This is a genomic window from Colwellia sp. 12G3 (assembly GCF_002836775.1).
GTDB lineage: Bacteria > Pseudomonadota > Gammaproteobacteria > Enterobacterales > Alteromonadaceae > Colwellia.
On sequence record NZ_PJAQ01000017.1, the window covers coordinates 173,015 to 403,700 of the forward strand.

Annotated in this window: 197 protein-coding genes, 7 tRNA genes and 2 pseudogenes (2 of these 206 cut by a window edge); 86 read left to right on the forward strand and 120 right to left on the reverse strand. The window is 37.7% G+C overall.

Features of this window, described 5'->3' with window-relative positions; translation table 11 throughout:
- Both CXF71_RS06210 and CXF71_RS06215 read right to left on the reverse strand, forming a co-directional pair.
- Positions 1-546 carry the beginning of a protein kinase domain-containing protein gene (locus tag CXF71_RS06210; protein WP_101232091.1) on the reverse strand. 1,299 nt of this gene lie to the left of the window's left edge, so the window shows 546 of its 1,845 coding nt (coding positions 1-546); it begins with the start codon at positions 544-546; its stop codon lies off the left edge, out of view.
- Between the two features lie 109 nt (positions 547-655).
- Complete coding sequence (locus CXF71_RS06215) at positions 656-2,254, reverse strand: sigma 54-interacting transcriptional regulator (protein ID WP_101232092.1); 1,599 nt, start codon at positions 2,252-2,254, stop codon at positions 656-658.
- A 335-nt stretch (positions 2,255-2,589) separates the two neighbouring features.
- Between CXF71_RS06215 and megL the strand changes: the two genes are divergently transcribed.
- Positions 2,590-3,831, forward strand: coding sequence for a methionine gamma-lyase (gene megL / locus CXF71_RS06220; protein ID WP_101232093.1), 1,242 nt, complete (start codon positions 2,590-2,592; stop codon positions 3,829-3,831).
- Positions 3,832-3,989: 158 nt separating this feature from the next.
- Here megL and CXF71_RS06225 read toward each other — a convergent pair whose 3' ends face one another.
- From CXF71_RS06225 to CXF71_RS06235, 3 genes are all read right to left on the reverse strand, one after another.
- On the reverse strand, positions 3,990-4,424 hold the full coding sequence (locus CXF71_RS06225; RefSeq protein ID WP_101232094.1) for an HIT domain-containing protein: 435 nt from the start codon (positions 4,422-4,424) through the stop codon (positions 3,990-3,992).
- Between the two features lie 85 nt (positions 4,425-4,509).
- Positions 4,510-5,442 carry a ribosome biogenesis GTPase YlqF gene (gene ylqF, locus CXF71_RS06230; protein WP_101232095.1) on the reverse strand — a complete coding sequence of 311 codons (933 nt, stop codon included), beginning with the start codon at positions 5,440-5,442 and terminating at the stop codon, positions 4,510-4,512.
- Positions 5,443-5,518: 76 nt separating this feature from the next.
- On the reverse strand, positions 5,519-6,436 hold the full coding sequence (locus CXF71_RS06235) for a helix-turn-helix domain-containing protein (protein WP_101232096.1): 918 nt from the start codon (positions 6,434-6,436) through the stop codon (positions 5,519-5,521).
- A 172-nt stretch (positions 6,437-6,608) separates the two neighbouring features.
- On the opposite strand from CXF71_RS06235, the gene exaC reads away from it, so the two are divergent.
- From exaC to CXF71_RS06265, 6 genes are all read left to right on the forward strand, one after another.
- Complete coding sequence (gene exaC, locus CXF71_RS06240) at positions 6,609-8,129, forward strand: acetaldehyde dehydrogenase ExaC (protein WP_101232097.1); 1,521 nt, start codon at positions 6,609-6,611, stop codon at positions 8,127-8,129.
- 618 nt (positions 8,130-8,747) lie between these two features.
- The gene (locus CXF71_RS06245; protein WP_232771399.1) at positions 8,748-10,109 is read left to right on the forward strand and encodes a DUF3422 family protein; all 1,362 of its coding nucleotides are present in this window, start codon (positions 8,748-8,750) and stop codon (positions 10,107-10,109) included.
- 201 nt (positions 10,110-10,310) lie between these two features.
- The gene (locus CXF71_RS06250; protein WP_101232098.1) at positions 10,311-11,129 is read left to right on the forward strand and encodes a ribonuclease H family protein; all 819 of its coding nucleotides are present in this window, start codon (positions 10,311-10,313) and stop codon (positions 11,127-11,129) included.
- A gap of 72 nt (positions 11,130-11,201) precedes the next feature.
- The gene (locus CXF71_RS06255) at positions 11,202-12,473 is read left to right on the forward strand and encodes an MFS transporter (RefSeq protein WP_101232099.1); all 1,272 of its coding nucleotides are present in this window, start codon (positions 11,202-11,204) and stop codon (positions 12,471-12,473) included.
- 58 nt (positions 12,474-12,531) lie between these two features.
- Complete coding sequence (locus tag CXF71_RS06260; protein WP_101232100.1) at positions 12,532-12,768, forward strand: hypothetical protein; 237 nt, start codon at positions 12,532-12,534, stop codon at positions 12,766-12,768.
- Positions 12,769-12,806: 38 nt separating this feature from the next.
- Positions 12,807-13,016 (forward strand): hypothetical protein, encoded by a 210-nt coding sequence (locus CXF71_RS06265; RefSeq protein WP_101232101.1) that lies wholly within the window; start codon positions 12,807-12,809, stop codon positions 13,014-13,016.
- Positions 13,017-13,020: 4 nt separating this feature from the next.
- Here CXF71_RS06265 and CXF71_RS06270 read toward each other — a convergent pair whose 3' ends face one another.
- Both CXF71_RS06270 and CXF71_RS06275 read right to left on the reverse strand, forming a co-directional pair.
- Positions 13,021-13,365 (reverse strand): YajD family HNH nuclease, encoded by a 345-nt coding sequence (locus CXF71_RS06270; RefSeq protein ID WP_101232102.1) that lies wholly within the window; start codon positions 13,363-13,365, stop codon positions 13,021-13,023.
- A gap of 99 nt (positions 13,366-13,464) precedes the next feature.
- Positions 13,465-13,875 (reverse strand): acyl-CoA thioesterase, encoded by a 411-nt coding sequence (locus tag CXF71_RS06275; protein WP_101232103.1) that lies wholly within the window; start codon positions 13,873-13,875, stop codon positions 13,465-13,467.
- A gap of 407 nt (positions 13,876-14,282) precedes the next feature.
- Between CXF71_RS06275 and CXF71_RS06280 the strand changes: the two genes are divergently transcribed.
- Positions 14,283-14,801 (forward strand): DUF1697 domain-containing protein, encoded by a 519-nt coding sequence (locus CXF71_RS06280; protein ID WP_101232104.1) that lies wholly within the window; start codon positions 14,283-14,285, stop codon positions 14,799-14,801.
- Positions 14,802-14,879: 78 nt separating this feature from the next.
- Here the strand turns inward: CXF71_RS06280 and CXF71_RS06285 are convergent, their stop codons facing one another.
- From CXF71_RS06285 to CXF71_RS06295, 3 genes are all read right to left on the reverse strand, one after another.
- On the reverse strand, positions 14,880-15,539 hold the full coding sequence (locus CXF71_RS06285) for a DUF1707 SHOCT-like domain-containing protein (protein WP_101232105.1): 660 nt from the start codon (positions 15,537-15,539) through the stop codon (positions 14,880-14,882).
- Positions 15,540-16,063: 524 nt separating this feature from the next.
- Positions 16,064-16,636 (reverse strand): tRNA-(ms[2]io[6]A)-hydroxylase, encoded by a 573-nt coding sequence (locus CXF71_RS06290; protein ID WP_101232106.1) that lies wholly within the window; start codon positions 16,634-16,636, stop codon positions 16,064-16,066.
- A gap of 132 nt (positions 16,637-16,768) precedes the next feature.
- Positions 16,769-17,404 carry a sulfotransferase gene (locus CXF71_RS06295; protein ID WP_101232107.1) on the reverse strand — a complete coding sequence of 212 codons (636 nt, stop codon included), beginning with the start codon at positions 17,402-17,404 and terminating at the stop codon, positions 16,769-16,771.
- Positions 17,405-17,639: 235 nt separating this feature from the next.
- On the opposite strand from CXF71_RS06295, the gene CXF71_RS06300 reads away from it, so the two are divergent.
- Together CXF71_RS06300 and CXF71_RS06305 are read left to right on the forward strand one after the other, a co-directional pair.
- Positions 17,640-19,484, forward strand: a complete 1,845-nt coding sequence (locus tag CXF71_RS06300; RefSeq protein WP_101232108.1) for a GNAT family N-acetyltransferase — start codon at positions 17,640-17,642, stop codon at positions 19,482-19,484.
- 207 nt (positions 19,485-19,691) lie between these two features.
- The gene (locus CXF71_RS06305) at positions 19,692-20,657 is read left to right on the forward strand and encodes a histone deacetylase family protein (protein WP_101232109.1); all 966 of its coding nucleotides are present in this window, start codon (positions 19,692-19,694) and stop codon (positions 20,655-20,657) included.
- An 89-nt stretch (positions 20,658-20,746) separates the two neighbouring features.
- Here CXF71_RS06305 and CXF71_RS06310 read toward each other — a convergent pair whose 3' ends face one another.
- The 4 genes from CXF71_RS06310 to CXF71_RS06325 all read right to left on the reverse strand — a co-directional run bounded on the left by CXF71_RS06310 (position 20,747) and on the right by CXF71_RS06325 (position 26,112).
- A complete protein-coding gene (locus tag CXF71_RS06310; protein ID WP_101232110.1) occupies positions 20,747-21,982 on the reverse strand; it encodes a hypothetical protein in 1,236 nt (411 codons plus the stop codon).
- 4 nt (positions 21,983-21,986) lie between these two features.
- Positions 21,987-22,787 (reverse strand): outer membrane lipoprotein-sorting protein, encoded by an 801-nt coding sequence (locus CXF71_RS06315; protein WP_101232111.1) that lies wholly within the window; start codon positions 22,785-22,787, stop codon positions 21,987-21,989.
- Between the two features lie 76 nt (positions 22,788-22,863).
- Complete coding sequence (locus CXF71_RS06320) at positions 22,864-25,212, reverse strand: efflux RND transporter permease subunit (RefSeq protein WP_101232112.1); 2,349 nt, start codon at positions 25,210-25,212, stop codon at positions 22,864-22,866.
- A 132-nt stretch (positions 25,213-25,344) separates the two neighbouring features.
- Positions 25,345-26,112: a TetR/AcrR family transcriptional regulator gene (locus tag CXF71_RS06325; RefSeq protein ID WP_101232113.1), complete on the reverse strand. Its 768-nt coding sequence runs from the start codon at positions 26,110-26,112 to the stop codon at positions 25,345-25,347.
- 781 nt (positions 26,113-26,893) lie between these two features.
- Here CXF71_RS06325 and CXF71_RS06330 point away from each other — a divergent pair.
- Positions 26,894-27,679: a transporter substrate-binding domain-containing protein gene (locus tag CXF71_RS06330; RefSeq protein WP_157826703.1), complete on the forward strand. Its 786-nt coding sequence runs from the start codon at positions 26,894-26,896 to the stop codon at positions 27,677-27,679.
- 798 nt (positions 27,680-28,477) lie between these two features.
- On the opposite strand, the gene CXF71_RS06335 is transcribed toward CXF71_RS06330, so the two are convergent.
- The 7 genes from CXF71_RS06335 to rlmE form a co-directional block, all read right to left on the reverse strand.
- A tRNA-Leu gene (locus CXF71_RS06335) sits at positions 28,478-28,562 on the reverse strand.
- A gap of 186 nt (positions 28,563-28,748) precedes the next feature.
- The gene (secG, locus tag CXF71_RS06340; protein WP_101232115.1) at positions 28,749-29,153 is read right to left on the reverse strand and encodes a preprotein translocase subunit SecG; all 405 of its coding nucleotides are present in this window, start codon (positions 29,151-29,153) and stop codon (positions 28,749-28,751) included.
- 2 nt (positions 29,154-29,155) lie between these two features.
- A complete protein-coding gene (tpiA, locus tag CXF71_RS06345; RefSeq protein ID WP_101232116.1) occupies positions 29,156-29,926 on the reverse strand; it encodes a triose-phosphate isomerase in 771 nt (256 codons plus the stop codon).
- A 264-nt stretch (positions 29,927-30,190) separates the two neighbouring features.
- Entirely contained in the window at positions 30,191-31,528 is a 1,338-nt protein-coding gene (gene glmM, locus CXF71_RS06350; RefSeq protein WP_101232117.1) for a phosphoglucosamine mutase, read from the reverse strand.
- 95 nt (positions 31,529-31,623) lie between these two features.
- Positions 31,624-32,469 (reverse strand): dihydropteroate synthase, encoded by an 846-nt coding sequence (gene folP, locus CXF71_RS06355; RefSeq protein ID WP_101232118.1) that lies wholly within the window; start codon positions 32,467-32,469, stop codon positions 31,624-31,626.
- Positions 32,470-32,569: 100 nt separating this feature from the next.
- Positions 32,570-34,561 carry an ATP-dependent zinc metalloprotease FtsH gene (gene ftsH, locus CXF71_RS06360; RefSeq protein WP_101232119.1) on the reverse strand — a complete coding sequence of 664 codons (1,992 nt, stop codon included), beginning with the start codon at positions 34,559-34,561 and terminating at the stop codon, positions 32,570-32,572.
- Between the two features lie 147 nt (positions 34,562-34,708).
- The gene (gene rlmE, locus CXF71_RS06365) at positions 34,709-35,338 is read right to left on the reverse strand and encodes a 23S rRNA (uridine(2552)-2'-O)-methyltransferase RlmE (RefSeq protein WP_101232120.1); all 630 of its coding nucleotides are present in this window, start codon (positions 35,336-35,338) and stop codon (positions 34,709-34,711) included.
- Between the two features lie 112 nt (positions 35,339-35,450).
- Between rlmE and yhbY the strand changes: the two genes are divergently transcribed.
- Positions 35,451-35,747: a ribosome assembly RNA-binding protein YhbY gene (gene yhbY, locus CXF71_RS06370; protein WP_101232121.1), complete on the forward strand. Its 297-nt coding sequence runs from the start codon at positions 35,451-35,453 to the stop codon at positions 35,745-35,747.
- A 113-nt stretch (positions 35,748-35,860) separates the two neighbouring features.
- On the opposite strand, the gene CXF71_RS06375 is transcribed toward yhbY, so the two are convergent.
- From CXF71_RS06375 to putP, 9 genes are all read right to left on the reverse strand, one after another.
- Positions 35,861-36,061, reverse strand: a complete 201-nt coding sequence (locus CXF71_RS06375; protein ID WP_101232122.1) for a hypothetical protein — start codon at positions 36,059-36,061, stop codon at positions 35,861-35,863.
- A gap of 37 nt (positions 36,062-36,098) precedes the next feature.
- A complete protein-coding gene (locus tag CXF71_RS06380; RefSeq protein ID WP_101232123.1) occupies positions 36,099-36,944 on the reverse strand; it encodes an SPFH domain-containing protein in 846 nt (281 codons plus the stop codon).
- Positions 36,945-37,496: 552 nt separating this feature from the next.
- On the reverse strand, positions 37,497-37,973 hold the full coding sequence (greA, locus tag CXF71_RS06385) for a transcription elongation factor GreA (protein ID WP_101232124.1): 477 nt from the start codon (positions 37,971-37,973) through the stop codon (positions 37,497-37,499).
- Between the two features lie 166 nt (positions 37,974-38,139).
- Positions 38,140-41,355, reverse strand: a complete 3,216-nt coding sequence (gene carB / locus CXF71_RS06390) for a carbamoyl-phosphate synthase large subunit (RefSeq protein WP_101232125.1) — start codon at positions 41,353-41,355, stop codon at positions 38,140-38,142.
- A 28-nt stretch (positions 41,356-41,383) separates the two neighbouring features.
- Entirely contained in the window at positions 41,384-42,559 is a 1,176-nt protein-coding gene (carA, locus tag CXF71_RS06395; protein WP_101232126.1) for a glutamine-hydrolyzing carbamoyl-phosphate synthase small subunit, read from the reverse strand.
- Positions 42,560-42,838: 279 nt separating this feature from the next.
- Complete coding sequence (gene dapB, locus CXF71_RS06400) at positions 42,839-43,645, reverse strand: 4-hydroxy-tetrahydrodipicolinate reductase (RefSeq protein ID WP_101232127.1); 807 nt, start codon at positions 43,643-43,645, stop codon at positions 42,839-42,841.
- 115 nt (positions 43,646-43,760) lie between these two features.
- Positions 43,761-44,177, reverse strand: a complete 417-nt coding sequence (locus CXF71_RS06405; RefSeq protein WP_101232128.1) for a hypothetical protein — start codon at positions 44,175-44,177, stop codon at positions 43,761-43,763.
- A 68-nt stretch (positions 44,178-44,245) separates the two neighbouring features.
- A complete protein-coding gene (locus CXF71_RS06410; RefSeq protein ID WP_269800801.1) occupies positions 44,246-44,863 on the reverse strand; it encodes an FKBP-type peptidyl-prolyl cis-trans isomerase in 618 nt (205 codons plus the stop codon).
- A 253-nt stretch (positions 44,864-45,116) separates the two neighbouring features.
- Positions 45,117-46,604 (reverse strand): sodium/proline symporter PutP, encoded by a 1,488-nt coding sequence (gene putP, locus CXF71_RS06415; RefSeq protein WP_101232130.1) that lies wholly within the window; start codon positions 46,602-46,604, stop codon positions 45,117-45,119.
- Positions 46,605-46,856: 252 nt separating this feature from the next.
- Here putP and CXF71_RS06420 point away from each other — a divergent pair, with 252 nt between their 5' ends.
- Together CXF71_RS06420 and CXF71_RS06425 are read left to right on the forward strand one after the other, a co-directional pair.
- Complete coding sequence (locus CXF71_RS06420) at positions 46,857-48,077, forward strand: EAL and HDOD domain-containing protein (RefSeq protein ID WP_101232131.1); 1,221 nt, start codon at positions 46,857-46,859, stop codon at positions 48,075-48,077.
- A 221-nt stretch (positions 48,078-48,298) separates the two neighbouring features.
- Positions 48,299-49,630, forward strand: a complete 1,332-nt coding sequence (locus CXF71_RS06425; RefSeq protein WP_101232132.1) for a Na+/H+ antiporter NhaC family protein — start codon at positions 48,299-48,301, stop codon at positions 49,628-49,630.
- Positions 49,631-49,740: 110 nt separating this feature from the next.
- On the opposite strand, the gene ligA is transcribed toward CXF71_RS06425, so the two are convergent.
- Entirely contained in the window at positions 49,741-51,810 is a 2,070-nt protein-coding gene (ligA, locus tag CXF71_RS06430) for an NAD-dependent DNA ligase LigA (RefSeq protein WP_101232133.1), read from the reverse strand.
- Between the two features lie 177 nt (positions 51,811-51,987).
- A complete protein-coding gene (gene zipA / locus CXF71_RS06435; RefSeq protein WP_101232134.1) occupies positions 51,988-53,139 on the reverse strand; it encodes a cell division protein ZipA in 1,152 nt (383 codons plus the stop codon).
- A gap of 175 nt (positions 53,140-53,314) precedes the next feature.
- On the opposite strand from zipA, the gene cysZ reads away from it, so the two are divergent.
- The gene (gene cysZ / locus CXF71_RS06440; RefSeq protein WP_101232135.1) at positions 53,315-54,085 is read left to right on the forward strand and encodes a sulfate transporter CysZ; all 771 of its coding nucleotides are present in this window, start codon (positions 53,315-53,317) and stop codon (positions 54,083-54,085) included.
- Between the two features lie 584 nt (positions 54,086-54,669).
- On the forward strand, positions 54,670-55,122 hold the full coding sequence (locus CXF71_RS06450; RefSeq protein ID WP_232771400.1) for a hypothetical protein: 453 nt from the start codon (positions 54,670-54,672) through the stop codon (positions 55,120-55,122).
- Positions 55,123-55,224: 102 nt separating this feature from the next.
- Here the strand turns inward: CXF71_RS06450 and CXF71_RS06455 are convergent, their stop codons facing one another.
- Both CXF71_RS06455 and CXF71_RS06460 read right to left on the reverse strand, forming a co-directional pair.
- Positions 55,225-57,129 carry a M1 family metallopeptidase gene (locus CXF71_RS06455; RefSeq protein WP_101232136.1) on the reverse strand — a complete coding sequence of 635 codons (1,905 nt, stop codon included), beginning with the start codon at positions 57,127-57,129 and terminating at the stop codon, positions 55,225-55,227.
- Between the two features lie 174 nt (positions 57,130-57,303).
- Complete coding sequence (locus tag CXF71_RS06460; protein ID WP_442871920.1) at positions 57,304-58,200, reverse strand: flagellar protein MotY; 897 nt, start codon at positions 58,198-58,200, stop codon at positions 57,304-57,306.
- Between the two features lie 231 nt (positions 58,201-58,431).
- On the opposite strand from CXF71_RS06460, the gene rnt reads away from it, so the two are divergent.
- The gene (gene rnt, locus CXF71_RS06465) at positions 58,432-59,127 is read left to right on the forward strand and encodes a ribonuclease T (protein ID WP_101232138.1); all 696 of its coding nucleotides are present in this window, start codon (positions 58,432-58,434) and stop codon (positions 59,125-59,127) included.
- A 108-nt stretch (positions 59,128-59,235) separates the two neighbouring features.
- Here the strand turns inward: rnt and CXF71_RS06470 are convergent, their stop codons facing one another.
- On the reverse strand, positions 59,236-59,841 hold the full coding sequence (locus CXF71_RS06470; RefSeq protein WP_101232139.1) for a peroxiredoxin: 606 nt from the start codon (positions 59,839-59,841) through the stop codon (positions 59,236-59,238).
- A gap of 77 nt (positions 59,842-59,918) precedes the next feature.
- A complete protein-coding gene (grxD, locus tag CXF71_RS06475) occupies positions 59,919-60,269 on the reverse strand; it encodes a Grx4 family monothiol glutaredoxin (RefSeq protein ID WP_101232140.1) in 351 nt (116 codons plus the stop codon).
- A gap of 267 nt (positions 60,270-60,536) precedes the next feature.
- On the opposite strand from grxD, the gene CXF71_RS06480 reads away from it, so the two are divergent.
- On the forward strand, positions 60,537-61,118 hold the full coding sequence (locus CXF71_RS06480; RefSeq protein WP_101232141.1) for a Fe-Mn family superoxide dismutase: 582 nt from the start codon (positions 60,537-60,539) through the stop codon (positions 61,116-61,118).
- Positions 61,119-61,953: 835 nt separating this feature from the next.
- Here the strand turns inward: CXF71_RS06480 and lolE are convergent.
- Genes lolE through CXF71_RS06495 form a run of 3 tightly spaced genes read right to left on the reverse strand, consistent with a single transcriptional unit; the run spans position 61,954 to position 65,269 of the window.
- A complete protein-coding gene (gene lolE, locus CXF71_RS06485) occupies positions 61,954-63,222 on the reverse strand; it encodes a lipoprotein-releasing ABC transporter permease subunit LolE (RefSeq protein ID WP_101232142.1) in 1,269 nt (422 codons plus the stop codon).
- On the reverse strand, positions 63,215-63,976 hold the full coding sequence (lolD, locus tag CXF71_RS06490) for a lipoprotein-releasing ABC transporter ATP-binding protein LolD (protein WP_101232143.1): 762 nt from the start codon (positions 63,974-63,976) through the stop codon (positions 63,215-63,217). Before lolD ends, lolE begins: the two co-directional genes overlap by 8 nt.
- A 12-nt stretch (positions 63,977-63,988) precedes the next feature.
- Positions 63,989-65,269, reverse strand: coding sequence for a lipoprotein-releasing ABC transporter permease subunit (locus CXF71_RS06495; protein ID WP_101232144.1), 1,281 nt, complete (start codon positions 65,267-65,269; stop codon positions 63,989-63,991).
- A gap of 180 nt (positions 65,270-65,449) precedes the next feature.
- On the opposite strand from CXF71_RS06495, the gene CXF71_RS06500 reads away from it, so the two are divergent.
- Positions 65,450-66,049: a PilZ domain-containing protein gene (locus CXF71_RS06500; RefSeq protein WP_101232145.1), complete on the forward strand. Its 600-nt coding sequence runs from the start codon at positions 65,450-65,452 to the stop codon at positions 66,047-66,049.
- 35 nt (positions 66,050-66,084) lie between these two features.
- On the opposite strand, the gene CXF71_RS06505 is transcribed toward CXF71_RS06500, so the two are convergent.
- A complete protein-coding gene (locus CXF71_RS06505) occupies positions 66,085-67,251 on the reverse strand; it encodes a methyl-accepting chemotaxis protein (RefSeq protein WP_101232146.1) in 1,167 nt (388 codons plus the stop codon).
- Positions 67,252-67,390: 139 nt separating this feature from the next.
- On the opposite strand from CXF71_RS06505, the gene CXF71_RS06510 reads away from it, so the two are divergent.
- Complete coding sequence (locus tag CXF71_RS06510) at positions 67,391-67,561, forward strand: DUF2897 family protein (RefSeq protein WP_101232147.1); 171 nt, start codon at positions 67,391-67,393, stop codon at positions 67,559-67,561.
- 39 nt (positions 67,562-67,600) lie between these two features.
- Here the strand turns inward: CXF71_RS06510 and ppiC are convergent, their stop codons facing one another.
- A complete protein-coding gene (gene ppiC / locus CXF71_RS06515) occupies positions 67,601-67,879 on the reverse strand; it encodes a peptidylprolyl isomerase PpiC (protein WP_101232148.1) in 279 nt (92 codons plus the stop codon).
- 346 nt (positions 67,880-68,225) lie between these two features.
- Here ppiC and can point away from each other — a divergent pair, with 346 nt between their 5' ends.
- Positions 68,226-68,825, forward strand: a complete 600-nt coding sequence (gene can, locus CXF71_RS06520; RefSeq protein WP_101232149.1) for a carbonate dehydratase — start codon at positions 68,226-68,228, stop codon at positions 68,823-68,825.
- A 98-nt stretch (positions 68,826-68,923) separates the two neighbouring features.
- Here can and hppD read toward each other — a convergent pair whose 3' ends face one another.
- Complete coding sequence (gene hppD / locus CXF71_RS06525) at positions 68,924-69,979, reverse strand: 4-hydroxyphenylpyruvate dioxygenase (RefSeq protein ID WP_101232150.1); 1,056 nt, start codon at positions 69,977-69,979, stop codon at positions 68,924-68,926.
- A 509-nt stretch (positions 69,980-70,488) separates the two neighbouring features.
- Between hppD and CXF71_RS06530 the strand changes: the two genes are divergently transcribed.
- The 3 genes from CXF71_RS06530 to CXF71_RS06540 all read left to right on the forward strand — a co-directional run bounded on the left by CXF71_RS06530 (position 70,489) and on the right by CXF71_RS06540 (position 75,418).
- The gene (locus tag CXF71_RS06530) at positions 70,489-72,423 is read left to right on the forward strand and encodes a PrkA family serine protein kinase (RefSeq protein ID WP_101232151.1); all 1,935 of its coding nucleotides are present in this window, start codon (positions 70,489-70,491) and stop codon (positions 72,421-72,423) included.
- A 139-nt stretch (positions 72,424-72,562) separates the two neighbouring features.
- On the forward strand, positions 72,563-73,840 hold the full coding sequence (locus CXF71_RS06535; protein WP_101232152.1) for a YeaH/YhbH family protein: 1,278 nt from the start codon (positions 72,563-72,565) through the stop codon (positions 73,838-73,840).
- A gap of 33 nt (positions 73,841-73,873) precedes the next feature.
- Positions 73,874-75,418 carry a SpoVR family protein gene (locus tag CXF71_RS06540; protein ID WP_232771401.1) on the forward strand — a complete coding sequence of 515 codons (1,545 nt, stop codon included), beginning with the start codon at positions 73,874-73,876 and terminating at the stop codon, positions 75,416-75,418.
- A gap of 52 nt (positions 75,419-75,470) precedes the next feature.
- Here the strand turns inward: CXF71_RS06540 and fadR are convergent, their stop codons facing one another.
- Positions 75,471-76,184 (reverse strand): fatty acid metabolism transcriptional regulator FadR, encoded by a 714-nt coding sequence (gene fadR, locus CXF71_RS06545; RefSeq protein WP_101232153.1) that lies wholly within the window; start codon positions 76,182-76,184, stop codon positions 75,471-75,473.
- Between the two features lie 458 nt (positions 76,185-76,642).
- Between fadR and nhaD the strand changes: the two genes are divergently transcribed.
- The 3 genes from nhaD to CXF71_RS06560 all read left to right on the forward strand — a co-directional run bounded on the left by nhaD (position 76,643) and on the right by CXF71_RS06560 (position 79,951).
- Complete coding sequence (nhaD, locus tag CXF71_RS06550) at positions 76,643-78,043, forward strand: sodium:proton antiporter NhaD (RefSeq protein WP_101232154.1); 1,401 nt, start codon at positions 76,643-76,645, stop codon at positions 78,041-78,043.
- A gap of 137 nt (positions 78,044-78,180) precedes the next feature.
- The gene (dsbB, locus tag CXF71_RS06555) at positions 78,181-78,699 is read left to right on the forward strand and encodes a disulfide bond formation protein DsbB (protein ID WP_101232155.1); all 519 of its coding nucleotides are present in this window, start codon (positions 78,181-78,183) and stop codon (positions 78,697-78,699) included.
- A gap of 91 nt (positions 78,700-78,790) precedes the next feature.
- On the forward strand, positions 78,791-79,951 hold the full coding sequence (locus CXF71_RS06560; protein ID WP_101232156.1) for an ABC transporter substrate-binding protein: 1,161 nt from the start codon (positions 78,791-78,793) through the stop codon (positions 79,949-79,951).
- Here the strand turns inward: CXF71_RS06560 and CXF71_RS06565 are convergent.
- The 8 genes from CXF71_RS06565 to rnm all read right to left on the reverse strand — a co-directional run bounded on the left by CXF71_RS06565 (position 79,928) and on the right by rnm (position 86,966).
- The gene (locus CXF71_RS06565; protein ID WP_101232411.1) at positions 79,928-80,791 is read right to left on the reverse strand and encodes a DMT family transporter; all 864 of its coding nucleotides are present in this window, start codon (positions 80,789-80,791) and stop codon (positions 79,928-79,930) included. The genes CXF71_RS06560 and CXF71_RS06565 overlap by 24 nt on opposite strands.
- Before the next feature lie 58 nt (positions 80,792-80,849).
- Entirely contained in the window at positions 80,850-81,371 is a 522-nt protein-coding gene (locus tag CXF71_RS06570; protein ID WP_101232157.1) for a YcgN family cysteine cluster protein, read from the reverse strand.
- A gap of 84 nt (positions 81,372-81,455) precedes the next feature.
- On the reverse strand, positions 81,456-82,499 hold the full coding sequence (locus CXF71_RS06575; protein WP_101232158.1) for a lytic murein transglycosylase: 1,044 nt from the start codon (positions 82,497-82,499) through the stop codon (positions 81,456-81,458).
- Positions 82,496-82,792 carry a YcgL domain-containing protein gene (locus CXF71_RS06580; protein ID WP_101232159.1) on the reverse strand — a complete coding sequence of 99 codons (297 nt, stop codon included), beginning with the start codon at positions 82,790-82,792 and terminating at the stop codon, positions 82,496-82,498. The genes CXF71_RS06575 and CXF71_RS06580 overlap by 4 nt, the downstream gene beginning before the upstream one ends.
- Positions 82,793-82,979: 187 nt before the next feature.
- Positions 82,980-84,119 carry a ribonuclease D gene (rnd, locus tag CXF71_RS06585; RefSeq protein WP_101232160.1) on the reverse strand — a complete coding sequence of 380 codons (1,140 nt, stop codon included), beginning with the start codon at positions 84,117-84,119 and terminating at the stop codon, positions 82,980-82,982.
- Between the two features lie 20 nt (positions 84,120-84,139).
- The gene (gene rluB / locus CXF71_RS06590; protein WP_101232161.1) at positions 84,140-85,207 is read right to left on the reverse strand and encodes a 23S rRNA pseudouridine(2605) synthase RluB; all 1,068 of its coding nucleotides are present in this window, start codon (positions 85,205-85,207) and stop codon (positions 84,140-84,142) included.
- A 112-nt stretch (positions 85,208-85,319) separates the two neighbouring features.
- Entirely contained in the window at positions 85,320-85,940 is a 621-nt protein-coding gene (locus CXF71_RS06595) for an L-threonylcarbamoyladenylate synthase (protein ID WP_101232162.1), read from the reverse strand.
- A 120-nt stretch (positions 85,941-86,060) separates the two neighbouring features.
- Positions 86,061-86,966: an RNase RNM gene (gene rnm / locus CXF71_RS06600; RefSeq protein ID WP_101232163.1), complete on the reverse strand. Its 906-nt coding sequence runs from the start codon at positions 86,964-86,966 to the stop codon at positions 86,061-86,063.
- A 441-nt stretch (positions 86,967-87,407) separates the two neighbouring features.
- Here rnm and CXF71_RS06605 point away from each other — a divergent pair, with 441 nt between their 5' ends.
- The 6 genes from CXF71_RS06605 to trpA are packed head-to-tail and all read left to right on the forward strand — an operon-like array spanning position 87,408 to position 94,382.
- Complete coding sequence (locus tag CXF71_RS06605; protein WP_101232164.1) at positions 87,408-89,069, forward strand: anthranilate synthase component 1; 1,662 nt, start codon at positions 87,408-87,410, stop codon at positions 89,067-89,069.
- Complete coding sequence (locus tag CXF71_RS06610; RefSeq protein WP_101232165.1) at positions 89,062-89,688, forward strand: aminodeoxychorismate/anthranilate synthase component II; 627 nt, start codon at positions 89,062-89,064, stop codon at positions 89,686-89,688. Before CXF71_RS06605 ends, CXF71_RS06610 begins: the two co-directional genes overlap by 8 nt.
- 1 nt (position 89,689) lies before the next feature.
- The gene (gene trpD / locus CXF71_RS06615) at positions 89,690-90,826 is read left to right on the forward strand and encodes an anthranilate phosphoribosyltransferase (protein WP_101232166.1); all 1,137 of its coding nucleotides are present in this window, start codon (positions 89,690-89,692) and stop codon (positions 90,824-90,826) included.
- Between the two features lies 1 nt (position 90,827).
- On the forward strand, positions 90,828-92,270 hold the full coding sequence (trpCF, locus tag CXF71_RS06620) for a bifunctional indole-3-glycerol-phosphate synthase TrpC/phosphoribosylanthranilate isomerase TrpF (protein WP_101232167.1): 1,443 nt from the start codon (positions 90,828-90,830) through the stop codon (positions 92,268-92,270).
- A 1-nt stretch (position 92,271) separates the two neighbouring features.
- On the forward strand, positions 92,272-93,534 hold the full coding sequence (trpB, locus tag CXF71_RS06625; protein WP_101232168.1) for a tryptophan synthase subunit beta: 1,263 nt from the start codon (positions 92,272-92,274) through the stop codon (positions 93,532-93,534).
- Positions 93,534-94,382, forward strand: a complete 849-nt coding sequence (gene trpA / locus CXF71_RS06630; RefSeq protein WP_101232169.1) for a tryptophan synthase subunit alpha — start codon at positions 93,534-93,536, stop codon at positions 94,380-94,382. The genes trpB and trpA overlap by 1 nt, the downstream gene beginning before the upstream one ends.
- Positions 94,383-94,471: 89 nt before the next feature.
- On the opposite strand, the gene CXF71_RS06635 is transcribed toward trpA, so the two are convergent.
- The 3 genes from CXF71_RS06635 to CXF71_RS06645 all read right to left on the reverse strand — a co-directional run bounded on the left by CXF71_RS06635 (position 94,472) and on the right by CXF71_RS06645 (position 97,963).
- Positions 94,472-94,828: a hypothetical protein gene (locus CXF71_RS06635; protein WP_101232170.1), complete on the reverse strand. Its 357-nt coding sequence runs from the start codon at positions 94,826-94,828 to the stop codon at positions 94,472-94,474.
- Positions 94,829-96,726: 1,898 nt separating this feature from the next.
- On the reverse strand, positions 96,727-97,398 hold the full coding sequence (locus CXF71_RS06640; RefSeq protein WP_101232171.1) for a GNAT family N-acetyltransferase: 672 nt from the start codon (positions 97,396-97,398) through the stop codon (positions 96,727-96,729).
- 172 nt (positions 97,399-97,570) lie between these two features.
- Positions 97,571-97,963 carry a DUF3192 domain-containing protein gene (locus CXF71_RS06645; RefSeq protein WP_101232172.1) on the reverse strand — a complete coding sequence of 131 codons (393 nt, stop codon included), beginning with the start codon at positions 97,961-97,963 and terminating at the stop codon, positions 97,571-97,573.
- A 194-nt stretch (positions 97,964-98,157) separates the two neighbouring features.
- Here CXF71_RS06645 and CXF71_RS06650 point away from each other — a divergent pair, with 194 nt between their 5' ends.
- Entirely contained in the window at positions 98,158-98,529 is a 372-nt protein-coding gene (locus CXF71_RS06650; protein WP_101232173.1) for a hypothetical protein, read from the forward strand.
- Between the two features lie 4 nt (positions 98,530-98,533).
- Here the strand turns inward: CXF71_RS06650 and syd are convergent, their stop codons facing one another.
- The gene (syd, locus tag CXF71_RS06655; RefSeq protein ID WP_101232174.1) at positions 98,534-99,136 is read right to left on the reverse strand and encodes a SecY-interacting protein; all 603 of its coding nucleotides are present in this window, start codon (positions 99,134-99,136) and stop codon (positions 98,534-98,536) included.
- A 55-nt stretch (positions 99,137-99,191) separates the two neighbouring features.
- Between syd and queF the strand changes: the two genes are divergently transcribed.
- The gene (gene queF, locus CXF71_RS06660) at positions 99,192-100,052 is read left to right on the forward strand and encodes an NADPH-dependent 7-cyano-7-deazaguanine reductase QueF (protein ID WP_101232175.1); all 861 of its coding nucleotides are present in this window, start codon (positions 99,192-99,194) and stop codon (positions 100,050-100,052) included.
- 83 nt (positions 100,053-100,135) lie between these two features.
- Here the strand turns inward: queF and CXF71_RS06665 are convergent, their stop codons facing one another.
- Positions 100,136-101,893, reverse strand: coding sequence for a M61 family metallopeptidase (locus tag CXF71_RS06665; RefSeq protein ID WP_101232176.1), 1,758 nt, complete (start codon positions 101,891-101,893; stop codon positions 100,136-100,138).
- A gap of 349 nt (positions 101,894-102,242) precedes the next feature.
- Between CXF71_RS06665 and CXF71_RS06670 the strand changes: the two genes are divergently transcribed.
- The 5 genes from CXF71_RS06670 (at position 102,243) to CXF71_RS06690 (ending at position 107,913) form a co-directional block, all read left to right on the forward strand.
- Positions 102,243-103,850, forward strand: a complete 1,608-nt coding sequence (locus CXF71_RS06670; RefSeq protein ID WP_101232177.1) for a GGDEF domain-containing protein — start codon at positions 102,243-102,245, stop codon at positions 103,848-103,850.
- Positions 103,851-103,947: 97 nt separating this feature from the next.
- Positions 103,948-105,294, forward strand: a complete 1,347-nt coding sequence (gene ppnN, locus CXF71_RS06675) for a nucleotide 5'-monophosphate nucleosidase PpnN (protein WP_101232178.1) — start codon at positions 103,948-103,950, stop codon at positions 105,292-105,294.
- Positions 105,295-105,296: 2 nt separating this feature from the next.
- On the forward strand, positions 105,297-106,169 hold the full coding sequence (gene xni / locus CXF71_RS06680; RefSeq protein ID WP_101232179.1) for a flap endonuclease Xni: 873 nt from the start codon (positions 105,297-105,299) through the stop codon (positions 106,167-106,169).
- A gap of 21 nt (positions 106,170-106,190) precedes the next feature.
- The gene (locus tag CXF71_RS06685; protein ID WP_101232180.1) at positions 106,191-106,616 is read left to right on the forward strand and encodes a DUF3192 domain-containing protein; all 426 of its coding nucleotides are present in this window, start codon (positions 106,191-106,193) and stop codon (positions 106,614-106,616) included.
- A gap of 289 nt (positions 106,617-106,905) precedes the next feature.
- On the forward strand, positions 106,906-107,913 hold the full coding sequence (locus CXF71_RS06690; protein ID WP_101232181.1) for an isocitrate dehydrogenase: 1,008 nt from the start codon (positions 106,906-106,908) through the stop codon (positions 107,911-107,913).
- Between the two features lie 145 nt (positions 107,914-108,058).
- Here the strand turns inward: CXF71_RS06690 and rlmM are convergent, their stop codons facing one another.
- The 4 genes from rlmM to CXF71_RS06710 all read right to left on the reverse strand — a co-directional run bounded on the left by rlmM (position 108,059) and on the right by CXF71_RS06710 (position 111,332).
- The gene (gene rlmM, locus CXF71_RS06695; protein ID WP_101232182.1) at positions 108,059-109,165 is read right to left on the reverse strand and encodes a 23S rRNA (cytidine(2498)-2'-O)-methyltransferase RlmM; all 1,107 of its coding nucleotides are present in this window, start codon (positions 109,163-109,165) and stop codon (positions 108,059-108,061) included.
- An 82-nt stretch (positions 109,166-109,247) separates the two neighbouring features.
- On the reverse strand, positions 109,248-109,676 hold the full coding sequence (locus CXF71_RS06700; RefSeq protein WP_101232183.1) for a DUF423 domain-containing protein: 429 nt from the start codon (positions 109,674-109,676) through the stop codon (positions 109,248-109,250).
- The gene (locus tag CXF71_RS06705) at positions 109,666-110,400 is read right to left on the reverse strand and encodes an alpha/beta family hydrolase (protein WP_198559844.1); all 735 of its coding nucleotides are present in this window, start codon (positions 110,398-110,400) and stop codon (positions 109,666-109,668) included. The genes CXF71_RS06700 and CXF71_RS06705 overlap by 11 nt, the downstream gene beginning before the upstream one ends.
- Positions 110,400-111,332 (reverse strand): transcriptional regulator GcvA, encoded by a 933-nt coding sequence (locus tag CXF71_RS06710; protein WP_101232184.1) that lies wholly within the window; start codon positions 111,330-111,332, stop codon positions 110,400-110,402. Before CXF71_RS06710 ends, CXF71_RS06705 begins: the two co-directional genes overlap by 1 nt.
- Before the next feature lie 319 nt (positions 111,333-111,651).
- On the opposite strand from CXF71_RS06710, the gene CXF71_RS06715 reads away from it, so the two are divergent.
- Positions 111,652-111,939, forward strand: a complete 288-nt coding sequence (locus tag CXF71_RS06715) for a hypothetical protein (RefSeq protein ID WP_101232185.1) — start codon at positions 111,652-111,654, stop codon at positions 111,937-111,939.
- 244 nt (positions 111,940-112,183) lie between these two features.
- Here CXF71_RS06715 and kdsA read toward each other — a convergent pair whose 3' ends face one another.
- The 7 genes from kdsA to hemA all read right to left on the reverse strand — a co-directional run bounded on the left by kdsA (position 112,184) and on the right by hemA (position 119,525).
- Positions 112,184-113,026, reverse strand: a complete 843-nt coding sequence (gene kdsA, locus CXF71_RS06720; protein WP_101232186.1) for a 3-deoxy-8-phosphooctulonate synthase — start codon at positions 113,024-113,026, stop codon at positions 112,184-112,186.
- Positions 113,027-113,226: 200 nt separating this feature from the next.
- A complete protein-coding gene (locus tag CXF71_RS06725; RefSeq protein WP_232771402.1) occupies positions 113,227-114,492 on the reverse strand; it encodes a DUF819 family protein in 1,266 nt (421 codons plus the stop codon).
- Between the two features lie 48 nt (positions 114,493-114,540).
- Complete coding sequence (locus tag CXF71_RS06730; protein ID WP_101232187.1) at positions 114,541-115,362, reverse strand: SirB1 family protein; 822 nt, start codon at positions 115,360-115,362, stop codon at positions 114,541-114,543.
- Positions 115,363-115,425: 63 nt separating this feature from the next.
- Positions 115,426-115,791: a SirB2 family protein gene (locus CXF71_RS06735; protein WP_101232188.1), complete on the reverse strand. Its 366-nt coding sequence runs from the start codon at positions 115,789-115,791 to the stop codon at positions 115,426-115,428.
- 137 nt (positions 115,792-115,928) lie between these two features.
- Positions 115,929-116,792, reverse strand: coding sequence for a peptide chain release factor N(5)-glutamine methyltransferase (gene prmC, locus CXF71_RS06740; protein ID WP_101232189.1), 864 nt, complete (start codon positions 116,790-116,792; stop codon positions 115,929-115,931).
- 23 nt (positions 116,793-116,815) lie between these two features.
- Entirely contained in the window at positions 116,816-117,904 is a 1,089-nt protein-coding gene (prfA, locus tag CXF71_RS06745; RefSeq protein WP_101232190.1) for a peptide chain release factor 1, read from the reverse strand.
- A gap of 358 nt (positions 117,905-118,262) precedes the next feature.
- Entirely contained in the window at positions 118,263-119,525 is a 1,263-nt protein-coding gene (gene hemA, locus CXF71_RS06750; protein WP_101232191.1) for a glutamyl-tRNA reductase, read from the reverse strand.
- 194 nt (positions 119,526-119,719) lie between these two features.
- Here hemA and lolB point away from each other — a divergent pair, with 194 nt between their 5' ends.
- From lolB to CXF71_RS06820, 14 genes are all read left to right on the forward strand, one after another.
- Entirely contained in the window at positions 119,720-120,361 is a 642-nt protein-coding gene (gene lolB / locus CXF71_RS06755; protein ID WP_101232192.1) for a lipoprotein insertase outer membrane protein LolB, read from the forward strand.
- 44 nt (positions 120,362-120,405) lie between these two features.
- Positions 120,406-121,308 (forward strand): 4-(cytidine 5'-diphospho)-2-C-methyl-D-erythritol kinase, encoded by a 903-nt coding sequence (ispE, locus tag CXF71_RS06760; protein ID WP_101232193.1) that lies wholly within the window; start codon positions 120,406-120,408, stop codon positions 121,306-121,308.
- 160 nt (positions 121,309-121,468) lie between these two features.
- A complete protein-coding gene (locus tag CXF71_RS06765) occupies positions 121,469-122,413 on the forward strand; it encodes a ribose-phosphate pyrophosphokinase (protein WP_101232414.1) in 945 nt (314 codons plus the stop codon).
- Positions 122,414-122,699: 286 nt separating this feature from the next.
- A complete protein-coding gene (locus tag CXF71_RS06770; protein WP_101232194.1) occupies positions 122,700-123,329 on the forward strand; it encodes a 50S ribosomal protein L25/general stress protein Ctc in 630 nt (209 codons plus the stop codon).
- Between the two features lie 30 nt (positions 123,330-123,359).
- The gene (gene pth / locus CXF71_RS06775) at positions 123,360-123,944 is read left to right on the forward strand and encodes an aminoacyl-tRNA hydrolase (protein WP_101232195.1); all 585 of its coding nucleotides are present in this window, start codon (positions 123,360-123,362) and stop codon (positions 123,942-123,944) included.
- 58 nt (positions 123,945-124,002) lie between these two features.
- The gene (gene ychF, locus CXF71_RS06780) at positions 124,003-125,094 is read left to right on the forward strand and encodes a redox-regulated ATPase YchF (protein WP_101232196.1); all 1,092 of its coding nucleotides are present in this window, start codon (positions 124,003-124,005) and stop codon (positions 125,092-125,094) included.
- A gap of 355 nt (positions 125,095-125,449) precedes the next feature.
- Positions 125,450-125,791: a DUF3718 domain-containing protein gene (locus CXF71_RS06785; RefSeq protein ID WP_101232197.1), complete on the forward strand. Its 342-nt coding sequence runs from the start codon at positions 125,450-125,452 to the stop codon at positions 125,789-125,791.
- A gap of 206 nt (positions 125,792-125,997) precedes the next feature.
- A tRNA-Met gene (locus tag CXF71_RS06790) sits at positions 125,998-126,074 on the forward strand.
- Between the two features lie 65 nt (positions 126,075-126,139).
- Positions 126,140-126,224 (forward strand) — tRNA-Leu (locus CXF71_RS06795).
- A gap of 45 nt (positions 126,225-126,269) precedes the next feature.
- Positions 126,270-126,344, forward strand: a tRNA-Gln gene (locus CXF71_RS06800).
- Positions 126,345-126,399: 55 nt separating this feature from the next.
- A tRNA-Gln gene (locus CXF71_RS06805) sits at positions 126,400-126,474 on the forward strand.
- 156 nt (positions 126,475-126,630) lie between these two features.
- Positions 126,631-126,715 (forward strand) — tRNA-Leu (locus CXF71_RS06810).
- 94 nt (positions 126,716-126,809) lie between these two features.
- Positions 126,810-126,886 (forward strand) — tRNA-Met (locus tag CXF71_RS06815).
- Between the two features lie 416 nt (positions 126,887-127,302).
- Complete coding sequence (locus CXF71_RS06820; protein WP_101232198.1) at positions 127,303-127,506, forward strand: cytoplasmic protein; 204 nt, start codon at positions 127,303-127,305, stop codon at positions 127,504-127,506.
- A 346-nt stretch (positions 127,507-127,852) separates the two neighbouring features.
- Here the strand turns inward: CXF71_RS06820 and CXF71_RS06825 are convergent, their stop codons facing one another.
- On the reverse strand, positions 127,853-129,046 hold the full coding sequence (locus CXF71_RS06825; RefSeq protein ID WP_101232199.1) for an FAD-dependent oxidoreductase: 1,194 nt from the start codon (positions 129,044-129,046) through the stop codon (positions 127,853-127,855).
- Between the two features lie 95 nt (positions 129,047-129,141).
- A complete protein-coding gene (locus CXF71_RS06830) occupies positions 129,142-132,357 on the reverse strand; it encodes an EAL domain-containing protein (protein ID WP_101232200.1) in 3,216 nt (1,071 codons plus the stop codon).
- 256 nt (positions 132,358-132,613) lie between these two features.
- Here CXF71_RS06830 and CXF71_RS21630 point away from each other — a divergent pair, with 256 nt between their 5' ends.
- The 7 genes from CXF71_RS21630 to lnt all read left to right on the forward strand — a co-directional run bounded on the left by CXF71_RS21630 (position 132,614) and on the right by lnt (position 141,659).
- Positions 132,614-133,096 (forward strand): hypothetical protein, encoded by a 483-nt coding sequence (locus CXF71_RS21630; protein ID WP_101232201.1) that lies wholly within the window; start codon positions 132,614-132,616, stop codon positions 133,094-133,096.
- Positions 133,097-133,103: 7 nt separating this feature from the next.
- Positions 133,104-135,860: a ligand-binding sensor domain-containing protein gene (locus CXF71_RS06840; protein ID WP_232771403.1), complete on the forward strand. Its 2,757-nt coding sequence runs from the start codon at positions 133,104-133,106 to the stop codon at positions 135,858-135,860.
- 162 nt (positions 135,861-136,022) lie between these two features.
- Positions 136,023-137,465 carry a tRNA (N6-isopentenyl adenosine(37)-C2)-methylthiotransferase MiaB gene (gene miaB / locus CXF71_RS06845; protein ID WP_101232202.1) on the forward strand — a complete coding sequence of 481 codons (1,443 nt, stop codon included), beginning with the start codon at positions 136,023-136,025 and terminating at the stop codon, positions 137,463-137,465.
- A 65-nt stretch (positions 137,466-137,530) separates the two neighbouring features.
- Positions 137,531-138,637: a PhoH family protein gene (locus CXF71_RS06850; protein WP_101232203.1), complete on the forward strand. Its 1,107-nt coding sequence runs from the start codon at positions 137,531-137,533 to the stop codon at positions 138,635-138,637.
- Positions 138,637-139,101, forward strand: coding sequence for an rRNA maturation RNase YbeY (ybeY, locus tag CXF71_RS06855; RefSeq protein WP_101232204.1), 465 nt, complete (start codon positions 138,637-138,639; stop codon positions 139,099-139,101). The genes CXF71_RS06850 and ybeY overlap by 1 nt, the downstream gene beginning before the upstream one ends.
- Before the next feature lie 88 nt (positions 139,102-139,189).
- Positions 139,190-140,068 carry an HlyC/CorC family transporter gene (locus tag CXF71_RS06860; protein ID WP_101232205.1) on the forward strand — a complete coding sequence of 293 codons (879 nt, stop codon included), beginning with the start codon at positions 139,190-139,192 and terminating at the stop codon, positions 140,066-140,068.
- Positions 140,061-141,659, forward strand: coding sequence for an apolipoprotein N-acyltransferase (lnt, locus tag CXF71_RS06865; protein ID WP_101232206.1), 1,599 nt, complete (start codon positions 140,061-140,063; stop codon positions 141,657-141,659). The genes CXF71_RS06860 and lnt overlap by 8 nt, the downstream gene beginning before the upstream one ends.
- Positions 141,660-141,742: 83 nt before the next feature.
- On the opposite strand, the gene CXF71_RS06870 is transcribed toward lnt, so the two are convergent.
- Both CXF71_RS06870 and CXF71_RS06875 read right to left on the reverse strand, forming a co-directional pair.
- Complete coding sequence (locus CXF71_RS06870; RefSeq protein ID WP_101232207.1) at positions 141,743-142,711, reverse strand: GGDEF domain-containing protein; 969 nt, start codon at positions 142,709-142,711, stop codon at positions 141,743-141,745.
- Between the two features lie 83 nt (positions 142,712-142,794).
- Complete coding sequence (locus CXF71_RS06875; RefSeq protein WP_101232208.1) at positions 142,795-143,928, reverse strand: response regulator; 1,134 nt, start codon at positions 143,926-143,928, stop codon at positions 142,795-142,797.
- Positions 143,929-144,377: 449 nt separating this feature from the next.
- On the opposite strand from CXF71_RS06875, the gene tpx reads away from it, so the two are divergent.
- Positions 144,378-145,052, forward strand: coding sequence for a thiol peroxidase (gene tpx / locus CXF71_RS06885; protein WP_101232210.1), 675 nt, complete (start codon positions 144,378-144,380; stop codon positions 145,050-145,052).
- Positions 145,053-145,335: 283 nt separating this feature from the next.
- Complete coding sequence (locus tag CXF71_RS06890; protein ID WP_101232211.1) at positions 145,336-145,806, forward strand: Hsp20 family protein; 471 nt, start codon at positions 145,336-145,338, stop codon at positions 145,804-145,806.
- Positions 145,807-145,947: 141 nt separating this feature from the next.
- Here CXF71_RS06890 and CXF71_RS06895 read toward each other — a convergent pair whose 3' ends face one another.
- The gene (locus CXF71_RS06895; protein WP_101232212.1) at positions 145,948-146,301 is read right to left on the reverse strand and encodes an MGMT family protein; all 354 of its coding nucleotides are present in this window, start codon (positions 146,299-146,301) and stop codon (positions 145,948-145,950) included.
- Positions 146,302-146,447: 146 nt separating this feature from the next.
- Between CXF71_RS06895 and CXF71_RS06900 the strand changes: the two genes are divergently transcribed.
- Positions 146,448-146,903, forward strand: coding sequence for a YaiI/YqxD family protein (locus CXF71_RS06900; RefSeq protein WP_101232213.1), 456 nt, complete (start codon positions 146,448-146,450; stop codon positions 146,901-146,903).
- 70 nt (positions 146,904-146,973) lie between these two features.
- Here CXF71_RS06900 and CXF71_RS06905 read toward each other — a convergent pair whose 3' ends face one another.
- Together CXF71_RS06905 and CXF71_RS06910 are read right to left on the reverse strand one after the other, a co-directional pair.
- Positions 146,974-147,798: an ion transporter gene (locus CXF71_RS06905; RefSeq protein WP_101232214.1), complete on the reverse strand. Its 825-nt coding sequence runs from the start codon at positions 147,796-147,798 to the stop codon at positions 146,974-146,976.
- A complete protein-coding gene (locus CXF71_RS06910) occupies positions 147,798-148,457 on the reverse strand; it encodes an MBL fold metallo-hydrolase (RefSeq protein ID WP_101232215.1) in 660 nt (219 codons plus the stop codon). Before CXF71_RS06910 ends, CXF71_RS06905 begins: the two co-directional genes overlap by 1 nt.
- 220 nt (positions 148,458-148,677) lie before the next feature.
- On the opposite strand from CXF71_RS06910, the gene CXF71_RS06915 reads away from it, so the two are divergent.
- Positions 148,678-150,015 carry a sodium-dependent transporter gene (locus tag CXF71_RS06915; RefSeq protein ID WP_101232416.1) on the forward strand — a complete coding sequence of 446 codons (1,338 nt, stop codon included), beginning with the start codon at positions 148,678-148,680 and terminating at the stop codon, positions 150,013-150,015.
- A 76-nt stretch (positions 150,016-150,091) separates the two neighbouring features.
- Here the strand turns inward: CXF71_RS06915 and CXF71_RS06920 are convergent, their stop codons facing one another.
- From CXF71_RS06920 to CXF71_RS06930, 3 genes are all read right to left on the reverse strand, one after another.
- On the reverse strand, positions 150,092-150,832 hold the full coding sequence (locus tag CXF71_RS06920; RefSeq protein ID WP_101232216.1) for a substrate-binding periplasmic protein: 741 nt from the start codon (positions 150,830-150,832) through the stop codon (positions 150,092-150,094).
- Between the two features lie 130 nt (positions 150,833-150,962).
- A complete protein-coding gene (locus tag CXF71_RS06925; protein ID WP_101232217.1) occupies positions 150,963-152,330 on the reverse strand; it encodes a DNA recombination protein RmuC in 1,368 nt (455 codons plus the stop codon).
- A gap of 98 nt (positions 152,331-152,428) precedes the next feature.
- Positions 152,429-153,232, reverse strand: a complete 804-nt coding sequence (locus tag CXF71_RS06930) for an IclR family transcriptional regulator domain-containing protein (RefSeq protein ID WP_101232218.1) — start codon at positions 153,230-153,232, stop codon at positions 152,429-152,431.
- Between the two features lie 103 nt (positions 153,233-153,335).
- Here CXF71_RS06930 and CXF71_RS06935 point away from each other — a divergent pair, with 103 nt between their 5' ends.
- The 4 genes from CXF71_RS06935 (at position 153,336) to pcaF (ending at position 157,523) form a co-directional block, all read left to right on the forward strand.
- The gene (locus CXF71_RS06935; RefSeq protein WP_101232219.1) at positions 153,336-154,073 is read left to right on the forward strand and encodes a 3-oxoacid CoA-transferase subunit A; all 738 of its coding nucleotides are present in this window, start codon (positions 153,336-153,338) and stop codon (positions 154,071-154,073) included.
- Positions 154,070-154,822 (forward strand): 3-oxoacid CoA-transferase subunit B, encoded by a 753-nt coding sequence (locus tag CXF71_RS06940; protein WP_101232220.1) that lies wholly within the window; start codon positions 154,070-154,072, stop codon positions 154,820-154,822. The genes CXF71_RS06935 and CXF71_RS06940 overlap by 4 nt, the downstream gene beginning before the upstream one ends.
- Entirely contained in the window at positions 154,822-156,135 is a 1,314-nt protein-coding gene (locus CXF71_RS06945) for an aspartate aminotransferase family protein (RefSeq protein WP_101232221.1), read from the forward strand. Before CXF71_RS06940 ends, CXF71_RS06945 begins: the two co-directional genes overlap by 1 nt.
- A gap of 173 nt (positions 156,136-156,308) precedes the next feature.
- Complete coding sequence (pcaF, locus tag CXF71_RS06950) at positions 156,309-157,523, forward strand: 3-oxoadipyl-CoA thiolase (RefSeq protein WP_101232222.1); 1,215 nt, start codon at positions 156,309-156,311, stop codon at positions 157,521-157,523.
- 75 nt (positions 157,524-157,598) lie between these two features.
- Here the strand turns inward: pcaF and nudC are convergent, their stop codons facing one another.
- The 6 genes from nudC to CXF71_RS06980 all read right to left on the reverse strand — a co-directional run bounded on the left by nudC (position 157,599) and on the right by CXF71_RS06980 (position 164,037).
- Positions 157,599-158,627, reverse strand: a complete 1,029-nt coding sequence (gene nudC / locus CXF71_RS06955; protein WP_101232223.1) for an NAD(+) diphosphatase — start codon at positions 158,625-158,627, stop codon at positions 157,599-157,601.
- The gene (locus CXF71_RS06960; RefSeq protein ID WP_101232224.1) at positions 158,624-158,965 is read right to left on the reverse strand and encodes a winged helix-turn-helix transcriptional regulator; all 342 of its coding nucleotides are present in this window, start codon (positions 158,963-158,965) and stop codon (positions 158,624-158,626) included. Before CXF71_RS06960 ends, nudC begins: the two co-directional genes overlap by 4 nt.
- A gap of 105 nt (positions 158,966-159,070) precedes the next feature.
- Positions 159,071-161,038 carry a sensor histidine kinase gene (locus tag CXF71_RS06965; RefSeq protein ID WP_101232225.1) on the reverse strand — a complete coding sequence of 656 codons (1,968 nt, stop codon included), beginning with the start codon at positions 161,036-161,038 and terminating at the stop codon, positions 159,071-159,073.
- A 481-nt stretch (positions 161,039-161,519) separates the two neighbouring features.
- Positions 161,520-162,374, reverse strand: a complete 855-nt coding sequence (locus CXF71_RS06970) for a response regulator (RefSeq protein ID WP_101232226.1) — start codon at positions 162,372-162,374, stop codon at positions 161,520-161,522.
- 380 nt (positions 162,375-162,754) lie between these two features.
- A complete protein-coding gene (locus CXF71_RS06975; RefSeq protein WP_101232227.1) occupies positions 162,755-163,354 on the reverse strand; it encodes a YceI family protein in 600 nt (199 codons plus the stop codon).
- Between the two features lie 104 nt (positions 163,355-163,458).
- Positions 163,459-164,037, reverse strand: a complete 579-nt coding sequence (locus CXF71_RS06980; protein WP_101232228.1) for a cytochrome b — start codon at positions 164,035-164,037, stop codon at positions 163,459-163,461.
- 177 nt (positions 164,038-164,214) lie between these two features.
- Between CXF71_RS06980 and CXF71_RS06985 the strand changes: the two genes are divergently transcribed.
- Positions 164,215-165,099, forward strand: a complete 885-nt coding sequence (locus tag CXF71_RS06985) for a LysR family transcriptional regulator (protein WP_101232417.1) — start codon at positions 164,215-164,217, stop codon at positions 165,097-165,099.
- A gap of 289 nt (positions 165,100-165,388) precedes the next feature.
- A complete protein-coding gene (locus CXF71_RS06990) occupies positions 165,389-167,503 on the forward strand; it encodes a sensor histidine kinase (RefSeq protein ID WP_101232229.1) in 2,115 nt (704 codons plus the stop codon).
- Between the two features lie 76 nt (positions 167,504-167,579).
- Here the strand turns inward: CXF71_RS06990 and CXF71_RS06995 are convergent, their stop codons facing one another.
- Positions 167,580-168,791 carry an MFS transporter gene (locus CXF71_RS06995; RefSeq protein ID WP_101232230.1) on the reverse strand — a complete coding sequence of 404 codons (1,212 nt, stop codon included), beginning with the start codon at positions 168,789-168,791 and terminating at the stop codon, positions 167,580-167,582.
- A 198-nt stretch (positions 168,792-168,989) separates the two neighbouring features.
- Here CXF71_RS06995 and CXF71_RS07000 point away from each other — a divergent pair, with 198 nt between their 5' ends.
- Complete coding sequence (locus tag CXF71_RS07000) at positions 168,990-169,796, forward strand: AraC family transcriptional regulator (RefSeq protein ID WP_101232231.1); 807 nt, start codon at positions 168,990-168,992, stop codon at positions 169,794-169,796.
- Positions 169,797-169,909: 113 nt separating this feature from the next.
- Here CXF71_RS07000 and CXF71_RS07005 read toward each other — a convergent pair whose 3' ends face one another.
- The 3 genes from CXF71_RS07005 to CXF71_RS07015 all read right to left on the reverse strand — a co-directional run bounded on the left by CXF71_RS07005 (position 169,910) and on the right by CXF71_RS07015 (position 173,039).
- On the reverse strand, positions 169,910-170,614 hold the full coding sequence (locus tag CXF71_RS07005; RefSeq protein WP_157826705.1) for a substrate-binding periplasmic protein: 705 nt from the start codon (positions 170,612-170,614) through the stop codon (positions 169,910-169,912).
- 44 nt (positions 170,615-170,658) lie between these two features.
- Entirely contained in the window at positions 170,659-171,096 is a 438-nt protein-coding gene (locus tag CXF71_RS07010; protein ID WP_101232233.1) for a nucleoside deaminase, read from the reverse strand.
- Between the two features lie 269 nt (positions 171,097-171,365).
- Entirely contained in the window at positions 171,366-173,039 is a 1,674-nt protein-coding gene (locus CXF71_RS07015; RefSeq protein WP_101232234.1) for a hypothetical protein, read from the reverse strand.
- 293 nt (positions 173,040-173,332) lie between these two features.
- Here CXF71_RS07015 and CXF71_RS07020 point away from each other — a divergent pair, with 293 nt between their 5' ends.
- A complete protein-coding gene (locus CXF71_RS07020; RefSeq protein WP_101232235.1) occupies positions 173,333-174,319 on the forward strand; it encodes a LysR family transcriptional regulator in 987 nt (328 codons plus the stop codon).
- A gap of 300 nt (positions 174,320-174,619) precedes the next feature.
- Here the strand turns inward: CXF71_RS07020 and CXF71_RS07025 are convergent, their stop codons facing one another.
- Positions 174,620-177,397 (reverse strand): methyl-accepting chemotaxis protein, encoded by a 2,778-nt coding sequence (locus tag CXF71_RS07025; protein ID WP_101232236.1) that lies wholly within the window; start codon positions 177,395-177,397, stop codon positions 174,620-174,622.
- Positions 177,398-177,752: 355 nt separating this feature from the next.
- Between CXF71_RS07025 and CXF71_RS07030 the strand changes: the two are divergent.
- Positions 177,753-177,926: pseudogene (locus tag CXF71_RS07030) on the forward strand (hypothetical protein); the annotation flags it as partial.
- A gap of 3 nt (positions 177,927-177,929) precedes the next feature.
- Here the strand turns inward: CXF71_RS07030 and CXF71_RS07035 are convergent.
- The 3 genes from CXF71_RS07035 to CXF71_RS07045 all read right to left on the reverse strand — a co-directional run bounded on the left by CXF71_RS07035 (position 177,930) and on the right by CXF71_RS07045 (position 181,225).
- The gene (locus CXF71_RS07035) at positions 177,930-178,895 is read right to left on the reverse strand and encodes a sensor histidine kinase (RefSeq protein ID WP_101232238.1); all 966 of its coding nucleotides are present in this window, start codon (positions 178,893-178,895) and stop codon (positions 177,930-177,932) included.
- On the reverse strand, positions 178,888-179,442 hold the full coding sequence (locus CXF71_RS07040) for a heme NO-binding domain-containing protein (RefSeq protein ID WP_101232418.1): 555 nt from the start codon (positions 179,440-179,442) through the stop codon (positions 178,888-178,890). The genes CXF71_RS07035 and CXF71_RS07040 overlap by 8 nt, the downstream gene beginning before the upstream one ends.
- 259 nt (positions 179,443-179,701) lie before the next feature.
- Positions 179,702-181,225, reverse strand: coding sequence for a fumarate hydratase (locus CXF71_RS07045; RefSeq protein ID WP_101232239.1), 1,524 nt, complete (start codon positions 181,223-181,225; stop codon positions 179,702-179,704).
- A 297-nt stretch (positions 181,226-181,522) separates the two neighbouring features.
- On the opposite strand from CXF71_RS07045, the gene pabB reads away from it, so the two are divergent.
- From pabB to CXF71_RS07060, 3 genes are all read left to right on the forward strand, one after another.
- Entirely contained in the window at positions 181,523-182,908 is a 1,386-nt protein-coding gene (gene pabB / locus CXF71_RS07050; protein ID WP_442871923.1) for an aminodeoxychorismate synthase component I, read from the forward strand.
- A 99-nt stretch (positions 182,909-183,007) separates the two neighbouring features.
- Positions 183,008-183,586, forward strand: a complete 579-nt coding sequence (locus CXF71_RS07055; protein WP_101232240.1) for a CoA pyrophosphatase — start codon at positions 183,008-183,010, stop codon at positions 183,584-183,586.
- A 286-nt stretch (positions 183,587-183,872) separates the two neighbouring features.
- Positions 183,873-185,249: an L-serine ammonia-lyase gene (locus CXF71_RS07060; protein ID WP_101232241.1), complete on the forward strand. Its 1,377-nt coding sequence runs from the start codon at positions 183,873-183,875 to the stop codon at positions 185,247-185,249.
- Between the two features lie 103 nt (positions 185,250-185,352).
- On the opposite strand, the gene CXF71_RS07065 is transcribed toward CXF71_RS07060, so the two are convergent.
- The 3 genes from CXF71_RS07065 to CXF71_RS07075 all read right to left on the reverse strand — a co-directional run bounded on the left by CXF71_RS07065 (position 185,353) and on the right by CXF71_RS07075 (position 189,209).
- Positions 185,353-187,521 (reverse strand): TonB-dependent receptor family protein, encoded by a 2,169-nt coding sequence (locus tag CXF71_RS07065; RefSeq protein WP_232771404.1) that lies wholly within the window; start codon positions 187,519-187,521, stop codon positions 185,353-185,355.
- A 387-nt stretch (positions 187,522-187,908) separates the two neighbouring features.
- Positions 187,909-188,733 carry a sterol desaturase family protein gene (locus CXF71_RS07070; RefSeq protein ID WP_101232243.1) on the reverse strand — a complete coding sequence of 275 codons (825 nt, stop codon included), beginning with the start codon at positions 188,731-188,733 and terminating at the stop codon, positions 187,909-187,911.
- A complete protein-coding gene (locus tag CXF71_RS07075) occupies positions 188,730-189,209 on the reverse strand; it encodes an SRPBCC family protein (RefSeq protein ID WP_232771405.1) in 480 nt (159 codons plus the stop codon). Before CXF71_RS07075 ends, CXF71_RS07070 begins: the two co-directional genes overlap by 4 nt.
- Positions 189,210-189,522: 313 nt before the next feature.
- On the opposite strand from CXF71_RS07075, the gene CXF71_RS07080 reads away from it, so the two are divergent.
- Positions 189,523-190,980, forward strand: coding sequence for a coniferyl aldehyde dehydrogenase (locus CXF71_RS07080; protein WP_198559845.1), 1,458 nt, complete (start codon positions 189,523-189,525; stop codon positions 190,978-190,980).
- Between the two features lie 375 nt (positions 190,981-191,355).
- Here the strand turns inward: CXF71_RS07080 and CXF71_RS07085 are convergent, their stop codons facing one another.
- From CXF71_RS07085 to rppH, 5 genes are all read right to left on the reverse strand, one after another.
- The gene (locus CXF71_RS07085) at positions 191,356-192,207 is read right to left on the reverse strand and encodes a thymidylate synthase (RefSeq protein ID WP_101232245.1); all 852 of its coding nucleotides are present in this window, start codon (positions 192,205-192,207) and stop codon (positions 191,356-191,358) included.
- Positions 192,207-193,097 (reverse strand): prolipoprotein diacylglyceryl transferase, encoded by an 891-nt coding sequence (lgt, locus tag CXF71_RS07090; protein ID WP_101232246.1) that lies wholly within the window; start codon positions 193,095-193,097, stop codon positions 192,207-192,209. Before lgt ends, CXF71_RS07085 begins: the two co-directional genes overlap by 1 nt.
- 154 nt (positions 193,098-193,251) lie before the next feature.
- On the reverse strand, positions 193,252-194,046 hold the full coding sequence (locus CXF71_RS07095; protein ID WP_101232247.1) for a sulfite exporter TauE/SafE family protein: 795 nt from the start codon (positions 194,044-194,046) through the stop codon (positions 193,252-193,254).
- Positions 194,047-194,106: 60 nt separating this feature from the next.
- Positions 194,107-196,461, reverse strand: a complete 2,355-nt coding sequence (gene ptsP / locus CXF71_RS07100) for a phosphoenolpyruvate--protein phosphotransferase (RefSeq protein ID WP_101232248.1) — start codon at positions 196,459-196,461, stop codon at positions 194,107-194,109.
- 122 nt (positions 196,462-196,583) lie between these two features.
- The gene (gene rppH, locus CXF71_RS07105; RefSeq protein WP_101232249.1) at positions 196,584-197,099 is read right to left on the reverse strand and encodes an RNA pyrophosphohydrolase; all 516 of its coding nucleotides are present in this window, start codon (positions 197,097-197,099) and stop codon (positions 196,584-196,586) included.
- Between the two features lie 151 nt (positions 197,100-197,250).
- Here rppH and mutH point away from each other — a divergent pair, with 151 nt between their 5' ends.
- On the forward strand, positions 197,251-197,919 hold the full coding sequence (gene mutH, locus CXF71_RS07110) for a DNA mismatch repair endonuclease MutH (RefSeq protein ID WP_101232250.1): 669 nt from the start codon (positions 197,251-197,253) through the stop codon (positions 197,917-197,919).
- A gap of 31 nt (positions 197,920-197,950) precedes the next feature.
- Here the strand turns inward: mutH and CXF71_RS07115 are convergent, their stop codons facing one another.
- From CXF71_RS07115 to CXF71_RS07155, 9 genes are all read right to left on the reverse strand, one after another.
- Entirely contained in the window at positions 197,951-198,850 is a 900-nt protein-coding gene (locus CXF71_RS07115) for a D-hexose-6-phosphate mutarotase (protein WP_101232251.1), read from the reverse strand.
- A gap of 110 nt (positions 198,851-198,960) precedes the next feature.
- Complete coding sequence (locus CXF71_RS07120) at positions 198,961-201,168, reverse strand: patatin-like phospholipase family protein (protein WP_101232252.1); 2,208 nt, start codon at positions 201,166-201,168, stop codon at positions 198,961-198,963.
- Between the two features lie 269 nt (positions 201,169-201,437).
- On the reverse strand, positions 201,438-202,730 hold the full coding sequence (locus CXF71_RS07125; RefSeq protein WP_101232253.1) for an amidohydrolase family protein: 1,293 nt from the start codon (positions 202,728-202,730) through the stop codon (positions 201,438-201,440).
- 11 nt (positions 202,731-202,741) lie between these two features.
- Positions 202,742-204,220 (reverse strand): amidohydrolase, encoded by a 1,479-nt coding sequence (locus tag CXF71_RS07130; RefSeq protein WP_101232254.1) that lies wholly within the window; start codon positions 204,218-204,220, stop codon positions 202,742-202,744.
- A gap of 124 nt (positions 204,221-204,344) precedes the next feature.
- Entirely contained in the window at positions 204,345-206,534 is a 2,190-nt protein-coding gene (locus CXF71_RS07135; RefSeq protein ID WP_101232255.1) for a bacteriohemerythrin, read from the reverse strand.
- A 136-nt stretch (positions 206,535-206,670) separates the two neighbouring features.
- Positions 206,671-207,300, reverse strand: coding sequence for a protein-methionine-sulfoxide reductase heme-binding subunit MsrQ (gene msrQ, locus CXF71_RS07140; protein WP_101232256.1), 630 nt, complete (start codon positions 207,298-207,300; stop codon positions 206,671-206,673).
- A 12-nt stretch (positions 207,301-207,312) separates the two neighbouring features.
- Complete coding sequence (msrP, locus tag CXF71_RS07145) at positions 207,313-208,329, reverse strand: protein-methionine-sulfoxide reductase catalytic subunit MsrP (protein WP_101232257.1); 1,017 nt, start codon at positions 208,327-208,329, stop codon at positions 207,313-207,315.
- Positions 208,330-208,464: 135 nt separating this feature from the next.
- Positions 208,465-208,833 (reverse strand): glutaredoxin family protein, encoded by a 369-nt coding sequence (locus CXF71_RS07150; RefSeq protein WP_101232421.1) that lies wholly within the window; start codon positions 208,831-208,833, stop codon positions 208,465-208,467.
- Positions 208,834-209,057: 224 nt separating this feature from the next.
- Positions 209,058-209,609, reverse strand: coding sequence for a DUF2058 domain-containing protein (locus CXF71_RS07155; protein ID WP_101232258.1), 552 nt, complete (start codon positions 209,607-209,609; stop codon positions 209,058-209,060).
- A gap of 493 nt (positions 209,610-210,102) precedes the next feature.
- Here CXF71_RS07155 and CXF71_RS07160 point away from each other — a divergent pair, with 493 nt between their 5' ends.
- A complete protein-coding gene (locus CXF71_RS07160) occupies positions 210,103-210,381 on the forward strand; it encodes a peptidylprolyl isomerase (RefSeq protein ID WP_101232259.1) in 279 nt (92 codons plus the stop codon).
- Between the two features lie 134 nt (positions 210,382-210,515).
- Here CXF71_RS07160 and CXF71_RS07165 read toward each other — a convergent pair whose 3' ends face one another.
- The 9 genes from CXF71_RS07165 to CXF71_RS07205 form a co-directional block, all read right to left on the reverse strand.
- Complete coding sequence (locus CXF71_RS07165; protein ID WP_101232260.1) at positions 210,516-211,811, reverse strand: inorganic phosphate transporter; 1,296 nt, start codon at positions 211,809-211,811, stop codon at positions 210,516-210,518.
- A gap of 10 nt (positions 211,812-211,821) precedes the next feature.
- On the reverse strand, positions 211,822-212,502 hold the full coding sequence (locus CXF71_RS07170) for a TIGR00153 family protein (protein WP_101232261.1): 681 nt from the start codon (positions 212,500-212,502) through the stop codon (positions 211,822-211,824).
- A 229-nt stretch (positions 212,503-212,731) separates the two neighbouring features.
- Positions 212,732-213,433 carry a phosphate signaling complex protein PhoU gene (gene phoU / locus CXF71_RS07175; RefSeq protein WP_101232262.1) on the reverse strand — a complete coding sequence of 234 codons (702 nt, stop codon included), beginning with the start codon at positions 213,431-213,433 and terminating at the stop codon, positions 212,732-212,734.
- A gap of 59 nt (positions 213,434-213,492) precedes the next feature.
- Positions 213,493-214,332 (reverse strand): phosphate ABC transporter ATP-binding protein PstB, encoded by an 840-nt coding sequence (pstB, locus tag CXF71_RS07180; protein WP_101232263.1) that lies wholly within the window; start codon positions 214,330-214,332, stop codon positions 213,493-213,495.
- A gap of 137 nt (positions 214,333-214,469) precedes the next feature.
- Positions 214,470-216,107 carry a phosphate ABC transporter permease PstA gene (gene pstA / locus CXF71_RS07185; protein ID WP_101232264.1) on the reverse strand — a complete coding sequence of 546 codons (1,638 nt, stop codon included), beginning with the start codon at positions 216,105-216,107 and terminating at the stop codon, positions 214,470-214,472.
- Positions 216,108-216,302: 195 nt separating this feature from the next.
- On the reverse strand, positions 216,303-218,633 hold the full coding sequence (locus CXF71_RS07190) for a phosphate ABC transporter permease (protein ID WP_101232265.1): 2,331 nt from the start codon (positions 218,631-218,633) through the stop codon (positions 216,303-216,305).
- Positions 218,634-218,840: 207 nt separating this feature from the next.
- Entirely contained in the window at positions 218,841-219,875 is a 1,035-nt protein-coding gene (locus tag CXF71_RS07195; RefSeq protein WP_101232266.1) for an NAD-dependent epimerase/dehydratase family protein, read from the reverse strand.
- Between the two features lie 102 nt (positions 219,876-219,977).
- On the reverse strand, positions 219,978-221,258 hold the full coding sequence (gene tviB / locus CXF71_RS07200) for a Vi polysaccharide biosynthesis UDP-N-acetylglucosamine C-6 dehydrogenase TviB (protein ID WP_101232267.1): 1,281 nt from the start codon (positions 221,256-221,258) through the stop codon (positions 219,978-219,980).
- Positions 221,259-221,380: 122 nt separating this feature from the next.
- Positions 221,381-223,906, reverse strand: coding sequence for a polysaccharide biosynthesis/export family protein (locus CXF71_RS07205; RefSeq protein WP_101232268.1), 2,526 nt, complete (start codon positions 223,904-223,906; stop codon positions 221,381-221,383).
- 384 nt (positions 223,907-224,290) lie between these two features.
- On the opposite strand from CXF71_RS07205, the gene CXF71_RS07210 reads away from it, so the two are divergent.
- Complete coding sequence (locus CXF71_RS07210) at positions 224,291-225,730, forward strand: peptide MFS transporter (protein ID WP_101232269.1); 1,440 nt, start codon at positions 224,291-224,293, stop codon at positions 225,728-225,730.
- Between the two features lie 117 nt (positions 225,731-225,847).
- Positions 225,848-226,426: a 5-formyltetrahydrofolate cyclo-ligase gene (locus CXF71_RS07215; RefSeq protein WP_101232270.1), complete on the forward strand. Its 579-nt coding sequence runs from the start codon at positions 225,848-225,850 to the stop codon at positions 226,424-226,426.
- 43 nt (positions 226,427-226,469) lie between these two features.
- Here the strand turns inward: CXF71_RS07215 and CXF71_RS07220 are convergent, their stop codons facing one another.
- Together CXF71_RS07220 and CXF71_RS21945 are read right to left on the reverse strand one after the other, a co-directional pair.
- A complete protein-coding gene (locus tag CXF71_RS07220) occupies positions 226,470-227,375 on the reverse strand; it encodes a tRNA pseudouridine(65) synthase TruC (RefSeq protein ID WP_442871924.1) in 906 nt (301 codons plus the stop codon).
- A 48-nt stretch (positions 227,376-227,423) separates the two neighbouring features.
- Positions 227,424-227,723 (reverse strand): annotated as a pseudogene (locus tag CXF71_RS21945) (YqcC family protein); the annotation flags it as partial.
- A 135-nt stretch (positions 227,724-227,858) separates the two neighbouring features.
- Between CXF71_RS21945 and CXF71_RS07225 the strand changes: the two are divergent.
- The 3 genes from CXF71_RS07225 (at position 227,859) to CXF71_RS07235 (ending at position 230,491) form a co-directional block, all read left to right on the forward strand.
- Positions 227,859-228,911 carry a DUF3549 family protein gene (locus CXF71_RS07225; protein WP_101232272.1) on the forward strand — a complete coding sequence of 351 codons (1,053 nt, stop codon included), beginning with the start codon at positions 227,859-227,861 and terminating at the stop codon, positions 228,909-228,911.
- 28 nt (positions 228,912-228,939) lie between these two features.
- Positions 228,940-229,242, forward strand: coding sequence for a DUF3301 domain-containing protein (locus CXF71_RS07230; protein WP_101232273.1), 303 nt, complete (start codon positions 228,940-228,942; stop codon positions 229,240-229,242).
- Between the two features lie 103 nt (positions 229,243-229,345).
- Entirely contained in the window at positions 229,346-230,491 is a 1,146-nt protein-coding gene (locus CXF71_RS07235) for a hypothetical protein (RefSeq protein ID WP_101232274.1), read from the forward strand.
- Between the two features lie 179 nt (positions 230,492-230,670).
- Here the strand turns inward: CXF71_RS07235 and CXF71_RS07240 are convergent, their stop codons facing one another.
- On the reverse strand, positions 230,671-230,686 hold the end of the coding sequence (locus CXF71_RS07240) for a putative zinc-binding protein (protein WP_101232275.1). Its footprint extends 398 nt past the window's final position; 16 of the gene's 414 nt are visible here — the last part of the coding sequence; the start codon falls outside the window, past its right edge; it ends in the stop codon at positions 230,671-230,673.

The following is a 230,686-nucleotide window of genomic DNA, read 5'->3' on the forward strand; positions in this document are numbered from 1 at the left end:
CAAATTTGATGGTTTTATATCACCATGCACAACTGGCTTTAACTGCCGATGATTATTAGCTTCTCGCAAATACAATAATATATCAGCTAGCTGTAATGCGATACTCATCACTAATTCAGGCGCTAATGGTCCAACTTGCAATGACAACTGCTCTAAATCGATACCTGGAGCTCGGGTCATTTGCAAAATGGATTGACGTTTTATTTTTTGATATTCAATGACTTTAGGGATTTGAGGGTGATTAAGTTGACCTTGTATATCGGCTTCTTCCGCTAAACGGTCTTGTACGTGTTGCGGTAAATTAATGCGTGAAAATTTAAAAACGACCGGCAACTCTTTGTCTTCACTGCCTTTACGTTTAATACCAGAAAAGACAAAGCCATAGGCTCCTTTGCCCAGAAGAGCAACCTCTTCAAAGCCGACTTGCTTTAATTGTTGCTGACAAAGTTCAACCCATTTTTTTAATTTAGTCGCGTCTTTATGACTAAGTAAGTAAATGGATTGCTCTTGAGCTATGTAGAAATGCTGTAATTTTTTATTAGTCACTAAAGTTTCTATTTTATGATGTTTATAAAGCGAACATAAGGCAAAGTTATGATTGTAGTATGCTGATTAGATACGCTACCGATATTTCATTCCTAGCACAAGTTAAACGCTACTTAATTCCATGTTCTCTTAATTTCATTGCAATTTTATTATGTGAAACGTTTAACCGCTCAGCTAATTTTCGTGTTGTTGGAAATAGCGGGTGTAACTGCGCTAGTAATTTAGCTTCAAAGTCCGCCTGAGCACTAGACCAATCTTTAACTGTTTCAATACCAACATCGCTATCTTGTGGTTGATTTGTAACATGCTTATTGAGTACGTGCAGTAAATCATCAGCGCCAATATCATCGCCATTATTTAAGGCGACAACACTGAATAATACATTTTGTAATTGCCTGATATTACCAGGCCAAGCAAAGCCTTGTAATAAGGAAAGTGCCTGCACTGTAAACTTAGGTTTAACGATATTGCTTTGCTGGCTATTACTGACCTGCTTAGCGGCATTTTCAATAAAGAAGTCTGCTAATAAACTAATATCATCTACTCGATCTCTTAAAGGGGGTAACTCGATACTGAGTACATTCAGGCGATAATAGAGATCTTCCCTAAAGCTTTTTTGGTTAATGAGTTCATTTAAGTTTTGGTGACTAGCACTAACAATACGAATGTTCGCGACCAGTTCCTTAGTGCCACCAACTCGGCGATAAGTCAGGTCTTGCAAAAAACGTAATAACTTAGCTTGTAAATAGGGTGACATTTCAGCAATTTCATCTAAAAACAAACAGCCGCCTTCCGCCAATTCAATTAAGCCTGGTTTCCCACCTTTTTGGGCGCCCGTAAAAGCTCCGCCTTCATAGCCAAAAAGCTCACTTTCTAGTAGGTGTTCAGGCAACGCCGAACAGTTAATCGCTAAAAAGGGTGCTTTAGCTCTTGAACTTGCTTGATGCAGTGCTCTAGCAATTAACTCCTTACCCGTACCTGTTTCACCACTGATTAATACCGGTAAATCCAATTCAGCAAACCTAAGGCTTTGTGCCTTAATTAAACGAATACTTTTTGATTGACCGATAATATTATCAAAGCCGTGTTCTTGATGGCTTTGCATTAAAGATATTTGTCGCCCAAGGGTATTCATCGAACGAAGCGTTAATACCGAACCACTAACCTGCTCTATATTGTTTTTATCTTGTTTAGCGAGGGAATTAGATAACACTGGTGTTATATCAAGTATATAACCCTTATTTTGAATGGTGATGGCTTGACTGGTCGCTGTATTTGTCAACATTGCCTGACTTACTTGGCTAATGAAATTTTCAATAGGCTTTCCTAAATAATCAGCAATGCTAACGGCATGCTTATGAGTGCCTATTTTTGATAAGAGTTTATGACTTGCCTTATTCATGGCTAAAATTAGGCCATTGCTGTCCACATCAATAATAGGCTCAGGCATTTTATCGAGTAAAGCCTGTAAATGATTTTCTCGCTGCTCACTGGGTAATAAGTTAATTGACTGAACATTTATTACCCCTGCAACACTCGCTAAACAACGCTCAATTTCAGCTAAGGTCAATTCATTATATTCAACATGCACATAGGTAAAACAGCTGGTAATTTCAACCGCTTTTAAATTCCAATCTTGCTTGGCGAATACCGCTAATATTTCTTGTGAAATACCAATTCTATCGCTTGATTCAATGACAATGCGCATAAAAAGAGTCGTTATAAGTTACTTGTACTACAAATATGACACAGTAATAATATTAGTACAACATAGTATCATCCCATAATGAAAGGCTTTTAGTTCATTTTACTCGTTTAAAACGAGTAACAAATCTCCTAACGTAATAATTATAGTACAAAATCAAGAGTGCAAAAACCAAGAATTACGTATCATATTGAAATATAAGCTTTTTACCGATTGGCAACATAGTTGCAATACTATTATTACTGCTGATGACGATAACTGCGAAAAAGCCATTCCCGTTAACGCATAGCACTCTCAATAAAAATAAAAATAATAAATCACCTACTATGGAAGCTATGATGACTCACTTTAAAAGCAAAAATATTGAAACTAACGCAATTCACGCGGGTAGAATTGATGACAAACAGTTCGGCTCACTTGCAACACCGTTATATCAAACCTCAACGTTTATTTTTGATAATGCTAAACAAGGTGGTGACCGATTTTCCGGTGAAAGTGAGGGCTACATTTACACTCGCTTAGGTAATCCAACCACTCGCCAATTAGAGCTACGCGTGGCTGCGATGGAATGTATGGAAGATGCCGCAGCAACAGCTACCGGTATGGCTGCTGTTTCAGCAGCGTTACTGACTAACTTGCAAGCTGGCGATCATATGATTTCGTCTAAAGCGGTTTACGGTTGTTCATTTGCTTTGATGAATCACATGTTTAAGAAATTTAATATCGAGGTGACTTTTGTCGATATGACCGAGCCTGAAAACATCAAAGCTGCCATTAAAGAAAATACCAAATTGGTCTTTTTAGAAACACCAATCAATCCGAATTTAGTAGTATTAGACTTAGAAAAAATTTGTGCTATTGCTAAAGAGTACAAGTTATTGTCAATCGTAGATAACACCTTCCTCACGCCTGTTTTGCAACAACCGGCAAAATTTGGTGCCGATGTTGTTGTTCATAGTGCAACTAAATACCTCAATGGCCATGGCGATGTTGTTGCCGGTATTGTTTGTGGTAGTTTTGAGATGATCAATGAAATCAAAATGACCACCCTCAAAGATATTGGCGCAACAATCAGCCCCCATGATGCTTGGTTGATTATACGAGGTCTTAAAACATTACCCATTCGAATGGATAGACATTGTAGCAATGCGCAAACAGTAGCTGAATTTTTAGAGCAACATCCTATGGTAGATGAAGTTTACTACCCTGGCCTTAAAAGTCACTCGGGATACAAGTTTATTGGCAAACAAATGAAAGCAGCGGGCGGTGTTATCGCTTTTGAATTAAATACCGATCTTGCTGGCGGCACAACATTTATTGATGCAATGGAGCTGTTCTCTATCGCGGTGAGTTTAGGTGATGCTGAATCGTTAATTCAGCACCCTGCTTCTATGACACATTCACCTTACACGCCAGAAGAAAGAGCCGATGCAGGTATCAGTGATAGTTTAATACGTATTTCAGTTGGCTTAGAAAGTGTTGATGATATTATTGCTGATTTAACGCAAGCCTTAGCAAAGATAACGCTAAAAACTTGTGAGAAAGTAACTAGCATCACTAAAGCTTCTAACGCTGCTTAATTCATATTAACCATTGATATTAATCATTACTTTTTATAGTGATGTTTACGGTAATTACAGCAAATAAAAAAGCCTCAATATGTTATTCACATATTGAGGCTTTTTATTAATACGTTGTTACTTAAGAAGCGTATTAATAAATAACTTAATCAGAAAGATTATTTATCCGCAAAGATAATGGCTAGCTGCGGTAATAACTTTTCTTTTAAAGCCGCGAGTTCGTCATCAGAATAAGGCGTTAAAGCTTGCTGGCCCCAAATAGGTTTTGGCCATTGAGCATCAGCTTTAAAGCGAACAACATGATGAACATGAAGCTGCTCAACCACATTACCGAGTGCGGCAACATTCATTTTATCACCCGCAAACACTTGCATCAGTAATTCACTCAATAAACTCGATTCATTAAGTAGTTGCTGCTGCTGTTCCCACTCTAATTGAAACACTTCACTAATATCGGCAACCTTTGGCACTAAAATAAACCAAGGGTACGCACTATCGTTACATAGCAGTAATTTACACAAAGGAAAATCAGCCAACTCAATACCATCGAGTGCTAATTGAGGATGTAAACTAAATGTTGTTATTTCACTCATGATTAAAACCTTGTTATGAACAAATTATTATTAATGCTAATGCTTATATAAAGATTAACGATGAAAGCGATCCTTTCAAAAGCAATTAACGTTTGTTTTTACGACCGCGACCACGTGCTGCTTTTTTAGCTTCTCTTGCAGCAATGCGTTTTTCTTCAAGCTCTTTGAAGTGAGCGTTTTCTGCATCAATTATATCCGGTAATTCAAAGGTAATAGCACCTAGCGTTTTATCACGAATTTCATTAATTAAAATAACTGACGCTTTATGTAAATCAACATGACCACCACTTTTAATACAGCTGCGCTTACGGCCAATCGCTTCAATTAAGTCTTCTTCATGGGCAGGTAGCTCACTGAGCTTATAACGCTCAATTAAACGATTAGGGTAATGCTTGAGTAAGTAATCTGCCGCAAAATAGGCAATATCGTCATGATCAAAGGCGGTGTCTTTTACCGCTCCTGAGACGGCTAAACGATAACCGGAATTTTCATTGGCGATTTTTGGCCATAACATACCAGGGGTATCAAAAAGGTATAAACCTTCTTCAAGACGAATACGCTGTTGACCTTTAGTTACCGCGGGTTCATTTCCCACTTTTGCTTTTGCTTTGCCGACTAAGGTATTGAGTAATGTAGATTTACCGACATTGGGTATGCCCATAATCATCGCGTTAATTTGTTTACCTGCTTCATCTTTATTCGGCACCATCTTACGAATTAACGTGATAAGGTTTTTTGCTACACTCGGTTGCTCAGTGGTTAACGCAATCGCTTTTACATTATGCTGTGACTCTAAATAATCTAACCAAATCTTGGTTGATTCAGGATCAGCTAAATCACTTTTATTAAGGATCTTTATCAGTGGTTTATCACCTCTGATCTCAGTGATCATAGGGTTTTCACTGCTAAAGGGTAAACGCGCATCACACACTTCAATAACCACATCGATTTGCGGTAATATCTCTTTTATTTCTTTTTGCGCTTTGTGCATGTGGCCTGGAAACCAGTTAATCGCCATGAAAATCCTAATGTAACTATTATAATGAGGCGATTTTAACAAGCTTTTAGCTAACGTGGCTAGCCATACTCGAAATTTATATCAAACTAGCTAAATAACGTTCTTTGTATTGGCGAGGGCTGATGCCATGAAACTTTTTAAAACAACGGCTAAAGTGACTGCTATTGGTAAAACCTAAGGCAAAACATGTTTGGGTAACCTGCTGACCCTTTTTCAATAAACGTGCGGCTTGCTTCAACCGACTTTGTAGTTGATAAGCCATAGGGCTACAACCTAAATGCAACTTAAACTCATGAAAAAACTTGGTTCGACTCATGCAAGATATCCGCGCTAACTCATCAATATTTACATTTTCATTTATATGTAATTCAATATAATTCAAAGCTGCATTTAAACCATTGTTATCAGGCTCTTTTTGTGAAAATGCCAAAATAAAATCACGTGTTTGCTGGTGTAATAATCGGATAGTTAACTCTGATACTGCCAACGCAACCATGGCACTTCTATCTGGATGATTTTCTGAATAAATGTGCACAATACGATTTAAGACGTTTTGTGTTTCACTATTATGATGTGTATGCACAAGTTTATGGTCATATTGCCAGTGCCCAAATGCCTGATTTAATGGCTGCTGCTGGTTTAGCATCGCCGAAACTTGCTGCACCCTATCACTGGATATTTCAATCGCTAAACACGTAGTCGGCTCGGCAAGTTTGGCAATAGGGAAATCAATCTCCACTATGCTTCCTGGCGCCATAATGAACGATTCATGGGGTAAAAACTCACCATGAAAGTCATCTTGTGCGCTGTGCATTACTTTTTTACCTGTCACCATAGCGCAAAATAGCAATTGGTCAGACTGTAACTTCACCTTCTTCGCTGCTTGATAAGTATCATAAATACTCAACTCAGATTCAGGACCTGCAAAGGTAAGTTTATTTTCCACCAACACTGTTGGTGGCTGTCTAACGCTATCAATGGCTTGTGTGATCATAAAAGTTAATCCGTTAATGTGAACTTACAGGCAAGTTTTCTGAATTTACAGCACAGTTAAGTAATCGCTAATTGACTAAGGTAATTAACCTTAGTCAAAAATACAACAATAAAAATCGCTGTAAAAAGCAAATTCATTGCTCAACAAGCGAACAAACAGCAGAGGAAAAGTTATGATTTACGCAAATCCGGGATCAGAAAACGCAGTCATTACCTTCAAAAAACGATACCAAAACTTTATTGGTGGTCAGTGGGTTGAACCGCAAAATGGCAAATATTTCGACAATGTTAGCCCTGTTAACGGTCAGGTGTTCTGTCAAATCCCACAATCTGATCACCTTGATATAGAACTAGCACTTGATGCAGCACATAAAGCCAAAGAAGCTTGGGGCACAACCTCAGTAACCGATCGCTCAAATGCTTTATTGAAAATTGCTGACCGTCTTGAACAAAACCTAGAATTACTTGCTGTCGCTGAAACGTGGGACAACGGTAAAGCCGTCCGTGAAACGTTAGCGGCAGATATCCCACTTGCTGTTGATCACTTTCGCTATTTTGCTGGCTGTTTACGCGCGCAAGAAGGTTCATTAGCTGAGTTAGATGAGAAAACTGTTTCTTATCATTTTCATGAGCCTTTAGGTGTTGTCGGACAAATTATCCCGTGGAATTTCCCAATATTAATGGCAGCTTGGAAATTGGCGCCAGCATTAGCGGCGGGGAATTGTGTTGTACTAAAACCTGCCGAGCAAACACCCGCTTCCATTTTAGTCATGATGGAATTAATTGAAGACATATTACCTGCTGGTGTACTCAACGTGGTTAATGGTTTTGGCGCAGAGGCTGGTGAAGCATTAGCGACGAGTACACGCATCGCTAAAATTGCTTTTACTGGTTCAACACCTGTCGGTGAAAAAATAATGCAAGCTGCCGCGAAAAACATTATTCCATCAACAGTAGAGCTTGGCGGTAAATCACCTAATATTTTCTTTGAAGATGTGCTCGACCATGAAGATGAATATTTAAGTAAATGTATTGAAGGCGCGATATTGGCCTACTTTAACCAGGGGGAAGTCTGTACTTGTCCATCACGCCTGTTCGTTCAAGAAGATATTTATGACAAATTTATCGAAAAAGTTATTGAACGTACTAAAGCCATTACCCGCGGTAACCCATTAGATACTACAACCATGGTTGGTGCTCAGGCATCAAAGCAACAGTTTGATAAAATATTAAGTTACATTGAGATAGGTAAAAAAGAAGGCGCTGAAGTACTTATGGGCGGTAACGTTGAACAACTAACCGATGAGCTAAACAGTGGTTTTTACATTCAACCTACCTTATTAAAAGGCACTAATGACATGCGCATATTCCAAGAAGAAATTTTTGGTCCTGTGATTTCATTAAGTACTTTTAAAGACGAAGCAGAAGCGCTTGCGTTAGCAAATGGCTCTGAGTTTGGTTTAGGTGCAGGCGTTTGGTCTCGTGATATGAACCGTGCTTATCGTATGGGCAGAAAAATTGAAGCGGGTCGTGTTTGGACCAATTGTTATCACATGTACCCTGCTCACGCGGCATTTGGTGGTTATAAAAAATCAGGTGTAGGTCGTGAAACTCATAAAATGGCCTTAGAGCAATATCAACAAACCAAAAATTTACTGGTTAGTTATGATGTTAATCCCCTCGGTTTCTTCTAACCGATTACTTTAAAAAGCTCCCACAATAATCAGCCAATCGAGTGATATCATTCGATTGGCTTTTTTATACTTTACGTAGCTCACACACAATGCTCTTTATAACTGATTACTGTCAGTTGTTATAACAAACCATCTTAAACGGAAATATTGTTTATTCAGCGCCTAAATAACCTGCTTATTGAAAGATGATTTACTATATCGATTAGCCGTTATTTTAATATCCGTCATAAGATGGGATATATTTACGCGAGTATCAAGGCTTATACCCAAACAACCTCAAGATGCTCGTTTCAGGACGGCTGGGTGATTCATAATCAAGGCGCGTATGTAATTAAGGGTAATTCCCTTAATTACATACGCAACGATGAATATGATTTGCTCAGCCGTCCCCACAGGGCTGGTTTATAAACGCTTTATGCTACATTATTGATTTCGATAAGGACGCTGCATGGATGCAGCTTATTAGAGAATGCAGGAGCTTATTCTCCTGAATAACCATTCTTTTCAATCAATGCCTTGCTTAAAGGCGTTTATAATTCCAGCTGAATCCTGCATCTTGAGGTTGATTGGGTATACATATATCTGATAAACAATATAAACAGAGAAAGAGGTAGTACATTGCTAAATGAACTAATATCGAATGAGCTAATATCGAATGAATTATCTGAAAGCACTTTACTGCCTTTATCCTCATTGAGTAAAATAGCAATTCACCCCTTACGGGAAAAGCTCTATAACGAATTGCACAACAGGCCTTTTCAATCAATCGCTTCTCCTGCTCAACTTACCCATATTGCTATTCAGCATCAAGGAAAGTTAAAGCAACAAGAGCATGAGTTTATCTCACTTTTATGTAACCGATTTCAAGTAAGCTCACCCGCAGAGTCAATGCCCTGTTTTTATCAAGATTTTGGTTTATTCAGCCTTCGTTGGGAACGTCATTTAGAATATTCCACTTATACTTTTATTCATCAAGCGCCATTAACTGATCAACCCTTTATTAAAAATGCTATCGATTATGTCCCCAGTAATTGGTTTGACAAAATGCCCGGTCAAGTCATCGCCGCAGTTCACTTAGTTATTGAGTCTGAAGATATTGATAAGGCGATCACACACAAGGTTGAACAATTTTTTGACAATATGTCATTGATCGCCAGCGCGCCGGTAAATTCACAGGCGAAAGTATGGAGTTCATTTAAATTACATGAAGATGGTTTTGGCCGTTTTCTGATATACCAACAAGACTTATCAACTGCGCAGCTCGGCCGCCTAGTTCAACAATTATTACAGCTTGATACTTACCGCTTGATGGCAACACTCGGCTTGCCACTAGCACAAGAAATTAACAGTGAACTCAATCAACTCGATATCCAACTGCAACAAGTGACCACTTACATAGCCTTAGGTACTGATAAAACCGATAGAGAACTACTAACACAAGTATCTAAAATAGCAGCGAAGGTGGAAGATTACCGGAGTCAAAGCACTTACCGTTTTTCTGCTACTAATGCTTATTACGACGTAGCCTTACAACGAATGGACGAACTAAAAGAAGAAGAAATCCCAGGTTACATGACCTTGCAAGAGTTCTTAATGCGCAGAATCACTCCTGCCGTTAAAACCTGTCAAACAGCGGCTAATCACTTAGAAGATATTTCTAGGCGAGTCACTCGTGCTAGTGATTTATTACGCACACGCGTTGACATGGTGTTACAAGAACAAAATCAAATATTACTAAAATCAATGAACCACCGTGTTCATGTACAAATGCGTTTGCAACAAACCGTTGAAGGCTTATCCGTGGCCGCGATCAGTTATTACGGCATGCAATTATTTGAGACCATGCTAACGTCATTACCCACCTTAGGTATTAAATATAACCATGAACTAGTGAGTGGTTTTGCTGTACCTATTGTTATTGTCTGTGTTTTTGTTGGTACTCGCCTAGTACATAAGCGTTTAATGAAAGGATTACAATAATTCAACCATACATACGATGCTGTTTAATCAAAACCTCAGGTAAAACTATAGGTAGGCATTTTGCTCACGTATTAACTCGCATGAACATAATTTTGTTTCTTCCTATTTTTTAGTAGCTAAGCACTAACTTATTACTGATAATGTTAATCATTAAGTATCTTTATCATTAAATATCTTTAAATAAGAGTTAGCTATTACGTTATGAGTAAAAAATTCTACGTTATCTGGAAAGGCGCCCAAACGGGTATATTTACTACTTGGCCAGAAGTTCAGCAACATACCGCCGGTCGCTCCGATGCTCAATATATGGGCTTTGAATCAAAAGGTGCGGCTGAGCAAGCATTTTCTTCAACCTATACTAAAGCATTAATGCAACGCTCATTAAGTAAAAGTGGCACAGCAAGCACCGCACCTACTTCAAGTCGTAAAACGACCAGTAAAACAAGTGGCAAAAGTGCTAGCGCTAAAACAGCAAGCGTTAGCCCAAATGGCCCCAGTGATATTGAAATTTACTGTGATGGAGCTTGTTCACCTAATCCAGGTAAATCAGGTACTGGTATTGCCGTATATGAATTCGGTAAGGTGACTTCTTTGTATTTTGGCTTGTATGAAAAAAATGGTACCAACAATACCGCTGAGTTAAACGGCTTACTTTCTTCATTTCAACTGGCACAACACTTTATCGATAAAGATAATGAACAAAGTATTTGTATTTTATCAGACTCTAAATATTCTATAGATTGTGTCACTAAGTGGGCAAAGGGCTGGCAAGCAAAAGGATGGACACGAGGCAAAGGCGAAGAAATCAAAAATTTAGCCTTGGTACAACAATGTTTCTCACTTTACAAAACCATGCACACTAAAATCACTATTCGCCACGTTAAAGGTCACGCCAATATCGAAGGTAATGAACTGGCAGATAGAATGGCTGTACTTGCAAGAAAGCAACAACAAGAAAGCATGATCCGCTATAGCGAAGCAATCAACATAAAAGCGATTCTAGCTATGGATTCTGGCTAAACTGAGTTCAGGGACAACTGTCCCACTTAAGCTAATCTCAAATTGAACGGTTCTAAATCAAACTGAAGAAATATGCCCCTTAATATAATTATTACTATCGCGCTGTTACTTTTAACGGCCTTTGTACTTTCTCGAGTATTTACCTTACCGAGAAATATTTGGTTGTTGTTTATTTCTCAGCCTTTGGTTATGTCTGCTTCACCAATTATCGTTTTTATTGGCGGTATTTTATCCAGTAAAATGGCCAGCGATCCTTCGTTAGCCACGCTGCCAATTACCTTGATGATTTTAGGCGTAGCTGCAGGCTCAATTCCAGCAGCGATGTTAGCTAAAAATAAAGGCCGAAAGTTTGCCGTTTATACCGGATTAAGTTGTTCGTTAATTGCGGCTATTATTGCGATAGTAGCGACAAAGATAGCCTTGTTTGAGCTATTTTGTTTTGCTAGCTTGTTAATTGGCGTTGCCGGAGCCTTTATCCAACAGCTACGCTTTGCCGCGATTGAAAGTAGCTTGAATGAAGAAGATGTACCCAAAATATTATCTATATTGATGCTTAGTGGTGTGTTCGCTGCCTTTTTAGGGCCAGAAATAGCATTAGTAGGTAAAGATTGGTTAACTTCACCCTATGGTTATGCCGGCTCGTTCTTATTACTCATTGCTTTCATTCTCTGTTCAATGTTAATTATGTTAGCTTTTGAAAATCCACCAGTGAATGAAGATAAAGTTGTTGGTGAGGCAAGAGACTTAACAGTGATTGCTAAGCAACCTGTATTTTTGATTGCAGTTTGTACCGCTACCATTGGCTTTACCTTAATGAGTTATTTAATGACCGCAACGCCTATTAGCATGCACCATATGCAAGGACATAGTCTGCAAGAAACAAAGTGGGTTATTCAAAGCCATATTGCTGCCATGTACCTACCGTCATTATTTACCCCTTGGTTAGTCAAATACTTAAAATTAAAAGGGCTTATGTTAATAGGTACAGCAATTTATGCCATCGTTGCCTTTATTGCCTTATCAGGTAATGAAGTAATGCACTACTGGTGGGCACTTATTTTATTAGGAATTGGCTGGAACTTTTTATTCTTAACTGGTACATCCTTATTACCCCAAAGTTATCACGCCAGCGAGCGCCATAAAGTGCAAGCAACCAATGACTTTGTCTTGTTTGGCTTTCAGGCAGTAGCATCATTATTAGCTGGTTGGGTATTGTTTAATGCTGGTTGGCATTGGGTTGTGTTAACAAGTCTCCCTCTCATTTTATCACTATTTATTGTGGTCGGTTTTTACCATAGACATCAGAAAAAATTAGCATTGAAAGTGGAAAAACAGTTAAGGTAATAGCTAAGCTGTATTGTCACTAGCCTTAAAATTAATAACAAAAAAGAAGGAGTTCATTATGAATGGTACAACGATGGTGGTTGTAATTGTCTGTGTAGTCTCGGTTATTTTATATAAAATGTTTAATAAGCATTTAGAGTTCAAAGCGAAAACCATTCTGCATAATAACAATGCTGATAACAAAAATGATGAACTACAAAAAGAAGTGCAAGCACTCAATGAGCGAGTACAAGTATTAGAAAAAATAGTCACCGATGAAGGCTATCAAGTGCAAAAAGACATTAATAAACTATAAACTATAAACTGCCCTCTTATTGACAGAGAACTTAGTCGATGAAACTAATAATGAAAACTGAGTTTGATAACCTCAGAGTCAACGAACATCACGATTATGAAACCGATAATAACGGCGAGAAACAAGTGGTTAAAATTTATTGTGGTGAGTTACTGATTGCCAAAAAAATAAAACTAAAAAAATCAGTTCGTTTTTTTGGCATCTCGACTTACCAGCAATATCTTACGCAAGAAGATGGTGTGAAGTAGTTAGTTACTTCTTCAGCATTGACTTTAAATCCGCGAATGGATTATAGGTGGCGGTATCTTGGTTGGTATCGCCAGCTTTAACTTCAGTTTTATAATTAGAATGGTCAGTATATTTTGCATGCTCATTATCATGACAGTAAATGCACAATAACTCCCAGTTACTGCCATCATTTGGGTTATTAGTATGATCATGATCCATATGGTGTACAGTTAATTCTCTTAAGTTAGAAAACTCAAAAGCACGTGCACATCGACCACATACCCAAGGGAATAATTTTAATGCTCGGTCACGATAACCTTTTTCTTGCTGCTTGTAGTTGGCACTAGTGCCAAAACGATCTGAGGACATAATAATTTAAAACAATAGATAAATAATATTGCTAGTGTATTGCTAAGCACCTCACTTAGCAAGACTGTGTGCTTAGCAATAGCCGCGAATAAGCAAGCACTACATATTAAGAGTATTTATTTCTATTTTAGTTTGCGCTTCTAATGCTTCTAGCGTTTTCCCATGTGGCATAGGTAAACGCGACTCAGGATCAACTTGCACAAAAACAATATCATCTGCCAAACAAATGGTTTTTTTAGTCGCTTTATTACGCACTAAACAAGTGACGGTAATAGATGTTCGCCCTACCTTTTTAGTCACTAAGCCAAATTCGACGACATCACCTTGCATAGCTGGCGACTCAAAACTAATTTCACCAATATGCTTAGTCACTAGGCAGTTTGTCTCTAATTGACAAATTGCATAAATTGCCGCCTCTTCATCAATCCATTCAAGCGCGCGACCGCCAAATAAAGAGTTGGCGTAATTTAAATCATTAGGCATAACAAGACGACGAGAGAGAAAACGCATAATAAACCTTAAGGTAATAATATATATTGAAGTGGTATGACCTATTATAGCACTTTATTTAGCATATACTGAGCATTAACTCTAATTCATATAATCCTATATGGATCAATAAGGATAGAGAATTCAATGAGCGTAAATTTTCAAGAGCAAGGTGTTTGATTGAGCAATATGGCTAATAGGATTGAAAGCAACGAAGTTATTTGCTCTTTAAGTTATTTAAAAGTGACCACTTACTTAGTGCAATTGCTAATAAGGTTGTCTTTTTACCATTTCATTATTTAGCCATGACCTAGACGAATTATTAAGACTGCTTTGTATGTCAAAACAATAATATTAAAATTAACGATTTGAAAATAAAAGACTTTAGGATAAATTAAGTTACATTCATTGCTATTTAAGGAAAGGGTTTGAAAAAATATATCATCTTGTTTAGAGGCATTAATGTCGGGGGTAAAAACTTATTACCGATGAAAGAGTTAGTGCCATTGCTAGAGAACAGTCTTTTTAAAGATGTTTCATCTTATATTCAAAGTGGTAATCTAGTTTTAAAAAGCGCTAGTGAGCCTGCTGAAGCTATTGCAAGAATAGTGTTAGATAGCTTTGGTTTCTCTCCTGATATATTTACCTTGAATGCCGCTGAATTCGCTACAGCTTTAACGCATAACCCTTATCAGGCATTTGAGGGGAAATTCGTACATTTTTACTTTTGCCATCACTCTATTGAACTAAACCAAGAAAAAATGGCAAAATATCTTGCTGAATCAGAAGAGTATCTTTTAAAAGGTAAGGTGTTTTATTTACATGCCCCTGATGGTATTGGCCGCTCTAAACTTGTCGCTAATATAGAAGCTTGCTTGGGCCAGCCAGCAACAGGGCGTAATTTAAACACAGCAAATAAAATCAGTACTATGCTAGTAAAAACATAAAAGGCACGACTAAAAGTAGTGCCTTTTAACAAGCAACAAGCAGACATCGTCTTTAACTTAAGATTATCAATACACTCATCACGAGAACATTTTTTTAAAGCTATCAGCCATTTTAATGAATTTCTCTTTCACCGTGCGCTTCAAATCAATATCAACACTACTAAAGATTGAAAACCCTTCAATAATAATGGTCGGTACTGGTGTACTTGCCCTTACATGACTCACGCCATTATTAGGCGCTGAGTTATCAATATTGGCAAAAATACAAAAAGCTTTAGAAGCAACATTTACATTTTCAGGTACATAAATAGTATCACTACTAAATAAACTAAAGATCTTTATACGGACTTCTTGCTGACTAAATACCGCATCAGTAAAGTCGATATCGCTGCTACTAAATAGACTAAAATAACGTATTTCTTTGGCAACCTTAAAAGCCCCACCGCGGTTACTACTACTAAAGATATTCACCATAGTATCGACATCCTCAGCTTCACCTGGGACATAATTTGGCGCTAAGTCATGCTTTTTATTTTCAACAAAAGCTTTATCAACCGCAAGTGGTAAATCACTGGTTAAATCAACCAAATCTTGGTGGTTTGCCAACTCCATGGCTTGGTCTAAACGACGTTCAAAAGCCTCGTAAGATAACTCGCCGTGGCTATAGTTCATGATCAATTGATCTATGACTTCACTACGAACGGTTTCAATCGGTCTATCTGTTAGGGTCACGGTCATTTTACTTTCCTTGTTCTTATAAGTTCTTTATTACTTATTTACATATGAGTAACACTGTAGCAAATACATAAGCAATGACAATGCCAAAAATATTAATTATAAAATACAATGCGTTGCATAAAAGAAAGAAGAAGGGAAATGATTAAAATACAATTAACTGGTTATTTTGACTAAAATCAGAGGAATATAGCAGAGGAATATAGCAGAGTAAAATTGTCGAGATATAACAAATTATTTAGAAAAATGATGTTATAAAAAGTACTTCAACCTTGGATTACGTTTGGATTATTAACTTAGAAACTAAGCGTTAAAAACTTCATAGTTAACTGTGATCTCATAGAGATAATATAGTGGCTGAACTTAACCGTGTATTGTTTAATTAAAAGGAAAAGGCACGGAGTTGACGTTAGCCAATGAGTATCTAATACCCGTAATCAATCAAGATGCAAGTTTCAGAGTGCACTTTGAATGGTTACGGGTATAGACGCATTAATTGTGCGATACACGAATAAGATAAGTAACTATTAGTGAAGGGCCGCGCGTATTGGTAGACCCGCACAAATTTCAGCTTCAGCTATTAATATCTCTTCTAAGCGCTGGTCAACTTCTGCTTTGTCACAATACTCATACGCCAGCTCAATAAATAAGTTTTTATGCTTCTCTTCTGAGTTTGCAATAGCGACATACAGATCTTTATCTTTACCTTCTGGTAAAGCTTGAGAAACTAACCAGAACTTCTCATAACCGCGCGCTTCAATAACCGCTGCAACTAGGAGTCTATCCATCATAAAATAACTGGGGCCATTACGGAACAAGGCGCGAATTTGGTTGATGTAAGGATCCTTTTTATCTTGACCTAAGGTGACACCGCGAGCAACAAGTAACTTTAACACTTGTTTGAAATGAATAAGTTCTTCAATAGCTAAATCTGTCATGGCACGAACCAATTTAGCCTTGTCTGGATAATGAGACAGCATTGCCATTGCCATACCTGAAGCTTTTTTCTCAGCTGCAGCGTGGTCTTGTAAAAAATGGCTAAAGTCTGCCATAACTGCATCCACCCAATCTTGGCCAGTGTGGTGTTTTAATTCAAACATATTTACTACTCTCTAAACGATATTTATTTAATGGAAGTCACGTTCGCTGTTTAAATAGCACAATTGGCGTGATTTTACCTGTGAATTTTTCACTCTACAATAGTTAACCCCAGCGCTACTTCATAAAGACGGCTAATAAAGTACCTTATCAATTTTACCTTTATTGGTGGACTCTACTTTTAATTTGTTATGAAGGCCTTGCCAAGCTTTTACTTTACCACCCAAGTTAATCTGTTTAAAACCGCCCTCTCTCGCCTTAGTGCTGTCTAAATTAAGGAAAGCTAACATTTCCAGGTAACTTTTTTCATCACTGACATCAATGGTAAGCAAGTCTTGTGCTCTGTTTTGAAAGTACTCTTCAATGCCTTGTTGATGACGGTTATAACAGTTAAGTAAAAACTCATCACTGTTAAGGTTATCGTCGTTAAGTGGAAAAAACACTTCATTATAACAACGCTTTAAATGTGGGTTAAAACCACCATCCGAGCGTTGTAAATTTACCATCATACGCTGCAATAACTGCTTAATTGACGGTAACCATCGTTCAGGGGAACGAGTGAGGTAAATAAACTTACTGCTGGGAAAGTGCTTATCTAATTTTTGGTAATCACAAAAAATCGGCGTATCAGCGAGTACCTGTGCCTGTGAAAAGGCATCTTGGGTATAGGCATTATGCGCAGTTTTAAAGCCTTGCTCTAACATTGCTAAGCAAACACTGGTGGTTGCCGTTCGGGGTAAACCAATAATAAAAATTTTTTCTATCGACACTAAAAAACCCTTTAAAGATGAAAAACACTGAAAAAAATAAAACGCACATTTCAGTCAAATTGGAATGAAATAGCAGTAAAATAGTACGAATACCTTGTTAAAAACAAGCAATTATAACTTATTTGTTAATTTAACAAACACACATTTGACAGTGATCAATAAATGCCTTATTTATGAGAGCATACTGAGTACATACCAAGTATATTTATAACAAAGCAGTAGCCAAGGAAAATTCATGACAGCACAAGATGAGCAGCGTGATAGTGTCAAGTGGAGTGATTACTTAAAGTCAGGTAATCGTATATTTATCGGCTCTAATGCCGCTGTACCTAATGCCTTAATCGATGATTTGATAGCCAATAGTCAAGGGCTACATGATATTGAAACCGTTCATATTTTAACATTATCTGAGAATGTCTGGGCTAAACCTGAACATAAAGACTTATTTAAAGTAAATAGTTTGTTCATCGGTGGTAAAAACATTCGTGAAGCTATTGCCGAAGGCCGTGGTGATTATACCCCTTGTTTTATTTCCGATGTACCTCGCTTATTTAATGAAAACAGTTTACCGCTTGATGCCGCACTTATTATGGTCAGTCCACCGGATGAATACGGCTATTGTTCATTAGGCGTAAGTGTTGATATTGTTTCGGCCGCAGTAAAAGCAGCCAAATATGTTATTGCACAAATCAACCCTAAAATGCCACGTACCAATGGTCATAGCTTTGTTCATGTAAATCAAATTCATGCATGGATAAATGTCGAGCAAGATCTGCCTCAAGTGATACCACCTGAAGTTGATCGCCGTACTGAGCAAATAGGTCAGTATGTTGCCATGCTCATTGAAAATGGTGCGACTTTACAAATAGGTATAGGAAAAATCCCTGAAGCGGTATTACGTTATTTAGGTAACCACAAAGATTTAGGTATTCACAGTGAGATGATCTCCGACGGGGTCATTGATCTGATGCTAAAAGGTGTTATTAATAACCGTAGAAAAACCTATCACAAAGGCAAAGCCGTAGTCACCTTCTGTATTGGTACCCAAAAAGTCTATGACTTTGTTGATGGCAACCCGCACATTGAGTTTTATCCATCGGAGCACGTCAACTCACCAGTTAAAATTGCTAAAAATGACAACATGGTTTCTATAAATAGTGCTATTGAAGTCGACCTTACAGGTCAGGTTGTTTCAGACTCTATTGGCTACCAATTTTACAGTGGCATTGGCGGACAAGTTGATTTTGTCCGTGGCGCTTCTTTAAGCAAAGGTGGTAAACCAATTATCGCCCTGCCTTCAACAACGAGAGATGGTAAAACATCGCGCATTGTCGCACATATTACTGAAGGTGGCGGCGTAGTAACCTCACGTGGTCATGTGTCTTATGTAGTTACAGAATTTGGTATTGCTTCTCTGCAAGGTAAAAGTATTCGAGAACGAGCCTTAGAGCTTATTAAAATTGCTCACCCTAAATTTAGAGATAAATTATTGAGTGATGTGCGCAAGCATTATTGGGTGCCTGAATATCAAGAAAGTTCACCAAGTTCAGTACCTGAATTAGGCACCATAGAAATGAAACGTTTTAATTTTGCCGATGTAAATTACATTTTGCGACCTTTAGCGCCAGCCGATGAGCGTAAATTACAAGAGTTTTTCTATTCTCATAATAAAGAAACTCTAATGATGCGTTACAACCATCACATTACCCAAATGACGCGAGAAAAATCTTGTAACTTAGTCAGCGTTAATCAACATGTAGATCTTGCTTTATGTTTTACTAAAAAAGATTCGTTAGGTGAAGCGATCCAAGCCGTGGCGAGATATTACTTTATTGAAAGTATCAACAGTGGTGAAGTAGCTTTTGTAATTAAAGAAAGCCTACGTGGCCGTGGTATGGCAAGTACCTTATTAGGCGAAATGATTACCATCGCTAGAATTCGTCAACTTGATAGTTTGGTTGCTTGTGTACGCAGCGATAATGCATCAATGTTAAAAGTATTTGAAAAAGCAGGCTTTGTGCGTCAGCCTAGCGAAGATTTTGATGAAGTGAGTTTAAAACTGACACTTAATAATAATTAATACGCCTTAATGTTTACAAATAAAGCTTACTACTCATTAAAAAATTAAATATCCAGTGACTGTTCAGCTTTAAGCGTTAGAGTTCAAGTAAAAGGAAAAAGCACGGAGTTGACTTCTTTTAAAGAAAAGTTCAATGAGTACTTTTGACGTATTAATTGAGTCATATAGCGACAAGATGAAAGGTCACTAACAAAATAGAGAAGAACTATGCCAGTTGGAATAATAGGCCACTATCGCTGTGGTGAACATGATATGGGTGACCATCACCCTGAAAATGGTAAACGCTTAACCGCTATTTCAGACCAATTAATTCGTAGTGGCTTAGATTACGTAGTCCGTCAGTTTGACTCGAAACCTATTGATAAGAGTTTGCTAGCCTTAGCGCACACACAAAAATATATTGATTTTGTTTTTGATAATGCCCCTACCGAAGTTAACGGTGAAGCTGAGGAAAACTTTACCGTCGGTGAAGACTCAGTGATGAATACAAAAACACTCACCTCTATTTTATATTCCGCTGGAGCGGCTGTAGATGCGGTAGATTTAGTGATGGCAGGTACCTTAGGCTCAGCATTTTGTGCGACAAGACCACCAGGACATCACGCAGAACACGATAAAGGCATGGGTTTTTGTTTTTTCAATAACGTCGCCGTTGCTGCCGCTTATGCAAAGCAAAAATATGGGGTAAAACGTGTTGCTATTGTCGACTTTGATGTGCATCACGGTAACGGCACGGAAGATATTATAAAAAATCACTTTAAGGCTACGTCCGAAGACGATAAAGGCTACTTATTTTGCTCAAGCTATCAATATCCACTGTATCCCTTTGAAATTGAAGAAAGTGATACACCGCCCATTATCAATGTACCTTTAACGGCAACAACGAAAGGTGAGCAGTTTCGCGAAAAGTTAACCGCGCATTGGTTACCGGCCTTACATAAATTCAAGCCAGAATTAATCATTATTTCGGCTGGTTTTGATGCTCATATTGAGGATGACATGTCGCAGGTGAGTCTGACGGAAGCTGATTACCGCTGGATCACTGATGAGCTAAAAACTATCGCTAATGAATATAGTGAAGGTCGCATTGTCTCCGTACTTGAGGGTGGTTATGCGCCAAGTGCGTTAGGCAGAAGTGTCGTTGCTCATATCAATGGTTTAATTGGTAATTAAATAGCGAACAGACTATGTAGATCATCACCAATAAAAAAGCCGACAAGTCTTATAACTCGTCGGCTTTTATATTTTTAATGCTATATCCGCTAAAAATACCAAGCCAAAGATAGCTGTGCATGGTCATCATTACTTAAGGTATAAAGTAAGTCATTTTCATCATTGCTTTGTAATAACCGCACGTCAAGACTGGCAATAAAGTTATCACCAAAGCGGCGATTTGCTTCAATAATAAAACTAAAGGCATTGTGGTCTAAGTCACTACCAAAACCCATTAATAACTCACTGCTTTGCATGTCGTTAAAGGCCAACCTAGCCCCGACAAACAAGTCATTTTGCATGAGTGAGCCTTGCGCGCCTAATCCAACTTCACCGCGGGAATCCCAGCTATGTTCCATCAATAAGCCTAAGTCAATATTCGATTCAAACACACCAACAAAACTGTATTCAAAACCCGCTTGGCTTGCCATAAAATCTTCAAGACTGGTACTACGGTATATGCTTTCAAATTTCCATAACCAGTCACCTAAAGTGGCTTGTACATCAACACCCAGTTGGTCCATTTGGCTGTAATATTGTTGTAAAGTGTTCTGCGCAGTAGGCGTTAGATAAGCTTCACGATTAGTTCCATGAAACCAAGATGCACCTAAGTCAAAGTCACCAATACTATGCGACCAACGCAAAGCTACATCAAGGTGCTGTTGCCCTGCTGAGGATTCATAGCTAACATCGTCTTCATCAACGACTAAGGGTCCACGTAAACGCCCTTCACTACCGGCATAGGTTCTTTCTCGAAAACCGGGCAGTAAAAACACATCAACAATGCCCCAATCATTCACTAATGATAAGTTAACCATTTGCTGACCTAGCTTGTCTTCGCCATCAAAGTCTTCAACACCATCGGTTTGGTTAATCACATCAACCAGGTGTTGAAATTCAGTACCCCCCCAGAATTCTTTGCGAATACCAAGGCGTAATTCCCAATCATCACTGGCATGTATATAAGCTAACTCTCGAATATCACCGTGAGTACGCTGTGAGTCATGACTATCTACGCGATAAAAAGGAGTAAGTAAAAGGCTATCACTACCATCATTCCACTGCCAATAAAGCTCAGGCTCAACCGAGAAAGATGTTTGGCTATGACTCAATTGCTGTGAGGACAGCGCGTCATCAAAAAAATAACGCTGCTCGAGTGCAATATTACCCGAGGCTTCAAACTCAACTTCACCCGCCTGCAACGAATGACTAAGCAGTATGCCAGTGCATACTGCGATAGCGGTTACTGATCGCTTTAGCTTCCCTGTATGTAACGAAAATCTCATCAGCTTAGCGTGCTCGTTTTAATGAGTTACGGTTAAAGTCACTGTCAGTTAAACCTGTTTTAAAATCATAGTTACTCCATTTTAATTCAGTGCTTTTACCGTTTTGATGGTTAATCATTTCTTGGCTATCAGCACGCCAATGTTTAGCTAAATACTGCTTATAACTACTAAAGGTTAATGTCTTAAGTAATGAGTCTTTACGGTCATAGAAATCAATTTTATTAATTCTATATTCTAACGTATCAAGCCATACGATACGGCGAGTGTAGCCTGAGTTCTCATCTACTGGGTATTGCTCAACTTTAAAGTTTGTTAAGCCATTAACTTCTTCTACACCAAGATATTTATAAGAGTATTTTTCTACTTCAAAAGAACTTAAATCTTCAAAAGCAAACTCTGAGCCCATAAATGGTCCTGACTTATTACGTGATGAAATACGTTTTACACGCTTTAGTGCCGGTAATAATAACCATTGCTCATCCGATTCAATTGGATGAGAAAAGCTTAAAAATGCGGTGCCTTTTACATCAAGTGGTTTATTAAAAATAGTTAAGCTTTTATCACCATCATCATGAACCTCTAATGACTTCATTTTAATTTCACGAAGACTTTCTTGCCCTTGCTTGTTACGTAACAACATTAACATATCAGCGGTGCTGTCTTGCCAGCCAAGGTCGCGTTTTTTAGCTTCCATTGAAATGTCTAAGCCTTTTTGTTCTTCTACACTTAGCGCAAAAGAGACATTTGAAACAAAAATTAAACTTAGTGCAGAGATAGCGCTAATGAGTATTTTCTTAGTAAACATATAAAATCCTTATAAATTTTTTGGAAGCTCAGTCAATAAATACATCAAATGAGCTGATGTGTTCGGTGGCGAAGAATTAAACCGCTTCAATCGCTTTTTTAATAGGTGCATCAACCGCAACAGCTGAACTTTCGCTCGCTTTATTTTTGCTTTTATCAAGTAAAATAAGTAACGGTGGTAAGAATAAGAAGTCAACCACAAGTGCGATAAAGATGGTAAGTGCCGTTAAGAAGCCCATATCTGCATTCATTTTAAATGATGATTGTGCCAATACCGTAAAGCCTGCTACCAATACAAAGGTGGTTATCCAAAGTGCTCGTCCGACATTATCAAAAGCATAATGTACCGCTTCTTTCGCGCTGGCATTTTTATCACGTCTCGCATGAAGATACTTACTTAAAAAGTGCACCGTATCGTCAACAACAATGCCTAAAGTCATACCAATAACAACAGACAGCCCTAAACCAACTTGCGCGCTTAATAATCCCCAAAGACCAAAGGCAATAGCTGCGGGTGCTAAATTTGGTAATAAACTGATCAGTCCAAAACGCCAACTTTTTAACGCGACACCTAACAAGATAGAAATCAAGATAAGCGCCAGTGTTGTGCCAATAAGCATGCTAATAATATTACGTTGACCTATATGGGCAAACATTAAGCTTGGGCTAGCAAAATCAACTTCGTACTGTGGTGCGTGTTCGGCAAACCATTCAATCATGTCTTCTTCAACATTAATCAGCTCATTACTGGTCATGTTTTTAAAGGTCGCGACAATTCTTGATGAAGATTTATCAACGTCTAATTGGTTATTTAAATCCAAACCATAAGGTAATGACATTTCATATAGTAATAAGTATTGCGCTGACATTTCCTGGCTGTCTGGCAATTTATACCAACTAGGATCATCACCGTGCATATTCTTATTCAAGCGCTTTAACGTATCAGTAATCGTATTGACATGATCCGTTTCAGGGCGAGCACGTAACCAATCACTAAAGTCACTGACACTATTTAGGTACTTAGGGTTGTTAATACCACTGGATTGACCCGTTTTTACTGAGATCTCAACAACCATCATGCCCGATAAGTTTTCTTGCATATAATCCGTTGCTGCGCGATATGGCACAGTTTCATCAAAATATTTAACAAAATCATCATTGAGTTCATTGTTAGGAATAAACATTACTGAAGCAATAATTAACACGCTAGTTAAAGGCAGTAAGGCTTTACGTTTGGCAATAACAAAGTCTGCCAACTTAGCCATAATATCTTTCTTATGTTCAGATTGCTTTTTCACTCGCACCGGTAAAACCGTTAACAATGCTGGGAAAATAGTAATAGAAAATACAAACGCTAGCATCACACCAATAGCCACTAAATTACCTAAATCTCTAAACGGTGGAGAGTCAGAAAAATTCATGCTCAAAAAGCCAATTGCGGTGGTAATACTGGTCAAAAATATAGGTTGTAAATTGATTTTGATACTACGAACAATAGCGGTACGTTTATCCGCGCCTTGACGCATTTCATAAAACATTGAAGTTAATATATGAATACAATCCGCTACCGCTAAGGTCATTATCATCGTTGGCGCTGATGATGAAGGTCCTGTTAGATAAAAGCCTAACCAACCAGCTAGTCCCATGGTAGTAACAATACTCATAATGATTATAAGTACCGTAGAGATAGTACCGGTAATGGTTCTTAGTAATAAACCAATAGTCACAATAACCACAAGAAACATCAGTGGAATAAGTGTTGAACCATCACTAATTGAAGCCTCACCAAATGATGTATTCATCATGATCATGCCCGATAGATATACTTCAACGTCTGGGTGCTCAGCTAAAAATTGTGCCTGAATAGCACGGACACTCGTGGCAACTTGTGGCGTTTCTGCCATCGGGTCAATACCCGGTAATTGCACCGTAACGTTAACAACAGAAACATGCCCTGTTTTAGAGATGATTTTATTAACGAGTAAAGGCTCGCTAATCGCAATCTGTTTAATTTTATCAAGCTTATCGCTGGTTAAATTCTTAGTAGACATGACGAGATCTTCAACGATCATGTCATCTTCTTCAGCATAGGTGTATTGAAAGTTAGTCACTGAATCAACACGTGTTGAATAAGGCACCTGCCAACTTTCTTTGGTTAATACTTTTAACGCGGCTAAATGCTCTGCGGTAAAAACATTGCCACCTTTTGGTACGACGACAAACGAAACATTATCACTTTTGGCATAGACTTTTTGCATCGACTCAAAAGCGGTTAATTGCGGATTTTCTTCACTAAAGAACACTCGGTAGTCATTTTTAAATTCTAACTTTTGTGCTCCCATACCAGCTACCATGGCGAATGTAATACAAACTAGTATCACCCAAAATGGATTATTGCCGACAAAATTATAGAGTTTGTCTCTCATTGTTAAGCTCCTTATAGTATAAATTTTTCTTCATTAATGAAGAGTCTTTTAGGTGACGAATCGTCACCTTGTCTATCAAAAAAATGCGGTTAATGACCGCACATTTTTATTATCTGGTTTATTAAAAAGAGGCTAACTAAAACTACCAAAGTTCAGCTCACGCCCTTTTGCTTTAATTTGCGCTAACTCTTGCGGAAATAATTCTGCTAAAGCGAGTTGTAATTCAGCACAATGGCTTAGGTCTTTAGTTAAAGGTTTCCAGCCCATGCCATCAAATAACAGATTGCTTAGGTTAAAAAGCTCACGTTCAACAATTAAACTTGTTCTACCGCTACACTGTTCTACTTCACCTGAAAGCAAGGTAATAGCACCATATGCCATAGACCAATTACTAAAACATAATTGCTGTACATCCATATTATTTGGAAGTGCTAGGCTGTTATCGTTTAGGCCGTCTTCTACGATGCCATGAATAGAGGTCATCAACTTAATTTCTAGCCGTTCATTTTCATTGATATGCTTTTCACTCGATTTACCAACCACATTGGGTGATTTAGCACATAGAACCGTTTGAAAAAGTGCGGGGTATAACATTGCATAAATGAGGTATGAGAAATTTAACAGTAACATGCGTGACCGAGCACAACCTTTAAACTGATATGTGCGATAAAAGAGATTTGCGAGCAGTTCCATAGAATAATTACTGATCGCCAACAATAAATCTTCTTTACCAATAAAGTGTTTATAGACAGTGCCTTTTGAAAACGGTACTTGAGCGACCACTTTATCCATGGTGAGGTTTTCAATACCATTTTGCTGAATAAGCAACACAGCAGAGTTGATTATTAACAACTCCCTTTCTTTAAGTGCTGTTTCATCGAGTAACTTAGGTGGTGTCATAATATCTACTTTTAAAATGTGACGAATCGTCACTGACGTTTCGTCATCATACCCCCGATGTAATTATTGTCAACGATTTTGTAACTCAAATGTACTGTGAATTTTCTTTCATCCACATAATATGTGTCACGAGTGATTTTTGTAAAAGCTTTTTCTGAACTACAAACTATGAATTTGGGTCTGGGAGTCAATTTTTACCACTAAGGAAACATTGGCACTAGCTTAGGATTAGTGCCAAAAATCAAACTGCTTGGGGTAGTCGGTTTATGATCACTATTACCACAAAGCGGACGGTTTTATTAATGAAAAATCGACCTTGAAACAGTCAGCAAAGATACGAAAGCGGACGTTCCCCACATTTTGAATAAAAAAAGTAATATTCAGAATTGGTTTGCACAACAGCGGAATGCACTTGTTTTTATCCGGGATTTTAGAAAACAGTATAGCTGTAGGCAAGAAATTCCTGACTTTCGGCTTTCGCTCCCTCATAGCGATGAAGAAGAGTAAATATCTAAAATATGGGCTAAAGAATATTTCATATATTACAAAAAAATGACATTTATTCTACTTATACTCTGGTATTAATATTTGTTAGTGCTAATGTTCCCTTGGTGGGGATACTGAGCGTTATCTTTGTCCTGATTAACGGACATTACTCATAATTCGTTGTAGGTGTAGTCGTCTACACTTGAACTGAACAAGGTAAATGTAGTTATCAGAATCAGTTTTATTAGTCTTTTGTTTGTTCAGTAATAGAAAGGTATCACAATGGGTAAGAAAAGTGATTAAATATGCAGTAGCAGCCATCATGGTTTATTTATTGTCCTCTACAGTTGCTTATTCCTATAGTTTGACCAAGGTTGAAATTGCCACTGTTGTAAAATCAAACGACAGAGTAAAGACCAAAAACGTTCTAACCAACGAAGGGAGACCGGGGTGGTTTATTGAACTTTCCCGTCGTGCGGCGCTGGAGTGTAATATGGAACTCCGGTTTCAATTTGTCCCCTGGGTTCGGGGCCTATTGCTACTTGAACAAGGTAAGATAGACGCAACATTTAACAGCAACCACATGGAAATTCGTGAAAAGTATGGGGTTTACCCTCGAATTGATGGCATATTAGACGAGAAACGTGCATCAATAAAATATGGTTATTACGCTTATACTTTAAGAAATTCGGATGACAAGAAATTGGTGGAGCGGGCTGATCTTACCAACCGCAATGTTGTAGTAGAAAGGGCTGCATCAATAATACCTGAACTTAAAAAACGCGGCGCGAAAATTCAGGAAAATGTAAATTATTTATCGATGCTAAAAATGGTTGCTTACCACCGTGCAGATGTGGCCGTCGGGATAGATAAAAGTTTTGACAGCTTATTAGACAATACTCCGGCACTTGCCGCCATCATTATGAAGGTTAAAACGCCAGTTCAGTTAAAGGTTGGATATGTGATGTTTTCAAAAAAATTCTATGCAACCCACCAGGAGCAGGTTGAATGTTTTTGGGACAGATCAGCAGAAAATCGTAAAACTGACTGGTTCAGGAAGTTGTACCTCTCGTATCAATGAGCCATTGTCAATTGCCTGAAGTTAGCTGGACGTAAAAGCTACTTGACCAGACAATTTCAGCCATATCGCATTGGGAGGTAGTTTAGGGAAGTAACGTGCTAGCCAAGAACTTCTAGCACGTCAACGGATAGATTTTAAAGCTAATTAAGATATGGAAAAACGTGTTAGCTAATGTCAGTTTAGAGGGAAGTTCTTGTCATTGAGACATCATAAGAACCTATCAACCACATGTTCATGATTACTATAGGCACCGTTTACATCAAGTGATGGAATGCCAACGGCAACAATTAGCTTAAACCAGCCCCACAAGTGAGTAGAAAATCTTGGCTAATATTACCTTAAATATGCTCCTGAATCTGCAACGGCTTAATGTCTGCTTATGGCTATATTTTAACCTAAACAACAGCCAGTAGCTAACGTCAACTAAGCGCACAAAGTTATCATGTTTAATAATACCAACAGCTAACTAAATCATTCCCCATCAGAACACTCTAAACAGCGATTCTTAGACACTTTGCAGAATATTAACAATCAGTATGCATTATTTAACTTAAGTACATTAATTTGATGGTTTGGTGGATATTTGAAAGTCGAACAATTGAGTGTCATATCAGATCAAAGGTATAAAATTTATCCAACTTCAAGACAGACATAATATAAATTTCAGGAAAATAACTACAGAGTTCGCCAACCTTCTCAGGAATAATTAGCAACCAATTAGCAACCAATTAGCAACCAAACGAAAAAAGGCCGATTCATCACGAATCGGCCTTTAAATGTCTATTTGTATAAGTTTAGTGGTGCGGTTGGGGGGACTTGAACCCCCACGACCTAAATCATTAGCCCCTCAAGCTAACGCGTCTACCAATTCCGCCACAACCGCGCAATACTAAACTATACTATCTGTTTTACTAAGTTAACTTGCTCATTTTGAGGTAAATAAGAACACTTAACTTTTAGACCCGCAGTCCCCTCAAGCTGGCGCGTCTACCAATTCCGCCACATCCGCGCAAAACTCAATTTGTAATTTTAACTTTTTATATATTAACTAAGTTGAGGCTTAGCTAAATTAATCTGGAACGTTGCTGCTATCTTCTTTCTTAGCAGGTTCGTCTGATGCAGGTACATCACTGTTTTGAACAGCAGGTAATGTAGTTGCTTCAAGACTTTCACTTGGAATAGCATCAACTGCTTGCTCTGCAGGAACTGCTAGGTTATTCCACTCATCAACAGACTTAGTCTTGTTGGCAGTTAAGTTACCTAAGATTAAGCTGATAACAAAGAATCCTACCGCTAAATACGTTGTCGCCGATGTTAGGAAGTTACCAGAACCACCTGAACCGAAAACAGTTGCAGAAGAACCCGCACCAAAAGAGGCACCCATGTCTGCGCCTTTACCTTGCTGAATTAACACTAAGCCAATTAGGGCTAAAGCAATAAGTACGTATACGATAATTAATACTTGATACAACATTTCTATTTTCCTTTCGCTGCGGAACAAATAATTTTAAATTGTTCAGCTTGTAAACTAGCACCGCCAATAAGACCACCGTCTATATCAGGTTGTGCGAATAATTCTTCACAGTTAGCTGCGTTAACGCTGCCACCGTAGAGTAATGGTATTATATCCGACACTTGCTCGCTCTGTTGAGCTAAAAATTGACGAATAAATTGATGTGTTTCTTGTGCCATCGCACTTGATGCTGTTTTTCCTGTTCCTATGGCCCAAACGGGTTCATAAGCAATAACAACATCAGTAAAATTCTCTATGCCAATTTCATCGATAACTGGCTGAATCTGTGCTGATAACACAGTTTCTGTTTCTCCGGTTGCTCGTTCTGCTTCGCTTTCACCAATACATAAAATTGGTGTTAAGCCAGCATTTAATGCTGCATGAACTTTTTTAGCAACTTGGGTAGAGGTTTCTTTATAGATACTTCTACGTTCAGAGTGACCGACTATTACATAGTTAATCGCTAGGTTTTGCAACATAGTTGTGGATATTTCACCTGTGTAGGCTCCACTTTCATGTTCACTCACATTTTGCGATCCAACATGAATTGCTTCATTTAACTTAGCTGCTTTTATTTTCTGATTAAGCTCAGATAAATAGGGAAAGCTTGGGCAAATAACAACATCAACGTGTGATGATAGTTTAACATCTGCCAATCCTGAAACCATAGTATCAACTAGGGCTGAGTCACCGTTCATCTTCCAATTTGCGGCTACAATTGCTTGTCTAGTCATTTATACCTCTTAGCCTAGGTTGTTATCTTATGACTTCAGTTAATGATTAATTGAGGCCATTGCTAAAATGAAGCCGCGAGATAGTAACTAACCTGCGCAAAAGATACAAGTATTTAACACATATCTTTTACTGGTTGCAGATTTTTTATACTTTTCGCGGCATTTAGCACAAAATAGTTATTAATTTACGCTCTACTCTATTCAGGCTATTTGAATTACAACCTTAAAAGAGTCGCTATTATTCATTGTGATTAATAGCAATTATTATTTAACGAGTTTCACTAAATCGGCAATTTTGTGAGCTAATAATGTGACCTCATCCATGTCCGGACCTTCAACCATGACCCGTATAAGTGGCTCGGTACCTGATTTACGTAACAATACTCGGCCACGACCGGTTAGCGTTTCATTAACTTCATCAACCGAGGCAAGTACTGTCGGATCTTTTAATGGGTTTTTTACGCCCGAGAAACGAACATTGACTAGAAGTTGCGGTAGCATGGTAATACCTTGGCGTAATTCATGTAATGATTTTTTCTGTTTAATTACTGCTGTTAATACATTAAGTGCAGCAATGATGCCGTCACCTGTAGAGGTGTGATTCAGGTTAATGACATGACCTGAGTTTTCTGCACCAAGTTGCCACCCTTTTACTTTTAATAACTCCATGACATGACGATCACCAACTTTACTGCGGGTAAACTCGATATCTAACTCTTGCAAGGCTAATTCTAAGCCCATATTGCTCATTAAGGTGCCTACAACACCACCTTCTTTACGACCTGATTTTAAGTCGTTACCCGCGATGATATAGATAATTTCATCACCATCAATAACATAACCAGTATGGTCAACCATCATAATACGGTCGCCATCACCATCAAGAGCAATACCTAAGTCAGCGTTATGTTCAACAACGGCTTTACTGATTGCATCCATCGATGTTGCACCACAACCATCATTGATATTGGTACCATTAGGTGAAGTACCGATTTCGATAACGGTTGCACCTAATTCACGGAACACATTGGGCGCTATGTGGTAGGTTGCACCATGGGCACAATCAACCACTATGGTTAAATCTTTTAAAGATTTTCGGCTAGGAAAGTTACTTTTACAAAACTCAATATAACGGCCAGCAGCATCGTTGATGCGAGTTGCTTTACCTAATTTTGCAGATTCAACACATCCCATTGGTTTGTCTAATTCAGCTTCAATAGCTAATTCAACCGCATCAGGTAGTTTTTCACCTGTACTTGAGAAAAATTTGATGCCATTGTCATAAAAAGGGTTATGTGATGCACTAATAACAATGCCGGCTTCGGCTCTGAATGTTTTAGTAAGGTAGGCAATACCTGGCGTTGGCATAGGTCCAAGAAGCCCTACATCGATACCTGCAGCTGAAAAACCAGCTTCAAGTGCTGATTCAAGCATATAACCTGAAATACGGGTATCTTTACCGATAAGTACCTTTTTAGTGCCTTGCCCTGCTAGTACTTTACCTGCAGCATAACCTAGCTTCATTACGAATTCTGGTGTTATTGGGTATTGCCCAACTAAACCACGGATACCATCGGTACCAAAATATTTACGGTCTGACATATATTTTCCTTATATATTTTATTCTATAGCAGCATTGAGTAACTGCTAGGTTTGTTAGTTTTACTAACATTGATTATGTTTACGCTTACTGTTTGTTATTGATATTTAGCTGTCATGGATAATACTTTTAAGGCGTCGACAGTTTCTTTAATATCATGTACTCGAATTATACTCGCCTTTTGCTGTGCGGCTATTATAGCGGTAGTAATGCTACCTGCAAGACGTTCATCAACATTACACGCTAATAAGTTACCTATCATTGATTTCCTTGATGTTCCCGATAACAAGGGTAAACCTAAGTCATTAAACTGGCTCAATTGGGCAAGTAGCTGATAGTTTTGCTCTAGGGTTTTACCAAAACCAAAACCGGGATCTAAAATCAGACGCTCTCGCTTAATACCTGCTTGTTCACAAACACTGATACGATCAATGAAAAACTGCTTGATATCAGCAATTACCTCATTATATTGAGGGTTATTCTGCATTGAACGCGGTAAGCCTTGCATATGCATTAAACAGACTGGTACATCACTTTGTGCTAATACAGCTAAACATCCTTCGTTCTGTAATGCTCTTACATCATTAATAATGTCTGCACCATGGGCGATTGCTTGTGACATTACTTCAGCTTTACTGGTATCGATTGATACCTTGATATCAAAATTTAATTTTATCGCTTTAAGTAATGGAATAACACGTGCTAACTCATCTTCTTCGCTAACATCAACGGCTCCTGGGCGGGTAGACTCTCCACCGATGTCGATAATATCAGCTCCGTCGAGTATCATTTGTTCAACTTGAGCTAACGCTTTATCGAATGTGGCAAACTTTCCACCATCCGAGAACGAGTCAGGGGTTACATTTAGAATACCCATCACTTGTGGCGAACTTGTGCTGCTTTGGCTGCTTTGGCTGCTTGATGATAATTTATTTAGAGTCATTACTTAATCTTTAGTGTGCTTTCAATGTTCAATATCTATATAAGAAAAAACCTCGATATTTAACATAAACATCGAGGTTTTACTATTTATACAAAGCTTATTAACTTGAAGGAGTATCGCCGCTTGGCTTAGTCGTATCAGGTGTTACTTCACTCGACTTTTTAGTTTCATTATCTTGTTCAGTATCTTTACTTGCCACTTCAACATCTGCAGCTTTATCACCTTTGCCGTTATCAGAGCTAGAATTTGAACTCTCTTTGTCTTCCCATCCGGCTGGTGGACGAACAGTCTTTCTAGCCATTAAGTCATCAATTTGCAAAGCATCAATTGTTTCATACTTCATCAAACAATCTTTCATGGCGTGTAAAACATCCATGTTTTCTTTGATTAAGTTTTCTGCACGTTGATAGTTACGATTAACTACTGCTTTTATTTCTTCATCAATAAGTTTAGCTGTTTCATCAGACATGTGTAATGACTTAGAAGAAGTGCGACCTAAGAATACTTCACCTTCTTCTTCAGCGAACAACATAGGACCCATTTTTTCAGATAAGCCCCATTGAGTTACCATTTTACGCGCAATATTAGTTGCACGTTCAATGTCATTTGAAGCACCGGTAGATACTTTATCACTACCGTAAATAACGTCTTCAGCAACACGACCGCCATATAAAGAAGAAATATTACTTTCTAAATGCTGTTTAGAATGACTGAATCGATCTTGCTCTGGTAAGTACATAGTCACACCAAGGGCACGGCCACGAGGAATAATACTTACTTTATAAACAGGGTCATGATCTGGCACTAAACGACCAATAATTGCGTGACCCGCTTCATGATAAGCAGTCATTTCTCTTTCTGAGTCACTCATTACCATTGACTTGCGTTCTGAGCCCATCATTATTTTATCTTTAGCTGCATCAAATTCTTTCATGCTTACTACACGACGTGCAGTACGCGCAGCACATAAAGCCGCTTCGTTCACTAAGTTAGCTAGATCAGCACCTGAGAAGCCAGGAGTACCACGAGCAATAACTTCAGCTTTTACATCATCTCCTAACGGTACTTTACGCATATGTACTTTAAGGATTTGTTCACGACCGCGAATATCAGGTAAACCAACAGTTACTTGACGGTCAAAACGACCTGGACGAAGTAAGGCTGGGTCTAATACGTCAGGACGGTTAGTCGCGGCAATAACAATTACGCCTTCATTACCTTCAAAACCATCCATTTCTACTAACATTTGGTTTAATGTTTGTTCACGTTCATCATGTCCACCACCCATACCTGCGCCACGTTGGCGACCTACTGCATCAATTTCATCGATGAAGATAATACAAGGAGCCGCTTTTTTAGCTTGCTCGAACATGTCACGTACACGAGATGCACCAACACCAACAAACATTTCAACAAAATCAGAACCAGATATAGTAAAGAATGGTACTTTCGCTTCACCAGCAATCGCTTTAGCTAATAGCGTTTTACCTGTACCAGGTTGGCCGACAAGTAAAATACCTGATGGAATACGTCCACCCAATTTTTGAAAGCGACTAGGTTCACGTAAGTAATCAACTAATTCTGCAACATCTTCTTTAGCTTCATCACAACCAGCCACATCGGCAAAAGTTGTTTTGATTTGTTCTTCGCTAAGTTGACGTGCTTTTGATTTACCAAAAGACATGGCACCTTTACCACCACCACCTTGCATTTGACGCATGAAGAAAATCCATACACCAATAAGCAGAATCATAGGGAACCATGAAACGAAAATAGTTGTTAAGAAGCTTGTTTCTTCAGGTAATTTACCTTGGGCACGTACGCCTTGCTTAACAAGATCGTTAATTAAATCGCGATCATAGCCACCAGGGATAACAGTTTTATATGCTTCACCACTACGTTTTTCACCAGTGATTACGCCATTTCTATCGACATTCGCATCTCGAATTTGTCCTTGACGCACATCCTGGATGAAGCGGGTATAGTCCATTGCTTGATCTTTTGAAGTATCAGGAGAAAAGCTCTGAAATACACTCATCAAAACAACTGCAATTACTAACCATAAAATAAGATTTTTTGCCATATCGCTCAACTTAGTGACCTCTTTTGGAATTTAATATATTTATAAGAATAAATCTATTCTAGTCTATTGTGCCTAATTTACTACAATTCAAGGCTAGTCGCCATTTAACTTTAGTCGGCAGTAACAACTAGTTACAACTTACCCTATGAAATGCTCTTAACCTTTATAGCCAGTAGCAACTAAGTAAACTTCTCTTGAACGTGCTCTGGATGATTCTGGTTTACGTGTTTTTACCGCTTTAAAGACTTCACGGGTAGCTTTCATATACTGTTCAAAACCAGCGCCTTGGAATACTTTTACCACAAACGAACCATTAGGCTTTAATACTTGGCTGCACATTTCTAGCGCTAATTCGACTAAATACATACTACGCGCTGAGTCAGCACTTTCATTACCGGTCATGTTTGCCGCCATGTCGGACATGACCACGTCAATATTTTTTCCATCAATGCGTGTTAACAAAGCATCAAGTACTTCTTCTTCACGAAAGTCGCCTTCGAGGAAGTCTACACCGACAATGGCGTCCATCGGTAAAATATCACACGCAACAACCTGTCCTTTATCACCGACAACTTTAACAGCATATTCCGACCAGCCTCCAGGTGCCGCACCTAAATCGACAACTTTCATACCTGGTTTAATCAATCGATCTTTAATATTGATTTCTTCAAGCTTAAAAACAGCGCGTGAACGCAAACCTAATCGTTGCGCCTTTTTTACGTATTCATCGTCAAAGTGCTCATCTAACCAACGTTGACTACTTGCTTTGTGTTTTTTATTCGCCATTTTTTCCTACTCACATAACTTTAAACGCGTTAAGTTATTTAACTATTAGTATTACTCACTAGATAAGGGTAAAATGGCCGTAATTCAAGGCAACAGATAACGAAATTTAGTAATGAGCTTAAACAAAAAACAAATTCAACACCTTAGAGGCGTAGCACACGCTCTAAAACCAGTGGTTTTACTTGGTAATAATGGCTTAACAGAAGCGGTTGTAGCTGAGATTGATTACGCATTAAACCACCATGAGCTAATCAAAGTAAAAATCCCTACAGATGATAAAGAAACTAAAGCGTTAATCGTAGAAGCGATTTGTCGTGAAACCAAATCTACTCAAGTACAAGTGATTGGTAAGACATTAGTGATTTACCGTGAAAGTGCAGAAAAGAAAATTAGAATCCCTAAAGTTTAAATGTACTTTGGCTTTTGCTTTTGCTTTGCCTGATATAGATAAATAGTTAAAAAAAATGACAGTAATTACTGTCATTTTTTATTTTTGATTTTTGATTTTTGATTGAGTATTATTTATTTCTTTACAGCATCACCCTCTTCAACAATAGTTACCACTTTTTGAATCAGTTTTACTCGGCCTGAATCAACCAAAGCCTTTCTTAACACATATTCAATTTGAGCGTTAACGCTGCGCAGCTCATCATCAGACCATCGCTGCATCGCCGCTAAAACATCAGGGTTAATTCTAAGTGGGAAGCTTTTTTTAGCTACCATCATATTTCCTATTAATACCTAAAAGTTTTCTAAACAATTAATATAAACTGCCCGTATTGACTACCGGCTGGGTACTTTTGTCGCTGCATAATACCACCAGTAAATTACTGACCATGGCAGCTTTACGTTCTTCATCAAGCTCAACAATTCCCTTCTCTGACAACTGAGCTAATGCCATTTCAACCATACCCACAGCGCCATCAACGATCAGTCTTCGTGCGGCAATAATGGCTGAGGCTTGTTGTCTTTGCAGCATCGCATTCGCGATTTCTGGTGCGTAAGCTAGATGACTAATACGTGCTTCGTGTACTCTAACGCCCGCTTTACCTAATCGTTGCTGTATTTCTATCTTTAATGCTTCTGAGACTTCTTGTGGATGACTACGTAACGCAATTTCATCACCTTCATGTTGATCATAAGGATAACTAATCGCCATATTACGTAAAGCCGATTCACTTTGAATAGTTACAAAACTGATATAATCGTCCACTTCAAAAGAAGCCTCTGCAGTATCATCTACCGACCATACAACAACAGTGGCAATTTCAATTGGATTACCATGATTATCATTGACTTTCATTTGATTGGATTCAAAGTTTCGTATACGCAATGAAATACTCTTACGCATAAACAGCGGAATAGTCCAACGTAAACCGCATGCCTTTACCGAGCCAACATAGCTACCAAAGAAAGTCATTACTTTCGCTTGGTTTGGTTGCACCATAAAAAATCCGGGAAGCGCCGCTAAGGTAACTATAAATACTACTACGGTAACTATTTCGATATTACCTATGGCAGCTTGGTTAACAATAAATGCTGCTGCAGCTAGCAAGACAGCAAAAACGCCATATCCACTGATTGAAAAACCTATATTCTCGTTCATATTAGTTCCTTGGTATGAATTAAAGTGATATCACTTTGATATCACAAAAGAGTACTATTGATTTTGTTTTTTTGCAAGGCTAATTATTTTGACCTTAATATTGAGACCAATTCCATTAAGTTTGTGACCTTGTTGTGCGCAGAAAAAACAATTCAAGGATAGACGCTTGATTGAGCAATAATGAGCTATTGGAATTGAGTGTAACGTGGGCTTTGAGTGTTTTAACCCGTACCAGTGGCAATAACTTAATGGGATTGGTATAAAATATTTAATGATTGCTTACAGTAATATCAGTTTCATTAAATAAGTGATCTACTTTTTGGTGAGGAAAAATGGATAAGAACAAGGCATAAATTTTACTAAGTAGTTATTCTACTGATGAAATTTATAACGCTGTTATTATTTATTTTAACCATCAAAAATGATCACTTAATTAGTGATATTGGTATAAATTAACGCTCACAAAAAAGGCCGAAAACATGACGTTTTCGACCTTTTATCTAAACAGCTAGAGCTGTATAAAATACTCTACTCACAGTCTAAAACAATCTATTAGATATGCTCAACAGCAATAATTTCATATTCAACCACGCCACCAGGAATAGTTATTTCAATTTCGCTATCAACTTCTTTGCCGATTAACCCACGTGCAATCGGTGAGTTAACTGAAATACGACCTGTTTTAAAGTCAGCTTCATCATCGCCGACAATTTGATAGGTCACTTCAACTTCAGTATCAAGGTTTAATAAGGTAACCGTGGTACCAAAAATAACTTTACCATGGTTAGGGATTGTCGTTACGTCAATCACTTGCGCGTTACATAAACGACCTTCAATATCTTGAATACGACCTTCACAAAAGCCTTGCTCTTCCTTTGCTGCATGGTATTCAGCATTTTCTTTTAAATCGCCATGCTCACGTGCTGTCGCAATGTCTTTTACAATACGTGGACGCTTTTCTGTTTTTAAAACTTTAAGCTCTTCATGTAATAGATCAGAACCACGAAGGGTCATTGGGTATTTAATCATAATTTCTATCTTTCTATACTTTTAGGTAAGAATAAGTTATTTATTCAAATAGCTGTAAGTAGCAAAGCTAATTGACGTGATAGTGAGGCGGAAGCGCGGAGTTGACGAATGTCAATGAGCACTTCCAACAAAGCTAACACGATAATTAGCAAGCTAATTGCATTATTTACAACGTATTGTGCAACTCTTGCACTGTACGAACAGTACTCATTTCATCTGCAGCATGAGCCATACAAGTAGCAAATGCAGCATTTAATGTCGTAGTATAAGCAACTTTATAACGTAATGCACCACCACGTAATACTTTAGAATCTTCAATGGCTTTGCGGCCTTCTGTTGTATTAATAATGTAGCTGTATTCGCTGTTTTTGATTCTATCAAGAATATGTGGACGACCTTCATGCACTTTATTCACACGTCGAACCGGAACGCCCGCTTCACGTAAAATGACTTCAGTGCCGTGAGTCGCATCAATATCATAACCCAAATCAATCATGATTTTAGCTAGTTCTAATACGCGAACTTTGTCACTATCACGTACTGAAATTAAAGCTCGACCAGTTTTAGGTACCGAAACGCCAGCACCTAGGCTTGCTTTAGCATAAGCTTCTTCGAAGGTGTCACCTACGCCCATTACTTCACCTGTTGAACGCATTTCTGGGCCAACTAAAGGATCACTACCATGGAACTTGTTAAACGGAATAACCACTTCTTTAACAGAGAAATACTTCGGAATCACTTCCTTAGTAATGCCCTGTTCTTTCAATGATTTACCAGCCATTACTCGAGCACCTACTTTAGCAAGTGGTACTGACGTTGCTTTTGAAACAAACGGAATAGTACGTGCTGCACGTGGGTTAACTTCAATGATATAAACTTCATTGTCTTTTACAGCCATTTGCGTATTCATTAAACCAATAACACCTAGTTCAAAGGCCAAATCTGTTACTTGCTTACGCATAACATCTTGGATTTCTTGGCTTAAGCTATAGGCTGGTAATGAACATGCGCTATCACCTGAGTGAACGCCAGCTTGTTCAATGTGCTGCATAATGCCACCAATAACAACGTCTGTGCCATCACAGACAACGTCAATGTCTACTTCAATCGCATCATCAAGGAAGTGATCAAGTAATACTGGCGAGTCATTAGAAACACTTACCGCTTCAGTCATGTAACGACGTAAATCATCTAAATCATAAACGATTTCCATTGCGCGACCACCCAATACATAAGATGGACGTACAACTAGAGGGAAGCCAATACCTTCAGCTTTTGCCATGGCTTCTTCTAATGAAGTTACTGTGGCATTTTCTGGTTGTAGTAAACCTAAACGGTCAACTGCTTGTTGGAAGCGTTCTCTGTCTTCTGCACGGTCAATCGCGTCTGGAGAAGTACCAATAATTGGTACGCCAGCAGCTTCTAAAGCACGAGCTAATTTAAGTGGTGTTTGACCACCGTATTGCACGATAACGCCTTTAGGTTTTTCAATACGTACAATCTCAAGTACATCTTCAAAGGTAATTGATTCGAAGTATAAACGGTCTGACGTATCGTAATCGGTAGAAACAGTTTCAGGGTTACAGTTAACCATGATAGTTTCATAACCATCTTCACGAAGTGCTAATGCAGCATGAACACAACAGTAATCAAATTCAATACCTTGACCAATACGGTTAGGGCCACCACCTAAAATCATAATTGATTCTTTGTCAGTCGGGTTTGATTCACACTCTTCGTCGTAAGTTGAATACATATAAGCCGTATCAGAGCTAAACTCTGCAGCGCACGTATCAACACGTTTGTACACTGGGAAGATATCTGCGTTATGACGTTTTTTACGTACTTCAGCTTCAGATACACCAATAAGGTCAGCTAAACGAGAATCGGCAAAACCTTTACGTTTAAGTTTGCGTAAATATTCAGGCGCTAATACTTTTAAACCACCTTCAGCAACTTTCGCTTCTTCTAAAATAATATCTTCAATTTGTATTAGGAACCAACGATCAATTTTAGTTAAATTGAAGACTTCGTCTACAGTCAAACCTAAACGGAACGCATCACCTATATACCAAATACGATCACAGCCAGCTTCTTGTAGCTCATGCATTATCTTAGTTTTAGCACCCGGTTGAGTCACATCAACAATCGAATCAAAACCGTTTACGCCAACTTCTAAGCCGCGTAATGCTTTTTGTAAAGATTCTTGTTGGTTACGGCCAATAGCCATTACTTCACCAACAGACTTCATTTGCGTGGTTAATCTGTCTTCAGAACCAGCGAATTTTTCGAAGTTAAAACGTGGGATCTTAGTCACAACGTAATCAATAGTTGGCTCAAATGATGCTGGAGTTTTACCGCCAGTGATATCATTACTTAATTCATCTAAGGTATAACCTACCGCTAACTTAGCGGCGATTTTAGCAATAGGGAAACCTGTTGCTTTTGACGCTAATGCTGATGAACGAGATACGCGTGGGTTCATTTCAATAATAACCATACGGCCAGTATCTGGACAAATACCAAACTGTACGTTTGAACCACCTGTTTCAACACCAATTTCACGCAATACCGCTAAAGAAGCGTTACGCATGATTTGATATTCTTTGTCCGTTAAGGTTTGCGCTGGTGCAACTGTAATTGAATCACCGGTATGAATACCCATTGGGTCGATGTTTTCAATGGTACAAATAATGATACAGTTATCATTTTTGTCGCGAACCACTTCCATTTCGTATTCTTTCCAACCGATTAATGATTCATCGATTAGTAATTCTGACGTTGGAGAAAGGTCTAAACCACGCGTACAAATTTCATCAAATTCTTCGATGTTGTATGCTATACCGCCACCAGTGCCACCCATAGTAAATGAAGGCCGAATAATACAAGGAAAACCTAATATCTTACTTGCTGCGTGTGCTTCTTCAATAGTATGTACAATTTCAGCATTTGGCGTATCAAGGCCAATTGCTTTCATTGCTTTGTCAAAACGAGAGCGATCTTCTGCTTTATCAATTGCATCGGCAGTAGCGCCAATCATTTCAACATTAAATTCTTTTAGTACGCCTTTGGCTTCAAGTTCTAAAGCACAGTTTAATGCGGTTTGACCACCCATTGTAGGTAGAACAGCACATGGACGTTCTTTTTCAATAATATTACGTACAACTTCCCAGTGAATTGGTTCGATATAAGTCGCATCGGCCATATCAGGGTCTGTCATTATCGTTGCAGGGTTAGAGTTAACTAAAATAACTCGATAACCTTCTTCACGAAGTGCTTTACACGCTTGAGCGCCAGAATAATCAAACTCACAGGCTTGGCCAATAACGATTGGACCTGCACCTAAGATCAAGATACTTTTTATATCAGTACGTTTTCCCATTACTTTCTCTCTTTTCTTGTCTGTCGGCTTAAGCGTTGTTTGATTTGTAGATTTTGATCAAATCAATAAAGTGATCAAATAATGGCGCGGCATCTGTTGGACCTGGGCTTGCTTCAGGGTGACCTTGGAAGCTAAACGCAGCTTTATCTGTTAAATGAATACCTTGAATCGAGCCATCAAATAATGAAGTATGCGTTACTTTAATATTTTCAGGCATATTGGTTTCATCAATAGCAAAACCATGGTTTTGCGAAGTAATCATCACAACATCACGAGCAAAATCTTTCACTGGGTGGTTAGCACCATGATGACCAAATTTCATTTTTAAGGTTTTTGCGCCAGTGGCAAGACCTAATAATTGATGACCTAAACAGATACCAAAAACAGGTATTTCTGTTTCTAGGAATGTTTTAATCGCTGCGATAGCGTAATCACATGGTTCTGGATCACCAGGTCCATTTGATAAGAAAATACCATCTGGGTTCATCGCAAGTACTTCACTCGCTGGTGTTTGTGCTGGTACCACGGTTAATTTACAACCACGGTCAACTAACATACGTAAAATGTTGTGTTTAGCACCAAAATCATAAGCAACAACATGGAAGTCAAAGCTATCAGGTTTAGTAAAACCTGTGCCTGTGTTATCACCATTACTTAAATCAAGGGTCCAACTGCCTTCAGTCCACTGATATTGTTCTTTAGTAGAAACAACCTTAGCTAAATCCATGCCTTTAAGACCTGGGAATGCTTGGGCTTTTGTTAGTGCTTCAGCATGTAAACTCTCATCGCTACTATCATCAAGCGTTAAGATACAACCATTTTGAGCACCTTTTTCACGTAAAATCCGCGTTAATTTACGTGTATCGATATCCGCAATACCTAAAATATTATGGTCAATTAAGTAATCACTTAAATTTTGTTCATTTCGAAAGTTACTAGCAAGTAGTGGCAAATCACGAATAACAAGACCTTTAGCAACAATGCTATTAGACTCTTTATCTTCGCTATTAGTACCTGTGTTACCTATGTGCGGGTAAGTCAGGGTAATAATTTGCTCTGCATATGATGGGTCGGTAAGGATTTCCTGATAACCTGTCATAGAAGTGTTAAATACCACCTCCCCAACAGCCGAGCCTTGTGCACCAATTGCGGTGCCTTTAAAAACAGTGCCGTCTTCAAGCACTAAAATAGCAGATGTAGCCAATGTAACCTCCAAAGAAGAAATAAACGTAAACGCGCATGTAACAGCAAGTGCTCCGTGCATTTGCTTTTTACTGTACTTCCCGTACAAAAAAGATGTCAAAAGCTACTTTTCAGTTAAATTTTTGACAAAATCCACTTATTTTACGCTTGTACTCTACTTTCGTCTAGTAATAAAATGTAAAAACCATGCCTTTTCTTGCTTTTCCTAGCATTTACCAGTCAAAGGTCTGAAAAGACTACTTATCTATTATGAAATTCCGTTAATACCTGGGTATTAACATTAATCTTTTAATCCGAGTACGTCTTGCATATCATAAAATCCTGCATCTGCATCTTTTAACCAAAAGGCTGCACGCATAGCCCCTAGAGCAAATGTCATTCGAGAGCTCGCTTTATGCGTAATTTCAAGTCGCTCACCTAGATCAGCAAAAATAGCGGTATGCTCACCAACAATGTCGCCAGCTCTAACCGTCGCAAAACCAATCGTTTCTCTGTCACGCTCTTCGGTTATGCCCTCACGACCATAAACCGCTACTTTATTTAAGTCTCGCCCTAAAGTATCAGCAATGACTTGCCCTATTTTGACAGCCGTCCCAGAGGGTGCATCTTTCTTAAATCTGTGATGCGCTTCAAAAATTTCTATATCAGTATAGTCACCAATTGCTTTAGCGGTAATTTGTAATAACTTAAACATTAAATTAACACCAACACTGGTATTAGGCGCTAAAATGACTGGCATAGTTTTACCCGCCTGTTCAATAATTTGTACTTGTTCATCAGAAAAGCCTGTAGTCCCTATAACTAAGGCTTTTTTATTTTTATTGCACCATGAAAGGTTTTCTAGGGTGGTATTTATCGAGGTAAAATCAATAAAAACATCCGCGTCAGCCAATTGAGTTAATGCTGTTGATGTTTTAAGGCCTATTGCGCCAATACCTGACAATTCCCCTAAATCAAAATCGACAAAAGATGAACTGCTACGTACGCTACCACCAACCAATTCAATATTTTCATGCTCATGAGCTGCCTGAATTAAGTTACGTCCCATACGGCCACTACAACCTAAAATAGCTACTTTTACTTTCATAATGTTCTCTACTGTTTTTCATAAGAGCGGAAACCGCTGATAAATTTTAATTAAATACTCGAGACTGCCTATTCGCGATTAGTATTAGACACTATCTATTTTCAACAAATAGATATTACCAACTAAGTGGCTCTGTTAATGTTAACGAGTTATCTAGTTCATGAGAAATAACATTAATAATTTTAAATGTCCCCTCGTGGTCTAAGACATGATAAATAGCAGTGAAATCTGCAAAGACTTGCCCCTGCCCATCGATAAAATCCCAATCTATGCACACTAAATATAACTGTTTACTAACCTGCTCAAAAGAGGCTTTTTTCGCAATGATATTACTGGTCTTTGCTTCTTTGAGTTGAGTTAAAATAGTTGAAAATTCTTTATCGCAATCAGATTGACTTGAAAGTAAAACTATTTTGTCAGGTGTATTTAGTGTGCATGGTAAGTGATAACAACGGCTCACCTCTTCAAGATCATATTGAAGGAAGGCATTTTGATAACGTTGAAATAGCTGTTGCAGCTTTATTTGTAACATAGGCTTTGTCTATTGGTTTTAGCTTAAAAAAAAGCCCTCAATTGAGGGCTTTCATTATAATACACTATTTACTTGATGCTTAATAATTCAACATCAAATACTAACGTAGCATATGGAGGAATTGCACCTTGAGAACCGCGTTCACCGTAAGCTAAGTCATAAGGGATAGTTAATTTCCACTTACTGCCTTCAGTCATTAACTGTAATGCTTCAGTCCAACCAGCGATAACGCCGTTTACTGGAAATTCAGCCGGTTGACCGCGTTCAACAGAACTATCGAAAACGTCACCGTTAGTGAATGTACCGTGGTAATGAACACTTACAGTGCTTTCAGCTGCTGGCTTTTCGCCTTCACCGGTAGTAATTACTTCGTACTGTAAACCAGATTCAGTGACATGAACTTCATCACGTTTAGCATTATCCGCTAAGAATTGTTCGCCTTCTGCAGATGCTTCTTTAGCAGCTGCTTGCTCTTGCTCTTGTAGTTTTTTAGACACTACAGAAAAAGCTGCGTTTAAGTCTTCATCTGAAACTTGGCTAGCTGCATCAGCAAGCGCATCAGCAATACCGGCTTGTACTGCAGTGATATCAAATTCTTTAAAAGGGTTACTGCGAAGTTGGTCACCTAGTTGACGACCTACGCCATAACTAACACGTTGTTCAATAGTTTCAAAACTCATTGGTATATAAACTCCAGACTCTGTTGTCTTTTTAATGATTAATATTTTTAAAGTAAACCTAATTAAATGAAGGTTTAAAATTATCGATATTCTAGCATAAAAGCTCTAATGCGAACAACTTGAAATTACCCAGCGAGCCTAGAAAATTGCTGTCAATGCCCGTAAAAATCACATAAAAATAAAGACCTACAAACAAAAAACTCGTTACATTTTAAGGTAACGAGTTTTTAGACGAACTATTTATCGCACATTAAATTACTTATTTATGATGCTCTAACATTTCATCAAACTTAAGACAGATACTCTCTTCAACTTTAGGAGAGAGTTTACTGACGATATAAATAGCCAATGAACAAACAATAAAGCCAGGTACTATTTCATACATAACAGCACTAAGCGCCTGTCCACCAATGGTGATAGGTGCATAAATCCAAATAAGTACTGTTACTGCGCCACTTAGCATTCCGACTAAGGCGCCATTACGTGTCATATCTTTCCAATATAAACAGCCAATAACAACCGGTCCAAACGCAGCGCCAAAACCAGCCCAAGCATTACTTACTAAGCTTAAGATACTGCTATCACGATCGTAAGCTAAATAAATGGCGACCAATGCCACCAAAAGTACTGAAATTCTACCGACTAACACTAATTGCTTTTCACTGGCATCGCGATGAAGGAACGCTTGATAAAAATCACCAGTAAGCGAGCTAGAGGTAACGAGTAGTTGCGAGGATATAGTACTCATTATTGCGGCGAGTATTGCGGCAAGTAAAAACCCTGCGATTAATGGGCTGAACAATAACTGCGATAATACAATAAAAACCGTTTCTGCATCGTCGAGTTTTATACCTGTCTTTGCCACATAAGCAATGCCGGCTAAACCAGTTGCCATAGCACCAATAACCGAAACAATCATCCAACTCATACCTATGCGGCGTGCTGTTGGCATCTCTTTTACACTTCTAATCGCCATAAAGCGAACGATGATATGCGGTTGACCAAAGTAGCCTAAGCCCCAAGCCATAGCAGAGATAATACCAATGGCGCTAACACCACTGAAAATATTTAATAGATCTGGGTTTATCGTTTCGATAGTACTTTGCATCTCAGCCAAGCCGCCTATTTCACTTATCGCGACAACAGGCACTAACACTAAGGCAACAAACATAATACAGCCTTGTACAAAGTCGGTTAAGCTTACCGCTAAAAACCCACCAAATAAGGTGTAAGCGACCACAACACTCGCGGTCACATATAAGCCTAGCTCATAGTTCAAGCCAAAAGAGCTTTCAAATAATTTGCCACCAGCAACAACACCACTTGAGGTATAAAGGGTGAAAAACACGACAATAACAACTGATGATACAATTCTTAATAAGCGTGACTTATCGTTAAATCGATTTTCAAAAAAGTCAGGTAAAGTAATCGAGTCATTCGCGATCTCGGTGTAGGTTCTCAGGCGTGGTGCAACCACTAAGTAATTAATAAACGCGCCTATAACTAAACCAATAGCGATCCAAAGACTACTCAAGCCACTTATATACATGGCGCCTGGTAATCCCATCAACATCCAACCACTCATGTCAGAAGCGCCGGCAGACAATGCAGCGACACTAGGTGATAAACTTCGACCACCTAGCATATAGCCAGCAACGTCGCTGGTTGATTTTTTGTAAGCATATAAGCCAATTAACAGCATGACGATGAAGTAGAGAGTTAAAGAAATTAAGGTACCGATAGCCAAAGTAATTACCTGCTTATTGTTGAGCTAGTTAATGATTAGGTCGCTAAACTAGCAAAATTAGCGAAACAATGAAACCTTAGTCGAATAAGTCATTGTTTGCTTATGAACATAACTAGCGTTAATAGTAAGTAAATAAGAGCGGCAATTGAGGCTAAAAGGCAAACAAATTCAAAAAACTAATGCAATAAATATGGCTATACCATATATTTAGTAGTAATTACCCCATAGAACCTGAGCTAGTTAATAAAATTTATGAATTTTTACGCTGCAAGACAACCTATATTAGATAAAAGTAAAAAACTTTTTGCTTATGAATTACTTTTTCGTGACAGCATAAATAATGTATTTCCAGATATAGATGGCGATGAAGCTACAAGCAAAATGATTGAAGCTAGTCGATTTAATATGGGCATCAGTGATTTTACGGGTAATAAGCCCGCTTTTATTAACTTTACACTTGAAACGTTGAGTCAAGGCTACCCTGAAATGCTTACGCCTGATGAAGTAGTCGTTGAAATTCTTGAAACGATAAAACCAGGTAAAAAGTTATTAGCACTTTGTAAAGATTTACATAAAAAAGGTTACACCCTTGCGTTAGATGATTATGAACATCAAAATGTTTGGGCGCATTTTTATCCTTATATTAAAATCATTAAAATTGATATTCAACAAAGTGGACTTGATGAAATCAAAGAAGTGCTAGGCGCGGTTAAAGATCACCCTCATATAAAAATGTTAGCTGAAAAAGTGGAAACATATGAAGAATATAATCAAATGCTGCAACTGGGCTTTGATTATTTTCAAGGGTACTTCTTTGCTAAACCTGAAATGATTAAGACTAAAAACCTATCACCTTCACAAATGGCAATGGCCGAATTACTTTATGAAACATCTAAAACTGAGCTTGATTTAAACAGTATCACCAGTGTTTTTGAACGCGATGTTTCTTTATCTTATAAGCTATTACGTTATGCTAACTCTGCAATTTTCAAACGTCGCAACGAAATTTCTACTATCAAACAAGCGTTAGTTATTTTAGGCTCAGGTGAATTAAAACGTTTTATTGGATTAATGTTTGCCGTTACCGCAAATCCTGATAAGCCATCAGAATTAATTAACTTAGCGATGACAAGAGCAAAATTTTGTGAGTTGGTTGCACAGGATATTCGTTCTCAACTTGATGCTTCTATCGCCTTTTTAACGGGGCTGTTATCAATGATTGACGCGATATTAGATGAAGATATGGCTACAGTGTTAGAAAAACTACCGCTTTCAAATGATATTAAAGAGCCACTACTTACTAAAAAAGGTGTTATGGCAGCATTAATAAAGCTAGTTGAATTTATCGAACAAGCAGACTGGGATAAAACCACCTTGGTAATGGACAAACTAAAACTCGATAAAGATAAAGTGGTTGAACATTATAATCAAGCCGTCGCTTGGGCTGATGAACAAACAGAGGTAATGGATTAACATTAATTTGACAAAGCTGTAATAATCAAGAAATTTGTATTCCACTACAATCTACACTTATATTTTTACTAAAGGTCAATTACTTAGGGTCAATTACTTAGGGTATTGACCTTTTTATACCCTTTTTATTGAAAAATCATTTAGCCATCTAAACCTCTAAGTTGACAGTTCAATTTTTACTTTTATAATGCTACAACAATATTATTTTATGTAGTTCTACTATGACTGATAAAAAAGCCCCCCAAGAAAACTTATTCGCCCTATTTCCTTTTGCTATTTTTTTAGGACTATTTCTCGGCACTGGTATTATTTTAACTTTGCAAGGTGTTGATTTTGCTTTTTATCAACTCCCTGCAAGTATTGCTATCATTCCTGCAATCATAGCTTCTATGGCGTTAGGAAAATTCTTATCTAAAAGCACTATCGAAGCACAAGTAGCGCAATTTATCAGTGGCGCAGGTCATAATAACATTACAACCATGTGTATTATTTATTTACTTGCAGGTGCTTTTGCTGTGGTAGCAAAGGCTACCGGTAGTGTTGATGCGAGCGTACAACTTGGCCTAGCGATATTTCCTGACTATTTATTACTACCCGGTTTATTTCTAGTCGCTGCGTTTTTATCCACTGCGATGGGAACATCAATGGGTACAATTGCTGCCATTGCTCCTGTTGCGCTAGGGTTTATTGAAACGGCAAACCTAGATGCCGCATTAGTCGCTGGTTGCTTGGTGTCAGGGGCTATATTTGGCGACAATTTGTCAATAATTTCTGATACAACTATCGCTTCTACTCGCAGTCAAGGCGCACACATGAAAGATAAGTTTCGCGTTAACTTTAAATTTGCCGTTCCAGCAGCACTTATTTGTTTAGTGATATTTACAGTATTAGGCGGGGAAGTACATCATGAGCTAAACAGCGAGGCCGCTGTGGTCGGTTTAATTCCCTACGTAGTCATTCTTGTTCTTGCCTTGATGGGCGTAAATGTCTTTGTTGTTTTAACTTTAGGTATTGTTTTAGCTGCAGCAATTGGCATGTTAAGTAGTGGTTATCAATTATCTACTTGGTTAAAAGATATCACTGCTGGATTTTCTAGCATGCAAGATATCTTTATATTATCTCTATTTATCGGTGGTTTAAGTGAGTTAGTTCGCCAGCAAGGTGGTTTATCTGCTTTAACGCGAGTGATAGAAACACTTGCCAGAAAAATAACCCCGAATAATAAAAAGCGTGCTGCCGGGTTGGGGATTGCAGGACTTGCCTTTGTCTGTAATTTTTTCACTGCAAACAATACCGTTTCGATTATAGTCACCGGTGATACAGCTAAAAACCTTGCCACTGATGGCGAGTTATCTCCTGCTGAGTCAGCCAGTTTACTCGATATTTTTGCCTGTATTAACCAAGGTATATTACCTTACGGTGCTCAGGCGTTATTACTAGGCGCAACTTTACATATATCGCCACTGTCAGTAGCAAGTCATGCATTCTATCCTATGATATTATTTTTTGTGGCTGGCTTCTCATTTTGGCGATTAACCAGTAATGCTAAATAACTCTTTTATATTTAGTAGTAGAGCTACTTCTTAGAATATATAAAAAAGGACGCGATTAAGCGTCCTTTTCTTATTTATTTATTTATTTATTATGAAAAGCTAACCATTAACTAAAGAGTAATGCCATGTTCCGCAAGTAATGCTACCAAACCATCTTCTGTAAGTACTGATATGCCTAAATCCTGGGCTTTAGTCAGTTTAGAGCCCGCTTTATCACCTGCGACAACAAAGTGGGTATTCTTGGAGACACTGCCTGATACTTTCGCTCCCAAGGATTGTAAGGCGGTTTTAGCTTCAGTTCTTCCCATTTGGGTTAACGTGCCTGTTAAAACAAAAATTTGCTCTGCAAGTGGTAGCTCGTCTGCTGACTTTATTTCAATAGTTGGCCAGTGCATTACTTCACTTAACCCAGCAACAACCGCTAAGTTATGCTCTTCTTTGAAAAAATTAATGATGTTTTTGGCGACAACTTCACCCACATCAGAGACATTTTGTAAGTCTTCAAGTGAAGCACTTTCAATTGCGACTAAAGTATAAAAATGATTAGCTAAATTAGCAGCGGTAGCTTCACCTACTTCGCGTATGCCTAGACCATAAATAAATTTGGCTAATGTTGTACTTTTAGCCTTCTCAAGTCCATTGATTAAGTTAGTCGCTGACTTTTTACCCATACGATCTATTGTACTCACTTGGATCTCAGTAAGCTTAAACAAATCGGCCGGCGTATTAATCAGCTTTTCATCAACAAGTTGCTCAACAAGCTTGTCACCTAAACCATCAACATCGTGCGCTTTTCTCGAAGCAAAATGTTTAATGGCTTCTTTTCGTTGAGCTGCACAAAACAAGCCCGCGGTACACCTTAGGACTGCTTCACCTTCAGGCTTAGCTACAGCGGAGTCGCATACAGGACAACTTGTTGGAAAGATAATATCAAGAGCATTATCAGGACGTTTATCAAGGACTACGCTAACTATTTGCGGAATAACATCACCTGCACGGCGAATAACGACAGTGTCATTTATCTTCAGCCCTAAACGAGTAATTTCATCCTGATTATGTAACGTGGCATTAGACACTGTTACGCCACCGACAAATATAGGTTTTAAACGTGCAACAGGCGTAATGGCGCCGGTTCGTCCTACTTGAAATTCAACGTCTTCAACACAAGTTAACTCTTCTTCTGCTGGGAATTTATAAGCAATTGCCCAACGAGGAGCGCGTGCAACAAAACCTAAACGCTTTTGTAGGGATATTTCATCAACTTTTAGTACAGTGCCGTCAATTTCATAGCTTAAACCACTACGTTTTTCTAAAATATCTTGATAAAACTCATCACATGCTTGTTCACTTTCAAGCAAACGCACTTCTGCAGACATAGGTAAACCCAGAGTTTTAAGCTGACAAAGTCTTTGATGATGTGAGTTGGCAAAAAAATCACTAGTTAGATCGGTGCTTTCACCACCGTCAACAGAAAAGTCACCGACAAAACCTAAGCTATAAGCATAAAAAGCCAAATTACGCTTAGCGGTAATTTTAGAGTCAAGTTGTCGTAGACTTCCCGCTGCCGCATTACGTGGATTAGCAAAGCCTTTTTCGCCACGCTTTTTAGCCAATATATTTAAGGCATTGAAACTTGCCTTAGGCATAAATACTTCACCACGAACTTCAACGATGTTTGGAAAATCTTTACCGAGTATGCCCATCAACTTAAGCGGAATAGATTTAATGGTGCGGATATTAGTGGTAATATTTTCACCTACTTGCCCATCACCGCGGGTAGCCGCTTGTACTAACCGCCCTTGCTCATAACGCAAACTTACCGCTAAACCATCTAGTTTAGGCTCAGCACAAAAAACTAATGCTTGATTGCTATTAAGTCTATCTTTTACACGTTTCACAAAGGCATGGAAGTCTTCTAAAGAAAAGACATTATCAAGAGAAAGCATTGGCAGTTGATGTGTGACTTGTGTAAATGATTTTAATGCTTGCCCGCCCACTTTCTGGCTAGGGGAATCAATCGTCTTAAGTTCAGGATTAAGGGTTTCTAAATCGATCAATGCTTTCATTAAGCGATCGTATTCTGCATCAGGTACTGTCGGTTGATCTAGTACATAATATTCATGATTATATTGATTAAGCTGCTGTTGCAGTTGGCTAATTTTCTCTTCGGCGTTGGACATAAAAATAATTCACTAAAATTTAATAATTTACATTAGGCCATCACTTTAAGTTTAAATAAAAAGATGACATATATAGATAATTGGTAACAGGTCTTAAATAGTAAAGACACATTATAAAAAATAAAAACGGGCTTAGAGCCCGTTGTAATAAATAAGTATTGTAATGTTCAGTAACAATTACTCCACAAGCGAAATACGACTTTTACGATCAAACTCTCGTATTTTACCTAGGTAGTGTTGCTCAGTTTGTTTGGTCATAACATTACGCTTATCATCGATAACTTGTGCATTGAACTCTTGCGCTAGCTGCTTAGCCGCATTGAGCATCTGTTCGAAAACAGCCAAAGAATCGCCCGCATTAGGCAAGGTCATAAATAAACTGACACCGCGTGTCGCGAAGGTTTCCATACTATCTAAATCGAATGAACCTGGGTTCATTATGTTCGCCAAACTAAAGGTCACCTTGCCATTACCCGCATTATCTTCATGGCGATGAAAAATATTCATTTCACCATACTTTAACCCAAGGGTAAGTAAACTAGGTAACAATGCCGCACCAAACATTTGCTGATTAGCAGGCATTACCACAGATAAAATAATAACTTGTGGCTCTAATCTAGTTTTACCCTTTTCAGGTGCAGTCACTGGTGTACTATTCTGATTATCAAAATCAATTTCTATTTGGTCGCGTTTTAATGAGGCTTTTGACGATGTCTTTTTAATGTTATTAGTTGGCTCGCGAGTAGGCTTAGCTTGTGTAACAGGCTGTTCATACAAAGGTTCAACGTAAACTCGTTCTTTGCGCTCCATAGACTTTGGTTCACTGTTTCCATATGAGGGTCTATTAACTGGTGTTAACTCATCACCTAATTCTTCTTTACTAAATTGGGCACTGTTGTCTTCTTTGAACCAGTCATCTTCAAGGCTGTCATCTAAAGCATTAGTGGAGCTAATATCAATTATTTTAGCTTTTTCTGCCGTTGCCTGAACAGAGATATCGGCTAAAACATCATTTTTTATTAATATTTGGCTTTTAGATAGGTCATCCGGTAAGTGAATACCTGTATTCACAACATGCGCAGCAACAGCCTTATTTTCAAGGTTTATCTTGTCACTTTGCCCATTAGGTTTAACTTTTACTTGCCCAACACCATCTTGATCAAAGCCTTTTCGATCAAAATCACGTGTTATTGGATCGATCTTATCTTTCGATGCTTTTAGTTTATAAGGATTTTTTTGTTTTCTAATTATCCATAAGCCATGAATGAATATTGCGGTAATGACAATGGCACTAAGTATAATTAACACGTTTCTGAAGTTATCTTCCATTTCCGAGCCTATTTACTCTCTTGATTCAATTTTTCATGCGATTATTATCGCAATATATTAACAAGAAACCTTATCAGAAACTCGAGAGATTTGTAACAAGTTAATGTTTAAAAGTATGAAAAAAACTTCTATACTCTCGCGATGAATATCAGTTACTTAGGAATACTTTAACCACATGTCACAATCCCCTAAACAAGCTAAATATGCCCCTATTAATCACAGTGGTGCAAGCTACTTTATTAAGGGCTTCAGCCTGATCAGGCAAAAAGGGATACGTCGCTTTGTTTTTATCCCATTATTAATCAACATCTTACTGTTTGGCTTTACCTTTTACTTTGTCTATTTAGAATTAAATCGCTACATGGAGAGCATTATGGCGTGGCTACCCAGTTGGCTTGATTGGTTGAGCGTCGTATTATGGCCTTTAGCTGTGCTTACAGTTCTGGTCATTTTTTCTTTTATTTTTAGTACCGTTGCTAATTGGCTTGCTGCGCCCTTTAATGGATTATTGTCTGAAAAAATGGAGGCTATTTTATCAGGGCAAGAAACACCAAAGGGGGAAATGCTCGATATAGTTAAAGATATTCCGAGAACATTGAGTAGAGAATGGCAGAAGCTTAGTTATTACTTACCCCGTGCTATTGGGTTTTTCATTCTATTGTGTGTGTTACCAATTGTAGGTCAAATAGTCTGGTTTTTATTTATTGCTTGGATGATGGCGATACAATATAAAGATTATCCTTTTGACAATCATAAAATTTCCTTTACACAGATGAAAGAAGTACTCCAACAAAATAAGGGGATTAGTTATAGCTTTGGTATCACTGTCGCAGTATTTTCTATGATCCCCATTGTAAATCTTGTTGTTATGCCTGTCGCTATTTGTGGCGCGACAGCTTTATGGGTAGATTATTACAAAGATAAAGTATATACCCGCTCCTCTTGAAGATGCTCGTTTCAGGAAGCTTGAGCGAATCATAATCAAGGCACATTTTTTTGTTAAGGGTCACTCCCTTAAAAACAAATGTAACGAGGAGTATGTTTTGCTCAGGCTTCCCCAAAGGGCTGGTTTATAAACGCTTTATGCTGCGTTATTGATTTCGACAATAGAATAACTATTATCTTCAATGCCTTGCCTAAAGGCGTTTATAATTCCAGCTGAAACCTGCATCTTCAAGAGGAACGGGTATAATACTAAATAACCTGAACTTCGGATAAGCGAATTTTCCCAATAACGCTATTTAAGCGACTATCAGCGTTATTTTTACTCCCAATAACCAGTTATTGGTTTGTAAAAATATCTTAATAGACACTTAAATTACGTCACTGGAACTTTAAGTTAATTTGTTCACCTAACTTCAATAAGTTACAAAACTCTTATCCAAACCTCAGGTTAAATATACTTATTGATAATGTTCTGACCTTTATAGCTTTTTTATGCTATTTGTTGTGCAGTTATCGCGTTACTGCTTAAAATCGTATATATTAAAATTATATAAAGAAACATAAACTTGAACGGAAGTGACTGAAATGAAAGTAAAACAAGTTATTAAGCATTTTACATTACTTAGCATGGTAGCAGTTGGCGTTAGTGCTTGTTCTTCGACACAAGATATAGAAGAGCAACCGACTCAAGCCCCTGTTGTTTTAGAACCAATGATTGAAGAGCCAATGGTTGAAGAGCCTGAAGTAGTCAGTGCAGTAATAAACAATGGTGTTATTAATATTCCTGTACTGGAAGATGCCCAAGTTTTTGCTGAATTTACCGATGCATTACCTGCTGTGATAAACTACTTCAGCCAATCAACTGAAGCGCAAGTTATCACTTTTTATCAACAAGCCTTTGGTGATGCGTATTCTCAAGAACGTAAACGTGACCGATTGACCTTAAAATATCGACAAGGTGAAGAATCAATGCGCGTTGTTATCTCACAACAAAATAAGAAGCGTCAGGTAGATGTCATTATTGAAAGTAATAAATAATGCCTGTAAAGATTACAGCATGATTATTTTTTCGGTTTAAGATAGCAAATAAAAAAAGGGTTCAATGTGAAAACATTGAACCCTTTTTTTATGTCTGAAATATTACTTCAACACACCATCCACTGTACCTTGGGCTAAACCATGGTAGCCAGGGCGCGCTTGTTTATACACAGCAAGAGCCCATGCCTTGTTCTCTGCCGTTTTGGCAAGCTCTTTATACAAAGGCACGATTAACTTACGTCGACCAATGCTTTTCAGATAAGTAGCCATTGCAGGGTAAACGTCTTTGTAACCCGCTCTAACTGATAACAAGTACCATGCATGGGTAATCTCGGCATTTGTACTATTTGTTAAATTAAATTCCTTATCTAAGCTAGTCATACGAGCTAGGCTAGTATCTAACGGTAAGTTATTAATAAAATGCAACCATTCGTGTAATGTCCACTGCGTTGTTGGTAATTGCGTTAACGTTAACTCATTAGCAACTAACTGATTTATTTGCTTATCAATAACCTTGAAGGCATTTGAAGTAGGCTGCGGTGCATAGCTTGGTAAACCAGCGTTGAAAATCCATTCATTTAATTCGCTATTGCTAACAATATTTGGATACTTATCAGTTAAATTAGCTTTTAAGTATTTAACAAAGTTATCAGTACCTAGACTTTCGAAAGCATGGCTATCAAAATACTCTAAAACAAAGGCATCAAAACGTTCGCGACCAAACTTCTCTTCTAGGTACATTAAAAACAACTGACCTTTAACATAAGGTACACCTGAGAATGCATCATCAGGATCACGGCCTTTTAAGTCTATATAAAGCTGGGTATCACCCGCATCAAGTTCGAGTAATTCTGCATTTAAGTCTTGTGCGCCAAGCGCTTGTTCCATTACCGCTCGTTCAGTACCAAAAACAGCTTCCATAATACGGTTTTCAACGTAACTGGTAAAACCTTCGTTTAACCATAGGTCACGCCAGCTCTCATTAGTGACTAAGTTACCTGACCAAGAGTGAGCAAGTTCATGAGCAATTAAGTTAACTAAACTTTTATCACCAGCAACAACAGTTGGTGTGATAAATGAAAGACGAGGATTCTCCATGCCGCCAAAAGGAAAGCTTGGTGGTAGCATCAATAAGTCGTAACGACCCCAACGATATTTACCATACATCTCTTCAGCTTTATCAATCATCGCCTGCGTATCATCAAATTCAGCAACGGCTGCGTCTAAAATATAAGACTCAGCATAAATGCCTGTTTGATGGCTCATCGCTTTAAACTGAAGGTCACCAACACCAATAGCAATTAAATAAGGAGGAATAGCTTGTGGCATTGAGAAGAAGTAATCGCCATCACGCTCTGTACCAGGTTCATTATTAGCACTCATTACCGCTAATAAGTCTTTATCGGTAGTGATACGCGCAGTATAAGTTACGCGAACACTGGGTGTATCTTGAATAGGTATCCAAGAACGCGCATGAATTGCTTGGTTTTGACTAAATAGAAAAGGTTTTTCTTTACCTGCAGTTTGCTCAGCGGATAACCACTGTAACCCAGAAGCTTTTTCTGTTGAGTGATAATAAACACGAACTTTTTTAGCATTAAATTGTGTATTGATAGTTAACTTACTACCTAAAACATCATCGCGCTTAGCTAAGTCATAGTTCACTTTTACCCACTGTTCTTGGCTGTTTTGTGCCATTATGCGGTGAATAACAAGATCACGTGTATCTAAAATTAATGGTGTTTTACTCTTTGTAAACCAATCTAATGATAGTTCCGCAAAACCTGATAACGATTTTTTATCAAAATCGACATTCAGATCAAGATAGACATGAGTCGCTTTGACTTGGTCATAATTAGCGTAAGTATATGCATCCGTTAATTTAGACACCTTAACTTGTTTATGAGCGTCGTGTTGATGAACAGGACCTTCATGTGCCCATGTAACTGGCGCTATAGACACAGTAAAAGTGCTGAGTAACAAGCAAAGTTTTGAAAAATGTTTCATTACATTTTATACCTTAAATTTAAATAGTCTCACTCAAACAGAGCACAGACAAAACAGGCCTGTAGATTACTGCGAATCGACAGGCCTGTTCAATACTTTACTATAGATTTATTAAGTTTTATATTGAGTTAATAGCAAGTATTATTTACAGCGCTCGTTAAACGCGCTGTAAAATTAAGGTTTTTGCATTTGAATGACTACTCTACGGTTTTTTCCTCGACCGAGCGTAGTGTCATTGGAGGAGATATGGCGTTTTTCACCATAGCCTTTTGCTTCTATTCGACCCACTTCAATGCCATTTTGTACAAAGTAATCTCTTATTTTGTCTGCACGACGTTCCGATAACTTCAAATTTGACCACCTGCCACCATAACTATCAGAGTAAGCATCAATCAACACCAATTCTAACTCTGGGTCTAGACTCAAATATTCACGGATCATGTCAATACGTTTTTGTGATGCTTTAGTGAATTTATCACTACTTGATTGATAGTTAAGTACGGTATAGGAAATATCATCAAAGCTGTAATTGAGTAAATTCCCTACACAGCCAACAAAATCTCTATAAGCTTTTTTAAAACGAGCTGTTGATAGGCCTACAGATATTTTATCTTGTTCGCTATACCAGTCATTATAATAAAAGGTAGGACTCATGCCTTGCTCTAGCTCACTTAACATAGTCCACGCAACTTTTTTAGGCAAACTAGGATTAAACTGTTTATGTAATTTCATATTCGCTAATGTGCGTGAACCTTTACCCGGTTGCCAATTAGGTGCAACACTGCGCACTTCAGCTAAAGAGTAATTATCGGGTAATAGCATCATATCTAGCTCAAATTCCATATTAAGCTTGCGGCTTGCTTTTGCAGAAAATCGTGCTTCACCATAGCGAGGAATTTGGTGCGACAACGTGCATTGTAGGCGTGAATCATCCGATAACTGCCATTTAGACGTATGGATGTCTGCGCTATATTGACGTATACCTGCTTTTACATCACTACTAAGCAAACTAGTCATTAAGCTAGCGATGACAAGTAAATAAGTACTCATTGATGCGACTATTCTTTTCATAATTTTGCACAATATCGATAGCAGAAACAGGACTATTTAATTATTACCTGTATAGGATATAAAGGGTATCGCCCTAAAGTGATATAACTTTAGCATTTTATCGGTAAAAAATCGCTTTCTAGGGTAAAAAATTAGACTTAATGACTTATAAGTAATCTTCACGGTCGTTTTTAAATAAACTTTCTGCGATAATAATCAGCATTATTTGAAACCTCTATTACTTAGTGACTAATGCCTGAATCAAGCTCTATAGATACCCAGCAAAACGCCCATCTTAATACTGATAAAGTTAAAAGCAAGTTTGCTCAAAGATTTCGGGGTTACTTCCCCGTAGTTATTGACGTAGAAACAGCTGGCTTTAATTCCCAAACGGATGCACTTCTTGAACTTGCTGCCTCAGTATTACATTTAGATGAAGTCACGGGTGATTTCTCTATCGATGAAACAATACAATTCAACATTGAGCCTTTTGAAGGTGCTAACCTTGAGCCAAAAGCACTGGAATTTACCGGCATAGATCCAACAAACCCATTACGTGGTGCTATTGATGAAGATGAAGCACTTAAAGTACTCTTTAAAATGGTTCGAAAAAAGATGAAGGCTGCAGGTTGCCAACGTGCCATTATTGTTGCGCATAATGCAGCCTTTGATTTAGGTTTTTTAAATGCCGCTACCGAACGCTGTAATATTAAACGCAGTCCTTTTCATAGTTTTGTCAGTTTTGACACCACGACTCTGGCAGGTCTCGCTTTGGGGCAAACCGTTTTAGCAAAAGCGTGTATCGCAGCCAAAATAGACTTTAATAATAGTGAAGCGCATAGTGCGTTATATGATACCGAAAAAACAGCAGAGCTATTTTGTCACATAGTAAATAGATGGCGAGCACTAGGCGGTTGGCCTTTAGTTGATGAAGAAACAGAGTCTTAACAACTCAACTAAAAACTAAAATTTAGACAAAAAAAAACCGCTTTCGCGGTTTTTTTATTTTTGCATTGAGATAGTTAATGTAAACAGTTAACTAGTCAACTAACAAAATTATAACTTATCTGCGTTGTCAGTAAGGTAAGCAGCAACACCTTCAGGAGAAGCTGTCATGCCTTTATCACCTTTGTTCCAACCAGCAGGACAAACTTCGCCATGGTCTTGGTGGAATTGTAGAGCGTCAACCATACGTAACATTTCATCTACATCACGACCTAGTGGTAAATCGTTAATTACTTGATGACGTACATTGCCTTCTTCATCAATTAAGAATGAACCACGAAATGCAACACCAGCTTCAGGATGTTCAACATCGTATGCTTTACAAATTTCATGTTTAGTATCAGCAACTAATGTGTATTGTACTGGACCAATACCACCTTCATTTACTGGAGTGTTACGCCATGCGTTATGTGAAAATTGTGAATCGATAGAAACACCAATAACTTCTACGCCACGGCTTTTGAACTCTTCCATGCGGTGATCAAAAGCTAAAAGCTCTGAAGGACAAACAAAAGTAAAATCTAAAGGGTAGAAAAACACTACTGCTTTTTTACCGTTAATTGCTTCACTTAATGTAAAGCTATCTACAATTTCACCGCTACCAAGTACTGCTGCTGCAGTAAAATCTGGTGCTTGACGACCAACTAATACGCTCATTTTATGCTCCATTTTTATTTATGTTAAAAAGTTTACTTTACCTGCCGACTAAGATTGTGGCAGATAGATAATATTTATTATGCGTCTGCTGAACTATCATCTGCTGAGGCATTATTTGCCGCGGCTGCTTTAACTAAGGTTTGTAATTCACCTTGTTGAAACATTTCCATAATAATATCACATCCGCCAACTAACTCACCTTCAACCCATAATTGTGGGAAGGTTGGCCAATCAGCATATTTAGGTAGTTCTGCACGAATATCAGGGTTTTGTAAAATATCAACATAAGCAAATTTTTCTTCACAAGAAATTAATGCCTGTGATGCTTGTGATGAAAAACCACAATTTGGTAATTTAGGAGACCCTTTCATATATAGCAAGATTGTATTTTCGCTAATTTGTTCTTTAATGCGCTCAATTGTATCCATAGTACCCTCTATTAATTAATACTTATTCTATTCTTTTGAATTGATATATCTAACATATGGAGATAAAAAATAAATTATCAACTCTTTTCAATACAAGAAAATAGAATAAGTACTATTATCTAAAATAGCTTAGCTATTGATTTTAAGATGTATAGCCTTGATAATTGCCTTCACAATACCAATATATAAATAATACTTGAGTATTTTACTCAAGTTTATATAAAAACACACCCATTTTTGATTAAAACTTACAATTAGGAGAGCATAATGTCCATTGAATTACCTGCATTACCTTACGAGCAAAATGCATTAGAGCCACACATTTCAGCAGAAACATTATCATTTCATTACGGCAAGCATCACAACACTTACGTTGTAAAGCTTAATGGTTTAATTGGCGGTACTGAATTTGAAAATAAAAGCTTAGAAGAAATTGTTAAAACCTCTTCAGCTGGAATTTTTAATAATGCAGCACAAATATGGAACCATACTTTTTATTGGAATAGCTTAGCGCCAAACGCTGGTGGTGAACCATCAGGTGATTTATTAGCTGCAATCATTAGTAACTTCGGTTCTTTTGATGAATTTAAAGCTAAATTCACTGATAGTGCTATCAACAACTTTGGCTCTAGCTGGACTTGGTTAGTAAAAAATGCCGACGGCAGCCTAGCTATTGTTAATACATCAAATGCAGCAACACCATTAACTGACGAAGGTGTTACACCACTTATTACTGTTGATTTATGGGAACATGCTTACTACATAGATTACCGCAACGTAAGACCTGATTACCTTAACGGTTTTTGGGCATTAGCTAACTGGGATTTTGCTCAAGCTAACTTTAGCTAATAAAGACAAAACCTATTCATATCCGTTCCTCTTGCTCTTTGAAGTGGAACGGGTATAAACCTATCACAGAAGCCAGCCCTTTATTAGACCTTAACAAATAAACTGAGCTCTGCTTAGTAATTTTCTCTATCCCCCTATTTTACAAGCTTCTTTGTTAAATTCACTTGCAATAGGCCAGCTATTGACGCGTAAAGTTGCCTCGATTTAAGAAAAACATCAAGCTAGACATATTGGAATAATTTACATTATATAATTCATAAGCTTAACTATCTATTAAACAGAGTTCAGGTTAAATAGGCTATATAGCTTCAATTTAAGATTTCGTCACCTAGTTTTTCAGACATATATCTCCGCACTGTTTTCATTATTTTTATCCCTAAAAAATATAGTTTATTTAATGTATAAAAAACACACTTACACTAAGCTACTTTTAATAACACCATATCTTCTTGCATATAAATTCAACCTAAAGGCCTTTAAATTAGTGTTTTAGACATGATTACCGAATAGTTAGTCATTAAATTATCATGATAAAAAAGGGACTTTTTCGCATTAGATTTTCTAATGTAACTATTGCATTTTTTTTAGGTTGTCTAAATAAATCAAGACGATTAATATAGCTTTGTTTTCTGAGTTAGCGCAATGATGTTTTTTCTCTTACTCCCAAAGAGCTATCATTAACTAGATTACTCGAATCGATATTGACTATCTTTTCTCTCTGACATGTTTCTTGGAATTTAATTTCCTTCTATCAACTTGATATTTGAGTTGGCCCGCACTTAGTTTGCGGGCTTTTTTTTGTCTTTTTTTCGCGGAAAAGCGGTACTATGGCTACTTATTGCTGCCCGAGCACTTGCGCCGGTTCTATTTTTGTTGCTCGCCATGCAGGGTATATCGTTGCCAATAAGCTCATAATTAGCGCAGTGATAACAGTGGCATAAACATCTGTCGCATTTAAAACACTAGGTAAGTAGTCAATAAAATAGACATCGCCAGACAAAAACGTAATGCCCATCAATTGCTCTACAGTACTAATTATACCCGTAAGATTTAGGGCTAAATAAACACCGCATATAGCGCCTAATAGGCTGCCAACAACACCGTTAACCAAACCTTGAACAATAAACGTCAACATAATAGTTTTTGAACTTGCTCCCATGGTCTTTAAAATAGCGATATCACCTTGTTTTTCATTAACCGCCATGATTAAGGTTGAAACAATATTAAAACTCGCTACGGCTATGACCAACACTAAGACAATAAACATCACCATGCGCACCAATTGAATATCATTAAATAAATGTCCCTGGCTATGAGTCCAGTTATTAAGATAAACATAGTGATCAAAGTTATAAGCAACTTTTCGTGCAATTTTAGGGGCAGAAAAAACATCGGTAACTTTTAAGCGAATACTTTGTGTTTCATTAATTTTATATCCCATAACATCACTGGCCAAAGAAAGTGGAATATAAGCTAAAGTTTCATCTATTGTGCCACCAAATTTAAAAATACCGACAACTTCTACCTGTCGAGTGATTGGCGCTGAAAACATTTTTTTTACATCATTACCTCCCTCTGGCGGTGGTAATAGTAGCTGTATTTTATCACCGAGCTCTACGGAAAGTTTTTTCGCCACGCCACTACCAATAACAATGCTATTTTTATTTAACGCTGTGGCCATTAACCCTTGCCAATTACCAGCAATGATATAATTATCAATACTTGAAACTTTCTTTTCAAGTTGTGCATCGACACCACGAACTTCTATAGCCTTTAGCTTTAGACCATGTTGCAGCATTCCCGTCATTTTAATAACAGGTGCAGCCGCAATGACGTCAGGCTCAGTTTGTACTTTCTTAATACTTTCTCGCCAATCTTTTATTGGCTCATTAACACTGACTAACTCAACGTGCGGCACTATAGAAAGAAGCTTTTGAGATAACTCTCGTTCAAAGCCATTCATAGCGCTTAACACGACAATAAGAACCGTTACACCTAACGCAATACCAATGGTAGAAGAAGCGGAGATAAAGGCGGAAAAACCATTGCCGTGTCGACTGCGAACATAACGCCAGCCCAAAAAAAGACTTAACGGTTTAAACATGGCGTTCACTAACCTCAGATTTTATCTCAACTCTAGTCATGTCATTTATAACAGCTGATGCATGTTCACCGTCATCAGTTAGTGGTATTAATTTTCCTTGTACTAACTTTACTTGTCTATCCATGCGTTTAGCTAATACTAAGTCGTGAGTGACAATAACAAAGCTTGTATTAGCCGTATTATTTAAACTGCGAATTAATTGATAAATTTGCTCTGCAGTATCGCTATCTAAATTACCTGTAGGCTCATCAGCTAAAACCAAAGAGGGTTTAGTTACTAATGCTCGAGCAATAGCTACGCGTTGACGTTCGCCTCCTGATAATTGTGAAGGTCGGTAATTGATGCGATGAGACAAACCCACTTGATCGAGCATCTCTTTAGCCGCTAACAATGCTTGCTTTGGCTTTTTACCTTGGATCATTAAAGGCATAGCAACGTTTTCTTGTGCGGTAAACTCCATCATCAAATGATGAAATTGATAAATAAAACCAATATGTTGATTTCTAAATTTAGACCTTTCTTTGTCAGATAACTGGTGAATATCAATATCATTAATAAGCACGTGCCCAGAACTTGGGGAGTCTAAAGCACCAGCAAGGTGTAAAAAGGTACTTTTTCCGCAGCCAGAACTACCGACTACGGCGAGTAGCTCACCTTTATCAACGCTTAGCTCAAGATCATTTAATACTTTGGTTTCAATATCACCTTGTATATATGATTTTGAAAGTTGACGACACTGTAATACTTTACTCATTAATTTGTTGCCTTATTCATTTCGTAATACCTGTGCTGGCTCGGTTGTCGATGCTTGGTATGCCGGATAAAGTGTCGCCAGAAAACTCATTGCTAGTGCTGAAAAAATAATAGTAAACACGTCAACAAACTCAAGTTTGACCGGTAAATCTTGCATGCCAAAACCAAATAAGTGGACACCTATAACTAACATTATATCGTTCAAATTTAGGGCCAATACCACACCAAGAACTCCACCTAAGCTAACGCCCCATAAGCCATTAACCATACCTTGAGTTATAAATATTTTAACTACATCTATGCGCGCTAAGCCTAACGTTTGTAATATGCCAATTTCAGCTTGTTTTTCAACAACAACCATCACTAAGGCTGAAACAATATTAAATGCAGCAACGGCAACGATTAAACTTAACATTAACCACATCATGTTTTTTTCCATTTTCACGGCTGAAAACAGTGCCCCTTGGCTTTCATCCCAAGTACTAAAGCTAGCTGGGTTAAGCGTTTTACTTTGAGATGAATCATGCTGTTTTAGCTCAAGACTTTTCACGACTTGTTTCGCGTTAAAGGCATCATCTAAATAAAGGCGTAATTTATCAATACCATCACCTGTTCGTCTTAACAATTTAGCGCCATAACGGCTATCAACATAAACCATGGCATCATCAACTTGTGAACCAAGATGAAAAATACCCGCAATGGTAAAGACACGTTGTACCGGAATGCGCCCCATTGGAGTAAAAACACTTTTATTAGGTAAAACCAACCGCACTTCATCACCAAGCGTAACTTGAAGTTTATTGGCTAAGGATTGACCTATGACTAAGGAGTAACTTTGATTGGAGAGCATTTCCAAGCTGCCAGAAACCATATGAGTATTAATGATATTTGCTTGTTCATACTTGGGCATTATGCCTTGAACAAGCACGCCTTGAAGGCCCTTAGCTGATTGGATCAGCGCTTCACTTTCAAGAAAAGGTGTTACTTGAAGCACATGCGGCTGGGAAAGTAATGCTTCTCGTAAAACTGGCCAGCGCTTATTTTGCTTCGTACTAGCTTCTTTATCCGCCTTATTCTCAGTGAAATCACTCACAATTACGTGAGGAACGATACCTAAAATTCGTTTTTTCAATTCGCCTTCAAAACCATTCATCACGGACACAACCGTAATAAGAGAAGCGACTCCTAATAAAATACCAACAGTAGAGAAAAAAGTAATAAAAGAAACAAAGCCAGTATGGCTTTTGCTACGACTATAGCGTAGCCCGATGAATATACTAATAGGTTGAAACATTGAGGTATTATTATTTTATCTGGGACTGATTTAGAATACTATGTAGCATAACACAGTCATTATAATTGTCTGAGGTAAATAGCCGTGAGATATTTTTCGTTACAGTTCTCTCTCTTACAATAATTAATACGCTTTTATCTTATTGATAAAAGCACTACCTTCTATCTGGAAATAAATGATATGAATTCTCTTTCTCTTGAACAAAAATTAGCACAATATCATGAGTTTTTTGCCATTGAACATCAATTTTCAGTCAACATTATGGCCATTGATATCAATGAAACCAACAGTTTTGATCAGTTTGTCACTAATATTCCTATGCCATTTAAACTCGCTACCGATATGAGCGCAATAGATCAATCAGCATTAAGATCATTACAAAACCTAGGTAATAGCGCCGCTCAATTAGTTAATTTTCTTAATCAGCAATCACAAAAAATTGATTTACTTATTGGTTATATCTTGAGCCAACAAGATGAAGTACAACATAGGTACCGAGGATTGGAGTTTGGTGGTGGCGGTATTAAATTTATCACGGAAAAAAAATTTAATGTCGGTCAATTGCTTGAAGTCAAAATATTTATTCTAGAAAATAATTGTGCCATATATTGCTATGGTGAGGTAGTAGATGTTGAGTCAACGAATAAACAGTTTACTCATAAAGTTATCTTTCATTTTATCCAAGAAGAAGATAGAGAAGTATTAGTTCGTACCAGCTTACTTGAGCAATCTAAGCAACTACAAAAACTGGCTAAACTGCGTGATCAAGAAAATAAATAATACCACTCTACTTATCTTATAAATTCAAATAATAACTAAACACAAATTCTATTAATGGTTTGCTCTACTTCTTGTGCCGTTTGTTGCTGTAGCTCAGCATGAGCTGCGACAGAGCTTAAACCGCGGTTAATTTCATCACTTAATGATACAACCGTTAACATATTGTCATTAATAGATGACGTTGCAGTTTGTTGCGCTAGGGTACTACTGGCAATTTGTGATGTTAAGTTATCAACATCTTGAAAAGCTACGCCTATTTGGTCTAAAGCACTAACAACCTCAGCCGAGTAACTTAAAGAGTCTTGAGTTAACTTATGACCTCGGCTAATACTATTAACCGCATTGCTTGATTTAGCTTGTAGCCCTTCAACCATTGATTGTATTTCTACTGTTGACTGTTGCGTTCGGTGAGCTAATGCGCGAACTTCGTCTGCGACTACAGCAAAACCTCGTCCCTGATCTCCAGCGCGAGCAGCTTCTATCGCTGCATTTAAGGCCAGTAAATTTGTTTGGTCGGCAATGCCCCTGATCACGTCTAACACAGAGCCGATTCGAGCACTTTCTTCTTGTAATAAAGCAAGTTCTTTAGCCATGTCATCTACTTCACTAGCTACAGCTACAATGGTTTGCTGACTGGTATTAGATGAATTAACGCCATTTGCTAACGTTTCCATGACAGAACTTGTTGTTTCACTTACCTGCTCTGCAGTGTGAGATAAACTCGATGAGGTATTAGCGACATCCTCAATTGATTCTGCCATTTGAGTCATTTGCCCTGCGGTGTTTTCGACAAGCTTAACTGAGTCGGCCATCTGCAAAGACAATGAAGTAGAGCCCTGACGCAATATTTCAGCTTCTTGACGAATAACACTAACCACATCAGCTAGACCGACAATAAAATGGCTCAGTTCATTGGTGACTTGAGCAAGCTCATCATTGGCAAGATCAGTTATAGGCTCTGAAGGGGCTTCTTCAGTACTGACCACCATATCAAGATAGGTTTTTAGTTTTATTAGTCGGTTAGTTAATAATTTGGTGAAAAATAAATAACTAACGATGCTTTGTGATACAACTAAAAAACAAAAGAGTAATACTTGGGTAAAATGACTTACTGAACCACTAATAAAGAAAAGACTGATAATAAAAAAAATACCAATAACTAAATTTGGTATGAGGAGTTTTATCGATAATTTATTGAGCATACTATTTCTCTTTATTATTATTTGTAATGCGTATGAAAATTTCTATACAAAGCATTTTATATAATAGAATAAAATACCTGTATAGCTTTATTTTTGCTAGTATTTTAATCGAGGTTACTAATAAGGGTTATTCACATATATGTCATTAACAGCAATAATTATTACAGTACTTGCTCTCGGTATTATAATTGGCGGCATTTTTGTCTTAAAAAAGTCGGCACATAAGTTCAATTTAACAGCAGAGCAATTAGCAATTATTAAAAAACGTAATGAAGCACTAGATAAACAAGACAGAGATCAAGAGCAATAATAGTGCGGTGGCTAAATAGCATATTTGCTGCGATAGCTGTTAACTTCGGTATAAAGTCTTTATTAAGTGATAGCCAAACTTTGTTTTAATTGGTCCATGTACTTTCAACAAGGGTCTTTTAAAAACAACATCGTCAAAAGCTTTTACCATTTGTCCACGACGAAACTCGCCTAAATCACCACCCTTTTTCTTCGACGGACAAAGTGAATGCTTTTTTGCAAGCACGCCAAAATTAGCACCGTTATCAAGTTGTGCTTTTAAATCAGCCGCTTGTTTTTCCGTTTTTACTAGAATATGCAGCGCACATGCGTTTGCCATTGTTGTTTACTCATAAGATATCATTGTAATTATTATACTAGAGATATAATACCAGTTACCAATCAATATCGATGTTTCAGAGTGCTTGAGCTAATTCTATTCGGGGCACTGTCATGAAGTGGCATTAATCAGCGCCTAAATGATTTGATAAAATCACTTAATATAAAGCGTTGAAGAATCAAAACATAAAATGGTTGTACTTAAACTCTTTATGTTCGTAAAATAAAAATAAATAATCAGATACCTTTAGTAATTCATGGCATATCATTATAAATAATTACTTTTATTTACCTTTTTCATGACATAACATGTCATGAAATTTAACGACTCAATGTGACTTAGACCTATGACAGCAATACAACACCTGTTTGATAATAATAAACAATGGGCAGAAAAAAGAACGAAAGAAAACCCTGAATTCTTCAAAAGATTATCTGAACAGCAATCGCCAAAATACTTATGGATAGGTTGCTCAGATTCACGCGTACCGGCTAACGCACTTCTAGGTATGGATCCGGGAGAGGTTTTTGTACACCGTAATATTGCTAACCAGGTCATTCATACTGACTTAAATTGCTTATCCGTTATTCAATATGCTGTCGATGTATTAAAAGTACAGCATATTATTGTCTGTGGTCATTATGGTTGTGGTGGTGTTAGTGCCGCGCTTGACAACAAAAGTCATGGTTTAATAGACAATTGGTTACGTCACATAGAGGATGTTTACCGCTTCCATCAAGAAGAAATGGACCAGGTAACCGATGAAAAAGAACGTATTAACTTATTATGTGAACTCAATGTTATAGAGCAAGTAGCCAATATCTGTAAGACTACTACACTCGTTAACGCATGGGAAAATAATCAAGATATCACAGTGCATGGCGTAGTATACAATTTGCATGATGGTATTTTAAAAGACTTGAATGTGTCTGCTAATAGTAAATAAAGACTTGTTTTCGAAATAATACCAATTTATGAAAAACAAAAAGCCAACAAACTTACTCAGCTTGTTGGCTTTTTTATTGATTAGTGGCTACTAATTAATTATAAAACACCACGTTCCATTTGGTTTAACTCAATCGATTTAAATAAGGTTGAGAAGTTACCTTCACCAAAACCCTGATCGTCTACTCGCTGAATCATTTCAATAAAAATAGGACCAAATAAGTTCTTAGTAAAAATTTGTAATAAATAAGAATTTTCACTTTGGCTATCAATCAATATTTGATGCTTTTGGATACGTGCTTTATCTTCTTTTACCCACGGTACGCGATCAAATATTTCATCGTAATACTCAGGTACGATATTAAGTGTATCAATAATGGAGCTATCTAACTTATCGAGAGAGCCAACAAGATCGTCTGTAATAAACGCTAAATGTTGTACGCCAGGACCATTATATTCATCAAGATACTCATCAATTTGATTATTTGTACTGCCCTTACCTTCATTAATTGGAATACAGAATTTTCCACAAGGTGATGCAAGTGCATAAGAAATTAAAGCTGTTTTAACACCTTTAATATCAAAGTATCTCACCTCAGTAAAACCAAAAACGTCTTTATAAAAATCAGCCCATTTATGCATAGTGCCTTGATAAACATTATTGGTTAAATGGTCTACCGCTAAAAAGCCTTTATCTTCAACTAATACTGGCTCTGCAATATCTTCAAAGTCGGTATCATATATTAAACCTTTGTTAATACCCGTTTTTGAAAAGTTCTCGATGAAATAGATAAGGCTGTCGCCAATACCATAAATAGCGGGATACGGAAGTTTATTTTCTTCATTTACAGCAGATTTCGCTCCACGTTTAACCGCTTCAGTAAAGGCAAAATCAGCATCTTCAACACGCCAGCCCATAGAGCAAATAGCAGGACCATGACTTTTAGCAAACTCTTTAGAAAAACCAGCTTTTTCTTTATTTAATAAAAAGTGAATATCATTTTGATTAAAGTACTCAACATCACGCCCTTTCATTTTTTTAGTTTTAGAAAAACCAAAACCATAGAAAGCTTTTTCCATAAAGTCGGAGTCTGGTGTAGCGTATTCAGTAAACTCAATACCACATAATTTTAGCGGGTTTTTACTATCAGTCATTGTTATCTCTCTTCTATTCAATTTTTGTCTTAAAGCTATTATCAAGGGCAATTGAACGAAGAGAAAGTCCTCATAGTACAAGGCTAAAAACAAGGTTGTAACATAAGTTGTACGAGTGTTAGTCTAAAAAAATAGCAGACTGCTAACAAGGCTATACTATGGCTCGCAGCTGAGTGTAAACAAATATTAACACCTTACTGATAGACAGAGAAAATAGGATACATTTAGCTAAGTATAATCTTATAGGAGCAATTACAGTTCTCTGTCTATATTGATATTGCTGCGATTAATTAGAAAATCGTCGTTTAATTTGAAATAACAGAGTTGATCTAACCCTGTGTTTTCTTGCCAATTACAATTTAATTCTATCTATTTCTTAGCAAAATCAGCCAGAACAACTAACCTTAAAATATAGCAAGTGCTTTTTACTTTACCTTTACAAGCTGTTAGGTGCTGGCTGTTACTAATCTTATCTTAATGGATAGCATTGTGTTCTTTTGGAGGTAGTTATGAGTATTTTTCAACATTATCAAACGCGCTATGAACAAGCCCAACAAGAAGAGTTTGGCTTACAAGAATTCTTAACTATTTGTAAAGACGATAATTTAGCTTACGCTAGTGCATCAGAACGTCTACTTTCTGCCATTGGTGAGCCTGAAATGGTAGATACCGCGACAGATCCTAGCCTTAGTAGAATATTTTCCAATAGAGTTATTAAGCGCTACCCAGCTTTTGTTGACTTTTACGGTATGGAAGAAGCCATTGAGCAAATAGTGTCTTATTTAAAACATGCTTCACAAGGATTAGAAGAGCATAAACAAATTTTATATTTATTAGGCCCTGTAGGCGGGGGTAAATCCTCATTAGCTGAAAAGCTAAAGTCTCTAATGCAACAAGAGCCAATTTATGTATTAAGTGCAAATGGTGTCCGTAGCCCCGTTAATGATCATCCTTTTTGCCTATTTGATGCCAATACAGACGGAAAAATTCTTAAAGATGAATATAATATTCCTGCTAGGTACTTAAAAAACATCATCTCTCCATGGGCTGCAAAACGCTTACATGAATTTAAAGGGGATATTGCACAATTTTCCGTTGTAAAAGTTTACCCTTCTATTTTAGATCAAATTGCCATAGCTAAAACCGAGCCTGGTGATGATAACAACCAAGATATTTCGGCTCTTGTTGGTAAAGTAGATATTAGACAGCTTGAACATTTTGCTCAAAACGATGCTGATGCTTATAGTTATTCCGGTGCTTTGTGTCGAGCTAATCAGGGCTTAATGGAATTTGTTGAGATGTTTAAAGCACCGATTAAAGTGCTACACCCATTACTAACTGCCACTCAAGAAGGTAACTATAACCCGACTGAAGGTCTGTCAGCTTTACCTTTTAACGGAATTTTACTTGCTCATTCAAATGAATCAGAATGGCAGACCTTTAGAAACAACAAAAACAATGAAGCATTTTTGGACCGTGTCTATATTGTTAAAGTGCCTTATTGTATGCGAGTTTCAGAAGAAGTTAATATTTATAAAAAGCTATTAGAGCACAGTGAATTAAAAACGGCGCAATGTGCGCCAGATACCTTAGATATTCTTGCGCAATTCTCTGTATTATCTCGTTTAAAAGACCCTGTTAACTCAAGCATTTATTCTAAAATGCGAGTTTACGATGGTGAGACACTTAAGGATACCGATCCAAAAGCAAAATCCTACCAAGAATATCGTGACTATGCAGGCATTGATGAAGGCATGTCAGGGCTATCGACCCGTTTTGCTTTTAAAATTTTATCTCGGGTGTTTAACTTCGATAGTGTTGAAGTTGCGGCAAACCCTGTTCACTTATTCTATGTTTTAGAACAACAAGTTGAACGAGAACAACTACCCAAAGAAATCACCGAACGCTATTTAGAGTTCATCAAAGGCTATTTAACACCTCAATATATAGAGTTCATTGGCAAAGAAATTCAAACAGCTTATCTAGAGTCCTACTCTGAATATGGTCAAAATATTTTCGACCGCTATGTCACTTATGCCGATTTTTGGATTCAAGACCAAGAATATAGAGATGCTGAAACAGGTCAATTATTTGATCGACAATCACTCAATGATGAATTAGAGAAAATTGAAAAACCAGCTGGCATTAGTAACCCTAAAGATTTCCGTAATGAAATCGTGAATTTTGTTTTGAGAGCAAAAGCCAATAACAATGGTAAAAATCCTGTCTGGACAAGTTATGAAAAACTTAGGACTGTTATTGAGAAAAAAATGTTTTCTAATACAGAAGATTTACTACCTGTCATTTCTTTTAATGCTAAAACATCAACAGATGACCAGCAAAAACATGATGACTTTGTTAAACGTATGATGACAAAAGGCTATACCCAAAAACAAGTTCGTTTATTATCTGAATGGTATCTACGGGTTAGAAAGTCTTCTTAAGTCGTATCTCTTACGAAAAAGGATATATATCCGTCACCATTCAAAGTACCAATTTTAGTGGGGATTGTAATAAATCAAAACCTATGAAATAGGTATATTTATTGGTAGCGGGTATAAATAAAAGAGATAAGGAAAACCTATGGCCAACTTTATTGATAGACGCCTGAATAGCAAAAATAAAAGTACGGTGAACCGTCAACGCTTTTTAAGACGATATAAAAACCAAATTAAAAAGTCTGTTTCTGAAGCAATAAATCAGCGTGGCGTGACCGATATTGATTCCGGTGAAAACATTATTATTCCAAAGAGAGACTTATCAGAGCCTACATTTCACCAAGGTGATGGCGGCATAAAAGATAGGGTTCATCCCGGTAATGACCAGTTTACTACGGGTGATAGAATTCCTCGCCCACAAAAAAAACAGGGGCAAGGCGCTGGCGAAGGTGATGCGAGCGATAGTGGCGAAGGTGAAGATGAATTTACTTTTTCAATTTCGAAAGAAGAGTATTTAAATCTTCTTTTTGAAGATCTAGAGTTGCCCAATCTTGAAAGAAATCAATTAGACAAGCTAATCGAGTATAAAACGGTGCGAAGTGGTTATTGTGCTGAAGGCGTTGCTTCAAATATCGATATTGTTAAATCACTTCAAGGCTCAATTGCTCGTCGCATAGCGATGACGGCCTCAAAGCGGAAAAAGCTTAAAGTACTTGAAGAAGCCCTATTGGCTTTAAATAATGATAAACACGATAATATTCAACAAAAACGGGATTTGATTGCTGAAATTGAAACCATAAAAGGCAAGATAGCTAAGGTTCCATTCATTGATACTTTCGACTTACAATTTCGTAATTATGCCAAGCAAGCGGTGCCAACTTCAAAAGCGGTTATGTTTTGCTTAATGGATGTATCCGGTTCAATGGACCAAGCAACAAAAGAAATGGCGAAACGTTTTTATATTTTACTCTATTTATTTCTTAGCCGTACTTATAAGAATATTGATGTGGTTTATATTAGGCATCATACTCAGGCTAAAGAGGTTGATGAGCAGGAGTTCTTTTATTCACAAGAAACGGGCGGAACCATTGCATCAAGTGCTTTAGAGCTTATGAATAACATAATCACTGAACGCTATAATGATAATCAGTGGAATATTTATGGTGCCCAGGCATCAGATGGTGATAATTGGGCCGATGACTCCCCCCAGTGTAAGGCAATATTAGAACAACAAATATTACCTAAAAGCCGCTATTTCAGTTATATCGAAATAACCCAGCGAGCCCACCAGACATTATGGAAGCACTATCAAGAGGTGGAGGAGACTCACGCTAACTTTGCTATGCAACATATTAAATCTGTTGCTGATATTTACCCTGTGTTTAGAGAGCTTTTCAAAAAAAACACAAAGAGTGCCGCTTAACAGAAACTTTTAACTAAAATAAGTGGGTGATTAATGACTAATAAAAATAATAGTGCTGAAGCTATTCATAAAGCAAAAGTAACTCCATTAGATGATACACCTGATTGGACTTTTGACTTACTTGGACAATATCAACACGAAATAGCTAGAGTTGCTGACTTTTATCGTTTAGATACCTATACCAATCAAATAGAAGTGATCACTGCCGAACAAATGATGGATGCCTATGCAAGCGTAGGTATGCCCATTGGTTATAGTCATTGGACGTTTGGTAAGAAATTTATTCAAACAGAGCAGAACTATAAGCGGGGCCAAATGGGCTTAGCTTATGAAATAGTTATAAACTCAAGTCCTTGCATATCTTATCTTATGGAAGAAAACACCTTGACCATGCAAGCCTTAGTAATGGCGCATGCCTGTTATGGTCATAACTCCTTTTTCAAAGGGAATTATTTATTTAAGTCTTGGACTGATGCTAGTTCTATTATCGATTACTTATTATTCGCAAAAAAATATATAGCACAATGCGAGCAAAAATACGGTATTAGTGAGGTAGAAGAAACATTAGATGCTTGTCATGCATTAATGAGTCATGGGGTTGATCGCTATAAAAGACCACAAAAGATATCATTAGATGAAGAACTAAAAAGGCAGTCTGAGCGAGCCGAATATCTACAATCGCAAGTAAACGCACTCTGGCGTACGGTGCCAAAAAAAGAACAACAGGAAAATGAAAAAAAATATATCTTCCCTAAAGAGCCTCAAGAAAATATTTTATACTTCATTGAAAAAAATGCACCTCTGTTACAGCCGTGGCAAAGAGAGATAGTAAGAATTGTAAGAAAAATTTCTCAATACTTTTATCCTCAAAAGCAAACGCAAGTAATGAACGAAGGTTGGGCATGTTTTTGGCACTACACTATTTTAAATCACTTATACGATGAAGGCTTAGTAACAGATAAATTTATGCTGGAGTTTTTACACAGTCATACCAATGTTGTTGCACAGCCGGAATACAATAGTAAATTTTATTCCGGGATAAACCCTTATGCTTTAGGCTTTAATATGTTCATTGATATTAGGCGTATCTGCGAGCATCCCACGGAAGAAGATAAAGAGTATTTTCCCGAAATAGCTGGGAGTAACTGGGTGGATACCGTGCATTTTGCCATGGAAAACTTTAAAGATGAAAGTTTTATCAGCCAATATTTATCACCCAAACTAATACGTGATTTTAAGCTGTTTCACATCCATGATGATAGCGATAATAATTATGTTGAAATTGGCGCTATTCATAATGAACAAGGATATAAGAAAGTTCGTCACAATCTCGCCAATCAGTATAACCTGAGTAATATCGAGGTAAATATTCAAATAGTTGATGCTAATATAGATGGTGACAGAGCGTTAACCCTCAGATATACACCACACAACGATGTAGAGCTAGGGAAGTCAAAAGACGAAGTATTAAAACATCTACATTATTTATGGCACTTTGACGTTAAGATTATCCAAGAAACTAAATCAGGGGAGGACAAAGTGATTGCCAGCTGCCCACAAAAAAAGAAAGACGATTAATACCAATAGGATTAATCATCTTTCTTTACATTTATAAGGGATATTTCAATTACTAGTCTTCAGATAACTCTTTTAATACATCATCCTTTAATTCACTCCAAAGCGCGCCGGAGTCAATACCGTATTTTCGTACTGCGAATATAGCACCATCAAAATCATTAGCTTGAGCCAATTCTATTAACGCTTGGTAATAAGCTTTCGTTATTTCACGTCCTCTAGGATGAGCAAAATATAAATTACCAATTCGTGAATGCAACCCACTCAAACCATTGAGTATTAATAGATAGATTGAATTTCCTGAGGCAACAACCAAATCTTTATTTAGCTGGTAATCAAACAAGGAAAAAGCTTCACCTGTGTCTTCAATATTCAGATAACCCTTGAGGTTTTCGATTGTTTTTTCGGGATTATTTTTTATTGCGCCACGGATATATATAGCACTGATATTGGTGCGTGCTGATAATAGGTTATCAACTAAATCAGGAATGCCATCTTGATCTAATTGTGCCAACGTTTCCAGGATATTTAAACTCGATGTTTCCCAAAAATTATTTACTTTAGTTGGCTTACCATGTCGGATAGTTAACCAGCCATCTCTGGCTAATCGTTGTAATACTTCTCTAAGTGTAGTTCGAGTGACCCCTATAAGTTCAGAGAGTTCACGCTCGGCAGGCAATATAGATCCAGGAGGAAAACCACCATTCCAAATAGATTCAACGATATATTGTTCCGCAAATCCTGCTGGGCTTTTAGCTTTAATGACCATTGACTATAGTTACCTGATAATATGAATAAGGATTGATTTCCGAACAGATTGTACCAGAAGTAGACTTATGTACAAGAGTGATAAAGCTACAAACACCTTGGATATTACCACTTAGATTAAGATTTCAGCGTAACTAAAGAGTCTATAGAGCTTTCAATAAGCTTTTTCAATCGTACGACAGTGATTTTTATCAAATGTCAGACACGATAATTACAGATACATGAAGTATTTTAGTGAAAAAGGAGCCTGTGAGTGAACACCTCAGATTAAATCTAGTGCTTGGCTACAATTAACAAACTACAGTTTGCTTGTTATAAATCAAACTGATGGTTGTTATCAATAAAATCAATACAATTCAACAGCATTTTTGTGTCAATTAGTAAAAAATTTGTTAGTATTCAAGCCGAATAATAATTGCTAAATTAGCATATAACTTTACATTCCATTTAGAGAATAACATGAAACCACTTGTATACGTTTTACTGGCGTTATCAGCAGTGCTTTTTCCAAGCATGGCTTTTGCCTCAGAGGCAGCACACCAGAGTATCGATTTGACCAATCATTGGATAGGCTATACCGCTATTGCTATTTTTGTTTTAGCCTACACCCTAGTTATTTTAGAAGAACAATTACATTTAAGAAAATCAAAACCAGTATTACTTGCTGCAGGCCTTATTTGGATTTTAATTGCTGCATATTATAGCGCTAACGGTATGCCCCATGCGGCAGAAGTAGCTATTCGCCATAATTTTCTTGAGTATGCAGAGCTATTTTTCTTCTTATTAGTTGCCATGACTTATATCAATGCGCTGTTAGAGCGAGATGTTTTTAATTCACTTCGTGACTGGTTAGTACAAAAAGGCTTCAGCTATAGAGCTCTATTTTGGATAACAGGTATTTTAGCGTTCTTTATTTCTCCTATAGCAGACAACCTTACAACGGCATTAATCATGTGTGCTGTGGTACTAGCTGTTGGCAAAGATGAACCGAAATTCATTGCAATGAGCTGCATAAACATTGTTGTTGGTGCAAACGCTGGTGGTGCATTTAGCCCATTTGGTGACATCACTACGTTAATGGTTTGGCAAAAAGGTATGGTTCAATTTTCTGAATTCTTCCACCTCTTCTTACCCTCTGTTGTAAACTTTGTTATACCTGCGTTTATTATGCAGTTCTTTTTACCTACTGGTAAACCAAATTCAACCTCAAGCGAAATAACACCAATCAAAAAAGGTGGTTTAACCATCGTTGGTTTATTTATATTAACTATTATTACTGCCGTATGTTTCCATAACTTCCTACATTTACCTCCTGTATTTGGCATGATGCTAGGTTTAGCTTATTTGAAATTCTTTGGTTATTACATTCGTAGATCTGGCCAAGGTGAAATCGACCATTCAGATCTACCAACTAGCCATAAAATTGAAGATGACTTTGATATTTTCGATAAAATAGCCAAAGCAGAATGGGACACCTTATTCTTCTTTTATGGTGTTATCCTTGCTGTTGGTGGTTTAGGCTTCCTTGGTTACCTTGGTATGGCATCAGAATTCATGTACGGTGAATTGGGTGCTACCAACGCCAACATTTTAGTGGGTCTATTATCTGCCATTGTTGACAACATCCCGGTCATGTTTGCAGTATTAACAATGAACCCTGAAATGTCGCACACTCAGTGGTTATTAGTAACATTAACAGCGGGTGTTGGTGGTAGTCTATTATCTGTCGGCTCTGCTGCCGGTGTTGCATTAATGGGTCAAGCAAGAGGGTATTATACTTTCTTCAGTCATCTAAAATGGACTCCAGTGATAGCCCTAGGTTACGCTGCCAGTATTTATGTGCACTTACTGATAAACTAATAACCCGTAACAAGTTATTACATAAATAATGTAAGCTTAAAGCAAAGAAATACTCAATCGGTTATTTCTTCATGCTACCCTTAAAAAGCTTCTAGTTTGCTAGAGGCTTTTTTATTGAAAATTTTCGAGGATCTTTCGTGAACTACTTAAGCAATATAACTACCAGCCAAAGGCCATGGCTATTACTGGCAGCCTCCGCATTGGGTCTAGAGCTATCCGCTTTATATTTCCAGTATGTACTAGGTCTAGCCCCTTGTATCATGTGTGTCTATCAACGGCTTGCTATTTTGACTCTTTTTTTCGCTGGTGCTATTGGCACTATAGGACATAAAAATATACTTGCTAGAACTTTGGCTTATGCTTTATGGGCCACTAGCGCAATTTGGGGACTTATCATTGCGTTAGAGCATGTTGAAATGCAAAAAAATAGCGGCTCACTGTTCTTTAGTTGTGAATTTATACCTAACTTCCCTACTTGGGCTCCTCTACATGAGTGGATCCCATTTTTATTTGAAGCTACCGGGGATTGTGGCGAGATAAGTTGGCAATTTTTCAATTACAGCATGCCACAGTGGATGGTTGTTGTTTATTCATTATATACCGCGGTGTTCGCCCTAGTGTTTATCAACCGTCTCGCTTGTGCAAAAAAACCATAAATCCAGTAGCAATCAAAATTATAAGAGAATACGCTATTCTTAATTATTAGTGTATTCTCTTCTTTTACAGTTTTATTGTGGAGTATTGTAATTGCCAACATTTTACTTAACCCTCCTCTCCCTTCTATTAGTTACTTTTAGTGCATTCACTGTAAATGCTAAATCTGAAAAAATAGAATCTGCTCAAGTAAAAAATATAAAACTAGGTATGTCTAATGCCCTTAGTGGTCCAACGTCCGACTTAGGCAAAGAGCTAAAAAAAGGTGCAAACACCTATTTTAGTCACCTAAATAAACATGGAGGCATACATGGTAGATCTGTTGAAATTATTAGCCTCGATGATGGTTATGAACCACATAACACCGTAATAAATACCAAGAAACTTATTGATGAGCAAGTATTAGCGTTATTTGGTTACGTTGGTACTCCTACCTCTTACGCTATAATGCCCATAATAATCAAAAGTAAAATCCCCTACCTTATGCCATTTACTGGCGCCGACTTCTTACGAACACCTGTAAATGCTAATATATTTAACTTACGAGCGAGTTATTACCAAGAAATAGAGGCCCAGATTGAGTACTTAATAACCGTAAAAAAATATAATAAAATAGCCCTAGTAATTCAAGCTGATGAGTTTGGCTTAACGGCACAAAGAGCTATTAATAAAATACTCAGCAATAAAAAACTAGCAACCGTGCTTACTACTCGTTACCGAAGAAATAGTAATGATATTAAAGCTGCGTTAACCCAATTGGCTGCGCAACCTCTAGATGCTGTTATTTTTGTTGGTACCTATCAACCCTTTATACACTTGATAAATTTAGCTCATCAACAAGATTTAGATGTATTGTTTACCAGTCTTTCATTTATTGGCAGTCATAATTTACTCAATCAAATACCATTCTCTAGTAGAGTTCTCTTAAGTGAAGTGATGCCCGAACCTAATGATTGTAATTGGCAACTATGCCAACAATTTATAACGGATATGAGAAGCGCTGGCCATACAGAGTTAAATAGAATCCAGCTAGAAGGTTATTTAAACGCCTTTGTTTTTAGCCAAGTAGCTAAACAGTGCAAAGGTAACTTAAGTAGACAATGTCTATTAAAGCAGTTTGAGCAGTTTAGCTATCAAGATAATACTCTAAACATTAGTTTTAGACGTGATAATAACCAAGGTGTACAGCAAGTCTATTTTTCTTTTAGTAAAGCCATTAAAAATTCTGTACTAACGTCTTCCCTTACTCACTGACCATGTTTCAAAAATAGCGGCACTAATCACTAATAGCCCCCCGATCATCGTTAATATGTCAGAACGTTCATGTAAAAGTAAAAATGCTAACACGCTGCCGTACAGTGGCTGTAAACAAGAGATTAACCCTGCTGTTGTGGCCGATAAATGCCGTAAACTCGACGCAAATAAAGCGTGAGGTATTGCGGTAAAAACCATCCCTACTAATAAAAGCAATAACCAATCACTCTCTGTTACCTGGCTTGGCGGTACCTCAACAAAAAGACACAGCATCAAACAGGCAACTAATGTTTGATACAACATAGTATGAGGTCCAGAATAATGAGAAAAATAATTTTTATGAAGGATGTTTCTTAATGCAAAAAATACTGCTGAAATGATTCCGGTTACAATACCTAACGTTATTTGATTACCAAAACTAACTTCTGGTATTAACAATACAATACCGATAACAACCATTAACGCCGTAATCATGTCTTTTACTTTCGGAACAGTTTTATTAAATAATGGTTCAATAAAAACGGTGATAACGGGATAAGTAAAGAAAGCTATGATGCCAACAGTGACCCCTGCCATTTGCATTCCTGCAAAATAAGTTACCCAATGTATGCCGACTACACACCCTAACAAGATGGCGATACCATAGTCTTTCATACTTGCTAAGGTAAGCTGTTTTTTTTGTAACGTTAATAGAACAAACAGTGCTAAGGCGGCTATACCCGTTCGATAAACGGTAATATCAAGGGCAGGTAAACCAATAAGTTTAGAAAATAGCGCAGTACCGCCGAAGAGGAATACTGCGATGTGTAAATAAAGCAAGCTTTGCTGTTCAGCTTTAATTAGAGAGAACGTTTGGGAGGTACTTTTCATCATGAACGATACATTATTAAAGTTTTACTTAATCAATATCATTCAGTGGCCAAATAACGATATGATCTTCAAAGTTCTCAATACTCACGGCATTATCTTTGACTATTTTTCCTCTTACCGACATACCCGCTTTATGCATAGCTGACTTTTTACCATTATTGAGTAAAGGATGCCACGACGGCATACCTCGCCCTTCTTGTAAGCGACGATAGGTACAACTTGGAGGCATAAAAAATACCGCATCTATATTTTCTTGTGTTAAACGAACACAATCAGGTACTAACGTGGTGCGTTGCTCATATTTAGAACATTGGCAAGACTTCTCATTAAGTAAGTGACAAGCAATATTAGAGTAATAAATGTGCTCACCTTCATTTATGTGATCGGTCGGTAAAAGCTCCGAGGCTTCATCCGTATTCTCATCATCAATAAACTTATTTAAACAACATTTAGCACAGCCATCGCATAAGGACTCCCATTCAGGGCGAGTCATATCGGCTAAGGTTTTAGTTTGCCAAAAAGGCTGTTTTTCTGTGTTTTTATCGTTCATTTACTACTACTTACTTTACGAATGAATTGTCGAATGGATTTACTTAAATTTATTAACGAGTTTTCTAGTCAATGTCTTAATAAATCACTCGATAGGTGGAAACTTAATACGATCAGATAAATGGCCAACTGAGCTGACAAAATAATATGATAAGTTCCAGTGCATTAAACTCTTATAGTTATCATAAGCAAGATATACACGGCCATTTTTATCATCTGGAAAAACTAGCGCGGCTTTAATATCAACATTAGGCAAATTAGTACCATCTGTACGCCTCACGCCTAATGCTTGCCATTGTGCGAGAGTTTTTTCTGTTTCAGACCATGCTTTTAGCCAGTTTTTTCGACTACCGGTATTTTTTGGAATGGCTAATGTATAGTCAAAGCTTTTTGGTAACTTAACTTGACGACCCCAAGTAAGTTCATCACTCCAGCCTTCTTTTTGTAAATAATTTGCCATAGATGAAAAAACATCGGCTTGGTTTTGCCAAATATCCTTTTTACCATCACCGTCGCCATCAACAGCATATCCTAAAAAGGAGGTTGGCATAAATTGATTTTGCCCCATAGCCCCTGCCCATGAACCTTTCATATTTTCACTACTAATATGACCTTCATCTAATATAGTCAATGCTGCCATCAGTTGTTTTTTGAAGAACGTTTCACGTCGCCCTTCATAAGCTAATGTTGCTAAAGCAGAGATTACATTATAGCCACCGGTAAACTTACCAAAATTAGTTTCAAGCCCCCATAAAGCGATAATAAAACGCGGTTGTACTTGATATTTCTCACCTATTTGATTTAACAGTACTCGGTGTTCTTTATATAAAGCCCTCGCTTTATCTACTTTCCACTTTGGTACCCGCTTAGGTAGATAAGTATCCAGCGTTTCCACATTTTCAGGCTGACTTCTATCTGCTGTAACCGCACGTTTGTGAAAGGTAACTTGAGCAAAGCTATCATTAACTAAATTTTCGCTAAAACCTTTTGCTAATGCCTCTGCCTTGAGTTGCACCACATACTTAGCAAAACCTTCTTCGGTAAGTTCTACTTCTGCAGCGATTGATTGATTAATTACACCAAGCGTAATAAGGGCCGACAAAGCAACCGTTTTGATTAGACACATCATTCAAAATCTCCTTGTCCTTTTTTAGCGATCATAGCTGCTTTATGCTCTTTTAATAAATCTTCAGGTGGTGGTGGTAATTGTAAATAATAACCTTGTTCAACTAGGCTGACTTTTACTTTTTCTAAGTCAGCCATAGCGAGTTTACTTTTAGTGGCTAAATTGATTAATGTAACTAAATTTGGCGTACCAAACATTTTCATCAATTCATCAGGAACATCTGAGAATTCATCACGTTTATTAACAAAAAGGTAAGTTTGGGTTTTTCTGGTACTTTTATAAATAGCGCATAGCATAATGGAGACCTATAGGTAATTGAGAAATAGCGTAATACTACTCAGACTCATTCATGAATCTGTGTGGTACAAGTGTTCAATATATCATGAGCCAAGGGTGAACCCCATAGTGACTCAACGAAATATTGTTAACGAAAATGTACAATCAGAAGATAATTTACTATATAAAACAAAGAAAATTAATGAGTTACTTATAACCTTGCTGAGCAAAATCTAATAAGGGTTGACCAAACAGTTGCTCACGCCAACTTGATAACAACTCAACTTTATTCGTACAACTACGTGCTCCATTAAGGTCAAAATACCACGTTAAAAATTGATTGATTTGCTTTTTTGAAGCAATGTTTTCTATAGCTAAGCCCTTATTCTCAGCTGCTACGACTAAGAAAGCTTTTACTTGTTTAAATATTTGTTTGTAACCTGGATATTCATCTAATCGATCAATTTTGTCAGGATAGGTACTTACGTCAGCTTTATCTGCTTGGTTTAATACTGCCAGCATAGCTTTGCCTTTGTGGCGAATATCTATTGCTTCAGCTCCCTCAAGCGTTGCCATAGCAATAACACTCTCGGGGTTATGCTGTGCTAATGCCATCAACGTATGATCTTTTGCAACAAACCCAATAGGCAGGTCACGTTTTTTTGCTTGCTGAAAACGCCAACTTGCTAAGTATTTTAATAAATTTAACTGCTTAGGATTTAAACGCCAACTCATCTTAATATTAAGATACATTTCGTTTTCATCCATAGGCGTAAATTTTTTATCAATCATGCTCTGTGTTTCTAGCTTTGCGTAAGCTAAAAAACCAGCCTGAGTAATTTCGGCTAATAAACGAGGATATAGGTCAAACAAATGATCAACATCAGCACTTGCATAAGCCAGTTGTTTTTCAGTTAATGGCCTTCTAGTCCAATCAGTACGAGATTCCGATTTATCTAATTCAATGCCAGTGTAGTGGTTTACCATGGCTGCATAACCAAGTGACAAACCATGACCTAAAAATGACATCATAATCTGACTATCAATTAAATTGACTGGTTTACAATTTCCTGCCGTTAAGAAAACTTCTAAATCTTCCGAACAAGCATGCAGCACTTTAGTGATATTTTGGTTAGTGAGTAACGCCCAAAATGGTGTTAGATCATCAACAGCAATAGGATCAATAAGTGCTAATTGCTCTCCATCGCATACCTGAAGTAATCCTAACTTAGCATACAGAGTACGTGTACGAACAAACTCTGTATCTATGGCTAACACTTTAGCTTTAGCCAGTTGTTCACATAACTGGTTTAAGCTGTTTTGATCTTCAATTAATTGATAGTGCATAATTTTGACTTCTACTACGGCTACTTATGACGACGACGATTACTTTGCTGATTACGTTGTTGATGTTTTTTAACAGAACGACGAATGCGACGACTCTTAGCATTATCCATCGCCTTTTCATCAACTTTCACTTTACTTTCAGCTTCAGGTGTCAAATCTACTAATTGACGATAATAGTTTACTTCTTTTAAAGCTAATTCTCGCCAACCACCCATAGGTAACTGTCGTTGCATTTCCATATCACCATAACGCACTCGGATAAGACGGCTTACTTGAACATCTTGGCTTTCCCATAAACGACGAACTTCTCGGTTACGCCCTTCAGACAAGACAACATGGAACCAATGATTTCGCCCTTCTCCGCCACGGTAAGTGATTTTTTGAAAACGTGCCATACCGTCTTCTAATTTCACACCGGTACGCAATGTTTGTAACATAGCTTCGTTTATTTCACCAAAGACACGTACCGCGTACTCACGTTCAACCTTTTGTGATGGATGCATTAATCGGTTAGCTAATTCGCCATCCGTAGTAAATAACAACATACCCGAGGTATTTATATCTAAACGACCAACAGCAACCCAACGACCTGCATCAAGTGGAGGAAGGCGATCAAAAACGGTCGGCCTTCCTTCAGGGTCTTTACGTGTACACATTTCACCTTCAGGTTTGTTATAGATAAGTACGCGACAAATATCTTCATCTTGCGCAGTTAGTTTAACGTGATGACCATCAAGACGAATTTGCTCGGTACCGCTAATTCTATCACCTAAAAAAGCAACTTTACCATCAATGCTAACACGACCTTCACTGATCATAGTTTCCATTTCACGGCGAGAACCTTTACCTGCTCGAGCTAATACTTTTTGTACTTTCTCAGAATCTTTATGAGTCGCGGTTTTAAAGTCGACTTTCTCTACCTTTTCTGGTTCTTTTTTATGTTGCCCTTTTTTTCCAACAACCTTCTTCGCTACATCTTTTTTGGTCAAACCTTTTTTAGCACTGCCTTTTTGCTCAGTACCACGCGTGCCATATTTTTTATCAATGGCTTCGTCTTTTCTTGCTTGTTTTTTCTTGTCTACCGTCATTATCTTTTACTCTGTTACGTCAGTAGCAGCTCCCTTGTAGCTAACTTCTGGCTCATTGTTCAGGTTCAATTACCGAGTAAAGTGAAAATATTCATTTGCACTTTATATCTGATTACTGAAATGGAGAAGGGTCTCCTTCTCCTACGCGTATTATCTCAATACTGTCATTAGAAAAATCAATTACTGTGGTAGGGTGTTCCCCTAAATAACCACCATTGACGATAAGGTCAACTTGATGTTCCAATAAATCTCGAATTTGTTCAGGATCATACTCAGCCATATCTTGGCCAGGCATAATTAAACTGGTGGACATTATAGGCTCTGCAAGTTCAGTCAACAAGGCTTGTGCAATAGTATTATCTGGCACTCTTATGCCTATTGTTTTCTTTTTAGGGTTTAATAGTCGTTTAGGGACTTCCTTACTGCCTTTGAAAATAAAAGTATAAGGCCCAGGAGTATTACTTTTTAGTAATCTATATGCGGTGTTATCTACTCGAGTGTATTCAGATATTTGCGAAAGATCTTGGCACACCAAGGTGAAGTTATGATCCTTATCTATATCTCTGATTCTACAGATACGCTCTAATGCTTTTTTATCACCTAAGTGACAACCTAACGCATAACCTGAATCTGTAGGATAAACAATCACACCACCTTGCTTAATAATGTCTGCCGCTTGTTTCATTAAGCGACCCTGGGGATTATCTGGGTGTACATAAAAAAACTGACTCATGAGACTTCCTTTACTTTAAAGACTAATTTATTGCTAAGTGTTTATTCTCAGCTGACACCGTTAGTGAACAATGACTAAATGACTGGTATTAATCATTGGTAATAACACGCAAACACATTGTTATTGCCATTGTGCCCAAATAGGTTTGGCACCAACGGGCATAGTTAGGTTTCGCCCTATATCACTCCATCTGTTAGGGTAATGAAAATCAGACCCCATGGAAGCATGTAAATTATATTCTTGGCAATATGCCAACATTTTCTGTCTTTGTTCTGGATTCATTTGCGGTAATACCACTTCTAAACCATCGCCAGCAACTTCACTAAAGTGAACAATCAAACGTCGTAACCATTTAGCAGAAAGATCATATCGGATAGGGTGAGCCATTACCGCGCTTCCGCCAGCGTGATGTATAGCCTGAACAGCTTCTTCAATATTACACCAGTTAGGTTTTACATAGGCGCGTTGCCCTTTTGAGCCTTTCTTGCCAATATATTTATCAAAGGCTTGTTGCATAGTATTAACATGCCCTTGTTGATGGAGTACTTTAGCAAAGTGAGCACGTGTAATAGAGCCTTCACCAGCCATCGCTTTAGCATCGGTATAAATAGTTGGAAAGCCGCATTTTTCCAGTTTTTCACCCATTGAAATAGCACGCTGTTCTCTTGCTTGTTGCTGCAGTGCTATCAACGCTTTTAATTCAGGATTATTTTTATCAATATTCAAACCCACAATATGAATTTCAAAACCCTGCCATGCGGTAGATATTTCAATGCCATTAATCAATTTAAGTGGAATTTTTTTCTCGTCTATATGCTTTTGGGCTATATCAAGAGCAGCAACGGTGTCATGGTCTGTAATCGCTAAAACATCAATTTGAAAGTTAGCAGCCCTATCTATCAAGCTTTGCGGCGACAGGCCACCATCAGAGCAATTAGTATGGCTGTGTAGGTCAATACGTTTATGGGCAAAGCCTTCCGTTTTTACTATCTGATGTGGGAAATCAGTGGTTGACAGCAACGCCATAATAAGGTCTTCTATAGGGGTAAATCTCAGTGTTATGATAAGTTTACTGATAACGAGTAAACAATGATACTTTTTCCTTAATAAATAAGCGTAAAGTAACTAAGACTGAGTGAATATTTCATCGAAAATAAAGGCACGTAAAAATGAATGCAGCAATAACAAACATAACATTAATTTGGTGGTGGCATAACTCGACATAATTGGGTTGTGATAATTGCGTGTATCTTAAAAAAGATTAAACAAATTTCAAAAAAACCCGCCCTTATCAGCGGGTTTTTGTCGTTAAAGCGTTCGAGATATACTTTCGAAATGAAGTTTTACCAAGTTTATTAATAATGGATTTAAAATGAATAGAACAAAAACATGGTTTATTTGGTGGCTATTGCCTATTTACGCAGGCTGACAATTTTTCTTTAAATAAACTCTATAGAAGTAATCAAAATGACACAAAATTTACCCAGTAAAAAAAATGGTGAAGTAATCACTATTCAAGATAGTACCCACTATCAAAATGACCCGTTAAGTGTTTACCAATTATTATGCCACCAACAACAGCATAATATCTTATTAGAATCGGCTGAGATTGATAAGAAGCATTTATTGAAAAGCTTATTATTAACTGATGCGGCAGTCAAAATTGTTTGTAATGGCCATTCAGTTACTTTTTCTGCACTCTCTTTAAATGGTGAAAGCGCTGTTGAGTTCGCCGCTGCTCAATTAGAATCCCATGCCCAAGTAACTATTGCTGATGATAAAAAATCATTTCAAGCAACATTTAGCGAGGTTGCTAAAGACCTGGATGAAAAAGCTCGATTAAGTGCAACAAATCCATTGCACAGTTTACGATTATTCAATCAACTTACCGATAACAATAGTCACCCATTCTCAGTATTTTTAGGCGGCGTTTTTGCATTTGATCTCATGGCCATTGCAGAGCAATTACCCGCAGTAGATGATGGTGATAATACTTGCCCAGATTTTGTTTATTACTTAGCTGAAACGCTAGTTATTATTGACCATGAATTACAAAGTACAGAAATCATTGGTAATATTTTCAATTACAACGACGCTGAAAAAACCAAACAAAGCCAATTAGCTATCTCCAACCGTGTTGCTCACATTAAAAAGACTCTTGCTAGCTCTATTGATGTAAAGCAAGTATCACAATTAAGTCCTTCATGTATTGATATTGCTAATAAGCAAGAGTTTGATGACCAATTACAAGTCGATATTAGTGACGAACGTTATTGTGAAATAGTTGACCAATTAAAAGAAAATATTCGAGCGGGTGATATTTTTCAAGTGGTACCTTCCCGTACTTTTACCCTACCTTGTTTTGATTCCATTGCCGCTTATAAAGCACTCAAGCTTAGTAATCCTAGTCCTTATATGTTTTACCTAAAAGATAGCGACTTTTGTATTTTTGGTGCTTCTCCCGAATCCGCATTGAAATACCAAGCCAGCAATCGCCATGTAGAAATTTACCCTATAGCGGGAACACGCCCTCGCGGTTTTGATAAACAGGGTAATATTTCATTAGACTTAGATAGCCGCATTGAACTAGAACTTAGACAGGATAAAAAAGAGTCTGCTGAGCACATTATGCTGGTAGATTTAGCGCGTAATGACATAGCTAGAGTTTCCCAACCTGGCACCCGTTATGTCGCCGAGTTACTAAAAGTAGATCGCTACTCTCATGTTATGCACTTGGTTTCTCGAGTATGCGGTACTTTACAAACAGATTTAGATGCTTTGCACGCCTATCAGGCTTGTATGAATATGGGGACACTCTCTGGCGCACCAAAGGTCAAAGCTACCTCACTTATTAGAGAAGTAGAAGGTAAAAGGCGTGGTAGTTACGGTGGCGCTGTTGGTTACCTAACAGGCACTGGCGAAATGGATACTTGTATTGTTATACGCTCTGCTTTTGTTAAAGATAATATTGCTCAAGTACAAGCAGGTGCGGGGGTAGTCTTCGACTCAGACCCAATCAGTGAAGCGAATGAAACAAGGCAAAAAGCGCAAGCAGTTCTTAACGCTATTAGTGACGCCAATACCATTTTCACTGCCAATACGTCAGTAAAGGAGCAAGCCAATGACTAAATTATTTATGCTCGATAACCTAGATTCTTTTACCTATAACTTGGTTGATGAATTTCAATGTTTAGGTTTTGAGCCAAGTGTTTATCGAAACACGCTCAGTGCAGATTTTATTTTTGAAAAAATGCTCGAACATACTCAACGAACATCAGAGCCAGTATTATTGGTTCTCTCCCCTGGGCCAGGTGAGCCGAGCAAAGCGGGCTGTTTAATGGCACTTATTAAAAAGTGTGCTGGACGTATTCCTATGTTGGGTATTTGTTTGGGTCACCAAGCATTAATTGAGCACTACGGTGGCCTGGTAGACAGAGCAGAAGAAATTGTACACGGTAAAGCCTCAAGTATTACGCACAGTGGTAGTGGTGCTTTTAAAGGCATTCAAAATCCTTTACCTGTTGCTCGTTATCATTCGCTTATCGGTAAAGATATACCACCTACATTAGATGTTATCGCCGAATATAACGGTATGTGCATGGCTATTAGCCATGACAAAGATGTTGTTTTAGCTTTTCAATTTCACCCAGAATCAATATTAACGACTTTTGGTACCACCTTGTTAGCACAAAGTATTCAGCATTTACTTACTTTAGCGCCATCACTACATAATGTTTCTGGAGAATAAGATGACTAATCCACAAAATATTAATTCAAATGTTTCAACTATCAATACTATTTTGCCTGCATTAGTTGATGGCCTTAATTTAAAACAAGCACAAAGCCATGATTTTTTTCAGCAAGTACTACAAGGCAATATAAATCCTGCGCTAATGGCAAGTGTATTAACAGCACTAAAGATAAAAGGTGAAACACCTGAAGAAATTGCCGGTGCCGCTATCGCTATACGCGCTGCTGCGACGTCATTTCCTCAACGAAATAGCACAGACGATATCATAGCCGATTGCGTCGGTACTGGCGGTGATGGTGCCAATACCATTAACATTTCTACCACAGCGGCAATTTTAGCCGCAGCCTGTGGTTTAAAAATGGCAAAACATGGCAATCGAAGTGTGTCCAGTATGTCTGGCTCTGCTGATTTACTTGAAGCGTTTGGTGTTAATTTATCCATGTCACCTGAAACAGCGAATAATTGTTTAGCACAAACAAATTTATGTTTTTTATATGCACCAGCTTATCACTCGGGTTTTAAATTTGCGGCGCCAGTACGAAAAGCTATGGGTATTCGTACCTTATTCAATATTTTAGGACCGTTAGTTAATCCCGCTAAACCAAATATAATGCTGCTGGGGGTATATACGCCTGAGTTATTAATGCCTATGGCCCAAGCTTTACAACTTACTGGTGTCAAACGTGCTTTTGTGGTCCATGGCAGTGGCTTAGATGAAATTGCTTTACATGGAAATACGCAAGTAGTTGAAATTAATAACGGTGAATTAATTGAGCGTGCCATTAAGCCGCAAGATTTTGGCTTAAAAAATTACTCTCTTGAAGAGATTAAAGGTGGTACGCCTGCAGAAAATGCCAATATCATTAAAGATATATTATCGGGAAAAGGAAAGGATGCCCACAATGCCGCAGTAATCATTAACTGTGCTGCACTCCTGTATTTACACAATAAGGCTGACACCTTTTCTCAAGCTGCACAACTTGCAGCCGAGGTACTTGCTTCAGGTAAAGGCTTAAGCACTTTATCGGCATTGGTGAAACTTTCAAATGAAGAGGCACCTTCAACTACCGTTGGCAGTGATAGAGAAATTAAAACTGAAATAAACTCTAATAGAGAAACAAAGGCTGAAAAATAACATGAATATAAACACTACTACTTCAGCAGAAAAAAACATTTTAGAAAAAATAGTTGATGATAAACGCATTGAAATTGATGCTTTGAAAATAAGTAAGCCATTAGCAAGCTTCATTGATGGGCTTGTGCCAACAACTAAAGATATGTATGCCGCCTTAACAAGAACGAAAGAGAAACCTTACGCCGGTTTTATTCTTGAATGCAAAAAAGCATCACCATCTAAAGGGTTGATTCGCCCTGATTTCGATGTAAAAGCCATTTGCCAAATTTATGACAAATATGCTGCTGCCATTTCAGTATTAACCGATGAAAAATATTTCCAAGGTAATTTTGATTACTTAAAAACGGTAACACAAACGGTAAAGTGCCCGGTACTAAATAAAGATTTCTTTATTGATAGCTATCAAGTGTACCTAGCAAGATATTATGGCGCTGACGCAATTTTATTGATGCTCAGTGTTTTGTCCGATGAAGAGTACCTTGAGTTATCCGCCGTCGCTGAGCAATATAATTTAGCAGTCTTAACCGAAATATCTAACGAAGATGAGCGCGACAGAGCAATAAAGCTCAATGCCAAAATGATAGGTATAAATAATCGAGATTTACGTGATCTAAGTACCGATATATCACGTACATTCGACTACGCACCAAGCTTACCTAACGATAGAATTATTATTTCTGAATCTGGCATCTACAACAACAACCAAGTGAGAGAGTTAGCGCCTGCTGTCGACGGCTTTTTGGTTGGCAGTTCGCTAATGGATCCAAAAAACAATACTTATCAAGATATTGACTTAGCTTGTCGAAAGTTAATTTACGGTAATAATAAAGTATGTGGCTTAACTGAGTCCAAATATGCTAGCGCTGCCGCTGATGCAGGTGCACGTTTTGGTGGCCTTATCTTTGCCGAAAAATCACCTCGTTATGTTACTAAATTGCAAGCTCAAGCCATTATCAAAACAGAGCCGAAATTAGAGTACGTTGGCGTTTTTGTTAATAAAGATCGAGAACAAGTTATAGACTTAGTTAAAGCGCTTAAATTAAGTGCAGTACAGCTACATGGTAGTGAGGATGCTCAATATATTGAGGCTTTAACCACCGAGCTTGCTCAGAATGACTGTGGGTTTTGTGACGTATGGCAGGCTAGTCCTGTAGCACAGAGCGTTCCTTTGCTTAATCAAAGTGTTAGTCATCATGTACTTGACGGCCAAAGCCCTGGCAGTGGTAAAACATTTAACTGGCAAGTATTAGCCTTAAGTGAGCAAAACTTATCAAAAAGCTTTTTAGCTGGCGGACTAAACAATGACAATATTGGTCAAGCCATAGAGCAGTTAACACAAGTAGATTTATTTGGCCTAGACCTCAACTCCGGTGTAGAAGACAGTCCAGGTATTAAATCAAGTGAAAAACTAGCGCAAGTATTTTCGAAAATTAGGAATTATTAAGATGTCAGATACAAATAAGAATACTCAAGAGACCAAGTCAAATAAAACCCGCTTGCCTGCCTATTTTGGCGAGTTTGGTGGTATGTACGTTGGTGAATTATTAGTCCCCGCACTAGAGCAATTAGAGCAAGCTTTTATCGAATCTCAAACCGATGAAGCCTTTTTAACCGAGTTCAATAATTTATTAACAAAATATGCTGGCCGACCTACACCATTAACTTGTTGTCGAAACATTGTAAAAAATCCACTCGCTAAAATTTACTTGAAGCGTGAAGATTTATTACACGGTGGAGCACATAAAACTAACCAAGTTTTAGGGCAAGCATTACTAGCCAAGCGTATGGGTAAAACTGAAATAATTGCTGAAACGGGTGCTGGACAGCACGGCGTTGCAACCGCCATTGCCTGTTCATTACTTGGGTTAAAATGTAAAGTTTACATGGGCGCAGTAGATTGTGAGCGACAACAACCTAATGTTTTCCGTATGAAGTTAATGGGTGCTGAAGTTATTCCGGTAACTGCTGGCTCTGGCACATTAAAAGACGCTGTTAATGAGGCACTAAGAGATTGGTCTGCAAATTATGAAAATGCGCACTACTTATTGGGTACAGCTGCAGGACCTCACCCATTTCCTACTATAGTTCGTGAATTTCAAAAAATGATTGGTGAAGAAGCCAAAGCACAGTTTTATGATGAAGAAGGTCGTTTACCCGATTATGTTATCGCCTGTGTTGGTGGAGGTTCAAATGCTATAGGTATGTTTCACGATTTCATTAAAGAAGAAGGCGTTAAACTTATTGGTGTTGAAGCCGGTGGAAAAGGTATTGAGACCAAAGAGCACGGTGCAACACTTGTTGCTGGTACTAAAGGAATGTTGCATGGTAATTACACTTATATAATGCAAGATAATTTTGGCCAAATTCAAGAATCTTACTCAGTATCTGCGGGTCTTGACTACCCTGCTGTTGGTCCTCAACATGCCTTTTTGAAAGATACAGGTCGTGCTCAATATGTTCCGATTAATGATGATGAAGCATTGGCTGCATTTCAAGCTTTAGCAATGAACGAAGGTATTATTCCTGCTCTTGAGTCTTCTCACGCCCTAGCGCAAGCATTAAAAATGGCCGAATCTGCTACTGAAGAAACGATTTATCTAGTAAATCTTTCTGGTCGTGGTGATAAAGATTTAGCGCATGTACACGCGATTCTTTCCCCTGATGAAGCTTTATCATCAAAAACAGTTAAACATAGAGGAGAAGCATAATGTCACACTCAAATATTCAAGATGCAGGTGCTCGTTATGAAATCTCGTTTGCAGCATTAAAAGAGAAAAATGAAAAAGCTTTTATCCCTTTTGTCATGATTGGCGATCCTAATGCTGAGCAGTCTTTTGCTGTTATCAAAAGTTTAATTGATTCAGGTGCTGATGCCCTTGAATTAGGCATTCCATTTTCTGATCCAAGTGCTGATGGTCTAACCATTCAAAATGCTGCACTTCGCGCTATAGGCGCTGGCATTAATACTGATAGCTGTATTGATATATTAAAGCAAGTTCGAGAATACGCTCCACAAATACCTATTGGTTTACTACTTTATGGTAACTTAGTTTTTGCGCGTGGTATTGATACGTTTTATCGAGATATGAGTGAAGCTGGTGTGGATTCAGTATTAATAGCTGACGTACCTATTAGAGAAAGTGAGCCCTTTCGTGAAGCTGCATTAAAGTACGGGGTTGCGCCTATTTTTATTGCCCCTCCTAACGCTAGTGATGAAACCTTACGTACGGTATCTTCATATTCTCGAGGTTATACTTATGTATTAAGTCGTGCAGGCGTAACGGGTGTCGACAGTACTGAAAGTCCCAAAAACACTGTTTCTAGTACTGCCAGTAAATTAATTGAAAATTTATCAAAATACCATGCTGCACCTCCTGTATTAGGTTTTGGTATTTCAACTCCACAACAAGTTAAAGATGCCCTTAGCGCAGGAGCACTTGGTGCGATTAGTGGTTCGGCTGTAGTTAAAATCATTGAAGATAACTTAGCTGACAATAGTAAAATGCTTACTGATTTAACGACTTTTGTTAGTGAGATGAAAGCAGCAACAAGATAGTAAACGTCTTATAGATTTATACTTTCAAACGGTAAAGTAATACACATTAAAAAGGAGCAATAATATTGCTCCTTTTTTATTGCTCTTGTTTAAACTCTGAGTATGCGGGCAGTTAAAAATACGATTATTAGCGTTAAAGCAATAAAAAGCAGTGCTAATAAATGATAAAAACTTCGTTGCACTTTAATTTTCATGTGTGTAAACATACCTTTTGAGCCCTCATCAATACTTGGAATATTATGAAAAAGAGATAACAATATATTAAATAATAGTAACCAAATGATGCCGACAAAACTTAACATAGCAAAAGGATTATTCAACTGCGTTGATGAAGGTGTTTGCAACAACTGAGTAACAATAATTCCTACGAGGAATACCGCCAAGAGATAAGTCAACTTACGAAAGGGTTGTAGATTTGTAGAGAGCTTTGCTAATATTTCCAACATGTACTGTTTTACTCTCAAGTCACTTTATAATTAATAGAGAATATTTTACTATCCCGATAAACGATACCAATTAATAGTGGTTTATTTTTAAAGCTTATAATAAACGAAAATAGATTGTAACGTACAAATAAAAAATGCGACTCATTGAGTCGCATCTCTATAACTAGCTTATACGGTGCATCCTGCACACATATTTAATCTTCTCATTTCTTCCTTGAACAACTATCCCTAGCATATCCCTTATGAGTCCACTCATATCCATTTTGAATAACGATTAGATTACCCATTCAATCATCCATGATTAACGTCTTCCTGACACTATTTCCCTTAAAGTACAGCTTTCAACTAGTCCTTGTTGCTTATCCTAAAATTAACCTTCCGTAGTTAATATTCCTTCGTAATAGCCTTCCGTAACTACTGTCTTCCTGACCTTGGCTATCCTTACCAAGCCACATCCTTGTTCATATCATCCATAGTGGCATCCTACCACTAGACTTCGTCCTTAAAGCCTCCCTGTTAAACCCTATTTTAACTAGTACTAAGTATTATTTAAAATTAAAGCATCCTGCTTTAGGTTTTCCTTTTTAACCTGACACAAGCATCCTTACTTACATCTTCCTTGAAATGCATCCACTGCATCCTATTTACTCAACTTATCCTTAAGTTATGTTACCATCCTAGGTAAGTCCTTAAGTTACTAGATTCCTTTTTAGTAACTTGCATCTTCCTTAATAGCATTACAAGTAACGCTAAAGCCTCCTGCTTCTTGTCTTCCTGACAAGATTAATAATACACCTAAATATCGCTTATCGAAGTTTGTTAATAACAAAGATCCACGTGTAAAGCAGGTGTAACAATTCGTTATAACAATTAATTGTTATTAATCAGTTGTATACGAATCTAAATTTCACTTTGTCAGCGGGGATTGCCAACATATCTCACAATGATGTAAGACATGTCTTACGAAGGATAGAGCGCTTTGTCAGTGGTGTTTTTTTATTAAGAAATTAAGATAGGGTAAATAAGATTGAAAGTGTGTAGTGACGAATAGGTTTTTCTAGACTAATACGGTTTTCGACCCGTAAATAAAAAATGCGACTCATTGAGTCGCATCTCTATATCTAGCTTATACGGTGCATCCTGCACACATATTTAATGATCTCATTTCTTCCTTGAAAAACTATCCTTAGCTTATCCCTTATGAGTCCACTCATATCCATTGCGGGTAACGATTAGGCTGCCCTTTCAATCATCCTTAATTAGCGTCTTCCTGACTTTAGTTATCCTTACCACTCCACATCCTTGATTATTTCATCCATAGTGGCATCCTACCACTAGACCTCATCCTTAAAGTCTCCTTTAAACCCTATTATAAATAACACCACGTATTATTTATAATTAAAGCATCCTGCTTTAGGTTTTCCTTTTATCTGATACAAGTATCCTTACTTACATCTTCCTTGATGTGCATCCCTTGCATCCTATTTACCCAACCCATTCCTTAGGTTCTGTTACCTTCCCGGTAAGTCCTTAAGTCACTAGGTTCCATCTCAGTGACTGCATCTTCCTTGATAGCATTACAAGTAATGCTAAAGCCCCCTGCTCCTTGTCTTCCTGACAGGATTAATAATACACCTAAATATCGTCTATCGAAGTTTGTTAACAAAAAAGATCAGAGTGTAAAAGTAATACAATAATCACTTTGTCATTTTAATTCTTATTAATCAATGTGGTAGGGTTTTCAGTTTCAATTTATCAGCAGAGATTGCCAATATATCTCACGATGATGTAAGACATGTCTTACAAAAAAAATAGCACTTTGTCAGTGCTATTTTTCATTAGGGAATAAAACAAGGGTAAAACAGGTCTAATATAACCTCAAAACAAAGAAATCAAATTTAATTTTCTTTATCTCGGTAATGAACCATCACTGCACCACAGACATTTCCTACAGTGACCTCTTTTACCGTATGATAATCAACATGTTTGAAGAATTCTTTAAATTTTCCTGAAGTGGCATATACCGCAACACCTTCACTATCGGGATGCTCATCAAGAACAGTATTAACAGCTGCCATTAAGTAGTGGCCAAAACCATGCTGCTGATGCAGTGGATGTACTGCAATAAATGACAGGAAATGAAATACGTTCAACGGCACGGCAGCCAATACCGTTTGTTCTTTTTGCATCATCTGTTTGGTACTAAAATAACCGGCATTTAATAGCATTTTTAGACGCCAATGCCAAAAGCGATCACTTGCCAATGTTTCATCTGGACTGTTGATGCAAGCAACACCAACCATAGCTTCTCCAAGATACAATCCAATCATGGGTTGTTTGGCTTGCCAAAAAGCATTAAGCTCTTCCCTGATAGCACCACGAAGACGTTGCTCATAATCTTCTTTATCACTATTAAAAATATCTAAAAAAACAGGATCATCATGATACGCTTGATATAAAAGTGAGGCGGCTAATTTCAATTCATGAGCACTCAAATAAGTCGCTCGAATATTAACCTCTTGATTTATTTTACTATCAACACTACTTTCTACCGATACTGTATCACTCATTATTATCTCCTACTCTGATGGTGGGTTATTTTTTAATCTAACGACCCACCATAGCAGTATAATTTCAAAGAGGTCAAATAGAATAAATTTTATAACAAAGAATAGTCATCTAGAATTAGAATAAAAAATGCCCCGCTATGCGAGGCACTTTATAGTAAATAAAAATTAATAACTAATTAGCTTTAACTGTTCCCGTTTTTGAATAATCGCCACCATTACCTGTCTCAGCTAACTTACCGTTAATAAATTGTAGGAAAGTGCACTCATCTTTTGTCGTTAAACCATCTTTATGTTTACGTTGGGTGCGATAATATAAAACGCGTACGGTGTTATCACCATCGGCATAAGTTTCTGAAAAGTCAGAAACCCCTAGTTTCTCTTGCATATCCATAAAAGAAGCACCTAATTGTACTTGGGCAATTTTCTTGCGGTTTTTATAAGTTCTTTCTTCACTGTCACCAACAAAACCATGGTCTATGCCATCATCATTTATTTTAACAACGCAACCAGATAATGTCATAGCTAGTGGAGCAACGATCAGTAAAGCAATGAGTGATTTTTTCATGTCTAATATTCCCTAAAGGTACAATGTAATAGTTATAATAATTCTTTCTTCACAAAAGCAAAAAACAAGCCAACAAGTTAAGCCATTGAATTATAATAACTTTGAAAAACAAGGTAATGAAAAACGAGACATATTTGGCTATATTGGCTAAAATATCGTTAAATAAATTATTTATATTATAATCAGTAAGTAAAATGACAATTATCGATGAAATTTTAATCTGCGCAAATCAATTAGCCAATGCAGGAACAAAACCAACAGTAGCTTTAGTAAAAGCAAAACTAAGTCAACGTGCTACATTGGCTATGCTAATAACTACGCTGAAAAGCTGGCAGCATCAACCTGATTTCATTGCACCCATTCACAATAAAACAGAGCAAGAGGTTAATCCCAATCCATCTACACAAAACGCTTCTGCGTTACTTGAGTCGTTACTTGAGAATGGCTCGATAAAGAAAATCATTCAACAATCATTAGATCTCGAGTTAACAGAAATGAGGAATGAACTATCTGAAATGAGGTCGCTCATCAACAATTTAACTGAACAACTAAGTAAAAAAAAATAAGACTTTAGACTTTATCACTCACTAAACTCTTTGGCGTTAATTGACTTATAAAATCAACTAATGAGTCGCTAAGTTTTTTATGCGGCTTACAACCCACTCGTTCAACCCATACTTCACCACTGCTATTATCGAGAGAAATAATCATATCCTCTTCATCAGTAACGGCGAAGAAGACAGTTTCAGCTTGCTTTAACTTTTGCTTCATCAAGATATGCCCTATGAGGTTTTCTTGTAGTCGTTCAAAGTCCTCCTTATTCCAAGCAAAGAGAAGAGATAGCTCACCTTCATCACACATAGCTTCAATGTCACCGCTAAAAATGGTAGTGAAATAGGTTTTAATATCCTGATGTAATTCAAGATTTAATGCAGACTCGACATTATTAAAAGAGAGCGCCTCTTCTTTGTTATCAGTTAATTTTTCACTTTCCATTGCAACAGGTTGCCAGTAATAGTGACTGGCATCATGTGGCCCTAATTCACAAGGAGATGACCATTGTTCATCGTGCTCCATTGTTGGCAGGTGGCCGAGTTGCTCAATGTGTTGCTGGCTATAGTCTTTACTAAAGGTTAAAAGCATTTGCGCTAAAGTTTTATTTGTAGATGTCATATAAAGAAAAGATCCTTTAAAATAGCGATATATTAGCTCACTACCGAAAAAATTTATGGCCAATTATCAAAATGCGACTGAACTAAGCAAGTTAACACTGGGTAAAAGTACACAATATTGCAGCGAATATACCGCAGATTTACTGCAAGGAGTACCTAGAAGTTTAAATAGAGATGACTTAGCACTTAATCAAAGTAATTTACCTTTTGTAGGTGAAGATGTCTGGTATGGTTATGAACTATCTTGGCTCAATCCAAAAGGTAAACCGGTAGTTGCCGTAGCTGAGTTTCGCTTTGCTTGTACCAGTGAAAATATTGTTGAGTCAAAGTCGTTTAAGCTTTATTTAAATAGCTTCAATCAAACACACTTTAATAGTGTTCAAGACGTTGAGCAGGTATTAGCTAAAGACCTATCAAAAATAGCTGGCTCTGCGGCAAGTGTAAAGTTATTTGGTGTTGATCACTGTCCTGCCTTAGATATTGCCAAAAACACAGATACATATTTTTGCATTGATGGTGAAGATATCAGCATAGATAACTATCAATATAACCCAACGTTACTTGATACAGCAAAAAATAAAGAAGATACCTATCAAGTTGAAGAGTATTTAGTTAGTCATCTATTAAAGTCTAACTGCTTAATAACTAACCAACCAGATTGGGCAAGTATTTATATTCACTATCGTGGCAGTGCTATAGACCATGCCGCACTTTTGAAGTATTTAATCTCCTTTCGCCAGCATAATGAATTTCATGAACAATGTGTCGAAAGAATCTACTGCGACTTGCAGCAATTCTGCCAACTAGAAGAATTAACCGTTTTCGCACGCTACACTCGGCGCGGTGGGTTAGATATAAACCCATTTAGGAGTAGTCATACTGAACAAGCCCCTTTTGCCAGAACATTACGTCAATAATCTCCCTTACTTCACACTCTCAGGATAAAAAAAAGCATTAAAGCGACATAATTACTGTGCTTTAATGCTTAAGAAGTATTTAGCTATTTCTTTTGTGGAAAGTCGACACCCGTCCATGCTTTAAAAAAGGCCTTCTGTTCAGGGCTTGCCTTCGTTATAGGAATGATTTTCAGCTCGTTTTGAGCTATTTCAGCAAGTTCAAGTGTAGTTGTTGTTAACTTGTCTCTTCGAAAATAAGTAATACTAATAGTTTGATTCGCTTTAAAATCTTTTAAACGATTTACAAGATCCTTTTCGACCATACGCAAGCCATCGATAGCGACAATGGAATCTTCGATTGTCAACCCTGCATGCCATGCTGGACTGTCCTTCTCTACCGAAGAAACAACTAAACCATGAATTCCTGGCTTAGTTTTAAGACCTGTCCATACCTTAGATTGCTTGCTCGATTTATCTTTAGTACTTTTTGCATAACTCATCTCTAGACCTGCCTTCGCTAATAAAAGGGCAAAATCAATTTCTTTCGTTCCTTGAATATTATCTTGCCACCATACTTGATAGTCGGCACCTGTTACTTGCTTTAATATATTTAAAATATCTACTTCATTATAACTTTTTGGTAGGCGATGTTGCTGGTAGAGTTGGTTATGAGCATTACGATAACTTTTTACTAACGCGGTTTTTGTAAGAATATCAAAATCAAGTAACCAAGAGGCTAAAAAGCCTTCTGCATAGATATTAACGCTATGATTATTACCGTAATCACCACCTTCACTTATCCAAGCGTCAAAACTTGCTTGTGCCACGCTTTGACTATTTTTACCAGGTTTATGAGCGTGTGCCGTAATGCGTTCAGCCAATGTGGTGAAAAGTTCATCAGTGGTCATTAAATTACCACGCAATAGCAGTTGGTATTGCAAATAACTAGTTGAGCCTTCTACCAACCATAACAAGTTAGAATAATTTTCTTGTTGATAATCATAAGGCACGATACCTTGCGGACGATATTGCTTTACATTCCATGTATGAACGAACTCATGAGCAGCTACAGCAATAAAACCAAGATAATCTTTACGGGTGGAAAACTTGAAACGCGAACGTTGAATGATGGTTGAATTAACATGTTCTGTTGCACCGCGAGCACCACTCGTTGCATGCACCATAAAAACATAACGTTTAAAAGGGTATCCCTGCCATATATGCTTACTCTGCTTTACTAATACTTGTAAATCTTCAACCATTTTCGCACTATCGTAATTACCTTCACCCCAAATGACCAACTCATACTGTCGACTATCAACACTAAACTCATGATGCTCATTAATACCCGTTTCAATAGGTGAATCAACTAATTGATCATAATTAGTGGCTATAAATTGATGGTCATTAGTCCCCGTTTCAAGTCCTGAAAAACTGCGCCATAATTTAGGTACAAAAAGCTGTACCGTATGGACTGAATTTCGACTTGCCTCACTGTACATAACAACGGCAGAACTATCCAAAAAAGCATGACTGTCATCTATATGGCGAGTTCTTTTTGCCAATTGATTAGCATAGACTTGGTAACTTAAATGAACCTTTTTATTTTCGGTGCCACTAACTTGCCATGTATGCTTGCTGATTTTACGCCAATTCAGCACATTACCTTGACTATCTTTGGCAATGAAATCACGAATTCCATTCGCTAAGTTTAATGTTTCGTATCGCCCAGTGCGCCAAGTAGGTAAATTAAAGTTAACCTGTTCTGTATTTACTTTATCAAATTTAAGTTCTACATTGGCGAGGTGATGCTCTGGTTGCGCTATACTAATGTTAACTTTTACAGTCGCATGAGCTGACATTAGTAGTGAAAAAAATAAAGATATTGCGATTATGAATTTAAGATTATAATTAGACACTCGAAGTAGTTCTCTCAATTATGGGTAGAAATATGGATATGCTAAGATTGAGCTATTTTAACAAATAATAAATACCCAATACTATGAAAAGTTAACATAGAGCAATGAAAGTTAAATATTTTTATCTTTATACTGATAAATAACGTTTTTATGTTATAAACTGTCTTATACTTATGCCAAAGTAAATATGTAAACTGGTTATCTACCTAGTTAGCAAGATATTAAAAAGTTACTCAATTATTTACTGAGTAACGCACTAAGCATACATCTCCATAAAGGATTAATTGGTTTTATGAATGACAGTACTGTTGCCAAAAAGCAACTAGTTGCACTAAAAAGGAAGCTCGATAGCGCAATCGAGTCTCGTAGTTCACTAGAAGATGATTTTAATCTGCAATCGAACCTACTCATTCAATTTATTGGTAAATTGTCACAAATATCCAAAGGTATAGACATTGAATTAGATAACCGTTTAGCACAATTACGCACCTTATTTACTAAATCAGCGCCAATTTCTGACATTGTAGAAAAAATTTCCATCATTTCTAAGTTATTACAAAAACACAGTTTAACCAATGGAAAAAACATTGCTCATATGCATGAACAATTTAATCATGCAGGGGAAAGCTTACAAAAAATAAATGGCTTACCTGACAACTTGCGTAGAGATTTACGAGCTTTATTAACAGAAACTAAAGATAGTAAAGATGCATTAATTCAATATATTCCTTTACTGAGTAAGTTGTTAACCTTTTATGATCACGCCCTAAAATCTAAAAACGTGACACCGACACAAGGACTGTTGCAACAACCAATTATTGCGACAAAAATCGAATCCTCAAATAAAAATGATTCAATAGCATTTGATGTCAGAATACTTGAAAAAATATCAGCCTCCCTCAGTTCATTACCTCTCTCTATAGGTCATACTAATGATTTATTGGCTATCAAGAAAAAATTATTGGCAGATCAATCAAGTGATGAAGTTTTAAGTCACCTGATAGAAATTTTTGATGTCATTGTTGCTGACTTTAGAGACGAACAAAGCAGTGCTGAAAGTTTTTTAACGTGCCTAAGCGCCACACTAACAAAAGTACAAAGTGCAGTTAAAGAAACCATAGCATCACAAAAATCCTCTCAGCTTGAAAATGACAAAATCAATCATAAACTGCAGAATCAACTAACGGATATGACAGGTAGTGTTGAAAAAGCACTATCATTAAACCAAGTTAAAGAAGATATTCATGAAAAGCTACAATGTATTGCGAGTACGTTAGAGCAAAAATCAACGTTTGAGCAAAAAAACCACCAACAATTAGCTGATAAACTTAATGATATGTCTGCAAAAGTTGAGTTACTTGAAAAGCAAAGTAAAGTATTTGAAGAAAAGCTTGCCGACCAACAAAAAAAGAGTATGCAAGATGCACTAACCAAGCTTGCTAACCGAGCTGCTTTTGATGAATTTTTTGCTAAAGCTATGGTACGTTTTCATCACGAGCCATTTGAACTTGCCCTCGTTGTCATCGATATTGATGACTTTAAAAAGATTAACGATACCTATGGGCATACTGCTGGCGATAAAACGTTACAAGTTATTGCCAACTCAATTATTAAGAACGTTAACAAAGGCGTTTTTGTTGGCCGATATGGTGGCGAAGAGTTTGTTTTAATTTATTCTAAAACAAATGAAGAAGCACTAACTGCTGATCTCAATTTGCTCAATAAGTACGTTACTCGCCTACCTTTTAAGTTTAAAAGTAACAAGGTCAGTATTACCCTTTCAATTGGCGCAACCCATATAAAATCTGATGATAACATTCATACAGCTTTCGAACGTGCTGACCAAGCAATGTATAAAGCTAAAAAACAAGGTAAGAATCAAGTTGTTTATACTAAGTAACAAGGTAAATTAGCTATTCACTAACTGCCTTTATCACCTCAACAAACTGCTGTAATTTCATCACTATAGATTGATCATTAGCATAAAGGAGTAAATTATGCATACTCAAATTAACCCTGTTGGTAATATGAACTTGCTATCACAAGCTGAAGTGGACCAACTGCAACAGTCTGCAAGTAGCACCTTATATAAACTTTATCGAAATTGCTCTCTAGCTGTTCTTAACGCTGGCTCGAATACTGATGATGCAGAAGAGATTTATCAACAATACCTCACATTTGAGATACAAGTATTGAGGCGAGAGCGTGGTGTCAAAATCGATTTAAAAAATCCCCCAATGCATGCCTTTGTTGATGGTAAAATAATCAGAGGTATTAGAGAGCATCTCTCGGCAGTATTACGCGATATCCTTTTTCTCAATAATAGATATAGAACAATCCCAAGTTCATCAGAAGGTATTACTGACGCTACGTTTGATATTCTAAGGAATGCCAATGTTATATTACCCGAAACCGAGCCAAATTTAATCACCTGTTGGGGTGGTCATTCAATCAAACATAATGAGTATAAATATACTAAAGATGTAGGTTACCAACTTGGTTTACGCGGATTTAATATATGCACCGGTTGTGGCCCTGGGGCGATGAAAGGTCCTATGAAAGGTGCAACCATTGGCCACGCTAAGCAACGAATTAAGGACGGACGCTATGTTGGCTTAACAGAACCAAGCATTATAGCTGCTGAGCCACCAAACCCAATTGTTAATGAATTGGTAATAATGCCTGATATCGAAAAACGCTTAGAAGCATTTGTTCGTATATCGCATGGCATTATCATTTTCCCAGGGGGAGCTGGAACTGCCGAAGAGTTACTCTACATTTTAGGTATAATGCTTAACGAAAAAAATTCAGAACAACAATTACCTATTATTCTTACCGGTCCTGCTAGTGCTATTGAATATTTTAATGAAATAGATGCTTTTATCGGTGCTACGCTAGGTGAAAAAGCACAGTCGTTATACCAAATAGTGGTAGATGATGCCGTTAAAGTTGCCCAATTAATGAAGATCGACCTAGATAAAGTAATCGCACATAGAAAAGAAACAGGTGATGCCTTTCACTTCAACTGGTCACTTATGATAGCAGATGATTTCCAGCACCCTTTTGAGCCGACACATAAGAATATGGCCAACCTAAAAATTAGCTATGATCTTCCTACAGCAGAACTTGCTGCCAATTTACGCCGCGCCTTTTCTGGGATAGTAGCAGGTAATGTAAAATCAGGAGGTATCAAAGCAATTAGAGAGTTTGGTCCTTTTGAAATATCAGGAGACAAGAGGATAATGGCGCTCATGGATAAACTGCTTGCTTCATTCGTCGAGCAACAACGAATGAAGTTACCCGGTAGCAAATACATCCCATGTTACAAAGTTGTTGAGAGTTAACATTGGCTGCTCACTTAATACTTATTGACGCTCTAAACTTAATACGTCGTGTATACGCGGTGCAAGAGCGTCCTTTTATCCAGATAAAACAGCAAGATAGTGATGAATTATCGGCTAGTACACTAAAACAAGTTCTATTTAATACCCAAAAGACCTGTGTAAATGCTTTAACAAAAATAATAGAACAGCATGCTCCTACCCATGCACTGGCAGTATTTGATAGTCAGCAGCCTTGCTGGCGTTATCAACTTTTTGAGGGTTATAAGAAAGGCAGAAAACAGATGCCTGACCACCTTTCGAATAAATTAATTGATATACAAGATGCCTTTATGGAGCAAGGAGTTGACTCATTAACATCTGATGAAGATGAGGCTGATGACCTTATTGCTACTTTAGCGGTAAAAATGGCGATTCATGGCCAAAAGGTGACTATTATTTCGACGGATAAAGGATTTTTACAGCTACTAAGCCCTAACATTCATATTTATGATTACTTTAATCGCCGTTATATGGATGAAGAACACGTTCAAAATAAGTTTAATGTTAAGTATTCTCAACTGATAGACTTTTGGACGTTAACTGGCGACAATACTAATAAAATTGAAGGTGTTAGTGGTATTGGACAAGTCAATGCGGCTAAATTACTTAATCAATATGGTTCATTAAAAGCGATACTTAACGCCACAGACTTGAAGAGTTCTCTCTCAGAAAAGCTAACTCAAAGCTTAGAACAAATGGATTTAGCAAGAAAATTATTAACATTAAAGCAAGATATCCCGCTAGGTTTTAATTTAAAAGACATCCGCTTAACAACCCCTTCACCTGCTGCCGAAATTAATGGTAATATAATTTCCATTAATGCTGAAAGAAGCTAATTGTAAAAAAGATAAATAACTATGAATAAAAAAATAATCGGTAGAATTCTACTCGCGCTAACACTTTATGCCATTTTTGTTGCCCTTGTTGTTACCTTTTATGATGACAGCCCAGACAAAATGAAATGGGATGACAAGGAAGCTTACAATCGCCAATTTATCGCTAAAATAAAATTAGATGAATTTACTTTTGAACAAGCATTGACTCAGTTAGGCAGTCCTAATATAACTGAAGCAAGAACAGTTGATGATGTTAACTACCAAGTTATGTTTTACCGTACGCAGCACGTAAAATCAGATGGTATTACCACGCAAGATGAATGTACCTTTTTATTATTTGTTAACGGGATCCTAAGAGAAATTGGTTTAGGAGATCATTACCCGGAGCAATGGGGCATCATTAAAAATCACCTCAGTATAGATAAACTCCCAACAGCTATAGACTAAAGTCAGATTGCTACTTTCTAAGTAACCCTCTACTATTATTTGTTAAGTTCTTAGCCTCCGAAGATACAATTTTTCGGAGGATACAATGAAAACTTTCAAGCTCGCATACATAGCATCAACATGATATAAAGTACACTGATAAAGCACTGAGCCGACCACTTTGTCTCAGAGCTTTACTTGAGTAAATTTTCCTCAGCTATGCATTACGCAATTAATTATAGGTATATCGTCGTTAAATAGAATATTAGCTGACGATGTATTATTCAAAGTATTATGACAAGGTGAACTAATGACTAAACAAACCATCACGGTAATTCCTGGCGACGGTATCGGTCCGAGCATTATCGATGCGACTATTAAAATATTAGACAAAGCAGGTTGCGATTTTGAATATGAATTTGCAGATGCTGGTTTAACCGCATTAGAAAAACATGGTGAATTAGTACCGGAAGAGACTATTAATCTTATTGAAAAAAATAAGATTACCTTAAAAGGTCCATTAACTACACCTGTTGGTGAAGGTTTTACATCGATCAATGTCACCTTGCGTAAGCAATTTAAGCTTTACGCAAATTTACGTCCTGTACTATCATTTAAGGGTACTAAAGCACGTTATGAAAACATTGATATTCTAACCGTTCGTGAGAATACTCAAGGCATGTACTCAGGTGCTGGCCAAGTTACTTCTGAAGACGGTACAGAAGCTCAAGCCATGAGTATTATTACTCGTGACGGTGCTGAAAAAATATTGACCTTTGCTTATGAGACCGCACGCAAGGAAGGCCGTAAGAAAGTAACGGCTGTCCATAAAGCTAACATTTTAAAATCTACCTCTGGTTTGTTTTTGAAAGTTGCCCGAGAAGTAGCGCTGCGTTACCCTGAGATTGAATCAACAGAAATGATTGTTGATAATTGCTGTATGCAATTGGTTATGAACCCAGAGCAGTTTGATGTGATTGTAACAACCAATCTATTTGGTGATATTTTATCTGACTTATGTGCTGGTTTAGTCGGCGGTCTAGGTATGGCTCCAGGAGCCAATATTGGCGAAGATTGTGCTATTTTTGAAGCAGTACACGGTAGTGCACCTGATATTGCAGGTAAAAATTTAGCAAACCCAACATCAGTTATTCTCGCAGCAATTCAGATGCTTGAATACTTAGGTATGGGTGATAAAGCCGAGAAGATCAGAGCGGCCATCACTGATGTTATTGCAACAGGTGATAGAACCACTGGCGATTTAGGCGGTACTCATGGCACTACAGACTTTACAGAAGCGGTACTTGAAAGACTATAAGTAGTCTATCTATAAATAGAAAGATCAAAAAAGGCCCTCAATTTTATTAAAAATTGAGGGCCTTTTTTTTGAATCACGTTTTATAAACGCGTTAAATTATTCTCATTTACTTTACAAAAATGATTCAAATTATAAAAACTAATAACTACTCTTTATTACCTAATGGTGGAGGAGATAATAAACGCGCATGTACAGTAACTTCTTCACGATCATAATAAAGATGTTTTGCATAAAGCTCATATCTCACATTATGCAAAGCAAATGCGTCTTTGATCGTTTGTAAATCGTCTGCAACTTGTTGGAAACGCCCTTTCATTGGCAGTTTTAAGTTAAATATAGCTTCTTTACAGTAGCCATGTAATAACCATTCACTCATCAACTTAGCCACTCGTTGCGGCTTTTCAATCATATCACAGACTAACCAATGAACATTTTTCTTCATTGGTAAATATTTAAAGCCATCCATCATCTTATGTTTTACTTGCCCCGTTTCCATTAAGGACTCAGCCATAAGACCGTTGTCTATTGCGGTAACCATCATGCCACGGCGTACTAATTGATAAGTCCAACCGCCAGGTGCTGAGCCTAAATCAACGGCATTCATACCTGATGTTAAGCGTTCGTCCCATTCATCACGAGGAATAAAATGCAAAAAGGCTTCATCAAGTTTTAAAGTAGATCGACTAGGCGATGCACTAGGAAATTTTAATCTAGGAATGCCCATTACATGTGGGGAACTATTACGTGCTAACGAGAAGCCTAAAATTACCTCTTGTCCACTTAGAAATAACGCATGTAAAATAGCGCCTTCAGGATCATCAGCTGAATTGTTAGCCTTTTGGGTAAGAATCTTATTTTTACGTAACGCTTGACGCAAAGGTACAGAGAGTTTCCGACAAAATTTGCTTAACGATTTACCATCGTTATCATCAGCCATCTCCATACGTAAGTCGCTGTATTGCCAATCATTACCTAATGCTTCAGTAATAGCTTCAACACGATTATAATCAGGAAGATCTATCTTATCGGTTACCGTAATAAACCACTGGCGAGAAAAAATAAGTCGCTTAAGAGGCAACGTATTCATTAAGGCTTCGCCATGCTCACTTACGTGTAAGTGGAAAAACACTAGTCCTTGGTTTTTCTTTAGCTCTAAATAGCCATACATTTCATTCCAAGCAGCTTTTTCTTGGATTTCTGCACCACACTCTTTTTCAAAGCCTGGTCGACAAAATAATACGATGGAGGTCATAGGTTGTTTTTACCTTCTATATCTAACATTCACCTTTATTGAAGTTTGAACATTAGAGTATTAACACGACAAAAAACTGTCGTTAAAAATTATTTTTACCTTCTAGGGCTAACAATAGCCAAGCGAGCGCAAAAGAAATGCCACCAAAAGGTGTTAACTTGCCGATACCGGTAAGTTCAAAAAAAGACTTAATATATATTGTGCCGCAAAAGCATAAAATCCCTCCGGCAAAGGCAATACTTGCACCAAGTAAGACCTTTGAAGGTTTAGTTGTTTTCAACCAAATCAATGTAGCTAATAACGCAAGAGTATGAATAAATTGATATTGTAGTGCTGTTGCTAAACTAGATTGCATATTTGCAGGCAATGTTTGACCACCATGTGCTAGCCAAGCGCCGAATAGTACAGAAAAACAACCGCTGATACCAACAATAATCATCAACCATTTAAGTAAAATAGCCGTACTATTTGATTTTATCCCATGATACTTATTTATATGATTAGAATTCATCTGTTTTTCTCATGTTAGTCTTTATTGTTAACTGGCCAATAAACTGCACAATTGCTTCTACAGCACGATTCATATGCGCCTGCTGAGTAAAACCTGATTTAACCCTCGGTTTTAGGCTGTGATCGCCGTCTTCCAAAAATACGCACTGGCAATGTTCGGCTAATTGATAACTGATAATTTCAGCTTTGCTTCCTAACATATCCCGATCTCCTTGTACAATTAATATCGGCTTATTGCCATCAAACAAAGGTTCAAGTCGAAGTTTTTCTGGCTTTTTAGCCGGGTGAAATGGGTAACCTAAACAAAAAACACCTAATATTTTGTTAAGTAAATAAGGAGGTAATAACTCAGGGGTCGCAACTAAACTAGCTGCTGCACGAGACCCCATAGATTTCCCACCAATAAATAAAGGTATTTCATTACTTCCGAACTGGCTAACCACATGGTCAATAACGTCTTCATAACAAGCCAACAACTTGGGCATTCTATCAGGGGGATATTTTATACCGGTTAATGCCCTTTTATCCATAAAGGGAAAATTAAACCGTATGACATTAATACCCGACTCATTGAGTAATAAAGACATCTCACTCATGAATTCATGAGACATGTTAGCGCCAGCACCATGGGCAAATATAATCTGTGCTTTAGCATTATCGACTGTGTTCAATAATATGCTGATTTCACTGCTATCTTCCCTTGTAATTACTTCTTCAAGTTTCATTAACTTATTTGTCCATCGGTGATTTGCTCTTGCTCAGCTTCGACCATATCTAACATCCACTGTCTAAAAGCTGTAATCTTACCTATATCTTTTTGATTTTCACGACATACGATGAAATACGCGTTCTTACTCACTAAAACGTCGTTAAAAGGACAAACTAATCGTCCTGAGTCAATATCTGGTTTAGCTAAAACACTATAAGCAAGCGCTACACCTTGGCCGTGTAGGGCCGCTTGTAAGACCATAGCTGAATGACTAAAAATAGGTCCATGGTTGACGTTAGCGCCTTTAACGCCTACCTGTTTAAACCAGCGTTTCCAATCTTTACGTGAGGTATCATGTAATAATGTATGTTCAGATAAGTCATCTAATGATAAAAGAGGCGGCTTGCCATTGGCTGCATTTTCTTGCACTAATAAGGGGGAGCAAACGGGAATAAGGTATTCGGTATGCAATTTAACCGCATGAATATTTGGCCAGCGACCTCGACCATAATAAATAGCAATATCAACATCTCCAGTGAGTGAGTTCTCAGGTTGATCAACCGCTTTGATCCTTACATCAATATCTTGATGTAAGGAATTAAAAGCCGTTAACCTAGGCACTAACCATTGAATAGCAAAACTAGCTTGTGAACTAACTGTTATCGCCCCTTTAGCCCCTCTAGCAAGTAAGCGTTCGGTGGCATCATGTAAAGAGGTGAAAATATCTTTTATATCCAAATAATACGACTGTCCTTCCTCTGTAAGCAGTAAGGCACGGTTTTTTCGCATAAACAATTTAATACTTAAATGCTCTTCTAAAGATTTAATTTGATGACTTATTGCAGCTTGCGTTACAAAGAGCTCTTCTGCTGCGCGGGTGAAGCTAAGCTGCCTTGCAGAAGCTTCAAATGCCCTTAAAGCGTTTAATGGTGGGAGTCTACTAGCCAAGGTACACCTTCAAATATTCAATATAATATAAATTATGCCTTTAATTACTGCATAAAAACCTATAAACATAGCATAACAATCATTCATTAGTTTTTCTAATGAATAACATTAATTTAAGTCATTTTTATTTTTTTATCAACTTGCGTATTATTCACACCGTAGATGAAGGACATCATCTCAACGTTTTATGAAACTCAGGTATAGCGTGTGTTCCCAACCACACGCTTTATTTTGAAAAGTAAAACCAGTGCGAGAAAAGGTCCTAATATATCTATAAGGAAGTAAAAATTATTATTAGGTCATTTACAGGACAAAAAACATGAACCAAAGCATTAAAAAAACTAACTTACTTGTCGCATTATTCGCCACCACTTTATTTAGTACTGTAGCTACTGCTGCCGTACCAAAAACAGCACTTGTCAAAGCTGAGCCAATTAATCAAACTCAACTTACGACTGCTGCACATAACAGCCTAAAGCTTTCTTTAGCGCCAGTTAAAATTATGTTTTCACCACAGTCAATAGACTCAAGCCTTATTAAACAGAAGCAAGCGGCTAATCAAAATAAATATGTTAGCTTAACTAAAGCAAGTTTAATTGCTGAATAATTAAATTGAACTACACTGTATTAAAGTCATACAAATTAGGGTGATTATTAATAAACCAAGCAACAAGCAGGTTTATTAAAACCATCATGTTAACATATTTCAAAATGCTCGCACATTGACGAAGTAAGATCTTAGCGATTAAGATCAAAAATAAAAAAAGGTGTCCTAGGACACCTTTTTTATTACTTAAATTATGACTGATAACTTAGTTACTTAACTAAGAGCATGCTAAGTGGCTAAAATTTTAGTCTGTAATAAGTGGCGTAAAACCTTTCACTAAATCATCTAGCGCTTTCATTTGAACTAAGTAAGGCTCTAGTTTATCCAGTGGTAATGCACAAGGACCATCGCATTTAGCTGCAGAAGGATCAGGGTGTGCCTCAATGAACAAACCTGCTATGCCGATTGCCATACCACTTCGGGCTAATTGTACTGCTTGAGCACGACGACCATCAGCACTATCACTTCGTCCACCGGGCTTTTGCAAGGCGTGCGTCGCATCAAAGATAACCGGCGCGTAATTTTTCATTTCATCCATTGCCAGCATATCAACAACGAGGTTGTTATACCCATAACAGCTACCTCTTTCACATAAAATAATGTTCTCATTTCCTGCTTCAGAAAACTTGGTAATAATGTGCTTCATTTCATGTGCCGCAAGAAACTGTGGCTTTTTAACATTGATAACAGCGCCGGTTTTAGCCATTGCTACAACAAGATCAGTTTGTCTGGCTAAAAAGGCTGGTAACTGGATAACATCAACCACTTCACTGACCGGCTGTGCTTGATATGACTCATGCACGTCAGTGATAATCGGCACATTAAACGTTGATTTGATTTCTTCAAAAATCTTCAAACCTTCGTCTAAGCCTGGGCCTCTGTAGGAATTAACTGAAGAGCGGTTAGCTTTATCAAATGACGCCTTAAATACATAAGGGATGCCAAGCTTTTGAGTCACTTCAACATAGTGCTCAGCAATTTTCATTGCCAGATCACGTGATTCAAGTACATTCATACCACCGAATAATACGAATGGTTGATCATTAGCAACTTCAATGCCTTTAACTTTAACTGATTTAATTGTCATCATTCTTCCTAAAAAAAGTATTCTTAAACAAGTACCGTAATTCAACTATCAGGTATGTGCTAAAAGTAGCCTCAGTAATGCTTGAGCTTTAAGCTGCATAAATCAATTTAAAGGAAAAAGCACGGAGTTGACGCAAGTCAATGAGTACTTTTGACACCTAAATTTGTTTATACAGCAACAAGCTGATGCTTTACAACGAATTAACTACCAATTATACGAAGTAATTGTCCACACATCCATGCCATATAGGTCCCTAAGGCATAACCTAAGACTGCAAGCAATACACCAACAGGTGCTAATGATGGATGGAACGCTGAGGCAATAACCGGAGCGGATGCTGCACCACCAATATTAGCTTTACTACCTACTGCTAAGTAAAAGATTGGCGCTTTGATCCACCGACCAACAACAAATAATAAAATGACGTGTATTGCCATCCAAATTAAACCAATAACCACATATTTAGGTGCTTCTGCTATTTGGGTAATATCCATGTGCAAACCAATAGTAGCAACAAGTATATATAAGAAACTACTGCCAATTTTAGAGGCTCCTACCGACTCAAGTTGTCTAGCTCTGGTAAAAGATAAAGCCAAACCAATAGACGTTACTAAGACAATAATCCAAAATAATTTACTGTGTAAGCTGAATTTTTTTAAATCAGGGAAGTTTTGTTGGAAAAAGGGGACGAGTAAATCAGCGGCGAAATGGGCAAAACCAGCAGCGCCGAAAGCGATAGCAATAATAAGCATAAGGTCTTTCAATTCGGGTGTGCGTTTATGCTCTTTTTCAAAGGCCTCTACATTAGCAATTAGTTTATCGATACCTGAGGTATCTGCACCACTTTTTGCATCTATAGCTTTATGGTTTGCAGCGAGATATAAAAGGCATGCCATCCAGATATTAGCCACAACTATATCAACCGTAACCATAATAGTAAATATTCTACCATCTGCCTCATAAATTTCTTTCATTGCCAGCATATTAGCGCCACCACCAATCCAGCTCCCCGCAAGAGCTGCCATACCACGCCAGACAGCTTCAGGGCCTGTAACACCAATAAGCTCAGGCCATATTGCAGAGACAATTAGCAAAGCGATTGGTCCACCGATTACGACACCGACAGTACCCGTTAAAAACATAATAATTGCTTTACTACCAAGTCCTGCAATGGCTTTTATATCAATACTTAACGTTAACAGTACTAGACAAGCTGGTAGAAGAAAATATTTTGCTACATCATCAACTTGGCTAACTTCAGCACTAACAATGCCAAAGGTATTTAAGAAAGAAGGTAATAAATAGCACATTAATAATGCGGGTACATATTTATAAAATTTCTGGCATGCCGTATTTTTACTATTTGAAGTATAAAATACCAAGCCGAGAATAAGCGCCAAAAGCCCTAAGACAACAGCATCATTTGTAATCAGTGGCGCAGTCGCCGCAATATTTTCTTTTATCATTTTATCTTTTATCTCAATTTTTATTTTTATTTTTGATGAATAAAAAAATTAATGAAGTATGTTATTACCAACATCAATTTTTTCAAGCTGAATTTTTAATATTTTTGCCGCGGGGTCTTTAGGGCATTGTTCAACGAAATAGCGATAATCATCCACCGCTACTTTAAAGCAATCAAGCTGGTGTAATAAAAAACCACGATCTCTTCTTTGCATTGGGTCATCAGGGGTTAATGACAAGATAACATCAACACAAGTGAGTGCTTTGTCAAATACTTGCTCATGAATCAAAACATTCTTCAATGCAGATAGATGTTCAACTAGAGCGACATTATCATCAATAGCTTGTAAATCATGCTCAGTTGGATCACCTTCTAGCTCATCTAAACGTATATCTAATTCAGTCCAGTCGAGTGATTCACCTGTCACCGCATCAAAGATAATAGCGTACTGTTCATCACAACATAGACGTAGCATAATTTTATTAGGTATAAAGACTAAATCTGTTTCAAAGCCACAAGCGGTAATTATTTCTTTTACCAAAGCAGCTTTAATAATAGGTGACATCGCACGTTGATTTAAGCCTTTTGCTACTTTGTATGCAGAAATAGGCCAACGGGTCTGATATCTGTCTATAAATAAATGTTGAAAGTACAGTTCATTAAGCAAAACCTCTGCTTTTTCTAATGGCGATTCAATTTCACTGATCATAGCAACGCATTGACTGATGATTGTCTCTAAACTATCTAAGGAAGCATCTGCTTCCTCAGAGTTATCGACGCTATCTGAAAAAATATGTTCTTCAAGTAAAATGAGTTTTTGCAGTAAATCTTTATCGATTGACTTTAATTCTGATAAAAATAATTCATTCATAACAGCTTATTTAAATGACTCCATTAGTTGCTTGTTGTGTTGATCAATATAGTTATTTAACTCTTAGCTAAAGAACATTGCTTCACGGGTCATTGCTAAACGTACTATCAACATTACCCAACCTATGGCGCCTAAAAACCCAAGAATTTGCATTGGCTTATTGCGTGCTAATTTCAGGGTATAGTAACCAGTAAATATATAAGCAAACAAGGCTAAAAACTTTTCAGCTAACCACAATTGCTCTATTGGGTTTATATGAAGCTTTACAGCGAGGGTTATACCAACAATAAGCAAAAGTGTATCGATAACGTGGGGGCTTATTTTTAACCATTTACGGTCAAGATTTTTCGATGCCATTAACGTTAAAATAAAGCGGTAGGTAAATAAACTAATGCTAAGCACTGCAAGGGTTATATGTAAATGTTTCAAAGTTATTCCTTTTATTTTAGCAAATGACTTAATTTATGAGTCCAATTGCTTTGTAAATTAATTTGCTCATAGTGTAGCGACTTTAGGTTATCAAAACGTTTTAAAGTGTAACCCTACAGTAAAAACAGCCAATAAGGCTAATTAACAATGCTACCGTTACGTAATTTTGCCCAAGTAATGCGTTCATGACCATTAAAGTCTCTTACGGTTTGTGCGTTAGTATACCCTAAACTGTTTAAGATATTTCGCACTGCTTCACCTTGCTCAAAACCATGCTCAAAATAAAGAGCACCTTGAATATTGAGAAAATTTAGTGCTTGTTGTGCTATATGCTTAATATCGCCAAGACCGTTTTCATCTGCAACCAAAGCTGATTCAGGTTCAAAACGCACATCACCTTGAGATAAATTTTCATCTAATGCATCAATATAAGGTGGGTTAGAAACAATCACATCAAACTTACGCTCAGTAAGCGCACTAAACCAATTACTGTGAAAAATGTTTACTTGCGTTAGTTTTAAATCGTGTGCATTTTGTTGTGCGAGTTTTACCGCATCGACATTAAAATCGACAGCGTCAATTTGCCAGGTTGGTTGTTCTGATGCAAGTGCTAATGCGATGGCACCAGTACCAGTGCCGAGATCTAAGCAATGTAATTTTTCTAAGTCACACCAGTGTTCAAGCACTAACTCAACCAATATTTCGGTGTCTGGACGTGGGATAAGCGTTACAGGTGATACCCGAAAAGGCAGAGACCAGAACTCTTGTACTCCAACAATATAAGCTATCGGCTCTCCTACGATTCGCCTTTGCAACAAGACTAGATACTGTTGTAGCGTTTGCTTAGTTAGCTCTTTTTCAGGCCAAGTAAGTAGGTAAGTGCGTTCTTTATTAAGCGCAAAGCCCAATAGGATTTGTGCATCGAGCTTAGCACTATCTGAACAGGAGCCTAATTGCTCCTGACCATATGCGATACAATTGGCTATCGTGGTATTTTCCACTCGTTTGACTGACAACACTAGAATTAGTTTTGTTCAGCTAATTCAGCTAATAAATCGGCTTGATTTTCTTGCATTATAGGTTCCATCACCAATTGTAAATTGCCTTCCATAATTTCGTTTAAACGATATAAAGTCAGGTTAATACGGTGATCACTCATGCGACCTTGTGGGAAGTTGTAGGTACGAATTCGCTCAGAACGGTCACCACTAGCTACTAGGTTACGACGTGATGATTCTTCTTCACTACGACGTTTTTCATCTTCAGCCTGCTGAAGGCGCGCTTGAAGAACTGACATCGCTTGAGCTCTGTTTTTATGCTGTGACCGTTGTTCTTGACATTCAACCACAACACCTGATGGTATATGAGTAATACGAATAGCCGAATCTGTTTTGTTAACGTGCTGACCACCTGCGCCTGATGCACGGAAAGTGTCAACTTTTAAATCAGCTTTGTTAATTTCAATCGCATCGGCTTCAGGAATTTCAGGCATAACCACAACAGTACAAGCCGAGGTATGAACCCTACCTTGAGATTCCGTGGCTGGTACACGTTGTACACGGTGACCACCCGACTCAAATTTCATATGACCATAAACGCCTTCACCATTGATTTTCATGATCAGTTCTTTGTAACCGCCCTGCTCACTTTCATTGGTGTTCATTACTTCAATTTTCCAGCCTTTCTTTTCTGAATAACGGCTATACATTCTAAATAAATCACCGGCAAAAATGGCGGCTTCGTCACCACCAGCCCCGGCACGAATTTCAACAAAACAGTTGTTATCATCGTTCGGATCACGTGGTAGTAACAAAATTTGTAATTCATCGGCAATCTGAGCAACAGCTTTTTTTGCATCTTTGAATTCTTCCTGCGCCATTTCTCGCATATCAGGATCTTCATCTTTAAGCATCATTTCAGCGGTGGCGAAATCATCTTCAGCGCTTTTATAATTATTAAAAACTGAAGTCACAGCATCAAGTTGCTTAAACTCTTTAGATAAAGCACGAAACTTTTCTTGGTCGCTAATAGTTGCAGGATCTGATAATAATGCCTGCACTTCTTCGAAGCGCTCAACCAGCACTTCGAGCTTTTGATAAACTGATGATTTCATTGGGAATATTCTTATGTCTTAGATGGAAAAAACTAAATTCTCGCCATTCTAACACAGTAATAGCAATTAAATTAATTATGCTTACATAATTCAATGAGAATTAATTTTCAAAAAACAAGTCGCGTGATTGAGCGATAGCTCGCTATTACAGTTAAAATGGTCGTTGTTGGATATTTAGGTCATTTAAAATGACCACTAAGTGAGTGTCATTGTATAAAAGCGAAAGAGACCATGCTAATCGAAAAGAAGTCTCTATTGTTATTACTAGTGATTAATAACTGGCAGTGAATAACCTACGATAAATAATGGGCTTAGGCTGGACTAATATAGGTATTAAATAGAAGCTGAAGTATTAATCTTATGAATCAATATTAAAAATATCACGTAGATAAATTAGCTTATCAAGTTCACCACCTTGAGCAGCAGACTGGAGAGCACTGGTAGGTGCATGCATGAATTTATTGGTAAGTTTAGTGGCAAGTTCGGCTAAGACAGCTTCTGAATTTTTACCATTTTTCAATTGAATGAGTGCTTTTTCGAGTAATACATTACGATTATCTAGACATTGCTTACGATAACTAATTACCGTGTCTTGCGTATTTAAACCGCGTAGCCACGCCATAAAATCATCCGACTGGCTATTTACTATACTTTCAGCTTCGACTGCAGCTTTACGGCGATTTTCCATGTTTTTGGCAATAATGCCTTGTAAATCATCAACCGTGTATAAAAATACATCTTCAAGCTCTGAAACTTGCTCTTCAATATCTCGTGGTACTGCGAGATCAACCATGAAAATTGGTTGGTGCTTGCGCGATGCTAAAGCTTGTTCAACCATACCTTTACCAATAATAGGTAGTGTAGAGCCAGTAGAGCTGATAACAATATCAGCATTACACATATGCTCTGGTATTTGCGCTAAGGTAATAACATCAGCGCCAATTTGTTTCGCCATATTTTCAGCACGTGCTAATGTTCGGTTAGCGACAGTGATTTTACCAACGTTATTTTCATATAAATGTTTGGCAACTAACTCAATAGTTTCACCTGCGCCAACAAGTAATACTTTAGTTTTTTCAAGACCTCCAAAAATATGTTTAGCTAAATTTACTGAAGCAAAAGCGACAGAAACCGCACTGGCCCCAATTTCAGTTTCCGTGCGAACTTGTTTTGCCACGCCAAAGGTACGTTGAAATAATCGATCCATAACCAATGACATAGACCCTGCAGCTTTAGCTTGACTATAAGCTTGCTTCATTTGGCCTAATATTTGTGGCTCACCTAAAACAAGAGAGTCTAAACCACAAGCTACTCGCATCATGTGATTAACGGCTTGCTGGTCTTTATGCCAATACATACTAGGTAAAATAGTTGAAGCGGGGACGTTATGGTAATTTTCTAGCCATTGAATAAGACGTTGCTGAGTAGCATCAAAGTCACCGTCTTGTACTAGGTATAATTCTGTTCTGTTACAAGTAGAAAGAATAGCCACTTCACGACACTGTACTGCACTAAGCATTTCTTGTAAGGCAATAGAAAGCTTATCTGGATTAAAAGATATTTTTTCTCTCACCGCAACAGGCGCAGTTTTATGATTAATTCCAACAGCAACTATAGACACGTAATAAACCTACTTTATAAACATTTTCAACAAGTTTGATAAAACTTGTTTTAGCCAGTAAAGCCATTATAACCTAAGACCTGAGATTAAAGTATGATCTGTGATAAAAGACCCTAAAAATAATACTGCTATTTACAAAGGCTGAAAAGCTATGTTCCAATAACAATTATCATCGATTAAGCACCTTAATTTTAATGAAGCCATTTTTTAAAGCGACTCCATATATTCCTTACTTATTTGTCATGACCTTATTTACATTGGTATTGTCTGGCTGTAGTACTTTACCTAAACAAGGATCTCAGCCGCTGATTCAACAAACTCCAAAAAAACGAATAGCTACCCTACAGCAATTACATCAATGGAAAATAACAGGAAAAATAGCATTTATTGACACAAAATCTCGAAATAGTGCAACATTATCTTGGCAGATTGACGAAAATCAAGGCACACAACAGCTAAATTTAACCAGCTATCTAGGTATTAATGTACTACAGCTCGACTCAACTAATAATGACCATATAATACAAGTAGATGGAAAAACTTATCATGGTCAGAATCTTGAAGCGCTTGTTCAGTCAATTACTGGCCTAACGCTACCAACACAAGCATTAACCTTTTGGCTTAAAGGTATTCCCTATCAAGAAAGTGACACTATTAGTTATCAAAAAATAACACAGTTGCCACAAACGCTATCAAGCCATTATAATAATGAACTATGGCAAGTCACTTATGCTAACTATCAGCAAATAGAGGGTTATAGTTTAGCCACAAAATTTTCAATTAAAAAAGATGATTTACTCATTAAGATTGCTGTTAATGAATGGTCAATTAATTAATCATTAAAAATATATCAACAACTTAAAATAAGAAGAAATGATCCATGACTTGCTCTTCTCACGCAAACTCTTTCCTCGATAAACCGATTAATTTCCCATCACCAGCAAAGCTTAATTTATTTTTACATATTGTTGGCCAACGAAGTGATGGTTATCACAATTTAGAAACTCTATTTCAATTTGTCGATCACAGCGACACGCTCACATTAACCGCGACAGAAACACCTGATATTGATTTATTAACGCCTATTGAAGGTGTTAATTATGAAGACAACTTGATTGTAAAAGCGGCTCGATTACTAAAACTTAAAAGTAATACAACTTTGGGCGTTAAGATCAGTATCAATAAAATACTGCCCATGGGCGGAGGTTTGGGCGGAGGTTCATCAAATGCGGCTACCGTTTTAGTTGCGCTTAATACCTTATGGCGTTGCCAATTATCTTTGAGTGAACTGGCGGTATTAGGCTTGAGTCTTGGTGCCGATGTTCCTATCTTTATCCATGGTTTTTCCGCCTTTGCCCAAGGCATTGGTGATGAACTTACCGCTATAGAACCACATGAGTACTGGTATTTAATTACTAAACCTGAATGTAGCATCTCTACACAGCAAGTTTTTACTGCAAAAGACCTACCTAGAAATAGCAAGAGACTATCCCCTTCAGCCCTTAATAGCCGTGACTTCATCAATGATAGCTTTCACAATGACTGTCAAACTTTAGTAATTAAACATTATCCTGAGGTTGCCAAGTTACTGGCTTGGTTGGTAGAATACGCACCCTCAAGAATGACCGGAACTGGTGCGTGTGTTTTTACGCGGTTTTCTAGTCAACATGAGGCGCAATCATTACAAGCGAAACTCCCAAAAGGAATAAGCTCTTTTGTTGCGCAGGGACTTAATAAGTCTCCACTTTGTTCCGTAATAGCAAAGCTATCATTGAACAAGTAAATATTTATAAAGATTTGCTAATTTAATCAGAACGGCTACTTTTAAAGCTCGATATTGTGCTAAAAAAACCCGCTATAGTTAAATCAGCGTATATTGTTCAATGATTGCTTATCAATCAAAGAGCCTACTATTAATGTCAAATATTTCTGAGGAATCGAAAGTGCCTGACATGAAGATTTTTGCGGGTAATGCCACCCCTGAACTGGCCAAGAAAATTGCTGATCGCCTATATATGCCTTTGGGTGATGCTAAAGTGGGTAGTTTTAGTGATGGTGAAATTAGCGTTGAAATAAACGAAAACGTCCGTGGTGCTGATGTTTTTATTATTCAATCAACCTGTGCTCCAACCAACAATAACTTAATGGAATTAATTGTAATGATAGACGCTTTGCGTCGTGCCTCTGCAGGCCGTATCACTGCTGTAATCCCTTATTTTGGTTATGCTCGCCAAGACAGACGCGTACGTAGTGCTCGTGTACCAATTACTGCAAAAGTAGTTGCTGACTTTTTATCAAGTGTTGGTGTTGACCGTGTATTAACGGTTGATTTACACGCAGAGCAAATTCAAGGTTTCTTTGATGTGCCTGTTGATAATGCATTTGGTACACCTATCTTATTAGATGATATGAAAAACCGTGAGTTAAATAACCCAGTGGTTGTTTCTCCTGATATCGGTGGTGTAGTTCGTGCTCGTGCAGTAGCTAAATTACTTGATGACGCTGACTTAGCCATTATCGATAAACGTCGCCCTAAAGCGAACGTTGCGCAAGTAATGCATATTATTGGTGAAGTTGAAGGCCGCGACTGTATTATTGTAGATGATATGATTGATACTGGCGGCACGTTAGCTAAAGCTGCAGAAGCTTTAAAAGAACATGGCGCAAAACGTGTTATCGCTTACGCAACTCACCCTGTTTTATCAGGCGATGCTGCAAAGAACCTTAGAGAATCAGTTATTGATGAACTTGTAGTAACTGACTCAATTCCACTTTCTGATGAAATTAAAGCACTTAAAATGGTTCGTCAATTAACACTAAGTGGCATGTTAAGTGAAGCGATTCGTCGTGTAAGTAATGAAGAATCTATTTCAGCAATGTTTGACTAATTTCGAGGGATTTATTCCAAGAAGTTAACCACTAATATTGCAAAAAAGCAGCCGTCACCAAGGCTGCTTTTTTATTGTTCCCTAGTTCCTGTATGCCCCGCTAATTATTCCGTTTATTTAATAGCTTTACTCTCCTCTAAATGTTATTATGCCGCGCCTTTTTATCTAATAGTCTAGTTGTTTATAGCTAAGCTTTGGTAAGAAAATGGTGCCTCCTTGTTTTTGGTCGCAAAAAACAAGATATAATTTTTAAGTTTTTTAACTTATATAACAGAAGAGTATTAACATGACTGATTTATTAACATTAGAAGCTGAAGTACGTACTGATTTAGGGAAAGGTGCGAGCCGCCGCCTACGTCACGCGAACAAAGTTCCTGCTATCCTTTACGGTGAAAACGAAGAACCTATCTCTTTAACTTTAGAGCACAAAAACGTTTTCCGTGCTCAACAAGAAGAGTCGTTCTACACGCAAGTATTAACATTGAACATCGCTGGTAAGCCAGTTGAATGTTTAATTAAAGACATGCAACGTCATCCGTTCAAGCAAGTGGTAATGCACTTAGATTTCTTACGCATTAACGCAAACCACATTGTTCATGCAAACGCAGCTATTCACTTCATTAATGAAGATGAAGCGGCTAAAACTGGTGCGAACATCTCTCACCACATGAATGAAATTGCTATCACTTGTTTACCAAAAGACTTACCTGAGTTCATCGAAATTGACTTAGCTGGCCTTGAACTTGGTCAAACATTGCATTTATCAGATGTTACTTTCCCAGCAGGCGTTACGTCTGATGAATTAGCTAAAGGCGAAGATCACGATCTAGCTGTTGTTTCTGCTAATGCACCTAAAACTGCTAAAGTAAGTACTGACGTAGAAGCTCCTGCAGCAGAAGCTCCAGCTGCTGAATAATAGTTAACATCATTTATAATATTATAAATAATGACTATTAAACTAATTGCGGGGCTGGGTAATCCTGGTCCCGAATATAGCAAAACACGCCACAATGCTGGTGTTTGGTTCATAGAAGAACTAGCACGTAGCTACAATATCTCTCTCCTTCCCGAAAAAAAATACTCAGGTCTTTACGGTAAAGGCATGATTGCGGGTAACCTTGTCCACTTATTAATCCCTACCACCTTTATGAACCTTAGCGGTCAAGCAGTTTCTTCACTCGCTAATTTTTATAAAATAACGGTAGACGAAATGTTAGTTGCTCATGATGAATTAGACATGCAACCGGGTATTTGTAAGATTAAAAAAGGTGGCGGACACGGTGGTCACAATGGCTTGCGCGATATTATCGCTCGCATGGCTAACAATAAAGATTTCTACCGGTTACGAATTGGCATTGATCATCCTGGTCATCGCGATAAAGTAACGGGTCATGTTTTGGGTAAAGCGCCCAAAGCAGAGCAAGAAAAAATTGAACAAGCAATCGACGAAGCCAGTCGATGTTTAGATATATGGTTAAAAGACGACTTAAAAAAAGCGCAAAATCGCTTACACTCGTTTAAAGCCGAATAAATATTCGCAAATACACGCTAGTAACTCTGTGTTAGCAACTAATCAGTAGGTAAAAATTATGGGTTTTAAATGTGGTATCGTTGGCTTGCCTAACGTCGGTAAATCAACACTATTCAATGCACTTACCAAAGCAGGTATTGATGCGGCAAATTTCCCTTTTTGTACTATTGAGCCAAATACTGGCGTAGTACCCGTACCCGATCCTCGCTTAGATAAATTAACAGCCATAGTAAAACCAGAGCGAGTATTAGCAACTACAATGGAATTTGTTGATATTGCAGGTCTTGTTGCTGGTGCATCGAAAGGTGAAGGTTTAGGTAATAAGTTTTTAGCTAACATCCGTGAAACAGATGCCATTGGTCACGTAGTTCGCTGCTTTGATAATGACAATATTATTCATGTTGCTAATAAGGTCAGTCCTATTGATGATATCGAAGTGATCAATACTGAATTAGCGCTATCTGATATGGATACAGCCGAACGTGCAATTTTTCGTTTAGCAAAGAAAGCTAAAGGTGGAGATAAAGACGCTAAATTTGAAATGCCGGTATTAGAAAAAATATTAAAGCATGTTGAAGAAGGCCACATGGTACGTTCTTTAGAGCTAACTAAAGAAGAAAAAGCAGCCGTTGACTACTTAAACTTCTTAACACTCAAGCCAACCATGTATATCGCTAATGTTAATGATGATGGTTTTGAAAATAATCCTTACCTTGATCAAGTACAAAAAATAGCGGATGCAGAAGGTGCTATTGTTGTTGCTGTTTGTGCTGAAATTGAAAGCGAATTGTCTGAAATGGATGATGAAGACCGTATTGAATTTATGGCTGAAATGGGTTTAGAAGAGCCAGGTCTTAATCGTGTTATAAATGCTGGCTATTCTTTACTTCATTTGCAAACTTATTTTACCGCTGGGGTTAAAGAAGTACGTGCATGGACTGTTAAGCAAAATGCTACTGCACCACAAGCAGCGGGTGTGATTCATAGTGACTTTGAAAAGGGCTTTATTCGCGCCGAGATAATTAGTTATGATGACTTTATCGAGTTTAATGGTGAGTCAGGTGCTAAAGAAGCCGGTAAATGGCGCTTAGAAGGTAAAGACTACCGCGTAAAAGATGGCGACGTTATTCACTTCCGTTTTAATGTGTAAATTTTACCATTAAGCAGTAAATTATTTTATATCAAAAAAGGCTCATCTACGATGGGCTTTTTTTGTGCCTGTTAAACGCTAGTGACGCTAATGATTAATTAAATTCAATATTTCAAAACTGTTACTAATCTGTAAACTCTAAGTTCGTTTTAAGTTAACTTCAAATATTCCTATAACAAATACTTGTTTTAATTATTTTTTTCAATAAAATGAAAAATGTTATATCAAAGAATACTATGCATATAATCAAATCACCTTACAAACTATTCCTACAACGAATACAAGAACTAAGGTATTGGTCTACACTTTCTTTGTTGAATTAAACTCTACATCAAAAAAATAATAAGGCATAACGATGAAAAAACTTATTTTATTACCTATTTTATTAGCAACTACTGTTATCACTGCAGCTCCTGCTCAAGCAGACAATATGTCTTTACGTATTTGTGAGTATGTTCAAGCAAATGATAAAAGTCGTTTAAGAGCATTTTTAAAACAAAACAAACTAAAAATTCGTAATATTTATGACGGACTAGAATGTAACGGCGATAATTTATTAATATTTGCGGCTAAGTCTCAAGCATTAGAAGTAGGAGAATTTATCATAGGTAAACTTCCCTCTAAAACTGTTAAGCCTGAAATAGAAAACTTAGCAAAACATTCAGCTCATTTAGCTGAAGAAGCGAAAGAAAGATAAGTTAACTTTCTTCATTATAAATACAAACGCATTACCCTCACTCAAAGGATAATGCGTTTCCTGTCTTTTATTTGCATAGATATCCATCAAACTGCACAAGCAATAGCCAAACAAATAAAAAGTGCAACTTTTTTGCAAAAAACGGTTGACGGAAGGCAAGTTGATTAGCATAATACGCCGCACTTGCTACAGAGCAGGTTGGTAATGGCTACATAGCTCAGTTGGTTAGAGCACATCACTCATAATGATGGGGTCCCAGGTTCGAGTCCCGGTGTAGCCACCATTTTACTTAAGTATTTTTTATTTAAGTAAGAAGAGTTCAAGTCTCTTTAAAAATTTGAATGTAATGCGGGTTTGGCGGAATTGGTAGACGCGCTGGATTTAGGTTCCAGTATCGCAAGATGTGAGAGTTCAAGTCTCTTGACCCGTACCATTTAAAAGCAACGTAAGTTGCACATGTAAAAAGTAAGTACATTGCAGGGATATAGCCAAGCGGTAAGGCAGCGGGTTTTGATCCCGTCATTCAGAGGTTCAAATCCTCTTATCCCTGCCACTTTTTATTACTAGCTTCTAGTTATAAAAAGTCTGTGATGTAATTACCTCCCTGTAGGGATATAGCCAAGCGGTAAGGCAGCGGGTTTTGATCCCGTCATTCAGAGGTTCAAATCCTCTTATCCCTGCCATTTTTTTTAAAAATGGTGTACAAAGAGTTCAAGTCTCTTTAAAAATTGGATGTATGCGGGTTTGGCGGAATTGGTAGACGCGCTCTTTTCTTATAAAGAGTAGGTTCCAGAATCGCACGATGTGAGAGTTCAAGTCTCTTTAAAAATTGGATGTATGCGGGTTTGGCGGAATTGGTAGACGCGCTGGATTTAGGTTCCAGTATCGCAAGATGTGAGAGTTCAAGTCTCTTGACCCGCACCATTTCAAATATCTAGAAAAATCGAATAAACACTCCATTATCTATCTAAATTAATTTAAGCTTTGCTTATATTAGATATCTATTTGTGTTTGTTAAGGCTACATAGCTCAGTTGGTTAGAGCACATCACTCATAATGATGGGGTCCCAGGTTCGAGTCCCGGTGTAGCCACCATTTCTATCTCAGTAAAATGTGTTTAATAATCTTTTCCCACCCATTTAAAATCTATCTATAAAAATCCAACAACAGTTAATATCAAACGATTATTTTCATCACTTATACGTATATCTAGGCTCAATAAATAGCGTCTATATTTCATTTTTATTATATGCAATCTCAGATGCCTTTTCTCGCATCATCAACTGAATCAAACAAGCCCACTCTCTAAAACTTACTTTATATATATTAATGCATACCCCTGCCAAGTACCTCTCACTTTTAAATCCATCTAAACGAATCTATTCATAGGCTGTATTAATAAAAGTTAATACCTTAATTGCGCATGACTATAATTCAGTGATTAAATTAAACCTCAATATTTGTATAATTTGACCGATAACCTTGTTATTAATTTACTTCGGAGAGCCATCATGTCAATGAATATCAATAACACCCCAAGCTTTGCTCCTGCAAACAGCGGTAATGGAACAATTTTAGAAGTAGCGGTTAAAGCAAAAGAACTAACAGAAGAGAAAGGGAGAATGGCATTAGAATTAATTGAAAGTGCAGCCCCTCCGGTTAGTTCAAACAACCCGGTAGGAAATGCTGGAAACAATGTTAATATCAAGGCTTAGACATAATAAAAATGTGAGTATTACTCTGGACCCTGTAACAAAATCAGTTACAGGGTCGTTTCTTATTTTTAGCTCCACACCTTTTTTCAGCTATATCACTTAGTTCAATTCTAAACTTTGAATTTAAATCCCCTTTTATACAATCCTTAGAATAACTTGCGATAACAGCTTAGTGTGTTTTTCTTTCTGTTTATCAATAAATCTCTAGAAACAACAATAATTTTGTTATCTGCATCTATTCAAATATTACAGAGCTTGTTGATTAGCTTTACTTCAAGGGTGATCATTGGGGAGGTTCAACTCCCCCGAAAGGGATGGGCTTTTTATTTACCTATCAGTGCGTTATCTATAAACCACAAGCATAAGCCAGTGCTTTGTTTTTTATCGTGCTGTTTAGAAAGGGTACTTTATTGACCGCTAATAACGCTATGTTACGTGCGGCCTTAATGAGTGGGGATGGATGACTAAAACTAGCATATAACGCGTCCATGGTAGACATCATAAGTAAGTTCTCTTTACGTCTCATTTTCTCATAACGCGCCAGCACGCTCTCGTCATGCCAAACTTCACCATTGCCAATTGCCTCAGCGATCACATGTTGTAAGGCAAGAACATCTTTAAAACCTAAATTTACCCCCTGCCCTGCCATTGGATTGATAGTGTGAGCAGCATCACCTAACAACAAAACATGTTTTTTCTGATAAGTATTGGCATGTCTTCGTGTTAATGGAAAATCGCCTTTACCAAGTACCTTAATATCACCTAATCTTTTTGGAAATGATTTCATTATCTCTTGTTGTAATTGGAGGTTAGATAACGAGGCGAGTCGGGTAATTTCATCTCGTTGATGATACCAAACTAAAGAGGCGTAACCACCTAAAGTACTTTGTCCTGGCAGCGGTAAAAAAGCGACAGGGCCTGTTTCGAAGAATTGTTGCCAAGTAATATCTTGCTGACACATTGATGTTTCGACATTAATCAACATAGCTGATTGTTGATAATCCCAACCGGTCATGCCAATAGCTGACATTTCTCTTACTTTAGATTGCGCGCCATCCGCGCCAATAACAAGGTTTGCTGTTAACGTACTATTGGTCAGTGTTAACGTTGCCTTGTTATTATCTTGCTCTAAGGAAATTAAACTCTCTGGACAAAAGGTATGGATATTACTCATGGTATTTATCTGTTGCCATAGCGCAAGCTGAATTAAACGATTTTCAACGATGTGTCCTAAGTGACTTTGTTCAATATCATCGGCATTAAACTCAGTGTAAGCACTTTCGTGTTCCCAAACACCTAAACGTTTATAAGGACAAGTACGCCACTGTTGAACTTGCTGCCAGGCGCCAACTTGGCTGAGTAAATTTTGTGACGCTAAAGAAATAGCTGATACGCGTAGATCAAGCGCTTGCTCAGTTGAGAAGTCTTCGGGTGAGAATTTCTCCACCAAAGCAACCTGTAAACCCAGTTGTGCTAAGGTCAGCGCACTTGCTGCACCAACCATACCACCACCAACAACGACACAATCAAAATGTTCCATACTTTAGCATTCACAACAAAATGGGAATAGGCGGTTATTTTACCCAAGCACAAAGGTAATTTCGACCCATTTATCGTTTTATCACTTTATTAGTATCAAGCGAGCCAATTAGGTGGGCTACCTGCTTGCTGACAAAAAACAATTAACTCTGCTGCGACTATCGGCTTGGAAATAAAATATCCTTGACCATAATCACAGCCTAAGGACCGTAGGTAATCATAATGCTGTTGCGTCTCTATCCCTTCACCAACAAGTTTTAACGATAAACTGTGTCCAATTAAAACCACAGCTTCAACTAAGCTTGCATCAGTTTTATCATCGATAGCTCCTTCAATAAAAGAGCGGTCTATTTTTAAAACATCAATAGGAAAATGTTTTAGATAACTTAGCGATGAATAGCCAGTACCAAAATCATCCATATGAATAGCCACCCCTAGGCTTCTTATTTCTTGCAAGGTAGTAATCATTTCCTGAGAATTGTCCATTAATAAACTTTCAGTAATTTCAACTTTTAAGCATGAGGGTTCAATATTATTTACTTTCAACGCATTGTTTAGTATTTCCTTTATTGGCATTTTACTCGCTTGCTTACACTGGCGACTAGACACATTAACGGCTACTTGTATTTTTAGCCCAATACTGTGCCAGTGTCTTAAATCAGCACAAGCTTGTTCAATTACCCATTGTCCAATAGGCTCAATTAATCCTGTTTCTTCAGCTATTTCGATAAAACTATCAGGATAAATTAATCCTTTATTGGGATGCTGCCAGCGAATGAGGGCTTCAACACCAATAATTTCACCATTATCCAGTGAAACTACCGGTTGGTAGTGTAAAACAAACTCTTGCAGCTTAATTGCTTGTCTTAACGCTTGTTCAATATACATCCGTTTACTTACCGTTTCATTCATGACCTTGGTGAAAAATTGATAAGTATTACGCCCTGCTGCTTTTGCTTGATACATTGCGGTATCAGCATTCTTCAGTAATAATTCAGCGCTATCGCCATCATTAGGAGCTACCGTGACACCTACGCTAGCTGATACGACCGCTTCATTGTTATCACTTAAATGAAATGGCATGGCTAATGTAGCCAGAATATTTTTAACCACTCGCTCAACCGCGAAACGATTTGACAATCCAACTAATAAAACAACAAATTCATCTCCACCAAAACGCGCTACCGTATCTTTTTCACGTAAACAGTTTCTTAGTCGAATTGCTGCCAGTTTTAATAATTCATCACCACTGTTATGTCCCCAAGTATCATTTACATTTTTAAACCTATCTAAATCGATGAAAAGGAGTGTGATTTCAATATTGTTATTATTAATCCCATCGAGTTCATTACGTAATCTATCTAAACATAAATCACGATTAGGTAATCCCGTGAGTGAGTCATAGTTAGCTTGTAGCCAGATATCTTCCTCATATTTTTTATGCTTAGTAATATCAGAAAATAAACTAATATACTGGAGTGGCTTGCCATCTTGGTCTCGAACCACTGAAATGGCTAAAAATTCAGGATAAACTTCATCATTTTTTCTTTTATTCCAAATTTCACCTTGCCAACTATTATCTCGCTCAAGTGCTTGCCACATTTCTTGATAGAAAATTCTATTATGTCTGCCCGAATTTAATATGTTTGGTGACTTACCTAGTACTTCCTCCATTTCATAGCCACTGATATGACAAAATGCGGGGTTAACTGTTTCAATCTCATTATTAGCATTAGTGATCATAATTGCTTCTGAAGCATATTTGAAAACTGCCGCAGAGATTTTCTGTTCTCCTTCTGACTTGCTTCTCTCTGCAAGCATTTGGTTAAAAGCAATCACCATATCTGTTATTTCATCATTGCCCATGACTTGCAGTGGTTGATTAAATTTATGTTCGAGCTGCATTGTTGTCATGGCGCTACTAATATATTTAATTTTTTTAATGATGCGCTTAACCACTGAGAAAGAAAAATATAATGTGGTGATGAATGCCAAAATGAATATTGCTAAGTAGAGTACTAACCGTTCGATCGCTTTTTGTTCTTCATAAACGGCCAATCGTTGTATGTCTGAACGAATGTGATTACTGATCTCTCTTAAACTATCAATTCGTTGAGTCGATAAATTCCACCAATGCTCTACATTTATATCAAGTTCGTTGCGTTGTAGTTGCTTGATTGCAGCAATAGCCTGACTATCATCAATACGAACCTCTTCATCTATTTTCTCTGCATTAATGCCTTTTTCTCTTGAGGAACGTGCCAATATAATATGCTGATGGTAAAGATTAAGCGTTTGTTCAATGGTATAAATCGCTTGTTTATCATTGTCTGTTAAATTACTGATTTGATTAAAGGCCACTATATGATTATGCGTTATGGATAAACCTTTTAAAAAGCTTTCGAGGTAACTCGCTTCACCTCTTAATATATAGTTTTTAAAATGATGGATAAGGCCGCCATAGCCTAACTCTCGCTCTAGCCGTGCAAGTTGCTCAGCCCGAATTAGTTTTTTATTGAGTAACGCTCTAATAACCAGAACTTTTTGGTTATTATCTGAATTAAGTTGGCGCTGTAGCCATAGTTGATGGTGAGATTTTGATACTGCAAACAAGTCACCAATGATTTTTTTCTGTTCATTTCCATAAGCAATAACCTGCTGGAGCTGACTTATATGCAGTTGTTCCGAGTTTAATAAAGCGTTTAATGCTCCGCGTTCTTGTCCTGATTTTTCTTGTAAGTACAGTAATTTAAGCAGGTCGACACTGTCTCGATTCTGTTCGGTATTTTTAAGTTGTACTTGTATTTGCGATATTAACCGTAATAACTGCTTAATAAACTGTGAGTAGTAAACAAAGTAACTATTACACTCATAATCATCAATTTTTTTACGCTGTATTGTCAAATTTTTAGCACTTACTAAACCTTCTTGCAAAATTTTATTAATCGCATACTTGCTGGCAGCACTATTGAACTTTAATTTTGTTAACTCTATCTTTTGAACAAAATCCACATATAGCTTTACGCGGAAATCTGTCTGCTTTCTTTGTTTTTGTAATTGAAATAATTGTTGCTGACTAGCATTGGCAATAATACCAGCAGATAAACCACGTTCTTTTTGCAGTTCATAAATTAACTTGTCAATATCACTCGAAATAGTTATCGACACACGAGCTTGACGAGCCTGTTCAATATCATGTAAATAATCGATTGTATGACTAATACCCAGACACAATACAATGAACCAAGGTAGTAATAAGAAAATCTTTAAGCGTGCACGAATAGTAAGATCACAAGCAAGTTTATTGAACATTACAATAGATGTCCTTATCTTAGAGTAAAGGGAACAGCAAGGTATTTTGAACGGATGCTAACACGGACTTTTAAAAACGAATTTGTTTGACATCAATATAATCAGACAATTCTTGTCTGTTGCTATAATTCAGTTATAGTAAAGTGCCAAGGCATTGAGGTTCATAGGAAAAATGATCTTCTAAACAGGGAAAGGTTACATCAAAATTAAGTTATCACCTTTATTAGTTCCATCTAACAATCCACAAGGAAGCACTATGTCTGCATTGTCGCAAAAATCAATTACGGAAATAAATACCGAAGAAAAACGCTTAAGTAAGGATATTAATTTAATTTATGATTTTACTGAAAAGCCTAATAGAACTAATTTAAAAGCACAGAGCGATAGAGCCGTTGTTGCCAAACTACGTGCTGACTTGATATTACCTAATAATAAAATTTTAACGGTAGATATAGATTTTGATAGTACAAGCGGCTACCATGACAACACTATGTTGGTTATGGATGACTTTGGTGTTGAGATGCTAGTCACTGCCTTCGCAGTCAAATACGGCCAGCCATTTGCTGATAAAATATCTAACGCTTGGGCAGAGAAAAAACATCAAAATGATCCTCGAAAACCCACTTATTTGCTGGTACAAAAGCCAACAATTGATGATGGTATTCCGCAAGTTTTTGTTGCCTGTGGTGATAAAGACCATGATACGGGTAATAACATCAAGCCACAAAGTATCGTTTAGCTCCTTCTTGCTGAGGATACCTAGGGCTAAGGGCATTATATATTTATCTCTTAGCCTTTTTATCACAGCATTTTCCAGTTATGCACATGACACTTCCCTGGTAAGTTCATTCAGTAATGTAGCGAAAATAATTCAAGATAAACGCGGCTTTATTTGGCTTGCTGGTCAGCAAGGTTTAACACGTGTCGATGATAATAGTAACATTACCTTTTCCCTCAACAATCAAGAATGGCCGCTGCCCTATTCTTGGGTTCATGATATAAGCCTCATTAACGATCAACTTTTACTTTCTACTGAAACTAATGGTTCATGGTTATTTGATACTCGTACGGGTGAAACTGAAAATATCCCCGCGGATATTCCAAGACAAAGTCATTACAACGCTTTAATGTTTAAAGATAATTATTATATCAATGCTCCAAACAAGCTTTATCGCTATAACCCGACAGACAAAAAAACTCATGTCATTAGCCCCGATATAATAATCAGTAATATTGTTCATAGCCAAAAATACCTTTATATCGCCAATAACGAAGGATTATTTCAGCTGCAAGGTGAAAAACTTCAACAAGTAATTACTGGACATATCACCGCCTTAGTCGCACTAACCAGTGCAATAATTGCTATTACGCCAGATAAAATTTATCGACTACCTGATGATGGAAAACTATCAAGTATAGAACATAGTGAAAAAATATATTCTGTCACTAAAGCCTTTGATAAGGATCACTTCTTTACCATTAGTAATAAAGGTAAAGTGAGTAAATATAATGGATCAACGTTAATGGCCATGTCTCACCACTATGGCGATAGCGAACCCGTACGTCTTAGAAGTGCATTTCATGATGCTTCGGGTGTTTTATGGCTAGTTAGCAGCCATGGGGTTGAGAAGCTTTATGAAAATTATATAACAAATCATAAAGTTATTTTTGATATTCAAATAAATGCCAATGAGATAACCTTATTTGATAATGAAATTATTATCGGCAGTTACGGGGCTGGGTTACAAAACTTCTTAAAGCCCAAGTTTAACCAAAGTAGTAATATAAATTTCACCCAAAAAGGCTTGAAAATATATGACCTGTTAGAGATCAATCAACAGTTATATATAGGAAGTAAAGATGGCTTGTGGCGTTATGATAAAAGCACAAATAAAGTCACTAAACTTGATGTTGTGGCTGATACGCTAATTTTGAAGCTCGAACATAAGAACAATTTACTCTATATAGCGACTAATTATGACGGCCTATATATCTATGATCTAACTACCGAGAGCGTAATTAAACATATTAATGTTGCTGATGGTTTACCTAGCCCGGAAGTTATTGATGTACTGTCTTTAGACTCAGGCATACTTTGGATAGCATCTAGCAATAATATCAGCCTTTATCAGCCACGCCTTAACAAAGTGACAACATTAATTACGCCCAATAACAGTAAAGTTATTTCTCTGGTATATACCGACAACAAAATTTTTGCTTCAACACTCGGCGATGGCATTTTAGTTTTTAATCAACAAGGCGACTTATTGGCTCAACTATCAAAAGGTCAAAATTTCACCGAAATGTTATTAATTGATGATGATATATGGGCCTCAGGGAAACCTGGTTTGTATCGTATATCACCAAAAAACTACCAAGTCACCATGATAGAAAATACTCAGCAGTATTCTTTTGTCAGCAGTATGTTAGTTAAAGATAACACCCTTTATGCCATCCATTACAGTGGTGTTTTGGCACTTGATTTATCTGAACAAAAACAATTTAATCCAAATATTATCATTAGTAAAACAACCATTTCGGGCAAAGCTTATTTACTTAATAAAACTATCGAAATAGAAAGTGGCAACGATGTGGTCACCTTTGATTTAGCCAGTTTAGACTACCGACCTGGCCTTGCTAAAAAGTATCAATATCGTATTAATAATAGCCAGTGGCAGCAAATAAATAATAGTCAACTCACCTTAACCGGCTTGGCTTCGGGTCATTATAATGTTGAAATTATGGCAACTAATAGTTTGGGGCAATGGAGTGATGTAAAAGCTTACACAGAGATCAATGTTGCCTACCCTTGGTATTGGACAATGGAAATAAGGATTGTTTACGCCATCATTTTATTGTTTATCGTGTTATTGACCTCTTGGTTACTATTTTTACGAACAAAATCAATTAAGCATATCCACAATTTGCTTAAAGATGATATGAGAAATTACAGTAAACTGATGAAGACTATTCAACGTAATTTACTGCTGACTTCTTCCTCATTAGCAAACGATGAATTAGAGCAAGGAAAGCAACTAATTGAGAAAAGTTTATTGGTACTTAAAGAGACGATTAATGCACAAGAGCCAGATAACCTTTCCGGTAAAACCTTAAGTGTAGCTATTCCTTTTTTAGCTGACTATGTCCAAAGCAAGTACGAAGTTAAATTACACTTCACCCTTGATGATAAAGTAGACAATTTGAATTATGAACTCAGGGCAAATCTATATAAAGTAATATTTGAAGCGCTAATGTCGGCAATATTCAAGAGTGAGGTAAAAAACTTTAGCTTAACGTTACAAGAGGTCAAGCTAAAATTATGGCTTACTATTGATAGCGATAATGATTCGTTTAGCCAACTTGACAGTAAAGTTAACTTTGACCTTGCTAGTTATACTATTCGTCAAATTACAACTAAACACCATGCTTCACTCAATACTTTTGATAATGATGATGGCAGTAGTCAGCTTGTTATTATCTTTCCATTAATGGTGTTAAATTAGACTTTTATTTTTTAATAAAACAAAATAATGAAGGCAATTACAACTTGTTGTCTTATTAATTCGAAATTAGCTGTTAATTGGTATAAAATACGCCTCCTTTTATCTGTACTGGACTTTTGCTAAGCATTTTCCAGTACTACCTTGTGTGCAAAGAGTGAAGTAATGAGTAAAAAGCTATATATCAAAACTTGGGGCTGTCAGATGAACGAGTATGACTCGCAGAAGATGGCAGAATTGTTGGATTCAACTCATGGTTTCTCGTTAGTTGAAGAAGCGGAACAAGCTGATGTTATTTTGCTTAATACTTGCTCCATTCGTGAGAAAGCGCAAGAAAAAGTATTTCATCAGCTGGGTCGTTGGAAAAATTTAAAAGATAAAAAACCTGAATTACTGATTGGTGTTGGTGGTTGTGTTGCCTCACAAGAAGGTGATTCTATTCGTAAGCGTGCGCCTTTTGTTGATATGATTTTTGGTCCGCAAACACTACATCGCTTACCTGAAATGTTAAATCAGCTACAACATTCAAAAAGCCCAATTATTGACGTAAGTTTTCCAGAAATTGAAAAATTTGACCGCTTGCCTGAGCCTAAAGCTGACGGTGCCAGTGCTTTTGTTTCTATCATGGAAGGTTGTAGCAAGTATTGTACTTTCTGTGTAGTACCTTACACACGTGGCGAAGAAGTTAGTCGTCCTCTTGATGATGTATTATATGAAATAGCGCAACTAGCAGCGCAAGGTGTACGTGAAGTAAACTTACTCGGTCAAAATGTTAACGCTTATCGTGGTGCAACACACGATGATAGTATTTGTCGTTTTGCTGATTTGGTGCGCTTAGTTGCTACCATTGATGGCATTGATCGTATTCGTTACACCACTTCTCATCCGGTTGAATTCACAGACGATATTATTGAAGCCTATGCCGACATTCCTGAACTGGTAAATCACTTACATCTTCCAGTTCAAAGTGGTTGTGACCGCATTCTAACGCAAATGAAACGTGGCCATACTGCCATTGAATATAAGTCTCAAGTGCGTAAGTTGAAAAAAGTACGTCCTGACCTATCTATGTCTTCTGATTTCATTATCGGCTTTCCTGGTGAAACTGATGAAGACTTCACGGCAACTATGGACCTAATTAAAGCGGTTGATTTTGACTTAAGCTTTAGCTTTATCTATAGCGCTCGTCCAGGTACACCAGCAGCAGATTTACCTGATGATATTAGCGACCAAACTAAGAAAGATCGTTTAAAGGTTCTACAAGACCAAATAACACACCAAGCATTACGCATTGCCAGACAAATGCTTAATACCGAACAGCGTGTTCTTGTTGAAGGTCCTTCAAGAAAAAATCCTATGGAATTACGTGGTAAAACAGAAAATAACCGTACGGTTAACTTTGTTGCCCCGCATAGTGTTATTGGACAATTTGTTGATATCAAAATTACTGATGTCGTTGCCAACTCTTTACGTGGTGAATTAGTAAGAGAAGAAAAAGATATGGGGTTAAGAATTGCCCACTCTCCTGCTGATATTTTGGCTAATAATCACCACACAGCAACGCCAAGTAATCTTGACGAGTTAGGTGTTGGTACTTTTACACCATAGTAACCCTGCTGAATACTGTATTAAACAGTATTTAGCACTATTAATTTATTAAAGCGGAAATAAATTTGACGACACCAGCGAGTAAAATAACCAAAGACGTTTTCAGTTTGACACCTGTAGACAACCATAGGCAGGCAAATTTATCTGGGCCTATGGACGATAACTTAAAAACTATTGAGCGACGCTTAGGTGTTGAGATAAGTTACCGTGGCCATGAGTTTACCGTTGTTGGTAAAGCCAAAAATCGTCAGTCCGTTGTTAAAATCCTCAAAGACCTTTATCTTGAAAGCCAAATAGTTAAAGGGGAAGGCAAGATAATAACCCCTGAAATGGTACATTTAGCCATTTTAGAAGCTGATTGTCTTGAGCAAGTCCAGCTTAGCGATAAAGTATCATCGACATCAAGTAATCAAGTAGATGATCAGTTAGGCAAAAAATTTGATGATATGGTGACTATTAAAACCAAGCGAGGTGTTGTTAAACCCCGTAATGGTAATCAGCAAGATTACGTACAAAACATAATTACTAGTGATATTAGTTTTGGTGTCGGTGTTGCTGGTACCGGTAAAACTTACTTAGCTGTTGCCTGTGCGGTAGATGCGCTAGAGCGTCAAGAAGTACGTCGTATTTTGCTAACCAGACCCGCGGTAGAAGCAGGTGAAAAGTTAGGTTTCTTACCGGGTGATTTATCACAAAAGATAGATCCTTATTTAAGACCGCTTTATGATGCACTTTTTGAAATGCTTGGCTTTGAAAGAGTTGAAAAACTCATCGAACGTAATGTTATCGAAATTGCACCACTGGCTTACATGCGTGGTAGAACCCTTAATGATGCTTTTATTATTTTAGATGAAAGTCAAAATACTACTGTAGAACAAATGAAAATGTTTTTAACGCGTATTGGCTTTAACTCTCGAGCCGTTATTACCGGTGATATTACTCAAGTTGATTTACCTCGTCATCAAATGTCAGGGCTTCGTCATGCCATTGAAGTTTTACAAGATATTAATGGTATTAGTTTCAACTTTTTCCAATCTAAAGACGTTGTTCGCCACCCCGTAGTTGCCAGAGTTATTGATGCCTACGATAGCCATGAACAAAAAATCAATAGACAAAATCAAGAAAAAAAACAGGCTAAGCAAGCAAGTAATGATAAGAGCGGTTTAAGCTAATGGCTCATGTAATCGATCTCCAAATTGCCTGCACTCCAACAGAATTACCGACTAAAGAACAATTTCAACTATGGGTTGATACGGCTTTAGCCGAAGTTAGCAAGGTAAAGCAAGATTTTGAACTCACCATTCGCCTAGTTAATAATGAAGAAAGCCAGCAGTTAAATAATCAATATCGAGGAAAAGATAAGCCGACCAATGTATTATCTTTTCCTTTTGAAGTGCCTGATGGTATTGAACTTAATCTACTAGGCGATTTAATAATTTGCATTGAAGTAATGAAACAAGAAGCCTTAGAGCAAAACAAAGCCTTGTTTGATCATTGGGCACATCTTGTTATTCATGGCTGCTTGCATTTAATTGGTTTTGATCATATAAGTGACACTGAAGCAGTTGAAATGGAATCTATTGAGATTACTATTTTAGCGAAACTAGGGATTAGTAATCCTTATTTAGAACAATAATTTATAACAATAATTTATAACAATACAGTTACTCATCAATTGATGAATAACATACTCGATAACATAATAAAGGAATACAAATAGCTCTATGAGCGATGACATCCCCCACTCTAGTAACGGTTCAGCCAATAAATCCTTTCTGCGTAAAATCCTGCAAGTAATAACGCCTGAGCCGAAAAACAAAGATCAATTGATTGATATATTAAATGATGCTCATGACAGAGATTTAATCAATCCTGAAACCAAGCAAATGATTAAAGGGGTCTTAGACGTATCAGAAATGCGCGTTCGAGATATTATGATCCCACGCTCACAAATGGTTACTATTGATATTAACCATAGCCTTGATGAGTTCTTACCTATTATCCTAGAGTCTGGTCATTCACGTTTTCCCGTTGTTAATGAGGATATCGATCACGTTGATGGTATTTTATTAGCAAAAGATTTACTCGCATTCGGCTTTAATTCCCAAAGTGATAATTTTAGCTTAAGTGATATTATTAGACCTGCCATTATTGTGCCTGAAAGTAAGAAAGTTGAGCCTTTATTAAAAGAGTTTCGTTCTAACCGATACCATATGGCCATTGTCGTTGATGAATATGGTGGCGTTTCAGGTGTCATTACTATCGAAGATATTTTAGAACAAATAGTTGGTGAAATCGAAGATGAAACCGATGATGAAATTGAAGAAGAGATTAAGCATTTAGCCGGTAATGTTTATTTAGTCAAAGCCCTTACAGAGCTTAGCAATTTCAATGAGTACTTTAACTGTGAATTTAATGAAAATGATGCGGATACCATCGGTGGTATTGTTTTGCGTCAGTTTAACCATATGCCACAAAAAGGTGAATTATTTAGCTTAGGTAACTTTGAGTTTAAAGTGCTGGTCGCGGATAGTAGACGGATGCAAATGCTGCAAGTAAGTGTTGATAAAAGTCACGAAATCAATGGTAAAGTGAGTGACTAAAACTAATAAAAACTCTGTTTTTCAATCCATAAAAAACAAACTCACCAACCCAAGTCATTGGCTGTGTTTTCTTAGTGGCTTTTTCTTGGTTTTTGCTTATGCACCATTTTCCTATTGGTGGTTGGCACTCATTTTACCTAGCATAACACTACATCAAGTCAGCCATGCGTCCCCTAAGCTAGCCGCTAAAAAAGTGGCTTTATTTGCCTTTGGTTGGTTTAGCAGTGGGATTAGTTGGGTTCATGTCAGTATTGACCAATATGGTGGACTACCACTGATATTTTCTTTACTACTGATGTTAGCATTATGTGCCTACCTCGCTATTTTCCCTGCGCTTGCTGGTTATTTAACGGCAAGAATCACTAAGAATAAACAAGTTAACTTATGGTTATTCCCCTCTATTTGGCTGCTATGTGAATATTTGCGTTCTGTAGTACTAACTGGATTTCCATGGTTATCGCTGGGTTACAGCCAAATAGATAGTCCCTTAGCTAGCTTTGCCCCCGTTATCGGTGAAGTGGGCATAACTGGAATCATTTTACTCTTAAATATTTGCTGGGTTAAAATTTACTGTAATTTATCGAATTCATTCAATAAAACAGATCAAATCAATACTGTTAACAGAACATGTAAGAATTTAGCTATTCCGTTAGCCTTAGCTGCTAGTATTATGCTGATAAGTGTTGCGCTTACTCAGGTGAGTTGGACTAAATTCACTGGTAAATCGGCTAAAGTAGCGCTTATCCAAGGTAATATCCCCCAATCGATGAAGTGGGAGCCTGAGCAAGAATGGCCGACCATGTTAAAATATTTAGATTTAACACGGGTCAATTACGATGCTGATATTATTGTTTGGCCTGAATCTGCTATTCCTGCAGTAGAGCCTGCAGTTCAAGACTATTTAAGTACAGTGAACCGCTCGGCAATGTTAAATAACAGCACAATAATTACAGGGTTAATTAACTACAATTTTGAGAGCAAGGAGTATTTTAATGCGCTGGTTGTTCTAGGTAAGAAAAATACTGCAGATGAGCAAGGATATTATTACAATCACAGTAATAGATACTATAAAAGCCATTTATTACCTATTGGTGAGTTTGTCCCTTTCCAAGAGTTACTTCGCCCTATAGCGCCCTTTTTTAACTTACCTCAGTCATCTTTCACTGCAGGTAACTATGTACAGCCGAATTTGGTGGCCAATAACCTACATATCTTACCGCTAAATTGTTTTGAAATAGCCTTTCCAATGCAATTAGCAGCCAATTTCACCGATGATACCGCGATGATTTTAACAGTCAGTAATGACGCTTGGTTTGGTGACTCTCATGGCCCACACCAGCACTTTGAAATTGCCCGCATGCGTGCACTTGAGTTTGGTCGCCCCTTGGTAAGGGCAACAAACAATGGTGTAACGGGCATTATAAACCATTTAGGTAAGGTTACTGCTATTGCGCCACAATTTGAAGAAGTAGTGCTTAGAGGGAAGGTAGAGTATGTTTCGGGCAATACACCCTATAGCCAATGGCCAAACTTAATCTTATGGTTAATGATACTCGTGCCACTGACAATGATGAAAGGTTTTAAGTTTTAATCGTTAACTTTAATCGACAACGTTAATAGTAAATAAAATAAATAAAGTGCGTTTCATCACTTTATTTATTTTAGTAAGCTTTGCTATCTAGTTTGCTTAGGATGCAGTGAGGTTTTATTCCGTCCGGTTTCTTTTGAACGATACATAGCCCCATCAGCGCATTCAATCCAAGCTTCATGGCTGGTAATACTCTCATCGACTTCAGCAACACCAACACTAATAGTGTATGTTATATCAATATCATTGTACGTCACCGTGGCTTCTGCCACTTCTTTACGAAGCCGCTCTGCAAAGATATAAGCATTTTTAAGCGGGGTGTCCGATAATAAAATGGCAAACTCTTCACCACCATAACGTCCACAAACATCGGTTTCTCTAACATGATGACGAATCAAACCTGAAAGGTGACGAATCACTTCATCCCCAACAATATGTCCGTAACTATCGTTAACATTTTTAAAGTGATCAATATCTATTATCACCAATGAACTTGAGTGTTGACTTCGACTCCAGCGTTTATGTTCGGCTAATAAACATTGCTCCCAGTGCGTTCGATTAAACAATTTGGTTAGGCCATCGGTTTGACTAAGTATCGCCAACTCTTCATTCGCTTTTTTCAAGCTCTGCTTATGCACGGCATTGTCCGTAACATCATAAACCAACAAACATAAATGGCTTACTTCACCAGTAGATGATAATAACGGAATAAATGTCGTGTTTTGATACATAAATTCAGCGCTGCCCGTAACCGGCCGGTAACTATCAAACTTAAATAAATAAGGTCTTTGTTCCCATATAGTAAACGCTTTATTTTTTAGTAAAAACACTGACTCTGCTTTTCGAGTAAACCAATCCTGTGGGATCTCTTCAAATAGTTCAAATATTAACTGTCCTTTTACTTCACGGGGTAGCAAACCACTATGGTTTTCCATAAAACCATTAAATATTTGAATGGTGAACTCTTTATCAAGCACTACCAGACCAACATCAATGTTATGTAACATTTCCATTAGCCAATGTAGTTCATTTAATTGTGATTTTTCTAACGTCATAACCAATTCCTGTCGTCGCTTTATCGCGCTAACTCATCCCCTATTGCCTTGGGTTGAGTAGTGTTAATTTATTAACTCATTAGTTAATCAATTAAATAGGCCAATTTATTATTAAGTGTTTTCATAGATTTTTCTGTAAAGAGTAATAACAAGTCACACTTTATTGGGTAATTCTCTATGCTATAGCTAATTTCTATTGCCAGTGTTTTTTTCCATTTATTGGCATTATTGGCAATTAAATCAGAGATTTTTCTATGCTGCCCTAAGACTTCAGGGTGTCCCTGACTGAACTGAATATCAAGCTGTTCTGACACCCCTTTTAAGCAGGCACCAATAAGTACGTTAGCCAAATCCATTAATAACTCTAATTCAGTGCCCATATCGGCATCGTATTGATAGTTCATCAATGACGCGACATCTTTAAAGCTTGAATCATTAAGGATCAACAGCGCTTCGCCTGAAATACCTGCACTAATAAACCCCTGACAGACACCTGAAGTGCTTTCATGGTTTTCGATATCTTTGAGCGCCATTCTAAGCTCACTGACCTCGATGAAGTTCACATTAGGAATAGGTAACTCGACAAACACATCAAGTAAACGAGCAAGCAAGTCCCCTGCACGCCCCATTGCCACGTTGGCTATTTCTTGATAACAATCTCGCATGTCTGCTGATAAGCTAATTTCAGGTTCATCAACTGTTGGTTCACTTTCAACGTGAGGAATATTAACCTGTGCAGTGATAGGCTTCACAGGCATTTTAACCACAGGATTTGTCTCTGGAGTAACGGCTACATTAGTTGAGGGATTATTCGATGGTTCAAGTTCATGACTACTTGCAGAATTTTCATTAGAGAAAACCCCATAAGATGAAAGCACTTTAGTAAGGATATCTTTATTGACGGGTTTTTGAATAAAACCTAACGCGCCTAAACTGGTAACACGTTGATGAGCTTCAGGTTGAATATCACCTGATATAACAATGGTAAGTGTTGGTAAGTCTTGCGCTAAAATAGCTTCAAGCACCTGATATCCATCCATTACAGGCATATTAAGATCGAGTAAAAGTACGTCCCCTTTACCTGCCTTTATCGCTTCAATTCCTTCAGCACCATCGGCGGCAAAACTTATCTCTACATCCCAACCATCGGGTAATGAACGCGCCACTTGTTTGCGCGCCATATTAGAATCATCACAAATTAATAATTTAGTGGTCATATTAATCTTGGGCCTTACATAAACGATAATTATACCCGTTCCACTTGAAGATGCAGGATTCAGCTGGAATTATAAACGCCTTTAGGTAAGGCATTGATTGAAGATAATAGTTATTCTATTGTCGAAATCAATAACGCTACATAAAGCGTTTATAAACCAGCCCTTTGGGGAAACCTGAGCAAACCATATTCATCGTTACATTTGTTTTTAAGGGAATAACCATTAATAAAAAAATGTGCCTTGAATATGATTCGCTCAAGCTTCCTGAAACGAGCATCTTCAAGAGGAGCGGTTATAAACAATAACAACGGCTGAATTAAAATATATCTAGCCTCTATTGATAACCATAGAGTATCCAATATAAAACACAATGAAATATTACTATTTATAGAATTTATATAGCTAAACGGCTAAGATCAGATCCCTTTAACCAATTTTTTTAAAATAACATGAAATTTTCTACTTCAAACATCACCTTATGTGCTTTATTTATTGCCAGTTCCGCTTTTAATTCAACTTGCCACGCTTTCAATTATGATTTAAACAAACTGACATCGACACAAAACCTGGTCAAAGCTGGAGATAAATATGTCACGCTTCTCGGTCAGCAGGTAAATGTTGGTGAGCAAGCTCCACAGTTTAAAGTGGTTGATAAAAATTTTGCGCCAGTAACATTACAGGATTTCCAAGGACAGACGATACTTATTTCAGTTGTACCAAGTCTAGACACGGGTGTTTGTTCTATTCAAACAAAAAGATTCAATGAAGAAGCAGCAAAACTCCCTGAAAATATTACTATATTAACGATCAGTAATGATCTCCCCTTTGCTCAAAAACGTTTTTGTGATGTTGAAAAGGTGGATGCTATTAAAGTGCTATCTGATTCAGTATGGCGTGATTTTGGGGCTAGTTATGGTTTGTTAATAAAAGATATGGGACTACTTACCCGTGCAATATTTGTTATAGATAACCAAGGTATGATTGTTTACAAAGAGCTTGTTGCTAATATCTCACAGCACCCGAATTATGATAAAGCTTTAGCAAAGGTTAGATATACCGCACCTGTTATTGTGCTCGATGGCGAATCAATTAAAGTGCAAGTAGAAAAAGAAACCGAAAAATAACCCATTATAAATCACAATAAAAACAGAACCTTAACAATACACTAAGATATTATTTCAACTTTATTCTTGAAAAAACAGCAAACAATCCCATCTATAATTGTGTAGTCGCCGTAAGGGACTACACAACAGCCTGTTCATTGTGAAAGGCAGCATTATTTTAACTACAGCACGTTTTCATAGTTTTACTCTAGGCAATATTGTTTTGCTAGGGAATGACTAACCATACGAACGTCTACTTTTAAAATAATAATCATTTTATTGCTATATTTTAGGATAACTTATTATGCGTAACTCTACAGATTTCAGCCCTCTTTATCGTTCATTCATTGGCTTTGACCATTTAGCTGGATTAATTGATAAAGCATCTCAACCTGGCAAACAATCCTCATATCCGCCTTATAACATTGAGTTATTGGCCGAAAATCAATATCGAATTACCATGGCCGTCGCAGGCTTTAGTGAAGAAGATATTGATATTGAATCTAAAGACAACGGTTTAACCATTGTTGGTACTAAACAATCTGCTACCAACCCACAACAAGATGCGAGTAAAAGCCCTCGTCAATTTCTGCATCAAGGCATTGCTGAGCGTAATTTCGAACGAAAATTCCAACTAGGCGAGCACGTTAAAGTCATTGGTGCTTTTATGGAAAATGGTTTGTTGCACGTTGATTTAGAAAGAGAGGTTCCCGAAGCATTAAAACCTCGAAAGATTGCCATTAATGGCAAAAGCTTATTAAATGGAGATTCTTAAGCCTTAATTTTCATTCTGTTTTTCCTTTATGTTTCTCCATTTGTTTTTTTGCCCAGTCTTTGACTGGGCTTTTTTGTTATAAGATGGCTTTGTTGAACAATTTTACTGCCAGAACTTAGAAATCATTAACATCCCCTATTCTTAAAATTCTAGTGAAAACAGTATCTCGGACAAATCAGGTTGCCATTGAAAGTCTTTAAGTTTTATTCTGCAGCCAATCACAACGATCTGCTCATCTTGCAAGTGATGCTTTTGTTTATCGAAATTCTCACTACCGGGTGGGAAAGAAATCTTACCTTGTGAGTTAATGACTCTAAACCAAGGGACTGTTTGTCCGCGCCATCCATCATTAGGCACCTTACCTAAGGCTTTACCAACCATACGAGCCCTACCGGGTAAGCCGGCTAAATCAGCTATTTGTCCATAACAGGCAACCTTACCTTCAGGTATTAACTGTACCGTTTGCCATATTTGTTGGTAGTGCGAATTTAACATGTTTTATAAGTCCAGCTTACTTAGGTTTATACTCAAAAGTATACCCAAGTCTTTAGTGAGCAAGTTTTTAATTATCGAATGAATTACGGTATCATACTAGGATAAGTAAATATAACGCGAGTGGTCAACAGACCCGAGGGAAGAACATGAAAATTTGGGTCGATGCAGACGCCTGTCCAGTGGTGATCAAAGAGATATTATTTAAAGCAGCCGATAGAACGAAAATAGCCATAACTTTAGTAGCAAATCATCATATTCGTATACCACCTTCGCCCTTCATAAGTTTTATGCAAGTGAGTAGTGGCTTTGATGTTGCTGACGATGAAATAGTTAAGCGTATTGATGCAAATGATTTAGTTATCACCAGTGATATTCCATTGGCGGATGAAGTGATAGATAAAGGCGGCATTGCCCTTAGTCCTCGTGGCGAGCTTTATACTAAAGAGAATATTAAATCACGGCTCAATATTCGTGATTTTATGGACACTATGCGCGCTAGTGGCGTGCATACAGGTGGGCCACCAGCGTTAAATCAAACCGATAGACAAAATTTTGCTAATCACCTTGACCGTATTATCACTCAGTTTAAGCAAACTCAATAAGCATATTAATAGCGCTTGGCAATAGGCAGAAACCCAACTGATTATCTGCCTTTCAGCTAGACTACCTAACTCAATTCTTCGCCAACAACAGTGCTTTAATTTCTGCTAGTTCACTTTCTAATCTTTCAATTTGCGCACGACTGGCTGGCTCACCACCATCTCCGCTTTCCCCGTGTTGCTCAGCACGAAATTGATCATGCTCTTGGCTCATCACTTCTAATACAGTACCCACCATCATATTTAAAAAGATAAAGGCGGTTAAAAAGATAAAGGTTAAATAATAAATCCAACTTAGTGGATGAATGGCCATTGTTTCATACATTACATCCGTCCAATCTTCAAAAGTGGCGACACGAAATAAGGTCAACATAGAGATGGACACATCGCCCCATAACACTTCGTTAATCGGACTAAAGTACATACTACCGATTGCGGCATAGATATAAAAAATGACAAACATCAGCAGTGCGATATAGCCCATACGAGGTATCGCTTTGAGTAATGCATTAATCAATAAGCGTAATTCAGGTACCATTGAGACTAAACGTAAAACACGAAATACTCGTAATAATCGAGCGAGTAGTACGCCAGACCCGCCCGATGGAATTAGGCTACCAACAACAATGATGGTATCAAAAATATTCCAACCATTTTTAAAAAAAACTTTCTTCTGAGGGCAAGCTAAAAAACGAATAGAAATTTCGACTGCAAAAAATACCGTTACCACCACATCCATTAAAAGTAAAATAGCGATAGCATTAGCTGATAAATTATGTGTTTTTGCCCCTATCAATAGCGCTGATAATAAAATAACCGCAATAACAATGCCTTGAAAAATTTTACTATTGTCTATTTTTCTTAATTTACGTTGAGCCTTTATAACCAAGCCAGTCATTATCTTATTCCTACTGCGGCATCACTAACATGAGGGTTACTGCGACGTTCTTGTCCAAAGGTACTCATAGGTCCATGACCCGGAATAAAACGGACATCATCGCCTAAATGAAATAAATTGTTTCGGATAGAGTTAATTAACGTTGCATGATCACCGCGCGGAAAGTCAGTGCGACCAATAGAACCACTAAATAGCACATCACCCACTTGGGCAATTTTTGACTCTCGATGAAAAAACACGACATGACCCGGTGTATGACCTGGGCAAAAATATACTTCCATCACTATATTACCAAAGCTAACCGTATCACCCTGATCTAAAAAACGGGTTGGCGTAAACTTGGTCGCATACGAAAAAGACCCACCAAAGCGTTGTTTTTGATCTTCAATACCGTCTATCCAGAACTGATCTGCTTTGTGAGGACCTTCAATCGGCACATCAAAATGTCTCGCAAGTTCGTCAGTAGCTCCTGCATGATCAATATGGGCATGGGTAATCAAAATTGTCTCAAGTGTTAAACCATACTTACTAATGCCAGCTTTGATTTTTTCGATATCCCCACCGGGATCAACTACCGCCGCCTGTTTCGTTTCACTACACCAAAATAAGGTACAGTTTTGCTCAAAAAGAGTTACCGGGATAATTTCATGCTTTAACATATCTTGCTCTTCAATCGTTATTAATTACAAAATGGCCGTATTATATACTTAAGCCACCTAAAGATGCGAGTTTAAGCATACTTAAGGTGGCTTGAGTATACATAATTTTTTTCCTTGTACAGCTAGTGAAAATGTAACAAAAGCAATGAATAATACTTCCCCTAAGCCTCTTAACTCGGTAAGCTTTGCGCAACTAATTTTTAACGACAACTCACTCTTTATGACCACAACTTCTTCTCGTGATTCTTTTCATTCTCGTCTTGGTTTTGTTCTAGCTGCAGCAGGTGCTGCCATAGGTTTAGGTAATATTTGGGGGTTTCCCACTCAAGCTGCAAATAATGGTGGTGGTGCTTTTTTAGTTGTCTATTTAGCCGTAACTTTTTTACTTGCTTTACCTGCCCTTTATGCGGAAATTTATATCGGTAATCAAGCACAAACTAACCCAGTATCTGCTTTAGCTAACGCTTGTGGTAAACGCTTTAAAAAACTAGGCCACTCTGCCGGTATTATAGGTATTATTGGCGCCATGATGATGCTCAGTTTTTATACCATAGTAGCAGGTTGGATGCTGGCCCATGCGCTCGCATCATTAGCAGAATTAGTCGGTTTAATGAATGTATCTCAATGGCTATCTACCTCAAGCACACTGCGTAATGTCATCTTCACTCCTATATTTATCGTACTAGGTGCAGCTATCGTGCATCAAGGTGTCCACAGTGGTATTGAACGTTGGTCCGCGCGATTAATGCCAATGTTATTAGTGATGCTACTAGGTTTAATAATCTATATATTACAACAAGAAGGTGCATCACAAGGGGTGACTCTTTATTTAGTGCCTGATTTTAGCCAAATAACTGAGCCAAAGTTAATCATATCGGCCATGGGACAAGCTTTTTTCTCACTCGCTATTGGTGTGGGGGCTATGATGGCTTATGGGTCTTATATGCCTAAAGGACAAAGTGTCGGTAAGTTGGTACTTTCTATTACTTTACTTGATACTTTTATTGCTTTTGTTGCGGGTTTACTTATTATTCCGGCACTGTTTGTCGCTCAACATAATGGCCAAGAAGTCTTTATCGACGGTCACTTAATTGGTGAAGGTCAACTTATTTTTAATATTTTACCGACACTCTTTAGCTCTATGGGCAGCGTCGGTTTACTGGTATCTTTTGCTTTCTTTGCTTTATTATCGATTGCCGCTCTTACGTCGACTATTTCGTCAACCGAAGTACCAGTTGCTTACCTCATTGAAGATAAAGCCATGACAAGAAAGCGTGCAACTTGGTTAGTCTCTGGGCTAGTTTTTATTGCCAGTATGATACTGATTGCCTTTTTTGAACAATTATTTGGCTTAGTGATACAGCTACTAACCACTATTTTGCAGCCTCTGATGTCCTTGTTTTATTTCATTGTGGTAGGTTGGTTATGGAAACGTGGTAATCAGCTTACCGATATTGCCCAGTTAAACCAACACAGATCATTAAGATTACTTGGCTTTTATTTACGTTTTATCTGTCCAGTTTTATTAGTCGTTGTCTTTGTTAATGTAGCTTTTTAAGCACTTTTTAATTTTTATAATTTTCCAATTAAGAGTAGTGAACAGTTACTCACTACTCTTAATGACAATAAGGTTATCAATACTTAAGGTAAATGGCTGCTATGGTGCCATTTTCCGTTAATTCTTTGATAACCGTATTGACTGAATCCCTAAGTTTTTCATCTTTAAAAGCCATATGTGAATATACGTCAGGCCATAATCTATGGATGATAAAGTCTTTTGCATCTAGTTTCACATCTCTTTTATAATGATTATTAGCTAAGTCATGTAAAAAAATATTAATATCACCAATACGAATATCTTTTTGGCCAGCAACCATCATATAAGTGGTCTCTTTGGGCTGCGGGTGCTCAGTGTATTGAGGGTTAGCCAGTGCCATTTTCTTAAAATCCTCCCCGAGTAAGTCTTTAGCTCCTTGATAGGCAGCAATGGATAAACCTTGTAGATCAGCACTTTTATTAACATTCAGTTTGGCTGATTTTTTGGATACGGCAACATCGGTATATCGAAAGATAGGCGCTGATAAAAAACCATCAAGTTGTGAATCAGAAAATATATTACATGCTACATCGATTCTTTTGCCTGAATTAATTTCATGCAATAACCTATGATTACTCATATAGATAAATTTCACATTATATTCGGGGAGTTTTTTGAATATTGCTTCGGTAATTTCAAGAAACAAACCTTGCTGCGTTTCTTCAACAAAAAAAGGAGGAAAGTTACCCACACCTACTCTTAGGTCTTGTTTAGCCATGACTAAACTTGATGAAAATAATAGCGATACGATAAGTAAGCGGTACAATATTTTAAACATAGTTGAACAGATCTCTAACAAGTGTAATAAACAATTATAAACAAAGTAATTAGTAATGTTACCTATTTTACATTACAGGCATGCATGCATGCATGCAAACTACGACACCACAATAAAATAGCATTTTTTATTATTCACACTTCTCTTCAAGCGATACTAGGGATTTTTTTTCAGCAAGATCCACCTGCTCTATTTTTTCAAAACGGCTAGATATTTTATCTGCTGAGGTATGAATTTGTTTCACATCCGTTGCTGCTTGATCTATATGCTTGGCAAGGCTAGCAAAACGTCCTTTAAAGCGGTTAAAGTCTTGTGCTAAATCGGACAAATGTGCCTGAATAATATGTATTTGATGACGAGTCGCCTCATCTTTAAGCACCGAGCGTGCAGTTGTTAATATCGCCATTAATGTTGTCGGTGATGTCAGCCATACACGTTTCTTATTGGCATATTCAACCAGATCACTTTGATGACCGTGGATTTCGGCAAAAATAGCTTCTGCCGGAATAAACATAATAGCGCCATCGGCTGTTTCGTTATCAATCAGATATTTATCACTAATATCATTAATATGTTTTTTGATATCGATTTTAAACTGGCGCATAGCTGATTTTCGTTCAACCTCATGACTTTCAAAGTCGACCATTTTTCGATAGTTTTCTAACGGAAACTTGGCGTCTACAACAACATTCCCCGTAGGTTTAGGTAAGAAAAGCACACAATCGGCAATTTTACCGTTTGATAACGTATGTTGCAGTTTAAAACTTTGCTCTGGCAATACGTTTCTGATCAGGCTATTTAATTGTACCTCACCAAAAGCTCCCCTTGAGCGCTTATCATTTAGTACTTCTTGCAAGTTCACCACATTGGTAGATAGCTCGGTAATTTTCTTCTGAGCATCATCTATTAAAGCTAACCGCTGCAATATGTCGCTAAAGGTTTTAGTCGTTTTTTCAAAACCTTCAGCCAAGCGTTTTTCTACTTGGCCACTGATCTCTTGTAGGCGTTTATCGGTCGCTTGCGTTAAACCATCAATACGCTTACTCATTTGATCACTACTTTGTGCCAACGTTTTAGCCAATTCTTCTCGATTAGATTGACCCGTGTTATTTAGATGATTAATCACCTGATCTAATGATTGACTTTGTTTGGTGGCGAGCTGAGTTTGCAATTCGTTAATTTGCCTCATGAGTTTAATGCGTAAGTCAGCCATTTGTTGATCTATATTATTCGATAACTGCAATTGTTGCTTATCATGTGCTTGTGATAATTGTTGCTGGTTAATTTGTTGATAATTTTGCTGTAAATGTAATAACTGCTCTGAAAAGTATTTAGTTAGCAGCTCTTTCATACACTCTTCTTGTTCATAATTTTGCGCTAACACAGCACTTTTAATGTTACTTAATCGAAATAATACTCCTATAAGCATTATGAAAAACACTACCGCCAATGTTAGTGCGAGTGGTAAAAGGTGTTCAGGGTCTATGGAAAAGTTCATAATTGATATTACTCTCGAGGAAAATCAGTAAGGTTACTGTGTATTATCACAGTATCTATCAGGTATTAAAACATAACTGCCAATTTTCAACCAGCATTTTAATGAGTTAGCTGCTCAATTCGTTTAGCGCAGGATTTTAGCGCAGGTAAAATCATCGTTAATACTTGTTGTGTCGTTGTTTGCGAAATTTGGGTACTGATACTGAGCGCGCCTATAACTTTTTCTGCCTTGTTTCTTACTGGCACAGATACCGAGGTTAGCCCCAACTCCAACTCCTGTTCTACCAAGGAGTAACCTTGCTGATTTACTCGCAAAATTTCCGCTGTTAATTCAGATTTTTTTGTTAATGTGTGCGGAGTATATTGCTCTATTTTGCATGTTGTTAAAAAGTCATTCAATGCTGCCTTTGTCATATCGGCTAACAGTACTCGACCTAATGAAGTGGCAAATGCAGGTAAGCGAGTACCCACATTCAAGCTGACAGACATAATACGTTTAGTGGTAGCAACACGCTCGACATACACAACATCTTCACCTTCTAATACCGCTGCTGAGCACGACTCATTAAGCTGCTCAACTAACTGCTTCATCAGTGGTTTAGCGTTTTGCCAAACATCTTGTGAAGAAAGGTAGGCAAAGCCTAAATTAAGTATTTTTGCCGTTAACGAAAATAACTTACCTTCTTGCTTGGCATAACCTTCGTTAACTAAGGTCAGCAAAAATCGTCTTGCGGCGGCCCGTGTGAACCCCGTAGCAGTAGCAACTTCAGACAGCGTCATTATGGATCTTTCTTGATTAAAGGCCTCAATAACCGTTAGCCCTTTTACTAATGACTGAACAATCTCTGAAGATTTGATCATAACTTGATCATCATCATGTTTTCCCTGTTCTTGCTTTGACATTCAATAATCTCAAACTTACACTTAATGTTCGACATACTAACAAGTGTTCGCATTGCGCACAACTTGTTTTGAAATTATACCAACGGGATATGAGTAGTACAAAATGATAAATAAAATTGTTGCAAGTTGCGCCACTGCTGTTGCCAATATAAAAGATGGCGATACCGTAATGATTGGCGGCTTTGGCGAAGCCGGTAGTCCGGTTGAATTAATTCACGCGTTAATAGACCACGGCGCCAAAAACTTAACAGTGGTCAATAACAATACGGGTAGTGGCCGTGTAGGTTTAGCTGCGCTTATTGAAAATGGCCAAGTGGCTAAAATGATTTGCTCATATCCTCGCACAGCTAACTCTTTAGTTTTTCCTGAACTATATCGTAGTGGAAAAATTGAACTAGAACTTGTACCACAAGGCACCTTAGCTGAACGCATTCGTGCTGGAGGCGCTGGTATTCCAGCTTTTTTCACTAAAACATCCGTAGGGACGCCACTGGCTGAAGGTAAAGAAATCCGTAATTTTGAAGGTGATGATTATGTAATGGAGCGCGGCTTAAAAGCTGATTTCGCTCTCATTAAAGCCAAACAAGCCGATAGATACGGTAATTTAACCTTTAACAAAACGGCCCGTAACTTTGCGCCAATTATGGCCATGGCAGCAACAACGACTTTAGTACAAACCAATGAGATGGTTGAGCTCGGTGGTATTGACCCTGAAAACGTAGTTACACCCGGTATTTTTGTTAACAGTATTATTGAAATAACCCAGCCACAGCAAGAGTCTCAATTAGTTAAAAATGGCGTAGTTTACCTGCCAATTAAAAGCCAAGGAGCAAAAGCATGAGTACCTTAGCGACAAGCAATCAACATGCAAATAGCCAAGTCGCACAAGTTGGTTGGAACAGAGAACAAATGGCGCACCGCTGTGCACAAGATATTGAAGAGGGTAGCTATGTAAATCTTGGCATAGGGATCCCTGAAAAAGTCGCTCAATATGTACCTGATGGCAGAGAGGTTATCTACCATACTGAAAACGGTTTACTTGGCATGGGGAATTCTCCCAGTGCCGACGAACTCGATCCAGATTTAATCAATGCCGGTAAAAAACCGGTAACCGCTATTCCTGGAGCGGCTTATTTTCATCACGGTGACAGCTTTGCCATGATCCGCGGCAACCATATTGATGTTTGTGTGTTAGGAGCGATGCAAGTCTCTGAGAAAGGGGATTTAGCGAATTGGTCAACCGGCGCTGCTGATGCTATTCCTGCTGTAGGTGGCGCGATGGATTTAGTCGCTGGTGTTAAAACCATCTACATTATTACCCAGCATACCACCAAAACAGGTGATGCTAAGATCTTAGCTGAATGTAGCTTCCCACTGACGGGGCAAAAAGTAGTTAATCGAATATACACTGATTTATGTGTCATTGATGTCACCAACAAGGGTTTAGCACTGATTGAATTAGCACCCGGTATTAGCTTTGATTATGTGCAGGCCCGAACCGGAGTAGAGTTACTTAATGCAACAGAACAACTAGACGCTAAAGGTTTCGATAATTCATCTGTTAATTCGTCAAGAGAGGTTCAGTCATAATGACTAATAAAAGCGAACAATTATTTAGCCAAGCGCTGAAAGTATTACCCGGCGGTGTTAGTCGTAATACCATTTTTAGAAAGCCGTATCCATTTTACGCCGATAAAGGCGAAGGCTGTTATGTTACCGATGTTGAGGGTGTTACTCGCATCGACTTTGCTAATAATATGGCATCATTGATTCATGGTCATGCCTACCCTGCTATTGTTAATGCCGTATCAGCACAACTCGCTAAAGGCAGTTGCTTTACTATGGCGACAGAAGTCGAAATTAATTATGCTCAGCTTTTATGCGACCGAGTACCTAGCTTTGATAAAATTCGCTTCGTTAACTCGGGTACCGAAGCGGTAATGGCGATGTTAAAGGCTGCACGTGCCTACACAGGCAAAGCTAAAATAGCCAAAGTTGAAGGTGCTTACCATGGCGCTTACGATTATGCCGAAGTCAGTCAAACAGCAAACCCAAGTAACTGGGGCGAGCTTGAGAAGCCAAACAGCACACCGGTAGCGGTCGGCACACCACCAAAAGCATTAGAGGATGTGGTGGTCATTCCCTTTAATGATCCTGAGCGAGCCATTAAAATTTTAGATCAATACAAAGATGAGATTGCTTGTGTTTTAGTTGATTTACTGCCTCATCGAGTCGGTTTAATTCCCGCCAGCAATGCCTTTATTAATGCGCTACATAAGTGGACCCGTGATAATAAGTCACTGTTAGTATTCGATGAAGTTATTACCTTTAGAACGAATTACCGTGGTGCTCAGCAAAACTATGATGTTAGCCCTGACTTAACCGCGCTGGGGAAAGTTATTGGAGGTGGTTTCCCCGTAGGTGCCTTAGCCGGTTGTGATGCTGTGATGAAAGTACTTGATCCAACAGAGCCAAAAGTATTATTACCGCACTCAGGTACCTTCTCTGCCAACCCTATTACCATGACAGCAGGCTTAACCGCTATGAAAGATTTTGATCAAGCTGCGGTGACTAAACTTAATGATTTAGCTATTCATGCTAAAGCAGAAATTAACAAAGCGATTAAAGAGGTAGGGATTTCTGCTTGTGTAACGGGTGCAGGCAGTATGTTTAGAATTCACCTTAAGCCCACGCCACCTAAAAACTACCGTGAAGCCTATGTTGATAAAAAAGAAAGTCAATTAATCACGAAACTACTCGACCATTTATTCGATAATGGCATTATGATGATAAACACTTGCTCTGCAACGTTATCAACCGCTATGGGTAAAAAAGAAATAGACCATTTAGTCAGTGCATTAAAAGATGGTTTTGAACTATTAAAATCAGAGATGACTTTGTAACTTTACAAAAGACATTAAATTAAAACTATTAATAAAAGTAGCTTATTGAGCTCAAAGATAATTGAGAAAATTTCTAGGAAATAGCACGGCATTGACGCTAGTCAATAATAAGTGCGTTTGACAACGAAATTATTCCAATAGCGAAGCAGTGAAACCTACAAAGGAAACATAAAATGAGAGACGTTTACATCTGTGATGGAATTAGAACGCCTATTGGTCGTTATGGCGGTTCACTTTCATCAGTACGTGCTGATGACTTAGCCGCCATTCCACTAAAAGCATTAAAAGACAGAAACCCAACATTAGACTTAAATCAAGTGGATGATGTGATTTTAGGTTGTGCTAATCAAGCTGGTGAAGACAATCGCAACGTATCACGTATGGCATTGTTATTAGCGGGTTATCCTACCCAAGTTGCCGGTTGTACCATTAATCGTTTATGTGGCTCAGGCATGAATGCTATTGCGATGGCGAGTAATGCCATTAAAGCCGGCGAAGCAGAGATGTTAATTGCTGGTGGCGTTGAAAGCATGTCGCGTGCACCTATGGTGATGGCAAAAGCTGAAACAGCTTTTTCACGTAACGCTGAATTGTTTGATACCACGTTAGGCTGGCGCTTTGTTAATCAAAAATTACATACCGCTTACGGTACCGATTCAATGCCTGAAACGGCAGAAAATGTCGCCGAACAATTTAACATAAGCCGTGAAGCTCAAGATAAATTTGCGTTTGCTAGTCAAAGCAAAGCCAAAGCAGCACAAGACGATGGCCGATTGGCTGAAGAAATAGTCCCTGTGGTTATCCCACAGCGACGTGGTGACGCAATCATTGTTGAAAAAGATGAGCACTTACGACTTAGTTCGTTAGAAAAACTGGCAACACTCAAAGCACCTTTTAGAGACGGTGGCTCAGTTACTGCCGGTAATACCTCTGGGGTAAACGATGGCGCTGCAGCGGTTATTCTCGCCAGCAAAGAAGCCGCATTAGCCAATGGCTTAACGCCAAAAGCGAAAATATTGGGCTCTGCCGTTATCGGCGTTACTCCAGAAATTATGGGTATTGGGCCAGCACCAGCGAGCGCCAAACTATTAAAACGTTTAGGCCTTAGCATGGATGATATGGATATTATTGAATTCAACGAAGCTTTTGCCGCACAAGCGCTTGCCAGTGCCAGGGAACTTGGACTTAAAGATGATGATGAGCGTTTGAATCCGCAAGGGGGTGCTATTGCACTGGGTCATCCATTAGGTATGAGTGGTACTCGTTTACTCATTACAGCAACTAAACAGCTTGAACGTAGTGGTAAGCGTTATGCGCTCTGCGCCATGTGTGTTGGTGTTGGTCAAGGCATTGCTATGGTCATTGAGAGGTATAGTGAAAAAAATTAAATGACTAAAAGGGGGACTAATTAATAATTAGTCTTCCTTTTTTATCTTTTTTCGCTTTTAGGTTTCAGCTTTAGACTAATATTGGCCTATTTCTTTATTCAGCCAAGCGTTTATCAAATAGGACGAAATTGAATCGCCACTGCTCATTTTATATTGCGGGTTATCAACGCTCGCTGTCACTTCATTACCGTCAGTAGCTGAAATATTAATCGAAGCATTAACGCAAAACAGGCTAAGTTGCTCACGTGAAAACCATTGAGCATCGTCTAAATCATCTTGGCTAATATCAATGCTTTGTGAAGTCGCTACCGCGGTAAAACCTAACATTATTGAAGCAGGAAATGGCCAAGGCTGCGAGGCAATATACTGTGGATTTTCAACCTGTATTGCGGTTTCTTCAACCACCTCTCTAATGACCGCTTGTTCGAGGGTTTCGCCTGGATCGACAAAACCAGCTAGCGTTGAGTACATCCCCTCAGGCCAGCTCGCTTGCCTACCTAATAAACAGCGTGAGATACCATCGGAAAACATTTTTTCTACCAGCATGATCACTGCAGGATCGGTACGCGGAAAGCTCATATTTCGACAATCAGAGCAACGTCTTGCATGTCCTGCTTCAACTGAACGATTACCATGCCCACATTGACCGCAAAATTGATGACTTATATGCCAATGCACCAACCCTTTGGCAAGCGCTAAAATTGAAGCATCAATGGCTGACAAATTAGCGGTAACTTTTCTAAGCCCTTGCCATTGACCCATGTCACCTAATGCTTCCTGAGTGGAGAAGCGTAATTTATTAAAGTCGATGGCAAAAACTGATCTTGTTATAGGTTCAGAGCTATCGATACTATTGGTAAAAGTAAAACATTTACCTAAGTCCCCTTTACCTAAGTAAATGCAACTATCAACATTGACGGTTGGTAATTGTGTTTTACTCAGATAAATTGGCGAAAGAAGCTCTGTTTTATCAAAAAGGCACTGACCATCATTAATAACACAAAACAAAGTACCTTCACGGGTAAACTCACCCGCTAACCAGCGCTTATTCTTTCGTTGGTTAGTACCTCTATCTAACGGCATATTACCATACGCTAATGTCATGATTTGCTTTCTTCCTTAAGTGCTTGTGCCCATTGAGAAGACCAACGTCCTAATGGAGAAATGATCTCAAATAAGTCAATGCCTTGGGGGGATAATTGATAACCAGCGTGCTTCGTTTCAATGAGCGCTAAAGTCTTAAGTTCTTTTAATCGAGTATTTAGCAAGGTAGGCGAAATTTTCTCACAGCGCTGTTGCAACTCTCTAAATGTTGCAGGGCCACTATGTAAATTCCAAATAATGCCTAACGCCCAAGTTCGGCCAAGCAAATCGAGTAATGCCATAATAGGCTTACCAGTTTGTGAACCGCGGACTTGTGATCCAGGAAGTGGTACTGTCATCGTCATGCCTGAAATGATAAAAAACACCATGCTACAATATTTGTAGCATGGTTACTATAACAAACAAAAAATGACATTATGATCAGGCAATAGTTAACTAATGACTTAACTATTTATTTCATTAATGCTAAATTCACTTTCAACTAATTCGACATGATGAATGGGCAAATAAATATCAAACTGACTGCCTTGACCAATCTTCGAACCGACATCAATACGGCCATGGTGTTCTTCAATAATAGACCTGACAATATGTAGCCCTAAGCCGGTCCCTTTGCCAACCGGCTTAGTAGTGAAAAAGGGATCAAAAATACTTTTCAAGTGATCTTGGCTAATACCAGCACCATCATCTTCAAAGCGTATATTAACTTCTTGTTGTTCAATACGTGACGATATATAAATATTACCCTTCTTTTCAATAGCATGAGAAGCATTGACTAGCATATTAATAAATACTTGTAATAATTTTTGTGGAAAACACTCTACATCAACATTTGCGTCTAAGTCTTTCGTTATCTCGACTTTGTATTTAAGTTCATTAGCCACGAGAGTAAGGCTTTTTTCAATTAACTCATCGATAGATATCGTTTCAGTAACGTTATCATCAACATGCGCATAATTACCTAGATCCTTGATAATTTTACTCACCCTTGCCGCTCCCTCCAACGTTGATGTAATTAAGGGTTCAATGTCATCCAATATAAAACCTAAATCTTCTTGTTGATACAGTGCTTGTGCAGCACTATTTTCATCAGAATTTTTCGTTAACTTTATATAAGACATCAGTGGGGTAAAATAGTCACGAAGTACATCTAAGTTACTGCTAATATAACCTACAGGATTATTGATTTCATGAGCAATGCCTGCTGATAGTTGACCAATAGAGGCAAGCTTTTCTGCATTTATTAACTGCTCACTTAATGAAGACAATGCTTTTTGGCTATTTTTCCTTTCATTAATATCAATCAAGGTAATTAAATAATGAACCGCTCCCTTGATAATTATTTCCCTACCTGAAAACTCAATATAGGGCTGTACAAACCTTGGTGCAAGTAACGATTCTTCCATGGTTTTTATCACCATTTCACTATCAAACTGGCCCTCTAAGGTTGCGAATGCGGGTACAAAACTAGATATCGGCTTATCAATGATGTCTACTTTATCACTGAGTAATAATTTTTCTGTTTCTATATTGCATTCTTTAATAAGCCCTTGCTCACTAACAAGCACTATTGCGCAAGGGATAGTATCCATAATGATATTTACTTTGTCATTTGATCTAATAACATTACGTCGCTCTTGTTCAGCTTTATTGCGTTCAATGGTAATGTGCTGAGTAAACTGCTGAATAGCTTCTGATAATTCTTTGAGCTCAGTGGGAACCCTACGTTGTTTAAACTCAACCATCGCTTCTTCATCTATGCGTCCCACAGCTAAAGCGGTAATATTTTCGATCGGTTTGACTATGTATTTACTAAAAAAAATAACGATGAATAAGATAAAAAATAAATACAAGGAAAACACCATAATTGACAAGATAGTAAAGTTGCCTGTCGCTATTTCAGCCTGCTTACTCAATGCGTTATTCTCACGCCGCACTCGTTCAGATAATTGCTCTAAATCACTAATATATTGCGTAGTTATCTGGTCAGATTCAACAACCTTCGTTTGCCAGCGCTTGGTTTCTTGCATTGAAATATGCGACAAGGTATTGACAATCTCATCGTTTGATTCAATACCTGCTATCAATCGCTGACCTAGATGTTGACCATCCATTTTAGCGGTTTGCATCTTAACTAATAGCAGGATTTTTTTAAGTTGTTCCGATTGGCCTTTGATAGCTTTTGCTAAATAGGCTTGTCGATCAGTAAATAGAAAGTCTTGCGTAGTTAGCCAAAGTCTCGACATAGTGAAGGTATGGTTAATCGTTTGAACTAATAAACTTGACTCATAATGAGCACGTGAGATTTTCTCAACTTTTTGATACTGGTGCCAAAGGCTTGCAAAGATAATCACGCCAGACAGTAGTGTGGTTATTGCTAATAGCTGATTATAATTAGAAATTTTCATCATTAATTAGTCATTATTAAATTATTGTAATAAATAGTTTTTATCCTAAACAAAGCTTTCCAACTCGCTTCCCTATAAGATATCGGTTAGTAGTAGAGTTTTCAGTGCATATCTTAAATTACATTAGCTAACTAAAGAGCCTTTTGCACTTTCTCCAATAAGTATTTCTTTGCAGTAACACATCATCACTTAGTGAGCCTACTCAGTCGCTAACAACATAAGAGCCAATATCCCTGCCCTACACGTAAAAAACGGGGGCTAAACCTAAGGAATAAATACGCCTAGTATTAGCTAATGCTTCATTTTGATTTAAACGAGCATTGCCATCTAAACACCACCTGAAGTTCTGAGCGAAGTAGGTATATCAAGGTATAGCAAAATTGCTGAATATAAGGCAATAAATAGTACTAACAAAGGTACATAAATATTAAAAACAACATGTTATGCATTCATTACCTTTAAAATAAGCCTGATACATAACGGCTTAGGAAACGACGGATATTATATTTAGTACAATCTTCCCTGTAGATATTGATGCTGCTAATGAACTCTCTGCATTAAATATCAAATCATTACTCAGGTTATCCTCCAAATTGGCAATGCCTATACTAGGATGAGAAAACTTAGGGTTTTCCATGGCTAACCACCTAATACGCTTGGCAAGTACAATGGCGTCATCAGCACACGTTTCCATAAGCAAAAGAGCAAAAGTATCGTCACTCCATTTGATCAATGGATCTGAATCGCGACGTTTTAACAGTTTTAGTACTTCTACATCTTTACTTTCAGATAATTGTTTGGTGTCAGTTCTTTCTAGTTTTATTAAAAGTAAGCTTAGTGGATGCTGATAGCGCTTTGCTCGTGCAACTTCATAATGTAGCCAAGAGTCGACAAAATAGCTTTTAGTTAAAATACCATCACTTTCAGCGTAAGCTGCAGGCCTCATTCCTCCTTGTTTAAATAAACCTTTGTCTATACGTATAAGTAAGGTTTTTATATTAAAAGGTTTGGTAATGTAATCATCCGCACCGGAAAGTAACCCCTCACTTTCCTCGGCGACTTCACACGTCAGCATAATGATCATGGTCGAGGAAAACCGACTATCGCTCCTTAGAATACGGCATGCTTTTAATCCGTCCATTATCGGCATGCGAATATCCATAAGAATCAAATCAGGTGGGAATTTATTCGCTAGCTCAATGGCTTCTTTACCGTTGGATGCTTCACTAATGGATACACGCTTTTCCTCTCTATTAAATTGACGGTGAATACCTCTTTTCAACGTTTGTCTAACACCTTCTTCATCATCAACTATGAGGATATTTTTTTCTCTCAACATATGATCTCCTTACTAACTCAGCATAATTTTAAAAAATACCAATAGGTTTTGGCCTATAAATTAAAATAGAATAAACGCTGAGTAATAGTTTAGTAGCAATTGATATACCAAGACATAAAATTTCTAACTTACTTTATTTAAACTTCCTTAGATACTTACTTAGTAAGTACATTAGCTACCTTGGTTTTATTAAAATAAGTAAATTCGGCGGGAGCTAGCATATTTTGAACTTGATACTATTTTGCAAAGTGCGATGCAAAGTAATACTAAAATGACAATCAGTAGACTTTATGATTTAAAGTGAAACTAGTTAAGGAATAGTATGCATAAAAAAGCCAGCATTAAGCTGGCTTCAAGGGAGTTGATAAAAGGAGTAAGCGCTAAATCCTTACGCCTTCAATATGTAAAGCCATTTCAACATGTGTTGACGCTGGACCTAAGTTATAAGTAATACCGTAATCGGCTAATTTTAAGCTGGTGGTTCCTGAGAAGCCGGCACGATGCCCCCCCCAAGGATCCTGTCCTTCACCAATTTTGACTACCGGGAACGAAATGGTTTGAGTGACACCTTTTAAAGTGAATTCCCCGGTAACAACAGCGTTTTCATCATCACTGAATTTAATACTATTGCTAGTGAAAGTAGCCTTGGGAAAACTACTCACATTTAAAAAATCTTTACTTTTAAGATGCTTATCACGTTCTGCATGGTTAGAATCAATACTTTTAGTCTCTATTTCAATACTAATTTTCGCACTGTTTGGTGACTTATCATCATAAGAAAAATTACCATCAAAAGTATTAAAACGCCCTAATAACCAGCTATAACCTAGATGTTTAATTTTAAATTGAACAAAGGCATGTGCCCCCTTCACATCTACTTTGTAATCAGCGGCCTGTGCCGTGCTAATTGATAAAGTGGCCAATACTGAACTGGCTAATAAACTGGTTGCTAGAGCAGTGGTAATTAATGTTTTTTTCATGTGATGTTCCTTGTTTATTCTCTAATGAAGAGGAATTAAGAGTTAGGTTAGTTGTGAATGTAATAGGCAAATTATTGATTTATTTTATTTTATTTTATTTTATTCTATTTAGTATTAATACTTAATGACTTTGTCGCTAATACGTTGAGCATTCTTACTAAAGTATTATTTTTATTAATAAAGTGATGTTTAAGTGCAGCCATTGCATGACCAGAACTGAGTAAAATTAACGTCCATGCTAAAATTTCATGAATATTACCGGTAATATCTTCTTGGTTAGCAAAACTTATTGGCAATGCAGGTATCGATATTAAGCCGAACACATCAATCGCTCTGCCATCTGCAGTAGAGATTAAGTAGCCACTTAGCATTAAAATTGTCATCAAGACATACAATGCAAGGTGGGCATAGTGCGCAGCTTTAATCTCAACTTTACTTGCCGACTCATCCGAAATTTTTGGCGTGATATTGATTACACGCCAGACAATTCTTAACATCAACACAACGAATAGCGTCATACCAATATTTTTATGTAAATCTAACGAGCCTTTATACCAAGCATCATAATAAGTTAGCTCAACCATATATAGTCCTAAGCCAAATAAAGAAAATATACTTATCGCCATAAGCCAATGAAGTGCTATGGCAACAAGGCCATAACTATCTTCAGTATTCTTTAACATTTTTATTTCCCTCGTCTTGCCATGTTAGCTATTTGTGTAACAACAAAATTGCTTATCAAATTATTGAAACGACTATAGCGAAAGAACACCTATTAAAATATAGTAATAAATGCGAAACTGTTGTGCATATATGCACAACTCATTACGATTAATGTAACAAAAATAGTAGAGTAAATGATGAAATATACTTCTTGGGATGATTATAAAATAGCGTATCAAGTGGCTATTGATGGCAGTTTAAGCCAAGCAGGTATATCTCTTCAAATAAACCATGCCACCGTATTAAGACGCATAAACCAATTGGAGCAAGCGCTTGAAGTAAAGTTATTTATTCGTCACCAGCGAGGCTATAAGCTTACCGATGCAGGCTGTGTGTTAATGGATGAAATGCCTGAAATGCTGGCAAAGTTTTCTAGCTTAGAAAATAAACTTCAAAATGTTGAAGGTGATATTAGCGGTGAATTTAGGATCACCACAGTGAGTTCGTTCTCACCTGCAATAACACCAACATTAAAAGACTTTAGAGCTAAATACCCCAAAATTCGCCTTAAACTTATTTCTACTGATGACATTATACCGCTCGACTCAGGTGCTGCCCACGTATCATTACGAGCGGGTCCCAGCCCTGTTGGTGTTGATCTGGTCGTTAAAAATTTAACACGATTAACAACCGCTTATTATGCTACGCAAGGTTATATTGATGAATTTGGTCAGCCAAAAAACATCAGTGAATTTAATGATCATCAATGGGTATTACCAACACCTGAGAAATACCGTATTCCCTTTGTTAATTACATTGTTGATAAAATTGATAAAAATAGAATAGTTTTTCAAAGTAATCACTTCCCTGATATTACTGAAGCGGTTCTTGCCGGCATGGGAATTGGCCCTTTGGGTGAGTACCAAGCAGATTTAAACCCATCAATGGTTAAAATCGACTTAGACATCCCAAAAAAGAATGAGTCAATCTGGTTTGTTTATCATAAAGATCTAAAACACAGCGCTCGTATTCAGTGTTTTTATCAATTTTTAAAAGAGGCACTGTTATACCAATCGGACTAATTTATTGAACCGTTCGGCATTAGGCTCGTCGGTAATTAGGTAATCGCTTTTAAGTAGACTAGCATGATGGATAACAAGCATTTCTACAAAGTAGATTTTTCACTCATCATTATTACACTAACAAAAAGTTGCAAAAATGTTACCATTTATATTTTTTGATGTTAAAGTTAATCTATAACAAGCATTTAAAAATAAAATCTATTAGAATTTCATGTCTAAATCACATGATATATATATGTCTGTGTTTACCTTTTCGTTGCTATATACTAAGGATTAATGGTGCGTTTTTATGCTTAAACTCAATATAAAAACGCGCATTCTCACGTTTGTAGTACTTTTTCAGATTATTGCCTACGGTACTATCCAATTATTTAATAACCTCAATTACAAAAACGAGTTAACTCGATTAAAAAACAATGAAATTCAGCAAACATTTATTGCTACCATTGACAAAATAAATAATGTAACCCTATTACTCGAAAGAAACGCCACTAATTTAGCCATCACTGCAGAACACCTATACGCCCTAAGGCAAGAAAAACAGCTCTCGGTTGAACAGTTAACCGTTGCAGCTAAGCAAATACTGATCAAAAACTTCACGTCTATCCCTGAGGCCATTGGCGGTGGTATATGGTTTGAACCTTATCTTATTGACCCATCGATAAAATATTTTGGCCCTTATGCATTTCAAGGAAAAAAAGAGGTTGAGTTTACTTGGCAGTTAAATACTGAGAAATATAATTATCACAACCAAGATTGGTATATTATGGCCTCGGAAAAAACTTTTCACCAAGAAAAGTCAAGCGCTAGAGAGCTATTGTGGACACCGCCCTATATTGATGATGCAGGTACCCATTCATTAATGATGACAGTTGATGCTGTGATGTATGATGAACAAAAAGAAATGATCGGCATGACAACCGTAGACTGGTCTTTAACTGAGCTAACCACCTTATTATCTAAAGTAAAAATATCTGAAAACTCTTATCCTTTTTTCATTCACAAAGCATCAAAACAATTCCTTAGTTACCCCAAAGCCCCTACATTAGTGATGCAACAAGCCGATCAGTTTGGTTGGGGCAAGCAAGTACTCAGTAACAACAAAATAAATAAACTAACGACCCTAAATAACATATCCATTGAGGGGATTAACTACAATATCTATTTTCATGGTACCGATGGTGGTTTTATTTTTGGTTCTTTAAGCCCTGTTACTGATTTAGAGAAACACATCGACAGTGTTGCTAACATTACCCTACTTGTAGGGACAAGCATCTGCCTATTTTTTATTATGCTACTGATTATTTTTATGCATGTACTATTTTCTCCTTTTGATAAGGTACTCTCCTTAATTAAAAACTCAATTACTTACAGATCTGACAACGAAAAAACGGTTGAAATTCAGCATATATCTTATTTAGAAGATAATGAGTTTACCCCTATAGTGCATGCTCTTGATGAGGTCTATGAACAAGTACGGAGTTATATTGAGCAAATAACAGTAAACAATGCTCAACTTGTTCAATCAAAATCAGAAATTGATACCTTAAATAACGAGCTGGAAGAAAAAGTGTTGTTAAGAACAGAGCAGTTAGAAGCAAAAACACAACAAGCGCTAGACTCTTTGACCCAATTAAAAAGTACCCAACAGCAACTTATTGAACAAGAAAAACATGCGTCATTAGGACGTTTAGTCGCTGGCGTTGCCCATGAAATAAATACGCCATTGGGTATTAGCATTACAGCGGCATCTTATATGAGAGATATAAACGAAGAAATTTTTCAACAAATTGAAAATGGCTTACTAAAAAAATCTGAATTAACTAAACAACATCTAAAGATTGTAGAAAGCGCAGACCTATTAGAAAGAAGTCTTAAACGAACCTCTGACTTGGTGACCAGTTTTAAACAAGTTGCCGTTGATCAATCATCAGAAGAATTTAAACAGTTTAATTTATTTGACTATATCACCAAAGTTTCTCGGTCATTACAGCCAAGGGTCGAGCAAGCAAAGCATAAACTCGTGATAAATTGCCCTGACACTGATATTGATATTTATTCAATTCCAGGTGTTATTATCCAAGTGATCACCAATTTAGTTGAAAACTCACTTATTCATGCATTTTCTGATGCTGAGTCGGGTTTAATCACCATTGAATTGTTAAAACATGAACAAAATATAGCGCTAATTATCTCGGATAATGGCATTGGTATGCCTCCTAAGGTAGTTGACTCTATGTTTGACCCCTTCTTCACTACATCAAGACGTACTGGGGCGATAGGATTAGGTATGCATATTGTCTATAACCTGATCACGCAGCAACTGCGTGGGGTAGTAAGTTGTAAAAGCTGCTTAGGCGAAGGAACAATAATCACAATTACCTTGCCTAGACAAAACAATTAAAGTGTATGGTTTATTTTATCCCTAAAGCCACTGGCCTCTCTTCAATTATTAGCCAAATAGAGTATGGCTTTTATTTTTAAAGCGCTGCCATTTTTTTACTAGTATTAACAAACTGACTTGCCGTTAAAGACAAGACGGCAAATACTGCGCCGGCATAAAAAACTAACGAATGATCATATAACCAAATTAAACCAAAGGTCGCAGGAATAACAACCGCGGCAATGTGATTAATACTAAAGCTTACCCCGGCACTTGAAGCAATATCTTTTGGATCCGCTATTTTTTGAAAATAGGTTTTCAACGCAATAGCCATAGCAAAAAACAAATGGTCAATCACATAAAGCACCGCAGCTACATTCGCAGATTCAACCAGTGCATAACCGACAAAGACAGTAATTAAACCTAAATACTCTAAAGTTAACGCTTTACGCTCCCCTACTTTGGCAATCCAAACACCAATCTTAGGCGCTAAAAAGAAGTTAATAACATGATTAATCATATACAACACTGTGATTTGCTGAACACTGTAGCCAAATTTTTCAACCATCAAAAAACCAGCAAAAACAACAAATATTTGTCGACGCGCCCCCGCTAAAAAGGTCAGCAAGTAATACAAACTATACCGTTTTCTTAATATGATTTTTTTGTGTTGTGCGTGTTCCATAGGGAACTTAGGCATAGCAAACGCCAGCCATAGCGTTAGTAGTAAACCACTTAAACCAAAAAATAAATACATCACTTGATAGTTAGCTGAAAAAACACTAAATCCTAACCAAATTAAACCATAACATAGCAGTGATGCCGCTGACTTAATTGACATTAACTGACCAAGCTTTGCAGCTGCTTCATCTTTTTTGAACCATTGTAAGCTTAATGAGGTATTTAAGGTTTCGTAATAATGAAAGCCTATAGACATTAAAACAGTTGTCGCATAAAGCCCGTAAATACTGGGGAATAGCCCTGTAATAGCAACGCCAATGGATAATAGACACAAAGAAATCAACGCAAATACTTGCTCGGTAAACACCAATAACACAAAAATCGCCGTAAACGCTAAGAAACCGGGGATTTCTCTTAAAGACTGCAACATGCCTATTTCAGCACCGGTAAAAGCCGCTTGCTCAATAACAAAATTATTGAGCATAGCCATCCATCCGGCAAAAGTAACGGACATGATAATACTGGCAACTGCTAGGAAAACAAAAGGTGTATGCCATTTATTACCTTGTGCCACTATAAGTGACGTCGCATTTTTTGTGCTTGCTTGTGGTGTCGTTGCATTGTCCATACTGATCTATTGCCTTAAATAACTAACACTAAGTTACTAACACTTGGTAATTTACACTAGACAATTCATTCTAGATAATTGAGTTGAGTTACTAAGTGCCAAATAAATGATAGCTCTGCAAGCACTCTTATGAAGATCAGCTTGTGTCGCTAAAGTAGCCATTATATGATGATTTCAACATGACCCATAGCGACAATTATGACAGATAGTTTATCAAATCAGACAAAATCAGTGTGGCATCAACAAAGTCCTAGTCGGCTGTACTCAAAACTACCTCGGTCGGTATTACCTTTGTCAGCAGAATTTAAACCCATGACTCAGATTATTAGCCATTCTCATCCATGGTCACAGCTTTCTTATTCTTGTGTTGGCGTTATGCATATTGAAACCGATACCGGTATTTTTGTTATTCCACCTGAGCAAGCACTTTGGCTACCTCCTGGTATGGCGCATCAACATTTTTGTAAAAATAAAGTCAGCTATCGCAGCTTATATATCGCCCCTGAATTAAGTGAAATATTAGGTAACCAAGTACGACCACTCACGGTTGACCCTTTATTAAAATCATTGATATTAGAGATATCAAATTGGCCAGAAGATTACGTCGAAACAGAGGAAAAACAACGTTTTATTCTGGTATTATTAGACCGCTTAGCAATGGCAAAAAGCAACGAGCTTTTTATGCCTACTATTCAAGATAAAAGACTATTACCGATCATTGAAACCCTAAACCAAGAGCCAAGCAATAAATTCACTGTAGAGCAATGGGCACTGAAAGTCGGCGCATCAAGTCGTACCCTAAATCGATTATTTAATCAAAATTACGGCATGGGCTTTAGTCGATGGAAACAAAAACTGAGAATATTAAAGTCGTTAGAATTACTTAATAGCAATTCACAATTGGCAGATATTGCCTTTGAATTAGGTTATGAATCAACGTCTGCGTTTATCACCGCCTTTAAAAAGCACTTAGGTTGCTCGCCTAAAAAATACCTTGTTAAATAACACTGCATCTTGTTTTGAAGCAAAATAATAGGATAAACGTTGAGGGTATAATTAACGTGATTTTTTGACTTTTTAACCATGCTTGGAAAAGATAAAACTTTAGTTATCGGTAGTTAATTATTGACCTCAAGACCATATTTCTCCCACAACGGTTTTAAAATGCCTTTCTGCTCCATCTCACCAAGCAGTTTGTTGATATAGCTGGGCGAGACGGCACTATTGATCCGGACTAAAATAGTATGTTGGTAGATTTGATCGAACTTGTTGGAGATCAACAATTTACTTTTATCTTCAGGTGAGTGGGCGAAGTGATATTTCAAGTACTCTTTTGACAAAACGGCAATCTCGCCACGGTCATTAAGAATCAACTCCAGACTCTTTTTTTGGCTACTAGTTTGTAGAAGGTTAAAGTTCTTTTCCAGATATTCCTGTTCCGCATTAAAACCTGCGAACTGATAGTGATAACCTAAAACCCCAACCATGGCTTTATTTTTAAAATCAGAGAAAAAATCCTGACCTCTACCTGGTTTTTTTTGGGTTACATAAACCTCAGCACCCGTAACAAAAGTATTAGAGACAGCCACTGGATACTTTTCCCAACCCCAGTTTTTGCTTTCAAAAATCATCATATCGAACTTGTCTTTTTCAAAATCACTATAACGACGTCTAGCCGTTGTAGGGACAGCTACAAATTCATATTTTTGCTGAAATTTATTCATTACAGCTATCATTTGCACTGTAATGCCAGTCGTTTTATTCGAGATGAAAGCATATGGAGGAAAATCATATACACCAACTTTGACAACTTCAACAGCCAAGACACTGGTAGAAAACAAACAACTAAGAAACAAGACGCACCACCTCATTCCCCTATATCCTCATTCCACAACTCAGGTTTTTCCGCCATAAAGTCGCTCATCATCTGTTTACATTCATCAGAATCGACCATTTGGATCTCAACGCCTTTGGACTTAAGTAAAGCTTCTTCCCCCATAAAACTGTGGTTTTCGCCAATCACCACCTTAGGAATACCATAGAGTAAAATAGCGCCAGTACACATAGAGCAAGGTGAAAGCGTGGTATAAATAACACTTTTTTTATACACACTTGCAGGTTGACGACCCGCATTTTCCAATGCATCCATTTCACCATGCAAAGTGGGGCTTCCCGTTTGGACCCTTCGATTGTGACCCCTACCAATTATTTTTCCATCATGAACTAACACCGAGCCGATAGGTATACCACCTTGAGCTAATCCCGCTTTGGCTTCGTCAATCGCTGCTTGCATAAACTCATCCATCAGTAAAACCTTAATAATGCTTAAGTTAGTACAACAGTATAGCTTATAAAAGTGATTTCTCATGTCGAAATGGGGCTAATATAGAGAGGTTTTTATTTGTTATGTTAGCGTTATTCAAACGAGTGAACTTCCCCCCTTAACATAGTGGTCTCTTCGTTCGAAATCCCCCCAATAATTAGACAATATCTAACTGGGGGTATACTCAGTTTTGTGCTGAAATATATCCCCGTTAGCATTCAACGATAACCATTAAGTTATCGCTAGCACGACTACTTTAGTCTAGTGGTTAATGCTGCCGCTAAATCATGTTCAATACTGGCCAGCTCATCTTCAAAGAAAAACTTGTCGGTATCAAACGGTTTCAGCAATTTCACATCGTTAGTGGTTTCATCATATTTCGCTAAAAAGACTTTATCCATCCACTTCATGTTGCGCCCTTCAGTGAACATTAAGGCAAAAGCTCTTTCTCCGCCAACCTCACATTCTCCCATAATCGAGATTTTACCCGCTGAGGTCGTCATTGAAAGATGGCGTGATGGGCGATTTATTGACGGTAATTCACGGTAAATCTTATCAAATATTTGACTTACCGCGCTAAGCGGTGCGGTAAAGTAATGATGTTCACCTGTGGGCCTAGCGCAATACATAGAATGAAAACTTATTAACATAGTGCCTAGGATATTAGATAAATCTATCCAGTTCTGCGCGCTGCGGTCTATGTCGATTGAGCCGTCTTTATGCTCAAATAAACTGATGTGATTCATCATCGGGCTTTGACTGCGAATAACCACACCATGGCGTTGTAAGCGACGAATAGCGGCAATGGTTGTTGGGTTTAATAATTCACGCGGCGTAGAAAAATGTGCCATCCAAGCGAGTTGAATGCCATTTTCATGCATCTTATCAAATACCGCTAACATCTTGTCGTATTTACTGCTTAAAATCATTTCTGGTTGGAAAGTTAACGCACGTGTCGCAAGCCTCACCGTTTTAATATGTAATAACTCTCTATCTTCCATTAATGGCGTAACATATTGCTCAAATCGGCTGGCAGGCATGTAACCACCGTCCCCCCCCGTAATTAGCATATCCGTGACTTCTTTATGCACTTTTAAGTAACGATGAATTTGGTCTATTTCTTTTTGGATAAACATATCTTCATCACCGCGAACTTGTGCATGACGAAAACAATAAGTACAAAATGAAAAACAGTTTTGCGTGGTTTTATCAAAAATTAACTGACACTGAGGATACTTATGTTGGCTACCATCAAGAAATTCTATTTCACCCTGCTCATTTTCAAACCAAGGTTTGTTAAGTTGTTGATTACCATCGTGCGGACTGGTTTTTTCTTGGTAGTCAGCCACAATAACTTTTCTCTCTGCAACGCTAGCAACGAGGTATTCAGCCACGGTAACTTTGTTAATCATATTAGGTTGTGGCATCACCAACTGAAAGACTGAATCTTCATAAAAGTTATTCCAGTCAATGCTATTTAAACTGTGCTTAGTCGCTAAAAAACGGTAAACCTCAATAAAAAGTTCTCGCTCTTCAATATCACCGATATCAATATTATTGGTTGCTAAAATTTCAACCACACGGCGAAATCCTGACAGCCCCGTGTATTGATCTTTCTCATCAAACATATGTGCTTCTTTATCTAGTAAGCCCGAATGTTGAGGGTAAGATGCATGTAAACGACTGAGCAAACCTGCTGAGAGTAGTTTCTCATCTTTAATGGTTTGGCGAATATCATCATTGTAGTGATATACATTCATCATGTCGTCTATATCAGCTTCACTAACATCACTGATACCGCTTTTTCTTACATGGACATTACCATCGACTCCATGTTCATCAGGCTGACAAGCGTTTGAATCAAGTGTAGCTACATCAATATGCTGCATTTTAGTTGGTGAAGCTTTAGAAGGTGTAGGGGTCATAACAAGGCTCTCTGTGGCAAACTCAAATGTTTATGAGGTGATTTTCAAAGAAAGCGCTACGCGAATCAAACGAGTAAAAATCATCAAGTCATGAGCTTTGGTAATGAACTCGAGAAATAATGCCTCTTTTTAGCCTTGTTTGATCCTAAGTAATAAAAAAACTGTCCCTTTGATTATACTGGCAAGCATGTAACTAAATGACTCAACGATATTCATCATTCACTAAGCGAGCTATTGAAGTGTTGGTAGTTATTAGAAAAGCATGAATCATAGAGACAATGAGCTAAAGAATAATGAACTATCTATCTAAAGAAACCCCGAAATCAAAAAGGTTATTGCCTAGTACCAGCATGTTGGCGGCTTTTGATGCCGCAGCAAGAACAGGGAGTTTTACTGCCGCAGCAAAAGAGCTGGCGTTAACTCAAGGGGCCATTAGCCGACAAGTTAATGCGCTAGAGTTGCAACTAAGTGTGTGTTTATTTCACCGTAATAAACAAAATATAACGCTGACTGAAGTAGGAAAAAACTACGCTAAAGAAGTTAACTCGGCTTTAAGCCATATTCGTTCTGCCACATTAAACCTCATGACAAACCCCGATGGGGGCATACTTAATATTGCTGTATTACCTATGTTTGGCTCTCGTTGGTTAATGCCTAGGCTGGCTGACTTTTTAGCAAAACACCCACAAATAACTATTAATACGGTAAGTAAGCTTTCACAATTTGATTTTTCACAGGAGGATGTTCATTGTGCTATTCATTTTGGCAAAGCTGATTGGTTACAAGCCAACTGTACTTTTTTAATGGCAGAAGAGAGTGTTCCGGTATGCTCACCAAGACTATTCCAAAAAGCAGAATTAGCACAAGCTGATAACGTATGTGCTAATTTAATCGATTTACCGTTATTACATATATCCACCAGACCTGAGGCTTGGCAGCAATGGTTTAATGAACATAAAGTTATATCAAAAACACTGTCAGAATCAAAAGCAAAACAAGGCATGCATTTTGAACAATTTTCTATTGCAACCAACGCCGCTGTTGCGGGGCTAGGTGTCGCATTATTACCGAGATTTTTGATTGAAAATGAATTAAGACGAGGTGAATTACAGGTAATTTGTGACCAGCCCCAACGTACTGATAATGGCTATTACTTAGTCACTCCCAACGACAAACTTAACTACCCTCCCGTATTAGCTTTTACCCATTGGTTAACCCAAATACTCGTGAGTGAGAACACCTCGGTTTTAAACAAATTAAATAGCCATGTATATCAATGATGTATTGGTGTAAATTAGCTTTAATCGCATAGGTGTTTATATGAATAAAAAATATAATCTAACCTAATAATTTAACGATAATGCCTCACTGGTAACCCCTTATTGAAATAAAAAGAGGTAGTATAAAAAGAGGCGGTAAAGCCCGTTTTAAATTTATCCAGAATTACGTTTATTAAAGCTCTATTCAAAAAACTCCTGTCTCTAAAGTAAAATCCCGCTCTTTCAGCCTTCAGATTAAATATATTCCTATGCTGTGCTGATCAAGAAATATTTTACTTAAGAGACAAGTGTATAACGGGTCTAACGATGAGCCTCGCCATCATTGAAAAAGGAAATTTGTTCTAATAAGTTCTGCGCTTCCTCTTCCATAGATTTACTTGATGCTGAAGCTTCTTCTACTAAAGCAGCATTTTGTTGGGTCATTTCATCCATTTGAGAAACCGCTGAACTCACTTCACGAATACCTGCCGATTGCTCTTTACCTGCGCTATCTATATCGGCAATCATTCTGCTCACATCTTCAATAGCTGTGAATAATTCATTGAAGGTTGTTTTGGTTTCATCGACTAACTTGATACCTTGGCCTACCGCTTCAACACTGTCGTTTATAAGTCCTTTTATTTCTTTCGCTGCTCCCGCAGAACGTTGAGCTAAGTTACGTACCTCTGCAGCGACAACAGCAAAACCTCTACCCTGTTCGCCAGCTCTGGCTGCCTCTACCGCGGCATTAAGCGCTAATAAATTTGTTTGGAAAGCTATTTCGTCAATGACACTAATAATATCAGCAATTTTTTTACTCGATTTATTAATATCAGCCATCGCAACAATAGCGTTATCGACCACCCCACCACCAGCACTCGCTTTTTCCATAACAGAGGAAGATAACTTACTGGCACTGGTAGTGTTTTCAGCATTTTGTTGAACAGTGGAACTCAACTCTTCCATGGCAGAGGCTGTTTCTTCAAGACTGGATGCTTGTGATTCAGTGCGGTGACTGAGTTCATTATTCCCTTCGGCAATCTCTTTTGAAGAATCAAAAACATTATTTGAAGCAGCGCGAATATCAGTAACCAAGTTTCTTAAAATATCAATAAATTCATTCATTGAATTACCAATAATTTGAAATTCTCCCACTAATTCATTATCAATACCTTTTGTTAAATCGCCTTCAGACATGGCTAATAAAACACTTTTTATTTCCGCGATGGCTCTTTTTCGTGCGGTAATATCGGTAGCGTATTTAACAACCTTAAAGGGCTTGCCGTTTAAGTCTAAAATAGGATTATATGACGCTTGTATCCAAACCTCTTTACCGCCTTTACCAAGGCGTAAATATTCATTGACGTCGTATTCACCACGATTCAGTTTTTCCCAAAATTGTTGGTATTCAGTACTTACTTTGTCAGCTGCACTGATAAATAAGCTGTGATGCTGACCTTTTACTTCATCTAATCGATACCCCAGAGCGCCTAAGAAATTGTCGTTAGCGGTAATAATGGTACCATCCATATTAAACTCGATGACCGCTTGGGCTTTACTTATCGCTTCAATTTGACCACTTGCATCAGCGTTCATTAATTTTTGTTCAGTGACATCGGTCGCGAATTTCACTACTTTAAAGGGCTTACCGTTTAAGTCTAAAATAGGGTTGTAAGAGGCTTGTATCCAAACTTCTTTGCCGCCTTTACCTAGGCGTTTATATTCTGCACTCTCAAATTCACCGCGATTGAGTTTGTCCCAAAAGGCTTTGTATTCATGACTATTTTTATAATCTGGTTCAACAAAAAGGCTGTGATGTTTTCCTTGGATTTCGTCGAGACTATAACCTAGCGTTATTAAGAAATTGTCGTTAGCGGTAATAATGGTACCATCCATATTAAACTCAATGACAGCTTGGGCTTTACTTATCGCTTCAATTTGACCTCTTGCATCAGCGTTCATTAATTTTTGTTCAGTGACATCGCTAGCAAATTTAACGACTTTAAAGGGGGTGCCGTTTAAGTCTAAAATAGGGTTGTAAGAAGCTTGTATCCATACTTCTTTGCCGCCTTTACCTAGGCGTTTATATTCTGCGCTTTCAAATTCACCGCGATTAAGTTTTTCCCAAAAGGCTTTGTATTCATAACTATTTTTATAATTTGGTTCAACAAAGAGGCTGTGATGTTTACCTTGAATTTCGTCGAGACTATAACCGAGCGTTATTAAGAAATTGTCGTTCGCGGTAATAATGGTACCATCCATATTAAACTCGATGACCGCTTGGGCTTTACTTATCGCCTCAATTTGACCATTTGAGTCAGCGTTTTTTAATTTTTGTTCAGTGACATCGGTCGCGAATTTCACTACTTTAAAGGGCTTACCGTTTAAGTCTAAAATAGGGTTGTAAGAAGCTTGTATCCATACTTCTTTGCCGCCTTTACCTAGGCGTTTATATTCTGCGCTTTCAAATTCACCGCGATTAAGTTTTTCCCAAAAGGCTTTGTATTCATCACTATTTTTATAATTTGGTTCAACAAAGAGGCTGTGATGTTTACCTTGAATTTCGTCGAGACTATAACCGAGCGTTATTAAGAAATTGTCGTTCGCGGTAATAATGGTACCATCCATATTAAATTCAATAACCGCTTGGGCTTTACTTATCGCCTCAATTTGACCATTTGAGTCAGCGTTTTTTAATTTTTGTTCAGTGACATCGGTCGCGAATTTCACTACTTTAAAGGGCTTACCGTTTAAGTCAAAAATAGGATTGTAAGAGGCTTGTATCCAGACTTCTTTACCGCCTTTACCTAGGCGTTTATATTCTTGGCTTTCAAATTCACCGCGATTAAGTTTTGCCCAGAATTCTTTGTATTCATCACTTTTTTTATAATTTGGTTCAACAAAAAGGCTGTGATGTTTTCCTTGGATTTCATCGAGACTATAACCGAGCGTTATTAAGAAATTGTCGTTCGCGGTAATAATGGTGCCGTCCATATTAAACTCGATAACCGCTTGAACCTTACTTATCGCTTCGAATTTTGCCGTTAACTCTAAAAGTTCTGAGTTTTCCTTTTGTACTGGATTTTTTGCAATGTTCATGGACCAACCTATTGTTATTTGAGTTAACGTCCTCGTATTCCTTGGTGATATTTATAATCCATTATTTTTATAAAACGTAGACGTAAAATGTAATCACAAGGCCAAGACTATTAAAATATGTTTAAACAGGAAATATAATGACTTTCTACAACATGTAGCTAGCTATTCTCAGGCTTTTTTGAAAGCGTTTATATTTACCTTTTAAAATATAAGACATATTTCTCAGAGTGCAATTTTATTTATGTTTATTCTTTACTTACAAGTTGCTACTTTAAAATATGGAAGGATAAATAGTATATGAAGGTGTCATTGTAAGTGCGTGGTGTAGTGCACATTCAGGGGGCATAATAAAGCGTGGGAAAGTCAATGTAAAATGGAGATTAAGCGAATACATTCTAACGATAAATATCGCATTATGCTTTATCACATTGGCTCAGCGGAAAATGTTGGCCTAGGTGCAAAAGAGTGTATTGATATTTTAGCGGTAACAACGATTGCCATAGGTTATTCTCAACAACTGCTGCATTAAGGCCTAACAAGGTTCATTAAAAGCCACATTACAAGGTAGATAAATAGTAAAAGTTGTACCTTGATTTTCATCACTAGTGACCTTTATTTTACCCTCGTGCTTTTTAATAATGCCAAAAGATATTGATAACCCTAACCCAGTGCCAATACCTACAGGCTTAGTAGTAAAAAAAGGGTCGAAAATTTTATTAATTATGTTCACGGGTATTCCGTCACCATCATCGCTTATTTCAATAGTCAGGTACTGCTTACCTTCTTCTTGTTTAATACCTGTAGTTATATCTAAAACACCTATATCTTTTGTGGCATGAGCGGCGTTTATAAACATATTCAGAAACACTTGGTTCATTTCACCTGGATGGCAATAAACTTTAGGTAATTGCGTTAAGTTTTTATTTACCGTTAAGCAATATTTCAGCTCATTCCATGCCACCTTAAGAGACTGTTCAATGAGTTCATTAATATCACAAAGCTCTTTTTCAAAACTGCCAGAGTGACTTACTTTATTCAAATTACTCACTATTTCTTTAACTCTATTTAACCCCTTGTCAGTTTCAGCCAGCATAGGTTTTATATCGCCATTGATATAATCAATGTCCTCTTCTTGCCTCAACTGCTGATATGCTTTTGCAATATCATTTGAAGGGAGTGAAGCCATATTAGTGATGATAAAATCATCTAACCTTAATAATGAATCGACATACTCAGACAGCATAGCTAGATTACTAATTGAATAACCGATTGGATTATTTATTTCATGAGCGACGCCCGCAGCAAGCTGACCTATAGAGGCCATTTTTTCAGATTGTATGAGTTGTTGTTGCGTTGATTTTAACTCTTTTACCGTTAATTCAAGCTTAATATAATTGTCATAAAGACTACGTGTCTTTTCATTTAATAAGCGTTCCGCAAGTAATCTCGCTTTTCGCTCTCGCTCATAGGCAACTTTATAAGGATCGGGCTTATTCATTATGACCTTTAAAATTTATCACTAATTTACAACGCGAAGCGCCATGATGCATACATTCAGGGTGTTCAATTAATACTGTTTCATTGAATTGATCAGCGGCACCAAAAATTAAGCCGATACTCACATGACATAATTTACGTTTAGAGCTGTAATACATAATAAGGGTATTATCATCTATGGTTTCGTATTCAAAGGTGGGTAAATAAGCTTCAGGGTGTAAGCGTTTTACCTCAACATGAATAAGGTTATCTATAACAAGTAGAAAGCTTTTTAAGTTGTTTAAGTTAGAAATATCTACTGGGCTAGTGTCGTATAATTTTTTGAATAAATATCGACCAAACTTTTCAATTAATGGTTCAACATCTATACCCGTTTTAATTGAAAGCGCCTGCACCATATTTATCAGTTCACTATCTAGGTATTGCTCACCGCTGGTATATATTCCTTGCGATGGCGGATCAGTTTGTTCAATTAGTTCATTCCACTGTTCCATACCCATTTGTTCAACAATCATATCTGAAAATGCAGTGTATATAGAGCCTTGCATAGTCTCTCCATTATTTTTATTAATAGGGTTAAGAGTGTTAATCATTTTAATAGAGTTTAGTACGTAAATAATTAAACTCATAGTTGATCTAAAAATCAATATAAAAAATGGTTTACTTAAGTGGGTATGTACTTATTAAAGTATTCGCAGCGTAAAAAAGAGGAACAAAAAAATAAATTTACAGGCATAAAAAAGAGCGCCTAAGGCGCCCTTCAACTTACTCAACTTACTCAACTAAGCTATTTTAATAAAGAGTCAATTAAGACTTTGCTTTACTTTCAGCTTCTTGGATTTTTACTTTCCAAATTTCAGGGCCGGTGACATGAACTGATTCACCGGTACTATCAACCGCAACCGTTACTGGCATATCTTCTACTTCAAATTCGTAGATAGCTTCCATACCCATGTCTTCAAAGGCAACCACTTTCGCTTTTTTGATTGCTTTTGACACTAGATAAGCCGCACCACCAACCGCCATTAAATACACAGATTTATGATTTTTAATGCTCTGAACCGTCTCTGCACCACGCTCAGCTTTACCGATAGAGCCTAAAAGTCCTGTATCAGCTAACATCATTTCAGTAAATTTATCCATACGTGTTGCCGTAGTAGGACCCGCAGGACCTACCGCTTCATCACCAATAGCATCAACTGGGCCAACGTAGTATATAAACTTGTTAGTAAAATCTACCGGTAATTTCTCACCTTTAGCTAGCATGTCTTGAATACGCTTATGGGCAGCATCACGACCAGTTAAAATAGTACCACTAAGTAATACAGTCTCACCTGTTTTCCATTCACTAATGTCGGCTTTCGTTAAACCATCGACATTAACTCGACGAACATTTTCACCTACTTCCCAGGTGATTTCTGGCCACTCTTCAAGCTTAGGCGGCGTTAAATTCGCTGGTCCTGAGCCATCAAGATGAAAGTGAATATGGCGCGTTGCCGCACAATTTGGGATCATGACCACAGGTTTAGACGCAGCATGCGTTGGTACTGAGTTTATTTTCACATCAACTACCGTAGTTAAACCACCTAAACCTTGCGCGCCAATGCCTAATTTATTTACGCGATCAAAAATCTCGAGACGTAACTCTTCCTCAGCATTTTGTGGACCACGTTCAATTAAATCTTGAATATTTACTGGGTCCATTAAGCTTTCTTTCGCAAGTACGCCCGCTTTTTCAGCCGTACCACCAATGCCTATACCTAACATACCTGGTGGACACCAACCCGCGCCCATTGTTGGCAATGTTTTAACAACCCAATCAGCAATTGAGTCAGATGGGTTTAACATCGCCATTTTAGTTTTGTTTTCACTGCCGCCGCCTTTAGCAGCAATCATGATTTCAAGACCAGCTCCTGGAACCATATCGATATGAACAACCGCTGGCGTATTATCTTTAGTATTTATACGCTTTCCTGCAGGGTCTTTAACTATTGAGGCACGTAATGGGTTATCTGGATTTAAATATGCACGACGTGTACCTTCATCAACCATTTGTTGTACGGTCATGTCAGTTTTATCCCACTGAACTGCCATACCCACTTTAACAAAACAGGTAACAATGCCGGTGTCTTGGCAAATTGGACGTTTACCTTGCGCTGACATACGTGAGTTAATTAAAATTTGTGCTATTGCGTCTTTCGCCGCCGTTGATTCTTCTTTGTTATAAGCTTTTTCTAGTGCTTGAATAAAATCAATCGGATGATAATAAGAAATATATTGCAGTGCATCTTCAATACTATCGATTAAGTCTTGTTGTTTAATGATGGCCATAGTGCTCTCTATTAGCTTTAATATTCTTTAATACCCTTTAATACTGGGTGGTTGAAAGTTATAATAACTCTATCCTATATATTAACCTGCTATTGAAAGTGCTGCCAGAGCAAATGGCTGATAATAACTATTTAACTAGCGAATACTTAAGTGAAAAAATCCTTGTTCAACATCACTAATACGGCATTAACTGCGGCACTTAACGCCGAAATTAATACCATTAAAAATGCCTTAACACTTTCAGCGAAAATACTGCCAGTGAAAAAGGGTACTTTACCCGAACATATATTCAGCCCAATGTCTCATACACCTTGGGCAATGTGGCTCGACTCAGGTAATAGTGACCATGTTGATAGTCGCTTTGATATATTAGTATGGCAACCCATTGCAACCCTGACGACACAGGGGGTTAGTACCGAGATCTGTTTTCCTGATAAGAGTATTAGTGAAAATAGCAGCGATGATCCACTCTTACTGCTTAAGCAACTGCAAGCACAATTATTTACAACCCCAACAACTACCCATGAATTTTTACCTTTTATCGGTGGTGCATTAGGTTATTTCGCCTATGATTTGGGTCGTCGATTTGAGCAATTGCCTAGTTTAGCTAAACAAGATATAGATATACCTGACATGGCCGTTGGCCTATATGACCGAGCTGTTATTTTCGATAAAAACTCAGGGGGTTTTTACTTAATCTGCTCCGAGTCCGAGCGAAGTGAACTTGAGACATCACTTATTAATTCAATATATAGCTCAAATGTAACACCTACCAACGAAAAAGCCGGAGCGACTACTGATAATTTTCGTTTAACGAGTAGCTGGCAAGCCAATATGGATAAAGGCAGTTACATTGAAAAATTTAATAAAGTCCAAAATTACTTATTGAGCGGTGATTGTTATCAAATTAATTTGGCTCAGCGCTTTAGTGCACAATACCAAGGTGATGAGTTTGAAGCTTACTTAGCACTAAAAGAGGCTAATAAAGCCCCTTTTTCTGCTTTTATCCGCTTAGATAATGCGGCCATTTTAAGTGTCTCACCTGAACGATTTTTACAGCTATCCCAAGGTAAAGTACAAAGTAAGCCCATTAAAGGCACAATGCCACGCAGTGACAATAAAAGACAAGATGCCAAGAATGCCGAAATATTAAGGCATTCGAGTAAAGATAATGCTGAAAATTTAATGATTGTTGACCTCTTGCGTAATGACATCAGTAGAAGTTGTCTGGCTGGAACGGTCAAGGTTCCTAAGCTTTTTGATATTGAAAGCTTTCCTGCAGTTCACCACTTAGTCAGCACTGTTGAAGGTACTCTCTCTAGCGATAAACATGCTACAGATTTACTTCGTGGTGCTTTTCCTGGTGGTTCTATTACTGGCGCGCCTAAAATACGCGCCATGGAAATCATCGAAGAGTTAGAGCCACATCGTCGTAGTGTTTACTGTGGTTCAATTGGTTATCTTTCCAACTGTGGCAATATGGATACCAGCATAACGATTCGAACCCTAATTTGTCAGCCCAATAAGGGTACTGTAAGCCGCTCTATTAATAACGAGAAAACTATTCATTGCTGGGCGGGTGGTGGGCTAGTCGCTGATTCAACTGCACAAAGCGAATACCAAGAAACCTTTGATAAAGTTAATTGCATTTTACCTGTATTATCAAAGCTCAATCAGGTGTAGGCTTTAGTTAATTCCTTGAGTTAATTCCTTAAGTTAAACCTCTCTAACTAATGTAGCTGTAATTATTACTATTCAATTTTTCTATTAAAGAGTACGCCAATGACAAAAGATGAATTTTTATTACGCTTTAATTTATTACAATTGGCTGAGTCTGAGCATAACTATCAACATCCTTCACCATTAAGATCTGCTGCTGTACTGATCGCGTTAGTTGAGTCCGAAAAGGGTGGCGGCTTACAAGTATTATTAACCAAACGTGCCAGTCACTTAAGACATCACCCATCACAAGTGAGTTTCCCCGGCGGTAAAGTTGAAAAAGAAGATACATCGCTAATAGATACTGCGCTGCGAGAAGCTTATGAAGAAATAGGCTTGTCTCGTGATGCAATAACCGTGGTAGGGCAATTACCGCCTTATCAAACGATTAGTGGTTTTCAAGTTACCCCTATTATTGCTACTGTCACCAGTTCACAGCTTTACCAGATGGATAAAAATGAAGTAGCTGAAATATTTCAAGTGCCATTACAGTATTTTTTAACCACGAATGACCACCATGTTTTTGTTGCTCATAAAGGTGGCAAGCCACACAACGTGCATTTTTTACCTTATAAACACTACAATATCTGGGGTGCTACCGCGGTAATGCTCAAAGATTTAGTCGCTCACATAAGTGAGTAATAGTGTGTTTTCCCAATAAAAAATATCTACTAGTGCATTTAGTTTTCTCTTAGTTCAAAATTTTGTTTCTTTATCTGATAACTTTCAGCTAAAATTACCAACAACAAAAACCAACCGACGATAATTTCATTATTCCAGTAAAAACCAACTATTATTCGGAAAGCAGCGGTATCGACCATATTTGATATTGCTATAGCTCATTTCACTCGAGCTTTCGCTTAAAAATCATTAGGTCTATAATTAAAGAATAGTGTGAATTACATCAGCAGAGCAAAGGTAAAAAAGTATGATCAGTGTATTTGATATGTTTTCTATTGGCATAGGTCCATCAAGCTCACATACAGTGGGCCCAATGAAAGCGGCGAAACTTTTCGTTGATGAGTTAGTTAACCAAGATGTATTAACCAATGTCGACCGCGTTAAGTGTGAACTGTTTGGCTCGTTAGGCCAAACAGGCATTGGTCATGGTACGGGTAAAGCGGTTATTTTAGGCTTTACTGGACAAACTCCTGAAGGAATTCCTGTTGAATCAATAGAATCAACCTTAGCCGAAGTTGTCGCAAGTCAAAAAATATCTCTTAATGGTACGCATGAAGTGAGCTTCCCTAAAGATGACGCTATTATTTATCATCGTAAGAAAACATCACCTGCTCATGCAAATGCGATGACTTTATATGCTTATCAAAATAACACCTTATTATTAGAGAAAACTTACTACTCAATTGGTGGTGGTTTTATCGTTGAAGACTGTGACTTTGCCCAAGAAAAAGATAAAGCACTGTCTTTGCACACCAATATTAAACGACCACATGTTTTCAGCTCAGGTGATGAATTATTAGCTTTGGCGAGAACTAAAGGTTTAAGTTTTAGTACTCTCATGATGGATAACGAAAAGTGCTTAAACAGTGAAACGGAAATTCGCACTAAACTGCTTACTATTTGGCAAGCAATGAAAGACAGTGTTGAGCGCGGAATGTCAACCGAAGGTATCTTACCGGGCGGTTTAAAATTAGCTCGCCGCGCCCCTGCGCTCTATCGCTCTTTGTTGGTAGAAAAATCTACCGATCCTTTGACCGCAATGGACTGGGTAAATTTATTTGCGATGGCGGTTAATGAAGAAAATGCTGCAGGTAGTCGCGTAGTTACCGCACCAACAAACGGCGCTGCCGGTATTATTCCAGCCGTACTTTGTTACTACGATAAATTCGTTAAGCCGGTGAGTGATGATGATTGTATTCGTTATTTACTTACCGCTGCAGCCATTGGTATTTTATACAAAACCAATGCCTCTATTTCTGGCGCTGAAGTGGGTTGTCAAGGTGAAGTCGGTGTTGCTTGTTCAATGGCCGCCGGCGCATTAACTGAAATTATGGGTGGTACACCACCGCAAGTAGAAAATGCCGCTGAAATAGGTATGGAACATAACCTAGGTTTAACTTGCGACCCTGTTGGCGGCTTAGTGCAAGTACCTTGTATTGAACGTAATGCTATGGGCTCAGTCAAAGCAATTAACGCTTCACGTCTTGCCTTACGCGGTACTGGTACACAAAAAGTTTCTTTAGATAAAGTAATCAAAACCATGTGGGAAACCGGTAATGATATGAAAACTAAATATAAAGAAACGTCACGTGGCGGCTTAGCCGTAAATATTATCGAGTGTTAAAGCGTTTATTAAAACAATAATTTAAACTCATTAATAAATCAAAAAGCCCCTGTAAGTAATACTTACAGGGGCTTTTTTAACTCTTTTGCTTTTATCTTAAAGACTAAAAATTATATTGATAACCCACTGAAACAGTTAACGGTTTGCCAACCATCACTGAGCCGTGCATACGGGTAGCCATATAATTTTCATCGAGTAAGTTATCGACACTAAAACGTACTTGCTGATTTTGAGCTACATCATAACTGGCAACAAAATCGACCACGGTGTGTGCATCAATATTTTCTGCACTTGCTCCAGTACCCGCTTTACTGCGCATTTCACCGGTGTAACGTACTAATACGTTAGTGCGCCATGTGTCACCCGCTAGACCAACCGTGAATTGTAATTGATTTTCAGGTACATAAGGAAATTCATCACCCGCTTCAACGTCGCCCCAAAAATCAGATTTAAAGCTATTTAAAAACTCGGTTTGTGTATGGGTATAGGTTAAATCGATTGGCATTGAAATAGAGCCAAAATCAACCGCATAACCAGCTTTAAACTCAACGCCGGAAATTTTTACTTCGCCAGCATTATATTGCTCGCCGATATTATCATCATCACAATTTTGACTCGCAGTACAGTTACCGTGCATGTTGTCGTAATCAGATAAAAACAATAATGCTTCAGCATTGAAAGCATTTTTGCCATACCTTGCGCCCAACTCATAGTTAATACTTTCTTCATTGATCACATCGGCGTTACCTGGCGATGGTGGCGCAAAACCTTTTTGTACGCCGCCAACCAGTACCAGGTTATCGTTTAGATGATAAGAAATAGCAAGTGAGGGTAACACCACATCTAATTCATTTTTAATGTACTTTGGCGCAGTTAAACGTCCAGAGTCATTTTTTCCCCAATCTTCACGTTCTATGGTCATATCTTCGTAGCGAAGTCCTGCATTGACAACAAACTTACCAATGGTCCATTCATCATGAATAAATAAAGCTAAGGCGCTAGCACTATCAACTCTATTTGAATCAGTACCCGGCAGACCTGCATCAGTCAATGTCATATTATAGGCAGAATCTAGTTCATATTGATCAACCCACTGGAAACGATCCATTTCATCTTGATGATAACGCATGCCAAACTTTACTTGATGGCTATTAAAGTCAGCATCTAATACCGTTTGAATACCTTGTGATAAATAATCACGATTATTGGCTTTAACAGCTACATTAATTGAGCCTGTTGCCATTTTGTCATGTTCAGCTGCAATTTCAATTCCGCCATTACCTAAATCTTTACCACTAACTTTGCTGGTTTTGTACCAGTTACGGCTAAAGTCATTATGATAAATGGTAGTGCCTAAATTGAAACGACTTGATAACTCTATTGCGTGACTTAGCTGTAATTGTAGGTGGTCGTTAGCCATGTTATCTTTTTGTGACGCTGAATAACGGCTATATGGGTCTGAATTAAAGTCAGCTTCTGTTAAGCCCATATAGGTATCATCTGACTCTTCATCTGAATACTTTACTTTAAATTCAATTTCTTGATAGAAAGTTGCGTTGTCATCGGTGTTATAACGCACTTTACCCAGCACATCATTTTTCACAAAACCAGTGTCTTGATCACTATGGTTAATGTTTTTATAACCATCAGCTTGATAACGAAAAACTTCAAATACCGAGCTTACGTTTTCACCTTTACCACCAATTACGCCGTGCACTTTAGCAAAACCATCTTGCCCTGCTTGCACACTAACTTGTCCTGCCAATTCTTCTTCAGGGATTTGACGAGATACCATGTTGATTACGCCACCCGTAGTACGAGGACCATACATAGCACTTGAAGTACCTTTAAGTACCTCGACTTTTTGCATACGGCCCGCCGTGGGGAAGTAATATGCGGAAGGTGCAGCATAAGGCGCTGGTGCGGCCAATACGCCATCTTCCATAATTGTTACTTTTTCACTTCGATTTTGACCTGTGCCACGCATGCCAATATTAGCGCGTAAGCCATAGCCATCTTCTTCTAAAACGTAAACACCTGGAATAGAAGTTAAGGTACGCATGATATCGGTGTAATCAAATTTTTCTAAATCATCTTGTGATAATTGATGCGCGCTACCAGGAACACTATTGACCGAAGTGTCACTGCCAAAAATAGTAAATTGTTCATCAACTGAAGCGTCTTTTACCGCTTCGTTAGCAAAAGCATTTGCTGAAATTACGCTGGCAATAACCAAGCTTATTAGTGTTGGTTTAAAAGATTTAATTGACACCTTTGACTCCGAATATTTATTGAATATTGATTGAATATTGATTGAATGTTTATATGCGCGCATTAAATCACGAGTAGTAATACGAATCAATACTATTTATATAAATATTCACAATCGATTACAACTGTTTTATGTCAATTTGATATAGAACAAATAATGCAGAGAAAAATGCCTATTTAGTTTAATTTGCTTAATATTTAACTCTGCTGCTTTGTCAGAATATAGGATGAATTTTTAAGATGGAGGTGTTTATAGTTTTTGACAGCATAAGACCAATATAAAGGCAGTTAAGCGATGCATTGGTTCATAAGTATAAAGCTCACTAGCACAAGCTTAACTGAGATCGCACTCTGGTTGACAATCTCAAGCTATGGCGGATCTAAATTTTTATTTTTCAACTGAGCTTGTCGGATAAGTAAATAAAACACGATACTTAGCTTTGAGTCCTTTAGCGTTAAAAGCCGATTTGAACATATAAATCCACTGATGAAAGCTAATATAAAATGGATTGTTAGATTTTATTTGACCAATAATGCCATAACGACAAGCACCATTTTTTTCAGCGTTTTCTTCAACATAAGTGCCAAATAACTTATCCCAAATAATTAATACCCCGGCAAAGTTTCTATCTAGATACGCTTTATTGGTTGAATGATGGACCCGATGATGTGAAGGCGTATTAAATACTTGTTCAAACCATCCTAACTTATCAATAATTTCGGTATGAACAAAAAATTGATACGCTAAATTAAGTGCAACCACGGTAAAAACGGTGTTCGGATCAAAACCGATAATGATCATTGGCATCCAAAAAATCCACATACCCGCGATTGGGTACATTAAGGATTGTCTAAAAGCGGTCGAGAAATTCATTTTAGTTGAGCTGTGATGGACAACATGCGCAGCCCACAACCAATGTATATGGTGTGACGCTTTATGAAACCAATAATAGAGGAAATCTTGTAATATAAAAGCGATGAAAATTGTCACAAAACTGAGTGAGATATCAAACACTGCAAACTGATGTAACCAATAAAAGAAGGGCATCAACAACAATAGTGAAATAGCATCCGATGCTTGATGTAAAAGTGCTAAGGCGGTATTCGCCAAACTGTCTTTAATATCATAAAGTTTACGGTGTTTGACAAACTCGTAAATAATAAAGGCTAAAAATATTGGACTCAGTGCCAATAGAATCACTTCAATGCTCATGCGCAAGTACCTGTTGAATCGCTTCGTGCTACAAAGTGCAGCGCTAATTTTTTCATCGCATTGTTAATATCACGTCCTACAAAAAATTTTAATAAAATAGAGGGTAACCATTTAGGGCCATTAAACTTAATAATGTAATCAAGTTGTGTGGTACTACTATCGAGTGATGTTACTTGAGGTGTTAATTGAGATGTTAAGTGAATATCACCTTGGTGATCTGATACTGGCCAGTTGCCAATAATGCGGTAGCAAATATGCTCGTTACTAGCACTAATGATCTCTTCTTCAAAAACTATTTTTCCAATAGATATTTGGCGAACAGCACCTTTACCTCCAATTAACTCACCGTTATTTTGTGCTTTTATTAAAATTATTTTGGCATTAAAAAATCGATCTAATTGTGCATGATCTAATAAAACTTGGCTTACTTGCGCTACTGGAGCTTCTATTTTCTGTGTCACTTCAATGGTAATCATAAATCTCACTAAATAATTCATACAAGCGTTTAATTATCTCGATTCAACCAGAGTTATTCTTAAACAACAAGTGTTTCTTTTTAACTCAATGGAAAACTTAATAAATAAAAAGCAAAGCGAGTACTTTTCTTCTCTACTAATTAGCATAAATACCGCAATTAAATTAGGGTCCATCCTGCTTATTATCAGCCTTTCATAAGATTCATATGCTAGCAAGTGTCACCATAACCCCTCTTAAAACAGTTTATTACCCGTTTTACCTTGCGATTAATACTAGAAAAGATAAAGTAAATGCATAAACAGCGGAGTGACTATGAATAAAGACATCGAAATGAAAAATAGTGAAGTAATCAATAGTGATCAATCACTAACGTCTATTTTAGAACAGCAAAAATTGGACTATAAATTATCTCCAGCGCCATCTATTCAATATAGAAAAGAGCAATTGATGGCACTTAAAATGGCTTTGTTATCACACCAAGAGGCATTAGTGACAGCGCTAGATAAAGATTATGGTCAACGCGCCAAACAAGACAGTTTAATGGCCGATATTTTGCCTTGCGTGATGAATATCAATTACACCCTTAAAAACCTTAAAAAATGGTCTAAACCACAACGAAGACATGCAGGGTTATTGTTATCCCCAGCTAAAGTCACTGTGCATTATCAGCCGTTGGGCGTAATAGGTATCATGGTGCCTTGGAATTTCCCCATCATGTTATCTATAGGACCTTTGATCGGCGTCTTGGCTGCGGGTAATAGAGCCATGATTAAATTGTCAGAATTTACCCCCGCAACAAATGCGGTGATTACAACCATGCTAAGTACTATTTTTGACACTAAAACCGTTGCCATAGTAGAAGGTGAAGCAGATGTGGCTGCGACCTTTTCAGCCTTACCTTTTAATCACCTAATATTTACTGGTTCAACCAATATTGGCAGACATGTTATGCGCGCTGCCGCTAACAACTTAACGCCGGTAACATTAGAATTAGGCGGAAAATCACCGGTAATTATCGCTGATGATATGCCTATTGAAACCGCTGTTGAACGTTTGATATTTGGTAAGTGTTTAAATGCAGGGCAAATATGTGTTGCTCCAGATTATATTTTTTGCCCTGAAAGCAAGGTTGATGAACTTATTGCGGCTTATCAAAAACAATTTAAAAATATGTATCCTAAGCATTCAAACAACTCAATTGATGAAAATAAAGATTACGCCAATATCATTAATGATGCACAGCACAAACGTTTACTCTCTTGGCTCGATGAGGCGATTGATAAAGGAGCTAAGGTAGTTTCAGCGAGTGGCGAAAAAATTAACCGCTCAACTCGCCAACTTCCAACACAATTAATTACCCAAGTGACAGATGATATGCAATTAATGCAGGAAGAGATATTTGGTCCGCTATTGCCAATAATGCCGTATAAGGATTTAGACAAAGTTATTGATTATATTAATGACCGCCCTCGCCCTTTGGCTTTATATATCATGAGTTTTGACAAAACAACACAGCAATTATTGCTTGATAAAACTCACTCAGGTGGCGTTTGTATTAACGACACCATTATGCACGTTGCTGCTGATGATGCACCTTTTGGTGGTGTTGGCGATTCAGGCATGGGCCATTATCATGGTAAAGAAGGATTTTTAACTTTTTCAAAAGCAAAGACTGTTCTAGCACAGGGCAAAATAAATATGGGCAAGTTGGTACACCCTCCTTACGACAGTTTTATTCAAAAGTTGATGCTGAAACTGTTTATGCGTTAATGTCGTTAATGTCGTTAATGTCGTTAAGTATGATTAGGTAAACAAGTAATAAAAAGGCCACTCTATTGAAGTGGCCTTTTTACGTTCATAACTAAAAATTATTAATGATTATACCAAGTTGATTAAGTTCTTTCCCACTCAGCGAGAATTAAAAGGCTTAGAGGCAAGGCATTGATTGAAGATAATGGTTATTCCCTTGTCAAAATCAATAACGCAGCATGTAAACCTTTTAAACTCGCCCTCTGGGAGCTTTCTCGATGTTCACTAACATCGTTAAGTTTATTTGATTTAGAATGACTAAACCGAAACAAATTTTCCTTGTTATTGAACATCGAGCAGAGCTCTGAGTTGGGAAGAAATTTAATCAAATTGGTATTACACCGCAAATGGGTACTTAATCGCTTCGTGGCATTCATAGCCTTCAACTTTAAAGTCATCCATTGTCACCCAGGTTTCAAGATCTTCTAATGATTTTATTTCTGGGTTAATAATAAGTTTTGGTAAAGCTAATGGTTCACGTTTAAGCTGAACATCTTGCATTAAGGGTAACTGATCTTCATAAATGTGAGCATTCACTATTTTATGATATGCCATACCAGCTTTTTTTCCGGTAATTTGCGCCATAATAGCCAAAAAGAAGAATACTTGTACTTGGTTAAAGTTAAGCCCTAGCGGTACGTCACATGAACGTTGAAAGCTAGTTAAGTGCAAAGTATCACCAAGTAAAGAAAAGTTGTGGGTATGCATACAAGGTCTTAAGCAGCCCATGTGAAATTCACCGGGATTGTAAAAGGTTAGAATCTCAGCACGATCATCAATGCCATTTTTAAGGTTATCTACTATCTTTTTCAGCTGGTCAATAGTACCGCCATCAGGCTTAGCCCATGCACGGCCTTGAATACCATAAACGCGGCCCATATCATCTTCACCTTTTCGGTGAGGATTATTAAGCCAAGCGTCATTTAAATTCGCATTAGCATCCCACGTTTTAGTGCCTAATTGTCGAAAATCTGCAGCATTATCATAACCACGAATATAACCAATAAACTCAGCAATGGCCGATTTGAAAAAACTTTTACGCGTGGTTATTAAAGGAAACTCATTAGCACCAACATTATACTGTAGGTCTGCATTAATCACGGTTAAACAACGTTTACCTGTACGTTCGTTTTCAACCCAAGTGCCTTCATCGATAATTCGTTGACATAAATCTAAATAAGCGCGCATTAACTATTTCCTTTTACTGATTTTTTATTAGCTTTTTTATCGCCTGTTACCTGAGCTTCTTCAGCCTGAGCTGAACTACCTTGAGCAATGGCTTTTTTTTGCTGATGATTGTATCCCCAATAAATAATAAACAAACCAATCAATATCATTGGAATACTTAATATTTGGCCTTTAGAAATAAAGGAGAAATACAAACCAAGGTGCGCGTCAGGCTCACGAAAGAATTCGACAATGCTTCTAAATATACCGTAACCAATTAAGAAGACACCTGATGCTAGCCCTAAACTACGTGTTTTACGGCTAATGATATATAAAATAGCAAACAGTACGACACCTTCTAAAGCAAATTCATATAACTGTGATGGGTGACGTGGCACTTGTAATGGATCGGTTGGAAAAACCATTGCCCAAGGAACATCAGTTTGACGTCCCCAAAGTTCGGAGTTAATAAAGTTTCCTAAACGCCCCATTCCTAAACCAATAGGTACTAAGGGCACAACAAAATCACCGACTGATAAAAATGACTTATTCGTTTTACGGGCAAAAATAAATACCGCGAGAATTACACCTAATAAGCCGCCATGAAAAGACATGCCGCCTTGCCATATTTCAAATAAATATAAAGGGTCTGATAAGAAATATTCGAATTGGTAAAATAGGACATAGCCAACTCGGCCACCTAAAATTACCCCTAGAAATCCGTAAAACAATAAGTCGCTTACTTGATCACGTGTCCATGCCCCACTACTTCTATCTGCAGCTTTGTTTGCCATAAACATGGCGGCAAGAAAGCCAATGAGGTACATGGTGCCATACCAACGTAATGATACCGGGCCAATGCTAAATATAATGGGGTCTATCACCGGAAATTGTAAAAACTTATCTGTCATTGCTTGTCCGCTTTCTTAAAGTAGAGAGTTAAAGGTAGAAGGTTAAAAATTCGAAAAGTAAACCTATTTGTTCATTGGTCGAGATTATACCCTGTTATGGTTAAAATATTACGTTAAAAAGTATTTCACTAAAAATTTATGCAACTAAAACGGCTTAGCCAAGCATCATTTTAATTGCGACGATAATAAGAAAAACAGCGAAAAATTTCTTCAAGGTTTTTATCGGTAATTTACTCGCATACTTCACCCCTATTGGCGCAAATATTGACGAACTCAGCACAATACCTAATAAAGCAGGGAAATACAGATAACCTAAGCTCCAGTCAGGAAGGTGGGCTAAATTAAATCCGGTAATAATGTAACCAAGAGAGCCAAATAGCGCAACCATGACACCACAAGCGGTTGCAATGCCGATTGCGTGTCGAACAGGTACACCAAAAAAACTTAACGACGGCACGAGAATAGCACCACCAGCAATGCCCATTAAACTTGAGATAATACCGGTTATAAAGCTAAGGGTTTGTAATACGTAAGTCGCAGGCAATGATCTTTCTTTCGATGCATTTATCGACAGTAACATGTATGCCGCCAGTAAAATCACCACAAAAGAGAAAAAACCTGTTAATGCTTCACTCGATAGTGAGTCGGCAATAAAGGCACCTAACAATGCCCCCACCGCAACCAAGACCATTAATTGTCTTGCTAACTGCCAAGGGATATTTTTTTTTCGATGATGAGCTAGTGCTGCAACGGTCGAGGTAATAACAATCGCTCCTAACGAAGTACCTAGCGCCATAGGCATAACCACCTCATTACTAACGCCAACTAAAGGAAGTAAGTAGACCAACGCTGGAACTATAATAAGACCACCACCGATACCGAGTAAACCAGCCAAAAAGCCAACGATGCTACCTAAAACGATACACGAAATTAATACGGTTAAAATCATTCTACTTTGCGGAAAGTCCGCTCCTAAATTTGGTGTTCAAAGGTCGTATATGGCAATAAACTAATAACCGGCGCGAATAAAGCCACCGAGCCCTAACGCTTCAAGCTGTTCATTAAGATAACTATGCACTTCTCTAGCTGTAGTTAACGTTAATGTTTTATCTAAAATAATTTGTGCTTGTTCAAAAGCAATATGACGAATAACCCATTTAATACGTGGCACGTTATGTCCATTCATACTAATTTTGTCAAAGCCCATGGCCAATAATAAAATAGCCCCTGCTGGTTGGGCGGCAAGCTCACCGCATAAACTTATCGGTGTTAAATGTTGCGCTGATTGTTGGGCAATACTATTTAAAGCACTCAATACCGCAGGATGAAAAGAATCATATAAATTAGCAACTTGGCTATTATTTCGATCAACCGCTAATAAATACTGCGTTAAGTCATTACTGCCAACAGAAAAGAAATCAACACGTTTGGCCAAGGCTTCCATTTGAAAAATAACAGAAGGCACTTCTAGCATAATACCTATTTTAGGTCGTACTAATTTAGCGGAAACTGCTTGTGCTTTTAATTGTGCTTGTTGGAGAGTTAAGTGACCATCAGCGTTGCTTGCTGACATTAGCTCAGCCGTTATATCTTGGGTTAATTCAGCCTTAAGCTCAAAAAACGCCTGATTAATTAACCGTATGGCTTCATCAACTTCTTCAACACCAGAGATCATAGGCAGCATAATCTCTAAATTATTTAAGCCTTGATTAGCCCTCAACATGGCGCGGACTTGTACGAGAAATATTTCAGGGTGATCTAGAGTGATTCGAATACCACGCCAACCAAGAAATGGATTTTCTTCATTAATAGGAAAGTAAGGTAGTGATTTATCGCCGCCAACATCTAACGTACGCATAGTAACGCCATGCTTAGGGAAAACCTGCAACACCTTACGATATATCTGTGTTTGCTCTTGTTCTGATGGAAAACAGTTACGGTTCATAAAGGGAATTTCAGTACGATATAAACCAATACCCAAGGCGCCAAGTTTCGCCGTGTGTTCAAAACCTGCTGATAAACCAGCATTAAGTAATACTTCAATGGCCCTGCCATCTTGGGTAATACAAGGTAGGTGTGCTACTTCCATCACCTTATCGGTAAGCGCTTTTTCTTGGCTTAATAAATATTGATACTCTTGTATCAAGCCATCATCTGGATTAATAAATAGCTCACCACTATAACCATCAATTATCGCCTGCTGCTGATGCAACTGGCTAAGCACCGTTGCATTAACGCCCATAATGGCAGGCAGCCCTAATGAACGCGCTAAAATGGCAGAATGTGAGTTATTAGAGCCGGATAAAGATATAATTCCCAACAGGCCCTGATGCTGATATTCAGCCACCATTGACGCAGTAACGTCTTGTGCCAATAAAATAAATTCACTGGGTAAAGTCAGCTCTTCTGTCGCTTGTTGTTGAATATTAACCAATAAGCGAGTGCCTAAATCTCGAATATCACTCGCGCGCTCGCGAAAATAGCTATCTTCAATCGCTTCAAATTGGCCAATATAATGCTCAATCACTAACTTTAAGGCACTATCAGCACGCCAGCCTTTTGATATTTTATCCGCGATCTCTTTACCTAAGTTCGCCTGATCTAATAATTGCTTATAGACATCAAAAATAGCTAAGCTGTCATCATCAATAGATCCACTTAACTTACGGCTTAATGTTTCGAATTCTTCCCGAGTTTTTTCAACCGCTTGCTCAAAACGCAATAACTGTTTTTGCCTGTCCGGGGATTTTTTTAATGAGACTGCAGCAAGATCTGCTTGTGGTTGGCAGACAATAATTTCACTTAAGGCAATGCCTGGGGCCCCTGCAATGCCGTGTAATTGTTTAACACCTTGATTTTTTTCTTGCTGGTAATTAAGTAAACTTTTGATTTCAGCATTAGCCAAAGCGCCAGCGAGTTGCGCCGAAAGAGTCACTAAAAAAGCTTCATCATTTTCAGTAAAATGACGTGAGTTTTTTTGTTGTATCGCTAAAATGCCTAACACTTTTCGTTGATGAATAATCGGCGTACCTAAAAAGGCATTAAATTCGTCTTCTTCAACTTCTGGCGCGTGAATATAGTCTTGATGTTGCTGCGCATCAGCGATATTCAAGGGTTCTTCTCGTTGACCAACTAAGCCAACCAAACCTTCTGAAAAGCCAATACAAGACTGACCCTGTGATGTTTTTGCTAAGCCATCTGAGGCCATTAATAAAAAATGTTGCTGGTGATAATCAGCGAGATAAATTGAACAACAATCTGTTTTCATCGCTTTTTTTACACTATATACCATACGTTCAAGCGCATTTTGCAGTTCAGCTTCTTGGCTAAATTCCAATACAATTCGACGTAGGGTAGTTAACATTTAATTCCTCTGTAATTATTACCATAAAGTGAAAATTTATAAAAAAATAACCCACAATAAAGTGGGCTATTAGGATTCTTAATACGAATCTAACTCATAGTAATAATTAAATGTTATTGATGCTAAGCGCGACGTTTACGACGCTCTGGTCGTCTTTCATACGTTAGCGGTAAAGCAAAATTAGCAAATTCTTTCATGACCATACGATAAACATCTCGTTTAAAAGACACTACCTGCCTGACTGGATACCAATAGCTCACCCATCGCCAATCATCAAACTCCGGATGGGGGCTATGGAGTAAATCCACTGATGATTCTTCAGCAGTTAGTTTTAATAAAAACCACTTTTGTTTTTGACCAATACAAACAGGTTTAGAGTCATGTCTAATATAACGTTTTGGTAATCTATACTTTAACCAATGCTTAGTTGAAGCAACAATTTTCACGTGTTCAGGTTTTAAGCCAACTTCCTCATGTAACTCTCGATACATGGTTTCCTCAGCTGACTCACCTTCATCAACACCACCTTGTGGATATTGCCATGAATGTTGTCCAAACCGTCTTGCCCAAAATACTTGTCCCATGTCATTAATTATTACTATGCCGACGTTTGCGCGATAGCCTTCGGCATCGATCACAGGAACTCCTGACAATATATAAAATACTTGCCTCAATTCAACCATATTAACGTCAGTGGGGCAAATGATTACTTTGATTTTTTTAGTAAATCCATGATAATAAGCACTAACCTTAGTAAGTAAATATTTCCTGGTTAATTCTGCTTAATTTATGAACATTCCTTCTTCTGAACAAGCACTCATGCAAAACGCTCAAAATTTAGCTGGCTTAACCTTGGGTGAATTAGCTGAGCAAGCGGGTATTGCCGTCCCAAAAGATTTAACTCGAAATAAGGGTTGGATAGGTTTGTTACTGGAGCACGTTTTAGGCGCCAGTGCTGGCTCTAGGCCTGAACCAGACTTCCCCCACTTGGGTATTGAATTAAAGTCATTACCTATTAATGAACAAGCTAAACCGCTTGAAACAACCTTTGTCAGTGTCGCGCCCTTAACCGGCCTTGTTGGCGTTAATTGGCATAACTGTTATGTGCGTAAAAAGTTAGCGCGAGTTTTATGGGTACCAGTAATCACCCCTAAAGACGCGCCGATAAGTGAGCGTTTAGTCGGTACACCTTTTTTATGGTCACCCAATGCTGAAGAAGAGGCGCTATTAGCCCAAGACTGGCAAGAACTTACCGATATGATAGTGCTCGGAGAAGTAGAAAACATTCACGGTAAACATGGACAAGTGATGCAACTAAGACCCAAAGCGGCCAATAACAAAGCCAGAACCCAAGCATTTGACCGCAATGGTAAGCCTTTTATGACATTACCGCGTGGTTTCTACCTTAAAATAAACTTTACTCAAGGTTTATTGCATCGTTATTTACGGATTAACTAATATCAATTAGTCCTGATTAATCTGAAAGACATTAAAGATCAGTGACGCTTATTTCTTGAGAAATAGTAACAGTTTCACCTGCAGGTAAGGTTTGCCAATGAGTATTCGCCGCTTCTAAACAAACATATTGCTGCTCACCTTGTGGATGAATATCAGCCATGGTATTCGCTAACGCTACCCCTGGATTCCATAATACCCATTGCTGGCAATTACGGCTAACTATGTCAATTTTGCGCTGCCACTGACTATCAACAAGAGTCACTTTTTCACTACTGTGATATTTACGATCAATCTCACCAACACAACTCACCGCTTGTTGTTGTAGACTTGAATTACCCGTTAAGTTATCGCTGTAGCTAAGTCCTGTTAACGCATCGATACTCACATTACTTGGGTTACTAACGGTAAAATAACTATGTAAGGCGGCAGAATATTGTGCATCTTCTTGCGAAAGATTGCTCATAGCTAATGACTGTTTAAGACTGTCACCAAAAAATAGCGTCTGTGTTAACTTGTAAGCATTAGGCCAAAGCGGGTGTTGATTCTCTCCTGCCAATACCAAAATAACAGTAACGCCACTTTTATTAGCCTCTACACTTTCGACTTTCCATGGTAATTGTCGAGCAAAACCATGACTTGCCGCTTTTATCTCCTCAGTTTGTTTATCATTAGGACCAAACCAAGGCCAGCATAGGGGTATGCCACCACGAATAGCTTTACCCGATTGATAGTATGCTTGTTCACTTAACCACAAAACATCTTTATGGCCTGTCGGCTTAAAACTTAACACCTGACCACCGTACAAACTAATTTTTGCTTGGCAATGAGCATGATAAATACTGAGTCCTGCAAGGCACTCAGCAACATTACTTTGCCCTAGTGTGATTGAGGTAACTTGAGCGAAGTCGTTATTTAGTAATATTGTTGTCATGGAGTAAACTAACCGAATTAAGGTATTTGTAAGCTACGAGCGTCAAATTCTATAGAAAGCTCAGTTTGTTTGATAGCATAAAAGATTACCTGCTACCTTTACTGCCTTAATTACCAATTTTTACCGACCGACAAGAAGAATGAATACTCTCCTCCCGTCGCAAAGCCTATCCCTAATGCTGCGGGGCCAAAACTAGTATCGGTACCCAAATAAATGCTACCTGAGTTTATTAAATCACTGTATTTAACAGTTTCATCTACTGTCCAGACATTACCAGTTTCTAAACTTGTGCCTAAATAAATAGGTAAACCTGAGCCACCCGGCACATCACGGCCCAAGTCATATTGATAGACAACCGCAGCAAAAACTTTATGAACACCAATAAGGGCATCTTGTTGATAACCTGATAGATTTAAGAAACCACCTAACTCGGTGACATGAACACTAAAGTCGGTTTCATTATCTATGGTCGCAAAAGAGGTAATACCAACAAAGGTATGACCTCTAAAGCCAATTGCACCACGCCAATCTAGGGTAAAGGCAAGTGTTTTATCATGCTCTGCTGCTGTTAATTTAGGTGAGTATTTATCTTTTAACCACTGCACTTCAATTAATAGTTTATTGCCATCCGTAGGAAAATTAATGCTATCTAGCGTATCGTAACCAAAAGTTAAAAAACTGCCATAGGTTTCATAATCAAAATCATCCGTACCGGCTTCATCGATAGAAAGATCACCCGTTTGAGCAACAGCACCAAGCTCAATAATACCTTTAAAAGAATAATTGTAACCTAGTGCTAATTTCCCAAGATAATAATCATTTCTAAGCTCAGGGCGAAGACGTGTTTTTTCCCACTTATCTTGGGCAAAAGAGACTCTTGCTCTAGTATATAAATCCTGTTCTTTATTAATAGGTTGATGAAATTCAGACGCCAGTAAAGTCTCCCAGCCTAATTCAAGTTCATTCAACCAGCGTCCGCCATTACTGGTAACCTCTGTCATCAAATAAGACATATTAATTGAAGTAATAGATTGATCTGAAAAATCTGTTTTTAAATTAAAGCCAAAATCAAAGTAGTTAGGTCCCCAAGATTTGGCCTGGGTATGGAGAATTAAAACCCGACCTTGCTCGCTATCATTAAACTCAACCGTGACTTGCTCAAATTTATCCAAGGCATAAACTCTATCAATAGCTAAATCTAATGCCTCTTTAGATAATTCTTCACCTAACTTAACCGCAAAGTGAAGATGAATGATGTCATTTTCTACTTTTGAATTATTACGTATTTTGATCTCTATTATGTGTTTAGGTAATTCATCAAACCATTTTCTTGCCTTCATCTTTTTTTGGTTTTGATAAGCTTGATAATCATTATCACTGATTGATAACTTCATCAAAGCAGCTGACTGCGCATTCGCTTCTTGCTCACCTAACACTAGAGCTTGTGGCATAACAGACCAGTCTGTCGTACTTAAATCGTCAATTGCTGGACGCAACAATACATCTTTATCGGTAAGTAATGCCTTTTTCGCTAAACTGGTATTATTGGTTAGAATGGTAGATAGCTGATTGAGCACTGATACGGTACTGGTTAATTCACTTTGACCAGCAAGTGGTGAACCAATATCAACAGCAATAACAATATCGGCGCCCATTGCTTTAACAACATCTATCGGCATGTTATTAGTGATACCACCATCAACTAGCGTTTTTCCGTCAATAACAACCGCTGCGACAATACCTGGTACCGCAGCTGAGGCTTGCATGGCTTGATTAATGCTGCCAGAGTCGAGCACCACCATTTGTGCCGTGGCTATATCCGAAGCAACAGCACGATAGGGTATAGCTAAGTCATCAAAACTAGCAAAAGAACTAACAGTATCCGTTGAACGTTGTAAAATTTGATAGGCGCTTTGACCTAACAATAGACCATGGGGAACTTTAAATTCGCCATCGCTATAACCTAATCGTATTGATAAGTTATACCTATCTCTATGTTGTTTACTGGCATAAAACAATGATTCTCTTGGAATAAAGTCAGAGTAGCCATCAGACCAAGGTAACCCTAGCATAATGGTTTCAATTTCATCAACGTCATACCCTAACGCGTACATACCAGCAACATAAGCACCAATACTAGTACCGACGACATAATCAACGGGAATATTATGCTGTTCGAGTACTTTAAGCACACCAATGTGGGCTGTGCCTTTAGCGCCACCACCACTTAACACCAGACCAATTTTATCTCTAGCGTGTACCGTAAAAGTAAAGGTGATGAGTTTAATGATCAAAATAAAAAGAAGAATAAAGCGCATGATAGTTGCTTAAAAAAGAGTTAGTTAACGATAGGACGTATTCCAATGATAAAGATCAGTGGTTAAAATACAAGTTTATTCTCTTGATGCCATGTACACATTGCTCCGTAATGCCGTGCGATCTAATGCAAGCAAAGTTATTGACCCTATTAAAATAAAAAACCCGTATGTTAAGTGTTAACTTTACATACGGGTTTATATTTAACAATGCTGACACTCTCAATATGTATATTGTCGGTGTTAACTTATTTTAAACGTTATTTTAAAATTTATTTAGTATAAGCACGTGGCATATCTGTTGTTGTTGTATAGCGTTCTCGTAATGCATCTTGACGTGATTTTAATGACATAGCTTGACCGTTAATCCACATTGCATCAACTTTGGTGCTTATTTCAAAAGGGTCACTACTCCATAAAACTAAATCAGCATTTTTACCAACAGCAATACGACCGGAGTTTAGGTTAAAGCTATCAGCAACATTGGCAGTAACGGCTGCTAACGCGCTAGTTTTTTCAAGACCGTTGGCAATGGCCACGCCCGCGTCAAAACGTAACTGGTTAATGTTATGGCTTTCTCCACTATTACTGATGATTACCTTTACGCCAGCTTTTGTTAGTTTTGCCACATTAATAAGTGAGTTATGTAACGAATCAAAACTGCCTGGTAAGTTATCAATTGCACTCATCATCACGGTAACATTAGCCTTAGCTATTTCATCGCTCACTAAAACCGCATCACTTGCACCAGCAAGAACCAAATTAAGGTTAAACTGCTGTTTTAATTTAAGTAAAAATAAAATATCAGTCGCTCTATCTGCATAAGCTATTAATGGCTTATCACCTGAAAGAAGGTCATTCATTACCTGCTCTGAACGAGAAGGTATTTTAGCTTCTTTTTCTTCTTTGCCTTTTTTATTACTCGTTTTAGCTTTTTCTGCTTTGGCTAACGCTTTTTGTGCATCTTCCAGTTTATTGCTTAACGTTTGTAGTTTTGTTGCTCGAGAGCCTTTACTGTTGCTCCCCAGAGAAACGATTACTGCATTTTGCCCAGCGATAACACTGTCAAAGTCACCTGATAAGTTAACAACGAAGCTTTGACCAGTAAAAACCTTTTCGCCGCCATATGGGGTAACTAAACTACTGGTGATACCCCCTTTACGAGCATAGGCAATTAAAGTAGATTTAGGGTTAAACGCTAAACTGGCATCAAAGGTTTCATCTGCTTCTTTATCAGAGCTATCGCGAGTAGCGGAAACCGCTCCCACTTCAACTAAACCGAGTAAGTTACCTGAGGCAATAAATCCAGGAGTTAAAATACGCCCTTTAGCATCAATAACAGTGTCAGCATTAAGCGACTCTGGTACTTCACCTTTACTATATAGAGCAGTAATTTTTCCGTCTTCAACCAACACGGTTGCTTGGGATAAAATACCTTGTTTAGCTACGGTATAAACCGTGGCATTAGTTATTGCGATTGACTCAGCATTTACTTGGCTGGTAGTCACGGCTAGTGCGCCAAACAAAGCATAGCGCAATGAAGTAAGTAATTGAGTATTTTTCATTGTGATTCCTCTTATTTGGTTGCTGAGTTAGAGACAGCTTTGTTAACGTGATTATTCAACTGCTGTCCAAGTAAAAAGTCACTTTTAGCTTGGTATTTATCATCAAAACGATCATAAACTTTAGCGCCATCAATAAACACTTGTTCAGCTTGGGCATAAACACTAAACGGGCTCATATTCCAAACGACAACATCAGCATTTTTACCCGCTTCTAGACTACCTACTTTATCGTTAATTCCTAAAGATTTAGCCGCATTAGCCGTAATCCACTTAATAGCATCTTCTTCTTTTAGCGCAAAACCATTTTCATTGGCGCGGAACATAACTTTCGCCGCTTCTTGGTTTAAACGTTGAATAGTCGTGGCAGAATCAGAATGAACCACAGCACACGAATTTTTCACTGCATCAACAATGGCAACATTTTCTTCAACCATGTCAAACGCTTCCATTTTGAAGCCCCACCAGTCTGGCCACATAGCAGCACAATTGCCATTAGCAGCTAATAAGTCGGCTATTTTGTAACCTTCAATCGCATGATGAAAGGTGCCTGAGTGATAATTAAATTCATTCCCAAGGTCAATCATTACCGCCATTTCTTCTGCTTTATAACAATGGTTATGAATTAAAATCTCACCGTCTAAAACCCCCATTAACGTATCGAGTGCTAAATCACGTTTTGGTGCCTCTGGATTTTCCCCTGCACTGTAGTCGCTATCGTATTTATCCCACGCACGTTTATACTCAGTAGCAGCAAGCCAAGCACTTCGATAACCAGCAACATTCCCCATACGGGTAGAAGGTAAAACTTTTTGGCTGCCATAAACACGTTTTGGATTTTCACCACAGGCCATTTTCAAGCCATAAGGTGCATCAGCAAACTTCATGCCTTGCATCGTCTCACTCGGTACGTTGCGTAATGTAACGCCACGGCCACCAAATAAGTTAGCTGAGCCAGGTAATATCTGTAAGCTAGTTATACCGCCAGCACGAGCCGCTTGAAAGGCGGGGTCTTGTGGCCAAACACTATGTTCAGCCCAGACTTCCGAGGTATTAGGTGACGTCATCTCATTACCGTCAGAGTGTGACTCTACTTGTGGATTAGGGTAAACGCCTAAGTGAGAATGAACATCGATAATACCCGGTGTAATCCACTTGCCTTTCATATCAATAACAGTGGCTTGCTCTGCAGATAAATCATTACCTACTTGCACTATTTTGCCGTTAACTAACAAAATATCAGCATCATTTAATCGTTTGCCAGTACCCGTTAAAATGGTGGCATTGGTTAATAAAGTACTTTCCGCAGGTAGCACTTGATAAGTACTTGGGTAAGGATTTTTGTTAATGACGACTTTAGCATCTTGTTTTTCATTGGGTAGACAAGCCGTTAAACCTAACGACAGCATACTGGTGGTGAGCAAGGTAAACGCAAATTTCTTACTAATAAGATTATTAGTAACTAAATTACGTGATAATGATTTTTTAAGCATTGTAATTCCTGTAGCGAACATAATGCCTAATACCATAAATTTATTTTGATAAAACAACAAGGTTATGACGATAAACAGTCACTTATCTACGTTTAATTACACTTTTTATGGTAAAAACGCGCGATTAAGCAACGACAACCTTGTTTCTGCCACTATTTTTCGCTTGATAGAGTGATTTATCCGCATGAGCAACAAAGCTCTCCGCATTGATAAAATAATCATTTTGCCACTGACTTACCCCGATACTAACCGTGACTGATATTTTTTTATTGCCAATGTTAATTTCAAGTAGTGCTATTTTTTTACGTAATCGTTCCGCAAATTTGTGTGCATTGACCAATTCAGTATTTGGCATAACAATGACGAACTCTTCTCCACCAATACGCGCAACAACATCACTACTGCGCACTGCCTCAAGACAAGTTTGATAAAACAATACCAAGACTTCATCCCCTGCGCCATGACCATGATTGTCATTAACTTTTTTAAAGTGGTCGATATCTAGCAACATAATAGACAAGGGCTGACCATGATTATTAACATTGGCGATTTCTTGATCAAGTACCTCATTAAAATGATGACGATTGACAGCGCCAGTTAAGGCATCGGTTAATGCTAGCTGTTGAAAATGGTCCTGCTGGGATTTTCGGTACTTAATCTCTTTTTTCTGCTGATTAACTGTCGCTTTATAAACATCTGCCTGTAATAATTTCCGGCGCAGCTTTTCAAAAGCTAACTGCATAGAGCCAATCTCATCTTTATTAGCCATAGGTTCAAAGTGAATGTTATTTTGTCCTGCTGACATATCATTTAAGGCATAAGTTAGCTTTCGTACTGGACTGATAATGCTGTAATTAAGCACCAGTGCAAAAAATATTGCCGCCAAGAGAAATAGCGATAAAGCAAACACAATCAAATAACCTTCGGTTCTTAACGCTAAGCTTTCCTTATAGATTTTTTCATCAAATTCACTGATAAGCCCCACAACAATGCCATTTAACTTATCGACCTTATCAGACATAACCTTAAACCAATGGGCGGCTCTTGTATCTTTATCGCCAAGCGCCATGACTTTTAGATAAGAAAGTTCAAGTTGTTTACGTTGCGCTATCGCATCACAATACTCTGCACACAATGATTTCTGCGTTAAACTGGCTGAACTGGCGAATGTTCTCAGAGTACTTATTTGTTTACCAAACAGTAAGCTAATATCAATGTTTTGATAAAGATCAGCTTGCTGACTCTCTGCCATTTTCAAACCAAGAGCACGAATTTGCCCGACAAATTCTTTATAGCGTAATATAGCATTAATGGCAGAAATATCATTACCGTAACTTGAGCCTATTTCTCTATGAACTAATCGATCGGCTACCGACAGCAACTGCCCTATTAACTGTGTGTAAGCATTATAGGTATCATTAAAGCTAACCATATTCTGATCTAAATGCATTCTAAGAATGGACAAATTAGTGACGGTTTGTTGCACGTTAAGCATGTAAGCACTAATGCTTTTCTTCATTTCAGCATTTTCTGGCTGCTCTAGTAACCATAGAAAATAGTTGATTTTACTATCGGTATCTTTCCTGCGCGTATTTAATTGTTCAGCAAAATTTCTATAATTAGAGCTGGTGTATCCAGTAGATAAACCCCGTTCAGCTTGCAGCGAATGAGTAATACCATTGACATGCGTTATAACGGAGTTAAAACCTAAGACCTTCGAGATATTGTGATAGCGTTGGTAATTCGCTTTAAGTATAAAAAAGCAAAGTATAAGCACAGCAACAACCGGCAGTAATGTAGTGATAAAAACTCGATGGCTCAAAGTAAGATAACTTGATAACTTCACCGAAAAATAACGCAACCAAGGATTTTTAGCTTTCTTTTGTGTTTTATAGAGCTGGAATTGCTGATAACAATGTATTGCGGGTACATAGTCTAGATCTTCTTCTAGAATATGTTTGATTAACCATTGCTGTAAAAAGAGTATTATTTGATCTTTAACTACCTCTTGTTCGGTAACATCCCCAAACCATTGTTGCTTTAATTGTGGGATTTTTTTAATAAAATCTTGATGACTCTGTTTATGGGCAACCAGTTGTTGATAGTCAATTTTAGCTAAAAAGGCTTCCTCTTTAGCAAAATGCAATTGGCAATAACATTCAAGCTGTTCAAAGACATTGTTAATGTGGCCTTGTTCAAACTTGTCATTTTTAGCCGACATCAATTGCGCTAAAATGGCAATAAGCTGTTTATGGTCGTCATCGAGGCTATCAATGCCGACACTCATTCCTTCGTCCCAAACCAAGTCTGCCATAACTACTCTACACTTCCTTTTTATTGCACTTCAATTCACTTAAAAAGAACTGCACATTAGTTTGTATACTTATCATCCTATCTGGTTTCATAGGTTATAGAAAAAGCAGTATCAGACCAATATAAAAAGGTAAACTTTATCGAGTTTTGTTAACAAATATCGATAGGATCAAAGCTTTGAGTTTTGTATAACGAAATGCCAATAGCACTAGCGTTAATAGCATGTAAAATAATGGCGACATAAGCTCAGACTTTACTGACCAATAAAAATGTACTGACACCAAAATGGCGATAAGATAACTGTAATTATGCAATTTTTGCCACGACCTTCCCATTTTTCGTTTAATACGATTAAGGGACGTAACAGCCAGCGCAGCTAATAAAACAAAAGTAATCATACCTATGGTTATGTAGGGACGCTTAACAACTTCATTAAAAAATAACGACCACGCAAACTGTAAATCAAAGGCTAAAAAGTTCAATACATGCATAAACGCATAAGTAAAAGTATATAGTCCCAGTAAACGTCTTACTTGTAATAAATAGCCCAGCTTAAATTTTTTGGCGATAGGCGAAACAGCCAGTGTTACTAATAATAAGTTAAACGCACCGATACCAGTAAAATGAATAACTCGCTGAACAGGATCAGCACCAAGCTGATCATTAAATGCAAGATAATATAAGTTTAGTAAAGATAAAAAAGCCGCTAGGTGTATCACGACTTTCAATAGGAAAACTTTGTTCGAAGTGGTTAACTTTTTACTCATATAAGATTTTTCCTAATAATTTTTACTTAAATCCATCTCTTTATACATATGCGCTACCTGTTCGCCATAGCCGTTAAAAGGTAAAGTCTCAATGCGGTTTCGCGCAAACAACCCACCGGAGGTTATGCGCCTTTCACTGGCTTGACTCCATCGTGGATGATCGTGATTTGGATTAACATTGGCATAAAAACCATATTCACTAGGCGCCAATTTTTGCCACGTTGTTTCTGGCTTTGTACTGACCAGCTTAATGCGAACAATCGATTTTATGCTTTTAAAGCCATACTTCCAAGGCACCACTAAACGGATGGGTGCACCATTTTGTGGTGGTAAGGTTTTACCATATAAACCAACACTCATTAAAGTGAGCGGGTTCATCGCTTCATCAATACGTAGCGCTTCCACATAAGGATAAGCGATACCGCCACCTAAACGCCTATCATCTTGACCTGGCATCTGCTTAGGGTCATGAAGCGTTTCAAAAACCACGTATTTAGCGGATGAGTTTGGCGCTACTTTATTTAATAAACGAGCTAAAGAGAAACCTATCCAAGGGATCACCATAGACCAAGCTTCTACACAGCGCAGTCGATAAATTCGCTCTTCTAAAGAAAACATTGTCGTTAAGTCATCGTAATCTAAGGTGATAGGATTATCGCATTCACCCGAAATAGTTAACTGCCATGGATTAACCTTAAAATTTTGGGCTAACTCGGCAGGTTGATGTTTTTGTGCACCGAACTCATAAAAGTTGTTGTGACTAATAACTTTTTGTTCCGGGGTTTTAATTAAAGAAAGATTATCTGTGTCTGTAGCAAATGTTAATGGTGTTGTCTTGAAGTTGGTAATATCAGTATCTTTGCTATCAAAAAAACCAGCGTTAGCTGTTTTAGGTATTGCAGAGCCTATTAGAGCACTTGCACCGAGAAACCCCATACTTTTAACAAGCTGACGACGCTGTAAATAGACTGATTCATCCGTTATGTCGGATGTTTTTAACGCGGATTTTGGTTGGATTTTTATCAACATAAATGAGCCTATTAGATTTTCAGAATATGATTAATCTAATAGACACCTTTTTATGTTAAATAATTTCAATAATAACGTTTTAAATTATCCACAATATTTTAATAAAAGGCTAAATAACTTATTTAAAAAGCAGAATTAGGCAGCCTTAGTTAAGCTTTGCAAGTGGCTAACCACATCATTTGATTCATATAACCATTGAACTTGGCCATCAGCTTGTTCAATACGTAAACAAGGCACTTTACGTTTACCTCCTTCACGAATAAGCTCTTGTTGAAAATCATTTTTGCCACTGATGTTACGTAGCTCAATTTTCAAACCTTCACGCTTCATCGTACGACGGACTTTCACACAAAATGGACACGATGGTAGTTGATACAAGCTTAATGTTTGTGTTTTAGTATCAATTTTCGCTTGTTCATCTACCGCACGCTTTGGCGAACGTGGTGAAAAGATAAAGTTTAGTAATAAAATTAATTGCCCTATTGGCCAACGGATAGCTTTCATCAACATAATAAATAACAACTCTTGGTAATCAAATAAATTTAAAAAAGCTAACATATTGTTTATGCTAACCAATGTTATAACGTGAGTTTTATTAGGGGTCTCGACACCTAATTTTTGCGATATTCTAACACAACCGAAGGAAATTTATCCGCCTGTTATTTACTGTGGTAAACGTTCTACCCGATTAACTATGCAATAAATGAATAGTTAATCGGGTGAAATCTCTACCACATCAAATCATCTGGTATTTGATAATCTGCGTACGGATCATCTTCATTTGTTTCTTCTACTGCTATTTTGTCGTTTTGAACTAATATGATGGTGCTGTCTAGCTCGGCTACTTTAGCAGCCGTTTCACTAGTGACAAGATAGGTAGTATCATTTACCCCACACAATGCCAAGCGACCATTTACTAACGCTTTATGGGTGATGCTATCAAGCGATAACTTTTTAACTTTAGTACCAAAAGTGTAGTTATATTCACTTTCGCCTCTAACACCGGTGATTTGGTGATGTTCAAGAATTTGATTGATACGTAATTTTTGCTCTTTATTGGCAAGTTCACTATTTTTTGCATCATTAAGCGCACTATCTTTGGCCATTTTATCTGCTTTTGATATGGCTAAGTCTTGCTTTACTTGCTCTTGTAAACTGGCTCCATGCTCAACACCACTTCGCTGTTGCTTGTTTTTCTTACGCTTATCAGCATTGGCTTGACGTGTTTTTTGTTTGGTGGTTAATCCAGCTTTGAGCAATTGATCTTGAAGGGAGGCCATCGGTAATCCTTAAAGCGTTAGTACGATATGAATAAAGTATCAGTACAATGGGTGAATAAAAATTGGCGCTATTCTACCTATATTTACGTTAGAGTGCGAATAAATCCCGCTACCAATCAACCTGCATCTTTAAGAATGCACTATGGATGTTAGCGATTATAAAATAACAATGAAAGTGTCAATTTGGGTTTTATTAATGCAATGACCATCTCTATGTACTTAAGGAGCTACCTCCCCGCTGTAAAATAAAAAGCGATACTGACATTTACCCTAGTATTTCAAATTGATAAACTCATGAGTTCTCGGTCTTTTTAGCTCATTCAGTCGTTTAACCCTCCTTATCTTATAGCTAATAGTTTAACGAATTCAATAGCTAAGAAATAACTTTTAGATGCCTTACTTTCAATTATTAATTATATGCGTTAATGTACGTCTGCTTATTATAAATATTTTATAATAAATATGATTTCATAATACAGAAATAGGAAGAAGTATGTCTCAAGCAAGTGCACGCCACCTTTTAGTGGATACAGAAGAACAATGTTTAGCCTTAAAAGCAGAAATAGAAGCAGGTAAAGACTTTGCTGAAGTTGCTAAAGAGCATTCGAACTGCCCATCAAATGCCCAAGGTGGTGATTTAGGTAGCTTTGGCCCAGGTCAGATGGTTCCTGAGTTTGATAAAGTTGTTTTTTCAGCGCCTTTAAATACAGTTCAAGGTCCGGTACAAACGCAGTTTGGTTACCATTTATTAGAAGTTACAGCACGTGACTAGTAGCGATTAAATCGAAACGCTTCAGGAGGTTTGATTTAATAAAGCTTAATGAAATAAAACTCTATTTATTAAAGAGAATAAAAAAGCCGCAACAAGTTGCGGCTTTTTTGATTCTGTAATCTGGTCAATATTGACTAACTAAACATTGCCTTCATAATCCAGAAGAAGATGATAGATAAACCAGCACCTACCGGTAAGGTGATAACCCAAGAAACAACTATGTTACGTACTACAGTCAAATTAATCGCGGCGATACCACGTGCCATACCTACACCTAACACAGCACCAACTAGGGTTTGTGTTGTTGAGATAGGTAAGCCTGCACCAGAAGCAATAACGACGGTACTAGCCGCAGCTAATTCAGCAGCAAAACCACGGCTCGGTGTTAAATGTGTAATACCTTGGCCTATGGTTGCAATAACTTTATGACCAAACAAGGCTAGGCCAGCAACAATACCAAAACCACCTAATGGTAATATCCACCAAGCAATCGCTGATTTAGCAGCAATTTGTCCATCATGTTCAACAATACTTACTACAGCAGCTAATGGACCAATAGCATTGGCAACATCATTTGAGCCATGAGCAAAAGCCATTGCACACGCAGTAACAATCATAAGTATCGCGAATACTTTTTCTACATTCGCGTAATGTGCCTCTTTCGCAAGCGTCTCATCAAACTTTAATCGGCTAATAAAGTACTTACCAATAGCGGCTACAATAACAGCGACAATAGCGGCTAAGTAAAAACCACCTGCGCCCTTAATTTCAAAATTAACAAAGCCTAAATCAACGTTTTCTAGGCCTATATGCTTAAGGCCTTTTTTGATAGTCACCAATGATAAAACAAAGCCGGCAAGGAACATGTAAGCAGGAACCCAGCGTTTTGCTTGTTGCAGTGGTTTTTCTGTATCAAAAATAAGTTTTTGCGCACTGTTAAAAATGATAAAGGCAATAATACCTGAGATAAGCGGTGTGATAATCCAGCTTCCCACGATACCGACTACCTTGCTCCACTCTACTGCGTCTGTACTAACACCTACGGCAGCAAAGCCAACAATAGCACCAACAATGGAATGTGTTGTAGAAACAGGCCAGCCTAAAGCTGAGGCGATTAATAGCCAAGTAGCTGCAGCAAAAAGCGCAGAGATCATGCCATAAACAAGCAGTTCTGGTGTGTCAATAAAGTAACTAGCATCGATAATGCCTTTACGTATCGTTGACGTCACTTCACCACCAGCAAGGTAAGCACCGGCAAATTCAAAAACCATCGCTATAATAATGGCTTGTTTAATTGTTAATGCTTTTGAACCAACAGAGGTTCCCATCGCATTCGCCACGTCATTGGCACCAATGCCCCATGCCATGAAGAAGCCAACTACGGCAGCAAGAATTACAAAAGTGCCGCCTGAGTTAAGTATAATATCCATCAGTTAAGCCTTATTTTCTAGCAAGAAGAATTTCTAAACGTGCACCTACACGTTCAGCAAGATCGGCTAAATCGCCAACCCAATCAATAATTTGATATAAGAACATTACATCAATTGGATTCAAATCCTTTTCAATCGCTAATAAGTTTTTACGCAAAATAATTTGTAAGCCATCCGTGTCATCTTCAATAGCATCGAGCTGATTGATCATTTTCTCAACCAATACAACTTCACGTCCACGAAAACCAGTTTCTAATAAATCATCTAATTCATTTATCGCTTCTGCTGCTTTTTCAGTAGCATCAATACAACGCGCTAAATAAATAGAAAACTCAGCTTGTAAACTAACCGGTACTTCAAGCTTGCGCCCCAATACACGACCAGCAATATCTTTTGCTTTGTTTGCTATTTTGTCTTGTTGGGTAAGTAATTCAAGTAAGTCAGCTCTATCAACTGGCATAAATAAACCACCAGGAAGCTCTAGACGTAATTGACGTTTAAGGGTGTCAGCATCTTGCTCTAACTTTGAAAGTTTACGACGAATTTTTGCCGCTTCACTCCAGTCATTTGCAGTACATGCCTCAAAAAAAGGAATTAGTTGTTTACTACATTTAACAACTATTTGAATATGTTTTTCTAACGGTTTTATCGGTGATTTTGCAAATACACCTAGGATTGTATTTCTGGCCATAATTGTGTTTCCAGTCAGTATAACTCTCGTCATTGCTATTCGTTGCGGATAGTAACCCATTTAACTTCTAATGTTAAATGCTAATGTTAAATGCTAATAAAGGGCTGAAATACGTGCCTTCATTAGCTAACCGTAACCGTGAAATTCTGTTTTGCTGAGTACATCTGCAGTACGCAGTTAATTCATTGAATTTATTATATTTTACATAAAAAATTAACTTGGAAATGAATTATAAATTTTTCATATCTTCAGCGGTGGTGTGGCGTACAACCTTGCCTTTAACAAAATAAATAATGTACTCACAGATGTTTTGACAGCGATCTCCAATACGTTCCAATGCCCTTGCTGACCAAATAACCGTCATCACTTGTGGTATTGAACGTGGGTCTTCCATCATATAGGTCATCAATTGACGCATTAACGCTTCATACTCACGGTTAATTTTGTCATCCATTTGATGAATTTTAATCGCAGCGTCGCAATCCATGCGCGTAAAGGCATCGAGACTTGCTTGTAAAAACTCTAGCACTCGTCGACCTAAATTATCGAGATTAACCAATAAATCTTGCTGTGATGAAGAAAAACTTTCTAGCGCAACTTTGGCTATTTTCTGTGCCTCATCACCTATTCGCTCTAAATCGGCAATGGTTTTCACCACGGCCATAATTAAACGTAAGTCGCCAGCAGCAGGTTGGCGCTTGGCAATTATACGCGTACATTCATCATCAATACTGACTTCATAAGCATTAACTTGATAATCATTAGTTAATACTTGCTTAGCTAACTCAACATTAGCTTGCTCAACAGAAGCTAATGCATCAGTTAGCTGTTTCTCGACTAAGCCGCCCATATGCATAACATTATTAATGACGCGTTCTAAATCTTCATTGAATTGGCCTGAAATATGACGACCAATCTGTAAATTATCCATGGGATGTCCTTCCAAAGGTATGTGCTTGCATCTTATCTCTACTTATTACGAATAGAGTATTAACCATAACGGCCAGTAATATAATCTTCAGTTTTCTTTTTCAGTGGCGTGGTAAACAAAGTATTAGTGTCACTGTACTCTATTAAATCACCCATATACATAAATGCTGTTTGATCTGACACGCGCGCAGCTTGTTGCATATTATGCGTAACGATTACCACGGTAAATTGCTTTTTAAGATCATTAATTAGCTCTTCAATGGTTAAGGTTGAAATGGGATCGAGTGCTGAAGTAGGTTCATCAAGTAATAACACCTCAGGTTGAATAGCAATAGCACGAGCAATCACTAAACGTTGTTGCTGACCGCCAGAAAGACCTAAGGCACTTTCGTGCAATCTGTCTTTCACTTCATTCCAAAGCGCCGCACTACGCAATGATTGCTCGGCTGCTTCATCAAGTTTTCGACGGTTGTTTTCACCCATAATACGTAAACCATAGACCACATTTTCATAAATGGTTTTAGGAAAAGGATTAGGTCGTTGAAATACCATGCCTACTTTTCGTCTTAGCTCAGCAACATCCACATGTTTGTCATAGATATTATTGCCATGAAGATTTATCTCACCCGTGATATGGCAATCATCCACTAAGTCGTTCATGCGATTAATAGAACGTAATAACGTTGATTTACCACAACCACTTGGCCCAATGAACGCTGTTACCTGCCCTTTGGGAATAGACATAGTGATATTATTTAACGCTTGTTTTTTACCATAGAATAAATTTAATTTATTAATATCTAAGGCAACTTGATCTGGTGTTAAATTTGTTAAATCTAACTTTTTTTTAAAAGATGTATCTGAGCCAGGCGCTAACGCTTTTGGGCTAATAGAAATCATAATAGGTGCTTCTCTAATTACTTTTCATTAATCATTAAGTATGAATTTAAAATTATTAATTGATACTTAGTAATTTTAAATTACTAAGTGCAATGAGTAACTTCAAGTTACTCATTGCTAAATGTTATGTGAGCAAACTAGTGCTCTAGCATCTTATATCGTTCACGTAATTTATTACGGATTGAAACGGCAGTCATATTCAAAGCAACAATGATGCTTACCAAAAGTAAGGCGGTTGCAAAGACTAACGGACGTGCGGCTTCAACATTGGGACTTTGGAAACCGACATCATAGATATGAAATCCTAAATGCATGAATTTTCTATCTAAGTGTAAGAATGGGAAATTACCATCTAACGGTAAATTAGGTGCCATTTTAACAACACCGACCAACATTAATGGCGCTACTTCGCCTGCGGCACGAGCAATCGCTAAAATAATACCTGTCATAATCGCAGGACTAGCGATAGGTAAAATAATACGCCACAAGGTCTCGGCTTTGGTTGCACCTAATGCTAAAGAGCCATGGCGCATCTCTGAAGGAATCCGTGATAGCCCTTCCTCTGTTGACACTATCACTACGGGTAACGTTAATATAGCCAATGTCAGTGCTGACCATAAAACCCCAGGAGTACCAAAGGTAGGGCTAGGTAAGTTTTCTGAATAAAACAATTGGTCGAGTGAACCACCCACCATATAAACAAAGAATCCTAAACCAAAAACGCCGTAAACAATAGAAGGTACGCCGGCTAGATTGATTACCGCAATACGTAAAAGTTTAGTAAAAGCATTTTTACCCGCATACTCATGTAAATAAATAGCAGCGATGACACCAAACGGTGAAACGATGACTGTCATTAATAACACCATAAGCACTGTGCCAAAAATAGCAGGAAACACACCACCTTCGGTATTGGCTTCACGAGGATCGTCAATAAGAAATGAGCCAATGTGACTAAAGAATAATGCTGTTTTTTCTATCACACTAAGCTGGTTATTAAAGGTAACTTTAAGAATATATTCAAAGTTAATCGTAACGAGTTGACCATCCATAGCACGCATAACGATATGATCACGAGATATTTGTTCTCGATAGCCCATCAATTCTTGCTCTAGTAATGCGTAGTCTTGATTCAGTGTCGCTATTTCACTGTCAATTTGTGCTTGCAACTCCGCTGTTAGCTTGTTTTCTAATTGATACTTACGCGTTTTTAAACGTAAACGCTCTAATTGATAGTTGATAGCGCCTATATCAGATTTTTGTAAATCATCAATTTGGTCTTGAAAGTTATCAACTCGCGCTAATAATTCAGACAGCTTACTTTCGTCGACTTCTTTTCCATCAACGACGACGCTTTCAATGAAGCCGTAAAAATTACCATTAGTACGGCGCTCGATAACAACTAAGTCATTTGGGGTTTGTGTCTTTTGAATATTATGACTTAACAACCAACGAAAATCTAAACTCACCAACTCTCGGTTACCTGTTTTGATTAACAAACGCTCTAATATTTCTTGCTCAGGATCAAGCGCCAAATTTAAATGTGCTAATTGGCTTACTGGGATTTGCTCTCTATCGTATATTTCACCGATGACAACACTCTTCGCGCCATGTTGATCGGTAAGATCAAATTGGTATAGTTCACTTGGCCAAAAATATGATAAGCCGCGTGATGCGATAAGCCATAAAAGGCCTAACACTGAAATTAAACTGATACTTACGCCACCTGCCGATAACCATATCCACGGTGAACCCGACCTAAACCATTTATTCATAAAGTAACTCTATTTATTGTTTATAACTACGCATCTTGTTGTTGTATGATTCAATTTTCGTGTCAAAAGTACTCATTGATAGTCATCAACTCCGTGCTTTTTCCTTTAAATTAAACCATACAGCTTAAAGATGAGCAGCTATGAAATTCATTTAATATATCTATTGGATTTTTATAAATATTACAAATCACTACATTACATTGAGCTGTATTTTTCTCTTAATCGTTGACGAACAAATTCTGCTGCGGTATTGAAAATAAAGGTGAAGATAAAGAGTACAAATGCTGCCAAGAATAAAATACGGTAATGGGAGCTGCCCACTTCAGACTCTGGCATTTCTACCGCAATGTTTGCCGCCAGGGTTCTCATACCTTGGAAGATACTCCAATCTAATATTGGCGTATTACCCGTTGCCATCAAGACAATCATTGTTTCACCGACAGCGCGACCTAGCCCCATCATTATTGCGGAAAATATACCTGGACTGGCAGTTAGCAGTACCACACCGATTAATGTTTGCCATTGTGTTGCCCCTAATGCTAATGAACCGCTGGTTAAATGACCTGGCACACTGAAAATTGCATCTTCAGCCATAGAGAAAATAGTAGGTATAACAGCAAAGCCCATCGCAATACCAACAACTAAAGCATTACGTTGGTCAAAGTTGATACCTAGGTCATTGGTTAGGTATTGGCGCATATCACCATTGAACAATGTCAGCTCAAGTACACCTGATAAAGAAAAGGCCGCATAGGTGGCTAGTATTATCACAGGGATTAACAAAATCGGTGCTAATGTTTCTGGCAGTTTGTCTTTCCAATCATTAGGTAGGTTATGCCATGCAAACGCCGTTATTAGGGTAGATAATGGTAAAAAGATAAAAAGTAAAAATATTGCCGGTAAATACTCTTCCATTATTGGTGCTAGCCATAAACCGGCTAAGAAACCTAAAATAACGGTCGGTAATGCTTCCATCATTTCTATGGTAGGTTTAACTTTTTTACGCAGTCCTGGTGTCATAAAGTAAGCCGTATATATTGCAGCGGTTAAGGCAATAGGTACTGCAAATAACATTGCATATAAAGCCGCTTTAATCGTACCAAAAGAAATGGGCACTAAAGAAAATTTTCCTTCAAAATCATCTGATCCCGATGTTGATTGCCAAACATAATCTGGCTCAGGGTAACCTTCATACCAAACCTCTTGCCATAATGCTTGCCAGGTAACTTCAGGATGCTCATTATGAACACTAAAAGCTTGTAGGCTCTTCTTATTAGCATCGAGAGGATCATTAACAATAGCAATGATGCCATTAGCTCTAGGGGCGATAGTAAACGTTTCGGGCTGGCTTGATGTTAACTGACCTTGCCATAAGTGCGCAGCACTGGTGGTATAAAAGACATTGACCATGCCGCTTTGCGTCATAGTGTAAAAGCTTTTTCTATATTGCTCAGTATAAATAGCGGTTATCGCGCTTGATGCTTGGTTGTTCTTGTCATATTTGACACTGTCATCATTCGCTTTGAAGCTTCGAATCTGCTTAAACTGGCGACCAGTATCTGTTGCTACTTCAAACCATTGACTGACTTGGCCACTATTATCACCGAGTAACACTGAACTACTACCTGAAAGTAATCCCATTGAAGTGAGGTAAGTCTCATTGTTAGCTAGTGTCGGTGTAATCGTTGCTTTAAGGCTAACTTCTTCGTCATCGTTTAGCGAATACACATAGACTGTTGAACCGCTTCGAATAAAAGCTAAACGTAAATCAGGTGTTACTTTTATTTCATCAACCGCACCATTAAATAGCTCAATTTGTTGAAAAATGGTCTCGTATTCAACGTCATCACCAGAAGAACTAAAGTCATCTTCAGCAATAAAACTCGTTTTTATTAAACGCTTATCTTGAGTAAAACCAACAAAAACAATTCTTTCATCATTCATTGCAAAAGCTAATTGAGAAAGCGCCGCTTGTTGTTCATCAATAACTAACGAATTATAACCTAGGGGATAATTTACTTGAGGAATAATTTCACGGGTATCATTCGCGTATTTAGCATGAAAACTTGGCTGAATTAATAATGTTTGACCCTTAGCTGTATGCAGTAATTTATTGGCCGAAAAAGAGTTAACTACATTAACAACGTGATCTTGATTAAAGTCATCACTTACAAATAAAGACACTGAAAGTGAATTATCACCAATAGCAAACTGGTTATCTGCGTGAGGAACGCTGGCTTTTAAATGATAAAAATCAATATTACCAGACTCTGTTATTTGATAAGCCAACTCTTTCAGCTCATCAACACCACTACCTAAGACTTTTTCATTATCTGCTAAATCAATACTAATATTGACTGTTTGTTCAATTTTCGCAGACTCAAAAATAGGTTTTACTACGTAGAGTAAATACATAAATATCAAGACAAGGGTAAACAAAACACTGATACCACCTAGGGTGATTAACCATTTTGCTAAAGAATTTTTAATCCCACGACTACGGTTCGAACTAATAAGAGTTGCCACTTAATTAACCTTATCATCAATAAACTATCAAGTAGCTTATTCAATATAGAGAATACGATATAATAATGATGGGAAGTATAAGTCAGTTATGTGACAATTTTATTACAGCAATAGAATTGCTAGAGAATATATGGGTAGTGAATAAGAAAAGCAGCCCTAAATGAGTACTACTTTCCTAGTGATTTGTAACTTTGATATTGCGAGCGATTAGCTCAAAAATTTAATGTACCAAGGCATCGCTTTATCAATACCTTGCTGAATTTTAAACTCTGGTTCAAAACCAAGCAAAGATTTCGCTTTAGAAATATCTGCTTGTGAGTGTCTAACATCACCGGCTCTAAAATCTTGATAGGTTGGCGATTTTTGATAATCGACACCATTTGCTTGCAATGCAACTTTTAAGCTATCAAATAAGGTGTTTAAGCTTGTTCTATCACCTAAGGCAACATTATATACTTGATTTTTACCGGCATCATTTGTTGTTGCAGCTAAAATATTAGCTTGTACTGCATTTTCAACAAAACAGAAATCACGGCTGGTTTCACCATCGCCATTAATCAATAATTCCTCGTTAGCTATCATCGCTGCAGTCCACTTGGGAATAACAGCGGCATACGCGCCATCAGGGTCTTGCCTTTTACCGAAAACATTAAAATAACGCAAGCCAGTACAGTTCAAACCATAGGTTTTATGAAACACATCGGCATAAAGCTCATTAACATACTTAGTTACCGCGTAAGGAGATAACGGTTTACCAATAGTATCTTCAACTTTTGGTAATGCTGGATGGTCGCCATAAGTAGAGCTGGAAGCAGCATAAACAAAGCTTTTTACTTGAGTTTCTTTCGCTGCCGTTAACATGGTTAAAAAACCAGTTATGTTTGCTGAGTTTGTTAATAAAGGATCAGCGATTGATCTCGGCACAGAGCCTAACGCCGCTTGGTGAAGAATGTAATCAACACCACTGTCGTAATGACTTAACGCACTTTGGCAATCTTCCAATTGACGGATGTCACCTTTGACAAAGTGAAAATTTTGCCATTGAACAACGGAAACTTGTGTTTGAACTTCATCTAAATTGTGCTGATGGCCCGTAGCAAAGTTGTCTAAACCTACTACCTTTTGGTTTAATAAAAGCAGTGTTTCTAAAAGGTTCGAACCTATAAAGCCGGCACAACCTGTGATAAGCCAAGTTTTAGGTGCATTGATAAGCTCGTCTTTGATTTTTTGAAACTGAGTCATTTGGTTAAATAGTCCTTTGTTTAAAAATACACCCTTAGCTGAAAGTCAGGTAAGGGTGTTTTATGTTTATACTTTAGGTGATGTTAATGCCGCTAGAGTAGCTTATAAACGGATGTCAGCTAACTCTTTATCTAGCATGTATTTAAGGTCATAAATTACATGCTCACTTTTCATCATAGCTTTAATCACATCTGCAGATAAAGCCTTAAATTCATTATGCGCTACCGCAAAAATAACGGCATCGTAGTGGCCTGATTTAGGCGCTGAAATTAAATCTACGCCATATTCATGCTTAGCTTCCTCTGGGTTTACCCAAGGGTCATAAACATCCACATTGATATCAAATTCAGCTAATTCAGCTAAAATATCGACAACTTTAGTATTTCGGACATCAGGGCAGTTTTCTTTAAAGGTTAAGCCCATGACCAGAACATTAGCACCATTAACTGGTAACTTTCTTTTAAGCATAGTTTTCACTAACTGTGAAACCACATATTCGCCCATAGCATCATTAATACGGCGACCCGCTAAAATAACTTCAGGATTATAGCCAATCGATTGCGCTTTATGGGTCAAATAATAAGGATCAACACCAATACAGTGACCGCCAACGAGGCCGGGTCTAAACGGTAAGAAGTTCCACTTAGTTCCCGCAGCTTTCAATACTTCTTCGGTATCAATATTTAACTTATTAAAAATAACAGCAAGTTCATTGATCAAAGCAATGTTTAAATCTCGTTGGGTATTTTCAATCACTTTCGCCGCTTCAGCGACTTGAATACTTGACGCTTTATAAGTGCCGGCAGTGATAATAGACTTATAAAGGCTATCAATAAAGTCAGCAATATCCGGTGTTGAACCAGATGTCACTTTTAAAATATTAGTAACTCTATGCTCTTTATCACCAGGATTAATACGTTCAGGGCTATAACCTGCGTAAAAATCTTGATTAAAAACTAAGCCTGAATGACGCTCAACTTCAGGTAAACAAACCTCTTCGGTCGCTCCTGGATATACTGTGGATTCATAAATGACGATATCGCCTTGATTAATCACTTTTGCCAGCATAGCGCTCGCTTTGACTAATGGCGATAAATCAGGTTGTTTGTGTTTATCTATAGGTGTTGGTACGGTAACAATATAAACATTACAGCCCTTTAAATCGTCAACCTCAGCAGAATATGAAATAAACTCAGAGTCAGCGAGTTCTGCACTTGATACTTCTAAAGTAAAATCATGTCCTTGTTTTAACTCATCAACTCGCTTGGTATTTATGTCAAAGCCCAGGGTTGGATATTTTTTACCAAACTCTACCGCTAAAGGTAAACCAACATAACCTAAACCGATAATACCTAACTTTACGTTTTCTAATGAGTACAACATACTAGGTCCATTTATTGTATTTTTAATTGATTGTGTTTCGAATTTATTTTATTAAAAATCATCTTAACGACTTTAGTCAAAGATAACAATTTCAGCTCTCATTACCTGACTAATTGATAGTACTAAATTCCACTGATAGCAGCGACAGCGACTGCCGAATTATAGATAATGCTCGTTACACTGGACCATAGGGCCAAGTTATTCATGTATTCAGCATTAAGCGGTACAACTATGGTATCACCCGGCGCAAGGTTATCATCAGCATCACTGGTAAACCAATTACCACTGTTCATCATTTTAATACTGCCGTTTGCAGAAATGATATAGGTTCGATCTGTATCCGCACGTTTTTTACTACCACCACTTTGCGCCAAATAATCAGCAGCAGATAAAGCAGCATCAAAAATATGTGATGAAGTCACCTGTACTTGACCGACTACATTGACAGAATTTTTAACGGTTGGTACGTACAGCACATCACCACCTTCAAGTAATACGTCATAATTCTTATCATTGACCACTTTAGGCAAATCAATTACTAACCGCCCGATGGGTTTCACTTTTTCCATATCCGTTAACATTTGTTGTACTTCGGCGTAAGATTGCGAATAATTTTGATCTGACATCGACTTTGAGGCCATTTCTATACGTAAATCAGCAGTTAACTTTGATAAATTTTTCTTCTCAATTGCTCGTAATTGTACCCGAGTAAGAACAGAGCCCTCCTGATGAGCAAATTGAGTAAAACCGCCAGCTTTAGCAATTAAATTAGCTAAACTTTCACCGCGACGTACGGTATATTTACCAGGAAAGACAAATTCACCTCTAAGCTCAACAACGTTATTTTCGCTCCACGCGGGGATTTTATGAATATTTAATCTGTCTTTTGAAGTCAGTAAAACATTGTCTTTCTCTTCCCCTATTAATGCTGCACTCAAGCTTATAGCAAGAGATTTTTGCTGCGCCATATGATCAACAATTTGATTGCGGGTCAGTTCAGCACGGACAACATAAGCAGATTCGGTTAAACCACCGGCGGCGGCAATTAAATCTGCAACACGGCCGTTTTTAGCTAAGGGGTAGACTCCTGGGAATTTTATTTCACCGTCAGCTTCTACTAACTGTATAAACTGCCCTGATTTACCCTGACGTTTTAATTTTTCAATAATAGGCTTTAATAAACGTTGACGCGAAGCTTGTGATTTTTTGTTAGCAAAAACCAAAATTTTATCATTACCTTGTAAAACCAGGTTATCTTTAGAGTTAGGTGTCGAGACTGCTTTAGCTAAATCAAATTGTAGTACTTCAATGTTACGTGCTATGTCAATTTCTCGTACAACGATAGAATAATTCAGGTCAGCAGAGGGGAGTAAATGCGAATCTATATTTGGAAAGATATCGGTAATACGTTGTCCTGCTTGCCATTGATATTTTCCTGGGCGAGTAACCGCACCTATGACAGTAACTGATTGCTCAAACATTTCTGCCGCTTTCATCACATGCACCGCATCACCGGCATGTACTCTCTTAGCTAAGTCACTGGCGTTTGTTAAATCAAGATTAACGACCGAGCGTAAAGCATTTTGATTATAACGTTCCACACGTGTGGTGGTTGCAAAAGCTGTTGGTAATAACCCGCCCGACATAGTTAATATATCGTTAAAGTTACAATCTTCGGTTAATTCATAAATAGCAGGTCGTCGTACTTCACCTTTAACATTTACCGTACTGCCTTTAGGTGCAATAAAAACCACATCACCCGATTGTAATAAGACATCGCTACTTGAATCACCGCTGATTAACAGGTCATATAGATCTAACGTTTGTACTAGCTTACCTGCACGTTTGAGTTGGATATTACGTAAACTGCCAATATCACTAATACCACCTGCGGCAAAAAGAGCATGGGTAATACTTGATAATGAACTTAACGTATAAGGACCAGGCTTAAAAGCATCTCCTAATACAAAAATACGCATTGAACGCAGTGAAGCCATACCAATAACAACATCGACACCAATAATTCTCTCTTTAACACGCGCAGTTAACAGACGTTTCATTTCATTAAAAGTTAACCCCGATACAGTGAAAGGACCGAGAGAAGGAACAACAACCTGCCCTTCACGGTTAACAGTTAACTCTAGCTCTTTCACTTCTTTACCAAAAACTTGAACAGAGATGCTATCACCGGGGCCAATAACATATTCAGCAGGGATGGCAATATCCATCATAGGGGCAAACGTTTGTGGTGAATTAGCAAAAACATCATAACCAAAAGCTTTTAACTTATCACTTGGTTCAAGTACTGCTAATTCTTCTTGCTCAGCCATTGGATTGCCCTGAGCATCAAATTGAGTACCCCGTGGGAAGGTTTCAGTTTTGGCTGACTGCGCTTCGCTTTTACCTGAGCCCTGTATTTGCTTTTCTATCGCAGCCAAATCAACGCCCATTGACTGGGCAAGTGCCTGCTGTTGTGACTTTGGCAGTTTCTTAAATTGCTCTATTTGCTGAGGTGATATTTGCTGAGCATAGACTTGCGTTAAATTTCCTCCAGCAATGAAAGTAAGCACTATCGCTAAGGTCATAATCGGAAAACTTAATGAGTCCGGTTTAGAGCCCCTAAAAAGATTTTTGATGAGTTTTATCATTTTCGTACAAATTCCTATATAGCCTATGCGGTAATACATTTAATCCGAAGGCTTTTGTTTATCCTTGATTAATTTCAAGAAGCTAATGTCAATAACCTTGAAGTTAAACACTAAATTTAGTGACGACGAAGTTTACCAGCTTAAGGTGATGCAAACAATATGTTAACCAACCTTGTCACCCCATATTATTACGCTGCTGCCTAGTAAGTGCTAGGAAACATTTCTCTACAACCTCCAAAGCAAGATAACCATTGATTTGTAGCAAAACTTGCCTTTATTTGTTCACGCAGGTATAACTCCCCTTTACTAAAAAACATTAACTTAAAATGTTACAGTAAAAAACTAACGCTAATGATTATAAAAAATAAAATCTAGGATTATTATATGACTCAACCTAATGCGGGTACGCTGTTTGGCCACCCTAAAGGACTTTTCCTTTTATTTGGTACTGAAATGTGGGAGCGTTTCGGTTATTACGGTATGCGTGCCTTATTGGTATTGTATCTAATTGCATCAACACAAGACGGCGGTTTTGGTTGGACTAACCAAGAAGCGCTAAGGCTATATGGTTTCTTCACTATGGCTGTATATTTAACACCGGTAATCGGTGGTTGGTTAGCTGATAACTATATCGGTCAACGTAAAGCTATCATATGGGGCGGAATAATTTTTTCCTTAGGTTACTTTACCTTAGGTATCCCTAAGTCGATGATTGTCGGCATGGAAGAAACGGTATTTTATCTCGGTTTAGCACTTATTATTATTGGTAACGGTTTATTTAAAGCCAATGTTTCAAGTTTAGTGGGCGAGCTATATGAAGATGGCGATCACAGACGTGACGGCGCTTTTACTATTTTCTATATGGGTATTAATTTAGGTGCTTTCTTAGCGCCTATTACTGTAGGTGTACTTGGCGAAACCGTTAATTGGCATTACGGCTTTATCTTAGCCGGTTGTGGTATGTTAATTGGTTTAACCTTACAACTGACTTTAGCGAATAAATATTTAGGTGATATTGGTGTCGAGCCATCAGCTAAACGTACTAAAGGTGAACAAAAAGCAGATGCACCGTTAACCCCTCAAGATATCGACCGAATGAAAGTTATTTTAATTATGAGCATGTTCTCGGTAATTTTCTGGGCCGGTTTTGAGCAAGCAGGTGGTTTATTTACTATTTATGCCTCTGACTTCACTGATCGTACTCTCTTTGGTTTTGAAATTGCCGCTTCATCATTTCAATCATTGAATGCGATGTTCATTATTTTATTAGCACCTTTTGTTGCCTCTACTTGGGTTAAAATGGGTTCAAATGAACCAACCTCACCGAAGAAATTCGCACTAGCGATGTTATTTTTAGCACTAGGTTTCTTTGTGATGTTATGGGCTACTATGGTTCAAGGCGGCGATGTCGCGGTGAAAGTAAGCATGTTATTCTTAGTTTTTGCTTACCTATTCCACACCTTAGGTGAATTATGTTTATCACCAATTGGTTTGTCTATGGTAACTAAACTAGCACCGCTTAAATTTACCTCCTTATTAATGGGTATTTGGTTCTTCTTTACCGCTTTATCAAACTGGTTAGCTGCATTTATTGGCTCATTTGTTGGTGAAGGTGAAGAGATGGTTAATAATGCCGCAAACATCTTTATGGGTGTGGGTATTGGCGCATTAATTACTGGTCTTATTATCTACCTTTCAGCGGGTAAATTAGTTGAATGGATGCATGGTGCCGAAGGTGCTCAGACTTCTGACCTTGAAGAAAAAATCGAAGAAGAAATCTCAGTTACCGGTACTCATGAAGGTATTTCTGAAACTCATAGCTAATTCGTAAACATTACAAGTTACAATAATAGTATTAAGCTGGACGAGCAATCGTCCAGCTTTTTTTATGCTTAATAAACAGTACTATCCAACGATAAGATGACATAAGATAATCATACTATGAATATACGCTCACAATTACGCAAAGAAGTCAGAGAACGCCGCAATGCACTGTCAGTAACACAGCAGAGTCATGCAGCGATTGCTTTAACAGCAAGCCTTTCTAATCATGGCAAAATCCAACAAGCTAAACGTATTGCGATTTACTTAAGCAATGATGGTGAATTATCAACCACAAACTTTATTGACTGGTGTTGGCAGAATAGTAAAGACGTTTATTTACCTGTAGTACATCCTTTTAGCTCTGGCAATCTACTCTTCTTACATTACCAACAAGATACTAAGCTAGTTCACAATGTTTATGGCATTTTAGAGCCGAAATTAGATGTTACTAAAGTTTGTCCATTAGAGCAGCTTGATGTTATTTGTACGCCACTGGTAGCTTTTGATGAAACGGGAGCCAGATTAGGCATGGGTGGTGGTTTTTATGACCGAAGCCTAGCTTACTGGCAACAAACTAAGCTTTATCCCCTTGGACTTGCCCATGATTGCCAGCGAGTAGAAAAAGTTCCAATAGAAAGCTGGGATATCCCCTTACCTGAAATAATCACACCAAATAAAAATTACCGTTTTACTTAGAGAGTGCGAAGTTAAGTTATCGGCTACATAACTAATAAATAACTTAGATTAATGGCCATTCAAAGGTAGTAAAAATCTGCTGCCATTGCTCATCAAACGGCGCTGATATCTTAATTCGTTCATTGCTAACCGGATGATTAAACTCCAATGACTTAGCATGTAGCATCAAGCGTTTAAAGCCAAAGTGCTCAATAAAAAATGGATTTTGCTTGTTATCACCATAATTGATGTCTCCCAGAATAGGATGACGTAAATGTGCTAGGTGGCGACGAATTTGATGACGTCTGCCGGTAATAGGTCGAACTTCGACTAAAGAATAACGCACACTATCAAATTTACCGACTTGAATTGGTAAACTCACTTGCTGTTTTACTTGATAGTAGCTTTGAGCTGATTGTGCAGGCTTGTCACGGCTAACATTTTTATCTCCCAACTTATCTAGTTTTTCTTTTAGGGCATGATCAATTAAGTCTGCCGGTACTGCTAAGTGCCCACGTACCAAAGCATAATAAGTTTTAACCATAGCTAAATCACAACCATCGATGCTTTTATTCGTGCTAAATTCTTCGTCTTTATCTTGCTGAAGTAGCTTATATTCAGACTCTCCCTCTAACTCTGAACTTAACTTTGACGTAAGTTCTGCTTGACTACTTTTATTAGCAAAAGCCTCATTTAACTTAGTCGCCACATCTTTTGTTAAGGCAAAAAGAAGTACTCCAGAAGTCGGTCTGTCTAAGCGATGAACAGGATAAACATATTGTCCGACTTGATCTCTCACTAACTGCAAAGCAAAATAAATTTCATCTCTGTCCATATAACTTCGATGAACAAATAACCCAGCAGGCTTATCAACTGCTACCATAAACTCGTCTTGATAGAGAATGTTAAGTACCGGTTTTTCTGAGTCTGTATCCGCTGATAATACTATATCTACAGTAGAGTTATTCATATCATGCCCCCTTTTATTAGCTTGTTCGGTTAATGTATGATCTATTTTTTGGATAACATCAACTAAAGGTTTGGTATTAACCGATAAGTGCTTAAAAGCCTCTTCAGCCATAGGTGTTAACGATATTTTAGTAGGTAATTGTTGTTGATTTATCATCATCGTTATCTTGGGAATAAATATAAACTGCAACCATTGCTCAAATGCTAAAGTATCACAGCAAAAAGGTGCATTACTTGAAAGTTCATCGATTCTCGGCGGCTGTATTTGCCAAAGATTAAGTGATTTAAGCTCACAAGCTAACGCTTCGAGTAAAAGGGAGATACGTTCAAAGTCTATTTTTATCATCATTTGTGATTATGTAAAGTCGGTTCTTTAAGGTGATTAGTTAAGATCTATTATAGTAAGAAAAATAGTTTTACTATGTTAATGGCGCCATTATCCTTATAATATGGGGCTATAACAAGCGGCAATATTTTTGACTTTATGACTGACACAGCACCAGCAACAAACATAGCTACCCTATCAGAATTACTTAAACTTTCAGATTCACAATATCGTCTTTATGATATTGGTCGACTCGTCACTAAGTTACCTAAAGAGCAGTTTGAAAAGGTAGAATTAAATCAATTACCCTATCCAACGCCAGCTCAAGGGTGTGCTTGTATTGCTATTGCTTTTTGGCAGAAAAAATCTTTACAGCCTTATTTATGGCTATTGAAATTACCTCTTGATGAGCACGGTTTATTAAACCAAGGGGCAAGAAATCATTTTATCGCTATTATTATCGAAGCCCTAGGTGCTGATTTAACTCAAGAAACGTCTAAAGAACAAGAAGAATTACTAAGTAGTAACCCTTATCTCTTCACCCCGGCTCAATATAAACTGGCTAGTTTAAACAGTAAAATCAAAGTCGACTTGAAGCAACAACCTAGTGAGTATTTTTCACCGTTTAAACAATATCTTAGCAATACTTCAGATTGGAGTAATTGGCAAGGCGTTGGTGTACAAGGCATTACTGATTTTATTGCCAGAATAAAACAAGATAATCACAGCGACTTGCTACTCAACGCGTTACCTCATTTACCTGATGAAGTGTTGTCGCCTGTTTGTAGTGCGTTAGAAAATGAGCAATATGCTATTGCTTTAATTGATGCACTGGTAAATTCCTTTAAAAATTCATTAACAAAGCCAGCAGAGTGTTCACAAGCGACGCAGTTATTGCGAGCATTGGCAGCCAGTAGTCATCACATCCATGTGAAAAAAGTGGTTGAACAACTGTTGAGCAGTCCACAAGTAAGCAGTGAGTTACTTATCACCTTATCTAGTCGATGCTGGCAAGCATTAGCGGATGAAAAAACACTGATGTATTATTTTGAACATTTACTCAAGCATAACGACTTGACGCTATTTTCCAGTATTTTTAAAGATTTGGTGACCATCCCATTAATGAGACCCATCGCCTTGGCGTGTATTCGCAGTGAAAATCGTTCACCAGAACTAGCACAAGCCATTGGGCAATTATTTAGTCACACTTAGTTATTATTAATTTTGGAAAGTATCATTTATGGAAAATATATATTATTTATTACTCTTTTGTTTATTTTGCTGGTACTTCGTTTATTTAAGACAAGTATCTGAATCAGCGAAACGTCATGTGAATCGTTACTGTAAAGACGGTGGATTACAGTTTATTTCACTGGCAAGGCGGTCAAGCAGAATAAAATTCACCAAAAAACATGGGCTTTGTATTTACAGCATCTTTGATTTTGACTTCAGCGGTGATGGTGAATCAAATAACGAAGGTTGTCTTACGCTTTATGGTTTAAAGCTAGATCAAGTCAACCTACCTGCTTACCGAGTGAATTAGTACTGATTTTTATCAGTAAAATTATTACTCTGGTTATACCTACCATCAATTAGGTGTTATGTTTATAACAAACATCTAATTCAATCTATTTATTGGAGATTTTGTGCCATTTTTACAAGCAGTTTTTTGTCTAAAAGGGTTTGATGACCGTAGTCGCTTTTTTGCAACAGCAATAACTTCCCTCTTGGGTTTTATCTTTTTCTCTGCAATTTTTACCGGCTATTTGGCGGTAAGCTTTGTTATTTTATTATTATTTACCGCAGTACTCACTTGTAGCACTAAGCGTCGTTTACATGACGCTAAACTGAATAAGAATTGGCAATTAGTCCCTGGTGGCCTACTTTTAATTACGGGTATGCTGAGCTTACTTATTGAAAATAGTAGTAGTTATTACTTATTAATATTACCCGCTTTGAGTGCTGGGCTTTTGCTCACTTATCCAAGTAAAAATAAGAAAGCTCACAATAATTATACCTTGGGCTATTACGGCCCTGTTGACCTAAGTCTCTATACAAAAGAGCCTGTCGTGATAAAAAATCATAATCAGCGCATTGAGCCAACATTAGTTACTGAAGGCGTTAGTGAACAGCTTTATATTAACGAAACAATGGCAGAACAAAGTATTGCCCCCAATCACCTGCCTGATTTTGAAGAGAACAGCAAACAAGCGGATATTGGCGAACTTATTCGCCTAAAATTCCTGAGTAACCGTAAATTACAACTTGGCATTATCGCTTGCGTATCGCTGGTTTTTATCGGGGTATTTATCAATAGTGCCTTTAACACGATTAACCAGGAAAATGCGAATACCACTAATAATGAGTTGAATGAGCCGGAAGTTTTGTCTAAGAATGTTGTCACTCATATTCTTGCCAATAAGAACCATTTTCTAGCTATGCCTGATAATTTCAATTTATACTTATCAGAGCATCGAGGTATTATTATTCATTGGCAAGCTGATCAAGTTGCGAATGGTGAACTCTGGTCACAATTATCGGCAAGTGGTGATAAAAGTTGTCAAAGCATTACCTTTAATAAAGGCTCTGCAATTCGTCCTTTAGCTGTTGTGGTTGAAAATGGTAGTGAATATTTCGCTAGTTTCTCTCCTCTTGATAGCAGTGAATTAGCGCAAGCACTGGCTTTTCGTGGTGATTTCTCATTATGTGGTTATAGCTTCTCTCTGAAAGGTAGCCAAGCTGTACTGGGTAAACACAATCAATACGCACCTTTCTTAGACAAAGATGCTTAATCGTTTAAAGTCATGCTTTAGCGTATTTCTCTAAGGTAGATCAGATACAAAAAAAAGCTGCTCAATGCAAATTGGCAGCTTTTTTTAATGCTATTTTATTATTAATATCTTTTAAGGAACTTTTAATTAAACCGTTATTAAACAGTTATTAAACAAACGTTTTATTCAAAAAACACTTATTAGGCAAAATCAATA

Bases quoted from the DNA above. Each gene is read 5' to 3' on its own strand.
- CXF71_RS07230 (WP_101232273.1), top strand. From the start codon at position 228,940: ATGGAAAATATATATTATTTATTACTCTTTTGTTTATTTTGCTGGTAC.
- CXF71_RS06380 (WP_101232123.1), bottom strand. From the start codon at position 36,944: ATGAACGAGAATATAGGTTTTTCAATCAGTGGATATGGCGTTTTTGCT.
- rnm (WP_101232163.1), bottom strand. From the start codon at position 86,966: ATGGCGTTGCTGTCAACCACTGATTTCCCACATCAGATAGTAAAAACG.
- CXF71_RS06605 (WP_101232164.1), top strand. From the start codon at position 87,408: ATGACACAAAATTTACCCAGTAAAAAAAATGGTGAAGTAATCACTATT.
- lolB (WP_101232192.1), top strand. From the start codon at position 119,720: ATGAAGCCATTTTTTAAAGCGACTCCATATATTCCTTACTTATTTGTC.
- CXF71_RS07205 (WP_101232268.1), bottom strand. From the start codon at position 223,906: ATGATAAAACTCATCAAAAATCTTTTTAGGGGCTCTAAACCGGACTCA.
- CXF71_RS06290 (WP_101232106.1), bottom strand. From the start codon at position 16,636: ATGTTTGAATTAAAACACCACACTGGCCAAGATTGGGTGGATGCAGTT.
- CXF71_RS06375 (WP_101232122.1), bottom strand. From the start codon at position 36,061: ATGGTAGCTAAAAAAAGCTTCCCACTTAGAATTAACCCTGATGTTTTA.
- CXF71_RS06890 (WP_101232211.1), top strand. From the start codon at position 145,336: ATGCGTAACTCTACAGATTTCAGCCCTCTTTATCGTTCATTCATTGGC.
- CXF71_RS06540 (WP_232771401.1), top strand. From the start codon at position 73,874: ATGACTAATAAAAATAATAGTGCTGAAGCTATTCATAAAGCAAAAGTA.
- tpiA (WP_101232116.1), bottom strand. From the start codon at position 29,926: ATGACTAGACAAGCAATTGTAGCCGCAAATTGGAAGATGAACGGTGAC.
- dapB (WP_101232127.1), bottom strand. From the start codon at position 43,645: ATGAAAGTAAAAGTAGCTATTTTAGGTTGTAGTGGCCGTATGGGACGT.
- CXF71_RS07085 (WP_101232245.1), bottom strand. From the start codon at position 192,207: ATGCGCGCTTATTTAGATTTATGTCAACGAATTATCGATGAAGGCACT.
- exaC (WP_101232097.1), top strand. From the start codon at position 6,609: ATGATTTACGCAAATCCGGGATCAGAAAACGCAGTCATTACCTTCAAA.
- CXF71_RS06300 (WP_101232108.1), top strand. From the start codon at position 17,640: ATGACAGCACAAGATGAGCAGCGTGATAGTGTCAAGTGGAGTGATTAC.
- CXF71_RS06825 (WP_101232199.1), bottom strand. From the start codon at position 129,046: ATGGAACATTTTGATTGTGTCGTTGTTGGTGGTGGTATGGTTGGTGCA.
- CXF71_RS06970 (WP_101232226.1), bottom strand. From the start codon at position 162,374: ATGTTGAGAGAAAAAAATATCCTCATAGTTGATGATGAAGAAGGTGTT.
- CXF71_RS07225 (WP_101232272.1), top strand. From the start codon at position 227,859: ATGACTGACACAGCACCAGCAACAAACATAGCTACCCTATCAGAATTA.
- CXF71_RS07075 (WP_232771405.1), bottom strand. From the start codon at position 189,209: ATGATTACCATTGAAGTGACACAGAAAATAGAAGCTCCAGTAGCGCAA.
- greA (WP_101232124.1), bottom strand. From the start codon at position 37,973: ATGATTAAATACCCAATGACCCTTCGTGGTTCTGATCTATTACATGAA.
- CXF71_RS07015 (WP_101232234.1), bottom strand. From the start codon at position 173,039: ATGACCCCTACACCTTCTAAAGCTTCACCAACTAAAATGCAGCATATT.
- rlmM (WP_101232182.1), bottom strand. From the start codon at position 109,165: ATGACCTCCATCGTATTATTTTGTCGACCAGGCTTTGAAAAAGAGTGT.
- CXF71_RS06860 (WP_101232205.1), top strand. From the start codon at position 139,190: ATGAGCGATGACATCCCCCACTCTAGTAACGGTTCAGCCAATAAATCC.
- CXF71_RS06460 (WP_442871920.1), bottom strand. From the start codon at position 58,200: ATGAAAAGAATAGTCGCATCAATGAGTACTTATTTACTTGTCATCGCT.
- queF (WP_101232175.1), top strand. From the start codon at position 99,192: ATGGCCAATTATCAAAATGCGACTGAACTAAGCAAGTTAACACTGGGT.
- ptsP (WP_101232248.1), bottom strand. From the start codon at position 196,461: ATGTTAACTACCCTACGTCGAATTGTATTGGAATTTAGCCAAGAAGCT.
- rnd (WP_101232160.1), bottom strand. From the start codon at position 84,119: ATGCACTATCAATTAATTGAAGATCAAAACAGCTTAAACCAGTTATGT.
- CXF71_RS07040 (WP_101232418.1), bottom strand. From the start codon at position 179,442: ATGCAAGGCTCTATATACACTGCATTTTCAGATATGATTGTTGAACAA.
- lolD (WP_101232143.1), bottom strand. From the start codon at position 63,976: ATGAGTAAAGTATTACAGTGTCGTCAACTTTCAAAATCATATATACAA.
- nudC (WP_101232223.1), bottom strand. From the start codon at position 158,627: ATGACATTAGCGTATGGTAATATGCCGTTAGATAGAGGTACTAACCAA.
- CXF71_RS06260 (WP_101232100.1), top strand. From the start codon at position 12,532: ATGAATGGTACAACGATGGTGGTTGTAATTGTCTGTGTAGTCTCGGTT.
- rnt (WP_101232138.1), top strand. From the start codon at position 58,432: ATGCCTGAATCAAGCTCTATAGATACCCAGCAAAACGCCCATCTTAAT.
- CXF71_RS06275 (WP_101232103.1), bottom strand. From the start codon at position 13,875: ATGCGTTTTCTCTCTCGTCGTCTTGTTATGCCTAATGATTTAAATTAC.
- trpCF (WP_101232167.1), top strand. From the start codon at position 90,828: ATGAATATAAACACTACTACTTCAGCAGAAAAAAACATTTTAGAAAAA.
- CXF71_RS06900 (WP_101232213.1), top strand. From the start codon at position 146,448: ATGAAAATTTGGGTCGATGCAGACGCCTGTCCAGTGGTGATCAAAGAG.
- CXF71_RS06685 (WP_101232180.1), top strand. From the start codon at position 106,191: ATGAATAAAAAAATAATCGGTAGAATTCTACTCGCGCTAACACTTTAT.
- prfA (WP_101232190.1), bottom strand. From the start codon at position 117,904: ATGAAATCATCAGTTTATCAAAAGCTCGAAGTGCTGGTTGAGCGCTTC.
- CXF71_RS06960 (WP_101232224.1), bottom strand. From the start codon at position 158,965: ATGACAGTACCACTTCCTGGATCACAAGTCCGCGGTTCACAAACTGGT.
- ligA (WP_101232133.1), bottom strand. From the start codon at position 51,810: ATGTCCAACGCCGAAGAGAAAATTAGCCAACTGCAACAGCAGCTTAAT.
- nhaD (WP_101232154.1), top strand. From the start codon at position 76,643: ATGAAACCACTTGTATACGTTTTACTGGCGTTATCAGCAGTGCTTTTT.
- CXF71_RS07045 (WP_101232239.1), bottom strand. From the start codon at position 181,225: ATGGCCATCATTAAACAACAAGACTTAATCGATAGTATTGAAGATGCA.
- CXF71_RS06670 (WP_101232177.1), top strand. From the start codon at position 102,243: ATGAATGACAGTACTGTTGCCAAAAAGCAACTAGTTGCACTAAAAAGG.
- CXF71_RS06640 (WP_101232171.1), bottom strand. From the start codon at position 97,398: ATGAGTGATACAGTATCGGTAGAAAGTAGTGTTGATAGTAAAATAAAT.
- CXF71_RS07130 (WP_101232254.1), bottom strand. From the start codon at position 204,220: ATGCTTAAAAAATCATTATCACGTAATTTAGTTACTAATAATCTTATT.
- carB (WP_101232125.1), bottom strand. From the start codon at position 41,355: ATGGGAAAACGTACTGATATAAAAAGTATCTTGATCTTAGGTGCAGGT.
- CXF71_RS07115 (WP_101232251.1), bottom strand. From the start codon at position 198,850: ATGACAACAATATTACTAAATAACGACTTCGCTCAAGTTACCTCAATC.
- CXF71_RS06285 (WP_101232105.1), bottom strand. From the start codon at position 15,539: ATGACCGTGACCCTAACAGATAGACCGATTGAAACCGTTCGTAGTGAA.
- CXF71_RS06255 (WP_101232099.1), top strand. From the start codon at position 11,202: ATGCCCCTTAATATAATTATTACTATCGCGCTGTTACTTTTAACGGCC.
- CXF71_RS06905 (WP_101232214.1), bottom strand. From the start codon at position 147,798: ATGACTGGCTTGGTTATAAAGGCTCAACGTAAATTAAGAAAAATAGAC.
- CXF71_RS06450 (WP_232771400.1), top strand. From the start codon at position 54,670: ATGAAAGTAAAACAAGTTATTAAGCATTTTACATTACTTAGCATGGTA.
- CXF71_RS06785 (WP_101232197.1), top strand. From the start codon at position 125,450: ATGAAAAAACTTATTTTATTACCTATTTTATTAGCAACTACTGTTATC.
- fadR (WP_101232153.1), bottom strand. From the start codon at position 76,184: ATGGTCATTAAAGCTAAAAGCCCAGCAGGATTTGCGGAACAATATATC.
- zipA (WP_101232134.1), bottom strand. From the start codon at position 53,139: ATGGAAGATAACTTCAGAAACGTGTTAATTATACTTAGTGCCATTGTC.
- CXF71_RS07125 (WP_101232253.1), bottom strand. From the start codon at position 202,730: ATGAAAAATACTCAATTACTTACTTCATTGCGCTATGCTTTGTTTGGC.
- CXF71_RS06915 (WP_101232416.1), top strand. From the start codon at position 148,678: ATGACCACAACTTCTTCTCGTGATTCTTTTCATTCTCGTCTTGGTTTT.
- CXF71_RS06980 (WP_101232228.1), bottom strand. From the start codon at position 164,037: ATGTTAAAGAATACTGAAGATAGTTATGGCCTTGTTGCCATAGCACTT.
- CXF71_RS06325 (WP_101232113.1), bottom strand. From the start codon at position 26,112: ATGACACCACCTAAGTTACTCGATGAAACAGCACTTAAAGAAAGGGAG.
- hppD (WP_101232150.1), bottom strand. From the start codon at position 69,979: ATGACTGATAGTAAAAACCCGCTAAAATTATGTGGTATTGAGTTTACT.
- ychF (WP_101232196.1), top strand. From the start codon at position 124,003: ATGGGTTTTAAATGTGGTATCGTTGGCTTGCCTAACGTCGGTAAATCA.
- rluB (WP_101232161.1), bottom strand. From the start codon at position 85,207: ATGACGGTAGACAAGAAAAAACAAGCAAGAAAAGACGAAGCCATTGAT.
- CXF71_RS07070 (WP_101232243.1), bottom strand. From the start codon at position 188,733: ATGAGCATTGAAGTGATTCTATTGGCACTGAGTCCAATATTTTTAGCC.
- CXF71_RS07035 (WP_101232238.1), bottom strand. From the start codon at position 178,895: ATGAATAAGCCCGATCCTTATAAAGTTGCCTATGAGCGAGAGCGAAAA.
- CXF71_RS07020 (WP_101232235.1), top strand. From the start codon at position 173,333: ATGAACTATCTATCTAAAGAAACCCCGAAATCAAAAAGGTTATTGCCT.
- CXF71_RS06535 (WP_101232152.1), top strand. From the start codon at position 72,563: ATGGCCAACTTTATTGATAGACGCCTGAATAGCAAAAATAAAAGTACG.
- syd (WP_101232174.1), bottom strand. From the start codon at position 99,136: ATGACATCTACAAATAAAACTTTAGCGCAAATGCTTTTAACCTTTAGT.
- CXF71_RS07220 (WP_442871924.1), bottom strand. From the start codon at position 227,375: ATGAATAACTCTACTGTAGATATAGTATTATCAGCGGATACAGACTCA.
- CXF71_RS06830 (WP_101232200.1), bottom strand. From the start codon at position 132,357: ATGTTCAATAAACTTGCTTGTGATCTTACTATTCGTGCACGCTTAAAG.
- pabB (WP_442871923.1), top strand. From the start codon at position 181,523: ATGTCTCATACACCTTGGGCAATGTGGCTCGACTCAGGTAATAGTGAC.
- CXF71_RS07025 (WP_101232236.1), bottom strand. From the start codon at position 177,397: ATGAACATTGCAAAAAATCCAGTACAAAAGGAAAACTCAGAACTTTTA.
- CXF71_RS06215 (WP_101232092.1), bottom strand. From the start codon at position 2,254: ATGCGCATTGTCATTGAATCAAGCGATAGAATTGGTATTTCACAAGAA.
- CXF71_RS07010 (WP_101232233.1), bottom strand. From the start codon at position 171,096: ATGGATGAGTTTATGCAAGCAGCGATTGACGAAGCCAAAGCGGGATTA.
- CXF71_RS06895 (WP_101232212.1), bottom strand. From the start codon at position 146,301: ATGTTAAATTCGCACTACCAACAAATATGGCAAACGGTACAGTTAATA.
- cysZ (WP_101232135.1), top strand. From the start codon at position 53,315: ATGTCACAATCCCCTAAACAAGCTAAATATGCCCCTATTAATCACAGT.
- CXF71_RS06730 (WP_101232187.1), bottom strand. From the start codon at position 115,362: ATGAATGAATTATTTTTATCAGAATTAAAGTCAATCGATAAAGATTTA.
- CXF71_RS06270 (WP_101232102.1), bottom strand. From the start codon at position 13,365: ATGTCCTCAGATCGTTTTGGCACTAGTGCCAACTACAAGCAGCAAGAA.
- ppiC (WP_101232148.1), bottom strand. From the start codon at position 67,879: ATGGCAAACGCATGTGCGCTGCATATTCTAGTAAAAACGGAAAAACAA.
- ppnN (WP_101232178.1), top strand. From the start codon at position 103,948: ATGCATACTCAAATTAACCCTGTTGGTAATATGAACTTGCTATCACAA.
- CXF71_RS07155 (WP_101232258.1), bottom strand. From the start codon at position 209,609: ATGGCCTCCCTTCAAGATCAATTGCTCAAAGCTGGATTAACCACCAAA.
- CXF71_RS06420 (WP_101232131.1), top strand. From the start codon at position 46,857: ATGAATTTTTACGCTGCAAGACAACCTATATTAGATAAAAGTAAAAAA.
- CXF71_RS07195 (WP_101232266.1), bottom strand. From the start codon at position 219,875: ATGACTCAGTTTCAAAAAATCAAAGACGAGCTTATCAATGCACCTAAA.
- CXF71_RS06310 (WP_101232110.1), bottom strand. From the start codon at position 21,982: ATGAGATTTTCGTTACATACAGGGAAGCTAAAGCGATCAGTAACCGCT.
- CXF71_RS06610 (WP_101232165.1), top strand. From the start codon at position 89,062: ATGACTAAATTATTTATGCTCGATAACCTAGATTCTTTTACCTATAAC.
- CXF71_RS06650 (WP_101232173.1), top strand. From the start codon at position 98,158: ATGACAATTATCGATGAAATTTTAATCTGCGCAAATCAATTAGCCAAT.
- CXF71_RS06820 (WP_101232198.1), top strand. From the start codon at position 127,303: ATGTCAATGAATATCAATAACACCCCAAGCTTTGCTCCTGCAAACAGC.
- secG (WP_101232115.1), bottom strand. From the start codon at position 29,153: ATGTTGTATCAAGTATTAATTATCGTATACGTACTTATTGCTTTAGCC.
- CXF71_RS06505 (WP_101232146.1), bottom strand. From the start codon at position 67,251: ATGCTCAATAAATTATCGATAAAACTCCTCATACCAAATTTAGTTATT.
- CXF71_RS07210 (WP_101232269.1), top strand. From the start codon at position 224,291: ATGACTCAACCTAATGCGGGTACGCTGTTTGGCCACCCTAAAGGACTT.
- CXF71_RS06580 (WP_101232159.1), bottom strand. From the start codon at position 82,792: ATGCTATGCGCTATTTATAAAAGTACCAGAAAAACCCAAACTTACCTT.
- CXF71_RS06320 (WP_101232112.1), bottom strand. From the start codon at position 25,212: ATGAGAGACAAACTCTATAATTTTGTCGGCAATAATCCATTTTGGGTG.
- CXF71_RS06510 (WP_101232147.1), top strand. From the start codon at position 67,391: ATGTCATTAACAGCAATAATTATTACAGTACTTGCTCTCGGTATTATA.
- trpB (WP_101232168.1), top strand. From the start codon at position 92,272: ATGTCAGATACAAATAAGAATACTCAAGAGACCAAGTCAAATAAAACC.
- CXF71_RS06405 (WP_101232128.1), bottom strand. From the start codon at position 44,177: ATGTTACAAATAAAGCTGCAACAGCTATTTCAACGTTATCAAAATGCC.
- CXF71_RS07215 (WP_101232270.1), top strand. From the start codon at position 225,848: ATGAATATACGCTCACAATTACGCAAAGAAGTCAGAGAACGCCGCAAT.
- lgt (WP_101232246.1), bottom strand. From the start codon at position 193,097: ATGACAGATAAGTTTTTACAATTTCCGGTGATAGACCCCATTATATTT.
- CXF71_RS07165 (WP_101232260.1), bottom strand. From the start codon at position 211,811: ATGGATATTATACTTAACTCAGGCGGCACTTTTGTAATTCTTGCTGCC.
- CXF71_RS07170 (WP_101232261.1), bottom strand. From the start codon at position 212,502: ATGGCCAGAAATACAATCCTAGGTGTATTTGCAAAATCACCGATAAAA.
- CXF71_RS06530 (WP_101232151.1), top strand. From the start codon at position 70,489: ATGAGTATTTTTCAACATTATCAAACGCGCTATGAACAAGCCCAACAA.
- CXF71_RS06480 (WP_101232141.1), top strand. From the start codon at position 60,537: ATGTCCATTGAATTACCTGCATTACCTTACGAGCAAAATGCATTAGAG.
- CXF71_RS07120 (WP_101232252.1), bottom strand. From the start codon at position 201,168: ATGCGCTTTATTCTTCTTTTTATTTTGATCATTAAACTCATCACCTTT.
- CXF71_RS06690 (WP_101232181.1), top strand. From the start codon at position 106,906: ATGACTAAACAAACCATCACGGTAATTCCTGGCGACGGTATCGGTCCG.
- ybeY (WP_101232204.1), top strand. From the start codon at position 138,637: ATGGCTCATGTAATCGATCTCCAAATTGCCTGCACTCCAACAGAATTA.
- CXF71_RS06645 (WP_101232172.1), bottom strand. From the start codon at position 97,963: ATGAAAAAATCACTCATTGCTTTACTGATCGTTGCTCCACTAGCTATG.
- CXF71_RS06920 (WP_101232216.1), bottom strand. From the start codon at position 150,832: ATGTTTAAAATATTGTACCGCTTACTTATCGTATCGCTATTATTTTCA.
- lolE (WP_101232142.1), bottom strand. From the start codon at position 63,222: ATGTTTAAACCGTTAAGTCTTTTTTTGGGCTGGCGTTATGTTCGCAGT.
- CXF71_RS06875 (WP_101232208.1), bottom strand. From the start codon at position 143,928: ATGACCACTAAATTATTAATTTGTGATGATTCTAATATGGCGCGCAAA.
- CXF71_RS06250 (WP_101232098.1), top strand. From the start codon at position 10,311: ATGAGTAAAAAATTCTACGTTATCTGGAAAGGCGCCCAAACGGGTATA.
- kdsA (WP_101232186.1), bottom strand. From the start codon at position 113,026: ATGACAATTAAATCAGTTAAAGTTAAAGGCATTGAAGTTGCTAATGAT.
- CXF71_RS06705 (WP_198559844.1), bottom strand. From the start codon at position 110,400: ATGAAACTTGAAGAAGTAATTACAAGGGAAGATAGCAGTGAAATCAGC.
- trpD (WP_101232166.1), top strand. From the start codon at position 89,690: ATGACTAATCCACAAAATATTAATTCAAATGTTTCAACTATCAATACT.
- tpx (WP_101232210.1), top strand. From the start codon at position 144,378: ATGAAATTTTCTACTTCAAACATCACCTTATGTGCTTTATTTATTGCC.
- CXF71_RS07055 (WP_101232240.1), top strand. From the start codon at position 183,008: ATGACAAAAGATGAATTTTTATTACGCTTTAATTTATTACAATTGGCT.
- ylqF (WP_101232095.1), bottom strand. From the start codon at position 5,442: ATGGCGATTAACTGGTTTCCAGGCCACATGCACAAAGCGCAAAAAGAA.
- CXF71_RS06925 (WP_101232217.1), bottom strand. From the start codon at position 152,330: ATGAACTTTTCCATAGACCCTGAACACCTTTTACCACTCGCACTAACA.
- CXF71_RS06995 (WP_101232230.1), bottom strand. From the start codon at position 168,791: ATGGACAATGCAACGACACCACAAGCAAGCACAAAAAATGCGACGTCA.
- CXF71_RS06315 (WP_101232111.1), bottom strand. From the start codon at position 22,787: ATGTTTACTAAGAAAATACTCATTAGCGCTATCTCTGCACTAAGTTTA.
- CXF71_RS07060 (WP_101232241.1), top strand. From the start codon at position 183,873: ATGATCAGTGTATTTGATATGTTTTCTATTGGCATAGGTCCATCAAGC.
- trpA (WP_101232169.1), top strand. From the start codon at position 93,534: ATGTCACACTCAAATATTCAAGATGCAGGTGCTCGTTATGAAATCTCG.
- miaB (WP_101232202.1), top strand. From the start codon at position 136,023: ATGAGTAAAAAGCTATATATCAAAACTTGGGGCTGTCAGATGAACGAG.
- CXF71_RS07150 (WP_101232421.1), bottom strand. From the start codon at position 208,833: ATGAAAGCTATCCGTTGGCCAATAGGGCAATTAATTTTATTACTAAAC.
- CXF71_RS06725 (WP_232771402.1), bottom strand. From the start codon at position 114,492: ATGATAAAAGAAAATATTGCGGCGACTGCGCCACTGATTACAAATGAT.
- ispE (WP_101232193.1), top strand. From the start codon at position 120,406: ATGACTTGCTCTTCTCACGCAAACTCTTTCCTCGATAAACCGATTAAT.
- megL (WP_101232093.1), top strand. From the start codon at position 2,590: ATGACTCACTTTAAAAGCAAAAATATTGAAACTAACGCAATTCACGCG.
- CXF71_RS06225 (WP_101232094.1), bottom strand. From the start codon at position 4,424: ATGAGTGAAATAACAACATTTAGTTTACATCCTCAATTAGCACTCGAT.
- CXF71_RS06495 (WP_101232144.1), bottom strand. From the start codon at position 65,269: ATGTTTCAACCTATTAGTATATTCATCGGGCTACGCTATAGTCGTAGC.
- CXF71_RS21630 (WP_101232201.1), top strand. From the start codon at position 132,614: ATGTCTGCATTGTCGCAAAAATCAATTACGGAAATAAATACCGAAGAA.
- CXF71_RS06235 (WP_101232096.1), bottom strand. From the start codon at position 6,436: ATGATCACACAAGCCATTGATAGCGTTAGACAGCCACCAACAGTGTTG.
- CXF71_RS06700 (WP_101232183.1), bottom strand. From the start codon at position 109,676: ATGAATTCTAATCATATAAATAAGTATCATGGGATAAAATCAAATAGT.
- CXF71_RS06910 (WP_101232215.1), bottom strand. From the start codon at position 148,457: ATGTTAAAGCATGAAATTATCCCGGTAACTCTTTTTGAGCAAAACTGT.
- grxD (WP_101232140.1), bottom strand. From the start codon at position 60,269: ATGGATACAATTGAGCGCATTAAAGAACAAATTAGCGAAAATACAATC.
- CXF71_RS06930 (WP_101232218.1), bottom strand. From the start codon at position 153,232: ATGTCAAAGCAAGAACAGGGAAAACATGATGATGATCAAGTTATGATC.
- CXF71_RS06975 (WP_101232227.1), bottom strand. From the start codon at position 163,354: ATGAAAAAAACATTAATTACCACTGCTCTAGCAACCAGTTTATTAGCC.
- pcaF (WP_101232222.1), top strand. From the start codon at position 156,309: ATGAGAGACGTTTACATCTGTGATGGAATTAGAACGCCTATTGGTCGT.
- CXF71_RS06425 (WP_101232132.1), top strand. From the start codon at position 48,299: ATGACTGATAAAAAAGCCCCCCAAGAAAACTTATTCGCCCTATTTCCT.
- CXF71_RS06265 (WP_101232101.1), top strand. From the start codon at position 12,807: ATGAAACTAATAATGAAAACTGAGTTTGATAACCTCAGAGTCAACGAA.
- CXF71_RS06870 (WP_101232207.1), bottom strand. From the start codon at position 142,711: ATGACGTTAGAAAAATCACAATTAAATGAACTACATTGGCTAATGGAA.
- pth (WP_101232195.1), top strand. From the start codon at position 123,360: ATGACTATTAAACTAATTGCGGGGCTGGGTAATCCTGGTCCCGAATAT.
- CXF71_RS07080 (WP_198559845.1), top strand. From the start codon at position 189,523: ATGAATAAAGACATCGAAATGAAAAATAGTGAAGTAATCAATAGTGAT.
- phoU (WP_101232262.1), bottom strand. From the start codon at position 213,433: ATGGATAATTTACAGATTGGTCGTCATATTTCAGGCCAATTCAATGAA.
- CXF71_RS06635 (WP_101232170.1), bottom strand. From the start codon at position 94,828: ATGTTGGAAATATTAGCAAAGCTCTCTACAAATCTACAACCCTTTCGT.
- msrP (WP_101232257.1), bottom strand. From the start codon at position 208,329: ATGTTGATAAAAATCCAACCAAAATCCGCGTTAAAAACATCCGACATA.
- CXF71_RS06575 (WP_101232158.1), bottom strand. From the start codon at position 82,499: ATGATGTGTCTAATCAAAACGGTTGCTTTGTCGGCCCTTATTACGCTT.
- yhbY (WP_101232121.1), top strand. From the start codon at position 35,451: ATGAGCTTAAACAAAAAACAAATTCAACACCTTAGAGGCGTAGCACAC.
- CXF71_RS06940 (WP_101232220.1), top strand. From the start codon at position 154,070: ATGAGTACCTTAGCGACAAGCAATCAACATGCAAATAGCCAAGTCGCA.
- CXF71_RS06570 (WP_101232157.1), bottom strand. From the start codon at position 81,371: ATGAACGATAAAAACACAGAAAAACAGCCTTTTTGGCAAACTAAAACC.
- folP (WP_101232118.1), bottom strand. From the start codon at position 32,469: ATGACTCTAAATAAATTATCATCAAGCAGCCAAAGCAGCCAAAGCAGC.
- can (WP_101232149.1), top strand. From the start codon at position 68,226: ATGACAGCAATACAACACCTGTTTGATAATAATAAACAATGGGCAGAA.
- CXF71_RS07000 (WP_101232231.1), top strand. From the start codon at position 168,990: ATGACAGATAGTTTATCAAATCAGACAAAATCAGTGTGGCATCAACAA.
- CXF71_RS06665 (WP_101232176.1), bottom strand. From the start codon at position 101,893: ATGTCAGCTCATGCGACTGTAAAAGTTAACATTAGTATAGCGCAACCA.
- CXF71_RS06945 (WP_101232221.1), top strand. From the start codon at position 154,822: ATGACTAATAAAAGCGAACAATTATTTAGCCAAGCGCTGAAAGTATTA.
- msrQ (WP_101232256.1), bottom strand. From the start codon at position 207,300: ATGAGTAAAAAGTTAACCACTTCGAACAAAGTTTTCCTATTGAAAGTC.
- pstA (WP_101232264.1), bottom strand. From the start codon at position 216,107: ATGAATAAATGGTTTAGGTCGGGTTCACCGTGGATATGGTTATCGGCA.
- rlmE (WP_101232120.1), bottom strand. From the start codon at position 35,338: ATGGCGAATAAAAAACACAAAGCAAGTAGTCAACGTTGGTTAGATGAG.
- CXF71_RS07135 (WP_101232255.1), bottom strand. From the start codon at position 206,534: ATGGCAGACTTGGTTTGGGACGAAGGAATGAGTGTCGGCATTGATAGC.
- CXF71_RS06770 (WP_101232194.1), top strand. From the start codon at position 122,700: ATGACTGATTTATTAACATTAGAAGCTGAAGTACGTACTGATTTAGGG.
- CXF71_RS06935 (WP_101232219.1), top strand. From the start codon at position 153,336: ATGATAAATAAAATTGTTGCAAGTTGCGCCACTGCTGTTGCCAATATA.
- CXF71_RS06965 (WP_101232225.1), bottom strand. From the start codon at position 161,038: ATGATGAAAATTTCTAATTATAATCAGCTATTAGCAATAACCACACTA.
- CXF71_RS06455 (WP_101232136.1), bottom strand. From the start codon at position 57,129: ATGAAACATTTTTCAAAACTTTGCTTGTTACTCAGCACTTTTACTGTG.
- pstB (WP_101232263.1), bottom strand. From the start codon at position 214,332: ATGATTTCTATTAGCCCAAAAGCGTTAGCGCCTGGCTCAGATACATCT.
- CXF71_RS06715 (WP_101232185.1), top strand. From the start codon at position 111,652: ATGAACCAAAGCATTAAAAAAACTAACTTACTTGTCGCATTATTCGCC.
- CXF71_RS06985 (WP_101232417.1), top strand. From the start codon at position 164,215: ATGAAATATACTTCTTGGGATGATTATAAAATAGCGTATCAAGTGGCT.
- CXF71_RS06595 (WP_101232162.1), bottom strand. From the start codon at position 85,940: ATGAGTCAGTTTTTTTATGTACACCCAGATAATCCCCAGGGTCGCTTA.
- glmM (WP_101232117.1), bottom strand. From the start codon at position 31,528: ATGTCAGACCGTAAATATTTTGGTACCGATGGTATCCGTGGTTTAGTT.
- CXF71_RS06500 (WP_101232145.1), top strand. From the start codon at position 65,450: ATGAATTCTCTTTCTCTTGAACAAAAATTAGCACAATATCATGAGTTT.
- CXF71_RS06990 (WP_101232229.1), top strand. From the start codon at position 165,389: ATGCTTAAACTCAATATAAAAACGCGCATTCTCACGTTTGTAGTACTT.
- CXF71_RS07095 (WP_101232247.1), bottom strand. From the start codon at position 194,046: ATGATTTTAACCGTATTAATTTCGTGTATCGTTTTAGGTAGCATCGTT.
- mutH (WP_101232250.1), top strand. From the start codon at position 197,251: ATGAACATTCCTTCTTCTGAACAAGCACTCATGCAAAACGCTCAAAAT.
- CXF71_RS07160 (WP_101232259.1), top strand. From the start codon at position 210,103: ATGTCTCAAGCAAGTGCACGCCACCTTTTAGTGGATACAGAAGAACAA.
- CXF71_RS06305 (WP_101232109.1), top strand. From the start codon at position 19,692: ATGCCAGTTGGAATAATAGGCCACTATCGCTGTGGTGAACATGATATG.
- CXF71_RS06470 (WP_101232139.1), bottom strand. From the start codon at position 59,841: ATGAGCGTATTAGTTGGTCGTCAAGCACCAGATTTTACTGCAGCAGCA.
- tviB (WP_101232267.1), bottom strand. From the start codon at position 221,258: ATGTTGTACTCATTAGAAAACGTAAAGTTAGGTATTATCGGTTTAGGT.